The sequence below is a fragment of the Rathayibacter sp. VKM Ac-2803 genome (assembly GCF_009807175.1).
Lineage (GTDB): Bacteria > Actinomycetota > Actinomycetes > Actinomycetales > Microbacteriaceae > Rathayibacter.
Genome location: NZ_WUCD01000001.1, coordinates 2,655,154 through 2,879,287, shown reverse-complemented (window position 1 = coordinate 2,879,287; position 224,134 = coordinate 2,655,154). Strand labels below are relative to the sequence as shown.

Here is a 224,134-nt window from a genome sequence, read left to right as displayed (position 1 = left end):
TACGGTGGAGAGATGACCGAATCAGCACTCCCCGCCTCCTCCGATCGGCACGACGTCCTGATCGTGGGCGGTGGCAACGCCGGACTGTCGGTCGCCGGGCGTCTGCGCCGCTACGGAGTCTCGGACGTCGCCGTGATCGAGCCGCGCGAGACCCACTTCTACCAGCCGATGTTCTCGCACGTCGCGGGCGGTACGGCGCCGGCATCGAAGGCGACCCGCCCGCAGGCCTCGGTGATGCCGAAGGGCGTGACTCTGATCGGCGACCGCGTGCAGACCATCGATCCCGTCGCGAAGACGGTCACCCTCTCGTCGGGGCGCCGCATCGGCTACGGCCAGCTCATCGTCTGCCCGGGCATTCAGAAGGACTGGGCCTCGGTGCCCGGTCTGGCCGAGGCCATGCAGTCGCCCGTCGGCATCTCCAACTACGAGTACGACTACGCCCGCAAGGCGTCGAGCGTGCTGCGCGACGTCCGCAGCGGCACCGTGGTCTTCACGCAGCCCGACGGCACGGCCACCTGCGCGGGCGCCTCGCAGAAGCCGATGTACCTGGCCTGCGACTACTGGCGCGAGACCGGCGTGCTCGACGACATCCGGGTGGTGCTGGTGCTGCCCACGCCCACGATGTTCGGCATGCCGCTCATCGACGCCGAGCTCGAGCGCAAGGTGGCGGAGTACGGCATCGATGTGCGCTACAGCCGGGAGCTGGTCGAGGTCGACGCCGGTCAGCAGACGATCGTCATCGCCGGTGACGGCGCTCGGGAGACGCTCTCGTACGACGTCCTGCACGCCGTCCCTCCGCAGTCGGCGCCCGACTGGCTCGCCGACACCGGACTCACCGCGCCCGGCGACGCCGGCGGCTTCGTCGACGTCGACCCGCTCACGCTCCGGCACCCCCGCTATCCCGATGTGTGGGCGCTGGGCGACGCCGCCGCCACCACCAACTCGAAGTCCGGAGGCGCCCTCCGGCCGCAGGTGAAGGCCCTCGCGAAGAACCTGGTCGCCGCGCGCAAGGGCAAGCCGCTGCCGCAGGTCTACAACGGCTACTCCGTCTGCCCGTTCGTCGTCTCCCGCTCCACCGTCGTCTTCGCCGAGTTCGACGACCGCTACCGCCCGATGCCGACGATCCCCTTCTGGAACGGCCTCGCCAAGGAGCGCCGCGCCACCTACCTGGCCGACCGCTTCGTGCTGCCCTGGGTCTACTGGAACCTCATCCTCAAGGGCCGCGCCTGACCCGCCCCGCGAGCTGCCGCACCTGCTGAACAGGGCCGCGATCCTCGCTGATCGAGCCCCCAGCCGCGCAGCAGGCATATCGAGATTCCCCGCGTCAACAGACAGGACCGGAATGCGGATCTGCTGAAGCTGGTGGGTCTCGATACGCCCCTGCGGGGCTACTCGACCAGCATGAATGGCGGCAGGCGCCGTCTCCTCTGCCAGCACGCTGGCTAGTGCGCCGATGCCCCTCTCTACAGGGCGAGGTGCATCCGCTTACTCCGCAGGGTCACCGGCGATCCGCGTGCGAGCGGATCGTCGTACCCGGAACGCTCCCCGCTCCTCCCACCGCAACCACCCCTGGAAGCCGACCGCGCGACGAACGACGACGAAGGAGGAGTTCGTCGAATCGAGCACAGCCCGACTGCGCGACGGACGACGAGGAACGAGGAGTCCGTCGACGCGGAGCGGAGACGAAGAAAGGGCCCGGCCAACGGCCGGACCCTTTCTTCGTCGCAGTGCAGCGCAGAACTACAGCGCGGCGACCTGCTTCGCGATGGCCGACTTGCGGTTCGCGGCCTGGTTCTTGTGGATGACGCCCTTGCTCGAGGCCTTGTCGAGCTTCTTCGCGGCGAAGGCGAGCGCGGTGGCGGCCTTCTCGGAGTCGCCGGCGGCGATGGCGGTGTGGACCGCGCGGACGGCGGTCTTCAGCTCGCTCTTGACCGCCTTGTTGCGGTCGTTCGCCTTCTTGTTGGTGAGGTTGCGCTTGATCTGCGACTTGATGTTTGCCACGTGGATAACCTTCTTCTCGAATGTGCGTGTGTGCGTGCAGCCGGCTACTCGACGGAGTGCCTCTTCCGCGGGCGTCGGTGCGATCGCCGCGCGGTGCGACTGGAGGTCGCCGGCCAGTGATCACTCCACAACTCCGGGAGCCCGGGTGGGAGCGCAAGCCAACAAGGAACCTTAGCGCACCCGTCGCCCCCGTTCAACTGCGCCGCGCGGCCGCGACACGCCGCGGGTGCACGGGTGTCATCGACGAGGGCGGGCCCCGCGCGCCGATACTCTGGCCAGCGATGCCACGTCTCGCCGATCACATCCCCGCGGTGCCGCCCTCGGGCATCCGCCGTCTCTTCGAGATCGCCCTCCGCCTCGAGGGCGTCACGTTCCTCGCCGTCGGCGAGCCCGACGTGCCGCTCGCGCCGCACATCATCGAGGCCGCGCGGGCCGCGTGGGCCGCCGACGACACGAACTACGGCCCCAACGGCGGCATCCCCGAGCTGCGTCGCGCGATCGTCGACAAGCTCGCCCGCGACAACGGGATCCACGCCGACATCGAGCAGGTCTGGCTCACCATCGGCGGCACGCAGGCCCTCTACCAGGCGATGACGCTCACGCTGGCCGCGGGCGACGAGGTCCTCCTGCCCGATCCCGGCTACACGACCTTCACCATGAACGCGCGGATGATCGGCGCGATCCCCGTGCCCTACACGCTCCGCCCCGAGAACGGCTTCTTCCCCGATCTCGACGAGCTCGAGCGCATCGTGACCGACCGCACCCGCGTGATCATCGTCAACAGCCCGTCCAACCCGCTCGGAGTCGTCTACCCGCGGCCGCTCCTCGAGCGCCTCCTCGAGTTCGCCCGCCGCCACGACCTCTGGATCATCAGCGACGAGGTCTACGAGTACTTCACCTACGGCCGCCCGCACGTGAGCCTGGCGGCGATCGCGGAGGAGCTCGGCCACGACGACGACCGGATCTTCAGCGTCTTCTCGCTCTCGAAGACCTACGCGATGACCGGCGTCCGCGTCGGCTACCTCGTCACGCCTCCCGGCATGACGAAGACGATGGTCACGGTGCAGGAGGCGGCGATCAGCTGCGTCGCGACTCCCGACCAGCGCGCGGCCCTCGCGGCGCTGACCGGACCGCAGGACGCGGTGGCCGCCGCCTCCGCCCACTACCTCTCGAACCTCAAGCTCGCCACCGCTCTCCTGGACGAGCGCGGCATCCGCTTCCGCGAGCCCGAGGGGGCCTTCTACCTCTGGGTCGACGTCTCGCACGCGAGCGAGGGTGACGTCGCAGGCTGGGCCGAGGCCTTCCTCCTCGAGACCCTCGTGGCGGTCGCGCCCGGCAGCGCCTTCGGACGCAGCGGCGAGGGCTGGATCCGCATCTGCCTCGCCGCCGACCCCGCCGACATCGAGCACGGCCTCCGCACCCTCCCGGCCCCCGCGTGAGCGGCGACGGGATCCTCGTCCGCCGCGTGCGGGCGAGCGAGTACGACGAGGTCTCGCGCCTCCGGGTCACCGCCTACGCCCACGACTACGAGCTGGGGGAGGAGTACGCCGCGGACGTCGCGGACGTCGCCCGGCACGACCGCGAGGGCCAGGTCTGGGTGGCGGAGGATCGCGACGGCCGCCTCCTCGCCACCGTGACCACCGCGGCCGAGGGGCGCACCCTGTACGAGCTCGGCCGGCCGGGCGAGCTCGACTGGCGGCTGCTCGCCGTCGCCCCGGAGGCGCGCGGCCGGGGTCTCGGCCGCCTGCTCACCGAGTTCGTGGTGATGCTGGCGACCGAGCGGGGCCTCGAGCGCGTCGTGATGAACAGCGGCACCGACATGCTCGCCGCGCACGCCCTCTACGAGAGCATGGGCTTCAGCCGCCTGCCCGAGCGCGAGAACCCGCCCGGCGTCGAGCCGACCCGGACGTACGGTCTCGACCTCTAGTCGGGCAGCCCGAGACGGCCCCGCCCCACGGGCATGGGACACTGGACCCACAATGTCTCCACGTGCCCTCACCGCCCTCGAGCCCGCCGCGACCGATCCGGCGTCGATCCGCAACTTCTGCATCATCGCGCACATCGACCACGGCAAGTCCACCCTCGCCGACCGCATGCTCGGCATCACGGGCGTGGTCGAGGACAGGGCGATGCGCGCGCAGTACCTCGACCGGATGGACATCGAGCGCGAGCGCGGCATCACGATCAAGTCGCAGGCCGTGCGCATGCCGTGGGAGCACGAGGGCCGCACCTTCGCCCTCAACATGATCGACACCCCGGGTCACGTCGACTTCTCGTACGAGGTCAGCCGCTCGCTCGCCGCCTGCGAGGGCGCGATCCTCCTGGTCGACGCGGCGCAGGGCATCGAGGCCCAGACGCTCGCCAACCTCTACCTGGCGCTCGAGAACGACCTGGCGATCATCCCGGTCCTCAACAAGATCGACCTCCCCGCGGCCGACCCCGACAAGTACGCGGCCGAGCTCGCGAGCCTGATCGGCGGCGACCCCTCCGACGTGCTGCGCGTCTCGGGCAAGACCGGTGTCGGAGTGGAGGCGCTGCTCGACCGCGTCACCGAGCTCGTCCCGCCCCCGATGGGGAAGAAGGACGCGCCGGCCCGCGCGATGATCTTCGACTCGGTCTACGACTCCTACCGCGGCGTCGTCACCTACGTGCGGATGATCGACGGCCAGCTCTCGCCGCGCGAGAAGATCCAGATGATGTCGACCCGCGCCACGCACGAGATCCTCGAGATCGGTGTGTCGAGCCCCGAGCCGACCTCGACCAAGGGCCTCGGAGTCGGCGAGGTCGGCTACCTGATCACGGGCGTGAAGGACGTGCGCCAGTCGAAGGTCGGCGACACCGTCACCACCGCGTCGAAGCCCGCGACCGAGGCGCTTCCGGGGTACACCGAGCCGCTGCCGATGGTCTTCTCGGGTCTCTACCCGATCGACGGCAGCGACTACCCCGACCTGCGCGAGGCCCTCGACAAGCTCAAGCTGTCCGATGCCGCGCTCGTCTACGAGCCCGAGACGTCCGTCGCCCTCGGCTTCGGCTTCCGCTGCGGATTCCTCGGCCTGCTGCACCTCGAGATCGTGACCGAGCGCCTCGACCGCGAGTTCGGCCTCGACCTGATCACCACGGCGCCCTCGGTCATCTACGAGGTCACGACGGAGGACAAGAAGACCGTCACCGTCACGAACCCGAGCGAGTTCCCGGTCGGCAAGATCGCCTCCGTCACCGAGCCGATCGTCAAGGCCGCGATCCTCGCGCCGAAGGACTACGTCGGCACGATCATGGAGCTCTGCCAGAGCCGGCGCGGCACCCTGATCGGCATGGAGTACCTCGGCGAGGACCGCGTCGAGATCCGCTACCACATGCCCCTCGGCGAGATCGTCTTCGACTTCTTCGACAACCTCAAGTCGAAGACCGCCGGCTACGCCTCCCTCGACTACGAGCCCGCCGGCTCGCAGGAGGCCGACCTGGTCAAGGTCGACATCCTGCTGCAGGGCGAGCAGGTCGACGCGTTCAGCGCGATCGTGCACCGCGAGAAGGCCTACGCCTACGGCGTGCTGATGACCGGGCGCCTGCGCAAGCTGATCCCGCGCCAGCAGTTCGAGGTGCCGATCCAGGCCGCCATCGGCGCGCGGATCATCGCCCGCGAGTCGATCAGCGCGATGCGCAAGGACGTCCTCGCCAAGTGCTACGGCGGCGACATCACCCGCAAGCGCAAGCTCCTCGAGAAGCAGAAGGAGGGCAAGAAGCGCATGAAGATGGTCGGCCGCGTCGAGGTCCCCCAGGAGGCGTTCATCGCCGCGCTCTCCGGCGACGTGGAGACCAAGGACAAGAAGTAGCGCTCACGTCGCGACAGCAGAAGAGGGAGGCGGGCACCAGCCCGGCCTCCCTCCTCACCTGCGCTCGTCGATCAGTCGCGTGCGGCCCGACGTCGGGTCACGAGGAGCACCGCGCCGCCGAGCAGCAGGAGCGCCGCGCCGCCGATCGCGAACGGTGCCGCGTCGGCGCCGGTGCTCGCGAGCGATCCGCGACCGTTCCCTCCCGTCGCCGTGACGGGCACGGTCGTCGGGGTCGACGTCGGCGTCGCCGTGGTCGCCGGAGTCGGGACCGCGCCGCCCGAGGACGCGCCGCCGTCGAGGGTGGCCGCCGCGATCAGGCGCCCGTACTGGTCGAACGAGGCGTAGGTGTGCGGGTCGGTCGTGAACTCGGCGGGGATCGTCTGCGTGTACGCGCCTCCGACGACCGTGGTCGTGCCGATCGCCGTGGGCTCCGAGTAGAGGTAGCTCGTGATCGAGCTGCCGTCGAGGTCGTTCGGCGTCTCGCCGTACTGGAGTCCGCTCACTGTGAGGTCGAAGGCGACTCCGGTCTCGTACTCGGCGGGGGCGATGCTGTAGTCGGTCAGGGCGACGAGTCCGCCGTTCTCGAGCTCGTCGAGGCTCGGCGCGGTCGGCACCGGCGCCTCTCCGACCAGGGTCGCCTGATCGGTGTCGGGGTCGACGACCCACGACACCGTCTCGCCGCGGTAGGCGGCGAGCGAGAAGGTGTCCACGGGCGGGTCGTCCGTCGGGTCGCTCGGGTTCGAGAGGTACACGCTGAGCGGGCCGGCGAGCGTCTCGAGGGTCCCCGTGCCCTCGGCGTCGAGGGAGTCGGTCGTCCACGAGACGACTCCGCCCGAGCCGGGCACCTGGAAGCCCGCGACAGCGGTCCAGCCGGCCCACTCCGGGCCGAAGTCGACCTCGACCGTGCCCCCGTTGGCCCCCTGGTCGACCTCGTCGTAGGCGAGTGCCGGACCTGCGCCGAGCAGTGCGCCCGCCGCCGTCGTGGTGAGAATGACGGCGGCCCCGAGGCCTCCGATGATCGTGCGCGGGCGTCGAGCCACGTGCGTCCCCCTCTGTGGGTCTCAGCGCCCGGATCGGGCGCCGTCCTGATCCTGTCGGCGCGCACAGGTCGCGTCAAGGTCGGGTTCAGAGGCGTGACGCTCCGGGTCAGTGCGCGTCGTCCTGACCGGTGACGTGCACGGCGTAGCCGTGGCAGCCCGCGGTCGTCCAGTCGTAGGGGCCGTCGGTCTGCTCGCCCCACTCGGCGACGGAGCCCGGCGAGCCGGCGGGGTAGAGCGACCCCTCCGACGGGTCGTCGCCCGAGCGCGGCCCGCTCGGGCGCTCCCACCAGAGCATGTACGTGTAGTCGAAGCCCTGGTCGAGCATGCACTGGGCGATGATCCGCTGCTGCTCGATCCAGATGTCCGCGTTCGCCCGCTCGCTCTCGTCGAACGCCGCGGGGTAGACGAAGGCATCGGTGTCGGAGGAGAGGTCGTAGACCGGCTGCCCGGTGCCGTAGTCGCGCGGCAGCGTCTCCCGGAGGGTCGGTGTCGCGAGCGGCTCGAGGGTCGGCTCGGCTATGACTGGCGCCTCCGGCGTGGGCTCGACAGCGGTCTGCGTCGGCACTGCGGAGGCGGGAGCCAGCGCGGCGGCCGGTCCGTCGTCGGCGCCGGAGCGGCCCTGGCATCCCGTCAGCCCGCCGGCCGCGACCAGCAGTGCGAGCCCCCAGGCGGCCGGGCGGAGCGCTCGCGCTCCCGATGTCGTCGTCCTGCTCCGCACTGCGCCCCCGCGATCCGACATCGTCCGCGAGTAGGGGAGACGTCGCGTGAACAGTAGCGCCGGATCCGGCGTCCGCGCACGATCGGCACTCGCTCGGGTGCATCGGATACCCTGGAGTCTTGCGCACGGGCCCGCTGCGGCCCACCGCATCGGACCACCGCCCCGTCACCGCAGCCGAGAAGAGGAGCACGCCGTGAGCATCCGACGCTCGAGCTTCGAGGGGCAGCCGCAGGTCACCTACGCCGCGGTCGGCGGGACCCTCGCACCCGACCTGCTCGAGTACCCGCCCGACGGATTCACGGCCGAGCGCTTCGAGGCCCGCCTCGGCTCCGGCGCCGAGCGCTTCGCCATCACCACCGCGTCGCTGATGACGTGGGGCGTGCAGCGCGGGAGCGGCATCCGCGTCGCCGACATCACCTCCGGCAGTGGAGTGCAGTACACCGGCGTGAACTTCGACGCCGCGGGCACCCCGATCGATCTGGCGAGCCGCCCGACCGAGGAGCACTTCGCTCCCGACGGCACCCCCTACATCACCGCCGGGGTGACCGCGGTGCTGAAGGTCACGCTCCTCGGCCGCACGGTCGACGCTCCGGTGCGGGTGGTCTACGTCGTGGACGAGCCCGACCAGGTCGGCTTCGCCTACGGCACCCTCGAGGGCCACCCCGAGAGCGGCGAGGAGTCGTTCGTCGTCGAGAAGCGCGCCGACGACTCGGTCTGGCTCGTCATCCGCGTGTTCTCGCGCCCCTCCACGGCCCTCTACCGCCTGGGTGCCCCGGTGCTCCGCTCCGTGCAGAAGCGGCAGGTCAAGAAGTACCTGCGCGCGCTGCTGCCGGCGCGCGTCAGCTGACGTGGGAAGCGCCCTCCCGCTCGCCGATCCCGCTCCGCTCGACGGCCTGCTGCCCGCCTCCGTCGTCGACGGGGTCGAGCAGCGCGACCTCGGTCTCTACGTGCACGTGCCGTTCTGCCGGGTGCGCTGCGGCTACTGCGACTTCAACACCTACACGGCCACCGAGCTCCGCGGGGCATCGCAGCAGGACTACGCAGGCCAGGCGATCGGCGAGATGCAGCTGGGCGCCGCCGTGCTCGAGCGCGCCGGGCTGCCCCGTCGTCCGGCGGCGACCGTGTTCTTCGGAGGCGGCACCCCGACGCTGCTCCCCGCGGGAGATCTCGTGCGGATGCTCGACGGGCTGCGAGCGAACTTCGGCATCGCCGACGGGGCGGAGATCACGACGGAGGCGAACCCCGACTCGGTCGACGCCGCGTACCTGCGCACCCTGGCCGACGCCGGCTTCACCCGCGTCAGCTTCGGGATGCAGTCGGCCGTCCCGCACGTGCTGGCGACGCTCGAGCGCACGCACAACCCCGAGCGCGTGCCTCTCGTCGTGCAGTGGGCGCGCGAGGCGGGACTGCAGGTCAGCCTCGACCTGATCTACGGGACGCCGGGGGAGTCGCTCGCCGACTGGGAGCGCTCGCTCGACTCCGCGCTGGCGAACCGCCCCGACCACCTCTCGGCCTACGCGCTGATCGTCGAGGACGGCACCAAGCTCGCCCGGCAGATCCGCCGCGGAGAGGTGGCGACTCCGGACGACGACCTCACGGCCGACATGTACGAGCTCGCGGATGCCCGCCTCGCCGCCGCCGGCTACTCCTGGTACGAGGTCAGCAACTGGGCCCTGGACGACGCGCGCCGTTCGCGGCACAACCTCTCGTACTGGCTCGGCCACGACTGGTGGGGTGTCGGACCGGGCGCCCACAGCCACGTCGGCGGGGTGCGCTGGTGGAACGTGAAGCACCCGGCGGCCTACGCCGACCGCCTGCGCGCAGGCGACTCACCGGCCGCAGGGCGCGAGACGCTCGACGCCGACACGCGCCGGGTCGAGGACGTGCTGCTGCGCTCGAGGCTCTCGGACGGTCTGCCGATCGATGCGATCGACCCCGAGCACCGGCGCGACGTGGCGGGCCTCATCGCGGACGGCCTCGTGGACGGCCGCGCCGCCCTGCAGGGCCGCATCGTGCTGACACTGCGAGGCCGCCTGCTGGCCGACGCGGTCGTCCGCCGCCTCACCGACGGCTGAGGCTCACAAGTAAGGCCGGAATCCCCGAATCCCGAGATTTCGGGAACAAGGGGGCTTCCGGCCTTACTTCCGCGGACGTTCCTACTTGAAGAACGGGATGCTCAGCGGGTACGTGTAGTACTCGCCCGCGCTCGCCCGGACCGCCGCGATGATCCCGAAGACGATGACCAGGATCGGCACGACGAAGAACACGATCACGCCGATGAACACGAACGTCAGGATCGTGCCTGCGACGTAGGCGATGAGCGTCGTCAGGTGGAAGTTGAGGGCCGACTTGGCGTGGGCCTCGAGGAACGGCCCGCGGCCCTTGAACACCAGGAAGACGATCAGCGACGGCAGGAAGCTGAAGAAGATCCCGAGGACGTGCGTGACGATCGCCCAGGTCTTCTCGTCCGCCGGGTTGAGCGGCGGAGCGGGAGTCCCGTAGGCGGGGGGCGGGGGAGGGGTGGCCGACATGGTGGTCTCCTGTTTCCGACGTCTGCGCGTCGGGCGACCCCCGAGCGCTCGGCGTCCATCGTGGCATGCGCGGGCGTCGCGCGAGTCGTCCTACTTGATGAGGCGGACGGCGAAGGGGTAGCGGTAGGGGACCCCGTCCTTGGCCTTCAGGAACCCGAGGATCGAGAACACGATCGAGACGACCCAGGCGGCGAGGTCCAGAGGGATGCCGATGATCGCTCCGACGATCGTCGCCGAGAGGATCCACGCGACCACGTGGACGATCATCAGCGTGATCTGGAAGTTGAGCGCCTCCTTCGCCTCCGCCTCGGTGAATCGCCCGCGCTCCTTGAAGACGAGCCAGATGATGAGCGACGGGAGGAAGGACAGGATGCCGCCGAGGTGGGCGAACGAGGCCCACTGGCGGTCCTCCGACTCGGTGAGCGGGGCGGCGGCGGGGCGGGGAGCGGGCTGCGGTGACCCGCCTGCGTCGGGGGATGACATGGTCGATTCCTCTCAGAAGACGCGCTCCGGCGCGCGTCGGGAGACGTGCGCACCGGCCGGTCGCGCGTCGACCGCCTCCGACCGCGCGCTCACGGTACTGCCGCCGCCGCCCGCGGGCAATGTCCCGAGCACCACGCCGTTCCGAGCGCAACCCCGCCCCGCTCCCTCGCACGCGGTTATGATTGGCACTCACTCTCGCGGAGTGCCAGGGCCCGCGACGAGGTGCACGAGCAGCACGACGGGAGGTCGATCGCATGGTGACGGAGCGGGGTCTCCAGGTGCTGCGCGTCATCGTGCAGGACTACGTCGCGCATCGCGAGCCGGTCGGCTCGAAGTCGATCGTCGAGCGCCATGCGTTCGGAGTCTCGGCGGCGACCATCCGCAACGAGATGGCCCAGCTCGAGGAGGAGGAGCTCATCGCGGCCCCGCACACCTCCTCCGGCCGCGTGCCCACCGACAAGGGCTACCGGCTCTTCGTCGACCAGCTCACCCATCTGCGTCCGCTGACCGCGGCGCAGCGGCAGGCCATCGAGACCTTCCTCGGTCAGAGTCCCGATCTCGACGAGGTCCTGGTCAAGACGGTGCGGCTGCTCTCGCAGCTGACCAACAGCGTCGCCCTCGTGCAGTACCCCTCCTTCGGCGCCGCCCGCATCCGGCACGTCGAGCTGGTGGCCCTCGCCCCGCGACGCCTCCTCTCGGTGCTGATCACCGACACCGGCCGCGTCGACCAGCGGGTGCTCGAGACGCCGGCCGACGTCGACGACGAGCTGCTCGGCGAGATCCGCGCCAAGCTCAACACCGCCGTCCTCGGCCTCGGCCTCCAGGCGGCCGCCGAGACGCTGCAGTCCGCTGCCGAGCGGTTCGCCCCGGAGCGACGCGAGACGCTCGCGCCGATCCTGCAGACCCTGCTCGAGCAGGTCGGCGCCAATCGACAGGACCGCCTGGTCATGGCGGGCGCCGCGAACCTCGTGCGCACCGAGGAGGACTTCTCGGGCAGCATCTACCCCGTCCTCGAGGCGATCGAGGAGCAGGTCGAGCTTCTGCGCCTCTTCGCCGAGATGACTCCCGACCCGCGAGGGATCTCGGTCCGCATCGGCCGCGAGAACGCGCCCTTCGGCCTCCAGGAGACGTCCGTCCTCACCAGCGGCTACAACACCGCGGGCGGTCAGGTCTCGCGCCTCGGCGTCCTCGGGCCGATCCGGATGGACTACTCCGGCAACATCGCGGCGGTCAGAGCCGTCGCCCGCTACCTCTCCCGCCTCCTCGGCGAGGAGTGACACCGATCCTCCGCCGGTCCCTCCGGCTCCCGACAGGTCCGCCGTGCCCGGCGCACCGACCCACGAACGAAGGACGAAGCCACCTGTGGCCGATCACTACGAAGTGCTGGGCGTCGCCCGCGACGCCTCCGCCGACGAGATCAAGAAGGCGTACCGCCGCCTCGCGCGCGAGCTGCACCCCGACGTCAACCCCAGTGCGGATGCCTCGGAGCGCTTCAAGCTCGTCACGCACGCCTACGACGTCCTGAGTGACGCCCAGCAGCGCCAGCAGTACGACCGCGGGCCCCAGGAGGGCTTCCCGGGCGGCGCGCAGGGCTTCGGCGGCTTCGGCGACATCTTCGAGACTTTCTTCGGCCAGGGCGCCCAGGGCTCGTCGCGCGGCCCGCGATCGCGGCGCGAGCGCGGGCAGGACGCCCTCCTGCGGGTCGAGGTCTCGCTCGACGAGGTCATCTTCGGCACCCACCGCGACCTCGAGGTCGACACCGCCGTGCTCTGCGAGACCTGCCAGGGGTCGTGCTGCCAGCCCGGCACCTCGCCGGTCACCTGCGACATCTGCCACGGCTCCGGCCAGATCCAGCGCACGGTCCGCTCGCTGCTGGGCAATGTGATGACCGCGAGCCCCTGCGGCACCTGCCGCGGCTACGGCACCGTCATCGCGACCCCGTGCTCCACCTGCCAGGGCCAGGGCCGCGTCCGCGCGCGCCGCACGATCCCCGTCGACGTCCCCGCCGGCGTCGACACCGGTCTGCGTCTGCAGATGCCGGGCAGCGGAGAGGTCGGCCCGGCCGGCGGCCCCAACGGCGACCTCTACCTCGAGATCAAGGTCAAGCACCACGACGTCTTCAGCCGCAACGGCGACGATCTGCTCTGCACCCTCGAGGTGCAGATGACGGATGCGATCCTCGGCTCGACCGCGACGCTCGCCGCGCTCGACGGCGACATCGAGATCGAGGTCAAGCCCGGCACGCAGAGCACCGAGATCGTCACGATCAAGGGTCGCGGAGTCACGCGCCTGCGCGGCAACGGGCGCGGCGACCTGCGCATCGGCATCCAGGTGGTCACCCCCACCAAGCTCGGCCACCGCGAGCGCGAGCTCGTCCAGGAGTTCGCGAAGCACTACAAGCCGCAGAAGCCGGCGCTCACCCACTTCCAGCAGGGGCTGTTCTCGAAGCTCCGCGACCGCTTCCTGGGCTGACCCGGGCGTGGCGCACCACTACATCGACGAGTCGCTCGACTCCGGCGACTTCGTCTCCGGCGGTCGGCTCGTGCTGACCGGGGCGGAGGCGCGCCACGCCGCCACGGTCAGCCGTCTGCGCGCGGGCGAGACCGTGCGCGTCGGTGACGGACGCGGGCGGGTCGCGACGGCGGTCGTCGAGAGCGCGGAGGCGTCGCGCGTCGCGCTCCTCGTCGAGTCGGTCGAGGAGGCGGCGGCGCCGTCCCCCCGCCTCGTGCTGGTGCAGGCCCTCGCCAAGGGCGACCGCGACGAGCTCGCGATCCAGGCGGCGACCGAGCTGGGAGTCGACGAGGTCGTGCCGTGGCAGGCCGCCCGCTCCGTGTCCCGGTGGTCCGGGACGAAGGAGGAGAAGGGCCGGGAGCGCTGGCGCAGCATCGTCCGCGAGGCGAGCAAGCAGTCCCTCCGGGCCCGCGTGCCCGACGTGTCGGCCCTGACGGCTCTGCGCGGAGTCGTGGAGCGCGCCGCGACCGCGCGGATCCTCGTCCTCGAGCCCGGTGCCGCCTCCCGGCTCTCGGCCGTGGTGCCCGACGGGCGCGACCTCGTGCTGGTCGTCGGCCCCGAGGGCGGCATCGCCCCGGAGGAGCTGCGAGCGCTCGAGGAGGCGGGGGCCGAGGCCGTCGCGCTGGGCGACTCCGTGCTGCGCACCTCGACCGCCGGACCGGCCGCCATCGCCGTGCTCTCGGCGCGACTCGGCCGCTGGTGACGCGCGCCCTCGGCGAACGGCGCCCCCGAGTGCCGGTGCCCGCCTTTACGATGGACGCATGAGCGAACCGACCGTCTTCACCCGCATCGTCCGGGGCGAGATCCCTGCCGACGTGGTGTTCGAGAACGAGCGCATCCTCGCCATCACCGACATCGCGCCGAAGGCGCCGGTCCACCTCCTCGTCTTCCCCAAGACGCAGGAGTACGCGACCGTCGCCGCCCTGGCCGCCGCCGACCCCGCCCTCCTCGCCGAGATCGTCCAGGTCGCGCAGACCCTGGCCGACGCGCACGCCTGCGGGCAGTTCCGCCTCGTGTTCAACTCGGGCGAAGAGGCCGGTCAGACCGTGTTCCACGTCCACGCCCACGTCCTGGGCGGACACCTGACGGAAGGCTCCCTTGCCACCGGTTGACCACTCGGGCGACAGCCCGGCAGTTCCGACCCCCGATCTCCCCGGCGGCACCACCGCCGCCACGCCCCTCACCGGCCCGGCGCACCGCGTCATCGCCGTCGACGGAGTCGCCATGGTGCGCCTCCTCGGACCTCAGGACCGGCTCATCCGAGCGGTCGAAGGACGATTCCCCGATGTCCGGGTGCACGTGCGCGGCAACGAGGTGACGCTCGACGGCGAGCGCGACCCCGTCGCCTCCGCGGCGCGCCTGGTGGAAGAACTGGTGCTCATGACGGCAGGCGGCCACGACCTCGATCCCGACGGCGTGCGCGAGTCCGCGCGGATCCTGCAGAACGGCGGCCCCGTGTCGCCGGCGGAGGCGTTCGGGCAGGCGATCCTGACCGCGCGCGGCAGGAGCATCCGCCCGAAGACCCTCGGGCAGCGCGAGTACGTCGACGCTGTCGACGAGAACACGATCACGTTCGGCATCGGCCCTGCGGGAACGGGCAAGACCTATCTCGCCATGGCGAAGGCGGTGCAGGCCCTCCAGCGGAAGGAGGTCGAGCGCATCATCCTGACGCGCCCGGCGGTCGAGGCGGGGGAGCGGCTGGGCTACCTGCCCGGGTCCCTCACCGACAAGATCGACCCGTACCTCCGCCCGCTGTACGACGCGCTCAACGAGATGATGGACCCCGAGAACGTCCCGAAGCTCCTGGCCGCGGGCACGATCGAGGTCGCTCCGCTCGCCTACATGCGCGGTCGCACGCTCAACAACTCGTTCGTCGTGCTCGACGAGGCGCAGAACACCACTCCCGAGCAGATGAAGATGTTCCTCACCCGCCTCGGCTTCGGCTCGAAGATGGTCGTCACGGGCGACATCACCCAGGTCGACCTCCCGACGGGTGCGAGCGGCCTCCGCCTCGTCACCCGTGTGCTCGACGGCATCGACGACATCCACTTCTCGCGCCTCACCAGTGAGGACGTGGTGCGGCACAGCCTCGTCGGCCGCATCGTCGACGCCTACACCGAGTACGACCAGCAGAAGCAGGCGCAGCACTTCGAGCGCGAGCAGGCGCGCGAGTTCGCCAATCGCGCCGAGCGCCGCGGCGGCCCCGTCCGCACCGCCGGCGAGAGCCAGCCCAAGCGCCCCCGCGGCTGACACCGCCCGACCGAGAGAAGCCCCCACCCCGTGAGCATCGAGATCAACAACGAGTCGAGCGTCCCCGTCGACGAGGCGGCACTGCTGCGCCTCGCCGGCTACGCGCTCGACTCGCTCCACGTGCACCCCGACGCCGAGCTGGCGATCGTGCTGGTCGACGAGGGGGCGATGGAGCAGCTGCACGTCCAGTGGATGGACGAGCCGGGCCCCACCGACGTGCTGAGCTTCCCGATGGACGAGCTGCGCCCGGGCACCGAGGACGAGCAGACTCCCGCGGGGCTCCTCGGCGACATCGTGCTCTGCCCGCAGGTCGCGCAGAGCCAGGCCGAGGCGGCCGGTCACTCGGTGCTCGACGAGCTGCAGCTGCTCACCGCTCACGGGCTGCTGCACCTGCTCGGCTTCGATCACGCCGAGCCCGAGGAGGAGCGCGAGATGTTCGGCATCCAGCGCGACATCCTCGTGGGCTTCCACATCAGCGAACGCCGACGGTAGGACACCGTGCTGACCGTCCAGCTGCTCGTCGCCGCGCTCGCCCTCGTCGCCGTCGGCGGCTGGCTCGCGGCGACCGACGCCGCGCTCGGCGTCCTGTCGCGCAGCGACCTGCTCGACATGGCGAACCACTCCCGGAGCGCCCGCGCCCTCCGGTCGATCGCCGGCGATCTGAGCGCCCACGTCAACGTCGTCAACTTCACCCGCATCGCCGCCGAGACCACGGCCGCCGTCTTCGTCACCGCCGTCCTGGTGGTCGTCGTCGAGCAGCTCTGGCTGGCCCTGCTGCTCGCGATCCTCATCATGGCGGCCGTCTCGTTCGTGCTCGTCGGCTCGAGCCCCCGCAGCGTCGGCCGGGCGCACGCCCGCGCCGTCCTCGGCACGAGCGCGTCCCTCGTGCACGTGCTGCGCGTGGCCCTGGGTCCGGTGGCGCACGGTCTCGTCGCCCTCGGCAACCGCGTCACCCCCGGCACCGGGCGCTCGGCCGGGTTCTCGTCCGAGGAGCAGCTGCTCAGCATGGTCGACGAGGCCACCGAGCAGGACGTCCTCGAGCAGGACGACCGCGAGCTCATCCACTCGATCTTCGAGTTCAACGACACCCTCGTCCGCGAGGTCATGGTGCCGCGCACCGACATGGTGACGATCGAGGCGACGGCCTCGGTCGGAGCGGGGATGGGCCTGCTGCTCAGCCGCGGGATCTCCCGCCTGCCGGTGATCGGCGACGGCGTCGACGACGTCCTGGGCGTCCTCTACCTCCGCGACGTCGCCCGGCACACCTACGAGCGCCCCGACGACGCCGACGCCGTCTCCGAGCTCACCCGGCCGGCGCTCTTCGTGCCCGAGTCCCAGAAGGCCGACGAGCTGCTGAGGCAGATGCAGCTCGAGTCGAACCACCTCGCGATGGTGGTCGACGAGTACGGAGGCATCGCCGGCCTCGTCACCCTGGAGGACCTCATCGAGGAGCTCGTCGGCGACATCTCGGACGAGTACGACCGCGAGGTCGACCTCTTCGAGGAGACCGAGCCCGGCGTCTACCGTGTCTCGGCGCGCCTGCCGGTCGGCGAGCTGGGCGAGCTGTTCGAGCTCGACCTCGAGGACGACGACGTCGACTCCGTCGGCGGCCTGCTGACCAAGGCCTACGGCCGCCTGCCCGAGCGGGGTGCGATCGCCCGCATCGACGGCGTGATCCTCGAGGCGGAGCAGGCCGATCCGCGCCGCGGCACCATCTCGACGGTCATCGTGCGCCGTGATCCCGACTACGATCCCAACCGCGAGCCGGGCACCGGACCGATCGCCGTCGTGACCGACGACGGCGAGAGCGACGGCCCCGCGGAGTCCGCCTCACGGGACCCGCAGGCCGAGGCCGTGCAGGAGACGCCGAAGGGCCAGAGCTCCGCGCCGAAGAAGACCAGGAAGACGAAGACCGACGACCAGAAGAGTCGGAAGAAGACCCCGACGACCACACCACCGGTGCTGGCAGCAGCACCGACAACGACAGCACCGATCGAGGACGCACGATGACCGACACCAGCCCTCCCACGACGCCCTTCCGGGCGGGATTCGTGTCGTTCGTCGGCCGTCCCAACGTCGGCAAGTCGACGCTCACCAACGCGCTCGTCGGCGAGAAGATCGCGATCACGAGCTCGAAGCCGCAGACGACGCGGCGCGCGATCCGCGGTGTCGTCCACCGCGAGGACGGCCAGCTGATCGTCGTCGACACCCCGGGCATCCACCGCCCCCGCACCCTGCTGGGCGAGCGTCTGAACTCGCTCGTCACCTCGACCCTGGGCGACGTCGACGTGATCGGGATGCTCTTCCCGGCCGACGAGCCGATCGGCCCGGGCGACCGCTTCATCAGCGAGCAGCTCGAGTCCTTCCCCCGCGCGCGCAAGGTCGCCATCGTCTCCAAGGTCGACCTGTCGTCGAAGAAGTCCGTCGCGAAGCAGCTGCTCGCGGTCTCGGAGCTGCGCGAGTGGGACACGATCGTCCCGATCTCGGCGGTGACCTCCGAGCAGCTCGACGTGCTCGCCTCCGAGCTGCTCGCGCTGATGCCGGAGTCGCCGGCGCTCTACCCGAAGGAGGCGGTGACCGACGAGGACCTCTTCTCCCGCATCGCCGAGTTCATCCGGGAGGCCGCGCTCGAGGGCGTCTCCGACGAGCTCCCGCACTCGCTCGCCGTCACTCTCGACGACATGGTCGAGCGCGAGGACGGCTCGCTGATCGACATCTACGCGAACGTCTTCGTCGAGCGCGACAGCCAGAAGGGCATCATCATCGGCAAGGGCGGCCAGCGGCTGCGCGAGGTCGGCGCCGTGTCCCGCGAGCAGATCGAGCGCCTCCTCGGCCGCCAGGTCTTCCTCTCGATCCGGGTGAAGGTCGCGAAGGAGTGGCAGCGCGACCCGAAGCTGCTGGGCCGCCTCGGCTTCTGACCGGCTCGTGAGGGTGACGGCCGTCACCCCGCAGGACGACGACACAGCGCCGCGCGCCCTCTAGCGTGAGGAGCATGCGTGCCCTCCTCGACCGACCGGCGACGCTCCCGATCGCGGGAGCGGCCCTCGCTGCGCTCCACCTGATCGCGGGCGCCACCGGCGTCGACTCGGCCGAGGCGCTCCCGGCAGGGCTCCTGCTCGCACTGGCGCTCGCGGTCGCGGCCTTCCTGCCCGCCCTCGCGCCGTCGCTGGCCGCTCTCGCGATCATCGCCGGCGGCGGCTTCGCACTCGGAGGGGTGCCCCTCGACGGCGTCCTCGTCGGCATGGTCGCGCTCTGGTCGACGGCGCGCAGACTCGGCCCGTGGACGCGATCGCTCGTGCTCGCCGGCGCTCTGCTGCTCTCGGGCATCGGCGGTCTCGTCGCCGGCATCGACCTCTCGGGCCCGATCGTGCTGAGCGGCCTGCCCGCGAACATCGAGTTCCTGGCCAGGGCTCTCGTCGCTCTCGTCGTCGCCTCCGTCCTGTGCGGGCTGGTGGTGCTCGCCTTCGTGCTCGGCATCCGCTCGCCGATCGGTCCCGACGACCGCGTCGAGTCGCTCCTGACCCGCGTCGCCGGCCCGCAGGACCCGTTCGCGGTCGGCACAGCCGGCGGCCAGGCGCTCCTCCTGCTGGCGATCGCGTGCATCCCGCTCACCGTCCTCGACGGATCGCTGCAGGTCTTCATCGCCGGGGTGCTGGCCGTCGCCCTCGTGCTGCACCGCCGCTCACCGGGGCTCGCCCTCGCGATCGCCTGGATCGGGGCCATCCTGCAGATGGCGCTGCACCTCGCGCCCGGCTTCGGGGATCTCGCGATCCTCGTCGTCCTCTTCGGCGCGGGAGCCGCCTCGTCCCGTCGTGTCCGCGTGGCGGGGGCGGTCTCGGCCGTCGTCGGCTCGCTGGTGGCCGTGGCGTACCTGACCCTCGCCTTCGACCTGATCTCGAACACGGTCGACTCGGTGCTGACGCTCGGGGCGACGTTCGCCGGGATCCTCGCGACCCTCGGCCTCTCGTGGACCGTCGGTCTGCTCTCGCGCTCGGTCCGCCGGGCCCGCGAGGGGCAGAGCCTGCGTGCCGAGGCGGAGCTCGAGCGCGCCCGGGCGCAGCGCGAGCTCGACGCGGTCGAGGAGCGCAACCGGATCGCGCGCGACATGCACGACGTCGTGGCTCACTCGCTCGCCGTCGTGATCGCGCAGGCCGACGGCGCCCGCTACCTCGGAGCCGCGAGCCCGGAGCAGACCGACGCCGCCCTGCACACCATCTCGAGTGTCGCGCGGGACGCGCTCGGCGACGTCCGCGTGCTCCTCGCGCAGCTGCGGCACAGCCAGAGCGACGGCCCGCAGCCCCAGGCTCGCGATCTGCCGGCGCTGCTCGACAGCGTGTCGGGCGCCGGGGCGCGGGTGCACTCCGAGCTCGAGGTCGACCTCGACTCGGTCCCTCGGGCGACCGGGCTCGCGCTCTACCGCATCGCGCAGGAGGCGACCACGAACGCCCTCCGGCACGGTCGCCCCGGCAGCCCACTCGACGTCTCCCTGCGGCGGGAGGCCGGCGAGGTCGTCCTCACTGTCCGCAACGCCCGCTGCTCCGACGCCGAGACCGTCGCCGCGACGGGGGAGGGCCACGGTCTCGTCGGCATGCACGAGCGCGCCGCCCTCGTCGGCGGCGTCCTCACCGCCGGCCCCGAGGGCGAGGAGTTCGTCGTCGACGCCCGCCTGCCCGCCCTCGCGACCTCCCCGATCCCGATCACCGCCGGCCCGCTCGATCCGCCGCCCGTCCGACCGCTCGCCTCTGGAGGCCGCCCCGCATGACCGACATCATCCGCATCGTCCTCGTCGACGACCAGGCGCTGTTCCGCGCCGGCATCCGCATGCTGCTGAGCTCCCAGCCCGACCTCGAGGTCGTGGGGGAGGCGTCCGACGGGGCCGAGGGCGCGGAGCTGGTCGGCCGCATGGCGCCCGACGTGGTCCTGATGGACATCCGCATGCCGGGAGTCGACGGCATCGAGTCGACGCGGAGGATCCTCTCCCACGCCGCAGAGACCGGAGTCGCACCGCCGCGGATCCTCGTGCTCACGACCTTCGACCTCGACGAAGCGGCGGCGCGGGCGATCCGCGCGGGGGCGAGCGGCTTCCTCCTCAAGGACACCGAGCCGGGCTTCCTGCTCGCCTCGGTGCGCACAGTGCACGCCGGGACCGCGGTGGTGGCCGCCTCCGCGACCCGTGAGCTCTTCGAGCACTTCGGCGCGCCGGGCAGCGGCCGCGAGACGCCGCCCGAGTTCGAGACGCTCACCGACCGCGAGCGCGAGATCTTCCACCTCGCCTCGCGCGGGCTCAGCAACACCGAGATCGCCCGCGCGGAGTTCCTCAGCGAGGCGACGGTCAAGACGCACATCAGCCGGACCCTCGGCAAGCTCGGCCTGCGCGACCGCGTGCAGCTCGTGGTCTACGCCTACGAGAACGGTCTGGTCGCCTGACACCGCACGGCCCGGGAGCGCAGTGCTACCCTGGCCCGGTGCGTTACGGTCTGCTCCTTCTTAGCCGCCGCGACGAGATCTGATCCTCAGGCCTCCCTCGTCGCGGTGTCCGTCGTCGGCTGAACCGAGTTCCACCCGCGTGGTCTGATCCGCATCCGGATCCCCGCGACACGAGAGACGCGCATGCGCGCGCAGGAGAGCACCCCATGAAGAACACCCAGAAGCCGTCGCCCATGCCGATCGGCAAGTACAAGCCCTTCCACGAGCAGATCACCGTCGAGCTGCCCGACCGCACCTGGCCGACGAAGCGCATCACGACGGCGCCGCGCTGGTGCGCCGTCGATCTCCGCGACGGCAACCAGGCGCTCATCGATCCGATGAGTCCCGAGCGCAAGCGGATCATGTTCGACCTGCTGGTCCGGATGGGCTACAAGGAGATCGAGGTCGGGTTCCCGAGCGCGAGCCAGACCGACTTCGACTTCGTGCGCAGCCTCATCGAGGAGGGCGCGATCCCCGAGGACGTCACCATCCAGGTGCTGACCCAGGCCCGCGACCACCTGATCGAGCGCACCTACGAGTCGATCCGCGGCGCCCGCCAGGCGATCGTGCACCTCTACAACTCGACGAGCGTCCTGCAGCGCGAGGTCGTCTTCCGCAAGGACAAGCAGGGCATCATCGACATCGCGCTGGCCGGTGCCCGCAAGTGCCGCTCGATGGAGTCGTCCGTCCCCGGCACCGCCGTCTACTACGAGTACTCGCCCGAGAGCTACACCGGCACCGAGCTCGAGTTCGCCCGCGAGATCTGCGACCGCGTCGTCGAGATCTTCGAGCCGACGCCCGACCGCAAGGTCATCCTCAACCTGCCCGCGACCGTCGAGATGGCGACGCCCAACGTCTACGCCGACTCGATCGAGTGGATGAGCCGCAACCTCGCCCAGCGCGAGAACATCATCCTGTCGCTGCACCCGCACAACGACCGCGGCACCGCCGTCGCCGCCGCCGAGCTGGGCTACCTGGCCGGCGCCGACCGCATCGAGGGCTGCCTCTTCGGCAACGGCGAGCGCACCGGCAACGTCGACCTGGTCGCGCTGGGGGTCAACCTGTTCACGCAGGGCATCGATCCGCAGATCGACTTCGGCGACATGGACGGCATCAAGCGCACGGCCGAGTACTGCAATCAGCTGGCCGTGCCCGAGCGCAGCCCCTGGGCGGGCGACCTGGTCTTCACCGCGTTCAGCGGCTCGCACCAGGACGCCATCAAGAAGGGCTTCGAGGCGATGGAGGCCGAGGCCGAGCGCACCGGCCGCAGCGTCGACGAGCTGACCTGGGCCGTGCCGTACCTGCCGGTGGACCCGAAGGACCTGGGCCGCTCGTACGAGGCGGTCATCCGCGTCAACTCGCAGTCGGGCAAGGGCGGCGTCGCCTACCTGCTGAAGACCGACCACGCGCTCGACCTGCCGCGTCGCCTGCAGATCGAGTTCTCGGGAGTCGTCCAGGCCAAGACCGACGCCGAGGGCGGCGAGGTCACCAGCGAGCAGATCTGGGCGATCTTCCAGGACGAGTACCTGCCCGCTCCGGCGCACCGCGCCGACGAGAAGTGGGGCCGTTTCGAGCTGACCCGCACGAGCACGTCGAGCGACCTGGGCGGCAGCATCGCCCTCGACGCGGTGCTGCGGGTCGGCGACGAGACGATCACCGCGAGCGCCACGGGCAACGGCCCGATCAACGCCTTCGAGGCGGTACTCGCCCAGCACGGAGTCGAGGTGCGCGTCTTCGACTACGTCGAGCACGCCCTCAGCGCCGGTGGCGACGCGCTCGCCGCCTCCTACGTCGAGTGCTCGGTGAACGGGCGCACCCTCTGGGGAGTGGGTGTCGACGCCGACATCTCGACCGCCTCCCTCAAGGCGATCGTCTCGGCGGTCAACCGCGCGCTGCGCGAGACCACTCCGGCGCTCGAGCTGGCGACCGCCTCCGTCTGACCCGCCGGGTCCCCGCGAGGGAACCCCGGTCCGTCAATGAGCCCGCACTCCGAGGCTCCCTCGACAGCTGCGGGTTCCCCCGGCGGCACCGCGCCGGCTTCAGGCGCGGCCGCGCCAGCGCAGGCGCGGCACCCGGCTGAGCGCCCGCTGCTCCGGCAGGCTCCAGCCGTAGTGCACCGCCAGCAGGCGGATCACGGTGGTGACGGCCACGGCCAGCGGTGCCGCGTAGTCGATCACCATCCCGAAGCGCAGCGCTGTCACCAGCACGACGGTGCCGGCCGTCGCGGCGATCGCGTACAGCGAGCCGACGTGCATCAGTGCGATCGGCCGGTTGAGCAGGATGTCGCGCACGACCGAGCCGCCGACCGCCGAGACGGTCCCGACGAAGACCGCCGGCACCTCCGGCACGCCGAGCGCCAGCGCCTTGGTCGTGCCGATCGCGCCGAACAGGCCGAGGGTGAGCGCGTCGAGGGCGGTGATCGTCCCGTCGACGCGGTTCAGCACGTGCTGCAGCAGCATCCCGAGCAGGGAGGCGGCGACCGCGACGAGGAGGTACGCGTTCGTGTGCAGCGCCGCCAGCGGAGTCTGCAGCAGCAGGTCGCGCAGCACGCCACCGCCGAGACCGGTCGCCGTGCCGATGATGGTCACCCCGAGCAGGTCGATCCGGCGGTCGCGGAACTCTCCCGCGAACATCGCGCCCTGCAGGCAGCCGATGGCGATCGCGAGCAGGTCGGCCCAGGCCGGGATCACGAAGAGAGTCGCTGCCACGACGCCCATCGTTCCACGCCCGGCCCCGCGTCCAGGCCGGTGTCGGTGGTGGGGAGGATAATCGCCTCCATGCCCACCTACCGTGACGAAGCCGTCGTGCTCCGCACGCACAAGCTGGGCGAGGCCGACCGCATCGTGACGATGCTCTCGCGCAGCCACGGCAAGATCCGCGCCGTCGCAAAGGGCGTCCGCAAGACGGGCTCCAAGTTCGGGTCGCGTCTCGAGCCGTTCATGGTCGCCGACCTCCAGCTCTACGAGGGCCGGAGTCTCGACATCGTCACGCAGGCCGAGTCGCTCGGCGCCTACGGTGCGCTGATCGCGGCCGACTACGACAGCTACACCGCCGCGAACGCCATGGTCGAGACGGCCGATCGGCTGACCGACGCCGACGCCTCCCTCCAGCAGTACCTGCTGCTCGTCGGGGCGCTCCGCTCGCTCTCGCGGCACGAGCACGAGGCCGTGCTCACCCTCGACTCCTACCTGCTGCGCGCGCTGTCGATCGCGGGCTGGGCGCCGAGCTTCGACGACTGCGCCCGCTGCGGCACTCCCGGCCCGCACGGGGCCGTCGTCGTCCAGCTCGGCGGAGTGGTCTGCGCCGACTGCACCCCGCCCGGCGCCCCCCGGGTCGCCCCCGAGGTCGTCGTCCTGCTCGGCGCGCTGCTCACGGGAGACTGGGAGCACGCCGAGACGACCGAGCCCTCGACCCGCTCGCGGGCCAGCGGGGTCGTGGCGGCCTACACCCAGTTCCACCTCGAACGCGGACTCAGATCCTTGGAGCACGTCACCCGATGAAGCCCTTCACCCACAAGGACGCCGAGCCCTTCCGCCCCCTCGACTGGACGGGGGTGCATCCGCCCGTGCTTCCGAGGAAGGCGGTGCCCGGGCACGTCGCGATCGTGATGGACGGCAACGGGCGCTGGGCCAACTCCCGCGGTCTCACCCGCGTCGAGGGGCACAAGCGCGGCGAGGCGGCGCTGCTCGACGTGGTCGCCGGAGCGATCCAGATCGGCGTGAAGCACCTCAGCGTCTACGCGTTCTCGACCGAGAACTGGAAGCGCTCGCCCGACGAGGTGCGCTTCCTGATGGGCTTCAACCGCGACGTGCTGCACCGCCGCCGCGACCAGCTCAACGAGTGGGGTGTGCGCGTCCGCTGGGCGGGACGCAAGCCCCGGCTCTGGGCCTCCGTGATCAACGAGCTGCAGTTCGCCGAGAGGCTGACGGCGGGCAATGACGTCCTGACGCTGACGATGTGCGTCAACTACGGCGGCCGCACCGAGATCGCCGATGCGGTGCAGCGTCTGGCGACCGAGGTGGCCGCGGGGCGGCTGAAGCCCTCGGGGATCACCGAGAAGACGATCGCCCGGGCCCTCTACGTGCCAGACATGCCCGACGTCGACCTCTTCGTGCGCTCCTCCGGCGAGCAGCGCACCAGCAACTTCCTGCTCTGGCAGAGCGCCTACGCCGAGATGGTCTTCCTCGACCGGCTGTGGCCCGACTTCAGCCGTACCGACCTGTGGGAGGCGGTCGAGCACTACGCCGGCCGCGCGCGCCGGTTCGGTGGGGCGGTCGACGTGCCGGGGGCGTCGGCGTGATCCGGGTCGGCATCGTCGGGTACGGGCTCGCGGGCAGCGTCTTCCACGCACCGTTCCTCGCCGCCGATCCGGCCTTCTCGATCGTCGCCATCGCGACCGGCGACCCGGTGCGCGCCGCAGCGGCGATCTCGGCGCATCCTGCAGCGCGGGTCGTGCCCGACCTCGACGGGGTGCTCGCCGAGCGGCCGGACGTCGTGGTGCTGGCGACTCCTCCCTCCGTGCACCGCGCCCAGGCCGAGACGGCTCTCGGGGCCGGAGTCGCGGTGATCGTCGACAAGCCGTTCGCGCCGAGCGCGGCCGATGCCGACGCGATCATCGCCGCCGCGGAGACCGCGGGGGTCCCCGTGTTCGTCTTCCAGAACCGCCGGTGGGACGCCGACTTCCTGACGCTCCGCAGGCTGCTGCGCGAGGAGGCGCTCGGCGACGTCGTCCGGTTCGAGTCGTCGTTCGAGCGGTGGAGCGCCCCGAAGACGGGCCGGTGGCAGACGCGGACGACCCCGGCCGAGGGCGGCGGCATCCTCTTCGACCTCGGCAGCCACCTGGTCGATCAAGCGCTCGTCCTCTTCGGGCCGGCGACGGTCACCGGCGCCGAGACCCGGGTCGTGCGCCCAGGAGGCGCCAGCGAGGACGACGCGTTCGTCTCGCTCCTGCACGACGGGGGAGTGCGCTCGCACCTCGCGATGAGCCGGGTCGCCCGCGCGCCCGGGCCCCGCTTCCGGGTGCTCGGCACCCGAGCGGCGTTCTCGGTCGACGGACTCGACCCGCAGGAGGGCGCGCTGCGCGGGCGCGGCGCCGATCCCCGCGACGACGACTTCGGGGTGGTCGGGGCGGACGCTCTCGGCACCCTCACCGACGACAGCGGCTCCCGCCGGGTCGCGAGCGAGCGCGGGCGGTACGCCGCCTTCGCCGAGGGGGTGGCCCGATCGCTCCTCGAGGGTGCGCCGGCTCCCGTCGACGTCCGCGAGGCGCGGGAGGTCGTCGCGCTGATCGAGCAGGCGCACACGCTGGCCCGGCGCTGACGCGACGCGCCCGACGCCGGGCGCGTGTTGGCGATCGGCGGATCCCGGGGGATCCTCGAGGGATGAGCACCGCACTCCTGCCTCCGTCCGCCCTGCGCGAGCGGTTCGCCGGTGCCCGCGGCTACCACAACGCCTGCACCCTGGGCCTTCCTCCGCGCGAGAGCGTCGAGGCGCTGCGAGCCGACCTCGACAGCTGGTCGGCCGGCGAGAACACCGCCGCAGGCTACGGAGACGTCGCCGAGCGGGCGCGGGCGGCGTTCGCCGACATCGTCGGAGCGCCCGTGTCGCAGGTCGCGATCGGATCGCAGACCTCGGCGATGGCGGCGGTGCTCGCGGCGTCGCTGCCCGACGGCGCGAAGGTGCTCTGCGTCCACGGCGACTTCTCGTCCATCGTCTTCCCGTTCCTCGCGCAGGCCCATCGCGGCGTCGAGGTGCGCAGCGTCCCTCTCGAGGCCCTCGCCGACTCCGTCGAGCCCGGCGACGCCCTCGTCGTGTTCTCGGCCGTGCAGTCCTCCAGCGGCGCGCTCGCCGATGTCGACGCGATCCTCGAGGCGGCGGCGCGTCACGGAGCGCGCACCGCCTGCGATCTCACCCAGGCCGCAGGCGTCCTCCCCGTCGACGCCACGCGGTTCGACGCGACCCTGACCCACGCCTACAAGTGGCTCTGCTCGCCGCGGGGAGTGGCGTTCCTCACCGTCTCGCCCGACTACTCCGCCGAGCTGATCCCGGTGCAGGCCGGCTGGTACTCGGGGGAGGACGTCTGGTCGTCGTGCTACGGACCGGCCATGCACCTCGCCGAGAGCGCCCGCCGCTTCGACGTCTCGCCCGCCTGGCAGGCGTTCGTCGGCGCAGAGGCATCGCTCGAGCTGTTCCGCTCGCTCGACGCCGAGGCGCTCTGGGAGCACGCCTCCGGGCTGGGCGACGCGCTCTGCGAGCGGCTCGATCGCGAGCCGCTGCACCGGGCGCTCGTGTCGTGGGCCGACCCCGAGGGGGCGGACCTCACCCGGCTGACGGCCGCCGGGATCCGCGTCTCGGGTCGCGGGGGCCGGCTCCGCGTGGCCTTCCACGTCTGGAACGACGAGTCCGACGTCGACGGGCTCGTCCGCGTCCTCGGTCGCTGACGGGCGCCTGCGGGAATACGACCCGGTCGCCGCGGTTGTCACCGGAGTGACTGACGCGCAGACCCCCATCACCGTCGACATCTGGTCGGACATCGCCTGCCCCTGGTGCTACATCGGCAAGCGCAAGTTCGAGCGCGGGCTCGAGGCCTTCCGCCTCGCCCACCCCGAGGCCCCCGACGTCGCGATCGAGTACCGCAGCTTCGAGCTCTCTCCCGACACGCCGGAGGACTACCGGGGAGGCGAGGCCGCGTTCCTCGCCGAGCACAAGGGCATCCCCGAGGCGCAGGCGCAGCAGATGCTCGACTCCGTCACCGCGATCGCCGCGGGCGTCGGGCTCGACTACCACTTCGAGACGGTGCGGCACGTCAAGACCGTCACGGCGCACCAGGTGCTGCACCACGCGAAGTCGGCCGGGCTGCAGCTCGAGCTGAAGGAGCGCCTCCTGCGCGCCTACTTCGTCGAGGGGCGCGACCTCGCGGATCCCGCCGTCCTCGCGTCGCTCGCGGCCGAGGTGGGTCTCGATGCCGACGAGGTGATGCGGGTGCTCGAGGAGCAGCGGCACCTGGGCGACGTGCAGTCCGACATCGCTCAGGCGCGCGAGTACGGGATCAACGGCGTGCCGTTCTTCGTGCTCGACGGGCGCTTCGGCGTCTCGGGCGCCCAGGAGCCCACGGCCTTCACCGAGGTGCTCGAGCACGTGCTCGCGCAGCGGACGGTCGTGGCGTGAGCGGCTTCGTGATGCTCGGCGCCTCGGACGTGCCGGTGTGCGAGGACGGCGTGTGCGCGGTGCCGGTCGCGGAGCAGCCGAGCGCCGATCAGCTCAGCGAGGAGGCTCCTCCACGCTGATGTCGGCGACCGTCGCCCCGTAGGCGGCGATCAGGGCGTCGGCGTCGACGAACGCGCTGCGTCCGCCCGCCCCCGCGCCCATCGCGATGCGCCGCCCGACGATCCGCTCGTCGGCGACGACGGGCCAGGCCGTCGTCGAGCCGATCGGCGTGATGGTGCCCCGGCGGTGGCCGGTCGCCTCCAGCGCCGCCTGCTCGTCGGGCAGTCGCAGCTTGTTGACGCCGACGACGGCGCGCAGCAGCGGCCACGAGATCTGCCGGCCACCCGGGATGAGGGCGAACAGGTACTCGCCGTCGTGGCGCTTCACCACGAGCGACTTGACGATCTCGCCGGGCTCGATGCCGAGCAGCTCGGCCGCCTCGGCGAGGCTCCGCGCCTCCGGCCGCTCGACGATCTCGACGGCGAGACCTCGCGCCCGGGCGTCCGCCTCGAACCGCTCCGGTCCGTCCTCCACACGCTCGTTCTCGACCATCTCTCCACCCTCTCGGCTCGACTCGCCTTCCCCAACACAGGATCTGGGACAATCGTTACCGATGTCCTCCACTCTTCTGGCCGCCCCACCCGCACCCGCGCTGCGCATCGGCCCCCTCGAACTCGACGCGCCGGTCGTCCTCGCGCCCATGGCCGGGATCACGAACACGGCCTTCCGCCGTCTCTGCCGCGAGTTCGGCACGGGGCACGGTGCTGCCGGGGAGACGTCCGGCGCCGACAGCGTCTCCGAGACCGGGAGGGCCCCCGGTGCCGGCGAGATGCTGTTCGTCAGCGAGATGATCACCTCGCGCGCGCTCGTCGAGCGCACCCCGGAGTCGATGCGTCTCATCCGCCATCACCCGAGCGAGTCGGTGCGGTCGATCCAGCTCTACGGAGTCGACCCGCGGACGGTCAGCGAAGCGGTCACGATGCTCGTCGCCGAGGACCGCGCCGACCACATCGACCTCAACTTCGGCTGCCCCGTCGCCAAGGTCACGCGCAAGGGCGGGGGAGCCGCGCTGCCGTGGAAGCTCCCGCTCTTCCGCTCGATCGTCGAGGGCGCCGTCAAGGCCGCCGGCGACATCCCGCTGACGATCAAGATGCGCAAGGGCATCGACGCCGACCACCTCACCTACCTCGAGGCCGCCCGTGCGGCCGAGGGCGCGGGAGTCGCGTCGATCGCGCTGCACGCGCGGACCGCCTCCGAGTTCTACAGCGGCCAGGCCGACTGGTCGGCGATCACGACGCTCAAGGAGGCGATCACCGGGGTCCCCGTGCTCGGCAACGGCGACATCTGGTCGGCCGAGGACGCCCTGCGGATGATGGCAGAGACCGGCTGCGACGGCGTCGTCGTCGGCCGCGGCTGCCTCGGGCGACCCTGGCTGTTCGGCGACCTCGCCGCCGCCTTCGCCGGCTCCGACGAGCGCTTCCGGCCGACGCTCGGTCAGGTCGCCACGGCCTTCCGCCGCCACGCCGAGCTGATCGTCGAGTTCTTCGAGAGCGAGGAGCGGGGCTGCCGCGACATCCGCAAGCACGTCGCCTGGTACTTCAAGGGCTACCCGGTCGGCGGTGACCTGCGGGCCAGGATGGCCTCCGTCGTGACCCTCGCCGAGCTCGACGAGCTGCTCGCGACGCTCGACCCCGACGTGCCCTACCCCGGCGTGGACGCCGAGGGCCAGCGCGGTCGCGCCGGCTCGCCGAAGGTGCCCTCGCTCCCCGACCGCTGGCTCGAGTCGCGCGAGCTGAACGCCGCCCAGCGCGACGCCGTGTCGGCCGCCGAGATCCACCACAGCGGTGGATGACCGCGCGCTCTGGGGGTACTCGCTCGTCGACATCGAGCGATTCCTGCCGGAGGACCACTCCACCCGCCGCTCCGACTTCGCCCGCGACCGCGCGCGCCTGTTCCACTCCAGCTCCCTGCGGCGCCTCGCGGCGAAGACGCAGGTCCTGAGCCCGACCGCGGGAGTCGACTTCGCACGCAACCGCCTCACGCACTCGCTCGAGGTGGCGCAGATCGGCCGCGAGCTGGCGACGAGTCTCGACCTCGACCCCGACGTCGTCGACACCGCCTGCCTGGCGCACGACATCGGACACCCTCCGTTCGGCCACAACGGCGAGCGCGCGCTCAACGCCTGGGCGGCGGGCATCGGCGGCTTCGAGGGCAACGCGCAGACGTTCCGGCTGCTCACGCGCCTCGAGCCGAAGGTGTTCGGCGACGACCAGCGTCCCTACGGTCTGAATCTCACTCGCGCGAGCCTCGACGCGAGCTGCAAGTACCCCTGGCCCGACACGCGCTCGGTCGCCGACCCCTCGGGCCGCGCCAAGTTCGGCTTCTACGACGACGACGAGCCCGCCTTCGCCTGGATGCGTGAGGGCGCGCCCGAGGGCGTGCGCTGCATCGAAGCCGAGGTGATGGACCTCTCGGACGACATCGCCTACTCGGTTCACGACTTCGAGGACGCCGTGTTCTCGGGCTACATCGACGTCGAGGCCCTCGGCTCCCGCGTCGACCACGTCGATCTCGTCGAGTCGATGCACTCGTGGGTCGGCGGCGAGATCGGCCACGACGAGCTGGTCGCCGCTTTCGACCGCCTCGATTCGCTCGACGTGTGGGTCGCCTCGTGGGACGGCTCCCGCCGCGACCAGGCGCGTCTGAAGAATCTCACCAGCCAGCTCATCGGCCGCTTCGCCGGCTCGGCGACGGAGGCGACCCGCGCCAGCTACGCGCACCCCGACCTCGTGCGCTTCGGCGGCCACGTCGTCGTCCCGCGCGAGCAGCAGGCCGAGATCGCCGTGCTGAAGGGCATCGTCGCCACCTTCGTGATGTCGCGCAACACCCGCCAGCCGATCTACGCCCAGCAGCGCGAGGTCCTCACCCGCCTCGCAGACACGCTCCTCGACCGCGGCGCCGACGCCCTCGAACCCGGCTTCGCCGAGGACTGGCGCGCCGCCGCCACCGACGCCGCTCGCCGCCGGGTCGTCGTCGACCAGGTCGCCAACCTCACCGACCAGAGCGCGCTGGCGCTGTTCGAAAGGCTGAGTTCCTGACGTGACCGCGGCGACGCCCCGGCCACGTCAGGAACTCAGCCGGTCGCCGGTCCCTGCCCGGCGCCCGCGCAGTCGGCTTCTCGAAGTGGTGCGTTCCGTAGAGCGGGTCGCGATCGCCTATGGCGATTCGCTGATACGCGAATCACCCGTTCGGCTGCACCTTGAGCGGCGATGCGCCTCAGCGGAGGAATGAACTCCCGCGCGGTCCTCCCCCTTCGCTGATCGAGTAGCCCGCGCAGCGGGCGTATCGAGATCCACCTGCTTCAGACAGTGGGGCCACCCGCAGGAGGTCCCGAGGGACCAGCCGCGCGATGAACCCGGAGCCGTGCCGCACCCGTCCACGCATCCATCCGTCACAGATGACCCGTCCGAGTAAGGCGGTTTCAGTTCTCTAGTGCAACGGCTCGGCTGGAAGGTGTCGGGTTGTGGCTAGGAAGATCGCGTGGTCGGTTCGGGCGCAGGCGTATGCGGGGTTGATCGGTGGCGAGTCGGCGTTGGACGTCGGGGCGCGTCTGGGTGTCGGGCGGGTGACGGTGACGGACTGGGCGAAACTCGCGGGCATGGAGTTCCGGGCAGGCAGAGAGGGCGGTGGCCTGACCAGGTCGCTGGCGAGGGTCGAGCCGTCGGACGCAGGGCGGTCGTATCGGCGGTTGACGTTGACGGATCGCTCGTTCATCCACGCGGCGCGCTCGCTCGAGCGGCCATGGTCGATGCGCGCGATCGCGAGGGAGCTCGATGTGGCGCCGTCGACGATCTCGCGGGAGATCTCCCGGCATCAGGTCGAGCACTGGGGTGTCGCGCACTACGACGCGGCTCTCGCGCACCACCGCGCGGGGGCTGCGCGCAGCACGCCGCGGGCGGGGAAACTCGACTCGGAGCCGTTGCGGGCGGAGGTCGTGTCGATGCTGTCGGCGAAGTACTCACCCCAGCAGGTCGCGGGAGAGCTGCCCGTCCGGTTCCCCGACCGGACGGAGATGCGCGTGTCGCACGAGACGATCTACCAAGCCCTGTATGTCCAAGGGAAAGGCGCGCTCCGGCACGAGCTGAGCGTCGTGAAAGCACTCCGCTCCGGGCGCACGACCCGCGTCCCGCAATCAAAGCTCCCCCGGCGCAGCTCCCGTCCATGGCTGGAGGGGGCGCTGCTCGCGGACCGGCCCGCGGAGGCCGCGGACCGCGCTGTTCCCGGGCACTGGGAGGGCGATCTCGTCGTCGGACCGGGCAACTCCGGGATCATCACCCTCGTGGAACGCTCCACCCGCTACGCGCTTCTGGGCCGCCTCCCGGGACGCCGCGACAGCGAGACCGTGACCGACGTCCTCGCCCGCATGATCGAGGACCTCCCCGCAACGTTGACCCGCACGATCACGTGGGATCAGGGGACCGAGATGGCCGGCCACGCCGCGTTCACGATCCGCACCGGCTGCCCGGTCTACTTCTGCGACCCGCACTCGCCCTGGCAGCGCGGCACCAACGAGAACACCAACGGACTGATCCGCGACTTCTATCCCAAGGGCTTCAACTTCAACACGATCACCGACGCCGACCTCGCCGAAACCCAGCGCCTCCTCAACATCCGACCCCGCCAAACCCTCGGATTCCGCAGCCCCACCGCCAAGATGAGAGAACTCATCGCCGTTGCACTAGCCGCTTGAAACCGCCTAAACGACACGGCCCATCTTCGACGGATCGATCGCGTGCGGGCTGCGGGCTGCGGGCTCGACCAGCGGGCCGGCGGCGTGACCCGGCTTCGCGGCTCGATCGGACCTGATGAGGTCACGTCCGGCTCCCGGAATCGCGTTGGGCTCGTGGAATCGGGCGATTCCTGCGAGCCGAACGCGGCTCTGCGAGCCGGAGATCGGGCACTCGGCCGACGGGCCCGGCGCCGCCGATACGATGGTCCTCATGCCTCGGATCCGACAACAAGATGTCGAAGAGGTCAAAGCCCGGGTCAACATCGCTGACGTCATCGGCGAGTACGTGACCCTCAAGTCGGCGGGCGTCGGCTCGCTCAAGGGCCTCTGCCCGTTCCACGACGAGCGCAGCCCCAGCTTCCACGTGCGCCCGCAGGCCGGCTTCTACCACTGCTTCGGCTGCCAGGAGTCGGGCGACGTCTACAGCTTCGTCATGAAGATGGACCACGGCTCGTTCAGCGAGACCGTCGAGCGCCTCGCGGCGCGCATCGGCTACCAGATCCAGTACGAGGAGGGCGGCGGACAGGCCCCCGAGACCGGTGGCCGCGCGCGCCTGCTCGCCGCCAACGACGCCGCCGAGGAGTACTTCCGCGAGCAGCTGGCGACTCCGGGAGCCGACGTCGGCCGCCGCTTCCTCGGCGAGCGCGGCTTCGACCGGGCCGCCGCCGATCGCTTCGGCGTCGGCTTCGCACCCGACGGCTGGGACGGCCTCACCACCGCGCTCAAGCGCCGCGGCTTCACGGAGCCCGAGCTCACCGCCGCGGGCCTCGTCAGCAGCAGCAATCGCGGAGGCGTCTACGACCGGTTCCGCGGTCGGCTCGTCTGGCCGATCCGCGACGTCACCGGCCAGACCGTCGGCTTCGGAGCGCGGCGCCTCCTCGAGGAGGACAAGGGCCCGAAGTACCTGAACACCCCCGAGACGCCCGTCTACCACAAGTCGCAGGTGCTCTACGGGCTCGACCTGGCCAAGCGCGACATCTCGCGCGGGCACCAGGTCGTCGTCGTCGAGGGCTACACGGATGTGATGGCCTGCCATCTGGCGGGCGTGACGACCGCGGTCGCGACCTGCGGCACCTCCTTCGGCGTCGACCACATCAAGGTGCTGCGCCGGGTGCTCGGCGACGACAGCGGCGTCGGCGAGGTCGTCTTCACTTTCGACCCCGACGCGGCCGGCCAGAAGGCGGCGATGCGCGCGTTCCAGGAGGAGCACCGCTTCGCCGCGCAGACGTTCGTCGCCGTCGCGCCCGAGGGCCTCGACCCGTGCGACCTGCGGCTGAACAGGGGTGACGACGCCGTGCGACGGCTGATCGACGACAAGAAGCCGATGTTCGAGTTCGTCATCCGGCAGCTGCTGGCCCGCTACGACCTCGAGACGGTGGAGGGGCGGATCGCGGCCCTGCGCGCCGCGGCCCCGGTCGTCGCCGACATCCGCGACCCCGCCCTGCGGCCCGGGTACTCGCGCGAGCTCGCCCGGATGCTCGGCCTCGACATGTCCGAGGTCAACTCCGCGGTGCGCTCGGCCGGATCCCGCGCACCAGCCCGCCAGACGAGCACCTCGGACGCCCCCGCGCCGGAGACCCCGGTCGGCGCCCGGCTCACCGACCTCCCGATCGACGTGGTCACCCGCATCGAGCGCGAGGCGCTGATGGCGATGCTGCAGCTGCCGCAGATGATGGGCGCCGAGCTGCTGACCCGCGCGGCGCACGCGGCGGTCACCAACGAGACCCTCCGGGTCGTCCGCGACGCCGTCGTCGCCAACCTCGAGCGCGCGCAGGACCGCGACTGGGTCGAGCACGTCGCGGCCGACGTGCCCGGTCCGTTCGCGTCGCTCGTGCGGCAGCTGGCGGTCGCCCCGATCCCCGCGGCCGACGAGGCGGGGCTCGCGCGCTACTCCCGCGACGTCGCCATCTCCCTGATCGAGCGCGACCTGCTTCGCGAGATCGCCGAGCTGCGCGGAGCGCTGCAGCGCGCCTCCGCCGACCCCGTGATGGCGAGGGCAGTGCAGGTGCGCCTCGTCGAGCTCGAGCGCGAGAAGCGCGCGCTGCGCACCGAGTGACACCGCGTGCGCCCACGATGAGGGACGTGTTGCAGTCGTGTGAAGAAATCGGACGACGGGCCCCCGCGGTCCGGAGAGCGCTCTCGACTGTGTTACCACTGAGGAACAGCAATGCGGGCGCCCAGTGTCGTGGCGCCATCGCTCACAGGTCATCTGTGTGCCCAGAGGCTGCGCGCCGCGAGCGCGCCCGCATCCCATCCCTGACAGGAAGAGGCAGACGGAGATGACATCCGCATCCACCCGGGCTACTCGCGCACTCACCGCGACCGCAGGCTTCGCCGCGGTCGCACTGGTGCTGGCGGGCTGCTCCGCCGGCGGTGACGACTCGTCCGGCGGCGACGCCGCCGGCGGCACGCTCACCATCGGCACCACCGACAAGATCACCACCCTCGACCCGGCCGGCTCCTACGACAACGGCTCGTTCGCGGTGATGAACCAGGTCTTCCCGTTCCTGATGAACACGCCCTACGGCACTCCGGACGTCGAGCCCGACATCGCCGAGTCGGCCGAGTTCTCGGCGCCGACCGAGTACACGGTGACGCTCAAGGAGGGACTGAAGTGGGCCAACGGCAACGACCTCACCTCCTCCGACGTCAAGTTCTCGTTCGACCGCCAGCTGGCGATCGCCAACGCGAACGGCCCGTCGTCTCTGCTCGCGAACCTCGACAGCGTCGCGGCTCCCGATGACACCACCGTCGTCTTCACGCTGAAGTCCGAGAACGACCAGACCTTCCCGCAGATCCTCTCGAGCCCCGCCGGCCCGATCGTCGACGAGGACGTCTTCTCGGCCGACTCGCTGACGGCCGACGACGACATCGTCTCGGGCGAGGCCTTCGCCGGTCAGTACACGATCGCGAACTACGACGTGAACAACCTGATCCAGTACAAGGCGTACGAGGGCTACCAGGGTGTGCTCGGCGCGGCGAAGACCGGAACGGTCAACGTCAAGTACTACGCCGACTCGTCGAACCTCAAGCTCGACATCCAGGAGGGCAACATCGACGTGGCGTTCCGGAGCCTCTCGGCGACCGACGTCGAGGACCTCCGCGGCAACGACTCCGTCAAGGTGGTCGAGGGCCCGGGCGGCGAGATCCGCTACATCGTCTTCAACTTCGACACGCAGCCGTTCGGCGCGACGACCCCGGAGGCGGACGCCACCAAGGCCCTCGCCGTGCGTCAGGCCGTGGCCGACCTGATCGACCGCGACGAGATCGCCGACCAGGTCTACAAGGGCACCTACACCCCGCTCTACTCCTTCGTCCCGGACGGTCTGACCGGAGCGACCGAGCCGCTCAAGGGCCTCTACGGAGACGGCCAGGGCGGTCCCGACGCCGACAAGGCGAAGGCGACGCTCGACGCGGCCGGAGTCACCGGCCCGGTCACCCTCAACCTGCAGTACTCGAACGACCACTACGGTCCGTCCTCGGGCGACGAGTACGCGCTGATCAAGGACCAGCTCGAGTCGTCGGGCCTGTTCACGGTCAACCTGCAGACCACGGAGTGGGTGCAGTACTCGAAGGACCGCTCGAGCGACGTCTACCCGGCGTACCAGCTCGGCTGGTTCCCCGACTACTCCGACGCCGACAACTACCTCTCGCCGTTCTTCATCAAGGAGAACTTCCTCGCCAACCACTTCGACGACGCCGAGGTGCAGTCGCTGATCGCCGAGCAGGTCTCGACGACGGACCCCGACGCGCGCACCGCGATCATCGAGGAGATCCAGGACAAGGTGGCGGCCCAGCTGTCGACCGTGCCCTACCTCCAGGGCTCGCAGGTCGCCGTCGTCGGCAGCACGGTGAGCGGCACCGAGGACACCCTCGACGCCTCGTTCAAGTTCCGCTACGGAGCGCTCAGCAAGAGCTGATCCACCCCCGGGGCCGGCGCCTCCTCCCGCAGGGGAGGCGCCGGCCTTTCTCCACGAAAGGCATCACGTGACGACAGCCACGGCGGCACCGCCCGCGCCCACCCGGCGCACGCGCGGCTCGGGAGGCGGACTCGGGCGCTACCTGCTCATCCGGTTCCTGCTCATCATCCCGACCGTCTTCATCCTCGTGACGATGGTGTTCCTGCTCATGCGCACGACCGGCGACCCGATCACGGCGGCGCTCGGCGGCCGTCTGACGGCCGACCAACTGGCGGAGCGCGTGTCGGCCGCCGGATACGACCGCCCGCTTGTCGTGCAGTACGTCGAGTACCTGGGGGCGCTGCTCCGCGGCGACTTCGGCACGACGCTGAGCGACAACCGCCCCGTCACCGAGGTTCTGCTCACCTACGGCGCCGCCACCGTCGAGCTCGCGTTCTACGCGCTCATCGTGGCGTTCATCGTCGGCATCCCGCTCGGGATGCTCGCCGCGTACCACCGCGACCGCACGCCCGACGCGGTGCTGCGCATCTTCGCGATCCTCTGCTACGCGACTCCCGTCTTCTTCGCGGGTCTCCTGCTCAAGCTCGTCTTCTCGGTCTGGCTCAAGTGGTTCCCCGTCGCGGGTCGCGCGACGACGGGCACCGAGCTCTCGCTGCAGTTCCTCGAGAACAAGACCGGCATCTACCTGATCGACGCGATCCAGACCGGCGATCCCGCGGCCGTCGCCGACGTGCTCTCGCACGCGGTGCTGCCGGCGATCGCGCTCGGGCTGCTGACCGCGGGCATCTTCCTCCGCCTGGTGCGCACCAACGTGATCGGCACGCTCGGCACCGACTACGTCGACGCGGCGCGCTCCCGGGGAGTCAGTGAGTTCCGCCTCGTGCGGACCCACGCCTACCGGCCGGCGCTGATCCCGATCATCACGGTGATCGGCCTGCAGATCGCGCTGCTGCTCGGCGGCGCGGTGCTGACCGAGACGACCTTCGAGTGGAAGGGCCTCGGCTTCCAGCTCGCCGAGTACCTCCAGGCCCGCGACTTCGTCGCCGTGCAGGGCATCGTCGCCCTGCTCGCGGTGATCGTGGCGCTGACCAACTTCATCGTCGACGTCATCGCGGCGCTCATCGACCCGCGAGTGAGGTACTGACCATGACCGGCACCACTGCTCCGGCGCGCCCGCGCCGCCGCCTCGTCGACCGCCTCCCGGTCGTCCACCAGCTCCGGCAGAGCGTCGGGCTCCAGCGCGGGATGCTCGTCGCCGGTCTCGTGATCACCGGGGCGTTCCTCCTCGTCGCGCTCTTCGCTCCGCTGCTCGCGCCGTACGGCTACTCGCAGCTGCGCTCCGACGACGGTGCGTTCGGCGCCCAGCAGCCGCCGAGCGCCGAGCACCTCCTCGGCACCACCGTCGGCGGGTACGACGTACTGTCGCGCGTGCTGTGGGGAGCGCAGACCGCGTTCCTCGTCATCGTCGTCGCCGTCGTGCTGTCGATCTTCGCGGGCGTCTTCCTCGGGCTCGTCTCGGGCTACCTCGGCGGCTGGCTCGACCGCGTCCTCGTCGTGGTCTGCGACGCGATCTACGCGTTCCCGACGCTGCTGCTCGCGATCGTGATGTCGATCGTGATCTCCGGCGGCCAGTCGAACCTGTGGGCGGGCATCTTCGCCGCGGCGATCTCGATCACCGTGGTCTACATCCCGCAGTACTTCCGGGTGATCCGCGCCGAGACCGTGCGCATCAAGGGCGACGCGTTCGTCGAGTCGGCGAAGGTGATCGGAGCCTCCACCCCGCGGATCATGTTCCGCCACGTGCTGCGCAACGCCACCCGCACCCTCCCGCTGATCTTCACCCTCAACTCCTCCGAGGCGATCCTGACGCTGGCGGGCCTCGGCTTCCTCGGCTTCGGCATCGAGCCGACCTCGGCGGCCGAGTGGGGCTACGACCTCAACAAGGCGCTGTCCGACGTCACGAGCGGCATCTGGTGGACCTCGGTGTTCCCGGGGCTCGCCATCGTCCTCGTCGTGGTCGGCATCACGCTCGTCGGCGAGAGCCTCAACGATCTGGCCGACCCGCGCCTGCGCGGTCGGCGCGCAGTGGCCGCCGGAGCCGGCGACATCGCCGCGACCTCGGTCGTCCCGGGCGGCGTGCTCGTCGCCGACGGCCTGGAGACGCCGGGACACGATCCCAGCGCCGGAACGGAGCAGACCCGATGAGCGAGCGCAGACCTGTTGACGCGGAGCGGCCGATCGTCGACATCACCGACCTCGAGGTGGCCTTCGCCAGCGACCGGGGCGCCGTTCGCGCGGTCGCCGGAGTGAGCCTCCGGGTCGAGCGCGGCGAGGTGCTCGCGATCGTGGGGGAGTCGGGCAGCGGCAAGACCGTGACCGCCAAGACGATCCTCGGCCTCCTGCCCGAGACGGCCACCGCCTCGGGAGTCGTGCTGCTCTCGAAGAAGGACGGGAGCTCGTCGACCGACGTCGTCTCGGTCCCGAAGTCGCGCCTGCGCGAGATCCGCGGCACCGACGTGGCGATGGTGTTCCAGGAGCCGTCCACCGCACTCAACCCCGTCTTCACCGTCGGCTGGCAGATCGCCGAGGGCCTCCGCGCCCACGGCAGCGTGTCGAAGAAGGAGGCGCGGGCCCGGGCGATCGACGTGCTCCGGACGGTCGGCATCCCCGAACCGGAGAAGCGGGTCGACTACTACCCGCACCAGTTCTCGGGCGGGCAGAAGCAGCGCGTCGTGATCGCGATGGCGCTGGTGCTGGATCCGGGCCTCATCGTCGCCGACGAGCCGACGACCGCGCTCGACGTCACCGTGCAGGCCGAGATCCTCGACCTGCTCCGCCGCTGCCGCGACGACTTCGGCACCTCCATCGTGCTGATCACGCACAACATGGGGGTCGTGGCCGACCTCGCCGACCGCGTCGCCGTGATGTACCAGGGCGAGCTCGTCGAGCAGGCGCCGGTCGCCGAGCTCTTCGCCGCGCCGAAGGCCGAGTACACCAGGAAGCTCCTCGCCGCGGTCCCGCACGTGGGCCAGGGCGTCGAGCGCGCCAAGGTCCGCGCCAGGGAGCGCGCCGAGGCGCCGGAGGCCGAGACCCTCGTCGAGGCCGACGGCCTGCGGATCCAGTACCCCGGCCGGCTGGGCCGCGCCGGCTTCGTCGCGGTCGACGGCGTCTCCTTCCGCATCCGCGCGGGGGAGGTGCTCGGCCTCGTCGGCGAGAGCGGCTCGGGCAAGACGACCATCGGCCGCGCGATCGCCGGCCTGACCACCGTCACCGGCGGCTCGCTCCGCGTGCTCGGCAAGGAGATGCGCGGGATCCGCGAGCGCAGCTTCCGGCCGGTCCGCGGCGACATCGGCTTCGTGTTCCAGGACCCGGGATCGAGCTTCAACCCGCTGCTGACGATCGCCGAGGGCGTTGCCGAACCGCTGATCGTGCACGGGCGCTTCCGCGACCCGGGAGCGGCCAGGAACCGCGTCGACGAGCTGCTCGAGGCGGTGCAGCTGCCCCGCTCCTACGGCGACCGCTACCCGCACGAGCTCTCGGGCGGCCAGCGTCAGCGCGCGAGCCTGGCGCGGGCCCTGGCGCTCGAGCCGAAGCTCCTGATCGCCGACGAGCCCACCTCGGCGCTCGACGTCTCGGTGCAGGCGCGAGTCCTCGAGCTCTTCGCCGAGCTGCAGAAGGAGTTCGGCTTCGCCTCGCTCTTCATCAGCCACGACCTCGCCGTCGTCGATCTGCTCGCCGATCGGATCGCCGTGCTCTACCGCGGTGAGCTGGTCGAGGAGGGCACGGGCGAGGAGGTGCTGTCGGCGCCGAAGCACCCCTACACCCAGCGCCTGCTCGCCTCGCTGCCCGTGCCGGATCCGGGGGAGCAGGCCGAGCGGCGCGAGCTCCTCCGCCGGATCACGCAGGCGGAGCGCACCGCATGAGCGCCGAGGCCCCCATCGTCGTCGACGACCTGAGCGTCGAGTACCCGCCGCGGGGGATCAGCCGCCGCTGGACCGCGCTGCGCGGGGTGAGCCTCCGGGTCGAGCCCGGTGAGGTGCTCGGCGTCCTCGGCGGCAGCGGATCGGGCAAGTCCACGCTGGCGCGGGTCCTCGGCGGCGAGGGGCTCACCGGAGACAGCGCGCGGACCAAGCCCGTGATCGTCGGAGGCGACGCCACGATCGCCGGGCACGGCCTCCGCCACCTGCCCACCCGCGGGATCAAGCGCTTCACCTTCGACGTCGCCTATCTCGCCCAGGACGCGGGCGCGGTCCTCCGGCCCGAGCTGACCGTCTCGGAGCTGATCGCGGAGCCGATCTACCTCCGCGACCGCCACTTCGACCCGCGCGAGGCGGCCGTCCGCGTGGCGACGCTGCTCGACTCGGTGCACCTGCCGCTGTTCCTGCTCGACCGGTTCCCCTACGAGCTCTCGAGCGGCCAGCGCCAGCGGGTCGCGATCGCCCGCGCCCTCGTCCTCGGACCGAAGGTGCTGATCGCCGACGAGCCGACCTCGGGCATCGACGCGACCGTCCGCGAGTCGATCGTCGACCTGCTCGCCGATCTGCGGCGACGCGAGGGCTTCGCGGCCGTGGTCGTCACGCACGACATCGACGTGCTGAGCCGGGCGACCGACCGCGTCGCGGTCCTGGTCGGCGGCGAGGTCGTCGCCTACGGTCCGCTGCTCGAAGTGCTCACCGGCGCGCGACACCCCTACGTGCGCGAGCTCGGCTCCGCGTTCGCCGAGTACGAGCGCTTCGACGCGAGCCGCGCGCTGCGCGTCGCACCGGTGGAGGAGCAGGCGTGAGCACTCCGCGGATCGCCGTCCTTCCCCGCACCAAGCCGGTCTTCACCGAGGCGATCGAGGCGGGCGGCGGCCGGGTCGTGGGGGTGGATGAGGATCCGGAGGCGCTGCTCTGGCTGTCCTACGGACGCACCGACGAGCTCGCGGCGGTCCTCGCGGCGCACCCCGGCATCCGCTGGGTGCAGCTGCCGTGGGCCGGTGTCGACGTCTTCTCCCCGGTCCTGGAGGGCTCAGATCTGCGCTGGACCAGCGCCAAGGGCGCCTATGCCGAGCCGGTGGCCGAGCACGCGCTCGCGCTGACCCTGGCGCTGCTGCGCTCCCTGCCCGAGCGGGCCCGGGCGCGGTCGTGGGGCGAGAAGCGCGCCGCGACCCTGCACCGCGCGCGGGTCGTCGTCGTCGGCGCGGGCGGGATCGCGACCCAGCTGCTGCGGCTGTTGAGCGTGTTCGACGCGCACATCACCGTCGTCCGCCGCACCGCGGAGGCGCTGCCGGGCGCCGAGAGGACCGTCACCGCCGACCGCCTCAACGAGGTCGTCGCCGACGCGGATGTCGTCGTGCTCGCCGCGGCGGCGACCGGATCGACGGCGAGGCTCGTCGACGCGGCGCTCCTCGAGCGGATGCCCGAGAGCTGCGTCCTCGTCAACGTCGCCCGGGGAACTCTGGTCGACACGGACGCGCTCGTCACCGCCCTGGCCGAGGGACGGATCGCCGGGGCCGCCCTCGACGTCACCGACCCCGAGCCGCTGCCCGACGGGCATCCGCTCTGGGGCGAGCCGCGGTGCCTGATCACCCCGCACACGGCCGACACTCCGGAGATCACGGCGCCGCTGCTCGCCGAGCGCGTGCGCGCGAACGTGGCCGCCTTCGCGGCCGGGGAGCCGCTGCTCGGGCTCGTCGACACGGACGCCGGGTACTGAGCTGGTGCTCCGCGCCGATTTGGTCTGCGGGCAGAGTTTGGTAAAGTGGCTACGCGCTGTTCACCCCCGGGTGGGCGGATGATCCTCGATAGCTCAATTGGCAGAGCAATCGGCTGTTAACCGGTAGGTTCTTGGTTCGAGTCCAAGTCGGGGAGCGAAGGGCCTGGGACTCCACTCTCGGGCCCTTTTTCTTTGCCCGGAATCGTGTGCACAGCCTTGATCGCGTGCACACCAGGCCGGGCGCACAGCACCGATACGGAGGCGCGATGCGCGACGACGTCCTCGATCTCCTCCGCCGACGACCCGACGTCGAGGGCGTGTCCCTCGTCGCGGTCGACGCGAGCGACCGCCTCCTCCTCGACCTCGTCGTCGAGCGCGGGATCACCGGCTCGATCGGCGTCGTGGGCGACGCCTACGGCGCTCTCACCCTCGCTCTCGCGGCAGACGGAGTGGCCGTCCGCGTCATCCAGGACACGGTCACCGCCGAGCTCGCCCTCGCCGCGAACGCCGACGCCGTGCGCGCGGCCGGCATCGAGCTCGCGCCGTTCGAGATCGTCGACTCGGTGAGCGCCGCGGCCGACGGCGCCGCCGCGATCCTCGTCCGCCTCCCGCGCTCGCTCCATGCGCTGGCCGAGATCGCGGCGTCCGCCGCCCTCGCGGCGCCGAGTGCCGCGCTGATCGCCGCGGGCCGCATCAAGCACATGTCGCACGGCATGAACGCTGTGCTCGACGCCCGCTACGAGCGGGTCGACGTCAGCCTGGCGCGGCAGAAGTCGCGCGCTCTGATCGCGAGCACCGCGCGCCCGGTCCAGCCGCCGGCGCCGAGCGCCGACCGCCGCCGGCTCGACGAGTTCGGTCTCGACGTGGTCGCGCTCGCGGGCGTCTTCTCCGGCGCACGCCTCGACCTCGGCACCCGTGCGCTCCTCGCCGCGGTCGACGTCGCCGCCCTGCCCGCCGGCACGGCCGTCGACCTCGGCTGCGGCACCGGCATCCTCGCCGCCGTGCTCGCCCGCTCCCGCGCCGATCTCGACGTGATCGCCACCGACTCCTCCAGGGCTGCGACCGAGTCGGCCCGGGCCACCGCCGCGGCGAACGGACTCGCCGAGCGGGTTCGCGTCCTCCGCGACGACAACGCCTCGACGATCCCCGTCGGCTCGGTCGACGTCGTGCTCTGCAACCCGCCCTTCCACTCCGACGGAGCCGTGACCGACCTCGTCGCGCACCGGATGATCCGCGCGGCCGGACGCATTCTGCGCCCCGGCGGTCAGCTCTGGACGGTCTTCAACTCGCACCTCGCGCACCCCTCCGAGCTCCGCCGCTCGGTCGGGCCGACCAAGGTCGTCGCCCGCGACCGCAAGTTCACGGTCACCCGCTCGACCCGCGTCGACCCGAGCTGACCGCAAGCCCCACCTGTGCGTCGGGCACCCGGGTCCGCTCCCGGGTACCATCGCTCTCCGGCGTTCCCCCGCGCCGCTCCCACCGACCCGAACCGGAGGCCGTCGTGCTCGAGATCGTCGTCCTCGTCCTCGCCCTGATCGTCGCCGTCGCGGCCGTGGTGCTCTGGCGCCGCTCCGCCACCGCCGAGCGCGCCGCCCGCGACTCGCAGCGCGAGGCGGCCGCCCGCACCGCGCGACTCGAGATGGTCGTCGGCGAGCAGGAGGCCAGGCTCCGCATCGTCGGCGAGCTCGAGCAGCTCGCCGTCCGCAGCGCCTCGCACGTCGTCGAGGAGGCCGAGAGCGTCCGCCTCACCATCGAGCGCGACCCGGCCGCCGCGACCCGCTCGGCCGTCAGGGCGGTGCGCGCCGCGGAGGCGTCCCTCGCCCAGCTGCGCCGCATCGCGACCGTCGCCGCCGTCGACGCGGGCGAGCTCCCGATCACCGGCAGCACCGAGCCGCTCGTCTCCGACGCCCGCGAGCGCGGGCTCGTGGTCGCCGAGAGCAGCACCGGTGAGCCGTTCCCGCTGCAGGACGGTGCCGAGGTGGCCGTCCTGCGCGTGCTCGAGTACGCCTTCGACTCGGCGTTGACCAGCGGCGGCGCCGGCACCGAGGTGCGGATCACGTCGAACTGGACCGCGACCGGCCTCCGCGTCGATGTCGAGGACGACCGCGAGCGACACGGAGGCGCCGAGCACGACGAGAGCGCCGTCGACGCCGATCTGCGCGCCCTCACCGAGCGCATCGACAGCCCCGCCCTCTCCGAGCTGCGCGAGCGCGCGGCCCTGTTCGGAGGCGACATCACCGAGAAGCGGACCCCCGGCGTCGGCCGCTCGGTCACTGCCGCCTTCCCCGCCGTCCGCCACCACAACGGCGTCCACGGCGTCGACCTGGCCTGAGCCGACACCCCGCCACCCACGGCCGCCGGATCCCCGCCCCCCCTGCTGGTCGAGTAGCCCCGCAGGGGCGTATCGAGACCCACCAGCGTCAGCACCTGGAGCTTCAGCCCCTGTCTTCTGACGGACGTGGATCTCGATACGCCCGCTGCGCGGGCTACTCGATCAGCGAGAGTGGGGCCGATCGCAGAAGGTTGTGACCTGCTCTGCGGGCTGCGAGCTCGATCCACAGGCGGGCACCCCCGCCCCGGACCTCAGTCCTCCAGGTGCTCGACGCCCGGCAGCCACGACCGGCCCGGGACTCCCCAGCCGCGCTTGCGCGTGATCTTCGCGACGGGCTTCTGGTAGTCGTGCTCGAGCCGGTCGATGTAGAGCACCCCGTCGAGGTGGTCGAACTCGTGCTGGAACACGCGCGCGAACCAGCCCTCCGCCTCGATCTCGAAGGCCTTCCCGTCGAGGTCGACCGCGCGCAGGATCGCCCGCTCGGAGCGCCGGAGCGGGAACCGCTCGCCCGGGAACGACAGGCACCCCTCCGCCTCGGTGTCCTCGTCGGCCTCGCCGAGAGGTGTGGGCGTGACGTAGAGCTCGGGATTGATCGCCACCCCGCGGCGGGGCGTGCCGTCGTCGGCCGCGTAGTCGTAGACGAAGAGCCGCAGCGGCACCCCGACCTGGGGGCCGGCGAGGCCGACTCCGGGCGCCGTGTCCATCGTCTCGAACATGTCGGCGACGAGGGTCCGCAGCGCGTCGTCGAACGCGGTGACGGGGGCGGCGGGGGAGTGCAGGACGGGGTCGCCGGCGATGAGAATGGGGAGGACGGCCATGCCGACCAGGGTATCGCGGGCCTCCGCGCGCCCCGTCCTCACGGTCATCCGGTGGTCTTCCCGGGTCACCCGTGCGTCGGAGGATCCCCGGATCGAATCTGGATAGGGTCGAGACCATGCCTTCCGATCTCGCCGAGCTGACCGAGCAGTTCACGCTCGACCCGGCGCAGTTCATCGGCATCCCGATCGCCCTCGTCGGCGCCGTGTTCCTCTCTCTCGGAGCGCAGTTCCAGCATCGCGGAGTGGTCAAGGTCGAGCGGTTCTCGAAGCGCTCCGGCTCCTCCGGCCTCAGCGGCGGCCAGCTCTTCTCCCTCCTCTCGCGCCCCTCGTGGGTGATCGGCACCCTGATGCTCGCCCTGGCGATCGTCTTCCAGCTCACGAGCCTCGGCTTCTCGCCGCTGATCGTGGTGCAGCCGCTCGGCGCCGTCGCGCTGGTCATCACCGCCGTCGTCAACGCGCGGGTGAGCAAGGTCCGCCTCAACAGGGCGTCGATCAGGGCGATCATGCTCTGCGTCGGAGGCGTCGGCGCCTTCGTCCTCGTCGCCGCCTTCAACGCGGTCGACAAGCCGATCCAGACCTCGCAGCTGATCACGATCCTCGTGATCCTCGCCGTCGTGCTCGCGGTGTTCATCGTGGCGTTCACGGTCTTCCGCAAGCGCGCCCGGGCGATCTTCTACATCCTCGGAGCCGGAGTCGTCTACGGCTTCGTCGCGACGCTCGCCAAGGTGGTGCTCAACCGCATCAAGTTCGGCGAGTTCGACGCCCTCACCGTCGTCTGCGTCGTCGCGCTCCTCGCCGCCACGGCCCTCGGCGGCTACTTCGTGCAGAACGCGTACTCGTCGGGCCCGCCCGACCTGGTCGTCGCGGGTCTCACCGTCATCGATCCGCTCGTCGCCGTCGCCATCGGCATCGTCGTCCTGGGAGAGGCGCAGTACGCGGCTCCGTGGGCGATCCCGCTCTTCGTCCTGGCGGGCGTCGTCGCGATCTGGGGCGTCTTCCTCCTCGCCAAGCACCACCCGCAGGCGCGCTGAGCGGCACCGGCGACGCAGGGCGCCCCCCTGCCGTCGCAATCCGCGGATCCGCTGACCCCCCTCGGTACACTGGGCCCCGCGCCGAGATGCCACGACATCGACCAGAAGCCGATCGCTCCTCTTCTCCTCAGCCGGAGCGACACGACCACCCGAAGGAATCACTCCGTGTCAGACCCCCGCGACGCAGCCCGACCCGAGGCGCCCGCGCCCGCCGATGCGAAGCGGCTGACCGTGGTGATCGGCTGCGACACCTTCGCGCCGAACGTCAACGGGGCCGCCAAGTTCGCCGAGCGCCTCGCGGCCGGTCTCGTGCAGCGCGGCCACGAGGTCCACGTCGTCGCCCCCTCGGCCGACGGCTGGAGCGGCACCCGCGTCGAGACGCACGAGGGGCAGCGGATGATCGTCCACCGCCTCTTCAGCCTCCGCTGGTACCCCCACGACTGGCTGCGGTTCGCGATGCCGTTCCGCATCCGGCAGAACAGCGCGCGGATCCTCGACGAGGTGAAGCCCGACGTCGTGCACTTCCAGTCGCACATGATCGTCGGCCGCGGTCTCAGCATCGCCGCCGAGGATCGCGGCATCCGCATCATCGGCACGAACCACTTCATGCCCGAGAACCTGCTCGAGTTCACGCTGCTCCCCACGGCCGTTCAGGCCAAGGCCATCCAGATGGCGTGGCGGGCCGCCCGTCGCACCTTCGGTCGTGCGGAGGCGGTCACCACGCCGACCCGCAAGGCCGCCCAGTTCCTCGAGAAGTTCACGGGCCTCAAGGACGTCCAGGCGATCTCCTGCGGCATCGACGCCGACAACTACACGCCCGACTTCACGCCCCGCCCCGGCAACAGCATCCTGTTCGTCGGCCGGGTCACGGGCGAGAAGCACATCGACGTCCTGCTCCGGGCCGTCGCGCTGCTCGACCCGTCGCTCGACGCCAAGCTCGAGATCGTGGGCGGAGGCGACCAGATGCGGAACCTCCAGCAGCTCGCGTCGAGCCTCGGCATCGCCGATCGCGTCCGCTTCACGGGCTACGTCGAGGATGCTGAGCTGAAAGAGGCGTACACCCGCGCCACCGTCTTCGCGATGCCCTCCATCGCCGAGCTGCAGAGCATCGCGACCATGGAGGCGATGGCCTCGGCCCTGCCCGTCGTCGCCGCCGACGCGATGGCGCTCCCGCACCTCGTGCACGACGGCGAGAACGGCTACCTCTTCGCGCCGGGCGATGCGCAGGCGCTGGCCGACCGCCTCACCGACGTGCTCTCGGCGGAGCCGGACGCGCTCGAGGCGATGAAGCGCGCCTCCCTCCGCATCGTCGCTGCACACGACATCAACCGCACGATCAGCACATTCGAGAGCCTGTATCGTGGGGAGCCGGTGGCCGATCCGGCCTCCGACGCAGCGTCCGCTCCGGCCGGCCGATCCTGACGGATCCCGCCCCGCAGTCGCCGCGGGGCGTTAGCTCAGCTGGTCAGAGCAGCGGACTCATAATCCGTCGGTCACGGGTTCAAGTCCCGTACGCCCTACGTTCCTGAGTCCGTGGCCCGGGGTCCGTGCGCACGCCGACCACGCAGTAGTCGACGTAGTCGGCGCCGACTACGTCGACTCGTGCGGAGTCGCGGGTCGAGGCGCGAGCCGCTCAGGCGTCGGGGCGCGACTTCTTCAGGCGGGTCTTCGCGGCGCGCTCGGTCAGCACCGAGAGGTAGTCCTGGATCGGGCGGTCGGCCAGGGCGTCGAGTTCGGCGCGCACGACCGATTCGACCTCGGCCTCGGGCCGGTCGGGGAAGCGGCCCCGGAGGCGCGCGGACACTTCGGACACGATCTCGTCGAGGTTCACTTCGGTGGGCACCGGGAGATCATGCACCGGTCCGGTGAACGGCAGGTGCGAGCGTGAGAGCGCGATCATGGGAGTCCTCGAAGCCGCGCTGAGTCCTCTACTGGGGGCGCGGGGCCGACCATCCCGTGCCTACTCTGGTCGCGGACGCAACGGGGCTTTCGCTCGCACTGCTGGACGACCCGGCGGTAGGTGGCAGCCGGCTCTCTCGGCGTCGTCCCGCTCGGTCGCGACGGACGACGGAGGATCACCGGTGGACCGCATGGAGCTCGCGACGACACTGCACGCCCTGGCCAGGACATCCCTCTCGGATGCGGTGACCCGCGCCGTCAACCGGGGCGACCTGAAGGTCGCGCCGCTGCCGGTGCGTGCCGTCGCGGTCACGCCGACCCGCCGGGGCTCCCGTCGACGGACCGACGACGACACGGTCCAGACCGCCGGCGTCAACGCCTGGGCTCTCGACGACGCGACCGCCGTCGCCCTCGCGCGCGGCGGGATCCTGATCAAGGACGCCGCCGACGGCGTGTTCGTCTCACCGACCGTGGCCGAGCTCGCCGAGGCGCGCGACGAGCGGGAGCTGGCCGGCTACCTCGCGGACGCCGAGGAGCTCATCGCCGTCGTCCTCGGGCACTCCGGATCCTCGAGCAGGTGAGCGCTAGCACGTCCGTGGCCCCGACGCCCGTACTGGCCGCCCGGAGCCGGACGTGATTGCCTGAACACGTGCCTGATCTCCCGATGTTCCCGCTCGGCTCCGTGCTCCTGCCGCACATGCCGCTCCCGCTCCGGCTGTTCGAGCCGCGGTACCTGCGGATGCTCGGCGACGTCCTCGAGGATGACAGCCCCTCCTTCGGCGTGGTCCTCATCGAGCGCGGGCAGGAGGTCGGCGGCGGCGATCAGCGCTTCCCCGTCGGCACCGTCGCGCGCATCCTGAACATCGACGGCGAGGAGGCGTTCGTGACGCTGGACTCGGTGGGGGAGGACCGCTTCGAGGTCGTCCGCTGGTACGACGACGATCCGTACCCCAAGGCCGAGGTGCGGCCCCTGGCTCCGCTCGAGTGGGACTCGAGCCTCGATGCGACGCTGCGGGAGACGGAGTCGGCGGTCCGCACGGCCCTCGCGGTCGCGAGCGAGTTCGTCGAGCAGCGCTACGGCGCCGTCGTCGAGCTCGCCGAGGATCCGGCGGCGCACGCCTGGCAGCTCGCGGGAGTGGCTCCGGTCACCGAGATCGACCGCCTGACGTTCCTCCGCAGCGCGTCGATGGCGGACCTGCTCGAGGCGGTCCGCGCGCGCTCGGCCGAGGCGACGGAGTCGTTCAGGGCCGGCTGGGCCTGACGCTCACTCCTCGAGCGCGACTCCGCGCTCCTCGGCGAGGCGCACGAGATCGTCGACGATGACGAGCGCCATCCGCACGGAGCGGTCGCGGCGGTAGTCCTCGGCGTTCGCATCTATCCTCGGCGCCCGGTCGAGCGTCTCCTCGATCGACTGCGCCAGCTCGCGCCACGCGTCCTGGCGGGCGTCGTCGACGAGGGCCGCCAGGTACTGCTCGTCCCGGGCGCGCTCGCGCAGGGCGTCCGCGACGGCGAGGGACAGCTTCTCGCGGTGGTCGAGGTTGTCGACGTCGGCCGACCGGTAGTCGTGCACGTGATCGGAGCGACCCTCGACGTAGGTGACATCGACGGCGATCGAGCGCACGCGCCGTGCCGCCGCCTCCGACTCGCCGGCGAGCTTCTCGAGCTCTCCCGCGGCGACGACCGAGTAGTGGCCGACGTCGAAGGGCACGTCGGCGGTGAGTCCGTCCATCAGGATCCGGTTCTTCACGGCCATCCTGCTCGCGTACTGCGCGAGCATCAGGCCCTCCTCCGCGGCCTCCTCGACCGAGACGGGGTCGCGCACAGGGTTGTCATCGGGGTCGAACGGCTCCATCTTGAACCTGCGTCGACGGCGGAACCACACGCGCGTCACCTGCATCCCGATACCGGCCCCGACCGCCGGAGCACCTCTTCGAGAGTACCCGTCGGGCGGGGGCCGCGGGCGGAGGTTCGCGCGTCGGCCGCCACGGTGACGACCGCCTGAAGCGGACCGGCCCGCCCCGATCGCCGTCGTTACGGCCCTCGACCGCCGACCGTGACCGGTCGGACCGCGTGGCGGATCCTCCGCGGGACCCCTGATCGCGTTGACTGGGGGGATGGACCACCGGCGCATCTCGGTCGTCGTCCCCGTCAAGGACGACGCCCGGCATCTCGAGCGACTGCTCGCCCTCCTCAGCGAGCAGACGCTCGCCCCCTTCGAGGTCGTCGTCGTCGACGACGGCAGCACCGACGACAGCGCCGAGGTCGCTCGCGCGGCCGGTGCCCGGGTGGTGGTGCACGACGGCGCGGGGATCCCGGCGAGCACGGCGCACGGCTTCGACGTCGCCCGCGGGGCGGTGCTCGCCCGGCTCGACGCCGACTCGCAGCCGGGACCCGACTGGATCGCGCGCCTCGCCGGGCACTTCGCCGACCCCGCGGTGGGCGCGGTGACCGGCCCGGGTCGCTTCGTCGAGCTCGGACCGGTGGCGCGGACCGCGGCCCGCCTGGTCTACATGGACGCGTACTTCGCCCTGATGGGCTCGGCCCTGGCCAACTGGCCGCTGTTCGGCTCGAACTGCGCGATCCGCCGCTCGGCGTGGGAGGAGATCGCAGGCGAGATGCACCGCCACGACCCGTACGTCCACGACGACGTCGAGATCAGCGTGCACCTCGGTCTGCGGCACCGGATCGTGCTCGACCGGCACCTGGTGGTCGGCATCTCGGCCCGGCCCTTCGGGGCGCCGGTCGACATGCTCCGGCGCCTGGATCGGGCACTGCACACCCTGCGGACCCACCGCGGGCTCGGGGCGCCGGTGCTGCGCTGGACGCACCTCGTGCGCCGGAACCGGATCGAGCGGCTGCGCGCCCTCGCGGCGTCGCGGCGCGGCTAGGCGACCGGCCGCTCCTCCTTCGGCATGGCCCATACCGCGGCGAGCATTCCCAGCGCGAGGACGGTCAGGGCGATGCAGACCGATCGGGTGCCCGCCGCGAGATCGGCTGCAGCGGGAGTGCCGTCTCCGGTGGCGGCGTTGACGATCGCGCCGAAGATGGCGACCGCGACCGCACTGCCGATGTTGCGGGCGAAGAAGTTGGTCGACGAGACGACGCCGCGCTCGTTCCACTCGACGCTCGCCTGCGCGCGGATGAGCGTCGGAGTCGCGACGAGGCCCATCCCCGCGCCGATGATCACGCAGAAGCCCGCGATCTCCCACAGCGACGAGGACTGCCCGAGCAGGATGGTCAGCCCCGTTCCGATCACCACCAGCGTCGCGCCGATGAATCCCGTGGTGCGGAACCCGATCCGGAGGTAGAGCCTGCCGGAGAGACTCGCGGCGACGGGCCAGCCCAGCGTCATCGCAGCGACCGCGAATCCCGCGCCGAGCGCCGAGCTGCCGAGGACGCCCTGGGCGAAGGTCGGGAAGTAGGACGTGACGCCGAGCGTGATCGCACCGACGGTGACCGACACGAGGCTCGTCGAGATCAGGACCCGCCGCGTGAGCACCCAGAGCGGCAGGACCGGGGCCGCCGCCCGCCGCTCGATGGCGACGAACGCCGCGAACGCGAGCGCCGAGAGCACGAAGACGCCGATGCCGGCGGGGGATAGCCACGGCCAGGCGCTGCCTCCCTCGAGCAGCCCGAGGATCAGCAGGGCCGTGCCGATCGCGAGGACGGCGGCACCCGGAAGATCGATCGGCTGACGCTCGCCGCGGGTCGTCTCGCGGAAGTTGCGGACGAGCAGGAACGCCGCGAGCAGGCAGAGCGGGATGTTGACGAGGAAGATCCCGCGCCAGGCGCCGAGGTCGGAGAGCACGCCGCCGAGGGTCGGGCCGACGACGGAGGAGATGCCCCAGACGCTCGCCAGGTAGCCCTGGGTCTTGGCGCGCTCGGCGACCGTGTAGATGTCCCCTGCGATCGTGATGCCCATCGGCTGGATCGCTCCGGCTCCGAGGCCCTGGAGAGCGCGGAACGCGATCAGCGCGGGCATGCTCCAGGCGAGACCGCATAGGAGCGACCCGAGCAGGAACAGGCCGATCCCGATGAGCATGATCGGCTTGCGCCCGACGACGTCCGCGAGCTTGCCGTAGAGCGGGACCGAGACGGCCTGGGCGAGCAGGTAGACCGAGAACAGCCAGGGGAACTGCTCGAAGCCCCCGAGGTCCGCCACGATCGAGGGCACGGCGGTCGCGAGGATGGTGGCGTCCAGCGCGACCAGCGCGGTCGAGATCATCAGGGCGAGGAGGATCGGACCGCGTTCGGAGCGCAGTCCGACGCTGGCGCGAGTGGGGGCGTCGGTCATTCCTCCCACGCTATTGCAGAGCCGGGGTATGGAATGAGGGCTCGACGGGCTCGGTAGACTCGTCGTATGGAACTCGTCCTCTGGCTCGTCGTGGCCGCCATCGCCGGTGCCGGCATCGTCTCCGGCGTCGCCGCCCTGATCGCCATGACGAAGGCTCCCTGGTCCGACAGGTAGGCCCGGCGCGGCAGGCGGCCCCGGCCGGCTGCGCGACCTCGGTCCGATGCACTGACCCGGTCCGCTGAGCGGCCGGCATCCATCGTCACCGCACTCCTCCCGCTCACTGGTAGGCGCGCACGACGCTCCAGCACGGATCCGTCGACGCGATGACGTCGAGGACGAAGGCGCCTCCGGTCTCGAGGTCGGTGGCCTGGAAGCGCCAGCCGCCGATGCTGACCGGCGCCCCTCCGAAGGTCGGCGGGTAGCCCTCGAGCGGCGCCCACCAGTCGCTCGTGCAGGTCCACACCGTGGGCCGGTCCGTGACGCGGTACCGGCCGCCCCTCCACTCGAGCGCGATCGGCACGCCGTCGTCGTCGGTGGAGACCACCGCGGTCTCGTCGATCACCGCCATCGACGGCCTCCGTTCGCCTCTGCACGACCCGCCGTGACGGTTGGCCGTTCGAACATCTGTTCGATAGTCTGCGAGTGTACGCCGCGGCGCCCGTGCTCGCCACGGCCGCGGATCGACCGGGCAGGAGGCGCGATGATCGAGTGGAGTCCCCTCCAGATGCTGCGCAGCAGCGGGCCCGACGAGTGGGTCATGGTCGACGCGATGCGCACGGGCCGGATCGGTCTCGTCCGCAGGATCGAGACGGGCCCGTACCGCGAGACCTGGTTCAGGGCGGTCACCTGGTCGGCCGATCCGAGCCGGCGCGAGCTCGTCGGCTACTCGCCGTCGATGGAGGCGATCGCCGACGCGCTCTGGAAGCGGCAGCCGCTCACCGCGCAGGAGAAGCCCTTCCCGGGCTATCCGCCGTCGACGACGACGGCACGGTGATCGCGGCGGCCGGGGTGCGGGCGCGCTCGGCGGGGGAGAATGATCGGATGCTCCTCGCACTCGCCGGCGGCCCCACGGGGGAGTGGACGGTGCTCTCGGCCGACTCCGGAGAGACGGTGGCCACGGGGCGGGGTCCCCTCGAGCTCGCGTCGCTCGTGCGCGCTCGCGAGGCCGAGAGGCCGCGCTGGGTGTGGGACGACACCGCACGCTGGTACCCCGCCCTGCTCGAGGCCGGCGTGAGCGTCGCGCGCTGCCACGACCTGCGGCTGTCGCGGGCGATCCTCCGCCGTTCGGTCGCCACCGCCGGATCTGAGCTCGCGCGGTCGCCCGGCGACGCGTGGGACGGTGGCGCCGCCGTCCCCGCCGCGGGCGACACCCTGCTCGGCTTCGAGGAGGCATCGGGCGAGGAGGGGGAGCTCGATCCCCTCGAGGAGCTCGCCCGCCAGGAGGCGGCGCTCTCACGGGCGACGGGAGCCGGCCGGCTGCGCCTCCTGCTCGCGGCCGAGTCGGTCGGCGCCCTCATCGCGCGCGAGATCGCCGCCGCCGGTCTGCCCTGGAGCGCCGACGTCCACGACCGGGTGCTCACCGAGGCGCTCGGGCCCAGGCCGCACTTCGGCGGCCGTCCCGAACGGCTCGAGGCGCTGGCGAACCGCATCCGCGCCGAGCTCGCGGCTCCCGAGCTGAACCCCGATTCGCCGGCCGACCTGATCCGGGCGCTCCGACGCGGCGGGCTCGCCGTCGAGTCGACCCGCTCCTGGGAGCTGCAGTCGCTCGAGCACCCGGTGATCGCGCCGCTGCTCGAGTACAAGAAGCTCTCGCGCCTGCTGACGGCGAACGGCTGGGCCTGGTTGGACTCCTGGGTGCACGGCGGGCGGTTCCGCCCCGAGTACGTGGTCGGCGGCGTGGTCACCGGCCGCTGGGCGACCTCCGGCGGAGGCGCGCTGCAGCTGCCGCGCCAGATCCGCGCCGCGGTGGTCGCCGATCCCGGCTGGAAGCTGGTCGTCGCCGACGCCGCGCAGCTCGAGCCGCGCATCCTCGCGGCGATGTCCGGCGACTCCGCGATGGCGGCGGCCGGCCGCGGGCGCGACCTCTACCAGGGCATCGTCGACGCCGGGGTCGTCCCCGATCGGGCGCGGGCCAAGGTCGCGATGCTCGGCGCGATGTACGGGGCGACGAGCGGGGAGGCGGGGCGACTGCTCCCACGACTCGCCCGGGCGTACCCGCGCTCGGTCGCCCACGTCGAGGCGGCGGCGCGGGCGGGGGAGCGGGGGGAGCCGGTGTCGACCTGGCTCGGCCGCAGCTCGCCTCCGGGTGCGGCTCTCGACTCCGACGCTCCCGATGCGCGCAGCGGCCAGCGGGCCCGCGAGTGGGGCCGGTTCACCCGCAACTTCGTCGTGCAGGGCACGGCGGCCGAGTGGGCGCTCTGCTGGATGGGCGAGCTGCGGGCGCGGCTGCGCCAGGGCGACGCGCACCTCGTGTACTTCCTGCACGACGAGGTCATCGTGCACGCGCCGGCGGAGGCGGCCGACCGCGTCGCGGCGATCCTCCGCGACTCGGCGGTGCGCGCCGGCCGGGCTCTGTTCGGCGACTCGGAGGTCGACTTCCCGATCACCGTCGCCGTGGTCGACTCGTACGATCAGGCGAAGTAGGCGGCCCGCGTCCGGATGACCCGCGGGACGGGTCAGCGGATCAGTACCAGTGCGGCGAGCGCGAGTTCCACTTCGACCAGGCGGTGCACGGCGAGCCGTAGACGTCCGCGATGTACGCGAGACCCCAGTCGATCTGGGTCGCCGCGTTGGTCTGGTAGTCGGAACCGTAGGTGGCCATCTTGCTGGCGGGCAGGGCCTGCGGGATCCCGTAGGCGCCGGAGGAGCGGTTCAGCGCGTTCCAGCGCCATCCCGACTCGCCGTTCCAGAGCGGGACGAGGCAGGAGTCCATCTGGTCCTGGCCCCAGCCGTGGTTGCCCATCACGGAGCGGGCGTAGGCCTGCGCCTGCGAGGGGGACATGCCGTCGGTGCGACCCGCGTAGGTGCTGAGAGCGGCGATGGTCTGGGCCGAGCTGTTCCGCGCTCCGGTCGGGTCGTCGTTGCCGAGCTGCAGGGGTCCTCCTCCGGAGGAGGGGGCGGCGGGAGCCGCGACGGGCGCGGGGGCGGCGGGAGCATTCGCTGCCTGCTGGCGGCGCGCCTCCTCCTCGGCGGCGAGCCGGGACTGGCGCTCCTGCTCCTCGAAGTCGGCCTTGGCCTGCTGACCGGTCGAGTACTCCTCCTCGAGCGCGGCGGTCGTGTTCTTGAGCGACGCGAGCTGCTCGTAGAGCTGAGCGCTGTACTGCTCCTGCTCGGCGACCTTGGCGTCGGCGTCCGCCTGGGCGGCCTGCGCGGTCTCGAGCGCGTCCTCGGCGGCCGAGGCGAGCGACGCCCGCTCGGTACGGGCCTGCTCGGCCTGGGTGGCGAGAGCGCCGGCCTGGTTCTCGGTCGACTCCGCCTCGGTCTGCAGACGGCTGGTCTGCAGGGTGAGCTGGCTCATCGTGCCGAGGCGGTAGAGCAGAGCGTCCGACTCCTGCCCGCCGATGAGGAGGTTGAGCGTCGCGTCGGTGCCGCCGTTGCGGTACAGCTGGGCCGCGAGCCGGCCCGCCTGCTCCTTGGCGTCGTCGGCGTCGGCGCGAGCGGCGTCGGCGCGCTCCTCGAGGGCGGTCACTCGCTGCGTCGCCTCGTCGAGCGCGCTCTGCGCGGCATCGGCCTCGGAGGCCCTGGTGATGGCGGCGTCGGTCAGCGCAGCGGCCTGATCGCGGAGATCGGCGAGGAAGGAGGTGATGCGGTCGACCTCGGCGGCGGTGGCGGACTCGCTCGACTTCGCTGCCTCGACGTCGGACCACGAGGGGTAGTCGGAGGGGTCGTAGGCAGCCGACGCGGTGAGAGGTGAGGCCAGGGCGGTGCAGAGGACGAGGACGGTGCCCGCACCCGCCGCCAGGAGGCGCCGGCGCGCGCGCGAGGGCGCGCGGACGCCGAGGGGGGAGCGAGACATGCGATCCAGCCTAGGCGACGGCACCAGTCCCTGTCTCGTCCCGGGTGGCCGCCCGCCGACCGCGACGCGGGCGCTCGAGGGCGAAGCCGCGCACTCCCGAGGCCGCATCGCCCTTCGAGAGCTCCTCTCGAGCGGCCTCGAGGAGGCTGCGCAGGGCGCCGTCGCGCACCAGTGCCGCACGCGCGGCGAGGCGCCGCTGAGGGTGCTCGTCGAGCAGATCGGCCTCGTCGGGAGGGGTGCTGCCGTAGGCGTCGAGGACCGCGTCGAGGTCGGCCCCTTCGAGGCTCGAGGCCAGCAGGATGCGGTCGAGCACGTCGTCCCAGTCCTCGGAGGGCGAGGCGCCCTCTCCGGTCAGCCAGGCGATCGCCTGCGCCCGGCCGTCCTCGGTCAGGGCGTGCAGCGGCAGCCCGTCCTCCGTGGAGCCGGCACCCGTCACGAGCCCGCGCTCGCGGAGGCGATCGAGCGTCGAGTAGATCTGCCCCACATTCACGCGGCGCCGGTGCGCAGCACGATCGAGCAGCTCGGCGTGCAGCTGGAGACCGTAGGCGGGCCCGAGGGTGAGGAGAGCCAGCAGACCGTCGCGGACCGACACGGAGCTCCTGTCGGATCAGAGGGAGGGACGGACGATCCCGAGTATAGGCAGGGGATCCGGGCTCACGGTCGGCAGGCGCGGCGAGCCGTCTTGTCGGCGCGGAGACCCTGTTGCATAATCTGACGTGGTGGCTCGTCCACCGTCTAATCGAAGAATGCACCACTCGTCGTTTCGTGGTCCGGGTCGTTGGGGAAGACGCACCGGGACGGACGGAGGACAGCATGGTGGCGCTACAGACTCGGGGTGTGCTCTTCGTGCACTCCGCCCCCCGCGCGCTCTGCCCCCATCTCGAATGGGGAGCGGGTCGCGCTCTCGGTCGACCCGTGAACTTCTCGTGGATCGAGCAGCCGGTGCTCCGCGGCACGCAGCGCGCCGAGTTCGAGTGGGAGGGCCCGGTCGGAACCGGTGCGACGATCGCCTCCGCCCTCAGGGGCTGGGAGGACGTCCGCTACGAGGTCACGGAGGAGCCGGCCCCCGGCACCGACGGCGGACGGTGGATGCACACGCCCGCGCTCGGCATCTTCTACGCCCAGACCGACAGCGTCGGCAACACGGTCATCCCGGAGGACCGCATCCGCTCCGCCATGGAGATCGCCGGAGCCGACCCCATCGAGCTGCACCGCGAACTCCGCCTCGCCCTCGGCCAGGCCTGGGAGGACGAACTCGAGCCCTTCCGCTCGGCCAGCGACTTCGCGCCGGTCGTGTGGCTGCACCGAGTGGGCTGAGCCCACTCGGTGCCTGCGCCGCTCCTCGCACGGCGCAGCGCGGTCGACTCTGCGGGGTGGTCGCGACTCAGAGAGCGTCCTGCGTTCGGCGACGATGATTCGCTGGATACGCCTCCACCTTGCGGGTTTTAGGTCGTGACCACGTAAGCGTTCAATCGGCCCGGCTCGCCGCCATCCATGCTGGTCGAGTAGCCCCGCAGGGGCGTATCGAGACCCACCAGCGTCAGCAGACGAGGTTGAATCCTGGCCTTCTGACGGACGTGGATCTCGATACGCCCGCTTCGCGGGCTACTCGATCAGCGAGGGAGGGGCCCGCACGCGGGAGGTCTCTTCCGAGGAGGAGGGGGACCGCGAGTCTGCTGGTCGAGTAGCCGCCGGAGGCGGCGTATCGAGACCCACCAGAGTCAGCAGTGCGGGCTTCTGTCTTCGACTTCTGATGCTGGTGGATCTCGACACGCCCGCTGGGCGGGCTACTCGATCAGCGGGGAAGGAATGCCCCGTCGTCCGCTGCGGGAGGCGGAGCCCACTTCGGAGGGAGTGACGCGGCGCAGCCCGCGATGTGACCAGCGTGCAGCTCGCCGTGCTGACGACGTATCCAGCACGCAAGCCTCTGCAGAAGGGCTTCCCACTCCAGCACTTCCGGCGGAGACGCGCGGCGAAGCTCGCGCTCACGAGGGTGAGCCTGCAGACCACCTTCGCGCCCCGAGGCGTATCCGTCGATTCGCGTCCCAGCGGATCGACGTCGCCGCACCGCACCGGCCCTGCGATCCCCGACCACCTCGGAAGCGGACGCGCCGACGCCGCGCAGGGAGCGGCGTCGCCCGCGTTCCGGTCGGTGTGACGGGGCTACGCCCCGTTACACCGACCGGAACGCGGCAACAGCATTGTGTCCGCCGAATCCGAACGAATTGGACAGGGCCACCTGCGGCCCGTCGCCCAGCGCCCTGGGGCTCGTCACGACGTCGAGGGGGATCTGCGGGTCCTGCTCGGTGAGGTTGATCGTCGGCGGGGCGGTGCGCTCGTGGAGGGCGAGGACCGTGAAGATCGCCTCGAGGGCGCCGGTGCCGCCGAGGAGGTGGCCGGTGGCGGCCTTGGTGGCCGAGACGGCGATGTTCGGGAGGTGGTCGCCGAAGACGCGGGCGAGGGCGCGGTACTCGGCGATGTCGCCGACGGGAGTGCTGGTCGCGTGCGCGTTGACGTGGGTGACGTCGGTGCGGGCGGCTCCGGCCTGCTCGAGGGCCTCGATCATGGCGCGGGCGGCGGCGGAGCCCTCGGGGTCGGGGGCGGTGATGTGGTACGAGTCGCTGGTCACCGCTCCGCCGGCGAGCTCGGCGTAGATGCGGGCGCCGCGGGCGAGGGCGTGCTCCTCGGTCTCGAGGATGAGGGTGGCCGCTCCTTCGCCGAGGACGAAGCCGTCGCGGGAGACATCGTAGGGGCGCGAGGCGGCGGCGGGGTCGTCATTGCGTCGCGACAGGGCCTGCATGGCCGCGAAGGCCGCGATGGGCAGCGGGTGCACGACCGACTCGGTGCCGCCGGCGATGACGACGTCGGCGAGGCCGCGCTGGAGGTGCTCGTAGGCGTTGGCGATCGCCTCGGTGCTCGACGCGCAGGCCGAGACGTCGGTGCGGGCGTAGGCGCGGGAGGGGATGGCCATGCTGATCGCGGCGGCGGCGGCGTTCGGCATGAGCATCGGGATGGTCATGGGGAGGACGCGTCGCGGCCCGCGCTCGCGCAGGGTGTCCCACGCGTCGGTGAGGGTCCAGAGTCCGCCGATGCCGGTGGAGTAGTCGACGCCGACGCGCAGCGGGTCGACGTCGGTGATGCCGGAGTCGGCCCAGGCCTCGCGCGCCGAGATCAGCGCGAACTGGCTGGAGGGGTCGAGGCGCTTCGCCTCGGGGCGGGAGAGCACCTCCTCGGGGCGGACCTTGGCCTGCCCGGCGAAGGTGACGGGGATGTCGAGCTCCGACACCCAGTCGGCCTCGATGGTGCGCACACCCGACTCGCCCGCGAGCAGTGCGGTCCACGATTCGCGGGCCGTTCCTCCGAGCGGAGTACTGGCTCCGATGCCGGTGACGACGATTTTCTTGGTCATGACGACGTTCTCTGTTCCGTGACGGGTGGGTGCCGGGCGCACCCCGGGCCGGGCGATCGCCCGGGCCGGGGTGTCCGCCGCGCGGACGGGGTGCGCGGAGCGCTGACTACGCGGAGGCGTTGACGATGAAGGTGACCGCGTCGCCGACCGTCTTGAGGTTCTTGACCTCGTCGTCCGGGATCTTGACGTCGAACTTCTCCTCGGCGTTCACGACGATGGTCATCATCGAGATCGAGTCGATGTCGAGGTCGTCGGTGAACGACTTGTCCAGCTCGACGGAATCGGTCGCGATGCCGGTCTCGTCATTGACCAGTTCGGCCAGGCCGGCGAGGACTTCTTCGGTGGACAGTGCCATGGTGTTCTCTCCTTGAGGGTGTGGTGCAGCGTGTCGTCAGGTGACCGTAGGTCAGTTTAGGGGTGGGCCTGCGCCCCCTACGGGAGCACCACGACCTGCGCGCCGAAGACCAGTCCGGCTCCGAAGCCGATCTGCAGGGCGAGTCCGCCGCTGAGCTCGGGGTGCTCCTCGAGCAGGCGGTGGGTGGCCAGCGGGATCGACGCGGCGGACGTGTTGCCCGTCGTCTCGATGTCGCGGGCGATCGCGACGGACTCGGGGAGCTTCAGCTGCTTCGCGAACTCGTCGATGATCCGCATGTTGGCCTGGTGCGGGATGAACGCGGCGAGGTCCTCGGGCTCGACGCCCGCCTCCGCCAGCGCCTGCTTCGCGACCTTCGCCATCTCCCAGACCGCCCAGCGGAACACGGAGGGTCCGTCCTGGCGGAGGGTCGGCCACTCGACGCGCCCCTCGCGGTAGGCCTGCAGGGGGTTGTCCATGCCGACGGTGTCCCACTTGGATCCGTCGGAGCCCCAGACCGTCTTCGAGATGCCCGCGGTGTCGCTCGGTCCGACGACCGCGGCGCCCGCTCCGTCGCCGAGGAGGAAGGAGATGCTGCGATCGGCCGGGTTCACGAGGTCGGACAGCTTCTCGGCGCCGACGACGAGCACGTACTCGGCGAGTCCGGAGCGGATGAAGGAGTCGGCCTGGGCGATCCCGTAGGTGTAGCCGGCGCACGCGGCCGAGATGTCGTAGGCGGGCGCGGGGTTCGCGCCGATGCGGTCGGCGAGGAGGGCGGCCAGCGACGGCGTCTGCACCGTGTTGCTGATCGTCGAGACGAGGACGACGCCGATCTGGTCGGGGCGGATGCCCGCCTTCTCGATGGCCTCGAGCGAGGCCTCTGTGGCGAGGTCGACGGCCTGGACGTCGGCGGAGGCGCGGCGACGCTCGATGATGCCGGTGCGCTGGCGGATCCACTCGTCGGAGGAGTTGATCGGCCCGATCAGGTCGTCGTTCGGCACGACGCGGTCGCCTCGGGCCGCTCCGATGCCGAGGATCCGGGTGAACTCGGTGCCGCTGGACTGTGTGAGGGTGGGGTTGGTCATGTGTCTCTCCTGCTAGGCGGCGTGCTCGTCGATGAAGGCGCGGGCGGCGTCGAGGTCGTCGGGCGTCTTGACCGCGAGGGTCGGGAGGCCCTTGAGGCCGCGCTTGGCGAGGCCCACCAGGGCTCCCGCCGGGGCGAGCTCGATCAGGCCGGTGACACCCGCGTCGGCGAACGCCGCCATGCAGAGGTCCCAGCGCACGGGGGAGGCGACCTGTCCGACGAGCAGCTCGAGGAACGCCGCTCCCGAGGTGACGACCGAGCCGTCGCGGTTCGTCCAGAGGCGCAGGGTGGGGTCGGACGGCGTGATCCCCGCGGCGACGGCGGCGAGCTCGTCGCGCGCCGGCGCCATGTAGCGGGTGTGGAAGGCTCCGGCGACCTGCAGCGGGACGACCCGGGTCCCGCGGACGGGCTCGTCCTTGAGGGCCAGCAGAGCGTCGGTCGCACCGGCGACGACGATCTGGCCGCCCCCGTTGTAGTTGGCGGGCTCGAGGCCGAGCTCGGCGAGGCGCGCGAGGAGCGCCTCCTCGTCGCCACCCAGGACGGCGCTCATCGCGGTCGGCGTCGTCGCTGCGGCGGCGGCCATCGCGCGGGCCCGCTCGCGGACGAACACGAGGGCATCCGGCTCGCTCAGCACTCCGGCTCCGGCGGCGGCCGTGATCTCGCCGACGGAGTGGCCGGCGATCCCGGCGATGCGGTCGCGGCGTCCACCGTCGAGCAGAGCCGACAGGGTCACCAGGCCGGCCGAGACGATCAGGGGCTGGGCGACCGCGGTGTCGCGGAGAGTGTCGGCGTCCGACTCGGTGCCGTGGGCCGCGAGATCGATGCCCACCGCCTCCGAGTGGGCGGCGACCTGCTCGGCGACCGAGGGCTCGGCCAGCCAGGGGGCGAGGAATCCGGGGGTCTGGGAGCCCTGACCCGGGGCGACGACGACGATCACAGTGTCCAGTCTTCCGATCCGCGCCACCGAGTGCGGCGCTCTGACGTACTGACAAACCACAAAGAGCTTGTGGCGGTTCTACAAGGGCTACTTGCGGGTCGGCCTGCGGCGGACGGCGCCGTCCGGATCGCTCATCGAGCCGAGGATGAGCGCCGACTGCAGGATGAGCGCCTCGCGCGCACCCGTGGCGTCCCAGCCGATCACCTCGGCGACGCGCTTGAGGCGGTAGCGCACGGTGTTCGGGTGCACGAACAGCTCGCGCGCGGTCGCCTCGAGGGAGCGGCCGTTGTCGAGGTAGGCCCACAGCGTGGTGAGCAGCTCGGTCGAGTGCTTCTGCAGCGGGCGGTAGATCTGGGTGATGAGGCTCTGGCGCGCGAGCGGATCGCCCGCGAGAGCGCGCTCGGGAAGCAGATCGTCGGCGCTCACGGGCCGAGGGGCGTTGCGCCAGGAGCGGGCGACCGCGAAGCCGGCGAGGGCGGCCCGAGCGCTCCGCGAGGCCTCGACGAGGGTGGGCACCTCGTGACCGAGGACGAGGTGACCCGTCCCGAAGCCGGGCTCGAGGGCCTCCGCGATCTCGAGGAAGGCGACCGGCGGGCCGGACTCCTCCGTGGCGCTCTCGCTCGGCTCGGCGCGGCCGATGACCAGGACGAGGCGGCTGCCCTGCACGCCGATGAGCACGTCGGCGGCCATGTGCCGGGCCGTGCGGCGCAGCTGGTCGACGTCGAGCATCTTGGGCGCCGTGCCGACGAGTACGGCGACCTCGCCGTGACCGTGCCAGCCGAGGGCCGCGATCCGGCTCGGGAGCTCGTCGTCGGCCTCGCCCGTGAGGATCGAGTCGACGACGAGGGCCTCGAGCCGCGCGTCCCACAGGCCCCGCGCCTCGGCCGCTCGGGCGTAGACGTCGGCCGCGGCGAAGGCGATCTCGCGGGAGTAGAGCAGGATCGCCTCGCGGAGGTCGACTCCGCCGTTCTTGACACGGTCCTCGACCACCTCGACGGTGACCTTGATGAGCTGGAGCGTCTGGGTCAGCGAGACGGAGCGCAGCAGCTCGCGGGGCGCGGCGCCGAACACGTCGGCCGCGATCCACGCCGTGGCCGACGGGTCGTCGAACCACGAGATGAACGACGTGATGCCGGCCTGGGCGACGAGCCCGACCGAGGACCGGCGCCCCGGGGGCATGCTGCCGTACCAGGGCAGCGTGTCCTCGAGCCGCTTGATGGTCTGCGTCGCGAGTTCGCCCGCGATCGTGCGCAGCCACGCGAGCGTCTGCTCCTTGGTCTTCGGAGCGCCCGGCCGGGGGGCCGAGCGCTCCGAGGGCAGATCTCGCGCGACCGACGATGCGTCGTCGGAGGAGAGCACCGACCCGTCCGTCAGCTCTCGCCGCCCGCGTTGCCGGTGGTGCCGGCGTTGACGTCGAGGAGACGGTACTTCTCGATCGCCTGGACCGCGAGCGAGGGGTCGACCTCGCCGCGCTTGGCGAGCAGCTGGAGCGTGCGCACCACGACCGACGGACCGTCGATCTTGAAGTAGCGGCGTGCGGCCGCGCGGGTGTCCGAGAAGCCGAAGTCGTCCGCTCCGAGCGTCGCGAAGTCGCCCGGGATGAACTGCCGCAGCTGGTCGGGGACCTGGTGCGAGAAGTCGGAGACGGCGACGAAGGGACCCTTCGCGTCGGCCAGCTTCTCGGTCACGTAGGGCACCTGCGCCTCGTCCTCGGGGTGGAGGAAGTTGTGGTGCTCGGCCTTGATGCCGTCGCGCCGCAGCTCGTTCCACGAGGTGACCGACCACACGTCGGCCGACACCCCCCAGTCCTCGGCGAGGAGCTTCTGCGCCTCGATCGCCCACGGCACGGCGACTCCGGATGCGAGGAGCTGCGCCTTCGGGCCGTCCCACTGCCCCCACGAGATGCGGTGGATGCCGCGGACGATGCCCTCGACGTCGACGTCCTCCGGCTCCTTCGGCTGCACGATCGGCTCGTTGTAGACGGCGATGTAGTACATGACGTTGGGGTCGTCGTGCTTCCCGCCGTACATGCGGTCGAGACCGGACTGCACGATGTGCGCGATCTCGTAGCCGTAGGCCGGGTCGTAGCTGACCACGGCCGGGTTGGTCGCCGCGAGGATCGGGGAGTGCCCGTCCGCGTGCTGGAGGCCCTCGCCGGTGAGCGTGGTCCGTCCGGCCGTCGCGCCGATCATGAAGCCGCGCGACATCATGTCGCCCGCCGCCCAGATCGCGTCGCCCGTGCGCTGGAACCCGAACATCGAGTAGAAGACGTAGACCGGGATGAGCGGCTCGCCCTGCGTCGAGTAGGAGGTGCCGATCGCGGTGAACGCCGCGAGCGCTCCGGCCTCGTTGATGCCGACGTGCAGGATCTGCCCCTGGGGGCTCTCCTTGTACGCGAGCAGCAGCTCGCGGTCGACCGAGGTGTAGTGCTGACCGCGGGGGTTGTAGATCTTCGCGTTCGGGAAGAACGCGTCCATCCCGAACGTGCGCGCCTCGTCGGGGATGATCGGGACGACCCGGTTGCCGAAGTCCTTCGAGCGCAGGATGTCCTTCAGGATGCGCACGAACGCCATGGTGGTGGCGACCTCCTGCGTACCCGAGCCCTTCTTGCCGATCGCGTAGGCGGAGTCGTCCGGCAGGCTGAGCTGCGTGTACTTCGAGCGGCGCTCGGGGACGTAGCCGCCGAGCGCGCGACGACGCTCCTGCATGTACTCGATCGCCTCGTCGCCCTGACCGGGGTGGAAGTACGGCGGGAGGTAGGGGTTCTCCTCGAGCTGGGCGTCCGTGATCGGGATCCGCATGGTGTCGCGGAAGCCCTTCAGGTTGTCGAGCGTCATCTTCTTCATCTGGTGGGTCGCGTTGCGGCCCTCGAAGCTGCGGCCGAGACCGTAGCCCTTGATGGTGTGGGCGAGGATGACGGTCGGCTGGCCCTTGTGCTCCGTCGCGGCCTTCATGGCGGCGTAGATCTTGCGGTAGTCGTGACCACCTCGGCGCAGGCCCCAGATCTGCTCGTCGGTCATGTCCTCGACCAGCTTCTTCGCGCGCGGGTCGCGACCGAAGAAGTTCTCGCGGACGTAGGCGCCGTCCTCCGTCTTGTAGGTCTGGAAGTCGCCGTCGGGCGTCTTGTTCATCAGGTCGAGCAGAGCGCCCTCGGTGTCGCGGGCGAGCAGGTCGTCCCACTCGCGGCCCCAGATGAGCTTGATGACGTTCCAGCCGGCGCCGCGGAAGTACGACTCGAGCTCCTGGACGATCTTGCCGTTGCCGCGGACGGGTCCGTCGAGGCGCTGGAGGTTGCAGTTGACGATGAAGTTGAGGTTGTCGAGTCCGTCGTTCGCCGCCACCTGGAGCTGACCGCGCGACTCGACCTCATCCATCTCGCCGTCGCCGAGGAACGCCCAGACCTGCTGGTCGGAGGCGTCCTTGATGCCGCGGTTGGTGAGGTACTTGTTGGCCTGCGCCTGGTAGATCGCGTTGATCGGCCCGAGGCCCATCGACACGGTCGGGAACTGCCAGAACTCGGGCATGAGGCGCGGGTGCGGGTAGCTCGAGAGCCCTCCGCCCTGGTGCGACTTCTCCTGGCGGAAGCCGTCGAGCTGGTGCTCGCTCAGGCGTCCCTCGAGGAAGGCGCGCGCGTAGGGACCGGGGGAGGCGTGGCCCTGGATGAAGATCTGGTCGCCACCGCCCGGGTGGTCCTGGCCGCGGAAGAAATGGTTGAAGCCGACCTCGTAGAGCGACGCGCTCGACGCGTACGTCGAGATGTGGCCGCCGACTCCGATGCCGGGACGCTGCGCGCGGTGCACGAGGATGGCCGCGTTCCAGCGGATCCAGGCGCGGTAGCGGCGCTCGACGTCCTCGTCGCCCGGGAAGTCGGGCTCGTTCTCGGCCGCGATCGTGTTGATGTAGTCCGTGGTCGGCACCATCGGCACACCGAGGTGCAGCTCTTTGGAGCGCTTGAGGAGGCTGAGCATGACGTCACGTCCGCGACCGGCCCCCCGCTCCTCGACGAGCGCGTCGAGCGACTCGTTCCACTCCGACGTTTCCTCGGGGTCCGAGTCCACGTGACCGACGGAATACGGGTCCTGATCGTTAACAGTCACCCTCGACCTCTCTCTGGGGGCAGATCGTGCCCGAGACATCACTCTCATGAAGCGGTGCGGATCCGCGCGCTGGAGGACTCGGATGACGAGCCGGGCGCGGGCACCTGGATCAGCCTATCGATTCCCACCATCTGTGACGATCCACGACGGAACCCCTCAGGTGTCTGTGGGATTTCACCAGGCCGGGCACGCGCAGCGGCCGAAACCTCCCGATCCTTGGTGGAAGCCCGGAGCGGGTCTAGCATTGCCCCTCGTGCTCGCGCGACTCTCGTGCGCACGGAAGGACCTCGGACCGATGGCTCTCGAGAAGCTCACGCTGGCTCCCGATTTCGAACTCGCGAACCAGTACGGCGAGCGCATCCAGCTCGGCGACTTCCACGGGCGGCGCAACGTCGCCCTCGTCTTCTTCCCCCTCGCCTTCTCGGGCACCTGCACGGGGGAGTTCTGCGCGCTGCGCGAGAACCTGTCGCTGTTCGAGCACGCCGAGGTCGAGCTGATCGGCATCTCGGTCGACTCGAAGCAGACCCTGCGCGCCTGGGGCGAGAAGCAGGGCTACGACTTCACGCTGCTCTCGGACTTCTGGCCGCACGGCGACGTCGCCAAGCAGTACGGCGTGTTCCTCGAGGGCAAGGGCTACGCGACGCGGGCCACCTTCCTGATCGACAAGTCGGGCGTCATCCGCGACACCTTCATCACGGCTCCCGGCGAGGCGCGATCGATGGACGCCTACCGGGCCGCCATCGACGCGCTGGTGCCGGCGCACGCCTGACGCCGGCTCACGCTGCGCGAGTCGCCCCGTCGGCGAGCCTCGATCGTCGCGTCCCGAAGCGGCCTCCCGCGACGTCAGTTCAGGATGTTGACCGCGCGCGAGATGACCAGGGCCAGCAGCACGAAGCCGGTGAATCCCTCGAGCGACATCAGGAGCTTCACGCGGCTCGACAGCGGCATGGTGTCGGTCGGGCTGAACGCCATCGTGTTCGTCGTCGAGACGTAGAGGTAGTCGACGAAGCCCGGCCGCCAGTCGGCGCGCTCGGAGGAGGAGATCGACACGTCACCCACCGTGTCCCGGTAGGTGTCCTGCGGGAACGCGAAGTCGGCCGGCGGCAGCTCGGCGCGGGGGAGCGTCCCGCGGGCGACCGGCCCGCCCCGGTCGATCTCCCAGTAGAGCAGTGCGTAGGCGACCACGTTCGTCACCCAGACCTGCAGGGCGGTGAGCAGGAGGAGCGGCCCGTCGGTCGATCCGTCGACCAGGTCGACGATCACCGAGACGACGTTCACCTGGTTGGCCACCGTCAGCACCACCGCGAGCGCGATCGACACTCCCCGTGACCAGCGCGTCTCGGAGTCGAGCCGACGCGGATTCACGATGAACAGGGGCACCAGCAGAGCGAGGGTGATCCCCGCGGCGACGAGCCTGACGACCGACGTGCCGTCGTTGTGCCCGACGACGTTCAACGCGACGGCGACGACGATCGCGGCGGAGGCGGGCCACCGACTCTCGGCGCGGCGCCTGGCCCGTGCGCCGTCGCCACTGCTGTCGGACATGAGCCGAGGGTAGCGGCGCCGCAGGTCTCCCAGCGACGGGCCGAACGGCCCCGGGCGCCGCGCCCCGACCGGGTCGGCGGAGCGCGGCCGTGTCGTAGGATCGAGGCGATCGTTCGCGGCTCGGCCGCGGCGGGGGCCTTTAGCTCAGTTGGTAGAGCGCCACGTTTACACCGTGGATGTCATCGGTTCGAGCCCGGTAGGGCCCACTCGCAATGTCGCCGGCCCACCTTGCTCGGGTCGAGCGCCCCGACCGCGGCAGCAAGAAGCCCGCCTGGAGCCGCATCGACGAAGCCTGGCGCGGATCGTTCAGGAGACGGCGCGATGTCGGACGCGCTGCCTACGCTGAGAAAGCAGTAACCCCGGAGACATGCTCTCGCAGAGGCCTTCCGGGGTCTTCATCGAAGAAATTACCATCGCGTCCTGGACTGGATTGACGCCGACGTCCGCGAGTGGGCGCTGAGGCTCTCCGGACTCCAGCCGGTCATCGCCTCCCGCCCGATGTGATGGCGGTGGAGACGCGCACTCCGGGTCGGCCGCGGACCGCGCATCGTCATCCGAAGCTGTCGCCCGAGGGGTCATCGAAGTGAGCGACTGCGCGACATTAGCCCTCCGCTCGGCGGCGCGTCGAGGGCGGGGCGCGTCAGCGCGACTGGCGGCGCTTGTAGGGCTTGGGCTGGCCCTTGACGACCGGGGCGCGGCCGGTGCCCTTGGAGGCCTTGGCCTTGCCGCCGGACTTGGGGGCGGCCGCCTCCTCGTCACCGAGGGCGGCGAGCTCCTCGCGGGCGGAGGCGAGGCGCTGACGGCCCGCGGCGGTGAGGGTGGTGGCCGCGGCGCCGGGCTCGAACAGGACGCGGCCGTCGTCGAGCTCGACGGCCTCGACGGAGGAGTCGAGCTTCTGCCGCGAGATGCCGAGCTTCTCGGCGGCGCGCACGAAGTGGAGCTCTTCGGCGACCACCACGAAATGACGCAGCTGACTGATCTTCATCCGGAACCCTCCACGGCCGCGCTCTGCGACCCCACCACCGTACGCGGTCCCGCGGTCCGGGGCGCCGAGGACCCCGCCGACGAGAGGGTCGGAGAACCGCCGTTCGGCGCGGGCTCGCGCGCTGCGGAACGGGGGAGAAGGGCCCCGGAGGGCGCTCGTCCGTCCATCCCCGCCGTCCCGTTCCCGGGCGCTTGTAGGAGAGCGCTCTCAGGTCTAGCCTCGCCGCGTGGGCGGAACCCGAAGCCTCCCGCGGAGGAGGCCGACGTGGGCGCGCTCGTCTACAGCGCTCTCGCATCGCTCGACGGCTACACCGTCGACGAGGCGGGCGGATTCGGCTGGGCCGAACCGCGACCGGCCGTGCACCGCTTCATCAACGAGATCGAAGCGGCGGTCGGCACGATGCTCCTCGGACGACGCATGTACGAGACCATGCGGGTCTGGGACACGGGCTTCGAGCTGGCCAAGCAGTTCGCCTTCATCGCCGATTACCAGCGCCTGTGGCAGGGATCGGACAAGGTCGTCTACTCGCGAACGCTGGCGAAGGTCCGCACTCGGCGGACGACCCTCGAGACGACCTTCGATCCCGTGACGGTGGCGGAACGGGCGCGCGCGAGCGATCGCGACACCTCGATCGGAGGGGCCACGCTCGCTGCGACTGCCCTCGCCGCGGGGATCGTGGACGAGGTGCGCTGGTTCGTGGTGCCGGTGACGGTCGGAGGCGGCACTCCGTTCCTCCCGCGCGGCCTGGAGCTCTCGCTCGACCTGCGCGAGGAGCGCCGGTTCGCCGACGGGACGGTCTACCTCCGCTACGCCGTCCGCGCCTGATCCGCGGCGCCGACGAGCGCCGCGATCCTCGAGGCGATGCGTGCTCCCTGGGCGCGGCCGGCCTCGGCGGACGCCGCACGGACGGCCGGGTCGAGCGAGTTCGGGCCGAAGGCCTCGACCGACGCCTCATCGGCGTAGACGATCTCGACGCGCGATCCCTCGAGGGCCTCGAGCTCGGACATCGGAAGCGTGCCGACACCGGGTGCGCCCGCGCCGGGGAGCGGGGTGACGACGACGACCCACTCCGAGCCCGCCGCCAGATCGGCGTTGCTGCCGGAGCGGACGCCGCCGTCCATGTAGCGCACGCCCCCGATCGTGACGGGCGGCCACACTCCTGGCACCGCGCAGCTCGCCGAGATCGCGTCGACGAGCTCGACGCCGCTCGAGCGGTCGAAGACCTCGAGCGCGCCGGTCGCCGTGTCGACGGCGGTGATCAGGAGGCGGCGCTCCGGCCAGTCGGCGTCGGCGACCCGTGCGGCGATCACGTCGCGGCGGGTCTCCTCGGGCAGGGTCGCCGTCTCGAGCGCCAGGGTGCCGATGCGGCGCCGCGCGTCCTCGGGAGACGTCGCGCCCTCGATCGCCGACGCGAACAGCGCCTGCAGAGCCACGGAGTCGACGTCGGCGCCGATCTCGGCCGACTCCTCGCGCAGCTGCGCCTCGTACGACTCGTCGAGACCGACGGAGGTGCTCAGCTGGGCGGCGACGGCGGAACCGGCGGAGGTGCCGATGAAGGTCGTCGAGGGGTCGAGGAGGAGTCGCGCGGTCTCGGGCGACGCGTCGGCGATGCCGCGGACGACACCGAGCTCCCACGCGATCCCGGCGAGGCCGCCTCCGGCGAGGACGAGGGCTCCGGGCATGGTCAAGGTCCTTCCGTCGAGGTGCAGGGGGGTGCGGCGCCGTCAGCGGCGCCGCAGCACCAACGCTGTCACATCGTCCTGGACGCCCGTGCTGAGAGCGAGTGCGGCGAGGTGGTCGAAGAGCTCGTCGTCGCCGAGGCTGCGGACCAGGTCGGCGACGTGATCGAGCGCGCTGAGCGAGCCGTCGTAGAGGTCGAGCACGCCGTCGCTGCACGAGAACAGCGCGTCGCCCGGGGAGAGGATCCGCTGGTGCTCCTCCCACTGGGCGTCCTCCGCGATCCCCAGGGGGAGTCCGGCGGTGCTCAGGCGCTCGACGGCTCCATCGGCACGGACGAGGACGGTGAGTCCGTGCCCCGCGTCGACGAACGTGAGCACGCCGTCGACGGGGTCGACGCTGCCGACGAAGGCGGTCGCGAAGGTGGCGGTGGCGGTGAGGTCCTGGAGGAGCTGCGCGTTGACGGCGGTGACCGCGGCGCCCGGGGTCGCCTCCGGTCGCGCCTGGAACGCGGAGCGGACGGCCGAGGCGATGATCGCCGCCCCGGTGCCCTTGCCCATCACATCCACCACCTCGAGCGCGAGACGGCCGTCGGAGGAGCGCCAGGAGGCGTAGTCGCCCGCCACATCGTGAGCCGGCAGCGTCGACCCCGCGACGCTCCAGTCGTCGACCACCAGCGCGGGCGGGCGCAGGCGCCGCTGCAGCTCGGCGGCGCGGCTCGCCGACGCGATCTCGCGCAGCTCGCGCTCGGCCCACCGCCCGAGCTCCTCGAGGACCTGCCGCTCCTCCTCGGAGAAGTCGCGGGCGACGCGGTCGAAGACGCAGATCGTGCCGACCCGCTGGTTGTCGCCGATCGTCAGGGGGCGTCCGGCGTAGAAGCGGAGGTGCGTGTCGCCGGTCACGGCTCCGCGCTCGGCGAAGCGCGCATCGGCGGTGGCGTCCTCGATGACGAGCAGCTCCGGCTGCTGGACGGTGATGTCGCAGATCGAGTCGGCGCGAGCGATCCGACTCGTCTGCGACGGCCGCTCGGGGGACTTCGTGAACTGCGTCGACTCCTCGATGATGTTGATCTCGGCCGACGGCACGCGGAGCAGCTGACGCGCGACCCGCGTGATCCGATCGAAGCGCTCCTGCGGCCCGGACTCCGAGAAGTCGAGCGAGGCGACGGCGGCGAGACGGACGCGCTCCCTCTCGTCGGTCACGACCGCGGCCTCTCGCGGATGATCGTCCAGATGTTCTGACCGTCGACGCGGGCGTACTCGAACCGCGTCACGAGCGCCTGGATGAACGGGATGCCGCGACCGGCCTCCGCCCACTCGTCGGGCATGTCGCGGGGCTCGCTGACATCGACGCCGGCGGCGGGAGCGGAGTCGTTCAGCACGGCCCGCAGCTCGTGCTCGTCGACGGTGATGTCGATGACGCAGAGGGTGTGCCGGGCCGAGTGGGCGTGCTGCACGATGTTCGAGGTCAGCTCGGCGAGCGCGGTCTCGAAGGCCATCCGGTCCCACGAGCCGACGCCGGGCGACTCCGCCCAGATCTCGGCCAGGGCGTCGTGCACGGCGGTCACGCCGTCATCGGGAGGGGTGCGGATGACCAGCGAGCGCTCAGACACGGTAGGCGTCCTCGACGCTCTCGGTCGTGCCGAGCAGGCGATCGAGGTTCGACAGCCGGAGCACCATGGCCGGCTGCTCGGCGGGCGACGCGACCCGGATGTCTCCACCCGCGCGTCGTGCCTCCTTGAGGCACGCGACGAGCACGCCGAGGCCGGAGGAGTCGAGGAAGTCGACTCCGGCGAGGTCGACCACGACGCGCAGATCTCCGTCGGAGATCGCCCGCAGGACCACGGCCTCGAACTCGGGCACGCTCGTCAGATCGAGGCGCCCGACGGGCCGGACGACGACGATGTCGGGCTCGATCTTCTCGGTGCTGAGCTGCATGCGGATCTCCTCGGGGCGGGTCGGGTCCGGGACCCTCGACGTCGACCGTACAAGGGATCGGGAGGCGCCGCTCCACCTGCCCGCTGCCCTCCGCCCCGACCGCGGCGTCCGGGCGGCCCGCCGTCGCAGATGGCCAGGTCGGTCTGGGGATCGGGAGGGTCTGGATGCGGGGCGGGAGCGCGCCCTGGAGAGAGGTGCTCGGGGGCGGGCAGCAGAGGGCGGCGCGCTTCGCGCGGCCGGGGTGGGGGGCGCGCTCGTGAAGGCGTCGGATCGGGCGGGGTGCCTCGTCGCGGCTCCTTCCCGAGCGCCTGCGGCGCTCCCGCCAGACCCGAGCCAGGAGCCGCGACGAGGCACCCCACCCGCTCCTCGGGTTCAGGAGGGGTGTCCTGCTCGGGAGGGGAGCGGGAGTGCTTGCGGGGTGGAGCGTGAGGGAGGGCGACGGCACCCTCCCGATCCTGTCCAGAGGGCGGCGCGGAGGCGGGTGGGTCAGGCGCGGGCGGCGGCCAGGGTGTCGGCGGCGAGGCGGGTCGAGGTGGCGCGGTCGCGGAGCCAGAGGGGGACGGAGTGGACGCGGAGGCCGGTGTCGGAGAGGGCGGGGACGGCGGCCGCGTCCTCCTCGGCGACGAGCCAGGCGTCGAGGAGGCCGCCGGCGGAGCGGGCACCGTAGTGGCGGCCGACCGCCTCGGCGGAGGTGTCGACGCCGATGGCGGGAAGGCAGGCGTCGGCCATGCCGCGGACGACGGCCCCGCCGATGATGGGGGAGACGCCCACGACGGGAGCGGAGGTCGACCTGACCGCGTCGGCGATGCCGGGGACGCCGAGGACGGTGCCGATCGAGACGACGGGGTTGGAGGGGGCGATCAGGACGGCGTCGGTGTCGGCGATGGCCTCGAGGACGCCGGGGGCGGGGCGGGCCTCCGCGACGTTCTTCTGGACGAAGCGGCGGGCGGGGGCCGAGGCGCGCAGCCGCACCCACCACTCCTCGAAGTGGAGGAGGCGGATCCCCTCGCCGGGGAGGTCGACCTCGACGTGGGTCTCGACGTCGTCGTCCGACATCGGGAGGAGGCGGACGCCGAGGGGCCAGCGCGCGGTGATGCGGGCGGTCGCCTCCGAGAGGGTGAGACCGTCGCGCAGCATCGAGGTGCGGGCGATGTGGGTGCCCAGGTCGAGGTCGCCGAGGGTGAACCAGGGCCAGCCGACGCCGAACGCCTCGAGCTCGGCCGAGACGCGCTCCGTCTCGCCCGCGCGACCCCAGCCGCGCTCGGTGTCGTTGACGCCTCCCAGCGAGTAGGTGAGGGAGTCGAGGTCGGGGCAGACCTTGAGACCGGCCAGCCACATGTCGTCGCCGGTGTTCGCGATGACGGTGATCTCGGAGGCCTCGCCGCCCGCCGCCTCGAGGTCGCGGAGGTGCTCGCGCACGGCCGAGGTGAAACGGGCGCCGCCGACGCCGCCGGCCAGGATCGTGATGCGCATCCGGTCACGGTACCGCGCGCGGGCGGGTGCGACGGATTCCTCGGTCCGGATGCCTTAATGCTGCGGATCTCCGCCGGAAACACCCGGGAAACGTCGGAGGACGACGATGGACCTCTGTCCACGGAGTCGGACGGGGACCGCGATTGCCTTCGGGCGGGGCGCGGACCACAGTGGGAGCGCGAGCCCCCCTCGGCTCCGCATCCGCACAAGACCCACCGCGGAGACCCACCCCGGGTCGCCCAAGGCATGGAGGTACCGATGACCATCGTCAGAGCGGCAATCACGCAGACCACCTGGACCGGCGACAAGGAGTCGATGCTCGACAAGCACGAGCAGTTCGCCCGAGACGCGGCGGCTCAGGGAGCGCAGATCATCTGCTTCCAGGAGCTGTTCTACGGTCCGTACTTCGGGATCACCGAGGACAAGAAGTACTACCGCTACGCCGAGCCGGCCGACGGGCCGATCGTGCAGCGCTTCGCGGCGCTGGCGAAGGAGCTGAACCTGGTCACGATCCTCCCGATCTACGAGGAGGACATCACCGGCGTGTACTACAACACCGCCGTCGTGGTGGACGCCGACGGGACGATCCTCGGCAAGTACCGCAAGCACCACATCCCGCACCTCGACCGCTTCTGGGAGAAGTTCTACTTCCGGCCCGGGAATCTCGGCTACCCGGTGTTCGACACGGCCGTCGGCAAGGTCGGGCTCTACATCTGCTACGACCGCCACTTCCCGGAGGGGTGGCGCGAGCTGGGGCTGAACGGTGCGCACATGGTGTTCAACCCCAACGCGACGAAGCCGGGGCTCTCGAACCGGCTGTGGGAGGTGGAGGGGCCGTGCGCGGCGGTGGCGAACGGCTACTTCGTGCTGCAGCCCAACCGCGTCGGGCGCGAGGACAACGAGTACGGCGAGCTCGCCGTCGACTTCTACGGGACCAGCCAGGTCATCGATCCGCGCGGGAACTTCGTCGGCGAGCGGGGCTCCGGCGACAGCGAGGAGATCCTGATCCGCGATCTCGAGCTCGACATGGTGCAGGAGATGCGCGACGACTGGCAGTTCTACCGGGACCGCCGGCCGGACTCGTACACGAGCATCCCGAAGCCCTGACCCGAGCCTGCGAGAACCGAGGAGCATCGATGAAGACCCTCATCACGAACGGCACGGTCGTCAACGCGACCGGCACCGCCACCGCCGACGTCCTGATCGACGGGGAGACGATCGCCGCGGTGCTCGCGCCCGGCTCGACCCTGCTCGGCTTCGACCTGGCGTCGAACGTCGATCGCGTGATCGACGCGACCGGCAAGTACGTCATCCCGGGTGGGATCGACGCGCACACGCACATGGAGATGCCGTTCGGCGGCACGAACGCCTCGGACACCTTCGAGACCGGGACCCGGGCCGCCGCGTGGGGTGGGACGACGTCGATCGTCGACTTCGTCGTGCAGTACCCCGGCGAGAGCGTCGTCGAGCGCTACGGCGCCTGGCAGGAGAAGGCGGCCGGGAACTGCGCGATCGACTACGGGTTCCACCAGATCCTGTCGGACGTGCAGGACTCGTCGCTCGTGGCGATGGATGAGCTGATCGAGGAGGGTGTGACCAGCTTCAAGCTGTTCATGGCCTACAAGGGCGTGTTCCTCTCGGACGACGGGCAGATCCTGCGGGCGTTCCAGAAGGGCGCGTCGAACGGCGCGATGATGATGATGCACGCCGAGAACGGCGCGATCATCGACGAGCTGGTGAAGCAGTCGGTCCCGGCCGGGAAGACCTCTCCGTACTTCCACGGGCTCACCCGGCCGTGGCAGGCCGAGGAGGAGGCGACCCATCGCGCGATCATGATCGCCGACTTCACGGGTGCGCCCCTCTACGTGGTGCACGTGTCGGCGAAGCAGGCGGTCGAGCAGATCGCGCAGGCGCGCGATCGCGGGATGAACGTGTTCGGCGAGACCTGCCCGCAGTACCTCTACCTCTCCCTCGAGGAGCAGCTCGGCGCGTCGAGCGAGGAGTGGGGTGACTTCGAGGGCGCGAAGTGGGTGTGCTCCACTCCGCTGCGCTCGAAGGCGGAGGGGCACCAGCACCACATGTGGCAGTCGCTGCGCACCAACGACATCCAGATGGTCTCGACCGACCACTGCCCCTTCTGCATGAAGGGCCAGAAGGACATGGGACTCGGCGACTTCTCGAAGATCCCGAACGGCATCGGCTCGGTCGAGCACCGGATGGACCTGATGTACCAGGGCGTCGTCTCGGGGCAGATCACGCTGCCGCGCTGGGTGGAGCTGACGTCGACGACTCCGGCGCGGATGTTCGGGATGTACGGGAAGAAGGGCGTCATCCAGCCGGGTGCCGACGGCGACGTCGTGGTCTACGACCCGAACGGGCACACCTCGATCGGGATCGGCGAGGGACGCACGCACCACATGAACATGGACTACTCGGCGTGGGAGGGCTACGAGATCGACGGGCACGTCGACACCGTGATCTCGCGCGGGAAGGTCGTCGTCGAGGACGGCGACTACGTCGGGACCAAGGGCGACGGGAAGTACATCAAGCGGGGCCTCTCCCAATATTTGATCTAGTCCTCTGTCCCACTGCAGCAAAGGAACCCCATGGACTTCGGAGTCGTCCTCCAGACCAATCCGCCCGCCTCGCGCACCGTCGCGCTCGCCGTCCTCGCCGAGACCTACGGCTTCGACTACGCGTGGACCTTCGACTCGCACCTGCTCTGGCAGGAGCCGTACGTCATCTACTCGCAGATCCTCGAGAAGACCCACCGCATCACCGTCGGCCCGATGGTGACCAACCCTGCGACGCGCGACTGGACGGTCATCGCCTCCCTGCACGCGACGCTCAACGAGATGTACGGCAACCGCACGGTCTGCGGGATCGGCCGGGGCGACTCCGCGGTGCGCGTCACCGGAGGCGCGCCGACGACGCTCAAGACGCTGCGGGAGTCGATCCACGTCATCCGCGAGCTCGCGAACAGCCGCTCGGTCGAGTACAACGGCTCGACCCTGCAGTTCCCGTGGAGCCGCGGCTCCTCGCTCGAGATGTGGGTGGCGGCCTACGGTCCGCTCGCCCTGAAGCTCGCGGGCGAGGTCGGCGACGGCTTCATCCTGCAGCTGGCCGATCTCGACATCGCGCGCTGGATGATCGACACGGTCAAGCAGGCGGCGGCGAACGTCGGCCGCGACCCGGAGTCGCTGCAGTTCTGCGTGGCGGCGCCGATGTACATCGGGACCGACCGCGAGCACATGATCGACCAGTGCCGCTGGTTCGGCGGGATGGTCGGCAACCACGTCGCCGACATCGTCGGCCGCTACGGCACCTCCGGAGCGGTCCCGCAGGCCCTGACCGACTACATCGCCGGACGCGAGGGCTACGACTACAACGAGCACGGCCGCGCGGGCAACAGCCACACCTCGTTCGTGCCCGACGAGATCGTCGAGCGCTTCTGCGTGCTGGGGACGGCCGACGAGCACATCGAGAAGCTGAAGGCGCTCGCCGAGATCGGGGTCACGCAGTTCGCCGGCTACCTCCAGCACGACAACAAGGAGGAGACGCTGCGGGTGTACGGCGAGGCCGTCATCCCGGCGCTGAGTCAGCACATCGTGGCCAAGGCATGACCTCGCGGGTCGCGACGCGCAGCGTGCTCCTCGGCGCGGCCGGCCTCCTCCTGCTCGCGGTGCTCTGGGAGGCGTACAAGGCGCTCGGCCCCGAGACCGGGGTCGTGCTCGGCGGAGTCACAGTGCTGCCGCGGACGAGCGCCATCGCGATGCCGCACCTGTGGGAGATCGCCGGTCGGCTGGTCGAGCCCGTGACGGGCGCTCGAGGGGCTCCGGCGCTCTGGCTCGCGGTGCTGCAGGCGAGCGCGTTCTCGCTGGGCGTCGCGGCCGTCGGCTGGGTCGTCGGAGTGGTCGTCGGGCTGCTCCTCGCGCTGCTGATGCAGCGGTTCCGGACGGCGGAGTCGGCCGTGCTGCCGTGGATCGTGCTGAGCCAGACCGTCCCGCTCATCGCGATCGCGCCGCTCGTGCGCCGCTGGGGCTCTCAGCTCGAACTCGGCGCGTTCACCTGGGAGAACTGGATGTCGGTGGCGCTGATCGCCTCCTACCTCGCGTTCTTCCCGGTCTCGATCGGGGCGCTGCGCGGTCTCGCCTCGCCGTCGGCGAGCCAGATCGAGCTGATGCGCGTCTACGGCGTCGGCTGGTGGAAGACGCTGCTGCGCCTGCGCCTGCCGGCCAGCGTGCCCTACCTGATCCCGGCGCTGCGCCTCGGGGCGGTCAGCGCCGTCGTCGGCACGGTCGTCGCCGAGGTCTCGATCGGCCTGCGCGGCGGCATCGGCCGCATGATCATCGAGTTCGCCTCCGCCGCCGGCGGCGATCCTGCGAAGCCCTGGGCCCCGATCCTCGGCGCAGTGCTGGTGGGCCTCGCCGCCGCAGGTGTCGTCGCCCTGATCGGCACCGTCCTCCGTCCGTTCCGTCGAGGGGAGCAGCCCGCATGAGCGCGGCAGCCCGTATGAACAGTGCAGAACCGGCGGTCGTCGTCGACGCCGTCACCAAGACCTTCAGCACGACCAAGGCGGCGAGCGTCACGGCGCTGCAGGACGTCTCGCTCACGATCGCCCCGGGGGAGTTCGTCTCGCTGATCGGCCCGTCCGGCTGCGGCAAGTCGACCCTCCTGCGCCTGATCGCCGATCTCGACGAGCCGACCTCGGGGGCGATCACCGTCTTCGGCAAGACCGCTCGGCGCGCCCGACTCGACCAGGAGTACGGCATCGCCTTCCAGCAGGCGGGGCTGCTGCCGTGGCGCACGATCCGGGCGAACATCGCGCTTCCCCTCGAGCTGCACGGTGTGGCTGCCGCGGCTCGCCGGGCCCGTGTCGACGAGCTCCTCGCGCTGGTGGGCCTCGGCGACTTCGCCGACTCCTACCCCGACCAGCTCTCGGGCGGCATGCAGCAGCGCGTGGCGATCGCCCGAGCGCTGGCCGAGAGCCCGCGCCTGCTGCTGATGGACGAGCCGTTCGGCGCCCTCGACGAGATGACGCGCGAGCGGATGCAGACCGAGCTGCTGCGGATCCGCCAGGAGACCGGCGCCGCCGTCGTGTTCGTGACGCACTCGATCCCGGAGGCGGTGTTCCTCTCGGACCGCGTCGTGGTGATGTCTCCGCGACCGGGCCGGATCAGGGACGTGCTCGACATCGCCCTGCCCGACTCCTCGGAGCGGGACGCCGGCGTCCGCGAGGACACCGCGTTCTTCCGCGACGTCGGAGCCGTCCGCGAGCTGCTGCACGGCGACGCCGCCGCCGTGCCGCGCGGGGTGGAGAACCGGTGAGCACTCCGGCGCTCGCGCGGACGGTCCTCGCGCCGCTCGTGCTGGGGCTCGCCGCCGTGCTGCTCTGGCAGGTCGGCGTGACGGCGCTCGACGTGAAGCCGTTCGTTCTGCCGTCCCCGGTCGCGATCGGGACCGAGTTCGGCGCGAACCTCGCCTCCGTCACCTCGGGGAGCCTCGTCACGGGGAGGAACGCGCTCGTCGGCCTCGTCGTGGGGGCACTGGTGGCGGTGCTCGTCGCGGGGCTCTCGGCGCTGGTCCGCGTCTTCGACGGGCTGGTCGCTCCAATCGTGGCGGCCGCGGCCGTCGTGCCGATCGTGGCGCTGGCTCCGGTGCTCTACACGATGTTCGGCGCGAACGTCGAGACGGCCCGCCAGCTCGTGGCCGCCCTCGCGGTCTTCGTGCCGGTCTACATCAACACGCTGCGCGGCCTGCGCCAGGCCCTCCCGGTGCACCGCGATCTGATGCGCGCCTACGCGGCCTCGCCGTGGCAGACCGCGCGGACGATCACGCTGCCCGGCGCGGTGCCGTTCTTCTTCACGGGGCTGCGCATCGCCTCCTCCCTCGCCGTGATCTCGGCCCTCGTCGCCGAGTACTTCGGCGGTCCGGTGGGCGGGCTCGGCAAGTCGATCACGACGGCGGCCTCGGGCAGCGACTACGCGCTCGCCTACGCCTACGTGCTCGGCGCCGTGCTCGTCGGCCTCCTGTTCTACTGCGTCACCGCGGGGCTCGAGGCCCTCGCGCTCCGACGCAGCCACGCGCGCTGATCCGTCTGCGCCCCTCTCCTTCCACTGCCCGCACCGCCGCACCACAGCATCACCGCCCGTTCCCGGGCACGTCCTGAACCACACCGCACCAGGAGGAACAGTGAACAGACGCACACGCATCGCGATGACCACGACGGCGGGCTTCGCCGTCGTCGGCCTCGCACTCACCGGCTGCAGCGCATCCGGCGGCGACTCCGAGGGCTCCGGCTCGTCGGGAGACCTCACCCCGGTGACCCTGCAGCTGCAGTGGGTCGCCCAGGCCCAGTTCGCCGGCTACTACGCCGCCGTCGACCAGGGCTACTACGAGGACGAGGGCCTCGACGTGACCATCGCCGAGGGAGGCGGTGACATCGTCCCGCAGGACGTCCTCGCCTCCGGCGACGCCGACTACGCGATCTCGTGGGTGCCGAAGGTGCTCGGCTCGATCGAGCAGGGCGCGAACATCACCGACGTCGCGCAGATCTTCGAGCGCAGCGCGACCACGCAGATCTCGTTCAAGGACAAGGGGATCACCTCGCCCGCCGACCTGTCGGGCAAGACCGTCGGCAGCTGGGGCTACGGCAACGAGTGGGAGCTCTTCGCCGGCATGCAGAAGGACGGCGTCGCCCTCGACGACATCTCGCTCGTGCAGCAGCAGTTCGACATGAACGGCTTCCTCGCGGGCGACATCGACGCGGCGCAGGCGATGACCTACAACGAGTACGCGCAGGTGCTCGAGACGGTGAACCCGGACACGGGGGAGCTGTACCAGCCGGACGACCTGAACGTCATCAACTGGAACGACGTCGGCACCGCGATGCTCCAGGACGCGATCTGGGCCGACGCCGACAAGCTCGAGAGCGACGAGGCCTACGCCGACCAGACCGTCGCCTTCATCAAGGCGTCGATCAAGGGCTGGATCTACGCGAAGGACAACCCGCAGGAGGCGGCCGACATCGTGACCGCCGCGGGATCGACCCTCGGTACCAGCCACCAGCTCTGGATGACCAACGAGGTCAACAAGCTGATCTGGCCCTCGACGAACGGCGTCGGCATGATCGACGAGACCGCGTGGCAGCAGACGGTCGACATCGCGAAGGAGACCACGAACGAGACCGGCGCGACCATCATCAGCGAGGACCCGCCGGCGACGGCCTACTCGAACGAGTACGTCGAGAAGGCGCTCGCGGAGCTCGCCGACGAGGACGTGGACACCAGCGGCGCCGACTTCGAGCCGATCGACGTGACCCTGGAGGAGGGCGGCGCCTGACGCCTCCGCCACGGAGCCTTCTGATCTGAGCCCCGCTGACTCCTCGAAAGTTGCGGTAGTCGCGCTCGACTACCGCAACTTCTGAGGAGTGGGGGGCGGCCCGTCGGCGGGATCGGCGCGAACCGGCCGACGGGCGGATCGGGGGAGTAGGCTGGATCCTTGTGACTACTTTCAAGAAGACGCCGTTCACGCTGAACGTGCGCGACATCCACGGACGCCCGGGGGAGATGCGCGAGCACCGTCTCGACCTCGACGCGCCGGAGCAGTTCGGCGAGGGCATCGTCGCCCTGCGCAAGGGCGCGGCGCTCGATCTCGACGTCCGTCTCGAGTCGGTCCACGAGGGAATCCTCGCCTCCGTCCAGGTCTCGGCCGAGGCCGTCGGCGAGTGCAGCCGCTGCCTGACCGACATCTCCCTGCCTGTCGATGTCGAGTTCCAGGAACTTTTCGCGTACTCTTCTGACGAAGCTTTCGACTATGAGGTTCACGACGACCACGTGGATCTTGAACCTCTGGTCAGGGATGCGGTGGTTCTGTCGCTGCCGTTCCAGCCGGTGTGCCGGCCGGATTGTCCGGGCCTCGACCCCGTCACGGGGGAGCGGCTGGCCGAATCCTCCGTGCCCGAGCCCGAGGCACCGCGCGACTCCCGGTGGGCCGCGCTCGCCGGGCTGGGTGACGCGGAGTCCGGTGGGGCCGCAGCGCCCGGAGCTTCCGCAGACAGCTAGTACAGAGACATCGGCGCGGGCGAGAGTGCCCGCACCGGATCCAACCAGAGGTAGAGAAGAGAGAATCATGGCTGTTCCCAAGAGGAAGAAGTCCCGCGCGAACACCCACATGCGCCGCTCGCAGTGGAAGGCCACGGCTCCGGCCCTGGTCAAGACCATCGAGCCCAACGGCAAGGTCGTCTACAGCCTCCCCCACCGCGCCAAGGTCGTCGAGGACGCCGCGGGCACCGCGCTGTTCCTCGAGTACAAGGGCCGCAAGGTCGCCGACGTCTGATTCGGCTCCGCACCGCTCGTCGGTGCGTGCCGCGGTCCATGGTGAACCAGACCCCCGCAACACCCTCCAGCGACGACCGGTCGCGTCTGGAGGCCACGCTCGGCGTGAGCCTCGACGATGAGCTCTTCGAGCTCGCCCTGACGCACCGGTCGTTCGCTTTCGAGCACGGCGGACTGCCGCACAACGAGCGCCTCGAGTTCCTCGGCGACTCGATCCTCGGGCAGGCCGTCACGGTGATGCTCTACACCGAGTACCCGACGCTCTCCGAGGGCGATCTGGCCAAGCGGCGCGCGAGCCTCGTCTCGACCGTCGCCCTCGCCGAGATCGCCCGCGGGATCGGGCTGGGCGAGCACCTCCGTCTCGGGCGAGGTGAGGAGCTGACGGGCGGACGCGACAAGGCGTCCATCCTCGCCGACACCGTCGAGGCGATCATCGGAGCCGTGTACCTCGGCACCGGTCCCGATGCCGCCCGAGACCTCGTGCTGCGCCTGATCGCTCCGCTGCGCGCGGATCCGCTGCGCTTCGGCGTCTCGATGGACCCGAAGACGAGCCTCCAGGAGGCGGCGGCGGAGCGCGGTGCGCCGGCTCCGCGCTACGAGATCGTGGCCACCGGGCCCGACCACAACAAGGTCTTCGTCGCCACGGTCATCGTCGGCGGGCTCGTCACCGCCCGCGGCGAGGGCACCAGCAAGAAGGCGGCCGAGATGGCCGCCGCGCTCGACGCGTGGACGCGCCTGGCCGAGACCGCGCCCGGCGAGCCGGTTCGCGCCTCCGCCGAGGGCTGAGAGTGCCCGAGCTCCCCGAGGTCGAGGTCGTCCGCGCGGGCCTCGCCCCGGCCGTCACCGGCTCGCTCGTGACCGGCGTCGAGATCGTCGACGAGCGCTCGCTGAAGCGCCACGTGCACGCGCACCCGTTCGAGCGCCTCCTGGTCGGGCGGCGCCTGCGGGGTGCGGTGCGGCGCGGCAAGTTCCTCTGGCTGCCGGCGGGTGATGACGAGGCTCTGCTCGTGCACCTCGGGATGAGCGGGCAGGTGCTGCTGCGCGCGGCCGATGCGCCGCTCGGCCGGCTGACGCGCATCCGGATCGCCATCGAGAACCCGGACCACGGCGAGCTCGCCCTGCACTTCGTCGACCAGCGCATCTTCGGCTCGATGGCCGTCGATGCGCTCCTGCCCACGAGCGACGGCGCGCCCGGCGGATTCGCGGGTGACGACGCCTCCGACGGCGAGTGGCTGCGCACGGTGCCGTCGCAGGTCGCGCACATCGCCCGCGACCCGCTCGACCCCTTCTTCGATCTCTCGGCCGTGATCGCGGTGCTGGCGCGGCGCAACAGCGGTATCAAGCGCTCGCTGCTCGACCAGACGCTGGTCAGCGGCATCGGCAACATCTACGCCGACGAGTCGCTGTGGGCCGCCGAGCTGCACCCCGAACGGCTGAGCTCCTCGCTCGGCGAGGCGCGGATCCGCCGGCTGTTCGCCGAGGTGCGCTCGGTGCTCGAGCGGGCGCTGGCCGAGGGCGGCACGAGCTTCGACGCGCAGTACGTCAATGTGAACGGGGCGTCGGGGTACTTCTCGCACAGCCTCAACGCCTACGGGCAGACCGGGAAGCCGTGCCCGCGGTGCGGTGAGGCGATCGTGCGGGTGCCGTTCATGAACCGCTCGTCGCACCTCTGCCCGCACTGCCAGCAGCTGACGCGCTGACGTCGGCGCGTCGGGGCGTGCACGACCGAGGCGGAGACGCGCCGACCACGCCCCCGGCGGGCGTCTGCCGCTCTCGACCTCGGTCGCGAACGCGCTACGCGGTCGCCTTCTCGGCGACGGGGGCGTGCTTGGCGTGGGCCACGAGGTGGCCGAAGAGCGAGGCGATCAGGGTGATCGCGGCGGCGATCGCGAGGCCGAGCCAGAGACCGACGTTCAGCGCGAGGGCGCCCACGCCCGCTCCGGCCCCGATGAGCACGACGGCCGTCAGCCGGCGGAACCACGGCTGGCCCTTGCCGCCGCCGAGGCGCGAGTCGGCGGCGAGGCCGGTGATGGTCGAGGTGACGACCACGGTAGTGACGTCCTTGACCGCGATGTGGCGGGCGGTCGCGGCCTGGAGGCCCATGGCGAGTCCGAGGACGCCGGTCACGGTGAGGGCGAGCGGCTCGGGGTGCTCGGGGACGACGCCCAGCACGATCGCGAGGACGGCCATCACCAGGCCGACGACTGTGAAGAGCCAGGTGGAGCGGGTGGTCCAGCCGGCCTTGATCGGGCGCAGGACGCGACCGCCGATGGCGGCGCCGAGCATGAAGCCGGCGAGGGCGATGATCGGGCCGACGACGGGCAGGTCGTCCGCTCCCGCGAGCGCCATGCCCAGGATGACGACGTTGCCGGTCATGTTTCCCGTGAAGACGCGGTCGAGACCGAGGTAGCCGACAGCGTCGATGATGCCCGTCGAGAAGGTCAGGGCGAGCATCAGCCCGAGGTGGACGTTGTCGGGGCGCGTGCGCAGGCGTCGGAACACGGGAGTCCTGTCGTCGGAGGGGAGGGGACGGCGCCGTTCGCGAGCGGCTCCACCGGTGTGCTGTGCGCACGGGGGCGTCTCGCGGCGGGAACGCGGGGTGCGCCGCCGATCCTGCCACGGATGCGCCACAGGCCTGAAACACGCCGCCGCTAGCCTCGAAGCGATCGCGGGGCGGACCCGCGCGGGAAGGCGGCGGCGGATGCTGCAGGCGGAGTGGGCGGTCCAGCCCGGTGAATCGGTGCCCGACGGGGTGGAGTACCTCGCGGCGACGCCGCAGTCGGTGCTGTGGGGGCGGCTGCCCTGCGCGACCGACCGTCCGGTGCTCACGGTCGACTCCGGGGACGAGGTCGTCATCGACACGCTCAGCCACGAGGGTGTGCTGGAGGACCAGGGCCGCGACCCGGTCGCCTTCTTCGGCGAGCACGGAGTCGCGCCCGAGGGCGTGCTGCGCGACGCGATCGAGCTCGCCGCCTCCGGGCCCTTCCGCGACACGGCGGTCGACGGGCCGCACGTCGTCACCGGTCCGATCGCCGTGCGCGGCGCGCTGCCCGGCGATCTGCTGAAGATGACGCTGCTCGAGGCCGTGCCGCGCGTGCCCTACGGAGTGATCTCGAACCGGCACGGACGGGGTGCTCTGCCGGGGGAGTACCCGCTGCAGGCCGGCCCCTTCAGCGCCTTCGCGCTCGTCGAGGACGGCGCCGACGGGGTGCGCCGGGGTGTGCTGCCCCTGGTCCCCGGTGGCGAGCGGTCGGCGCGGTTCGAGCTGCACCCGTTCCTCGGGATCATGGGCGTCGCGGTCGCGGGTGACGTGCGACCGCACTCCGTTCCTCCGGGAGCGCACGGCGGCAACATCGACATCTCGCTGCTCACGGCGGGCGCGAGTCTCTACCTGCCCGTGCAGGTGGAGGGGGCGCTCGCCTACGTCGGCGATCCTCACTTCGCGCAGGGCGACGGCGAGGTGGCGCTGACGGCGATGGAGGCGAGCCTGCGGGTGCGGGTGCGCCTCGAGGTGGTGCCGCAGGCGGAGGCGCTCGCGGCGTTCGGCGAGCTGGTCGGGCCGCTGGGGGAGACGAGCGAGTTCCTGGTGCCGACCGGCATGGACGCGGACCTCGACGTGGCGGTGCAGAACTGCGTCCGCGCCGCGATCGCTCTGCTGCAGGCCCGCTACGGGATGGATCCGAGCCTCGCCTACGCGTACCTCAGCGCCGCGACCGACTTCAACATCTCGCAGGTCGTCGACCTGGTGAAGGGCGTGCACGCCCGCGTGCGGACGGCGGACTTCGATGACTGACCCGCGCGTGACGACGCTCGAGGGCGAGCTGCCGGAGGGTCTCGTCGACGCGGTCGAGGCCTACGAAGCGGCCCTCGCGGCCGACGACGTGCCCGCCCTCGCCGACGCGTTCGTCCGCGCACCGACAACGCTGCGGGGCGACGCCTCCGGACTGCTCGTGGGGCACGACGCGATCACCGGGTTCCGCGGGCGGCGGGGCGGGACGCCTCCGCGCGCCCTGGCCGAGCTGCACGTGCGCGCGGTCGACCCGGACACGGCGCTGGTCGTGACGGTGAACGTGCCGGCCCGCGGCGGGCGGGGCCTCGTCACGCAGTTGTGGTCTCGCGACTCCGGGGTCTGGCGGGTGCGCGCGGCGCAGGTGCAGGCTCCCGCGGCGGCCCTGGACCAGCGGGTCTGGCGGGCGGTCGGCGCGCCGCTCGTGCCGGCCGCCGCCTCCGGAGCGCTCGACGGCCTCGACGTCGCGGTCAAGGACCTCTTCGCCATCGAGGGGCAGCGCATCGGCGCGGGGCTGCCTGCGCGACTCGCGGAGGCGCAGGTCGAGCAGGAGACCGCTCCCGCCGTCGCGATGCTGCTCGGCGCGGGAGCCTCGGTGCGCGGGATCGCGCAGACCGACGAGTTCGCGTACAGCATCGCGGGGCGGAACTCGGGCTACGGGACACCGCCGAATCCCGCGGTGGCGGGGGCGATCCCGGGCGGATCGTCGAGCGGACCGGCGACGGCGGTGTCGCTCGGGCAGGCGTCGGTCGGGCTCGCGACGGACACGGCGGGGTCGATCCGGGTGCCCGCGTCGTACCAGGGGCTGTGGGGGCTGCGCACGACGCACGGGGCGGTGCCGGTAGCGGGGCTGCTGCCGCTCGCGCCGAGCTTCGACACGGTCGGCTGGCTCACCCGCGACGTCGCGACGCTGCGGCGGGTGGCGACTGCCGGGCTGGCGGGGGCGCCTTCGGAGAGTGTCGGCGGCTTCGTGGTGGCGGAGGCGCTGCTCGAGCAGGTGGATCCGGGCGTGCGTGCGGCGTTCTCGGCGGTGGTGGACGGGCTCGAGGTGGAGCGGATCGAGCTGCCGCCGGTCGCGGAGATGTTCGAGGCGTTCCGGCTGGTGCAGGCGGCGGAGGCGTGGGCGTCGGACGGCGAGTGGGTCGCGGCCCACCCCGGGGTGCTGGCGGCCGACGTGCAGGCGCGGTTCGACGCGGCGGCGCGCGTCGACGCGGCGACGGAGGCGGCGGCGCGGGAGAGGCTGGCGGAGTTCAGGGATGCGCTGGACACGGCGCTCGGGTGGCGTGTGCTGCTGCTGCCGTCGGCGTCGTCGGTCGCGCCGGCGCTGGACGCGTCGGCCGAGGTCATCGATGCGGCGCGGACGGCGACGCTCGGGCTGACGTGCCTCGCGGGGATCGGCGGGTATCCGGCGCTGTCGGTTCCGCGGCTGGTGGTCGACGGGAAGCCGGTGGGGCTGTGCCTCGTGGGGCCGCGCGGGGCGGATCTGGCGCTGCTCGACGTGGCGGCGGGGCCGGCGGGATAGCTCGCGTTCGCAGGGAGGTGGATCTCGATACGCCCGCTGCGCGGGCTGCTCGACCAGCGAGCTGCGAGACCCACCTCCCTCCGACCCGCGGAGACGCCGGAACTCGAAACACCCGAGAAACGTCTGTTGCGTAGGATGTGCGACTGAAACAGGTTTTTCTCTGTCCGTCCGTCTGCGAAGAGGTGGTCCCCATCCCGTCCGTGCCCGCGCCCTCGACGTTCCTCCCGATCGACCCGCCGCCGCGGCTGCTGATGGGCCCCGGTCCGATCAACGCCGATCCGCGCGTGCTCCGCGCGATGTCGGCGCAGCTGGTCGGCCAGTACGACCCGGCGATGACCACCGCCATGAACGAGACGCAGGAGCTGTACCGCCGCGTCTTCGACACCGCGAACGAGAAGACGCTGCTCGTCGACGGCACCAGCCGCGCGGGGATCGAGGCGGCGCTCGTGTCGATGCTCGAGCCCGGCGACCGCGTGCTCGTCCCCGTCTTCGGGCGATTCGGCCACCTCCTCCGTGAGATCGCCGAGCGCTGCGCAGCCGAGGTGCACGTGATCGAGGCGGAGTGGGGCCAGGTCTTCCCGGTCTCGGTCATCGCCGAGGCGATCGAGCGGGTGCGACCGAAGGTCCTGGCCGTCGTGCACGGCGACACCTCGACGACGATGGCGCAGCCGCTCGAGGAGCTCGGCGCTCTGTGCGACAAGCACGGCGTGCTCTTCTACACCGACGTCACCGCGTCGCTGGCGGGCAACGTCTTCCACGCCGACCAGCTCGGCCTCGACGCGGTCACCGCCGGTCTGCAGAAGTGCCTCGGCGGGCCGTCCGGCTCGGCACCCGCGACCTTCTCGGAGAAGGCCGTCGCGGTGATCGAGTCGCGGAAGTCCATCGAGGCGGGCATCCGCGATGCGGGTGACGCCGTGAGCGCGCGCCCGATCCGCTCGAACTACTTCGATCTCGGCATGATCTTCGACTACTGGGGACCGCGCCGGCTCAACCACCACACCGAAGCCACCACGATGCTCTACGGCGCCCGCGAGTGCGCGCGCATCGTCGTCGAGGAGGGCCTCGAGAACACGATCGCCCGGCACGTGCTGCACGGCGAGGCGATGCTCGAGGGCGTCCGCGGTCTCGGGCTCGAGGTCTTCGGCGACGTCGCGCACAAGATGAACAACGTCGTGGCGGTGCACATCCCCGAGGGAGTGAACGGCGACGCGGTGCGCGGCACGATGCTCGAGGACTTCGGCATCGAGATCGGCACCTCCTTCGGCCCCCTGCACGGCAAGGTCTGGCGGATCGGGACCATGGGCTACAACGCGCGCACCGACGCGGTGCTGACCACGCTGTCGGCGCTCGAGTCGGTGCTGCGGCGCGCGGGTGCCTCCGTCGCTCCGGGCGGCGGAGTCGCGGGCGCCTACGGGGTCTACGAGGCGTCGCGCGGAGGCGCGGCATGAGCGCGGTCGACGCCGCCGAGATCATGGCGCGCTGCGACGAGCTCGCGGCGGTCTCGAGCACGCGCGGCGCGATCGAGCGCGTCTACCTCTCTCCCGAGCACGCCCGCGTCAACGCGATGGCGGCCCGCTGGATGGAGGACGCAGGCATGCGCTCGTGGCAGGACGCCGCGGGCAACCAGTGCGGCCGCTACGAGGGCTCGACGCCGGGGCTCCCCGCGCTGCTGCTCGGCTCCCACCTCGACACGGTGCCGAACGCGGGCCGCTACGACGGGATCCTCGGCGTGATCCTCGCGATCGCCGTCGTCTCGAGGCTGAACGCCGCGGGCACCCGACTGCCCTTCGCGATCGAGGTCGTCGCGTTCGGCGACGAGGAGGGCACCCGCTTCGGCACAGCCCTGCTCGGCTCGCGCGCTGTCGCGGGCACCTGGGACGAGCACTGGTGGGAGCTCGAGGACGCGCACGGCACGACCCTCGTCGAGGCGTTCCACGAGTTCGGGCTCGACCCTTCTCGGATCAGCACCGCGGCGCGCGACTCCGACGACGTGCTCGCCTACCTCGAGGCCCACATCGAGCAGGGGCCGTACCTCGAGGAGGCCGACCGCGCTCTCGGAGTCGTCTCCTCGATCGCTGGAGCGCGCCGCTTCGCGCTGACGCTGACCGGCAAGGCCGGCCACGCCGGGGGAGTGCCGTTCGACCGCCGCCGCGACGCGCTGACGGGAGCCGCCGAGGCGGTGCTCGCCGTCGAGCGCATCGCCCGCGAGCACGGCTGCATCGCCACCGTGGGCAGGCTCGAGGCGTTCCCGGGCGCGGTCAACGTGATCCCCGGCCGGGTCGAGTTCAGCCTCGATCTGCGCGCCGAGTTCGACGATGTCCGCGATCGCGTCTGGGACGAGATCCAGCACGCGATGTCGGAGTCGGCCCGCCGTCGCCGCCTCGCGCTCACCATCGAGGAGACCCACGAGGCCCCGGCCGTGGTCGCGGCCGAGTGGCTGCAGGACGTCGTGCGGCAGGGCATCCGCTCGACCGGCGACGCGGAGCCGATGGTGCTCTTCTCGAAGGCCGGGCACGACGCGATGGCGATCGCCGATCTCACCGACTACGCGATGCTCTTCGTCCGCTGCGAGGGCGGAGTGAGCCACCACCCCGACGAGAACGTGACCGTGACCGATGTCGCGACTGCTCTCGACGCGTTCGAGTCGGCGGTGCACGCCTTCGCCGACGCCCGGGCGTCGCGGGCGTGACCGTGGCCGAGGCACCCTCGATCGGGCACCGGATCGACGCGAGCTACGCCTCCCTGTCCCGGCAGGAGCAGCGCGCGGCCGACTTCATCCTCGATCACCTCGGCGATCTCGCGATCTACACCGCCACCGAGCTCGCGCAGAACAGCGGTGTCTCGAAGGCGACGGTCTCGCGGCTGTTCCGGCGCCTCGGCTTCACCAGCTCGCAGGAGGTGCGCGAGCACGCCCGAGCACTCCGCAGCTCGGGCGTCCCGGTCGGCCCCGCCTCCGCCGGCGGGCCGGGCGACGCCCTCGCGGCCCACCTCGACAGCGAGCGCGCGAACCTCCTGCGTCTGGCGACGACCCTCTCGAGCGGCCGGCTCGAGGCGGCGGTGACGCTGCTCGCCGACGCTCGGGAGGTGGTGGTCGTCGGGATGCGCAACAGCTACCCGGTGGCCCTGCACCTGCGGCAGCAGCTGGCGCAGGCGCGCGACCGGGTCAGGATCGCGCCGCAGCCCGGGCAGTCGCTCGGCGAGGAGCTGGCCGGTCTGGGGGCGCACGACGTGGTCGTGCTGGTCGGGTTCCGGCGCCGCCCCGCCTCGTTCTCGGCCCTCGTCGACGTCCTCGCCGCGCACGGCGTCCCCGTGATCCTCCTCGCCGACCCGCAGGCCCGGCGCTTCGCCGAGCGGGTCTCGGTCTGGCTCGAGTGCCCCGTCGACAGCGACGCCGCCTTCGACAGCTACGCGGCGGCGATGAGCGCGGCCGCCCTGCTCGCCTCCGGAGTGCTCGGCGCCTCGCCCCGCGACTCCCGGGAGCGCATCGCCGGGATCAGCACGGTCTACTCGGAGCTGTCCGAGATCGAGGACCGCGCGTGAGCGCTGCCGCCGAGCTCATCCGCGATCACGCGCGCCACCCCGTGGGCCGGTCCGACTCGTCGGCCGCCGTCGTCGGGCGCGCCGAGCTGATCACGCCGACCTGCGGCGACCGGCTCGAGGTGCGGGTCACCGGCACGCCGTCGGCGGTCGGTGTCGCCTGGAGCGGGCGCGGCTGCGAGGTCTCGCAGGGCTCGGCGTCGCTGATGGCCGACGAGCTCGACGGGCGCAGCGCCTCAGAGATCCGAGGGCGGATCGAGAGCTTCCTCGCCTCGATGGAGCGACGGGAGGCCGAGGCCGGTTCCGGTCAGGAGTCGGCGCTGCTCGCGGTGGCGGGCAATCCGGTGCGCTCGGTCTGCGCGACACTCGCCTGGCGCGCGCTGCGCGCGGCGCTCGAGGCGGGGGAGCTGCGGTGAGCGGGCCCGTCGTCGTCGAGTCCCGAGGCGAGATCGCCGCACTCGACCTCCTGCGCTCCCCTCGAGCGCAGCACGTCGCGCGCGCCGCTGTCACCTGTCGCCCCCTCCGCGATCGCCGGCCAGTGCGCCGCGCCGAGCAGCACCGGATGACCGGGGCGGCCGCCGTAGACCGCGCGGGCGAGAGTGTCGGGCCCGTCCGTCGCCCGCTCGAGCAGGCGCGCACCGACCGCGGCGGGCTCGTCCGGCAGATCCACGAGCGTCACCAGGGCCGCGTCGCCGTCCGCGGCGGCGAGCCCGACGCGCAGCGAGGCGGACAGCCCCTCGGCCCACTCGGTCGCCACGACGATCTCGGCGCCGGCCGGGACGAGCGGCCAGGCCTCCTCCGCCCCCGCGCCGAGGACCACGACCACCCGCGCGCAGCCGACCGCCTCGAGGCGGCGCACCGCGTGCTCCAGCCACGGCACCCCGTCCGCCGTCCGCCGCAGGGCCTTCGGCCCGCCCGCGCGGAGTCCCGCCCCCGCGGCGAGGACGATCCCGGTCACCGCAGCCGCATCCATCCGCCCATCGTGCCCCACCCGCCGTTCGACGAGGAGACCCCATGACCGCACCCGACGTCCTCCGCGATGCCCTGACCGCCTGCCTCGCCGTTCCCCGCTGGGTCGACGAGGTCGCCGACGGCGCCCCGTACGCCTCGACCGACGCCCTCGCGGCCGCCGCCGACCGCGTCGCGCGCTCGCTCACCGCCGAGGAGATCGAGGCCGCACTCGCCGACCACCCCAGGATCGGAGAGAAGCACGCCGGCGCCGGGCGCTCCTCCGAGTTCGCCGCCGCCGAGCAGGCGTCGAGCCGCTCGAGTGACGAGGTGCTCGCCGAGCGTCTGCTGGCGGGCAACCGGGCCTACGAGGAGCGCTTCGACCGCGTCTTCCTCATCCGCGCCGCCGGCCGCGACCGCGCCGAGATCGTCGCCGAGCTCGAGCGCCGACTCGGCCTCGACGACGAGACGGAGCGCGGGATCGTCGCCGACCAGCTGCGCGAGATCACCGTGCTGCGGGTCAGGGCGCTCGGCCCGGAGACCGGCGCGATCGTGGCGGAGGTGCGCCCGTGAGCGCGCACGCCAGCCACGTCACGACGCACGTGCTCGACGCCGTGCTCGGCCGCCCCGCGAGCGGAGTGCCGGTCGCGCTCGAGGCGCGCACCGACTCCGGCTGGTCGCCCGTCGCCACGGCGCGGACCGACGCCGACGGTCGGGTCGGGGTCTTCGGCCCGGAGGCGCTTCCCGCGGGCGTCTACCGCGTCGTGTTCGACACCGGGGCCTACTTCGGTGCCGACGCGTTCTACCCGGAGGTCGTGGTCGCGTTCCGGCTCGACGACGTCGAGGCGCACTTCCACATCCCGCTGCTGCTCAGCCCGTTCGCCTACTCGACGTACCGGGGGAGCTGAGCGTGCAGCTCCAGGACGTCCTCGACGCCCCCCAGCTCCGGATCCGCGCCGTCTACACCACCCCGGAGGCGCTCGCGCGACCGGTCAACTGGACGTTCACGACCGATCTGCTCGATCCGCGGCGCTACCTCGCGCGCGACCAGCTCGTGCTCACCGGCCTGGTCTGGCGCCGGACCCCGGAGGACAGCGAGACCTTCGTCTCGGCCGTCGCGGCCTCGGGCGCCGTCGCGCTGCTGGCCGGCGAGGGCCTCTACGGCTTCGTGCCCGACGACGTGATCGCCGCCTGCCGCGCGCACGGAGTCGCGCTGTTCGCGGTGCCGGCCGACGTGTCGTTCGCCTCGATCACCGCGCACCTCTCGAACACGCTCGCCGGTGACCGCGTCGCGCGGCTGACCGCGGGCCTCGCGCGCCAGCGGGAGCTGCTCACCGAGGTCTACCGGGGGCAGCTGCTCGACGAGCTGATCACCCGCACCTCGACCGAGCTCGGCCGCCCCGTGCGCGTGCTGACCGCGACCGGCCGCCTCGCCGCCTCCGCCGAGCCGCTCGGCCTGACCGAGATCGAGCGCGTCGTGCGCGCCGGTCTCACCGCGCGCCGGAACCCGGTGACCGTACCCGACGCCCACGGCGGCGTGCTCTCGGTCTTCGTCGTCGCCGGAGCCGACGAGCACCGGGCGACGTCGTGGTTCGTCGTCGTCGCCGGCGACTGGAACGAGTGGCACCCCTCGCTGCTCGATGCGGTGACCGAGCTGACCGGCGTGGTCGGCCTCTACCGGTTGCAGCGCGACTCCGCGATGCTCGCCGACTCCGCCCTCGCCGACCGCCTGCTCGAGCTGATCGAGGAGGACAGCGAGCAGCCCGAGACGGCCGTCTACCTCCGACAGCTCGGACTCGCGGGCGCGGGTCGCTGCGCGGTGGTGGCGGCGGGATTCGAGGAGGACGCCTCCTCCGATCTCGCGCGCTGGCTGCTGACCGACGCCGCCTCGCACCTCGGCCGCGCCGTCGTCGGGCGGGACGCCCAGGGCTGCGTCGTGGCGATCGTGCCGATCGACGGCTCGAGCGAGATCCCGATCGGAGCGGATCCGCTCGCCGTCGTCACCTCGGCGCTGCGGCGCGCGGGTGCCGGGCTCGACGGGCCGGTCCTCCGGGTCGGCACGAGTGCGGCGACGGCGTCATCGGCTCTCGGCGGGGCGCTGCGCTCGGCGCGCTACGGCATGCTGCTGCCGGGGGCGCCGGGGGACACCTCGGCCGTGCGCATCAGCGACTCGGGCGAGGTCACCTCGGCCGTGCAGCTGCTGACCGCGGTGCCCGACCACCTGCGCACCGTCTTCATCGAGCTCGTGCTGGGCCGGCTCGTCGAGCACGACGCGCGCTACAACTCGCAGCTCGTCGCCACGCTCGCGGCGTTCCTCGAGTGCGGAGGCTCGTGGGTGCGCACCGCGGAGCAGACGCACCTGCACCTCAACACGGTCCGCTACCGCATCGCGCGGGTCGAGGAGCTCACGCAGCGCGACCTGTCGGACACCTCGGACCGCGCGGACCTCTTCTTGGCGCTCCAGCTGCGCTAGCGGGCGGTGACGGGCTCGAACCAGGGGACGAGGTCGACGAGACCGTCCGGGTACTCCGCCGCGCGGTCGACCAGCTCGTCGGTCAGCACGGTCGTGAGGACGGTGAAGACCGGCTCGGGATCGTCGCTGAAGCCGTCGGTCGGCTGCCAGAGGCCCGAGGAGAGGACGGTGTCGGAGGGGGCGAAGGCCGGATCGTCCTCGACCTCGCGCAGGTCGGCGGCGGTGAGCGCGGACTGCCGGACGCACAGCGCGTCGGGGAAGGCGCCGGCGAGATCGGCGGCGACCTGCTCCGGATCGGCATCGGCGGCGACGGCGAGGAGAACGATCGCGGTGTCATCGGCGACGAAGGTCTGGCCGTTGCCGAGGAGCACGTCGGGGTGCGCGCGCTGGTACTCGGCCGCGGCTCCGGTGCCGAGCGCCGACATCGACTTCCAGCCGCCCGCGGGCGCGGTGCAGCCCGCCGGCTGGGGGAAGGGCTGCGCGCTCATGTACGCGAGCTTCTCCTCGTCGGTCGCGAAGCTCGGAGCCGGATCCGGCGTCGGAGTCGAGGTGGACGGTGCGTACCGTTCGTAGTCGAGGCTCTCGAGCTGGAACATCCGGCCGGAGAGGGTGCCGACGACGAAGGCGGGGACGACGTCGACGCCGTCCTCGGTGCGGACGGTCATGCCCTGTGCCATCAGCCGAGCGCGGAGGTCGGCTGCGGTGATGCCGGTGACGGCGAGTCCTTCATCGCAGGGCGGGAGGCCCATGGTGAATCCGGGATCGATGTCGTGGCCGCAGATCCGAGCGGAGTCGTTCTCGAACCAGACGTCGACGGCGGCACCGACCCACTGGCCGGGAGTCGGCGCGGAGGAGGCCGGCTGTGCTGCTCCGCTCGGCGCCGCGGTCGCACACCCGGTGAGCCCGACGGCGAGCAGTGCGGCAGCGAGGACGGACGCGGGGGCGATGCGCATGCCCCGACGGTAGCGGGCGCGAGACGGTGAGCCCAGGGCTGCGGCGAATCCGGCGGAGGACGGGTGGCGGTGGCGCCTGCAGACCGCACGCCCCGCTACTCCGGAGCCGCGACCCGCCGCCCCCGCACGTGCACCGCCGCGATCGCCGGCTCGCGCAGCCCCATCAGCAGCGCGAACAGCAGCTGCGCCGTCGCCCGCGCCTCGTCGTCGGCCCGCACGCCGTGGGCGAGCACCTCGGCCAGCGGCTCCCAGCGGTCCGGCTCGATGCGGACGAAGTCCGCGTCCTTGCCGAGGTCGAAGTTGCCGAAGCGCTCCTCCATGTCGAGGGCGCGCGCGCCCGCCAGCGTCGCCGTGAACAGCAGCTCGGCCGGGTGCAGCGCGACCGCCGCGTCGCCCGCCTCGGACAGGTGCACCTTGAACGTGTCGTTCGCCACCCGCGACAGAAGCCACTCGTCGCCGGCCCCGACGTCGCTGCCGAGCGCGACGGTCACTCCGGAGGCGACGGTCCGCCGCCAGGGCATCGTCCCCGAGCCGAGGAACTGCTGCGACGTCGGGCAGTGCGCGATCGAGGTGCCGGTCTCGGCCATCCGGTGCAGCTCGTCGTCCTGGCAGTGCACCGCGTGCGCGAGGATCGTGCGCCGGCCGAGGAGTGAGGAGCCGCCCCGCGCGGAGCCGGGCAGGAACAGCCCGTCGTACGTGTCGAGATAGCTCTTCGTGCCGTAGAGCTCGCGCACCGCGGCTATCTCGCCGTCGCCCGGCCGGTCGTTCTCGTTGAGGTGGCTGTGCACGTACACGCCGCGGCTGCGGACGGAGTCGTACAGCTCGCCGAGCCCGGCGAGTGTGGTCGGGGTGACCGAGAGCGAGAAGCGCGGCACGATCGCGACCTGGAGGAGCGCCGTCGCGGCGTCCTGGGTGTCGACCGCGTGCCAGCGCTCGATCTCGTCGGCGACGAGCGCGAGCGCCTCCTTCTCGGTGGTGAGCAGCGGTGCGGCGGAGGCGGGACCGACGGTCTGGATGCCGCGCCCCGAGACCGTGCGCAGCCCCGCCGCCAGGCTGGCCTCGAACAGCGCGTCCTGCGCGTGCGGGAACGCCGAGCCGAAGACCATCGCCGCCGTCGTCCCGGCCTGCACCCGTCGACGCGTGAAGGCGCGGGCGATGCGGGCGGCGACGTTCTCGTCGGCGAGGCGCGCCTCCGCCGGGAACACCGCGGTGTCGAGCCACTCGAGCAGCTGGCCGCCGCCGAAAGCGTCGGTCGTCCAGGTCTGCGGGAAGTGCACGTGCGTGTCGACGAAGCCGGGCAGGAGGAACGCGGACGCGTCGCCCGTCACCGGCCAGTCGCCGTACTCGCGCGGCAGCGAGCGGTGCGCGCCCACCCAGGCGATCGTGCCGGCGTCGTCCACGACGAGGGCGCCGTCCGGGATCGACACCAGCGCCGCCTCCGCCTCCGAGAGCGAGGGCCGCCCCGCGAGGTGCAGGACGTGGCCGCGGTGGACGCCTCGGCTCACACCAGACCCGTGTAGGCGTACCAGGCCGGGCCTGCGTCGGGCGCGTCGTCGCGGGTGACGCTCGCCTGGATCAGGCCGTAGGGGCGGTCGTCGGCGTGGAAGACCTCGTTGTCGTTCGAGACTCCGAACGGCGACAGGTCGTAGAGGAAGTGGTGCTTGTTCGGCGCCGACAGGCGGATCTCGACGATCTGCGGGTACTCCTCCAGTACCGCCTTGCCCATCTCGAACAGCGTCTGCTGCAGGGCGAGCGAGTGCACGGTCGCGAAGCGGCTGATCATCAGCGCCTTGATGCCGGCGTAGACACCCTCCCAGTCGGTCGAGGCGAGCTCTTCCCCGGTCAGGGCGAAGCGCCACTTCGCGACCAGGGAGGTGGCCATCACCCGATCGTTCGTCGGCTGGAGCACGGTGTAGGGGTCGGTGAGGAAGCCGTGGAACTCGGAGCCGGTCGACTTGAGGATCGTCAGATCCTTGAAGCCGCCGGTGACCCACACCTGCTGCTCGTCGCCCGAGCCCTCGACGGTGACCGAGGCGATGCGCACCTCCTGGCCCTTGCGGACCCAGGTGTGGTCGTGCTCCTCGCCGTCGACGACGACCCGCTCCCACGCGAACTCCTCGATCTCGATGCGGGCTCCGTGCACGGGCGCGTAGCCGTCGACGAAGTGCCGGGCGAGCTCGAGACCGTAGGCCTCGATCGAGCGCAGGCCCTTCTCCTTCGCGAAGGAGTAGGCGGTCTGCTTCTGCGTGTCCGTCGGCAGGACGGCCGACTGGTCGCCCTCGAGGTGCGCCGCCTCGAAGTCGCCGCGGAGGGCGGTCGACACGTTGACGTCGTGGATCTCGTGTCGCGGGCTGTCGCGGTAGATCCGGACGACGCGGTTCTCGGCCTTCCCGTACTGGTGGTCTCCGAGGATGATCGACATGTCCGCTCCTGTCCGGGTGGTGGTGGGCGCCGCGCGCCCGTCTGTCAGGATGCCGCGGCGGGCACGGGGTCCGCGCCTCCCGATGCGCTGAATCCGCCGTCGCTGCCCCGCCAGTCTTGTGCGATCCGCCCGCCGGAGCGCCTCGAACCGCGTGAGTTCACACGCTCGAAACGTGCCCGGAACACGCCCCGCGAGAGGCCGCTTCGTCTGCGACGAGCACGCAGCGCCCTGCGCCCGAGCAGAGACTCGCGAGGGCGGATCAGAGGGCGGGGCGGTCGAGGAGGCGGCCGACGGGTGCCGCGGTCGACGCGGTCACCGCGACTCCGCCGACCCACGTGGCGGCGACGGCACCGCGGAGCACGCGGCCGTCGTACGCGGACACCTTGTTCTTGTGGGCGAGCGCGCCGACGTCGACGCGCGCCTGGGCGGCGGGGTCGAAGGCGACGAGGTCGGCGTCGGCTCCCGCCCGCAGCAGCCCCTTCTGCCCGAGCCCGGCGAAGGCGGCGGTGCCGGTCGACATCCAGGCGACGACCTGCTCGAGCGGGATCCCGCGCTCGTGCGCCCCCGTCCAGATCGCGCGGAAGCTCAGCTCGAGCCCCGAGATGCCGCCCCAGGCGAGACCGAAGTCGCCGTCGTGCGCGAACTTCAGCTCGGCGGTGGCGGGGGAGTGGTCGGAGGCGATGATGTCGATCGTGCCGTCGAGCAGCCCCTTCCAGAGCAGCTCGCGGTTGCGCTCGTCGCGGATGGGCGGGCAGCACTTGAACTCGGTGGCGCCGTCGGGGATCGATCCGGCGTCGAAGGTGAGGTAGTGCGGGCAGGTCTCCGCGGTGATCCGCAGCCCCTCGGCCTTCGCCTCGCGCAGCAGCGGCAGCGCGTCGGCGGAGGAGAGGTGCAGGATGTGCGCGCGTCCGCCGGTCTCGCGGACCGCCTCGATCACGTGCAGGATCGCGCTCTTCTCGGACGCGGGCGGCCGCGACTCCACGAACGCGCCGTAGGAGGTGCCTCCGTCGTTGGCGCTCGACTCGAGCTCGGCCGGGTCCTCGGCGTGCACGATCAGCAGGCCGTCGAAGGCGGCGATCTCGCGCATCGCCGCGAACAGCTGGTCGGTGCTGAGGTGCGGGAACTCGTCGACCCCGCTCGGCGAGAGGAAGCACTTGAAGCCGAAGACCCCGGCCTCGTGCAGTTCGCGGAGGGTGCCCAGGTTCTCGGGGATCGCTCCGCCCCAGAAGCCGACGTCGACCAGCGCCTGCGGGCCGGCGGCGGCGCGCTTGGCCTCGAGACCCGCGACGGTGGTCGTCGGCGGAATCGAGTTCAGCGGCATGTCGATGATCGTGGTGACGCCTCCTGCCGCGGCGGCCCTGGTGGCCGAGGCGAACCCCTCCCACTCGGTGCGGCCCGGCTCGTTGACGTGCACGTGGGTGTCGACCGCGCCCGGGATCAGCACCTGTCCCTCGGGCAGCACGACCTCCTCGGCCGTCCGCCACGGGGCGTCGACGGCGCCCACGGCGACGATCAGTCCCTCGGCGATCGCGACGCTGCCCGACTGCCAGCCGTGCTCGGTCAGCACAGCGGAGGAGCGGATCACGAGGTCGAGCGAGGGAGCGTCGGAAGGCATGGATCGACCCTATACTCGGCATGTTTCCTGCGTGTGAGCGCCCCTCGGCGGCTCGCCCGCGCCCCCGGCAGCGACGCCTCCCACCCGCACCGAGGAGGTCGCCGTGCTCGAACTCGCCGTGCCGATCCTCGAGCGCGTCGAGGCCGGCGAGCGCCTCGCGGTCGTCACGGTCACCCACGTCTTCGGATCCGCGCCCCGCGCTCTCGGCTCGTCGATGGCGGTCGACGCGGCGGGCGCGGCGATCGGCTCGATCTCGGGGGGCTGCGTCGAGGCGCAGGCCTATGCCCTCGCTCAGGAGGTGCTCGGCACGGGCGGCAGCGCCTCCGAGCACTTCGGCTTCGACGACGAGGCGGCCTTCGCGGCCGGGCTCTCGTGCGGTGGGCAGCTGCGGGTGCTCGGGCACGCCGTCGACGCCTCCTCGGGTGCGGTGCTCGCCGAGCTCCGCGCCGCCCGGGCGGGCCGACCGGCCGGGCTGGCGATGATCGTCGGCGGTCCCCAGGAGCTCGTCGGGCTGGTGATCACCGGCGCGACCCGCGCGCAGGACGTGGTCGGGCCGCACCTCGATGAGGACGCGGTGCACCGGATCCTGGCCGAGCGCTCGGCGCGGATGCTGTCCGGTCGCTCCGAGAGCGTCGAGATCGACTGCCAGGGCACCGAGCTCGAGGTGACCTACATCGTGCACGCCGAGAAGCCGCGCCTGCTGGTCTTCGGCGCCGTCGACTTCTCCGCCGCCCTCTGCGCCGCGGGCGCTCTGCTCGGCTACCGCGTGACGGTCTGCGACGCCCGGCCGGTCTTCGCGACCGCCGAGCGCTTCCCCGCCGCCGACGAGGTGATCGTGGAGTGGCCCTCCGACTACCTCGCCGCCACCGCGGTCGACGCGCGCACCGTGATCGCGGTGCTCACCCACGACGAGAAGTTCGACGTCCCGCTGCTCGAGCTGGCGCTGACCCTGCCGGTCGCCTACGTCGGCGCGATGGGGTCGCGGCGCACGCACGAGCGCCGGCTCGGGCTGCTGCGGGAGGCGGGGGTCGCCGAGGAGGCGCTGTCCCGCCTGCACTCGCCGATCGGCCTCGACATCGGCGCGTCCACCCCGGAGGAGACGGCCGTCTCGATCCTCGCCGAGGTGCTCGCGGTTCGCTCGGGCGCCTCCGGCTCCCCGCTCGCCGGCCTCCCCGGGCCCATCCACGCGGCTCGCTGAGGCGGATCGGGGGTCGCGTCGAAACCGACGGGAAACACGGCGGTGGCAAGCTCGGGGGATGCAGCGCCACATCATCACCGGAGCCCACGTCGCCACCGTCGATGCGGCGGGCACCGAGCACGCGGGCGGGCACGTCGTGGTCGACGACCGCAGGATCACCGCGGTCGGCGCGGGTGCTCCTCCCGCCTGGGCGCTCGACGGCCGCGCGCCGACCGGACTGCCCGCGCAGGAGCCGGTCTCGATCACCCGCGTCGACGGCCGCGGTCACCTCCTCACGCCGGGATTGATCAACACGCACCACCACCTCTACCAGTGGCTCACCCGCGGCTGGGCGCAGGACTCGATCCTCTTCGACTGGCTCGTCGCGCTGTACCCCGCCTGGTCGCGGATCGACGCCGACCTGACCCGCTCGGCGTCGCTGGGTGCGATGGGCGTCCTCGCCCGCTCCGGATGCACGACGGTCGGCGACCACCACTACGTGTTCCCGCGCGGATCGGGCGACATCGTCGGCGGGATCGTCGATGCGGCCTCGACGCTGGGGCTCCGCCTGCACGCGACCCGCGGCTCGATGGACCTCGGCGAGTCGCAGGGCGGCCTGCCGCCGGACTTCGCCGTCGAGACGACCGCGGCGGCCCTGGAAGCGAGCGGCGCCGCCGTCGAGCGCTACCACGACGACTCGTTCGACTCGATGGTGCGGGTCGCGATCGCGCCGTGCTCGCCGTTCTCGGTCACTCCGGATCTGCTCCGCGAGTCGGCGGTGCTCGCCCGGCAGCTCGGCGTGCGCCTGCACACCCACGGCTCCGAGACGATCGAGGAGGACGCCTACACGCGCGAGGCGTTCGGCATGTCGCCCACCGACTACCTCGAGTCGCTCGGCTGGCTCGGCGACGACGTCTGGATGGCGCACTGCGTGCACCTCGACGACGACGCGATCGCGAAGTTCGCGGCCACGGGCACCGGAGTCGCGCACTGCCCGTCCTCGAACGGCCGGCTCGCCGCGGGCATCGCGCCCGTCCCGCAGCTGCTGGCGGCCGGGGTCCCGGTGGGGCTCGGGGTCGACGGCTCGGCCTCGAACGAGTCGGGGCAGCTCGGCATCGAGATCCGCGAGGCGGTCCTGATGAACCGGCTGCGCGCCGGGGCCGACCGGATGAGCGCTCGTCAGGCGCTCTCGGTCGCGACGATCGGAGGCGCGCGAGTGCTCGGCCGTCAGGACGAGATCGGCTCGATCGAGGTCGGCAAGCTGGCGGATCTCGCGCTCTGGAAGGTCGACGGGATCGAGCACGCGGGCATCGCGGATCCCGTCGCGGCGCTCGCGCTCGGGTCGCAGCCTCCGCTGACACTGCTGCTCGTCAACGGGCGGCCCACCGTGACGGAGGGTCGCCTCGTCAACGCCGACGAGGACGCGATCGCCCGCGAGGTCGCCCGCGCGAGCGCGGAGCTCGCGTCGCGGGTGTGAGTCCCCCCTCGCTGATCGAGTAGCCCGCGGAGCGGGCGCATTCAGCCCAGGCATGCTGATCGAGTAGCCCGCGCAGCGGGCGTATCGAGATCCACCAGCTTCAGGAGTCCGGTTCCGAGGCCCGATCTGTTGACGCTCGTGGGTCTCGATACGACCCTGCGGGGCTACTCGACCAGCATGGGGCGCTACCGACGCTGACTTCCCGCTCAGCCCTGCGGGGCCTCCGCCGCGACGGTGCGGACGGGGGCCGCGTCGGGGTGCAGGATCCGCCACACGCGGTCGCGCGACAGCGGCAGCTCGTGGGGGCGCACGCCGATGGCGTCGCGGACGGCGTTGGCGAGGGCCGGGGCGACCGGGTTGTAGGGCGCCTCGCTCATCGACTTGGCGCCGAACGGACCGAGGTCGTCGGCCGTGTCGGCGAAGAGGACCTCGGTCGTCGGCAGGTCGGCCATCTGCGGGATGTGGTAGTTCCGGAGGATCGCGGTCGTGACCGTCCCCGCGCCGTCGAGGATGACCTCCTCGTAGAGCGCCGAGCCGATCGCCTGCGCGACTCCGCCCTCGACCTGGCCCCGGCACTGCTCCGGGTTGATGACGAAGCCCGCATCCGCGGCCTGCACCGACTGCAGGATGCGGACCTCGCCGGTCGACTCCCGCACAGCCACGCGGAAGCCCTGCACGTTGAACGCGAGGGAGCGCTGGGCGCCGTCCTCGGTTCCCGTCGCGGTGATCGGTCCACCGGCGGCGCGCGCCAGCTCGTCGAAGGTGACCCGTGTGCCGTCCGTCGCGAGCAGGCCCTCGTCGTCGGGCTCGAACTCGCCGCCCTCGATCCCGGTGATCCGCTTCGCGAGCGAGCGGAGATCGGCGAGGAGCCGCACCGCCGCTCCGTAGACCGCCTTGCCGGCGACCACGGTGCCCGCGCTGCCGAAGGCGCCCGTGTCGTAGCGAGCGGCGGCGGTGTCGGACTGCCGGATGCGCACCCGGTCGGCCGAGGCGCCGAACGCGCTCGCGACGAGCTGGGTGTGCACGGTGGTCGTCCCGTTGCCGAACTCGGCGGTGCCGACCCCGATCGTGAGGAGACCGTCGGCGTCGACCGCGACCGTCGCCTCCGAGAAGTGACCGCGCGGGGGGATCGTGGCGATCATCGCCACCGCCATGCCCTCGCCGATCCGCCAGTCGGGCCCCTCGGGGACGGCGTCCGCCCGGCCGCGCACGAGCGCCGCCTCGGTCAGGTCGAGGCACTGGTCGAGCCCGTACGAGGCGAAGCCGATGTCGTCGCCCTCCACGTGCGTCACGACGAGCGGATCGCCGGGGCGGACCGCGTTGATCCGGCGCAGCTCGAACGGATCGATGCCCAGCTCGACGGCGAGCTGGTCCATCGCCGACTCGATGCCGAAGATCACCTGCCCGAGCCCGTAGCCGCGGAAGGCGCCGGAGGGCAGGTTGTTCGTGTTGACGGCCTGGGCGTCGACGCGCTTGTGGGGCGCGTTGTAGGTCGCGACCGACTCCGAGGTGCCGTGGAACATCACGCCGGGCCCGTGGTTGCCGTAGGCGCCGGTGTCGGACAGCACGTCGACCGTCATCGCCGTCAGGCGTCCGTCGCGGGTGGCGCCCAGCCGCACGTCGACCCGCATCGGGTGACGGCACGGCGCCATCGTGAACTCGTCGGTGCGGGTGAACTCGTACTGCACGGGCCGCCCGGTCGCGAGCACGGCCAGGGCGACGACGTCCTCGGTGAGGATCTCCTGCTTGCCGCCGAACCCGCCGCCGACCCGCGCGGTGAAGACGCGGACGCTCTCGGGCGCCCGGTCGAAGATCCGAGCGATCTCGTCGCGGACGAGGAAGGGCACCTGCGTCGAGGTGCGCAGCACCAGCTCGTCGCCCTCGAGCCAGCCGATCGTGCCGTGCGTCTCGAGCGCCGTGTGAGCGACGCGGGAGGTCTGCCAGCGACCCTCGACGACCACGTCGGCCTCGGCGAGACCCTGCGCGACGTCGCCGTACTCGCCGTGCAGCTCGGCCACCACGTTCGAGCCGGGCTTCGCGATGCGCGAGGCGATCGGGTCCTTCTCGCCGTGCAGGAGGGGCGCGCCCGGCGAGCGCGCCTCCTCGGGGTCGAAGACGGCCGGCAGCACCTCGTACTCGACCTCGATCGCGCGGCAGGCGATCTCGGCCTGCGCGACCGACTCCGCCACGACGACGGCGACGCGCTGCCCGCGAAACCGCACGACGGTGTCGAGCATCCGCGTGTCGTCGGGGTCGTCGAGCCGCGACTCGTGACGGGCGGTCGAGTAGAGCAGATCGGGCACGTCGGAGGCGGTCAGCACCGCGATCACGCCGGGGATGGCGGCGGCCGCGCGGGTGTCCATCGACACGATGCGCGCGTGGGCGTGCGGGCTCTGCAGCACCTTGAGGTGCAGGAGCCCGGGCACCGCGACGTCGAGCGTGTAGGGCTCGCCTCCCGAGACGATCCGGCGCCCGGCGGGGGCGCCGAGGGAGCGGCCGACGCGGGACTCGTCGGCGGTCGGGCGGCCGGTGCGGCGCACGGGGCTGAGACCGCTCGGGTGCTCGCAGGAGTCTCCGCAGGAGTGCCCACCGGTCACCGCCTCGCGGATGGCGCGGTAGCCCGTGCAGCGGCAGAGGTTGCCCTTCATCAGGCGCGGCACGTCTTCAGCACGCGCCCCCTCGATCGCCGTGGCCGTCACGACCATGCCCGCCGTGCAGAAGCCGCACTGGAACGCGCCGAGATCGACGAACGCCTGCTGGACGGCGCTCGGCTCCTGGGCGGTGCCGAGCCCGGCGGCGGTCGTGACCTCGCGGCCCTCGACCCGGTGGGCGGGGTAGATGCAGGAGTGGAACGGTGTGCCGTCGACGAGCACCGAGCAGGCGCCGCAGTCGCCCGCGTCGCAGCCCTTCTTGACCTCGAAGTGCTCGTGGTCGCGGAGCAGCGTCCGCAGCACCTGGCCGGGCTGCGGGGTCGCGTCGACCGCCTCGCCGTTGACGGTGAACCTCATGCGCCGCTCCCTCCGAGCTCGTGCCGGATCTCGTCGGCCAGCACCCGCACGACGGCGTGCCGCCAGTCGGCGGCGCCGTGCGGATCCGTGAACCAGGTCGCGATCGCGTCGACGCCCGCGGCGAGCTCGTCGGCCGAGGGGATCGCGGCGAACCGCAGCACCTCGGGCCGCACGGTCGCACCGGTCACGCAGAGGAGGAACGCCCCGTCGAGGTCGAGCCGACCGATGACGACGGCGCCGCTGCGCCCGAGCGGCGACAGGGCGATCTTCCGGAACGCGGTGCGCGCCTCGAGGGCCCGAGCGGGGAACTCGATCGAGCGGATCACGTCGCCGTGCCCGAGCGTCGTCGTCATGTTCCCGGTGACCAGCTCGCCGACGGGGACCAGCGCGTCGGAGCCGTCGGCCCGCCAGATCAGCGCCTCGGCGTCGAGGGCCGCGGCGAGGCCGATCATCGGCCCCGCGGGCAGGGCGTTGGCGATGTTGCCGCCGACCGTCGCCGTGTTCCAGATCTTGAACGAGCCGAGAAGCGCCGTGCAGCACTGGAAGAACAGCGGACCGCGATCGGGCACGGCGGCCAGCTCGGTGAAGGTGCAGGTCGCGGCGACCGACAGGCCCTCGGGAGTCGCGCGGAGCGGCTCCCAGCCGAAGCCCTGCAGGTCGAGGAGCTCGTCGAGGTGATCGTGGGGGAGGGAGAAGACCCAGGAGCCGCCTCCGATGACCGCGGTGCGCGGCCCCATCGCCGCGAGATCGGCGCGGTCGCGCACGACGCGGACGCGCTGGATCGTGTTCAGGTCCATGCCGCACCTCTCGACCGCGCCCGCCGGATGCGGGCCCGTCCAGTCAACCTCAGACGTGTGACACCCGTGTTACCCCGCGCTGTCCCGCCGAGTCCGCGCGCGGTACCGCCTTGGCGGATCCGCCAGTCGGCTCAGCCGAGCGACGCGACCCACTCCGAGCTGCCGTCCACGAACGACTGCTCCTTCCAGATCGGCACGGACGCCTTGATGTCGTCGACCAGGGCCGCGCACGCCTCGAAGGCCGCGGCCCGGTGGGCGGACGCGACCGCGCACGCCAGGGCCAGGTCGCCGACGACCAGGTCGCCGACCCGGTGCACCGCCGCGATCCGCACGTCGGGGAAGCGCTCCGCGATCCGCTGCGCCGACGCGAGCAGCGCCGCCGACGCCTCCGGATGCGCCTCGTAGTGCAGGCGCAGCACACCGCGACCCTCGTCGTGATCGCGGACGATGCCGGCGAAGGTGACCACCGCGCCGTGCTCGGGGGAGTCGACGGCGTGCTCGCACTCGTCGACCGTGACGGTCTCGTGGGCGATGCGCGCGAGCGCGACGGCCTCAGCGGGCATGATCGCCGCCTCCGAGCTGGTCGAGCAGGTGGCCGATGACCGGGTCGAGCACGCCGATGCCGTCGCGGACACCGCCGGGCGAGCCGGGCAGATTGACGACGACGCTCGTGCCCGCGACTCCCGCCGTGCCGCGGCTGAGGATCGCCGTGGGGACGTGCGCGGCTCCCCGGGCGCGGATCGCCTCGGCGAGACCGGGCAGCTCGCGCTCGATCAGCGGCGCGGTCTGCTCGGGTGTGACGTCGCTCGGGGCGACCCCCGTGCCTCCGGTCGTGACCACGATGTCGACTCCCGCTCCGATCGCGTCCGAGATCGCCTCGCCGACCGCGTCGCCGTCGGCGACCACGACCACGCGCCCCTCCCAGCCCCGGCTCTCGAACCAGGCGAGCAGCGCCGGCCCCGTGCGGTCCTCGTACACGCCGGAGGCGGCGCGCGTCGACGCGACGACCGCGACCGCCCGCCGCGTCACTGCGCGCTCCACGAGCCGGTGCGCCCGCCAGCCTTGGCGAGCACGCGGATGTCGGTGATGACGGCGCTCCGATCGACGGCCTTGAGCATGTCGTAGACGGTCAGCGCCGCGACGGTGACGGCGGTGAGCGCCTCCATCTCGACCCCGGTGCGCCCGCTGGTGCGCACGCGCGCCTCGATCCGCACCCGGTCACCGCCCGGCTCGAGGTCGACGTCGACCCCGTCCAGCGCGAGCGGGTGGCAGAGCGGGATCAGCGTCGAGGTGGCCTTCGCGCCCATGATCCCGGCGATCCGCGCCACTGTCAGCGCCTCGCCCTTGGGCAGCTCGCCCTGCTCGAGCAGCCGCACGACCTCGGGCGTCGTGACGACGAAGCCCTCGGCGACCGCGGTGCGCGAGGTCACCTCCTTGCCGCCGACATCGACCATGTGCACGGCGCCGTCGGCGCGGACATGGGTCAGGTGGTCTGAGACCTCAGTCATCGATCCTCCAGATCTCGACCGTGTCGCCGGTCGCTGCGCGTTCCGTCCCGACGGGGACGTGGATGAGCACGTTCGAGCGCGCGTAGGACGCGAGCAGGTGCGAGCTCGGCCCGCCGACCGCGTGCACGAGGCCCTCGTCGTCGAGGGTTCCGCGCCGGATCTGGTGCAGGTGCGCGGGGGAGTCGAGCGGGGTGCCGAGCCGGGCCCGCAGCCGGGGCCGCTCCGCCGGGTACCGCCCGGCGAGCGAGCGCAGCACGGGGCGGAGGAAGACCTCGAACGACACCAGCGCGCTCACCGGGTTGCCGGGCAGCGACACGATCGGCAGGTGGGTGCCGTCCGTCATCCGCACGAGTCCGAGTCCCTGCGGCCCGCCGGGCTGCATCGCGACGTGGCCGAACTCGGAGCCGGCCGGCCCGAGCGCGTCGCGCACGACCTCGTAGGCGCCGGCGCTCACTCCGCCGACCGTGATCGCGAGATCCGCCTGGGCCGCGTGCTCGTGCAGGAGCGCCAGGAGATCCTCCGCTCGGTCGCTGCCGCACGGCGCGACGATCGGCAGCGCGCCCGCCTCGCGGACGGCCTCGGCGAGCAGCGAGCCGTTCGCGTCGTAGATCTGCGCGTCCTCGAGCAGTGCACCGGCCGGGCGGATCTCGTGCCCGGTCGGCACGACGAGGACGCGGATCCGGGGGAGCACCTCGATCTCGGTGAGGCCGAGGGAGGCGAGCAGGCCGTAGTGAGCGGCGCGGAGGGTCGTGCCGGCGGGCAGCGCCAGGTCGCCGCTCCGGGCATCGCTCCCACGCGCGCGCACGAAGGTCGAGGCGATGACGGGTGCCGAGAAGGCGACGCGCGCGTCCTCGGAGCCGGTCGCGGGGAAGCGCGGCGGGTCGACCCGCTCGATCGGCACCACGGCGTCGGCGCCGACGGGCAGAGGCGAGCCGGTCATGATCGGAGCGGCGGTGCCCGGCGCGAGGCGCGGCGCCCGGTCGCCCGCGGGAATGGCGGCCACGACCGGCAGGACGACCGGACTGCCGGTGGTGGCCGCGTCGAGATCGGTGGCGTGCACGGCGTAGCCGTCCATCTGCGAATTGTCGAAGCGCGGCAGGTCGAGGGGAGCGGTGACCGAGCGCGCGAGCACGCGGCGGTCGTAGGCGCCGGGATCGGCGGCGACGGCGGCGGGATCGAGCGGCAGCGTCTCGTGGGCACCGCGCTCGGCGAGGGGGGAGAGCAGAGCGCGCACCCGGGCGGCGTGCAGGTCGATCGACGTCATCGCGTCCTCTCCGTCGCTCGCCCGCGCCGAGTGGCGGGGAGGAGTCCATCCTGCCGGGTCGCGCGCAGATCCGGCGCGTAGTCTGTCCGGATGAGCACAGCACTCGGGATTCCCGGCATCCGGCCCCGGCAGCAGAGCTCCGTGCTCCCGGCCGAGCGCCCCGCGACTCCGCTCCTCCTCGACACCTACGGACGGGTCGCCGACGACCTGCGCATCTCCCTCACCGACAAGTGCAATCTGCGCTGCACCTACTGCATGCCGGCCGAGGGGCTGCCCTTCCTCCCGCCCGCGTCACTGCTCACCCGCGACGAGATCGTGCGGCTCGCGCGCATCGCGGTCGAGCAGTTCGGCGTGCGGCAGATCCGCTTCACCGGCGGGGAGCCGCTGCTGCGGAAGGATCTCGTCGACATCATCCGCGACGTCGCCGCGCTCGAGCCCCGCCCCGAGATCTCGCTGACCACCAACGCGATCGGCCTCTCGGGTCGAGCGGAGGCGCTCGCCGCGGCCGGCCTGAACCGCGTCAACGTCTCGCTCGACTCCATCTGCGCCGAGACCTTCGCGAAGGTCACCCGGCGCCCGTTCCTCGACCGCGTGCTCGCCGGCATCGACGCCCTGGGCCCCGCGGGACTCGCCCAGACGAAGATCAACGCCGTGCTCCTCCCCGGCATCAACGACAAGGAGGCGCCCGAGCTGCTCGCGTGGGCGCTCGCCGGCGGTCACCAGCTGCGCTTCATCGAGCAGATGGCCCTCGACGCCGACCACGGCTGGGACCGCGAGACGATGATCACCGCCGCCGGGATCCGCGAGATCCTCTCGGAGCGCTTCACCCTCACCCCGCACGCCGCCCCGCGCGACGGAGCCCCCGCCGAGCTGTTCGACGTGCACGAGACCGGTGTCCTCGAAGGGCCGGTCCTCGGTCAGGTGGGCATCATCGCCTCCGTCACCGAGCCGTTCTGCGGAGACTGCCGTCGCACGCGCCTGACGGCGGAGGGCGGAGTGCGCAGCTGCCTGTTCTCGAACGACGAGACCGACCTGCTCTCCCCGATGCGCGCGGGTGCCGACGACCACGAGGTCGCCCAGCTCTGGCGCGGCGCGATGTGGGGCAAGCCGGCCGGCCACGAGATGAACCGCGTGGGCTTCGTGCAGCCCGAGCGCACGATGAGCGCGATCGGCGGATGAGCGTGCGCGTCCGCTACTTCGCCGCGGCGAAGGCCGCTCTGGGGCGCGCCGGCGACGAGTTCGACGGCGTGGCTGATCTGGGTGCGCTCGAGGCGCGGCTGGTCGAATCCGCGCCGAGTGCGGCCGAGGTGCTGGCGCGGTGCACCTACCTCGTCGGAGGTGTGTCGACGACCGATCGCGCGACTCCGCTCACCGACGGCGCGGCGGTCGACGTGCTGCCGCCGTTCGCCGGCGGCTGACGCCGCGCCGCCACCTGCTCGTGCGGAGGCGGCGACGCGACTCCGGGCCGCGGCTCAGCCCCTGCGGGCGAGGTAGTCGCGGAGGCCGGCGAGGCGCTCGGCGTTCTCGGCCTTCAGCTCGTCCAGCGCCGCCCGGTTCGCGGTGATCAGCGGGGCCTGGTACGAGGCCTCCAGATCGCCGAGGGTCTGTGCCAGCCCGGTCTCGCTGTTGCACCGCGCCTCAGTCGACGCGACGCGGATCTCCTCCTCGCTCGCGGAACCGCCCGCCGGACTGCGGGCCTCGGCGACCTCGACTCCCTGGCGCGACGTCCAGTCGCCCGAACCGGTGCGCGGGTCGAGTCCGGCCTCGCGGAGGCACTGCCACCACGACTCGCGAGCGGCCTGCCAGGCCGGGTCGGCGGAGGCCGAGTTGTAGGCGGCCGTCCGGAGTCGGGGCACGAGCGACTCGGTGAGCTCGCCGTTGTCGGGGAGGAGCGCGGTGAGCTCCGCGTCCGGCCGCGTCGCGCAGTCCTCGTACGCCGCGTCCCACGCCTCGCCCCCTGCCGCGCGGTCGGCATCGATCGCCGCATCGACCGGCGAGGGCGCCGATCCGAATCCGTGCAGGAGCGCCTGGTCCTCGTTCCAGAGGCCGTAGGTCCTGTCCCCGATCCTCGACTCGGGGATCTCCTCTATCGAGACCGCGGAGTAGACGGATCCCGCGGCGGTCATGCAGGTCGCGAGGGCGATGTCGGTGGCGTGGTTCGCCAGATCCATCGTCGATTCGGAGTCGTAGAAGTCGTACTCGCTCAGAGGGAGGACGATCTCACCGCTGTTCCGATCGAGCACCGCGTGCAACGACGGGTCGCGTGGGGCGGATGCGCCGAAGGCGCTCTGGGAGCACCCCGCGAGGAGGACGAGGAGGAGTGCCGACCACGCGGCGGCCACTCGAGCCAGAGGACGAGCGGGTCGCCCTCCGGCCGGCGGCTGCGGACGTCGGGACGATGACGGCGGAACGTGACTCATGGTGGTGACCTCTCCAGAGATGGGGCGCTCGACTGCGGCGCCTCTCCAGTGAAGGCGCCGTACCCGCTGCGGGCGCCGGACGAACAGCCACTCCCTCTTGTCCGTTCGGACGAAAAGGCTCCGTGCGCACGACGCGCGGCGCGGGGCAGCCGTTAGCGTCGGGGCATGCCCGCTCTCCTCCGTCGTGCCCGCCCCTGGCTCGACCTCCTCGTCGCGGCGGCATTCGGCGGGTTCTGGCTGTCGGCGGAGGCGGGGCGCATCGGTGGCGACGGCGGATCGGGCCGCGCCGCGCTCGTCCTGCTCGTCACCGCAGTCGTGGCCGCCTGTTCCTCAGCACCGTGGGTCGCCGTCGGGGCGTCCGCAGCCCTGGCCGTGTGCGCGGTCCTCCTGCCGGACACGGCTTCCAGCGGCATGGGATCGCTCGTCACCGGCCTCGTCTACGCCGCCGTCCGCACGGGCGCCCGTCCTCCGTCGCGGGCCGGAGTCGTGCTCTCCGCTCTGCTCCTCGTCGGCTCCGGCGCTCTCGCCTACCGAGCGGAGGGTCCCTTCGCGGCCGGAGTGCCGGTCGGCCTGGTCGTGCTCGGACTGGCCGGAGGGCACCTCCACCGCCTGATCCGCGGGCGCGCGCAGCTGCTCGTCGAGCGGCGCGCGCTCGAGCAGAGCCTCGACGACGCTGGCCGCGAGCTGACCCTCATCTCCGAGCGCTCCCGCATCGCCCGCGACGTTCACGACATCATGGCGCAGTCGCTGTCGATCGTCCTCGCCCAGGCGAACGGAGCCGCTTCGCTCGTCCGGGTCGACCCCGGGCGAGCCGAGACGTCCCTCGGAGTGATCTCCGACGTCGCTCGCGCGTCACTCGTGGAGGTGCGGATGCTCCTCGAGTCCATCGGGCCCGGCGCCGTCGTCCTCGACCAGCCGACGCTCGAGAGCCTCCCCGCGCTCGGTGAGCGGTTCCGCTCCGCCGGTCTCGCCGTCGACATCGAGGAGTCCGGGGCACGAGTCCCGCTCACCGGCGGCCAGCAGCTGGCGGTCTACCGCATCGTCCAGGAGGCGCTGACCAATGCGCTGCGGCACAGCGGCGACCGGCCGAACGCCCTCGTCCGGCTGCTCTGGAGCGGTTCCGCGCTCCTGCTCGAGGTCACCTCGCGCGGGCGGCCGGGCCGCGAGCCGTCGATCGGGTCGGGTCGGGGAGTCGTGGGGATGAAGGAGCGTGCCGAGCTCGCGGGCGGGTGGTTGACCGCCGAGGAGTCGCAGGACGGCGAGAGCTTCGTCGTCACCGCCTCGGTGCCGGCGCCTCCCGTCGAGGTGGCGCCGTGATCCGCGTGGCGGTCGCCGATGACCACCTGCTGTTCTGCTCCGGGCTGCAGATGCTGATCGACGCCGAGACCGATCTGGAGTTCGCAGGCGCGGCCTACACCGGCTCCGCCGCGGTCGCCCTGGCGCTCGGCGCGAGACCCGACGTCCTCCTCCTCGATGTGCGGATGCCGGTCCTCGACGGCATCTCGGCCGCCCGCCGGATCACGCAGGAGCCGGCCAACCGCACCCGGGTGATCATCCTCACGACCCATCAGCACGACAGTGCGATAGCCGAGGCTCTCGCCGCCGGCGCCGTCGGCTTCCTCATGAAGGACGCCTCCACCGAGCTGCTGCTCGGCACGGTCCGCGCCGTCGCCGCCGGCCGCACGATCATCGCCGGCGCGGGCCACCGCTCCCCGCTGCGCGACTACGTGTCCACCGTCGCGCCCGCGACTCCGGAGGCGCTCGCCGCTCTCTCCGCCAAGGAGCGGGAGATCTTCGCCTCCGCCGCCCAGGGTCGGAGCATCGCCGAGATCGCGGGTCAGGCCCACTTGAGTGAGTCGACCGTCAAGAGCCACGTCTCCAGCATCCTCGGCAAGCTCGGTCTCGCGTCCCGACTGCAGCTCGTCGCCTTCGCGCACCGGCACGGACTCGTCTAGCGCCTCAGGGCGTCAGCCCCAGCCCGCCGCCCCGCCCACCAGCGAGTCCGAGGCGATCCCCGCCGCCGCCGCGCGCTCCGCCGCCAGCCGCGAGCGGACCCCCGACGCGCAGTACAGCACCAGCGGTCCCGTGGGCAGCGCCCCCGGGTCGAAGCGGGACATCGGCATCCGCACCGCCCCCGGCACCGCGATCGAGCGGTCCTCGGAGTCCTCGCGGAGGTCGATCACCGTCGGCGGGCGCGATCCCGCCAGCCGCGCACGCAGCTCGGCGGCCGTCACCGCCCCCGCACCCACGAGCGGCGGAGGAACGGTCGGCACCGCGCGCGCGAGCGGCAGCTCGGTCCACGACCCGTCGAGCGCGTCGTGCACCAGCACCCGCCCGAACAGCGGTGCACCGACTCCCGTCACCAGCTTCACGACCTCGCTCGCCATCGCCGAGCCGATCGTCGCGCAGAGCGTCCCCAGGACGCCGACCGTGGCGCAGCTGTCGGCCGAGTCCTCCGCCTCCGGGTGCAGAGCCCGCAGCGTGACGCCTCCGCCCGGCGCCTCGGCCCAGAACGTCGAGAGCTGGCCGTCGAAGCCGAGGGCCGAGCCCCAGACGTGCGGGATGCCGGCGCGGGTGGTCGCGTCAGAGGCCAGATAGCGCGACCCGAAGGTGTCGAAGCCGTCGACGACAACGTCCCAGCCCTCGACCAGCGAATCTGCGTTCGCCGAGGTGAACGCGACGGAGAAGGCGCGCGCGTCGATCCCCGGCGCGAGGCGGCGTGCGGTCGCGGCCGCCGACTCCGCCTTCGACCGCCCGACCGAGTCGCCGTCGTGCGCAGTCTGGCGCGAGAGGTTCGACGGCTCGACGGCATCGGAGTCGACGATCCCGAGCCGCCCGATGCCGGCCGCGGCGAGCGCCGTGATCACCGGCGAGCCGATGCCGCCGGCGCCGAGCACCAGGACCCGCGCGTCCAGGAGCCTCCGCTGCCCCTCCTCGCCGAACAGGCGGATCTGGCGGGCGAAGCGCTCACGTTCGCCTGCGCTGAGATCGCTCACGCGAGCACCTTCTTCCACTGGCCCTCGACGGCGACGGCGGTGAAGCCCACGGCCTCGTTCACGGTGAGCATCGGGCGGTTCTCCTCGGCGTTCCAGGTGTAGACGGCCGAGCAGCCCGTCGCGGCGAGCTGCTCGAGGGCGTCGAGCTTCAGCAGCATGCCCAGGCGGTGGCCGCGGTGCTCCGGCAGCACGAGCGTGTCGCCCCACAGCGCGGGGCGGTCGGGCAGCAGATCGGTCGTGCAGTAGCCGACGAGCCGCCCGCTCGAGCGGTGCAGCGCGGCGGAGGCGAGCTCGACCCGTCCGCCGGCCGCTGCCCCGCGCTCGTGGGCCGCGAGCCGATCGCGGGTCCAGGTCTCCTCGGGCACCGACAGACCGGCCGACGGCGCCTGCGTGGACATCGCGGTGCGGAGGAGGAGCAGGTCGTCGATCCACTGCTCCGGTGTCGCCCCGCGCCAGTGCAGCACCTCGTAGCCCGCGCTGTGCTCGAGGGCGACGCGACGGCGCTCCTCGAGCGACGCGATCGGGAGCCGCGCGACGCTGACGCGCTCGACCTGCTCGAGACTCCAGCCCCGCTCAGCGAGCCAGCGCGATCCGGTGTCGGCGGAGGGGACCGAGCCCGCGCCCGAGAGCGGCTCCGTGCGCTCGCCGCCGGCGTCCGCCCGGTGCGCCGTCCAGGTCTGCAGCACGCGCCTGCCGAGATCGACCGCGTCCGCGCTCAGCCGCTCGAGCAGGGCCGTCCCCGCACCCTGTCCGCGCTCGTCGGGGAGCACCGCGATCGACAGCCACGCGGCGTCGTCCCCGGGCTCGGCGCTCCAGTGCAGCTCCCCGCCGCCGACGACGCGGCCGTCCCGCTCGGCGAGGTAGGCCCGCCGGGGCGAGAACTCCTGCTGCCGCCACTCCCCGAGGTTCGTCTCGGGGGCGTAGCCGAGGTCGTCGGTACCCGTGCCCTCGGCCTCGATCGCGTTGCCGATCGCGGTCAGGGCGACGAAGTCCTTCCAGCCGTCGGCGCCGGGGCGCTCCGGTATCGCGAGAGCGCGGACGGCGGTGCGGGTCACCTCCCCAGTGTGCACGGTCGCAGGCCTCGGAGATCCGGCCGCGCCCGCCTCCCGGGCCGGAGCGACCCCATCGAGTACCGTGGGGAGCGTTTTCGACCGGGAGCGAGGCGGGCGCGGGTGTATCTGAAGAGCCTGACCCTCAAGGGGTTCAAGTCCTTCGCTCAGCCGACCACGTTCGCCTTCGAGCCCGGCGTCACCTGCGTCGTCGGCCCCAACGGCTCGGGCAAGAGCAACGTCGTCGACGCGCTCGCCTGGGTGATGGGGGAGCAGGGCGCCAAGACCCTCCGCGGCGGCAAGATGGAGGACGTCATCTTCGCGGGCACCTCGACCCGCGGTCCCCTCGGCCGCGCCGAGGTCGCCCTCACCATCGACAACACCGACGGCGCTCTGCCGATCGAGTACACCGAGGTGACGATCACCCGCACGCTGTTCCGCAACGGCGGCAGCGAGTACGCGATCAACGGCCGCTCCTGCCGGCTGCTCGATGTGCAGGAGCTGCTGAGCGACTCCGGTCTCGGTCGCGAGATGCACGTCATCGTCGGACAGGGTCAGCTCGACGCGGTGCTCCACGCGACTGCGGAGGAGCGCCGCGGCTTCATCGAGGAGGCCGCCGGGATCCTCAAGCACCGCCGCCGCAAGGAGAAGACCCTGCGCAAGCTCGACGCGATGCAGGCCAACCTGACGCGTCTCTCCGACCTCGCGGGCGAGATCCGGCGCCAGCTCAAGCCGCTCGGCCGGCAGGCGGAGGTGGCACGGCAGGCGCAGACGATCGCGGCGGTCGTGCGCGACGCGCGGGCGCGCCTGCTCGCGGACGACGTGGTGACCCTCCGCACCGCCCTCGACGGCTTCGCCCGCTCCGAGAGCGAGCGCCACAGCGAGCGCATCGTGCTGCAGGAGAAGCTCGAGCAGGCGACGCTGCGGATGGCGCGCATCGAGTCCGAGATGGTCGGCGACGCGGTCGACGACGCCCGGCGCACGACGTTCGAGCTCGAGTCGGTGCAGGAGCGGCTGCGCAACCTGTCGGCGCTCGCCGGGCAGCGCCTCGCGATGCTCGAGCTCGAGGCGGAGCAGCCGGCCGCGCAGCCGCGGGTCACTCCGCAGCTGATCGAGGAGGCGGGGGAGGAGCTGGAGCGGCTGCGGCAGGCCGTGCTCGACTCCGAGGCGGCGTGGGCCGCGGCACAGCTCGCGACGCTCGCCGCCCGGCGCGCGCTCGACGCCGTCGACGACGAGATCGCCGCGCAGTCGGCGCTGGTCTCGCGGCACGATCTCGAGATCTCGAAGCTCACCGGACAGGCCGACAGCGCCGCCTCCCGACTGGCCGCCGTGCGGGGCGAGGTCCTGCGCGCCCAGAACACCCTCGACTCCGCGGTGCAGCGGCGCGAGGCGGCCCAGCGTCAGCTCGACGCCCTCGAGGACGAGATCGGCGAGGCGGGCGGAGGCACCGACGGCACGCTCGACGAGGGCTACGAGCTCGCGCAGTCCTCCGTCTTCGAGGCCGAGGGCGAGATCGAGCGCCTCCGCGAGGAGCTGCACGCCCTCGAGCGCGAGCGCGACGGACTCGCCGCCCGCACCAGCGCCCTCTCGCTCGCCCTCGACGTCTCCGACGGCTCGGCCGAGCTGATCGCGACGCGCCTGGACGGCATCCGCGGCAGGGTCGCCGAGCGGATCCAGGTGCGCCCCGGCTACGAGGCCGCGATCGCCGCCGCCCTCGGGGTCGCCGCCGACGCGGTCCTCGCCGACACCGTCGAGCACGCGGAGGCGGCGCTCGACGAGGCGGTCCGCCGCGATCTCGGGCGGGTCGAGCTGCTCGTCGCCGACGCGGCTCGGCCCCCGATCGGCATCGACGTCCCGGAGGGGGCGATCCGCGCGGGCGACCTCGTCACCGGGCCCGCCGGTGTCCTGGCGCTCCTCGAGCAGGTCGTCGTCGTCGACGACCTCGCCGTGGCGCGGAGACTGTGGCCGGCGTTCTCGGGCGGCGCGCACCCCGTCACCGTGGTCACCCGCGACGGAGCGGCGGTCTCCGACGTCGTCCTCAGCGGAGGCTCCGGCGGGCAGCGCAGCCGCCTCGAGCTCGTCTCCGAGCGAGACTCGGCCGCGAGCCGGCTGGACGAGATCGAGGGGAGCATCGACCGCCTCCGCTTCGACCTCGCCGAGCAGACCGGCGCGCTGAAGGCGGCGAAGGAGCAGTCGAGGCTCGCCCTCTCCGCGCTGCGCGAGCACGACGCCGCCCGAGCCGCTCACACCGAGCGCCTGGGCCGGGTCCGCGCGCAGCTCGAGGCCGCCGTCGCCGAGCACGGCCGCGGCGAGAAGGCGCTCGCCATCGCGTCCGAGCGCGTCGGCGACGCGGAGCAGGCGGCGCACCGGGCCAAGAGCGAGCTCGACACCGCCCGCTCCCGCCCACGGCCGATCCTCGACGTGAGCGGCCGCGACGGTCTGCAGGCCGAGGTCGACGCGGCGCGCGAGCGAGAGATCGAGGCGCGGCTCGGAGTCGAGACCGCGAAGGAGCGCGTGCGCGCCGAGCAGTCCCGCGGCGAGGCCCTCGCCCGCCAGCTCGCCGCCGATCGCGCGGCCGCCGACGAGGCCGCGCGCCGCGCAGTCCTCCGCCGGCGCCAGCACGACGCCGCGGCCGACGTGACCGGCGCGATCCCCGCGGTGCTCGCCTCCGTCGACCGTTCGGTGCAGCAGGCGCGCGCCGAGCTGGTGCAGGCCGAGACCGCGCGCTCGCAGCAGAACGCCGAGCTGCAGACGCTGCGGCGCGAGGAGGCCGCGCTGCGCGATCGCCTCCAGTCGGTGACCGAGAGCGTGCACGGACTCGAGCTGCAGATCTACGAGAAGCGGCTGCAGCTCTCCGGCCTGCTCGAGCGATCGGGTTCCGAGCTCGGCCTCGTCGAGGACGTGCTGGTCGCCGAGTACGGACCCGAGGTCGGCGTGCCCGACGAGACCGACTCAAACGCCCCCGATCGCCCGTTCGTCCGCGACGAGCAGCGCCGGCGCCTCGACAAGGCCGAGAAGCAGCTCGGCCAGCTCGGCCGGGTGAACCCGCTCGCTCTCGAGGAGTTCGCCGCGCTCGAGCAGAGGCACGTCTTCCTCACCGAGCAGCTGACCGACCTCACCAACACCCGCCGCGACCTCCTCACGATCATCGAGGAGCTCGACGAGACCATGCAGACGGTCTTCGCCTCGGCGTTCGACGACACGCAGGCCGCCTTCGCCGACGTCTTCCCGGTGCTCTTCCCGGGCGGCACCGGCAGCATCCGCCTGACCGACCCCGAGAACCTGCTGACGACCGGCATCGAGGTCGCGGTGCGCCCGGCCGGCAAGAAGATCGAGCGGCTCTCGCTGCTCTCGGGAGGCGAGCGCTCGCTCGCAGCGGTCGCCTTCATGGTCGCGATCTTCAAGTCGCGGCCGAGCCCGTTCTACATCATGGACGAGGTCGAGGCGGCGCTCGACGACGCCAACCTGGGTCGACTCTTGAGCATCTTCCAGGACCTGCGGACCTCGAGCCAGCTGATCGTGATCACGCACCAGAAGCGCACGATGGAGATCGCGGACGCCCTCTACGGCGTCTCGATGCGCCAGGACGGCGTGTCGGCCGTGGTGGGCCAGCGCGTGGAGGCGCCGGCGGTCTGACGCCGCGGCTCGCGTGCGGTCTGCAGGCTCCCGTGCGATCTGCAGGAGCCGGTGCGATCTGCAGGACTCCGGCGTGAGAGAGCGCGCTCAGCCGCACGGATCCTCTCGCGACACCGCCATCACCTGCAGAACGCACCTATCCGCGCCAGAGTGCCCCACCCCCGCGCCCCGGTACCCTGGACCCATGGCTGAACGCACCTCCTGGTCGCTCGGTCGCGCACTGCGCGGCCTGTTCGAGAAGCGCACGATCGACGACCAGACCTGGGACGACCTCGAGACGGCTCTGATCACCGCCGACTTCGGTCCGGACATCACCGAGGAGATGGTCGCCGACCTCCGCGCGAAGGTCGAGCGTTACAGCACGACAGATCCGCGCGACCTGCAGCGCATGCTCCGCGAGTCGCTCGAGGAGCGGCTGTCGAAGTACGACACGACGCTCAAGCTCAGCGAGCGTCCCGCCGTGATCCTGGTCGTCGGAGTGAACGGCGTCGGCAAGACCACCACCATCGGCAAGTTCGCCAAGTTCCTCCGCAACTTCGACCGCAGCGTCGTCGTCGGCGCGGCCGACACCTTCCGCGCCGCCGCCGTCGACCAGCTCGCCACGTGGGCTCAGCGCGCCGACGCGCAGATCGTCCGCCCGCAGCAGGAGCGTCAGGATCCGGCGTCCGTCGCCTTCCAGACCGTGCAGTTCGCGAAGGACAACGGCATCGAGATGGTCATCATCGACACCGCCGGCCGCCTGCACACCAAGGGCGGTCTGATGGACGAGCTGACCAAGATCAAGCGCGTCATCGAGAAGCAGGCGCCCATCTCCGAGATCCTGCTCGTCCTCGACGCGACGACCGGTCAGAACGGCCTCAGCCAGGCGGAGGCGTTCATCGAGCACGCGGGCGTCACCGGTCTGGTGATCACCAAGCTCGACGGCTCCGCCAAGGGCGGCTTCGTCCTCGCCGTCCAGGAGCGGACCGGCATCCCGATCAAGCTCGTCGGCCAGGGCGAGAAGATCGGCGACCTGACCGGTTTCACCCCCCACGTCTTCGCCCAGCAGCTCGTCGGCTGACCCTGGCGCTGGGAGAGCCACCCGACGAGAGCGCCGTCGGCTACCGCTACGACCGTCTCCCGCGCAGCGCGGCGGCCAGAGGGACGAGTTCGTCGTCGACGATCTCGACGATCAGTGCCGGCTGAATTCGGAAGTACTCGTGCACGATGACATTCCGGAGACCGGCGATCGACGCCCAGGGAACATCGGCGAAAGACCGGAGCTCGGCTTCAGGGAGCGTGCGCACCGCTTCTCCGATCACTGCCAGATTTCGGAGTACCGCGTCGAGCGCCATCCCCGAGAGAAGAGCATTTTCCTCTTCGAGGTAGGCGCGGTACTCGAGGCAGCGCTCGATCGCCGCGAGCATGTCGGAGAAGCGGTCGTCCGACGACCTGCTCACAGGGCGACCATGTCGCGATGGGCGGTGACGGACACGGCCTCGCGGAGCAGCGACTCCGCCACCACATCGACTCGCACACCCAGGATCCGGCTGAGCTCCTCCCCGATCCCCGCGACGCGCAGCAGCGGGTTGCCCGCGGCCGCGTCGAGATCGACGAACAGATCGACGTCGCTCTCGGTGTGCGCGTCACCCCGCGCGACGGAGCCGAAGAGTCGCGGATTGCTCGCGCCGTAGCGGGCGAGCACGTCGGACAGAGCACCACGGTGCGCGTCGACCGCCGCGCGCAGGGCGCTCGCTCGCTCCGTGACCGTCGACATGACGTCAGAATACGCGGGGCGTCTCTCCTCCGGTGTTGCTCCCCGGCCCCCACGGGTGCAACCCCACCGCGAGATGCCACTCCGGTACGCGACACGCCGCGGGAGGCGTACCGAAGTGGCATCTCGCGGAGCCGCGTCAGACCGCCTGCGAGAAGCCGAGAGCCGCGTCGGCCAGGTGCCGCAGGTGCTCCGGCACCGGCAGCCCCTTCGACTCCATCGACCGCGCCCAGAGCCGCCCTGCGCGGTAGGACGAGCGCACCAGCGGACCCGAGAGCACGCCGAGGAACCCGATGTCCTCCGCCTCCTCCTTGATCGCCACGAACTCCTCCGGGTGCACCCAGCGGTCGACCGGCAGGTGGCGCGCGGTCGGCCGCAGGTACTGCGTGATCGTGACGATGTCGGTGCCGGCGTCGTGCAGGTCCTGGAGCGCCTGCGAGATCTCCTCGCGCTCCTCGCCCATGCCGAGGATGAGGTTCGACTTGGTGATCAGCCCCGCCTCGCGGCCTTGGGTGAGCACGTCGAGCGAGCGCTCGTAGCGGAAGGCGGGCCGGATCCGCTTGAAGATCCGCGGCACCGTCTCGACGTTGTGCGCGAACACCTCGGGCCGCGCGTCGAACACGCGCTGGAGGTGCTCGGCGCGCCCGGTGAAGTCGGGCACCAGGATCTCGACGCCCGTCCCCGGCGACTGCGCGTGGATCTGCCGGATCGTCTCGGCGTAGAGCCACGAGCCCTCGTCGGGCAGGTCGTCGCGCGCGACCCCGGTGACGGTGGCGTAGCGGAGGTTCATCCGTGCCACCGACTCGCCGACGCGTCGCGGCTCGTCGGCGTCGTAGTCGGCCGGCTTCCCGGTGTCGATCTGGCAGAAGTCGCAGCGCCTGGTGCACTGCGCGCCGCCGATGAGGAACGTCGCCTCGCGGTCCTCCCAGCACTCGAAGATGTTCGGGCAGCCCGCCTCCTGGCAGACCGTGTGCAGCTCCTCGCTCTTCACGAGCGACTGGAGCTGCCGGTACTCCGGGCCCATCGTCGCCTTCGTGCGGATCCACGGCGGCTTCCGCTCGATCGGCGTCTCGGCGTTGCGCACCTCGAGCCGCAGCAGCTTGCGGCCGCCGATCTCGGCGCTCACGCCGCGACCCCCTCGGAGGCGATGGCCGGCGCTGCGAAGGCGGGTGCCGCCTCCGAGAACCTCGCCAGCACCCTCGCGCGCACGACCGCCATCGACGGCGCGCTGCCCCGCTCGCGCTCGATCGTGGTGACCCCCGCGTCGGCGATGCCGCACGCCACGATGCGCGAGTAGGGCTCGAGGCTGTTCGAGACGTTGAGGGCGAAGCCGTGCATCGTCACGCCGCCGGCGACGCGGATGCCGATCGCCGCGATCTTGTCGGCACCCGTCGCGCGCCGGATCCAGACGCCCGAGCGTCCGTCGACCCGCACGCCCTCGACGCCCAGGTCGGAGAGCACCGCGATCAGCGCACCCTCGAGCGAGCGGACGTAGGCGACCACGTCGACAGGCTCGCGCAGGCGCACGATCGGATAACCGACGAGCTGCCCTGGCCCGTGCCAGGTGATGCGTCCGCCCCGGTCGACGTCGACGACGGGGGAGCCGTCGTCGGGCCGCTCGTGCGCCTCGGTGCGCTTGCCCGCCGTGTAGACGGAGGCGTGCTCGCAGAGCACCAGGGTGCTCGGCCGCTCACCGGCCACGATCTCGGCGTGGAGGCGGCGCTGCAGCTCCCAGCCGTCGCGGTAGTCCAGGGGATCGGCGGAGTCGCCCGCCACGAGTGTCTCGATCACGCCGCCACCCTATTCTCTTTCTTGCACTGGACCCAGTTAATCGACCGGCACCGCGTTCCGACCGACCCCCTCCGCGGCTCCGGTAGAATTCAGGGCATCATGGCTACTTTCGGCACCCTCTCCGATCGACTCGTCGAGACGTTCAAGAACCTCCGCACCAAGGGCAAGCTCTCGGCCTCCGACGTCGACGGCACCGTCCGCGAGATCCGGCGCGCCCTGCTCGACGCCGACGTCGCGCTCGAGGTGGTCAAGGAGTTCACCGGCAAGGTGCGCGAGCGGGCCCTCGGCGACGAGGTCAACAAGGCGCTCAACCCGGCGCAGCAGGTCGTGCAGATCGTCAACGAGGAGCTCGTCGCGATCCTCGGCGGTCAGTCGCGCCGTCTCGAGTTCGCGAAGAGGCCGCCGACCGTCATCATGCTCGCCGGCCTCCAGGGCGCGGGCAAGACGACCCTCGCGGGCAAGCTCGGCAAGTACCTCGGCAAGGACGGCCACACCCCGCTCCTCGTCGCGGCAGACCTCCAGCGACCCAACGCGGTGCAGCAGCTGCAGGTCGTCGGCGAGCAGGCTGGAGTCGCGGTCTTCGCCCCGCAGCCCGGCAACGGAGTCGGCAACCCGGTCAAGGTCGCCCAGGAGGCGATCCGCTACGCCACCGACAAGCAGTACGACACCGTCATCATCGACACCGCCGGCCGTCTCGGCGTCGACGCCGACATGATGAAGCAGGCCTCCGACATCCGCCGGGTGACGAACCCCGACGAGGTGCTCTTCGTCATCGACGCGATGATCGGCCAGGACGCGGTCGCGACCGCGAAGGCGTTCCAGGAGGGCGTCGACTTCACCGGCGTCGTCCTGTCGAAGCTCGACGGCGACGCCCGCGGAGGCGCGGCCCTGTCGGTCGCGTCGCTCACCGGCCGTCCGATCCTGTTCGCCTCGACGGGTGAGTCGCTCGACGACTTCGAGCAGTTCCACCCCGACCGCATGGCGAGCCGCATCCTCGACCTCGGCGACGTGCTGACCCTCATCGAGCAGGCGCAGTCCGCGTTCGACGAGGACGAGGCGCGCAAGGTCGCCGAGAAGATCATGAGCGACTCGTTCACGCTCGACGACTTCCTCAGCCAGATGCAGCAGCTGCGCAACATGGGCTCGATCAAGAAGATGATCGGCATGCTCCCGGGCGCGAAGGGCATGCGCGAGCAGCTCGACCAGTTCGACGAGCGCGAGATCGTGCGCACCGAGGCGATCATCCAGTCGATGACGAAGGCCGAGCGCCTGAACCCCAAGCTGCTCAACGGCTCGCGCCGCCTGCGCATCGCGCGCGGCTCGGGCATGACCGTCACCGACGTCAACCAGCTCGTGATCCGCTTCGAGCAGGCCGCGAAGATGATGAAGACGGTCGCGAAGGGCGGGATGCCCAACGTCCCCGGCATGGGTCCAGTGCCCGGCGCCGGCTACGGCGGCAAGCCGAAGCCGCAGAAGAAGAAGGCCGGCTCGAAGTCGGGAAACCCTGCCAAGCGCGCGGCCGAGAACGCGGCGCTGGCCGCGGGGCCCCGTCCCTCGGACGCCGGAGGCTCGGGCTTCGGGCTCGGCGGCGGCGCCGGCAAGGGCGCGGCGCAGCCGACGCCGGAGGAGCTGGAGCAGCTGCAGAAGCTCCTCGGTCGATGATCCGCCGAGTGCTCGGCGCCTCCGCGGTGCTCGCGGTCGCGCTCGGCCTCGCCGGCTGCGCCGAAGGGTCGGGAGTCGACGCGATGGCGGCTCCGGCGCCGGAGGACCTCGTCGGACGCTGGGTGACCGGTGTGTCGTACGACTCGCCGGAGGTGCCCTTCCTCCTGATCGCCGACGACGGCACCTGGACGGGATCCGACGGCTGCAACGGTGCGCAGGGGGAGTGGTCGATCGACGGCGAGGGCGCACTCTCGGTCGAGGCCGGCATGAGCACTCAGATCGCCTGCGACGGCGTCGCCCTGCCCACGATCTTCAGCTCGTCGGCGATGGCCTCGATCGACGGCGGACGCCTCCGCCTCTTCGACGACGCCGGCGCGACCACCGTGAAGCTCGCGCGCTCGACCACCGACGAGAGCCCGACGACGGCCCCCGATCCGGCCGGCGAGTAGTGCGCACTGCATGCTGGTCGAGTAGCCCCGCCACCATGCTGGTCGAGTAGCCCCGCCACCATGCTGGTCGAGTAGCCCCGCAGGGGCGTATCGAGACCCACCGACTTCAGCAGGTGAGGCGTCCGCCCTCACCTTCTGACGGACGTGGATCTCGATACGCCCGCTGCGCGGGCTACTCGATCAGCGAGGAAAAGGCTCCGCCCGAGAGATGAAGTGCACCCCTTCCCCGTCACCCTCGAGGTCTAGCGTGAAGGCATGACAACCGCACCCGCGCGCCCCGTCCGCATCGGCGTCCAGATCGCCCCCCAGCACGTCCCCTACGAGGTCATCCGCGACACGCTCGCCGAGATCGAGGACATGGGCGTGGACATCGCCTTCAACTGGGATCACTTCTTCCCCCTGTCGGGCGAGCCCGACGGCCTGCACTTCGAGGGTTGGAGCATGCTCGCCGCCTGGGCCGAGCAGACCAGCAGGATCGAGTTCGGCCCGCTCGTGACCTGCAACAGCTACCGCAACCCCGATCTGCTCGCCGACATGGCCCGCACCGTCGACCACATCAGCGCCAAGGGCGCGGAGGGTCGCCTGATCTTCGGCATCGGCTCCGGCTGGTTCGAGCGCGACTACCAGGAGTACGGCTACGAGTTCGGCACGGCCGGCTCTCGCCTCGACGAGCTGTCCGAGGCGATGCCGCGCATCCGCAGCCGCTGGGAGAAGCTCAACCCGGCTCCCACCCGCGACATCCCCGTGATGATCGGCGGAGGCGGCGAGAAGAAGACGCTGCGCATCGTCGCCGAGCACGCCGACATCTGGCACAGCTTCTCCGACGTCCCGACGCTCGAGCGCAAGCTCGGCGTGCTGTCGGAGTGGTGCGGCCGCGTCGACCGCGACATGGCCGCCATCGAGATCTCGACCGGCGCGAGCGTGCGCGGCGGAGTCGGCGACGCCTCCTTCGGTGTGCTCGACGAGCAGTTCGAGCTCGGCGCGCGCCTCTTCACCCTCGGCATCACCGGTCCGGACATCGATCTCGCGCCGGTGCGCGAGCTCCTGTCCTGGCGCGACGGCAAGAACGCCTGACGCGTCGCCGGCTGATGGGGCCGTGCGCCGAGGGCGTGCGAGCCCCCTCCGCTGTCGGAGCGGGCTCAGTCCGGCGCGTCCGTCGCCCGCACGTCGGTGGGCGCAGCCTCCGAGAGCCCGGCCTTCTCGATCGCCAGCGCGAACGCCTCGGCGAGGGCGAGCTGACCGGCCTCGGTGGGGTGCACCCCGTCCGCCGCGAGGAGCCCGTCCGCCCGCAGCGGGTCCGGGTACTCCAGGGCGGTGCCCCCCGCCGCGGTCACGGCCGCGACGAGGGCCGCGTCGTACGCGTCGAGGTCGGCGGGGCGCGGATCCGGCCCCCAGACCGAGTCGAGCGCGATCAGCCGGGCCGAGGGCACCGCGTCCGCGATCGCCGCGACGGCCGGAGGGATCGCGTCGGTCACCACATCGCTCGGGGAGCCGAGGTCGTTGCTGCTCGCGATGACGACGACCACATCGGGATCCGTTCCGGCGATCTCCTCGCCGCGGTCGCCGATCGGCTCGCCGCACGCGCCGGGCTGCACGAATCCGCCGCCGTCGCAGCCGAGGTTGGTGACGCTCCAGCCGAACGCGTCGCCCGCGAGGATCGGCCAGGCCGCCTCGGGCTCGAGCCCGTAGCCCCGCACGATGCTGTCGCCGACGACCGTGATGCGCGATCCAGCCGGGATCGGCGTGCCCGGCAGGAGCCGCTCCGGATCGGCGCCCGTACTCGCGCTCTCGCTCGGACGAGCCGTGGTGGTCGCATCGGCGGTCGCCGCCGGGAGCGCCGCCGAGCATCCCGCGAGAGCGAGCACCCCGAGCAGCGCCACCGCCGACGGCACGCCCGCGCGCCTCATGCCCGAGGGTCCCGGAGTCCGTCGCGCAGCTCGCCCGCCAGCGCCCGGACGACGGCCCTGAGGTCGCCGTCGTTCTCGGCGGCGGTCCGCAGCTGCCGCTGGTAGCTCGCACCGGCGACGAGGATCAGCTCGACGTCGGCGAGCTCCTTCGCGCAGTCGAGCCGCTCGGCGACGGGGGCGAGGGTCTGCAGCAGAGCGCGGATGTCGTCGGTGACGAGGCGCTCGGCCCCTGCCGCGTCGAGGATGATCTCGGCGTCGAGTCCGTACCTGGCCGCCCGCCACTTGTTCTCGCGCACGTACCAGGGCTGCATCGTCGGCAGGTCCTCGCCGGCGTCGAGCCGCGTCGAGAGGTGCTCGACCAGGCACTGGATGAGCGCAGCGACCGCTCCGATCTCCTCCGCGGACGACAACCCGTCGCAGGCCCGCATCTCGAGCGTGCCCCACTGCGGCGACGGGCGGACGTCCCAGCGCACCTCCGTGTGGTCGTCGATGACGCCGGTGCGCATCATGTCGTCGACGTACTCCTCGTAGTTCGCCCAGGCGCCGAACTGCGGAGGCAGCCCGGCGGTCGGCAGCTGCTGGAACATCAGCGCGCGGTTCGACGCGTAGCCCGTGTCGACCCCGCCCCAGAACGGGCTCGACGCCGAGAGCGCCTGCAGGTGCGGGTAGTAGTCGAGCAGCGAGTTGAGGATGGCGAGGACCTTGTCGCGATCCTCGATGCCGACGTGCACGTGGATGCCCCAGATCATCATGTTGCGGCCCCACCACTGGGTCCGGTCGATGAGCCGGTGGTAGCGCTCCTTGTCGGTGATGCTCTGGTCGTACCACTGCGCGAACGGATGCGTCCCCGAGCAGACGAGGTCGAGCCCCATCGGGTCGGTGATCTCGCGCACCTGCCGCAGCTGGTCCTGCAGGTCGGCGACGGCATCGCGCACCGTGTCGTGGACTCCGGACACGAGCTCGACCGTGTTGCGCAGGAGCTCGCCGGTGATCTGCGGATGCGGTTCGCCGTCGTCGCCGCGGAGAGCCTCGAGCACGACATCCGCGACGTTGGCGAGGTCGCCGGTCTCGCGGTCGACGATGGCGACCTCCCACTCGATCCCGAGGGTCGAGCGGGCGGAGGGGGCGAAGCTGATCTCCATGACGGCGTCCTCGTCGATCCGGCGCCCGCAGGGTCGGGGCGCGCGTGGACATCCTCGCATCCGGTACCCGGGCGACGCCTCCGACGCGCTCCCGGCGGCGCTCAGCGGCTCCCGCAGCATGTGCTCGGGTGTCGGGCCCGCAGACCGGGCGTTTTTCTGGCAGAATGATCCGTCGGGTCCGAGGCGGTCGACCCTCTACTCACCGCCGACGAAACCCCCTCGAGCTTCCGGCCGGGTGTGCCCCCACGCTCACGGCTCAGTTCATCCATCACCGACCATCATCTGGTCAACGACCACACAGGAGAATTGTGGCTGTCAAGATTCGTCTGAAGCGCCTCGGCAAGATCCGAGCGCCCTACTACCGCATCGTCGTCGCCGACTCGCGCACCAAGCGCGACGGCCGCGTGATCGAGGAGATCGGCAAGTACCACCCGACCGAGGAGCCCTCGTTCATCCAGGTCGACTCGGAGCGCGCGCAGTACTGGCTCGGAGTCGGCGCGCAGCCGACCGAGCAGGTCGCCGCGATCCTCAAGCTGACCGGCGATTGGGGCCGCTTCAAGGGCGACGCCGACGCCGTCAGCACCGTCAAGGTCAAGGAGCCCAAGGCTCCCTACGTCATCGACGCCAAGAAGAAGCCCGTCCTCAAGCCGAAGTCCGAGGCTCCGGCCAAGGTCGCCGCGCCCGAGGCCGACGCCGCCGACGAGACCTCCACCGAGGCGTAGTCGATGCTCGCTCCTGCCGTCGAACACCTCGTCAAGGGGATCGTCGAGAACCCCGATGAGGTCCGTGTCGTGGCTGCGAGCTCCCCACGCGGAGAGGTCCTCGAGGTGCGCGTGCACCCCGAGGACCTCGGCCGCGTGATCGGACGTTCCGGCCGCACCGCCAAGGCCGTCCGCACCCTGGTCGCCGCTCTCGCCGACGGGCGTCGCGTGCGCGTCGACGTCGTCGACACCGACAAGTAGAGGTGTCGATCCCCGAGACGGGCACGACGCAGCTCCGCGTCGCCCGATTGACCAAGGCCCACGGGCTCAAGGGCGCGATCAAGCTCGAGCTCTACACGGACGAGCCCGACAAGCGCTTCACGCCCGGCGCCTCCTTCACGCTCCAGGTGCCCCGCACCTCCGAGTGGCACGGCAAGAAGCTCGAGCTCGTCGAGCTCCGCTGGTACAACAGCCACGCCGTCGCCTTCTTCAAGGGCATCGAGGACCGCAGTGCGGCCGAGACCCTCCTCAAGGCGATCCTCTGGATCGACGAGGACCTGCAGACCGAGCCGGGCGACGACGACAGCTGGTACGACTACCAGCTCGTCGGCCTGAAGGTCGTCCGCGACGGAGTCGAGGTGGGCACGGTCCGCCGCGTCGACCACTTCCCGGCGCAGGATCTGCTGATCGTCGCGACCCCCGCGGGCGAGGTGATGGTGCCGTTCGTGAACGCGATCGTGCCGTCCATCGATCCCGTCGCCGGCGTCGTCACCGTCACCCCTCCGATCGGCCTCTTCGAGGAGGCGCCCGAGGAGGAGCCTGCCGAGATCGATCTCTCCGGCGTGGACCTCGCCGATCCGGCGCTCACCGCGCAGGAGCCGGCCGACGAGGCCGCTCCGGTCGACGAGATCGAGACCGTTGATGCCACCGCTCAGGAGGAGCCCCGGTCGTGAAGATCGACATCGTCACGATCTTCCCCGAGTTCTTCGGAGTGCTCGACATCAGCCTGCTCGGGCGTGCGCGTCAGAGCGGGCTGATCGAGCTCGGCGTGCACGACCTGCGCTCCTTCACCCACGACCGGCACCGCACCGTCGACGACACGCCCTACGGAGGCGGTGCCGGCATGGTCATGCGGCCCGAGCCGTGGGGTGAGGCGCTCGACGCCCTCGTCGACCCTGCGGTCGACCCCGTCGTCGTCTTCCCGTCGCCCGCCGGCGAGCTCTTCACCCAGGCGACCGCCCGCGAGCTCGCCCTGGAGTCGTCCATCGTCTTCGGCTGCGGCCGCTACGAGGGCATCGACCAGCGCGTCGTCGACCACACCGCCTCGCGAGCGCGCGTGCGGCTGATCAGCCTCGGCGACTACGTGCTCAACGGCGGCGAGGTCGCCGTGATGGCGATGATCGAGGCCCTCGGACGGCTCGTCCCGGGCGTCGTCGGCAATCCCGCGAGCCTCGTCGAGGAGAGCCACTCCGACGGCCTGCTCGAGTACCCGAGCTACACCAAGCCGGCGTCGTGGCGCGGACTCGACGTCCCTCCGGTGCTGCTCAGCGGCAACCACGGAGCCATCGCCGCGTGGCGCCACGAGCAGAGCGTCGAGCGGACCCGCCGCGTCCGTCCCGAGCTGCTGCCCTAGTCCTCCGGCCCCGCCCTCAGCGCCAGGTGGCGCTCTCGCAGCGCGAGGAACAGCGGGAAAGCGAACGCCAGCGCGACCAGCGGTGCGAGCAGCACCAGGACCCACACGCGGCGCATCCCGACGCGGCGCCCCTCGACGACCATGAACGCGACGGCCGCGATGGCCACGATGAGCAGGTCGGTCGTGATCGACGACACCGCGGGGCCGCCTCGGGTGAGATCGCCGAGGAAGTCGACGCTCTCGAGCACGGCGCGGATGTTCCACGTCCACGTGCCGACGAGGCCGGCGATCGCCAGCACCAGGTAGATCAGGGCGAGCGGCGTCCAGCCGCGACGGAGCGCACTCATCGAGCCGCCTCCTGTCGCTGAACCAGTGCCGCGACGGTGCTCCCGACGAGCAGCGCGGCGACCACTCCGCCGACGGCGAGGGTGAGGGCATCGGGAGTCGCTATGGACTGGCCGCGCAGGGCCTGCCAGCAGGTCAGTGCGACCACGGCGGCCCACGCGATCGAGGCGATCGCGACCAGGCGGAGGCGCGTCGTCGCGCTCCGCAGCCTCCGCACCCGCGGCGCGAGGCGGTCGAGACCGATCGCCAGCAGCGGGAGCCCCTGAAGGGCGTGCATGCCGACGAAGTGCGGGATCCGCAGGTCGCCGCCGGTGGTGCTCCAGCCGAGCAGGGGGAGGCCCGCTCCGCCGTCGTCGACGCCGACCGCGTGGGCACCGGCGATCCCCTGGTAGTCCGAGAGCTGCGACGCCGTCGGACCCGTCATCAGGAACGCGAGCGCCATGCCGACGAGGCCGATCACGAGGCCCGCGCGGACGGCCAGCGTGAGGGCCGGATCCGGCAGCGGCACCCGCACGAGCAGCGCCGCGAGCACGACGGTCACCAGCCAGACGACCACGATCGAGACGGCCATCGCGCTCCACATCGCCGTGTGCAGCGGAGTCGAGACGTTGAAGTGGCTGGTCTCCCCGACGGCGGCCGCACCTGCGATGATCACCATCTCGATCACCAGTCCGACCACGGCGACGGTCCCGAGCGCGGAGGCGAGTCGCCGGCGGCGGGGGAGGAGGCCGATCAGCCAGGCGAGGGTCACCGAGTACACCGCGATCGAGAGGCAGAACTTGAGCGGCTTCGCCCAGAGCGGCTGCCCGCCGAGCTCGCGAGGGTCGACGACCAGGGCGACGACGCAGAGAGCGGCGCCGATCGCCGTCACGATCGCCAGAGCGAGCAGCGGCCGGTGCGGTGCGGGTCGTCCGGAGGCGCTGCTCGCTGCGAGCCGCGTGGTCGCGACGCTCACCGTCCGGCTCCCGCGCCGAAGCGGGCCTTCGTCTCGGTCGCCTGCGCGATCCGGCGCAGCGACTGCAGCACCACGTCGCCCATCGCCGTGCCGACGGCGGCGATCGACGCCTGCTCGCTGACGCTCGTCCGGGCCTCGAGCTCGTCGAGATCGGCGCGGGCGACGATCCGGGCCGCCTCCGCGTAGCTCTCGAGCCACGCCGGGGTCATCGCGCCGCCTGACACCTCGAGAGCGTCGAGCGCGCGCGCCGCCGTGGCGACCGCGGGGTGTCCGCAGACGTCCTCGCCGACCAGCGAGCGGACGCGGTCCACCGCCTCCGCCGACGCAGGTGTCGCCGAGTCGGCGTTCGCCGAGACGACGTCCTGCGCGACCTCGAACGCGACCGAGGGCGGATCTCCGCGGTCGAGCACGGTGGTGATGCGCTTGGCGCCGGCGATGCCGACTCCGCCGCTCTCGATCAGCGCCCGCAGGAGCCGCAGCCGCGCGAGGTGCCCGTCGCCGTAGTCGGCCCGTTGCGGACCGGAGGGGAGGCCGGGGGCGAGGATCCCCTCGCGGATGTAGTACTTGATCGTCGCCACGCTGATGCCGCTGGCCTCGCTGAGCTCGGAGATGCGCATACAGAGAGTATGACTATCCGATAGTGCCGCTGTCCACCACGCGCACCTCCGGCTCGCGGAATCCCATTCGGCTCGCAGAAACCGCCGATTCTGACGAGCCGAACTCGATCCGACGAGCCCGGGATGCGGGCCCGACGACCTCCGGGTCGCAGAAGCACGTTCGGCTCGCAGGAACTGCGGATTCCTGCGAGCCGAAGCGGTTCCTGCGAGCCGAACGGTCAGCTGCGCGCCGTCAGCACCTCGACGCCCGTCTCGGTGATCGCGATCGTGTGCTCCATGTGAGCCCCGCGCGAGCCGTCGCGGCTGCGGAGGGTCCAGCCGTCCTTGTCGGTGAAGATCTTGTCGGTCGACTGCAGGAACCACGGCTCGATGGCGACCACGAGGCCCGGGCGCAGCGGGTAGCCGCGGCCGGCGCGTCCGTCGTTCGCGATGTGCGGGTCGCCGTGCATCGTCCGTCCGACGCCGTGCCCGCCGAAGTCGGTGTTGATCGAGAGTCCCTCGGCGCGGGCCACGGCGGCGATCGCGGCCGAGATGTCGCCGATCTTGCCGCCCGGGCGTGCGGCGGCGATGCCGGCGTCGAGCGCGCGGGTCGTCGTGTCGATCAGGGCCAGGTCCTCGGCGCGCGGGGTGCCGACGACGACGCTCAGGGCGGAGTCGGCGACCCAGCCGTCGACGGACGCCGCGAAGTCGAGGGTCAGCAGGTCGCCGTCGCGCAGGCGGTAGTCGAACGGCAGGCCGTGCAGCACGGCGTCGTTGACCGAGGTGCAGAGCACCTTGCCGAACGGGCTGGCGCCGAAGGAGGGGTGGTAGTCGATGTAGCACGACTCGGCACCGGCGCTGCGGATCATGTCGTGGGCCAGGCGGTCGAGTTCGAGGAGGTTCACACCCACTCCGGCGGCGGCGGCCGTCGCCCGGAGGACCTCGGCGACGAAACGGCCGGCGGGGCGCATCTCCTCGATCTCGGCGGGGGTGCGTAGCTCGATCATCCTGATCCTCTCGGGAGTCGCTGAGGCGTTGTTCAGCGGTCGTGGGTACGGTCGGTGCATGCGCACGCGACGGGCTTTCGGTTCCTGGCAGTATCCGGCCGCGATCGTCCTGCCCCTGTGGATCCTCCTCGGGTACGGACTCTTCGGGGGATCGAGCGGGTGGACCGTCCTCGGTCTCGTCGTCGCCCTCCCCATTCTGGCGGTCAGCCTGGCGGTCGTGGCCGGCATCGTCTCTTTCCGGGTGACTGTGCGGCCGACGCGGACCCCGGCGTGGGGCGATGTCGCCGCTCTCGGCGCCTGGCACGCCTCCCTGATCGCGTTCGGGTTCTTCCCTCCCGGCGCCTGGGCGATCGGGCTGCTCTCGGTACTGCTCGGGGTCGTCGCCTTCTGGCACTCGACGTGGCGCTTCCTCCACGACGCGCGGGCCACCCTCCTCGCGTTCGCCGAGGCGACGTCGGCTGAGACGGCCCCGCACCCGGCCGTCGTCGGCGACGGCTTCGACCCGGAGCGCCCGCAGGACGGGCAGACCCTCGTCCTCTGAGGCGGTGCACCTCCGGCTTTGACGCCGACTCGCGCGGCGTGACAGAATAAGCGCTTGTGCCTCGCGCAGGCTCTGCCACAGGGGAGCCGCCACGACGCGGGCACGCACCGACTCCCATTCAACGAAACGGTGCTCGACCTGTGGCGGGCACGGAGAGCGATACACCATGCACATCCTCGATTCCGTCGATGCGGCGTCCCTCCGGACCGACATCCCCGACTTCCGCGCCGGCGACACCGTCAAGGTCCACGTCAACATCGTCGAGGGCTCGCGCTCGCGCATCCAGGTCTTCCAGGGCGTCGTCATCGGCCGCTCCAACGAGGGCGTCCGCGAGACCTTCACGGTCCGCAAGGTCAGCTTCCAGGTCGGCGTCGAGCGCACCTTCCCGGTGCACTCCCCGGTGATCGACCACATCGAGGTCGTCACCCGCGGTGACGTGCGTCGCGCGAAGCTGTACTACCTGCGCAACCTCCGCGGCAAGAAGGCCAAGATCAAGGAGAAGCGCTCCTAAGCGGTCCCCGCACAGAACGTCGCGAACCCCGGTCCCTCTACAATGGGACCGGGGTTCGACTCGTTTCCGGGGTCGATCCCGCTCGGGATTCCGGCCCGGTGTCGCACCTCATCCGGCCGCTCGCCGGAACGTGCCGTGCTGAGAGGCACGGCCCTGAGAACCACCGCGCCGAGAGGCCCAGCAGTCAGAAGCACCTGAGGGGCCACGCCAGCGATGACAGACAGCACGACCCCGGTCCGCCTCCCCGGCGACGGTGAGCACGCCCGCCACTCCGCAGAGCCGGGGGAGTCCCGCCGCCCGCGCCGACGCCGGGGTTTCCTCCTCTTCCTCCGCGATGTGCTGATCATCGTCGTCGTCGCGGTGCTCGTCTCCTTCCTCGTGAAGACGTTCCTGATCCGCTCGTTCTACATCCCGTCGTCGTCGATGGAGCAGACGCTGATCGAGAACGACCGCATCCTCGTCAACGAGCTGGTGCCCGCAGTCGTCCCGATCTCCCGCGGAGACGTCGTCGTCTTCCGCGATCCGGGCGGCTGGCTCTCGCCGACCATCGAGCCGCAGGTCCCCGCGTTCCAGGCGGCCGTCGACTCCGCCCTCGCGATCGTCGGCCTCACGGCCCCCGACAGCAACGACCACCTGATCAAGCGCGTGATCGGCCTCCCGGGCGACCACGTCACCTGCTGCACCCCGCTCGGGCAGATCGAGATCAACGGCAACCCGATCGACGAGCCCTACGTGAAGCTGCCCGACGACGTGCAGGCGGTCTCCGCGACGCCCTTCGACGTCACCGTGCCCGAGGGCTCGCTCTGGGTCATGGGCGACAACCGCTACAACTCCGCCGACTCCCGCTACAACACCGACAAGCCCGGTGGCGGCTTCGTGCCGATCGACAACGTCGTCGGCCGCGCCATCCTCGTCACCTGGCCCATCGAGCAGTGGGCCTGGCTCGACGACTACCCGTCCGTGTTCCAGGGCGTCGACAGCGAGGCCTCGGAGGAGAGCTCCGACGACACCGAGAGCAGCGAGGGCTAGGTGGTCGTCGCCGACCCCACCCTCACGATCGAGCGCCGGCTGTTCCGCCAGGGCTACGAGAGCGTCATCGGCTGCGACGAGGTCGGCCGCGGCGCGATCGCAGGTCCCGTCTCGGTCGGAGTCGTCTCCATCGGCCGCCGCTGCGGCAGGTTCCCGGAGGGACTGCGCGACTCCAAGCTGCTGGCCCCCGCGCGCCGTGAGGCGCTGCTCCCGGGCGTCGTGAAGTGGGTCTCGGGCTGGGCCATCGGCGAGTCCTCCGCCGACGAGATCGACGAGACCGGGATCATCGCCGGACTCGCCCGCGCCGCCTCGCGCGGCATCGAGCGCCTGGTCGACCAGGGCGTGGATCTCGCCACCGCCGTCGTGCTGCTGGACGGCAAGCACGACTGGCTGAGCCCCGCTCTCGGCCCCTGGGCGTCGGAGCTCACGATCGTGACCCGGATCAAGGCCGACCGCGACTGCGCGTCGGTCTCGGCCGCCTCCGTGCTCGCGAAGGTCGGCCGCGACGGCCAGATGGTGCGCCACCACGACGACTTCGCCGACTACGCGTGGGACAGCAACAAGGGGTACGGCAGCGCCGCGCACTGGGCGGGCCTCGAGCGCGTCGGCCCGTCCCCGCTGCACCGCGTCACCTGGCTGTCGAAGTCGCGCGAGGCCGTCGCGGCGGAGGCCGCCTCCGCACCGGCGTAGGATTGACGGACGATGGATGAGGACGAATTCGAGGACTACGACCGCGAGGTCGAGCTGGCACTGTACCGGGAGTACCGCGACGTCGTCTCGCAGTTCTCGTACGTCGTCGAGACCGAGCGCCGGTTCTACCTGGCGAACGAGGTCGAGCTGGTCCGCCGCGACACCGAGCACGACTTCTACTTCGAGCTGACCATGCGCGACGTGTGGGTCTGGGACGTCTACCGCTCCGACCGCTTCGTCAAGTCGGTCCGCGTGCTGACCTTCAAGGACGTCAACGTCGAGGAGCTCTCCCGCAAGGAGTTCGAGCTGCCCAAGGAGCTGGCGCTCGACGAGTAGGGCGCTTTCGTCGCTCCTGAGCCGCGGCATGCACCATCCGCGCTGATGGAATAGCTCTCTGCTGATCGAGTAGCCGCCGCAGGCGGCGTATCGAGATCCACCTCCCTGTGAACGTGCGGTGCCTGCCCTTCCCGAGGCACCCGTTTCGCCCAGCGCGCTACTTCCGGTCCCCTCCACAGCTGCGGTTCCAAGGCTCTCCTCCCGAGATCTCCTGCCGGCCCGCCCGGCCGTCCGCCACCTCCGCGACCCTTCGTGCGGGAGGTTCTGCATGGATAAGGACGAGTTGGGGCGGCGTGGCGAGGAGATCGCGGCGGAGCATTTGAGGGCGCACGGTTTCGAGATCCTGGATCGCAATTGGCGGGTTCGGGAGGGTGAGCTGGACATCGTGGCGCGTGAGGGTGCGGCGCTGGTGGTGGTCGAGGTGAAGACGCGGTCCTCGAGCCGGTTCGGGTTGCCGGTGGAGGCGATCACGCGGGCGAAGGCGCAGCGGCTGCGGCGGTTGGCGTACGCGTGGGCGCACGAGCATCACGAGCGGTCACGGCATCTGCGGATCGACGCGGTGGGGATCATCGCGCCGGAGGGCGTGCCGACGCAGGTGCGTCATCTGCGGGCGGTGGCGTGATGGGCATCGGGAGGACGTCATCGGTCGGTCTCGTGGGCTTCACGGGTGCGGTGGTCGGGGTGGAGGCGCACTCGGCCGACGGGACGCCGGGGATGGTGATCATCGGGCTGCCGGATGCGGCGCTGTCGCAGGCGAAGGAGCGGGTGCGGTCGGCGGCGATCAACTCCGGGAGCGTCATCTCCGAGTACAAGATCACGGTGAACCTGTCGCCCGCGGCGATGCCGAAGCACGGGTCGGCGTTCGATCTCGCGATCGGGCTCGCTGCCCTGGCGGCGCTGGGGGAGGTGAATGCGGAGTCGGTCGCGTCGGTCGTGCACGTGGGCGAGCTGGGTCTCGACGGTCGGCTGCGGTCGGTGCCGGGGGTGCTGCCCGCGGTGCTCGCGGCGGCGCGCGAGGGGCGGCGGCGGGTGATGGTCCCCTCCGACGACCGGCTCGAGGCCGAACTCGTCGACGGGGTGGAGGTGATCGCGGTGTCCTCGCTCGCGGCGGCCGCGGTGTGGCACGGTGCGGAGTGGCAGGTGCCGGTGCTTCCCGCGGAGGCGGCGGTGCCGGCGCCGCCGATCCGGCCGGAGTCGCGGCTCGACTTCTCCGACGTGATCGGCAATGAGGAGGCGGCGGAGGCGATGATCGCTGCGGCCGCGGGTGGGCATCACGTGTTCCTGCTCGGGCCGCCCGGCGCGGGCAAGACGATGCTCGCGTCGCGGCTGCCCGGCATCCTGCCCGACCTCGACGACGAGGCGGCGCTGGAGGCGACGTGCATGCGTTCGCTGACCGGAGAACCGACCGGCGGTGATCTCGTCCGGCGGCCGCCGTTCGAGAGTCCACACCACTCCGCATCCGCCGCGGCGATCGTCGGAGGCGGCAGCGGACGCATCCGGCCGGGCGCCGTCGCGCGCGCCACCCGCGGCATCCTCTTCCTCGATGAAGCTCCAGAGTTTTCGGCCGTTGCGCTGGACGCGCTGCGTCAGCCGCTCGAGTCCGGGGTGATCCGGATCCACCGCGCGAACGCCGTCGCAGAGTTCCCGGCTCGGGTGCAGCTCGTGCTCGCCGCGAACCCGTGTCCGTGCGGTCGGCACGGGATCCCGGGCGAGACGTGCACCTGTGCCCCGGCCTTGCGGCGCCGGTACCTCGCGCGACTGAGCGGTCCGCTGCTCGACCGGGTCGACATCCGCTTGACGGTTCGCCGGATCGGCGCCGCCCAGCTGGCGGCTCGTCGCGACGAGCCGGGTCTCTCGACCGCGGACGCGCGAGCTCGTGTCGTCGCTGCTCGAGCCCGCGCCGCCGAACGGTGGCGTCGGACTCCCTGGTCGACCAACGCCGAGGTCGCCGGCAGCTGGCTCCGCTCGACGGAGTACCGCCCGACCGCGAGCGAATCGCGCGTGCTCGACCGCGCGCTCGAACGGGGCCTCGTGACGATGCGCGGCTACGACCGCGTCCTCCGCCTGGGCTGGACGCTTGCCGACCTCGACGACGTCGACCGACCGACGGCGTCGCACTTCGGCCGGGCACTGGTGCTGCGGGGAGGTGCGGCGTGATGCGCACAGCCGAGCTCTTCGACCGGACCGAGATCCGCGCGGTCCGTCCTCTGCTCGCCGAGGGATCCGGGGCGGATCCGATCGAGGTTCTGGCTCGCGCCGCCTGGAGCTCGCTCGCCGAGCCGGGAGACGCGGTCGCCGCGATGCTGATCGACGGCATCGGGGCTGCCGCGGCCCTCGCCCACGTGATCACCACATCGTCCGCCGCCGACATCCTGGCGACGAGCGAGGAGCCGCCACTCGAGCTGAGTGCACTCTCCGCTGGTCTCGGACGGTGGCGGCCCCGCGTGGACCGCGCGCTCCTCCGCCGACGACTCGAGATCGCCCACCGGCTCGATGCGCACCTGCTGGTGCCGGGTTCCAGTGGATGGCCTGAGGCACTGGACGACCTCGGTCCCCATGCACCGCTCGTCCTCTGGATTCGCGGTGACTCCGCCGCCCTCGTGACGCCCCGCCGGCTCGCACTCGTCGGAGCGAGGGCTGCGACCGGCTACGGCGAGCACGTCGCCGCCGAGCTCGCCGCGGGAACCGCCGACCGCGGGGTGCTCGTCGTCTCGGGCGGCGCCTTCGGGATCGATGCGGTCGCGCACCGCGCCGCCCTGGGAACGGGCGGCCGTACTGTCGCGTTCCTCGCAGGCGGCGCCGATCGCCTCTATCCGACCGCCCACTCCGATCTGCTGCACCGCATCATCGCGACACCGGGCAGCGCCGTCGTGACGGAGGTGCCGCCCGGCACCACACCTACGAGATGGCGATTCCTCCAGCGCAACAGGCTGATCGCGGCGTCGACGGCCGCGACGGTGGTCGTCGAGGCCGGCGCTCGCTCCGGTTCGCTGAACACCGCGGGGCACGCGGCCGCGCTCGGTCGCCCTCTGGGAACGGTTCCCGGACCGGTCACGAGTGCGTCGTCCGCGGGCTGTCACCGTCTCCTCCGCGAGTACGCGGCGACGTGCGTGACCTCGACGGCCGACGTCCTCGAACTGCTGGGCGTGCGAGACCAGGGCGTCGAAGCGGCAGAACCCTCGGGGCCCGGGACACGGCTGATGGACGCCCTGCGCGGGCGAGGTGCGCACGACACCGAGTCGGTCGCGCGCGAGGCGGGCTGCTCGGTGGCCGACGCGCTCTCCGTGCTCGGGGCGCTCCTCGCCGACGGCTTCGTCGACCGCGGCGAGGACGGAGGGTGGCGAGCAGTGCCGCGGTGAAACGGAAGTGCGCCGCGCGCTGGCCGGCGGTGCTCGTGGTCCGTGCACCGTGCGCCCCGCCGGCCGTGTCGGTCGTCCGCCCTACGCTGAAGACGCATCGGCGAAGGGGAGCGGCATGGGCGACGAGAGTGCACGGACGGCGAGGCCGCAGCTCGGTCACTTCAGGGCGGCCGACCGCGTCATCGCACACCTCAGCGACACGCACTTCCTCGCGGAGGGTGCACCTCTGTACGGGCGGGTCGACACCGTCGCCCGCCTGGCGCAGGCCGTCGAGCGGCTGGAGGAGCGCGGGGGAGCCCTCGACGCGATCGTCGTGACCGGCGATGTCGCCGACCGCGGGGAGGAGGACGCGTACCGCCGCGTCCGTACCGCCCTCGACCCGCTGGGCGACCGCTTCGATTGCCCGATCGTCTGGGTGATGGGCAACCACGACGAGCGCCGCGCCTTCCGCCGCATCCTGCTCGAGGAGCGCGACAGCGCAGTCGACGCCCCGATCGACCAGGTCGTCGACCTCGGCGGGCTCCGGCTCATCGCGCTCGACAGCGCCGTCCCCGGCTTCCACCACGGCGAGCTCACCGACGCCCAGCTCGAGAGGCTCGCCGACGAGCTCGCGACCCCGGCCCCGCTCGGCACGGTCCTCGCCCTGCACCACCCGCCGCTGCCGACTCCGCTCGGCGCGATGATCGTGCTCGAGCTCCGCGGGATGGACCGCCTCGAGGAGGTGATCCGCGGCACCGACGTCCGCGCGATCCTCGGCGGGCACCTGCACTACCCGACGGCCGCGACCTTCGCCGGTGTCCCCGTCTTCGTGGCCGGCGCGACCAGCTACACGATGGACCTCAGCGCTCCCGAGCGCGAGCTCCGCGGCATCGACGGCGCCCAGAGCTTCTCGCTCGTCCACGTCCACCCCGAGACCGTCGCGACCTCCCTCGTCCCGACCGCGACGGCTCCGCTCGCGACCCGCTTCGGCACCGACCTGATCGAGAAGCTCGAGGCGCTCGACGAGCAGGGCCGCATCGACCTCTGGTCGCGGATGCCCGATGCCTGACGATTCGCTCGCCGCGGCGGTCGACGACTTCCTCCGCTACGTGCTCGACGAGCGCTCGCTCTCACCCGCCACTGCGAAGGGCTATCGCGGCGACCTCACCACGCTCGTCGAGTTCGCGAGGACCAGGAACGCCGACCGCCTGCAGCAGCTCGACCTCGAGCTGCTGCGCGACTGGCTGTGGCACGAGTCGCAGACCGGAGTGGCGAGGGCGACGCTCGCCCGACGCACGGCCGCGGTCCGCTCCTTCTCCTCCTGGGCGCTTCGCTCCGAGCGCCTCGCCACGGATGTCGCGGCACGGCTGCGCACCCCGAAGGGTGGGCGGTCGCTGCCGCGGGTGCTCACCCAGCCGCAGACCGAGCAGGTCATCGACATCATCGCGGCGCAGGGGGCGACCGACGACCCGATCGCGATCCGCGACCTGGCGATCATCGAGCTGCTGTACGCCTCCGCGATCCGCGTCTCCGAGCTGGTCGCCATCGACGTGGCCGACCTCGACCTGAGCAGGCTCACCGTGCTCGTCACCGGCAAGGGCTCGAAGCAGCGCGTCGTCCCCTTCGGCGTCCCCGCGAAGGAGGCGCTGGTCTCCTACCTCGAGAACGCGCGCCCCACCCTCGTCACGGCGGGAGCCGAGCGCACCGACGCCCTCCTCCTCGGCCGACGTGGCGCCCGCCTCACTCCGCGCACCGTGTACGGAATCGTCTCCCGACTCCTCGACGGCGGCCAGGGCTCCGGGCCCTCCGGCCCGCACACCCTCCGGCACACCGCCGCCACCCACCTCCTCGACGGCGGCGCCGACCTCCGTGCCGTGCAGGAGATGCTCGGTCACGCCAGCCTCGGCACCACGCAGATCTACACGCACGTCTCGACCGAGCGCATCCGCGAGGCCTACCGGCTCGCGCACCCGCGCGCCTGACGCGAGGTCGTCCATCGGCAGCAGCACCGCCCTCGGAATGCCGCCGAAGAACCGCATCGGCGAGACGTACTCCCCGTTCTCGCGCACGCCGAGATGCACGCACGACCCGTCGCAGTGCCCGCCGGCCCCGACGACTCCGATCGCCTCGCCTGCGGCGACCGCCTGTCCCTTCGTCACCGTCGCGAGAACCGGCTCGATGCTCGACACCAGTCCGTCAGCGTGCTCGATGCTCACCACCGGGCGATCCACCACCGGACCGGCGAACGACACGACCCCCGCCGCCACCGCGACGACAGCGGTTCCGGGCGGCGCCGCGAGATCGATCCCGCGGTGCCCGGCCGCATAGCGGTGAGCGGGCGCCGACCACGGTGCGACGACCGAGAACCCCGCGACGGGCGGCGTCCAGAGCATCGGAGCGAGCAGCGCGAGCACCAGGAACACGCCCGGGCGGAGGAGGAGGGGTGGGGTCATGCGCCCACCCTGGCCGTGCGAGCCGCGCCGCGACCGACCTGTGGCCCGACCGGGGGAGAAGACGGCTGGGCGGGGGACTGTGGAGGAGAAAGAGGATCGCGCGGAGCACAACCCCGTCCCGGTGGATTCCGAGCCGGGAGTAACGTGCCTGTGATCCGGAGCGGGGCGAGACCAGCGCCCGACCGGCGGCGAGAATCGGAGACGACCATGACCAGCGGACGATCTGACACCACCCCGAACCCCTCGGCGGCGAAACTCCGGAGGAAGGTGATCGGCCTCGCCATCGCGGCGGCGGTCGGCGGATTTCTCTTCGGCTTCGACTCCTCCGTCGTCAACGGCGCGGTCGAGGCGGTGCAGGGCGAGTTCGAGCTGTCGGCCGCCCTGATCGGCTTCGCGGTCGCGTCCGCCCTGCTCGGCTGCGCGCTCGGCGCCTACCTGGCCGGGCGTCTGGCCGACCGCTGGGGCCGCATCAAGGTGATGCTGCTCGGCGCGGTCCTCTTCCTCGTCTCCTCGATCGGAGCGGGCGCCGCCTTCGCCGTCTGGGACCTCGTGCTGTGGCGCGTCGTCGGCGGCCTGGGCATCGGCATCGCCTCGGTCATCGCGCCGACCTACATCTCCGAGATCGCCCCGAAGGCGATCCGCGGGGCCCTCGCCTCGCTCCAGCAGCTCGCGATCACGCTCGGCATCTTCGCCGCGCTGCTCTCGGACACCCTGATCGCGAACGGTGCCGACGGCGCCTCCGAGCCGTACTGGTTCGGCGTGGCCGCCTGGCGCTGGATGTTCATCGCCTGCGCCGTCCCCGCGGTGATCTACGGTCTGCTCGCGCTCACGCTCCCGGAGTCGCCGCGCTACCTCGCGACCCGCGGCAAGAAGGAGGAGGCGCGCAAGGTGCTCGCGACCGTCACTCCGCGTGACGAGGTCGATGACGCCCTGAACGACATCCAGAAGAAGATCGACGAGGACGCCGAGAACGCTCAGAAGTCGAGCCTCCGCGGCCCGGCGCTGGGCCTCCTGCCGGTCGTCTGGGTGGGCATCCTGCTGTCGGTGTTCCAGCAGTTCGTCGGCATCAACGTGATCTTCTACTACTCGACCTCGCTCTGGAGCGCGGTCGGCTTCGACGAGTCCAACTCCTTCGCGATCTCGGTGTTCACCTCGGTCGTGAACGTCGTCGTCACCTTCGTCGCCATCTTCCTGGTGGACAAGGTCGGCCGGAAGCCGCTGCTGCTGGTCGGCTCCGCGGGCATGGCGATCTCGCTCGCGCTGATGGCGATCGCGTTCAGCCAGTCCACGATCAGCGGCGAGGACGTCTCGCTGCCCGGCGCATGGGGCCCGATCGCCCTCGTCTCGGCCAACGCCTTCGTCGTCTTCTTCGGGGCGACCTGGGGACCGCTGGTCTGGGTGCTCCTCGGCGAGATCTTCCCGAACCGCATCCGCGCCGCCGCTCTCGGCCTGGCCGCCTCGGCTCAGTGGATCGCCAACTTCGCGATCACCGTGACGTTCCCGATCCTCTCTCAGGACGTCTCCCTGACCCTCGCCTACGGCCTGTACGCGACCTTCGCGGCGCTCTCGTTCGTCTTCGTCTTCATGTTCGTGCCCGAGACCAAGGGCCGCTCGCTCGAGGAGATGGACACGCTGCACATCCGCACCGTCATGAAGTCCGCGCGCAAGTAGCTCACCTGCGGGCCGACCTCTCGGCTCGCGAGATCACGTTCGGCTCGTCGGAATCCTCGATTCCTGCGAGCCGAACGTGTTTCCACGAGCCGGACATGCACAGGACGAGCGGCAGCCCGGCCTGAACCCGCGCAGGTGCTAGAATCTCCGGAGCACCTCGCTCGTCGGGGTGACTACGCGCGCCCATTCGGCCTCCGCTCCCCACGGTCCCTCCGCTCACGCGGACGGGCGGGAGCGCGCCGGGCGCCAGGGTGACGCGCCGACCGGCCGTCACAGACAACCGAACGGGAGTTCGGCGCCGTCGTGCGCCCGAGCCCCGAGACAAGGAGAACGACTCATGGCAGTCGTCACCATGCGCCAGCTGCTCGACAGCGGCGTCCACTTCGGTCACCAGACCCGTCGCTGGAACCCGAAGATGAAGCGCTTCATCCTGACCGAGCGCTCGGGCAGCTACATCATCGACCTCCAGCAGTCGCTGGCCTACATCGACAAGAGCTACGACTTCGTCAAGGAGACGGTCGCCCACGGCGGCACCATCCTCTTCGTCGGCACCAAGAAGCAGGCGCAGAACGCGATCTCGGAGCAGGCGACGCGCGTCGGCCAGCCCTACGTCAACCAGCGCTGGCTCGGTGGTCTGCTGACCAACTTCCAGACCGTCTCCAAGCGCCTCGCGCGCATGAAGGAGCTCGAGGAGCTCGACTTCGACGACACCGCCAAGAGCGGCTTCACGAAGAAGGAACTCCTCATCAAGAAGCGCGAGCTCGACAAGCTGCACAAGTCGCTCGGCGGAATCCGCAACCTCTCGAAGACGCCGTCGGCCCTCTGGGTCGTCGACACCAAGAAGGAGCACCTCGCGATCGACGAGGCCAAGAAGCTGGGCATCCCGGTCATCGGCATCCTCGACACGAACTGCGACCCCGACGAGGTCCAGTACCCGATCCCGGGCAACGACGACGCGATCCGCTCGGTGAGCCTGCTCACCCGCATCATCGCCGACGCCGCGGCCGAGGGCCTCATCCAGCGTCACCAGAAGCCCGAGGCCGAGGGCAACGTCTCCGCCGTCGAGCCCCTCGCCGAGTGGGAGAAGGAGCTGCTCACGTCGGGCACCCCCGATGCCGCCGTCGAGGAGCCGAACGAGCAGGCCGGCGCCGAGACCGAGAAGGTCGCCGACGCCGAGGCCGAGACCGCCGACGAGGCCGTCGCCGACGCCGAGACCCCCGCCGACGAGCTCGTCGTCGAGGAGTCCGTCGAGGCGCCCGCCGCCGAGGAGACCTCGACCGAGGACGCCCCCGCCGAGGCCGCGACCGACGAGTCCGCCAAGGCCTGACACCACCTCCTGAGTCGGGGGTCGGACGTTCTGCGGATGCAGAACGTTCGGCCCCCGTTCGGTAGCAGCACGACATCCCCGTAACAGAATCGCTGCGGGCCCGACACGCCGAGACGGCGACCGGGGTCCGCAGAACACGAAGGAGTTCGCAGAACTATGGCTACTTTCAGCCTCGCTGACGTCAAGACGCTGCGCGAGCAGCTCGGTACCGGAATGGTCGACACGAAGAACGCTCTCGTCGAGGCCGACGGCGACCTGGACAAGGCAGTGGAGATCCTCCGCCTCAAGGGCGCCAAGGGCAACGCGAAGCGCGCCGACCGCTCCACCAGCGAGGGCCTCGTCGCCGCCGCGGAGAACGGCGGAGTCGCGACCATGATCGAGCTCGCGTGCGAGACCGACTTCGTCGCCAAGGGCACCAAGTTCATCGCCCTCGCCGACGCCGTGCTCGCCGCGGTCGTCGCCGCCGGCGCGACCACCGTCGAGGAGGCCCTCGCGGCCCCCGCCGGCGGCAAGACCGTCGCCGACATCATCAACGACGAGGCCGCCATCCTCGGCGAGAAGGTGGAGCTCCGCCGCGTCGCCAGCGTCACCGGTGAGCACTTCGCCGTCTACCTGCACAAGACCAACAAGGACCTGCCCCCGCAGGTCGGCGTGGTCGTGGGCTACTCGGGTGACGACGCCGAGACCGCTCGCTCGGTGGCGCAGCACATCTCGTTCGCCAACCCGACCTACCTGTCGCGCGAGGACGTGCCGCAGGCCGAGGTCGACAACGAGCGTCGCATCGTCGAGGAGATCTCGCGCGGCGAGGGCAAGCCCGAGGCCGCCCTCCCGAAGATCATTGAGGGTCGCGTCAACGCGTACTTCAAGCAGGTCGCCCTGCTCGACCAGGACTACGCGAAGGACAACAAGCTGTCCGTCGCGAAGGTGCTGAGCGACGCGGGCCTGACCGTCTCGGGCTTCGCCCGTTTCAAGGTCGGCGCCTAACACGCTGAAGAGGGGAGTCCGGGTCGTTCAGTCGACCCGGACTCCCTTCGCTCTGCCCGGAGTCGGGTGCTCCGGGCGTGGTCGCGGGTGCGTCCCGCGCGGGATAGGTTTGTACGGGTCTACGGGAGGAAACGTCCATGACGCAGACGGATGCGATGACGACGGGCAAGCGCCGCAGGGTGCTTCTGAAGCTGTCGGGGGAGGCGTTCGGAGCCGGGACGCTGGGTGTCAACCCGGATGTCATCAGCGCTCTCGCGCGGGAGATCGCGGATGCGGCGACCGAGGTCGAGATCTCGGTCGTGGTCGGCGGCGGCAACTTCTTCCGCGGTGCCGAGCTCTCGCAGCGCGGCATGGACCGCGGCCGCGCCGACTACATGGGAATGCTGGGCACCGTGATGAACGCCCTCGCCCTGCAGGACTTCCTCGAGCAGGCCGGAGCGGAGACGCGGGTCCAGTCGGCCATCTCGATGACGCAGGTCGCCGAGCCCTACATCCCCCGCCGCGCGATCCGCCACATGGAGAAGGGCCGCGTCGTCATCTTCGGAGCCGGAGCCGGCCTGCCGTACTTCTCGACCGACACGGTCGCCGCGCAGCGCGCTCTCGAGACGCACGCCGATGTCGTGCTCGTCGCCAAGAACGGTGTCGACGGTGTGTACGACGCCGACCCGCGGATGAACCCCGACGCGAAGAAGCTCGACACCCTCACCTACCAGGAGGCGCTGCAGCGCGGCCTCAAGGTCGTCGACTCGACCGCCTTCAGCCTCTGCATGGACAACGGCATGCCGATGCAGGTCTTCGGGATGGAGCCCGCCGGCAACGTCGCCAAGGCCATCCGGGGGGCCCAGCTCGGCACCCTCGTCTCGAACTAGACTGACCACTTCCCCCTTCCTAAGGAGTCCCCTGTGATCTCGGATGTACTGGCCGACGCGAAGACCAAGATGGGCAAGGCCGTCGAGGTCGCCAAGGAGGACTTCTCGTCGGTGCGCACCGGCCGGGCGAACCCCGGCATGTTCCAGAAGGTGCTGGTGAGCTACTACGGCACGCCGACGCCGCTCTCGCAGCTCGCGTCGATGCAGAACCAGGAGGCGCGCACGCTCCTCGTGACGCCCTACGACAAGGGCTCGCTGCGCGACATCGAGCAGGCCATCCGGGACATGCCCAACCTCGGCGCCAACCCGACCAACGACGGCTCGCTCATCCGCGTCACCCTCCCCGAGCTCACCACCGAGCGCCGCAAGGAGTTCGTCAAGGTCGTGCGCACCAAGGCCGAGGACGCGAAGATCGCGGTCCGCAACATCCGCCGCAAGGCGAAGGACGACCTCGACGCGCTGAAGGGCGACATCGGCGACGACGAGCTCTCGCGCGGTGAGAAGGAGCTCGAGGCGCTCACGAAGCAGCACGTCGACGCGATCGACGAGGCGCTCAAGCGCAAGGAATCCGAACTCCTCGAGGTGTAGTCGGCCGTGGCAGAGCACCCCGTGGAACCCGAAGGCGGCGAGGAGCGGCCCGGTCCGCACGTCCCGGGCGCCCGGGGGTCGCGCATGGTCACGCGCGACGCTCTCCGCGCGCGGGCCCAGCAGGGTCGCGCCGACGTCGAGCGTCAGCTCGAGGCGACGCGGGCGCAGCTGGAGGCCACCAACGAGCGGCTGACGGCGCGGTCGGGGCGCAACCTCGTCTCGGCGACGCTCATCGGACTCGTGGGCGTCGGCGTGATGCTCGTCAGCCTGCTGGTGATCAAAGAGCTCTTCATGGTGCTGGCCGGCGTGCTGGTGCTCTTCGCCGCTCTCGAGCTCTCGATGGCACTCCGCCACGCGGGTCGCGACATCCCCCGCATCCCCACGGGGATCGTGGCGGTCGTCGCCGTCCCGGCCGCCTACTACGGCGGCATCTCCGGCGGATTCCTCGCGGTCCTCCTGGGCTCGGTCTTCATCGGCCTCTGGCGTCTGGGCGAGCAGCTCGTCAAGCGCACCTCGTCGAGCCGGCGCGATCTGCTGCTCGATCTGGGCCTCGGCGCCTTCGTTCAGGCCTACGTCACCTTCCTCGGCGCGTTCGCGATCCGCCTCGTCGCCGAGCCGGGCGGCCAGCTGTGGGCGCTCTCGTTCCTCGCCCTCGCGATCGTCGTCGACACCGGGGCGTACGCGAGCGGCCTCACCTGGGGCAAGCACCCGATGGCGCCGCGCATCAGCCCGAAGAAGACCTGGGAGGGCTTCGCGGGAGCCGGAGTCGCGGGAGTCGTGGCGGGCATCCTGCTCGCCGTCCTCCTGCTCGGTCAGCCGTGGTGGGTGGGCGCCGTGTTCGGTGCCGTCATCCTCCTGACCGCAACCGTCGGAGACCTCGCCGAGTCGCTGATCAAGCGCGACATCGGCATCAAGGACATGAGCACGTGGCTGCCGGGGCACGGGGGACTGCTCGACCGACTCGACTCGATCCTCCCGTCGGCCGCCGCGGCCTACGTGCTCTACTTCGTCTTCGCGCACTGAGCCCATCGAGCCGCTGAGCGCACTGGGCCGCTGAGCGCTCGGAGCGGTTCGAGCCCGCTGAGCGCCGACTCGCCGCTGTCCGCCGCAGCTCTCGGGTCTTGGCAGAATGACGGGATGGACGCTCCCTTCCCCTACGCGCGCGAGTCCCGGCCCGGCTACGACACCGTCGAGGTCGACACGTTCCTGGCCTCCGCGCGCGAGGCCTACGCGCAGCTCTCCGGTGGAGCCGCGGATCTGCGCGCCGCCGACCTCCGCCACACCGCGTTCACGCTCAAGAAGGGCGGCTACTCGGCGCCGCACGTCGACGCCGCGCTCGAGCGCCTCGAGGACGCGTTCGCCCTGCGCGAGCGCCAGTTCGCGATCGCCGCGAAGGGCGAGGAGCAGTGGCTGCGGGAGGCGCGCGCGACCGCACAGGAGATCGTCAACCGGCTCGCCCGCCCCGCCCACGAGCGCTTCGACCACGCCGGCGCCCTGACCACCGGCTACAACATCCGCCAGGTCGACGCCTTCGCCGACCGGATCTCGGGCTACTTCCGCGACGGCTCCGTCCTGACGGTGGACGACGTCCGCACGGTCTCGTTCGCCCCCCAGCGCGGCGGGTACTCGGAGCCCCAGGTCGACTTCGTCCTCGACACGGTGGTCGACGTGATGCTGGCCGTCCGCTGACGCGCCTCCGGATCACCTGGCCGATCAGGCCATAACCCGTTATGCTTTCGTGATCGTGGCTATGCATCAAGAACGTTCCGTCTCCCAGGCACCGGTCTCGCGGCACTCGGCCGCAGCGCCGGCCGCCCCGAAGCGGCCCCCCGTTCGCAGGTCGCGCACCCGCATCCCGCTCGCCTTCCTCGCCTTCGCCGCGTCGATCGGGTTCGTGATGGTGAACGTCGTCGATCCCTCCAGCGGAGCCGTCGCGTCGCCTTACTACCAGGCCCCCGCCCGCTTCGACGGAGACCCCGCGCAGCGTCTCGTCGTCGCCGGTGCCGTCGAGCGGACGATCCAGCGCGACACCTTCGACGCGCAGGCGAAGCCCACTCCGACCCCCACTCCGACGCCGACCCCCACCGAGACGGCCGAGGCCGTCCAGGAGGACGAGGAGGAGTCGGAGGAGGCAGCAGCACCTGTGGCCCGTGCCGCCGCTCCCGATCCCGGGTCCGCCAAGGCCATCGCGTACGACATGATCGTGCAGCGCGGCTGGGCCGACAGCGAGTACGACTGCCTCGTCCTGCTCTGGAACCGCGAGTCCGGCTGGAACGTCTACGCCGAGAACAAGTCCAGTGGCGCCTACGGCATCCCGCAGGCCCTGCCCGGCAACAAGATGGCCAGCGCGGGCGGCGACTGGGCGACCAGCGCCAGCACCCAGATCACCTGGGGCCTCGGCTACATCTCGGGTCGCTACGGCTCGCCGTGCGGCGCCTGGGCGCACTCCGAGGACGTCGGCTGGTACTGATCCTCCGGCGGCGTCGAGGCCGGTGACCGGTCGGCGCTGATCGCGTCGGTACCCTGGTGCCGTGGACTACGCGCTGCTCGGGATCGCCGGCATCATCACCGTCGTCACGGTCGCGCGCTTCTCCAGCAGACTCGGCATCGCGGCGCCCCTGATCCTGGTCGTCGTCGGCATCGGCGCGTCCTACGTGCCCGGCGTCCCGGACATCCACGTCGAGCCGGAGCTGATCCTCGCCGGTGTGCTCCCGCCCCTTCTGTACTCAGCGGCGATCCAGGTCCCGCTGACCGACTTCCGCCGCAACCTCCGCTCGATCTTCGGGCTCTCGGTCCTGCTGGTGTTCGTCACCGCGATCGTCGTGGGCCTCTTCCTCTACATCGTCCTGCCCGACCTCAGCCTCCCTGCGGCCATCGCCCTGGGTGCGGTCGTCAGCCCGACCGATGCGGTCGCCGCGACCTCGATCGGCAAGAAGCTCGGGCTGCCTCCGCGGCTCGTCACCGTCCTCGAGGGCGAGAGCCTGGTCAACGACGCCTCGGCCCTCGTACTGCTGCGGGCGGCGACGGCCGCGGCCGCGGTGGTCGGCGCCTCCGTGACGACCGACGCCATCGACGTCGGCGAGGTGGGAGTGCTCTTCGTCTACTCCGTGCTGATGGCGATCGCGCTCGGGATGGTGATGGGCGTGCTGACCGTCTTCATCCGCTCGAAGCTCAGCGACCCGGTCCTCGACACGGCGGTCTCGTTCGCCGTCCCGTTCCTCGCCTACATCCCCGCGGAGGAGCTGGGCGCCTCGGGCGTGCTCGCGGTCGTGGTCACCGGCATCTACACGGGGCACAACAGCGCGCGCTACCTCAGCCCGCAGTCGCGGCTCAGCGAGCGGATCAACTGGCGGACGGCGCAGTTCCTGCTCGAGAACGGCGTCTTCCTGCTGATGGGCGCCGAGATCAAGGCGATCATCGGCGAGGTGGAGGGCGGGCTCGGCGTCGACACCTCCGTGTACCTCGGGCTGGCGACCGTCGTCCTCCTCATCGTGCTGCGGACGCTGTTCGTCTGGCCGCTGCTGCTCTGGCTCCGCGGATCGGGGCGTCGCGCCGAGCGGATCAACCGGCGGCTGAAGGTCGGGGTGATGCGGCTGCGCAACAGCGCCACCACCGACGAGCGCTTCCGTCGTCGGCAGCAGCGCGCCGAGAAGCTCTACCAGCGCCGCGAGACCGATCTCGCGGCGACCGCGAGTGAGGCGTTCGGCTGGCGCGGCGGCGTGATCCTCTCGTGGTCGGGGATGCGGGGCGTGGTCACGCTCGCCGCGGCGCAGTCGCTCCCGGACGAGACGCCCTATCGCTCGCAGCTGATCCTGATCGCGTTCACCGTCGCGGTCGTGACTCTGCTGCTGCAGGGAGCGACACTGCCGGCCCTCATCCGCATCACCGGGATCCAGGGCAGCGACGGCGAGGCCGATCGACGCGAGCTCGCGACCCTCCTGGACGAGGTGGCGTCCACCGGCATCCAGGCGCTCCCGGAGGCGGTCGACGAGCTGCCGGAGGGGACCGTCGGCCCGCGCGTGCTCGAGCGCGTCCGCCGCGACACCCTCACCCGATCGCAGGTCGCCTGGGAGCAGGTCGAGCGGCACGGCGACGCCCCGCTCGGACCGCACGGCCAGTACCTGCACCTGCGGCGCGCGGTCCTGCTCGCCGAGCGCGAGGCGCTGCTGGAGGCGCGCAGCCGCGGCGTCTACTCGTCGCGCATCCTCCGCCGGGCCCAGCTGATGCTCGACGCCGAGGAGACCCGGCTCGAGATGGACGACAGTTCGCACTGACACCCGTTCCGGAACGCCGCAGGGGCGCCTCCTAGACTGGTGCGATGCCGCGCAGCAACAGACCCCGGGGGAGCAGGCGCGACGACGACGGCGAGGAGCAGCGGGATCTCTCGCAGATGCTCGCGGGCTGGCGCCGCACCGAGTCGCATCGCGGCCGGGAGTGGAACGTGCAGCCCGTGTCGGCCGCCCGCGCCGTCAAGAACTACCTCTGCCCGGGCTGCGGCCTGACGATCGACGTCGGCCTGGCGCACCTCGTGGTCTGGCGCGCCGACGGAGCGCTCGGCGACGCGGCCGACCTCGCGGGACGCCGGCACTGGCACACCCACTGCTGGAGAATCGAAGGAGCCCGATGACGACCGAGATCCGCGGCGGAGTGGTCCTCCCCGCCAGGCGCGAGGACATCGAGCTGCACACCTCGGACGGGCTGACGCTGGTCGGCGAGCTGGCACTGCCGCTCGACCGCGAGCCGGTCGCGACGCTCGTCACGCTGCACCCGCTGCCCACGCACGGCGGCTTCATGGACTCGCACATCCTGCGGAAGGCCGCGGCGCGGTTGCCGGCTCTCGCCGACCTGGCCGTCCTGCGCTTCAACACCCGCGGCACGAGCTCTCCGCGCGGCACGAGCGAAGGCGCGTTCGGGCACGGCGACGACGAGCGCGCCGACGTCGCGGCGGCGATGGCGTTCGTCGCCGAGCGGGGACTGCCGCATCCGTGGCTCGTGGGCTGGTCGTTCGGCACGGAGCTGGCGCTCAAGTGGGGGAGGGAGCACCCGATCGAGGGAATGATCCTCCTCTCGCCGCCGCTGCACCGCGCGTCGGCCGACGAGGTCGCCGCGTGGGCCGAGGACGGGCGGCCGCTCGTCGCGCTGATCCCGGAGCTCGACGACTACCTGCGGCCCCGGGAGGCGGCGGAGCGGTTCGCCTCGGTGCCGCAGCTCGAGCTCGTCGCCGTGGACGGGGGCAAGCACCTGTGGGTCGGCGAGGCGCAGACGCGCCGAGTGCTCGACGAGATCGTCCGCGTCGTCGCCCCCGTCTCCGCTCCGCTGCCGACGGAGTGGGCGGGCGACGCGGCCTGAGCCGGACGCGAGGACCCCGACCCGCTGAGGCCCCGGCTGCGGTGAGCGGGCTCGGCGGGCCGGGCTCCTCGGGAGTCAGTCCTTCGGGTCGTCCTTCGAGTCGTCCTCGGACAGGCCGTCGATGTGGCCGATCAGCCCGCGGAGGCCCGTGACGTATCCCGCGATCGCGTCGCGCTCCGTTCGGATCTCGTCGAGGCGACCCTCGGCTGCCGAGACGAGCTCGCGGGTGCGGCGCTCGGCGTCCGCGACGATCTGCTGGGCGCGCTCGCGGGCCTCGTCGAGCAGCCGGTCCGACTCGTCCTGCGCGTCGCGGCGGAGCCGGGTGGTCTCGTCGAGAGCGTCGCTGCGCAGCTCGTCGGCCTCGAGGCGCTTGTCGTTGGCGCGGCGGATGGCGTCGGCGAGCTGCAGGTTCGACTCGTCGAGGTAGCGCTGGGTCTGGGCGACGGCCTCCTGGTGGCGGACGAGGTAGTCGCGGTCGGCCTCCTCGCGGCGGGCGGCGAGCTCGACGACCAGGTCGATGCGCGCCTGCTCCACGTCGCGCGAGAGCGCGGCTGCCTCGTCGTTCGCGGCGGCGCGGAGGCCAGCGAGCTCGGCGTCGAGCTGCGCCACGGCGTCCGCCCTCTCCTGAGCGAGGCGGGTGCGCTGATCGGCCAGTTCGCGGGCGGCGTCGGCTCGGCCGCCGGCCAGCTCGGCGTCGAGGTCGGCGCGCGCCGTGAGGATCTCGGCCTCGACGGCCGCGCGAGCCTCGGCGACCTCGGCGGCGACGGCCGCCCGCAGGCGGTCGACCTCCGAGGCGACCTCGGCACGCAGGAGCTCGGTGCTCTGGGTCAGGCGGGCGGCCTCGGCGCGGGCCACCTCGACCTCGCGAGCGGCGACGGCGCGCATCTCGGCGGCCTCGCGCTCGGCCTCGGAGCGGATCGCGGCGGCCTCGCGCTTGGCCGTGGCGCGCGTCTCGGCGGCCTCGGTCGCGACGGTCCCGCGGATCGCGGCGGCCTCGCGGACCGCGTCCTGGGTCATGACGTCCCGATCGTCGGCCGCCTTGCCGAGGGTGGCGGCGGCCTGCGCCTCGGACTCGTTGCGCGTGCGGTCGGCGCGGCGACGAGCCTCCGTCACGAGGCGCTCGGCCTCGTCGCGCGCCTCCTGGAGGATGCGGTCGCCGTCGTCGCGGGTCGAGCGGCGCAGCGCCGACGCGTCGTTCTCGGCCTGGGCGATCAGGCGCTCGGACTGCTCCTCGGCGACGCGGAGGGTGTGCTCGAGCTTGGCGCCGAGGCCCGCGTAGGTCGGGGTGCCGACCTGCTGCAGCTCCTTCTCGAGGCCGTCGATGCGGGAGGTGAGCCGCTTGACCTCGCGACCGCCCTCGGCGGCCTGGGTGTTGGCGTGGATGAGCTCGCGCCGCAGACCCTGGATGGCCTTGTCGACCTCGTCCCGGTCGTAGCCACGGAACACCTGGGTGAATTCGGCCTCGTCGCTTGCCACGTCGTCTCCTCCGGAAGTAGGTCCGCGTGGGGTCCGCGGCACTCCGGGAAGTTTAGTCAGCGGGTGCGTCCCGGCCCGGGGGCGACACCCCACCCGGCGCGGCCGGCGGGCTCTCTCGGCGGATCTCCTGGGATCGTCGGAGGCCATCGGCTATCGTGGACTGTCTTTGTCTGTTGCCGTCGCGCCGCGGGCCGGCCGTGTCACCCGAACCGGCCGAGGTCGTCACCCTGATCCGGCGACACAGGAGGAGTTCTTTCGTGCGGTTCGTGTTCGCCATCATCGCCACCGTCATCGCCGCCGCGATGATCGCGCTCGGCATCGGTCAGAGGACCGTCTGGGCCCCTCCCGAGTCGCTCACCGCCGAGACGGCTCTCGAGTCGGGCGCCCCGTACGCGGTGATCGACGGCAGCACGCTCGACGCGAATCCGGGCCGGCAGACGATCACCGTCGAGGGGGACGGCGATCTGGTGCTGGCCTACGCGCGCACCTCCGACGTGCTCGGCTGGGTCGGCGGCTCCGAGTACGAGGCGATCGGCTACCGGAGCGAGCCCGCCGCCCTCACCGCGTCGGAGGAGACGGGGACGTCCCTCGAGCTGGCCTCCGACGTCGCCACGGCCGATGCCGCCGTCGTCGACCCGCGCGGGTCCGACCTGTGGCTCGAGCAGTTCGAGGGCACCGGCAGCATCACCGTCGCGCTCGACGTGCCCGAGGACGTCTCGATCCTGATCGCCACCGACGGCACCGCGCCGGCCGCGAGCGACGTCAGCGTCAGCTGGCCGGTCGACACCGCGACCCCTCTCGCCGGTCCGCTGCTGCTCGGCGGCGCGTTCTTCCTCCTCGTCGGCCTCGTCCTCTACATCTGGGCGTTCCTGCACCTGCGCCGGCAGCACGGTCCTCGCCGGAAGGGCCCGCAGGGCAAGGTGCCCCGCGGCGCCCGCCGGCCGCGCGCTCGCGCCGGCATCCAGGCGTCGGTCGCCGCCCCGCGCCCCGCTCGCCGTCGCGGCCTCCTCGTGCTGCCCGTCGTCGTGGGGACGAGCGTCCTGCTCGCCGGCTGCAGCTCCGACTACTGGCCAGATCTGGCGGCGGGTGCCACGGGGACCCCGAGCGCCTCCGCCTCCTCCACGGCGGCGCCCGCCGCCGAGGTGGCGACCCCGGTCGTCACGACGCAGCAGGCGGAGGCGATCGTAGCCTCCGTCGCCGACGTCGCGTCGGCCGCGGATGCGGCCCATGACGCCACCGCGCTCGCGGAGCGATTCCAGGGCGAGGCGCTCACCGAGCGCACGACCAACTACGAGGTCGTCGTCAAGGGCGGCACGATCGACCCGCCGCAGGCGATCCCCGCGTCGCCCGTGAGCCTCGTGCTGCCGCAGGACACGGAGGCGTGGCCCCGCCTCGTCACCGCCGTCGTGCAGAACTCGACGGACACCACTCAGGCGCCGATCGCGCTGGTGATGAGCCAGGCCAGCCCGCGCGTCGACTACAAGGTCGACTACGCCATCTCGCTCGAGGCGAACGCCCGCATCCCCGACGTCGCGCCGGTCACCGTCGGCACCTCGATCGTCGCGCCGGACTCCAAGCTGATGAAGCTCGCCCCGGAGGAGGTCGGCTCGGCCTACGCCGACATCCTCGCGAACGGCGACACCAGCAGCTTCGCCGAGTCGTTCTCGGCCGACGGGGACACGCTGCGCGGCCAGGTCGGCATCGACAAGAAGAATGCGGATCGCGCGGCGCTGCCCGACACGGCGTCGATCGAGTTCTCGAACAAGGCCGGCACCTCGCCGACAGTCGCGCTCGCGACGAACGACTCGGGCGCCCTCGTGGCCGCGAGCATCGCCGAGGTGTCGACCGTGAAGCCCACCGCCGAGGGCTCGACCGTCTCGACCTCCGGTGCCTCGCAGACCCTGCTGGGCACCGACAAGTCGACGACGGGCATCGAGACCACCTACGGTTACCAGTTGCTGTTCTACGTACCGCCCGTCGGATCGGAGGAGAAGATCGTCATGCTCGGATGGAGCCAGGGACTCGTCTCGGTGGTGCAGCTGCCGTGAGCACCGTCCCCCCACTGCCCGGAGGCCTCCGCGGCGCCGTCGACCTGTCCTCCCTCGTGAACCGGCGTCCTGCGCCGGCTCCGACCGCCCCCGCAGCGCAGGGAGGCGAGCCCGCCGGGCCGCCGCCCACCGCCAACCCGCTGCTGCTGACGGCGGGTGACGCGGAGTTCGACCAGGTCGTCCAGCTCTCGTCGCGCGTCCCCGTGATCGTCGACCTCCGCGGATCCTGGTCGGAGCAGAGCACGAGCTTGACCGCCGTGCTCGAGCGCGTCATCGTGTCGTACGCCGGGGCCTTCGTGCTCGTCGGCGTCGACGTGGAGTCGAGCCCGCAGCTCGCGCAGGCGTTCCAGGTGCAGTCGGTCCCGACGGTCGCCGCCATCATCGGCGGGCGCCCGGTGCCGCTGTTCAGCGGCCTCGTCGCCGAGGAGCAGCTGCGCGACCTGCTCGAGCAGGTGCTGCAGCTGGCCGCGACCAACGGCGTGACCGGCACCGTCCCGGTCGATGCGGCCCCGGCCGAGGCGGGCGAGCCCGAGCCGGCTCCGCTGCCCCCGCACCACCAGGAGGCGTACGACGCGATCGACCGGGGCGACTACGCCGCGGCGATCACCGAGTACGAGACCGCCATCGCGCAGAACCCGCGCGACGACCTCGCCGTCGCGGGGCTCGCGCAGGTCAAGCTGCTGTCGCGGCTGCAGGGGAGGACGCTCGACGAGGTGCGCTCCACCGCCGCCGCCGAGCCCTCGAACCTCGACGCGCAGCTCGCGGTCGCCGACCTCGATGTCTCCGGAGGGCACGTCGAGGACGCGTTCGACCGGCTGCTCTCGATCTTCCCGCGGCTCGATGCCGACGGGAAGGCGAGCGTCCGCGCGCGACTCCTCGAGCTCTTCGAGATCGTCGGTACGACCGACCCGCGCGTCAACAAGGCCAGGGCGCGCCTCACCGGCCTCTTGTACTGAGGAGTACGCCCGCCACACACACTGAAGAACCCCCTCCGCGATCGTCTGCGGAGGGGGTTCTCTGTTCTTCCGAGGAACTCGTCAGTCGGTGGGACGGAGGAAGAGCACGCCGAGCGGCGGAAGGATCAGCTCTGCCGAGGCGGGGCGACCCGCCCACGGCTCCTCGCGGGCCTCGACGGCACCGAGGTTGCCGACACCCGATCCGCCGTAGATCTCGGCGTCGGTGTTGACGAGCTCCTCCCAGCGTCCGGCCTGCGGCAGACCGACGCGGTAGCCGTGCACCGGGGATCCCGAGAAGTTCGCGATGACGGCGACCGAGCGGCCCTCGCGGTCGCGGCGGAGGAACGAGATCACGTTGGGTGCCGCGGCTCCGCCGTCGATCCACTCGAATCCGGCCTGCTCGTTGTCGAGCTCCCAGAGCGCCGTCGACTCGCGGTAGACGCGGTTCAGCTCGCCGACGAGGTTCCAGAGCCCGTGGTGACTGGGCTGGTCGAGGATCCACCAGTCGAGACCGCGCTCCTCGCTCCACTCCGAGAACTGCCCGAACTCCTGCCCCATGAAGAGCAGCTGCTTGCCCGGGTGCGCCCACATGAAGGCCAGGTAGGCGCGCACGTTCGCGAGCTTCTGCCAGTGGTCGCCCGGCATCTTGTTGATCAGCGAGCCCTTGCCGTGCACGACCTCGTCGTGGCTGATCGGCAGGACGAAGTTCTCGCTGAACGCGTAGACGAACGAGAAGGTCAGCTCGCCCAGGTGGTACTGGCGCCAGAGCGGGTCGTTCGCCATGTAGTCGAGCGAGTCGTGCATCCAGCCCATGTTCCACTTGAGCCCGAAGCCGAGCCCGCCCGAGACGGTGGGCTGGGTGACGCCCGGCCAGCTCGTCGACTCCTCGGCGATCATCATGATCCCGGGGTAGAGCTTGTAGGCGGTGGCGTTCACCTCCTGCAGGAAGCTGATCGCCTCGAGGTGCTCGCGCCCGCCGTGCTCGTTGGGCAGCCACTCGCCCTCCTTGCGGGAGTAGTCGAGGTAGAGCATCGAGGCGACCGCGTCGACGCGCAGGCCGTCGACGTGGAACTCCTCGAGCCAGTACAGCGCGTTCGCGACGAGGAAGTTGCGGACCTGGGTGTGACCGAAGTCGAAGACGTACGTACCCCAGTCCATCTGCTCGCCGCGGCGCCAGTCGGGGTGCTCGTAGAGCGGCTCGCCGTCGAATCGGGCGAGCGCGAAGTCGTCCTTCGGGAAGTGCCCGGGCACCCAGTCGACCAGCACGCCGATGCCGGCCTGGTGCAGACGGTCGATCAGGTACTTCAGGTCGTCAGCGGTGCCGAAGCGGCTGGACGCGGCGAAGTAGCCGGTGACCTGATAGCCCCACGAGCCTCCGAAAGGGTGCTCGGCGAGCGGCATGAACTCGACGTGGGTGAAGCCGAGGGCGGTGATGTACTCGATCAGCGGATCGGCGACCTCGCGATAGCCGAGCCCCGGCTTCCACGAGCCGAGGTGCATCTCGTAGACGCTCATCGGCTGCGTGTGCGGGTCGACCGCCGCGCGCTTCTCCATCCAGGCAGAGTCGCTCCAGTGGTGGTGGGAGACGGGGATCCGCGAGGCCGTGGCGGGCGGCACCTCCGTCGCACGGGCCATCGGGTCGGCCTTGCGGACCCAGCGGCCGTCGCGCGAGAGCAGGTCGAACTTGTAGGAGGCGCCGGGCTCGAGCCCGGGCACGAAGATCTCCCACACGCCGGTGACGCCGAGGTTGCGCAAAGCGTGGCCCTCGCCGCTCCAGTCGTTGAAATCGCCGACGACCCGGACGGCCTGGGCGTGCGGCGCCCAGACCGAGAACGAGGTGCCCCAGACGCCCTCGTGCTCGCGGTGCCGCGCGCCGAGCGCCTCCCAGAGCCGCTCGTGACGACCCTCGCCGATCAGGTAGAGGTCGAAGTCGCCGACGGTCTTCGTGAAGCGGTAGGGGTCCTCCGCGGTCCACGCCGGTCCGTCGCCGTAGCTCGCCTCGATCGTGTAGGCCTGCGGCCCGAGGATGTGGAACCCCTGCCAGATGCCGTCGCGCAGGTGGCTCAGCTCGACGCGGGCACCGGTGGAGAGCACGGCGACGACCCGGTCGGCGAGCGGACGGCGCGCGCGGACGACGATGATCTCGTCGGCCACGCCGGGCGCCGACACGACGTGCTGGCCGAGGACGTCGTGGGGGAGCGCATTGCTGCCCGTGGCGATCTGCTGGAGGATCCACTCCGGGATCTCGGGCAGCGCCACGGCCGCCGAGCCCTCGACGGGGCCGGCGGGCGAGGCGGGGGTCCCGGGGGCCGGAGCGTCCTCCGCCGGAGCCTCCTCCGCCGGAGCCGCCGCGTGGCGCGGTGTCGTGCCGGTCGTCGTGGCGGCGCTCGTGCCGGTGGTGACGACCGTCTCGACGCGCGGCGTCAGCCCCGCGGCCTCGGCGGCGCTCGTTCCGTCGTTCTCGGGAACCGTGTCGCTCATCGTTCGTCCGCCTTCACGCTCAGGATGTGCACGGGCTCGACGAAGGCGTCGAGTCGCACGTAGTTGTCGCTGCCCCAGGTCCAGACCGCACCCGTGATCAGATCCTCGACCTCGAAGGTCGCACCCCAGTCGAGTCCGAGCGCCGGCAGGTCGAGGTGCACGGTCGTCTCGCGCGCGGAGTGCGGGTCGGTGTTCGCGACCACGAGGATCGTGTCGGCCGAGCCCGTGCCCGTGAAGGCGCGCTCGAGGTGCTTGGAGTAGACGAGGATCGCGTCGTCGTCGCTGCCGTGGACCAGCAGGTTGCGCAACTGGCGCAGGGCGGGGTGCGCCCGGCGGATCTCGTTGAGCCGCGTGAGGTACGGAGCGAGCGAGCGGCCCGAGGCCTCCGCCTCGGCCCAGTCGCGCACCTTGTACTGGAACTTCTCGTTGTCGATGTTCTCCTCGGCGCCCGGGCGCGCGACGTTCTCGACGAGCTCGAAGCCGGAGTACACGCCCCAGAGCGGCGACGCCGTCGAGGCGAGCGCGGCGCGCACCTTGTACGCCGACGGGCCGCCGTACTGCAGGTACTCGGTGAGGATGTCGGGGGTGTTCACGAAGAGGTTCGGCCGCATGTAGTCGGCCGTCTCCTGCGAGATGCTCGTGAAGAACTCGGCGAGCTCCTCCTTGGTGTTGCGCCAGGTGAAGTACGAGTACGACTGCTGGAAGCCCACCTTGCCGAGCGCGCGCATGATCGCCGGGCGGGTGAACGCCTCCGCGAGGAACACCACCTCGGGGTGCTTCGCGTTGACCTCGTGGATGACCCACTCCCAGAAGTCGAGCGGCTTGGTGTGCGGGTTGTCGACGCGGAAGATCGTCACGCCGAGCGAGATCCAGTACTCGAGGATCCGCAGCGACTCCTGGCGGATGCCGATGGGGTCGTTGTCGAAGTTGATCGGATAGATGTCCTGGTACTTCTTCGGCGGGTTCTCGGCGTACGCGATCGTCCCGTCGGGGAGGGTCGTGAACCACTCCGGGTGACTGGTCACCCAGGGGTGGTCGGGCGAGGCCTGCAGGGCGAAGTCGAGCGCCAGCTCGAGGCCCGCGCCGGTGACGGCCGCGTGGAAGGCGCGGAAGTCGTCGACCGTGCCGAGGTCGGGGTGGATGGCGTCGTGGCCACCGTCGCGCGATCCGATCGCCCAGGGCGATCCGGGGTCGGTCTCGGAGGCGTTCAGCGTGTTGTTCGGTCCCTTGCGGAACGTGCGCCCGATCGGGTGGATCGGCGGCAGGTAGAGGACGTCGAAGCCCATCGCGGCGACGGCCGGGACGCGCCGGGCGGCGGTCGCGAACGAGCCGCTCGTGACGGAGCCGTCCTCGTTCTCGACGGCGCCCTCCGAGCGCGGGAAGAACTCGTACCAGGCGCCCACGCCGGCGCGGGTGCGCTCGACGTGCACGACGCGCGGCGCCGAGACGCTGGCGAGGCTCATCACGGGGCGGGCGTCGAGGGCTCCGTGCACGGCGGAGTCGGTGGCCGCGTCGAGGCGCTCCTCGGGCGCGAGGGAGGCGTCGCCCACGCGGGCGGCGGCCTCGGTCAGCAGGGTGCGCTCGGCACCGGGGCGCTTCTCGTCGTCCGCGGCTTCGCGGAGGAGTCCCGCGCCGAGTGCGAAGGTCACGTCGATGTCGAGACCGGCCGGGATCTTCACCTCGGCCGTGTGCAGCCAGGTCGCCCAGTCGTCGGCGAAGGCGCGGATCCGGTAGGTCCAGTCGCCCTCGGCATCGAGGAGGACGAGGCGCCCGTAGCGGTCGGTGCCCGTCGCGAGCAGCGACATCCGGTGCTCGGAGTCGGCACCGGTCGGAGAGGTGAGCAGGAGGTCGACGCCGATCAGGTCGTGTCCCTCGCGGAACGCTGTCGCGGCGAACGGGACGACCTCGCCGACGAACGCCTTGGCCGGCCAGCGGTCGTCCTCGAGGCGCGGCTGGGGATCGATGATCGGGATGCGCTCCGCGCGCACCTCGTAGCCGCTCCCCGTGGAGGGGGCGGGCGGCGCCGTCTCGGGAGTGGAGAGCGCCGCCGCTGCGGGCGGGGCGGCCGCGGCCGCCTCCTCGGGGGCATCGGCCGCATCGGGAGGCGTCGTCACCTCCTCCGGCGCGGTCTTGCCGCGTCCTGCTCGTCGTGCGTCCTTGCCGTGCGAAGCCTTGAAGAAAGGTGTCTGAGCCACGTCTCGACAGTAGCGACCGGGGGACGCTTTGGCACGCCGGTTGCGCCCGTGCTCGGGGCTGTGCAAACGGGGTGCGCCGGGTCGGTCCGCGGGTCACTCCTCTCCGCTAGGGTGACCTCGCGCGAGCGCCCCGGCGCTCCCGCATCTGTGTAGGCCGGGGTCCGCAGAGAGTCGAGGAGTGCCGTGAAGGCCATCCGCCGCTTCACCGTCCGGTCCGTCCTGCCGCCCGCGCTCTCGGCGCTCGGCGAGCTCGCGAGCAACCTCCGCTGGGCGTGGCACGAGCCCACCCGCCGGCTGTTCGAGCGGGTCGACCCCGAGCTGTGGCGCCGCGGCGGCGCCGACCCGACAGCGCTCCTCGGGGCCGTGAGCCCGGAGCGCCTCGCCGAGCTGGCGGGCGACCAGGGTTTCGTCGACGACGTCTGGCGCCTGCGCGACGAGCTCGAGCGCTACCGCACAGAGCCGCGCTGGTACCAGTCGCTCCCGGAGTCGGCGCCGCGGTCGATCGCCTACTTCTCGCCCGAGTTCGGCATCGCCGCAGCCCTGCCGCAGTACTCCGGCGGTCTCGGCATCCTCGCGGGCGACCACCTCAAGGCGTCCTCCGACCTCGGCATCCCGCTGACCGGCGTCGGGCTCTTCTACCGGTCCGGCTACTTCTCGCAGGGTCTCTCGGCCGACGGCTGGCAGCTCGAGTCGTACCCCTCGCTCGACCCCGACGGTCTGCCGCTGCGTGTCGTGCGCCTCGCGGACGGGTCGCCCGCGCGCATCGTCCTGGCCCTCCCCGAAGGGCGTGCGCTGTACGCGCGGGTGTGGCGGGCGGAGGTCGGTCGCGTGACCCTCCTCCTCCTCGACACCGACATCCCCGAGAACGAGGACTCGCTGCGCGGCACCACCGACCGGCTCTACGGCGGCGGCGGCGAGCACCGCCTCCTGCAGGAGCTGCTGCTGGGCATCGGCGGCGTGCGCGCCCTCGAGCTGTGGTCCGAGGTGTCGGGCGTGCCGCTCCCGGAGGTGTTCCACACCAACGAGGGCCACGCGGGCTTCCAGGGGCTGGAGCGCATCTCGGGACTGATCGGCTCGGGACTCGACTTCGACCAGGCCCTCCAGGTCGTGCGCGCGAGCACGGTCTTCACGACCCACACTCCGGTGCCCGCCGGCATCGACCGCTTCGACCGGGGTCTCGTCGAGCGGTACTTCTCGACCGAGCTGCTCCCGGGCGTGCAGGTCGAGGACGTCCTCGACCTCGGCGCCGAGGAGTCGGGCGCCATGTTCAACATGGCGTTCATGGGGCTGCGGCTCGCCCAGCGCTCGAACGGAGTCTCGACGCTGCACGGCGAGGTGAGCCGGTCGATGTTCTCGGCGCTCTGGCCGGGATTCGACACGGCGGAGGTGCCGATCGGCTCGGTCACGAACGGCGTGCACGCGGCCACCTGGACCGATCCGGTGCTCAGCGCTCTGGCGCGCGACCGCCTCGGGACGGAGGACACGACGAAGGCCGACTGGGCCTCCGGGGCGCTCGGTGACGGCGAGATCTGGCAGGCGCGGCGCACGATGCGCGAGCAGCTGGTGCGGGATGCGCGGATCCGTGCGGCGCGGTCGTGGCGAGAGCAGAACCCGGGCGGCCTCACCCCGGGCTGGCTCGACGAGCTGCTCGATCCCGACGTGCTGACCATCGGCTTCGCCCGCCGCGTGCCGACCTACAAGCGGCTGACGCTGATGCTGCACGACCCGGAGCGGCTGCGCGCCCTGCTCACGCATCCCGAGCACCCGATCCAGATCGTGATCGCGGGCAAGTCGCACCCTGCCGACGAGGAGGGCAAGCGGCTCATCCAGAAGCTCGTGCGCTTCGCCCAGGAGCCCGACGTGCGGCGGCGGATCGTCTTCCTCCCCGACTACGACATCGCGATGGCGCAGCTGCTCTACCCGGGCACCGACGTCTGGCTGAACAACCCGCTCCGACCGCTCGAGGCCTGCGGCACCTCCGGGATGAAGGCGGCCCTCAACGGCTCGCTCAACCTCTCGATTCTCGACGGCTGGTGGAACGAGTACTTCGACGGCGAGAACGGCTGGGCGATCCCCTCCTCCGACCGCGCGCTCGACCCCGACGCGCGCGACACCCTCGAGGCCGACGCGCTCTACGAGCTCCTCGAGAGCGAGGTCGTGCCGCGGTTCTACGAGCGGGACCACGACGGAGTCCCGCGCCGCTGGGTGCGCTCGATCCGGCACACGCTGGCGACGCTCTCGCCCGAGCTCTCCGCCGAGCGGATGGTGCGCCAGTACGTCGACGCGCTCTACCGCCCGGCGGCCGACGCCCATCGCGCGATCGTCGTCGACCACTTCGAGCCCGCGAAGGAGCTCTCGGCGTGGAAGCTGCGGGTGCGTGCGGGCTGGCCCGGCGTCTCCGTCGCCTCCGTCGAGTCGGGCGGCATCGACGCCGTGCCGCAGCGGGGCGACCGGCTGGCCGTGCGCGCGGGCGTGCTCCTCGGCGATCTCCGGCCCGAGGACGTGACCGTGCAGGTCGTCTACGGCACGACGGAGGCCGACGGGTCGCTGACGGACGTGCAGCACCAGGAGCTCGACGTCGCCGAGTCCGTCGGAGCGGTCGTGCCCGCGGACGCCGTGGGCCGCGTGCCCTACGCGGGCGTGGTGACGCTCGACCGCAGCGGTTCCTTCGGCTACACGGTGCGGGTGGTGCCGAAGCACCCGCTGCTCGCGCGCTCCGCCGAGCTCGGGCTGGTCGCCGCCGCAGGCTGACCGCCTCCGCGAGCCTCGAGCCGGCCCATAGGAGAGGAGCTAGCGGAGGCGGTCAGCGCGCGATGTCCGCGAGGATCGCGTCGGTCACGGCGATCAGGGCGGCGGGGGCCAGCTCGATGTCGAAGCCGCGGCGGCCGCCCGAGACGAGGACGGTGTCGAACAGCTCGGCCGTCTCGTCCAGGACCGTCCGGTGCCGGGTCTTCTGCCCCACCGGCGAGATCCCGCCGAGCACGTAGCCCGTCCTCCGCTGCGCGAGTGCCGGATCGGCCATCGCCGCTCGCTTGCCGCCGACCGCCGAGGCCAGCTCCTTCAGCCCCAGGGACCCGGTGACGGGGACGATCCCGACGACGAGCTCGCCGTCGACGTCGACCAGGAGGGTCTTGAAGACCCGCTCCGGATCGACCCCGAGCGCCTCCGCCGCCTCCGATCCGTAGCTCGCCGTGCCGGGATCGTGCCGGTACTCCCGCGCGACGAAGTCGATCCCCGCGGCGCTGAGCGCGACCGTCGCCGGAGTGCCCGGGCCCCGGTGCGCCGAGCTCACACGAACTCCACCGGCGCTGCGCCGTGTGCCGCGAACAGCTGCATCGAGGTCCCCGCGACCCGGATGACCTGACCGGGTTCGAACGACTCGCCGTGCCCGAGCGGCACCGCCTCCTCGCTGTTCCAGAGCCGGGTGTAGCCGGTGACCCCGTCGCTCTCGGCCAGCACCACGCTCGTCTCGTGCTCGACGCCGTGGACGACCAGCAGGACCCGGTCGAACTCCTCGGCCTCGGGAGTGGAGGAGGCGAGGTACTGCAGGGTCCGGTTCTCGGCCGAGGTCCAGTCGTGATCGGACATGCCCTGCCCGTGCGCGTCGAACCAGCGCATGCTGCTCGCCCCCGGGGTGACCTCGCCGCCGCGTCCGTAGTGCGACGGCCGCAGCGCCGGATGCTCCCGGCGCAGTCGCAGCAGGGTGCGGGTGTGCTCGCGCAGGTGCAGCTGCCACTCGCCGAGGCCCTCCCAGCGCAGCCAGGTGAGGTCGGAGTCCTGGCAGTAGGCGTTGTTGTTGCCGCGCTGGCTGCGGCCGAACTCGTCGCCTGCCGTGATCATCGGCACTCCGGCCGAGAGCAGGAGGGTGCCGAGCAGGTTGCGCATCGCCTTGCGCCTGGCCAGGGTCACGCCCTCATCGGGCGAGGGCCCCTCGAAGCCGTGGTTGAACGAGCGGTTGTTGTCGGCGCCGTCGCGGTTCGACTCCCCGTTGCCGATGTTGTGCTTGACGTTGTACGAGACGAGGTCGGCCAGGGTGAAGCCGTCGTGCGCGGTGACGAAGTTCACCGAGGCGAGCGGGCCGCGCTCGACCGAGAACGTGTTCGACGAGCCCGCCAGGCGGGTCGCGAAGCCGCCGATGCCCACCGGCGCCGTCCCCGCGCGCCGCGAGTAGTCGATGTCCGAGAGCCAGAAGTTGCGGGCGCGGTCGCGGTAGCGGTCGTTCCACTCCGACCAGCCGGGCGGGAAGTTGCCGGTCTGCCAGCCGCCCGTGCCGACGTCCCACGGCTCGGCGATCATCTTCACTCCGGCCAGGGCGGGGTCCTCGACCGCCGCCCGCAGCAGCGGATGGTCGGTGCGGAAGTGCGCGATCTCGTCCCGCCCGAGCGTCGCGGCGAGATCGAGGCGGAACCCGTCGATGCCGACCTCGGACGACCAGTAGCGCAGCGAGTCGAGGACGAGGCGCTGCGCGACGGGCGAGCCGAAGTCGATCGTGTTGCCGCAGCCGGTCACGTCGATGTAGTGGCCCTCCGCGGTCTGGCGGTAGTAGCTCGCGTCGTCGATGCCGCGGAGGCTCGAGCGCGGGCCGTTGGGCCCCTCCTCCGCCGTGTGGTTGTACACGACGTCGAGGATCACCTCGAGGCCCGCCTCGTGCAGCAGCTTGACCATGCCCTTGAACTCCCGGAGCACCGCCGTCGGTCCACCGCGCTGGGCGGCGGAGGAGGCGTAGGCCGCGTGCGGGCTGAAGAAGTTCAGCGTGTTGTAGCCCCAGTAGTTGGTGAGGCCCTGGCGCAGCAGGCGCTGCTCCGAGACGAAGGCGTGCACCGGCAGCAGCTCGACCGCCGTCACGCCGAGATCGAGGAGGGAGGCGACGGTCGACTCGTGCGCGAGTCCCGCGTAGGTGCCGCGCAGCTCGGCCGGGAGGGCGGGGTTGAGCTTGGTGAGTCCCTTCACGTGGGCCTCGTAGATCACGGTGCGGTCGAGCGGCGTCCGCGGCTTCTCGGAGGCGCCCCAGTCGAATCCGTCGTCGACCACGACCGAACGCCACTCGTTCTCGGCGACCCGGTGCAGCCCGCGCGAGTAGGGCTCGAGCAGCGCGGTGCGGGGATCGAAGCGCAGCTCCGACGGACCGTCCACGCGGACGGCGTAGCGACGCCCCGCCGTCAGGAGCGACGATCGCGCCGACCAGACGCTGCCGGCGTCCCGCGTCAGGGGCACGGTGCGGGTGACCCACGTCGGGTCCTTCTCGTCGTAGAGGAGGAGGTCGATCGCGCTCGCGTGCACCGACCAGATCCGCAGCTCGCCGCCCTCCGCGTCCACGGTGACTCCGAGTCGGGCCAGGGGGTCGGCCACGGGGTCGGCCGGGGAGTCGGATGCGATCATGCGACTTACAGTAGTGACGGGCGAGGGCCACCTCAGCGCCCGGGACGCGGGACGGAGGCTCCGGTGATCTACCTCGACCACGCGGCCACCACCCCGCTGCGCGACGTCGCGCTGGCCGCCTTCGCGGAGGCGTCCGCGCATCCCGGCAACCCGTCCTCGATCCACGGCTCGGGCCAGGAGGCGCGTCGCCGGCTCGAGGACGCGCGCGCCGCCATCGCAGCGGCCCTCGGCTGCGAGCCCATCGAGGTCGTCCTGACCGCCGGGGGGACCGAGGCGATCAACCTCGCCCTCAAGGGCCTCTACTGGCAGCGCCTCGCGGAGGATCCGGCGCGGATCCGCATCCTGGTCCCCGGCGGCGAGCACCACGCGACGATCGACAGCGTCGAGTGGCTCGCCGAGCACGAGGGCGCGCGGATCGAGTGGCTCCCGCTCGACGACGAGGGGACCCTGCGACCGGAGGCGCTCGCCGCGGCGATCGAACGCGACCCCGCCTCCGTCTCGCTCGTCTCGGCCCTGTGGGTCAACAACGAGATCGGCACCGTCGCGCCGGTCGCCGAGCTCGCCGCGGTCTGCGCGCGAGCGGGTGTGCCCCTGCACCTCGACGCGGTCGCGGCGCTCGGGCACCTGCCGCTCGAGATCGCCGATGTCCGCCGCGCCTCGGCCTCGAGCGGAGGCGCCGGCCTCGTCGCCGTCAGCGTCTCCGGTCACAAGGTGGGCGGCCCGATCGCCACGGGGGCGCTGTTCCTGTCGCGCGACGCGCGCGTCGTCCCGGTACTGCACGGCGGAGGCCAGCAGCGGGGCATCCGCTCGGGAACACAGGACGTCCCCGGGGCGGCGGCGTTCGCGGCGGCGGTGACCGAGGCGGTGCACGAGATGGCGGAGGAGTCACCGCGGCTCGCCGCGCTGCGCGATCGACTCGTGGCCGGGGTGCTCGCAGCGGTGCCGGGTGCGACGCTGACCGGTCCGGCGCTCGACTCCGGTCGGCGCGTGGCCAACAACGCCCACCTCGCCTTCCCCGGGGCGCAGGGCGACTCGCTCCTCTTCCTCCTCGACATGGCGGGCTTCTCGGTCTCGACCGGCTCGGCCTGCACCGCGGGGATCCCCGAGCCGTCGCACGTCGTCCTGGCGCTCGGCCGGAGCGAGGACGAGGCGCGCGGGGTGCTGCGGATGACCCTCGGCCGGACGACCACCCGGGAGGACGTCGACGCGCTCGTCGCCGCCGTTCCCGGCGCCTACGCGCGGGCCGCCCGGGCCGGTCTGTCGAGCCGCGCCGTCTGAGCGCCCGGCCCCGGTCCTCGGCCGAGGCTGGGCGCGCCTGCCGACCGCTCGTAGACTCGAGCGGTGAAGGTTCTGGCGGCGATGAGCGGTGGTGTCGACTCGGCGGTGGCCGCAGCGCGGGCGGTGGAGGCCGGCCACGAGGTCGTCGGCGTCCATCTGGCCCTCAGCCGCATGCCGGGGACGCTGCGGACGGGCAGCCGCGGCTGCTGCACGATCGAGGACTCGATGGACGCGCAGCGGGCCGCGAACGTGCTCGGCATCCCGTACTACGTCTGGGACTTCTCGGAGCGCTTCAAGCTCGACGTCGTCGACGACTTCGTGGCGGAGTACACGGCGGGGCGCACCCCCAACCCGTGCATGCGCTGCAACGAGCGGATCAAGTTCGCCGCCCTGCTCGAGAAGGCTCTCGACCTCGGCTTCGACGCCGTCTGCACGGGTCACTACGCCTCCCTCGAGACCGGGCCCGACGGCACCCCCGAGCTGCACCGGGCGAGCGACGAGGCGAAGGACCAGTCCTACGTGCTCGGCGTGCTGACCGCCCAGCAGCTCGCGCACTCGATGTTCCCGCTCGGCTCGACGCCGTCGAAGGCGATCGTGCGGGCCGAGGCGGCGCGGCGGGGCCTGAGTGTCGCGAGCAAGCCCGACAGCTACGACATCTGCTTCATCCCCGACGGCGACACGCGCGGCTGGCTCTCGGAGCGGGTGGCGCCGGAGTCGGGGTCGATCGTCGACCGCGACGGCGCGGTGGTCGGCGCGCACGAGGGCGCTCACGGCTACACGGTCGGTCAGCGGCGCGGCCTGCACCTCGGGGTGCCGGCGCCGGACGGCCGACCGCGCTTCGTCCTCGAGGTGCGGCCGAAGACGAACGAGGTCGTGGTGGGCCCCCGGGAGGCGCTGCGCATCGGCGAGATCGCCGGCTCCCGCTTCACCTGGGCCGGGACCGCGCCGGTCGACGCGACCGTGCCCTTCGGGTGCGATGTGCAGATCCGTGCCCACGCCGACCCGGTGCCCGCGGTCGCCCGGGTGTCGGAGGTCGATGACAGGGTGGAGCTCGTGATCACTCCCGACTCGCCGCTCGACGGCGTCGCCCCCGGCCAGACGGCCGTCGTCTACCTCGGCACCCGCGTGCTGGGGCAGTGCACCATCGACCGCACGGTGGCCTCCGACCTCGTGGTGCCCGCAGGAGCCGGTCGATGAGCGAGCCGGTCGTCGATCCCGCTCAGCGGGTCGACGAGCTCCGCGCGCGGATCCGCTCCGCGAGCGAGGACTACTACGCGGCCGACGCCTCGCCGCTCGCGGACGCCGAGTACGACGCGCTGGTGCGCGAGCTCGCCGGGCTCGAGACGGCGCACCCCGAGCTCGCCAGCGACGACTCGCCCACGCAGACCGTCGGTGGCATCGTCGCCGCGGGCCTCGCTCCGATCGACCACGCCGAGCGGATGCTCTCGCTCGACAACGTGTTCTCGGCCGACGAGCTGCGCGAGTGGTGCGAGAAGACCGTCGCCTCGGCCGCGCGCCCGATCCGCTGGCTGACCGAGCTCAAGATCGACGGCCTCGCGATCTCGCTGCACTACGAGAACGGCCACCTGGTCACGGCCGCGACCCGTGGAGACGGTCGCACCGGCGAGGACGTCACCGTCAATGCGCTGCGCGTCGCGGGCATCCCGCTCGACCTCGAGGGCTCGGGGCACCCGCCGCTGGTCGAGGTAAGGGGAGAGGTCTTCATCCCCGTCGCGGCCTTCGAGGCGCTGAACCGTCTGCAGGAGACCCTGCGCGACGACGCCGTCGAGGAGGCCCGGGCGCGCTGGTCGGCGCGTCCCGCAGGCAAGCCCTTCGACGAGGAGCGGGCGCGCGAGAGCGCGCTGCGGCGCTTCCCGACGTTCGCCAATCCGCGCAACGCCGCGAGCGGCGGCCTGCGGCAGCAGCTCGACAAGAAGTCCGGGCTCGACCTGCGGGCGGGGGAGGCGCGCGTCTCCTCCCTGGCTCTCTACGTGCACGGCATCGGCGCCTGGCCCGATCCGCCCGTCGCGGCGCAGTCCGAGATCTACGGCCTGCTCGCGGGCTGGGGGCTGCCCGTCAGTGAGCACAACCGGGTCTCGGAGTCGGTCGACGAGGTGCTGGCGTTCGTCGAGCGCTACGGGCGCGAGCGCCACTCGGTCGAGCACGAGATCGACGGAGTCGTCGTCAAGGTCGACGAGCTCGAGCTGCATGACGAGCTCGGCGCCACCAGCCGCGCCCCGCGCTGGGCGATCGCCTACAAGTACCCGCCCGAGGAGGTGCACACGAAGCTCCTCGACATCGTCGTCAGCGTCGGGCGCACCGGCCGGGCGACCCCCTTCGCCCAGATGGAGAAGGTCAAGGTCGCCGGCTCCGAAGTGCGGCAGGCCACCCTGCACAACGCCGACGTCGTCAAGGCGAAGGGCGTGCTGATCGGCGACACGGTGGTGCTCCGGAAGGCGGGCGACGTCATCCCCGAGGTGCTCGGGCCCGTGATCGAGCTGCGTGACGGCAGTGAGCGGGAGTTCGTCATGCCCACGCAGTGCCCCGAGTGCGGCACCACGCTCGCGCCCTCGAAGGAGGGCGACGTCGACCTGCGCTGCCCCAACTCGGAGTCGTGCCCCGCACAGGTGCGCGGGCGCGTCGAGCACATCGGCAGCCGGGGAGCCCTCGACATCGAGGCGCTCGGCGAGGTCAGCGCAGCAGCGCTCACCCAGCCGCTCGTTCCCGCCGACCCGCCGCTGCGCACCGAGGCGGGCCTGTTCGAGCTCACCCTCGCCGACCTGTTCCCGATCGAGGTCGTCGTCCGCGACTCCGAGACCGGGCTGCAGAAGCTCGACGCCTCGGGAGACCCGAAGGTCGTGACGCCGTTCAAGCGCAGGCGCCAGATCGCGAAGGACGGCGCGTTCGATCCCGCCGCCGACACGTTCGCGGGTGACGACGCCTCCGTGCCCTCGACCAGCGCGGTCCGCCTGATCGAGAACATCGACCGCGCCAAGACCAAGGAGCTCTGGCGGCTCCTCGTGTCGCTGAGCATCCGGCACGTCGGTCCGGTCGCCGCTCGCGCTCTCGCCGGCTACTTCGGCTCGCTCGATGCGATCCGGGCGGCCACCCGCGACGAGCTGGCCGCGGTCGACGGGGTCGGCGGCATCATCGCCGACGCGCTGCTCGACTGGTTCGCCGTCGACTGGCACGTCGAGATCGTCGACCGCTGGGCCGCCGCCGGAGTGCGGTTCTCGGCCCCCGGCCACCCGGGCCCCGGTGCGGCAGACGCCGCCGGAGGCGTGCTGGCCGGTCTCACCGTCGTGGCCACGGGCTCGCTCGAGGGCTACTCGCGCGAGGGCGCCCTCGAGGCGATCATGCAGGCGGGCGGCAAGGCCGGTTCGAGCGTCTCGAAGAAGACCCACTACGTCGCGGCGGGCCCCGGCGCGGGCAGCAAGCTCGGCAAGGCCGAGCAGCTCGGCGTCCGGATCATCGACGCCGCCCAGTTCCACCTGCTGGTCACCGAGGGGCCGGAGGCCATCGCGCTCCCGCCCGCGGAGGAGCCGGCAGCTGAGTCGGACGACGCGACCGCCACAGCAGACGCGACCGCGGAGGAGACGACCGACGGCGATGCCTGAACCGGCGGGCGGCGAGCGGCGGGCGTTCCTGCGGCGCTCGTTCGCCGAGGCGGCCTCCGCCGCGATCGAGGCCGTCGGCCGGTCCGCCCCGCCGACGCCGCGGGAGAGTGCCGCGGCCGCCGCGCTGGCCGGCATCGACCACGTCGTCGTCGTGGCCTTCGCCGGTCGGCCCCGGCACCAGGTCTTCGGCGCGCTCGACGGCGAGGACGGCGTCGAGTTCGAGGGCGACACCGACGAGGTGATGACCGCCCCCGCCCTCGACGACGGAGTCGGACGCTTCGCCCCCGAGATGCTGCCCGTGCACACGCTGCTCGCCCGCTCGTTCGCGCGCGTCGAGCACTGGTGGGCCGACGGAGCCGATCCTCTTCTCGAGCTGCTCCGCGCTGTGCGCGACAGCGCGACGCCCTGGGCCCTGGTCGTCGACGATCGCCAGGGAGTCTCGACCACCCTGCTCGAGGCTCCGGACCACCGAGCGAGCGGCTCGCTCGTCCCGTTGAGCCGCCTCGCCCCGCTCGCCACGGCCGGCGAGCTCCCTCCCGTCGTAGTCGTCGAGCCGCGCTCGCTCGTCGCGCCGGCCGACTTCTCCTCCGCCGCCGAGCTCGGCGAGCTCCGGAGCGCCGACGCCCGGGCAGCTGAGGACCTCCTGCACTCCGTCTACAGCGCCGTCCGCGCAGGGGAGCGCGCCGGCCGGCGGATGCTCCTGCTCGTCGTCTCGCGCGGGAGCCGCTCCCGACCCGGCGAGGTGCCGGCGCTCGTCATCGCGTCAGGCGTCCGTCCCGGTGCCGGGATCGACGCCCCGGTCACCGCCTCGACGCTTCCGCGGCTCCTCCGCGCGCGCTTCGCCGGCGACCGGCGCGCGCTGTCCGACGGCGGTGTCCTGGCCCTCGCCGAGGCGATCGCCGGTCCGCTCCGTCCACTCTCCCGCTGGCCGCAGACCGCCTCCGCCTTCGTCCCGCCGTTGACCGACCGCGTGACCCCGAGACTGGCCTCGGCCCTCCTCCGGCACACCGAGGGCGCGACCGCCGAGACGGCCCAGAGCGCTCTCGCCCTGCTCCGAGCGGCCCGGCCGGACGCGTCGCTACACTCCGACCAGGCACGGATCCCCGGATCGCGGGAAGGGCGGGACGCATGACCGGCAGCGACGAGTCGTCGAGCGGGACGGCACCGGATCAGGTGGCCACCGCGTCGCGACCGACGTCGCGCCGCCGGTTCCTCGCCGGCGGTGCGGTGGCCGGTGGAGTCGCCGCGGGTGCCCTGGCGGGCGGCACGATCGGCGCGGCCGTCGCCTCCGGTCGCGACCGCGAAGCCGAGGCGACTCTGCCCGCGCGGGACGAGCCGGGGTTCGACCACGTCGTCGTCGTGATGTTCGAGAACCGCTCCTTCGACAACATCCTCGGGCAGCTCCACGCCGACGGCGACCTGCCCGCGGGAGAGACCTTCGAGGGTCTCGCGACCGGCGAGCACACGAACACGACCGCCGCCGGCGACACCGTCGCGACCTTCGTCTACGAGGGCGCGACCGACACCGTGATGCGCCAGCCCGACCCCGACCCGGGGGAGGAGTACCCGCACGTCAACACCCAGCTCTTCGGCACGATCGACCCGCCGTCGAACGCCGGGAAGACGGTCGGCGAGATGACCGCGCCCTACAACGCCCCGGCCGACGCCTCCACCCCGACGATGAGCGGGTTCCTCGAGGACTACGTGCAGAACCTCCGCGCCATGAAGAAGGGCGAGGAGCCGACGCCGGAGGAGTACCGCACGATCATGGGCGGCTTCTCGCCCGAGATGCTCCCGGTCTTCTCGACGCTGGCGCGCGAGTTCGCCGTCTTCGACCATTGGTTCGCCGCCGTCCCGTCGCAGACCTTCTGCAACCGCTCGTTCTTCCACGCCTCGACCTCGCACGGCTTCGTCACCAACAAGCACGGCGGTGGCTATGAGAAGTGGCTCGCCGACGACCTCTCCGACGCGCCGACCGTGTTCAACCGTCTCGAGGAGGCGGGGAAGACCTGGCGGGTCTACTTCGACGCCCTGCAGGTCGTCTCCTACACCGGGTTCCTGCACGCGCCGGTGCTCGAGAAGTACTGGCGGACGAACTTCGCGACGATGGAGCAGTTCGCCGCCGACGCCGCGAACGGCGAGCTGCCCGACTACGCCTTCATCGAGCCCCGGCTGGTCTTCGACCACAACGACATGCACCCGCCGACCGGCTCCTTCCACGAGGACGAGCTCGACGGGCAGCCGCTCTACGACAGCGCCCTCTCGGACGTGCGCGCCGGGGAGCTGCTGCTGCACCAGGTCTACTCGGCGATCCGCGAGAGCGCGAGCACGACCGGATCGAACGCGGTCAACACGCTGCTCCTGGTGACGTTCGACGAGCACGGCGGGCTCTACGATCACGTGCCGCCGCCCGCCGCGACGCCACCGGGAGACGGCAGGCCGGGCGAGATGGGCTTCGCCTTCGACCGCCTCGGCTGCCGGGTGCCCGCGATCGCGATCTCGGCCTACACCGCGCCCGGCACGATCGTGCACGACGAGATGCACCACGGCGCGCTCATCCGCACGCTCAGCAGGCTGCACGGGCTCGAGCCGCTGACCGATCGCGACGCCTCGGCGCCCGATCTCTTCGGCGTCGTCACCGCGAGCACGCCGCGCCAGATCGGCGACTGGCCGACCACCGTGCCGCAGTACCTGCCCCCGAACCCGGAGGCGACGCCTCCGCACCCCGCGAACGCGAACCGCGACAAGCCGCTCAGCCCGCCGGCCCTCGGGTTGATGGGCCTCCTGCTGGCCCGCTACGGCGGGCCGGGCGAGGACCTGCCGACGACGTACGAGGGCGCCTACAACGCCCTGCTGAAGCACGGCTCGAGCCTCTTCGGCAGCGGCGCCGGCGCCGGCTCCTCGTCGCCGACTCCCGCCTCCTGAGCGCGGTGCCCTCGGCAGAGGGAGGCGTCGGAGGCCCCGGCTAGACTGGTCGCCGATTCCTCACGAACCACCCGATGGAGACGCATGTCCGAGATCACGGCCGACACGGTCGCCCATCTGGCCCAGCTGGCCAGGATCGACCTCACCCCCGAGGAGATCCAGACCATGACCCGGGAGCTCGGCACGATCGTCGACTCCGTGCGAGCGGTGCAGGCCGTCGCCACCCCCGACGTGCCGGCGACCAGCCACCCGATTCCTCTCCAGAACGTCTTCCGCCCGGATGTCGTCGGCGAGACGCTGACCCGGGAGCAGGCGCTCTCGGGAGCTCCCGAGCACGACGGCAGCCGCTTCCAGGTCTCCGCGATCCTGGGGGAGGAGCAGTGAGCGCGCACGGCGACGAGATCGTCCGCCTGAGCGCCTCCGCGCTCTCCGAGAAGCTCGCCGACGGCTCCGTGTCCTCGGTCGAGGCCACGCGTGCCCACCTCGACCGCATCGCGGCCGTCGACGGCGCCGTCCACGCCTTCCTGCACGTCGCGGGCGATGCCGCCCTCGAGACGGCCGCGGGCATCGACCGGAGCCGGGCCGAGGGAGCGTCGCTGCACGCCCTCGCCGGCGTCCCGCTCGCCGTCAAGGACGTCATCGTCACGAACGACATGCCGACCACCAGCGGCTCGCGCATCCTCGAGGGCTGGCGCCCGCCCTACGACGCGACCGTGATGAAGAAGGTCCGCGCCGCAGGCCTGGTGCCGATCGGCAAGACCAACATGGACGAGTTCGCGATGGGCTCGACCACCGAGCGCTCGGCCTACGGCCCGACGCACAACCCGTGGGACCTCGACCGCATCCCCGGCGGCTCGGGCGGAGGCTCCGCGGCCGCCGTCGCGAGCTACGAGGCGCCGCTGGCCCTCGGCTCCGACACCGGCGGATCCATCCGCCAGCCGGCGCACGTCACCGGCACCGTCGGCGTGAAGCCGACCTACGGAGGCGTCTCGCGCTACGGTGCCATCGCCCTCGCCTCGAGCCTCGACCAGATCGGCCCCGTCTCGCGGACCGTCCTCGACGCCGCGCTCCTGCACGACGTGATCGCCGGGCACGACCCGCGCGACTCCACCTCGCTCCGCGACGCGTGGCCCTCCTTCGCCGACGCGGTCCGCCGTGCCGACGTCGAGGGCCTGCGGATCGGCGTGCTCAAGGAGCTCGACGGGGGCGAGGGCTTCCAGCCCGGCGTCCTGAACCGCTTCCACGAGGCCCTCGCCGTCCTCGAGGGCGCCGGAGCCGAGATCGTCGAGGTGAGCGCCCCGAGCGTCGAGCACGCGGTCGCCGCCTACTACCTGATCCTCCCCGCCGAGGCGTCCAGCAACCTGGCCAAGTTCGACTCGGTGCGCTTCGGACTCCGCGTCACTCCTCCCGGAGGCGGCACCGTCGAGCAGGTCATGTCGGCGACCCGCGAGCAGGGCTTCGGCCCGGAGGTCAAGCGCCGCGTCATCCTCGGCACCTACGCCCTCTCGGCCGGCTACTACGACGCCTACTACGGCAGTGCGCAGAAGGTCCGCACCCTGGTGCAGCGCGACTTCGACGCCGCGTTCACGACCGTCGACGTGATCGCGTCGCCGACCGCGCCGACCACCGCGTACCGCCTCGGCGAGAAGCTCGACGACCCGCTGGCGATGTACCGCGGCGACGTCGCGACCATCCCCGCGAACCTCGCCGGAATCCCCGGTATCTCCGTCCCCGCGGGCCTTGCCGACGAGGACGGGCTGCCTGTCGGCATCCAGTTCCTCGCGCCGGCCCGCGAGGACGTCCGTCTGTACACCGTCGGGGCGGCGCTCGAGGCTCTCCTCGAGGAGAAGTGGGGCCACCCGCTGCTCTCGAGGGCCCCCGAGCTGGCCGCCGCCGAGCTCTCCGCCACCGAGGAAGGTGCCGTCTGATGGCCTCCGCGCACACGTCCGTCCCCGAGCTCATGGACTACGACGAGGTCTTCGAGACCTTCGAGCCGGTCCTCGGCTTCGAGGTCCACGTCGAGCTCAACACGAAGACCAAGATGTTCTCGGACGCGCCGAACGAGTTCGGCTCCGAGCCCAACACGAACGTCACGCCCGTCGACCTCGGTCTCCCGGGCTCGCTGCCCGTCGTCAACGAGCAGGCCGTCCGCTACTCGATCAGCCTCGGCCTCGCCCTGGGCTGCTCGATCGCGCCGTCGAGCCGCTTCGCGCGGAAGAACTACTTCTACCCCGACCTCGCGAAGAACTACCAGATCTCGCAGTTCGACGAGCCGATCGCCTTCGAGGGCTCCGTCGAGGTCGAGCTCGCCGACGGCTCGCTCGTCGAGATCCCGATCGAGCGCGCTCACATGGAGGAGGACGCCGGCAAGCTGACGCACGTCGGCGGCTCCACCGGTCGCATCCAGGGCGCGGAGTACTCGCTGGTCGACTACAACCGCGCCGGGGTCCCGCTCGTCGAGATCGTCACGAAGCCGATCTACGGAGCCGGCAAGAGCGCCCCGGAGTTCGCGAAGGCGTACGTCGCCACCATCCGCGACATCGTCCTCGCCCTCGGCATCTCGGACGCCAAGATGGAGCGCGGAAACCTGCGCTGCGACGCCAACGTCTCGCTCCGCCCGATCGGGCAGGAGAAGCTCGGCACCCGCACCGAGACCAAGAACGTCAACTCGCTCCGCTCCGTCGAGCGCGCCGTGCGCTACGAGATCCAGCGTCAGGGCGCGATCCTCGCGGCCGGCGGCACGATCACGCAGGAGACCCGGCACTGGCACGAGGACACGGGCCGCACCTCCGCGGGCCGCCCGAAGAGCGACGCCGACGACTACCGCTACTTCCCCGAGCCCGACCTTCTGCCGGTCGTGCCGAGCCCGGAGCTGATCGAGGAGCTGCGCGCCGCCCTGCCCGAGAAGCCGGCCGTCCGCCGCCGCCGCCTCAAGGCCGACTGGGGCTTCACCGACCTCGAGTTCCAGGACGTCGCCAACAGCGGTCTGCTGGCCGAGATCACCGAGACCGTGTCCGCGGGTGCGAGCCCGCAGGCCGCCCGCAAGTGGTGGACCGGCGAGATCGCCCGCCTGGCCAATGCGGCCGGTGAGGACCCCTCGGCGCTCGTCACCCCGACGCAGGTCGCCGAGCTGGCGGGCCTGATCGAGGAGGGCGTGCTCACCGACCGCCTCGCCCGCGAGGTGCTGCAGGGCGTCATCGCCGGGGAGGGTACCCCGCAGGAGGTCGTCGACGCCCGCGGTCTCGCCGTGGTCTCGGACGACGGTGCGCTCATCGAGGCGATCGACGCGGCGCTCGCCTCGCAGCCCGACGTGCTCGCGAAGATCCGCGACGGCAAGTTGCAGGCGGCCGGTGCCGTCATCGGCGCGGTCATGAAGGCGATGAAGGGCCAGGCCGACGCGGCGCGGGTCCGCGAGCTCGTCCTGGAGCGCGCCGCCGGCTGAGCCGACGCGCGGAGTCCGGCACCATGAGCACGGGGATCCCGGCGCGCCTCGACCTGCCGGGCGGGGCCTTCCTCCGACCGCTGGTCTCGAGCGACCTCGAGCTCCTGCGCGCGGTGCTCGACGACCGACGAGCGTGGCTCGGGGCCCTGCTCCCGGAGGGGAACCCCAGCGCCCTGCCGTCGGCCTCCGCCGGCGACGACTACGGGGCGCTCGCGCTCCTCGAGGAGGCGGCGCGCGCCGGATCGGCCCACGCCTACCTCCTCGTCGACCGCAGCTGGACCGAGCCGCTCGGCGCGCTGAGCGTCCGCCCCGTCGAGAGCGGGCCGGCGGTCGTCTCCTGGTGGGTCGTCCCGACGCTCCAGGCGTCCCGACTCGAGGAGGAGCTCGACGCGTACGCCCGGGAGTGGCTGCGACTGCGCTGGTCCTTCGACGACGTCGACACCCCGGAGAACCATCCGGAGGACCCGGCCGCGATCGCCGGCGGCAATCTGGTGCCACTCCTGCCCGAGACGCCCGACCGGACGCCGCTCCCCGACCCCGACGCCGAGAGTGCGAGCCGGCTGTGGGCGGAGTACCGCCGTCACGAATCGGAGGAGCTGCCGGAGGCGCTCCCTCCCGTCGAGTCGTTCGGCGACTCCGTCGAGATGGCCGATGAACTGCTGGCGCTCGTCCGCCGCGGCGTGAAGAGCGCCACCGCCTCCCTCGCCGGCTCGGAGCCCGTTCCCGCGGTCGGCGACCACTGGATCGTCTGCGACGGAGCGGGGACGGCGCGCGCCGTCCTCCGCACGACCGAGGTCCGCGTCGGCCCGCTCGACTCGGTCGACGACGACTTCGCCTGGGCGGAGGGCGAGGGCGACCGCTCCCGGGAGTCGTGGCTCGACGGGCACCGCCGGTACTTCGCGCGCGAATCGCCAGGCGGCATCGGCGACGTCGTGTTCGAGCGCTTCGTCGCGGTCTGGCCCGCGGAGGACGTCGAGCGGCGGGACGTGTTCGAGCGCAGTGTCGCCTCAGAGCGTCACCCCTAGCCCTCATTAGGGGGTTCCCCGGATGCCGAGCAGGGTCACGCTCCGCCAGAGTGGACCCATGGCTACTCTCGTCCGCCCTCGTCAGGGCAAGATCATCGCCGGCGTCTGCGCCGGCCTCGCCCACCGCTTCGGCTGGAGCCCCTTCCTGGTCCGGCTCCTCTTCGTGCTGTCCTGCCTCCTGCCGGGGCCGCAGATCATCGCGTACATCGTGATGTGGATCCTGATCCCCAAGCAGAGGTGACCTCGGAGCCTCTCCCACGGTCGCGCCGAGCGGCGGTGGGAGAGGCTTCTCTCCGCCCGGGGAGGTGAACGTTCACGACAACCACCCCTCCGGTGGTTGACGGCCTCGGCCTCGCCCGTCTAGCGTCTCTCGTGAACGTTCACGTCAATGACGATGCGAGAGGCCCCGATGACCGACAACGCCCCCACCACCAGCCCCACTTCGACCGGCTGGGCCGTCCTCGGCCCCGGCGGCATCGCGCGCCGGTTCCTGTCGCAGCTGCCCGCGAGCGAGCGCGGAGCCCGCCTCGTGGCCGTCGGCAGCTCCGACCCGGATCGGGCCCGCGTCTTCGCCGAGGAGGCGGCCGACCTCGGCTTCACGGACGTGACCAGCGGCGACTACGCCACCGCGCTCGCCGACCCGCGCGTCACCGCGGTGTACATCGCCACCGTGCACACCGGCCACGCCGCACTCATCCTGCAGGCGCTCGAGGCGGGCAAGGCCGTGCTCTGCGAGAAGCCGCTCGCCGTCAACCACGGCACCGCGATGGCCCTCGCCGACGCCGCCCGCCAAGCAGGCCTCCCGCTCGTCGAGGCCTACATGTACCGCTTCCACCCGCAGACGGCGGCGCTCCTCGACCTGGTCCGCGACGGCGCGATAGGCGACGTCCTGCACATCGAGGCCGCGTTCTCGTTCCGGACGGGCGCGCGCACCGGGCGGCTCTACGACGTCGCCACCGCCGGCGGCGGGATCCTCGACGTCGGCGGGTACACCGTCACCGCTGCCGCCGCCGTGGTGCAGGCGGCCACCGGCACCGCGGTCGCCGAGCCCGTCGACCTCGAGGCGAGCGGCAGCATCGGCCCCACCGGCGTCGACGAGTGGAGCGTCGCCCGCCTGACCTACCGCGGCGGCATCACGGCGACCCTCCGCACGGGCGTCGCGGTGCAGGACGCGAACACCGTCACTGTGCTCGGCTCGCGCGGCCGGCTGCTCGTCAGCGACCCCTGGATCGGCGCCGAGTCGACCATCGAGGTCCACACCGTCGACGAGGAGCCGCGCACGCTGACCTTCGCGCCCTCCGACCCCTACGCGCGGGAGGCGGACGCGACGACCGACGCCCTCGAGGCCGGCTCCGTCGAGGCCGCGCGGATGACGCTCGACGAGAGCCTGGCCGCCGCCCGCACCCTCGACCGCTGGCGCGCCGCGATCGGCCTGCGCTACCCGTTCGAGGCCGAGGACGCCGACATCCCGACTGTCTCGGGGGCGCCGCTGCGAGTGGCGCAGGACTCGCCGATGCTCTACGGCGAGATCCCCGGGGTCGGCAAGCGGATGTCGCGCCTCGTGATGGGCGTCGACAACCAGCCCGATCTCGCCCACGCCTCGGCGATCTTCGACCACTTCGTCGAGCGCGGCGGCAACGCCTTCGACACCGGCTACATCTACGGCGGTGGCGTCCTCGAGGGGCGGCTGGGCCGATGGATCAGCAACCGGGGGATCCGCGAGGACGTCGTCATCGTCACGAAGGGCGCGCACACGCCGCACTGCGACCCCGACTCGCTCACCCGGCAGCTCCTCGAGAGCCTCGAGCGGCAGGGCACCGACTACGCCGACATCTACCTGATGCACCGCGACAACCCCGCCGTGCCGGTCGGGGAGTTCGTCGACGTGATGGACGAGCACCAGCGTGCGGGGCGGATCCGCTCCTACGGCGTCTCGAACTGGACGCCGGCGCGATTCGACGAGGCGCAGGCCTACGCACGGGCCCACGGTCGCGCGGGCTTCCAGGCGCTGAGCGACCACTTCGGCCTCGCGGAGGCGTACGACGTGCCCTGGGACGGCTGCGTGCACGTGACCGATCCGGCGTCGAAGGCGTGGCTCGTCGAGCGCCAGGTGCCCCTGCTCCCGTGGTCGTCGCAGGCGCGCGGCTTCTTCACCGGGCGGGCGAGGCCCGAGGACACGAGCGACGCCGAGCTGGTGCGCTGCTACTACAGCCCGGAGAACTTCGAGCGCCTGCGCCGGGCCGAGCAGCTCGCCGCGGAGCACGGCGTGAGTGCGACGGCTATCGCCCTGGCCTACGTGCTCGCCCAGCCGTTCCCGACGTTCCCCCTCTTCGGGCCGCGCAGCATCGCCGAGGTGCGGTCGTCGATGCGCGGCCTCTCGATCGAGCTCAGCCCGGAGCAGGCGGCGTGGCTCGACCTCCGCGACTGAGCGGCTCCGACCCGGCCGCCCGCGCGACGATCCACGACGTCGCCGCGGCGGCCGGTGTCTCGAGGCAGACCGTGACCCGCGCCATGAACGGGATGCCGGGCATCAGCGAGACCACGAAGCAGCGCGTGCTGGCCGCGGCCGAGGAGCTGCTCTACCGCCCGTCGCGCTTCGGCCGGGGCCTCGTCACCGGAGGGGACCGTCGGCTCGGTCTGGTGGTGGACGACCTCCGCAACCCGTGGTCGCCCGAGCTGGCCTCGGCGATCGTCCGGCTCGCCGCGGCCAGGGGCTGGAACGTGTCGCTCGCGGACGTGAGCTTCGCCGGAGACTCCGACCGCATGGTGCGGGCGCTCGGCGCCCAGTCGGACGCCGTCATCGGCACCTTCGGCGGTTGCGCGGCGGACTGGATCGAGCAGCTCGGCTCCGTCCCGGTGGTCGAGCTCGATCCTCCGGCTGCTCCGGAGCGCGCGGCCGTGCTGCTCGATCCCTCCGAGGCGATCGACGCACTGACCGAGCACCTGACCCGGGCGGGCGTGCGGCGACCGGTGGTGCTCGACGTCTCGTCGGGGCCGGCCCCGAGCCGACGCGCGGCGCGGCTGCTGCAGTCGTTCGCAGCGCGCGGTCTGGATGCGTCGATCGCGAGGGCGTCCGCAGCGACGGCCGAGGCGGCCGCAGAGGCCACGGAGCGGATCATCGCCCTGCCGCGCGCGGTCGACGCCGTCATCGCCTTCAACGACCTCTGCGCCGTGGGAGTGCTGTCGGCCTGCCGTCGCGCTGGCGTCGACGTGCCGGGGGAGGTCCGCGTCGCCGGCATCGACGGTCTCTCGCTCGGCCGGCTGCTCGCGCCGACCCTCAGCACGCTCGCCGTCGATCTCGACGCTCTCGCCCGGCACGCGCTCGAGCTCGCCGTCGGGATGCTCGCCGGGGAGCTGCCGCGGTCGGGGCCGGAGGTCGTGCGCACCGTCTCGCACCAGCTGATCGTCCGGGAGTCGGCGTGAGATCCGCCCAGCTCGGTCCCTGAGCCCGGGGCGCTGGTCGGGCCGCTCTCCGCAGGCTCTGAGTGAACCCTGAGCAGACCCGATGGAAGGAGGCATAGCGTTGCGATGTGCGCGCGCGTCCTGCGCCGCCGAGGAGGAGATCATGGGATTCCTGGACCGACTGCTGGGACGCGAAGAGCGCCCCGACGACGCGCGCGGAGCCTCCGGCTACGGCTCGTCGACCGACCCGCGCCCGGCCTACGGGACGCCGCCCGCCCGCTCCGCCCGCAGTGAGGACGAGATCGCGATCGAGCGCTACCGCTACCTGCTCAAGACCGCTCCGCCCGAGGCGATCGAGCAGGTGCACCGCGAGGCCTTCGAGCAGCTCACTCCGGAGCAGCGTCAGCAGGTCTTCCGCGAGCTGAGCGAGGGTGCGCCCGCGGGTGACGCCCCTCGGAGCGACGACCCTCAGGCTCTCGCGCAGTCTGCCACGCGGAGCGAGCTGCGGCAGCCCGGCTTCATGGAGCGCCGCTTCTCCGGCGGAGGCGCGGGCGGCATGGGCTTCGGAGGCGTGCTCGCCTCGTCGATGCTCGGCACGATCGCCGGCTTCGTGATCGGATCCGCCATCGCCGACGCGTTCCTCTCGGATGCCGGCGCCGAGACGGCCTCGGCGGACGGCGGCGACGGGGGAGACGCGGGAGCCGACGGCGGCGATGCCGGAGCCGACGCGGGCGGCGGCGAGTGGGGTGGCGACTCCGGTGGCGGCGACTTCGGTGGCGGCGACTTCGGCGGGGGCGGCGACTTCGGAGGAGACTTCGGCGGCTTCGACATGTGACAGGCGCACCTCGCGACGAGCCCTCGGCCCTCGGCCGGGGGCTCGTCAGCGCGTGGCGGGTCAGCCCTCGTCGAGCAGCATCGCCTTGACCTGACGCCGCAGCACCTTGCCGATCATGCTCGTCGGCAGCTCGTCGACGACGACGATCCGCTTCGGCACCTTGTAGGGCGTCAGCGCCTCCCGCACCACCGCGCGCGCGTCGGCGGGATCGAAGCTCGCCCCCGGCTCGAGCACGACCGCCGCGGCGACCGACTCCCCGCTGTGCGGGTCGGGCAGCCCGACGACGGCGGCGTCGCGGACGGAGGGGAGGCGGCGGAGCACCTCCTCCACCTCCGAGGGCGAGACGTTGAATCCGCCCGTGATGATCAGCTCCTTGATGCGATCGACCAGGCGGACGAAGCCGTCGTCGTCGATCGTCGCGATGTCTCCGGTACGGAACCAGCCGTCGGTCGTGAACGACGCGGTGGTCTCCTCGGGCTTGCGGTGGTAGCCGCGGAACACCTGCGGCCCGCGCACCACGAGCTCGCCCTGGGTTCCTGGCGCGACGTCGACGTCCGGGTCCTCCGGATCCACGATCCGGACGTCCGTGCCGGGCAGCGGCAGTCCGACGGTACCGGCGCGCCTGGTCGGCCCCACCGGGTTCGCCATCAGGACGGGCGACGTCTCCGACAGGCCGTAGCCCTCGACCAGCGTGCCGCCGGTGAGCGCCTCGAAGCCCTCGACGAGGTCGGGGTCGAGGGGCATCGCTCCCGAGATGGCGATCTCGATGCCCTGCAGCGACTCGCCGCGCTCCCGTGCCCGGGCGGCGAGCCGCTCGGCGATCGGGGGCACCGCGGGGAGGAACGTCGCCGGATGCTTGCGGACGACCTTGAGGACGAGGTCGGGATCGAACTTGGGGAACAGGACGAGTCGAGCGCCCATGCTCATCGCGAAAGTGAGGCAGAGCGTGAGCCCGTAGGCGTGGAACATCGGGAGGACCGCGTAGACGACGCAGTCGCCCCGCCGCACCTGCGGCACCCACGCGCGCGACTGTGCTGCGTTGGCGGTCAGGTTGAGGTGGGTGAGCTCGGCGCCCTTGGGGGCGCCCGTCGTCCCACTCGTGTACTGGATGACGGCGAGGTCCGTGGCGACCGGGCGGGGGTGGGCGGGCTCGATCCGACGGCGGAGGAGCGACTCCCACTCGACCGCGCCGCGGACAGGACCGGTCAGCGCGGCCCGCGACTCGCGAGCCTTCTTCAGCGGCAGGCGAAGCGCGGCGCGCATCGACGCGGGCATGGCGCGGGTGAGGTCGACGGCCACGACCGTCTCGACGCCGAGGTCGGCGGGGAGGTCCTGGACGGTCGGGACCACGCGGTCCCAGGCGATCGCGACGCGGGCCCCGTGGTCCTCGAACTGGTGGCGGAGCTCCCTCGGCGTGTAGAGCGGGTTGTGCTCGACGACCACCGCGCCGAGCCGGAGGACCGCGTAGAACGCGACCACGTGCTGCGGGCAGTTCGGCAGGATCAGCGCGACGGGGTCGCCGGCGCGGACGCCGAGGCGCCGGAGCCCCTCGGCCGCCCGCTCGACGTCCTCGGCGAGCTGCGCGTAGCTCGTCGCCCTCCCGAAGAACTCGAGGGCGACGGTCTGCGGATAGCGCTCGGCCGACTCGGTGACGATGTCGACGAGCGACCCGGTCGGGAGGTCGAGATCGGTGGGCACTCCGGGGGCGTAGCTCCGGAGCCAGGGACGGGGCGGGTGACTGCTCACCCGCCCACTCTAGGTGTGGCCGGAGTCGTCAGGAGGCCTGCGCGACGGCGTCCTCGATGGCGACGTCTCCCGAGACGATCTCCCAGGTGCGGCCGATCGAGGTGGGATCGGCGAGAACGGCGAGGACCGTCGCGGCGACGTCGTCACGCGGCATGCTGCCGCGCTCGACGGTCTCGCCGAGGGCGATCCGGCCGGTGCCCTCGTCGGTCGTCAGAGCGCCGGGGCGCAGGACGGTCCAGTCGAGATCGGTGGCGCGCAGGGCGGCGTCGGCGTCGCGCTTGGCCTCGACGTAGGCGCGCCAGCCCTCGTCCGTGTCGTCGGCGAGCGGCTCGTCGACGCCGATCGCGCTGATCTGGACGAAGCGGCGGATCCCGGCGATCGAGGCGGCCTCCTGGCTGAGCACGGAGGCGCCGAGGTCGACGGTGCGCTTGCGCTCGATCCCGGAGTCGGGGCCGGCGCCGGCCGTGAAGACCAGGGCGTCGACGCCCTCGAGGGCGGCGGCGAAGTCGGCCGCGCTCGACGACTCGAGGTCGTGCACCAGCGGCTCGCTCCCCAGCCGGATGATGTCCTCGGCGTGATCCGGGTTGCGGACGACTCCGACGGACTCGTGTCCGGCGTCGTACAGCAGGTGCAGAATCCGCTGGCCGATCTTGCCGTGGGCTCCGATGACGGCGACGCGTGTCATGGGTCTTCCTCTCGTCTGCGGGGCTGGTGGCCCCGGGGGTCGTTGCGGTGCTCCCATCCTGCCGGTCGCGGATGGGAGGGAGGTCAGGCGGCCAGTCGGTCGTCGCGGCCGGTGATCGCGAGCAGACGGCTCTGGAGCGGAGCCTCCAGATCGACGGCCACGGGCTGGGCGTAGAGACCGCTCGCGCGCAGCGTCGCCTCCTGCGGGGCGAACAGCTCCCACACGGCGGCAACGAGCTCGTCGTCGAGGTGCTCGTCGCTCCGCGTGGCGCGGGCGAGGTCCCAGGCGTGGATCGTCACGTCGGAGACCTGCTCGCGGACGAGCTCGAGCGCCGTGACGGTGTCGCGGCCGAGTCGCAGGACGGCCTCGGGGTCGACGGCGCGGGCCGCCTCGCGGGCGCGGTCGGTGACCCGGCGCCACTCGCTGCGCAGATCGGCGGCGACGGGCTCGAGGCGGATGGGCGACTCGTCCCCGCCCGAGAGCAGGGTGTGCGCCCGCTGCTGCTCGCGGACGACGTGCAGCACGAGAGCACGGGTGTCCCACTCGGTGTCGGGGGTGGGCGCCGTCCAGTCGGCGACCAGGGCGAGGCGGACCTCGAACGCGGCGTGCGCGCGCTCCTGGAGGTCGAGCCAGCGGTTCATCTCGAGGGCGGTGGGGGAGTCGGGCTGCTGGTGCGTCATGTCTTCTCCGGAGCGTCGTCGTCGGTGCTCGGGTCAACCGCGGCGGGTCGCCGGTCATTCCCTCCCGCTCGATCGCTCCGAGGCCTCCGACCACGATGTCGGAGGTGCGTGCGACCATGAGGACAGGCGGGAGTCGAGCGATCAGGACGGTACGTGAGCAAACAGGACGGCACGGGGCGGCAGGTCACGACCGAGCCGTTCGACGACCCCCGCGCGCACATCCTGCACATCGACATGGACGCGTTCTTCGCCTCGGTCGAGCTGCTCGAGCACCCGGAGCTCCGCGGCCTCCCGGTCATCGTCGGCCACCGCGGCGCGCGGTCCGTCGTCACGGCCGCCACCTACGAGGCCCGCCGCTACGGCGTGAACTCGGCGATGCCGATGGCGGTCGCGCTCCGACGCTGCCCGCAGGCGATCGTGCTCGAGCCGCACATGGACCGCTACCGCGACGCGTCGCGCCGGGTGATGGCGATCTTCGACTCCTTCACGCCCCTGGTCGAGCGGCTCAGCATCGACGAGGCGTTCCTCGACGTCGCGGGTGCCCGCCGGATCTCCGGCTCCCCCTGGGCGATCGGCACGGCGATCCGCGCGCAGGTGCACTCCGAGCTCGGGCTCACCTGCTCCGTGGGCATAGCGAGCACCAAGTTCGTCGCCAAGCTCGCCTCGGGTCGCTCCAAGCCCGACGGGCTGCTCGTCGTCCCCTCCGACGGCGTGCAGGCCTTCCTCGATCCACTCCCGGTGAGCGCGCTGTGGGGCGTCGGGGCGAGCACCGAGGAGGCGCTGCTGCGGCGGGGCCTGCGCACGGTCGCCGACGTCGCCGCGACTCCGCTGCCGGTGCTGATCTCCTCGCTCGGCGAGGCGACGGGCCGCCGCCTGCACGCTCTGTCGAACGGAGTCGATCCGCGCTCGGTCGACACGCGCCAGATCGAGAAGAGCGCCGGTCACGAGATCACCTTCGCCGACGACGTCGCCGACCCCGAGCTGGTGCGCCGAGAGCTGCTGCGCCTCTCGGACAAGGTGGCGGTGCGCCTGAGGCACGCGGGAGTGCGCTGCCGGACCGTCGCGGTCAAGGTCCGCTTCGGGGACTTCAGCACTCTCACCCGCTCGCGAACGCTCCCCGAGCCGACCGACGTCGCCCGGGTGATCTACGAGGCGTCCTCCGCGCTCCTCGAGGCCGCGAACCCGCTCCGTCGGCCCGTCAGGCTGATCGGCGTGCGCGGCGAGCAGCTGGTCGAGGGCGACGAGGTCGCCTTCTCGCTCTGGAGCGACTCCGACGACTGGCGCGACGCCGAGCTCGCCGTCGACGGTGTGTCCGCGCGCTTCGGCAGCGGGGCCGTCCGGCCGGCGTCCCTCCTGGCGAAGTCGGCTCCCGAGTCGGCCAAGGGCATCGACCTCAGCGACACCCTGGCTACGCGGAACCGATCGTCAGACTGATCGGCCGGTGGTCGGAGCCGTTCGCCGGCAGCACCCGCAGTGTGGAGGCGGGGACCCCGTCGGCCAGCGCGTGATCGAGCGAGACGACCGGGAGCAGTGAGGGCCAGGTCGCGGGGAAGCCGACTCCCGAGCCGCGCACCAGCGCAGCCTCCGCCAGGACGGGTGCGAGCAGGTGGTCGTCGGTTGCGGTGTTGAAGTCGCCGACGACGAGGGTCCGGTCGGAGCTGTCCTCGGCGAGAGCCGAGGCGAGGCCGCCGAGCATGGTGTCGCGCTCCTCGTGGTCGCCGAGCCGGAAGGAGGCGAGGTGCACGACGAACAGGCGGCTCGGGCCCAGCGGGGTGTCGATGTCGACGGCGAGAGCCCGGTTCCAGTCGAGACCGAGGTCGAGCGGCGTGCCGTCCGACAGCTCGGTGCGGCTCCACACGCCGACCGTCCCGACGACGTACGAGTACGGGTACTGCTCGGACAGCACGTCGTCGACCGCCGACCGGGCGTCGCCGTCGAGCTCCTGGAGGGCGATGGCGTCGGGTCCCTCCGCCGCGAGCGAGGTCACGAGCTCGGCCGCGCCGTCGCCGCTCGCCGCGAGGTTCTGACTGACGACGGTGAAGCGGCCGGAGCGGACCTCGGGTCCGGGGAGAGCGACCGGGAGGACGAGCACGCCGTAGACCATCGCCAGGACGGTCGCCGCGGCTCCGGCCGCGCGGGATCGCAGCGCGATGGCGCTCGAGACGAGCAGCAGCACGGCCAGCCCGGTCCACGGGATCCCCGTCTCGACGACGGAGAGCCATCCTGCCGCGTCGGGCAGCACGCGGTGGAAGGCGAGGAAAGCGGCCAGAGCGGCGCTCAGCACGACGACGGCGGCCGCGCGAGCGGGCCGGCGACGGCGGGGGTGCGGAGGCATCCGACGAGTATGGCCGCTGACGGTCGGGCGGGGGTGGGGGAGTCCTGTGCGAGTCGCAGCGCCGGTTGTCGGCGTCGAGAGGGGCGGAGTAGCGTTCGGGCATGCCCAACATCGCCGTGTCCCTGGCCGACTCCGTCACCTCCGCGGGTGCCGCGACCATCTACGGGGAGCCGGTGACGGTCGACGGAGTGTCGCTCGTGCCCGTCGCCCTGCGCTGGTTCGGCTTCGGCGGCGGCATCGGCTCCGAGGATGGCCAGGAGGGCGGCGGTGGCGGCGGTGGCGGTGCGGTCGTCCCGATCGGCGCCTACATCAAGGACGACCTCGGGCTGCGCTTCCAGCCGAACGTCGTCTCCGTGCTCGCCGTCGGCATTCCGTTCGTCTGGGTCACCGGCAAGGCGCTCGCGCGCATCATCCGCGCCCTCAAGAAGTAGGGCGCCCCGCGGCGCCCTCCGCGATCAGCGGAGGCGCTGCTGCCTCGCGGTGAACCACTTCTTCTGGGTCCGTCCGAATCCGACGATCAGGCGCTCGGCGTCGTCCGGTCGGCGCGGATCGTAGATCACGGCCACGGGCTCACCCGCCATCCACGCGTCCCCGCGGCGCTGCGGCACCTTCAGGGCCCGGCGCTCCTCGCCGTCCGCGAGGCGGTAGGCGACGAGCAGCCGCCCGAGCTCCGCCGTCGCGGCGCGGTCCCCGCGCGCAGGATCGTGGGCCAGGACCCGTCCGGCGACGCGGGTGCCGTAGCTGAGCAGCTCCCGCCGGATGCGCCGCCTCCGCTGCCACAGCAGCGCCTGCAGCAGCACCAGCAGGATCACCGCGAGCACGACGACCACCGACCACGACATGCTGTCTATGATTGCTGACGAACACGGGAGTCCGGTGCACCGGACTGAGAGGAAGGCACGCAGCCTTCGACCGTCGAACCTGATCTGGGTCATGCCAGCGAAGGAACGTTTCGATCTCCTCTTACTACCCGTGCCTATTCGCTTCCACGAAAGGGCACGTCAGTGCAGAACTCATCCCTCTCCTCCTCGTCGACCGCGAGCCGTCCGGCTCGCGTCCTCCGCTGGCGGGTCGTCGACATCGTCATCGCCAGCGTGGTCGCGGTCGCGAGCGGCATCGTCTTCTGGGCCTGGGGCCTCGCGACGACCGCTGTCGGCGTCGTCTTCGACTTCCTCCCCGGGCTCGGCGGCATCCTCGGCGGCGGCTGGCTCTTCGCCGGCGTCCTCGGCGGCCTGATCATCCGCAAGCCCGGGGCCGCGCTGTTCACCGAACTGGTCGCCGCGCTCGTCTCAGCTCTCATCGGCACTCAGTGGGGCTTCGTCGTCCTGCTGTCCGGCCTCGTCCAGGGTCTCGGGGCCGAGATCGTCTTCGCGCTCTTCCTCTACCGCAGCGGTCGGCCGATCGTCGCGCTGCTCGCGGGCGCCGCCTCCGGTCTCGCCCTCGCGATCAACGATCTGATCGTCTACTACGCCGGGATCGACGGCCTCTTCGCGACCGTCTACGTCGTCTCCTCGATCGTCTCGGGAGCCGTCCTGGCCGGTCTGCTGCCGTGGTTCGCGGTGCGCGCCCTCGCCGCATCGGGGGCGCTCGACCGCTTCGCGTCCGGCAGGGAGGGCCGGGTCGTCGAGGGAGTGGGCGCGGGCGGTCGATGACGGGCGCGTCCGTCCGGGCCCGTGGCTGGAGCTGGCGCCACGCCGGGCGCTCCCGCACGGCAATAACGGGCCTCGATCTCGCCGTCGCTCCGGGCGAGAAGGTCCTGCTGCTCGGTCCCTCAGGTGCGGGCAAGAGCACCCTCCTGCACGCTCTCGCGGGTGTCCTCGGCGGGGAGGAGGACGGTGCGTCGGCCGGTGAGCTCGCCATCGACGGGCTCGCGCCCCTCGCGAGCCGCGGTGCCGCCGGTCTCGTGCTCCAGGATCCCGACACGCAGGCGGTCCTCGCCCGGGTCGGGGACGATGTCGGCTTCGCCTGCGAGAACCTCGGCGTGCCGCGCGAGCAGATCCCCGAGCGGGTGCGCCGCGCCCTCGACGACGTCGGGCTCGACGTGGCGCTCGACCGATCGACCTCGGCGCTGTCCGGCGGTCAGAAGCAGCGACTCGCGCTCGCCGGCGTGCTCGCGATGCAGCCGCGCCTCCTGCTCCTCGACGAGCCGACGGCGAACCTCGATCCCGCGGGGGTCCGCGAGGTCAGGGCGGCGGTCGAGCGCAGTCTCGAGCGGTCGGGCGCCACGCTCGTCGTCGTGGAGCACCGTGTCGACGTGTGGATCGACCTCGTCGATCGCGTCGTCGTGCTGGGGGCCGACGGGGCCGTGATCGCCGACGGCGATCCGCGGACTGTCCTGATCGGCGCCCGGACCGCTCTCGCGGCCGCCGGAGTGTGGGTGCCGGGCGAGGTCCCCGCGCGCCTCCCGACTGCCGACGGCCCCGCGCCGTCGGCTCTGAGCACGCAGGATCTCGCCGTCGGCCGGCCCGTCTTCGGGCGGCGTCAGCCCGTGCCGGTGGTGTCGGGGCTCGACTTCGCGATCTCCGCCGGCCGGGTCGCCGCCGTGCTCGGACCCAACGGCGCCGGCAAGTCCACGCTCGCTCTCACGCTCGCCGGCCTGCTGCCGCCCGCCGGGGGAGAGGTGGTGGCCTCGGCCGAGGTCCGCGACGGAGCGTCGCCGCACCCGCACCGGTGGAGCTCGGCGCAGCTCGCCGACCGGGTCGCGATGGTGTTCCAGGAGCCGGAGCACCAGTTCCTCACCGCGCGGGTGCGGGAGGAGCTCCGGCTCGGCGTGCGCGACGAGGTCGAGCGACGCCGCGCCGACCAGCTGCTCGACCGGCTGGGTCTCTCGGCGCTGGCCGAGGCCAATCCCTTCACCCTCTCGGGAGGCGAGAAGCGCAGGCTCGCTGTGGCGTCGGCGCTCGTCCGCCGCCCCGCGGTGGTCGTGCTCGACGAGCCCACCTTCGGCCAGGACCGGCTCACCTGGCAGGTCGTGGCGGATCTCCTGGCGGAGCTGCGCGACGACGGGAGGGCGGTGCTCGCCGTCACCCACGACGAGCACCTCGTCGCGGCGCTGGCCGACGAGACGGTCCTGATCGGCGAGCCCGCGGGAGCCGGCCGATGAGCCTGCTCGAGGCGGTCCCGGCCCGCGGGCCGATCGCCCGCGCCAATCCGGTCGCGAAGCTCCTCGCGAGCCTCCTGATCGCGCTCGTCCTCGTCCTGACCGTCGACGTCGTCTCGGCCGCGACGGCTCTCGCCCTCGAGCTCCTGGTGCTGCCCTTCGCCGGCCTGCGCTTCGGGGAGCTCCTCCGGCGGACCTCTCCACTGTGGATCGCCGCCCCGCTCGCCGGGGCGACCACCGTGCTGTACGGGCGTGACGAGGGGAGTGTCCTCGCGCAGGTCCTCTTCATCAGCGTGACGGAGGGGTCGCTCGCGCTGGGCGCCGCCATCGCGCTGCGAGTCCTCGCCATCGGCCTGCCCAGCGTGGTCCTGATCGCGACGACCGATCCGACCGATCTCGCCGACGGGCTCGCCCAGATCCTCCGTCTGCCCGCTCGGTTCGTGCTGGGCGGGCTGGCCGGGATGCGCCTGGTCGGCCTGCTGGTCGAGGACTGGCGCACCCTCGCCATGGCGCGTCGCGCCCGCGGGCTGGCGGACGGTCGCGGCCCGATCCACGCGGTGCGCAGCCTCGCGTCGCGCGCTTTCTCGCTCCTCGTCCTCGCGATCCGGCGGGGGAGCCGACTCGCGACCGCCATGGAGGCGAAGGGCTTCGGCTCCGACGCTCCCCGCACCTGGGCTCGGGAGTCGCGGCTCCGCCCGGGCGACCTGCTGCTGATCCTCGGCGGGGCCGTCGTCGCCGTCCTCGCGGTGACGGCCGCGGTCCTCGCGGGAACCTGGAGCTTCCTCCTCGATGTCTGAGCCCGTGCCGTCGAGCGAACGCGTCGTGAGGTCTCTCGCGCGCCGCGTCGTCGACCGCCGGGTGCGGACGCTGCTGATCGACGGCCCGAGCGGCTCCGGCAAGTCGACCTTCGCCGTCGAGCTGCTGCGCGCGATCCGCTCCACCGCGAGGGCACCGGAGGCGGCGCTGGTGCGGATGGACGACCTGTACCCCGGATGGTCGGGCCTCGATAGTGCCGTGGTCGCGAGTCATCGCGAGCTCGTCCGGCCGCACGCGCTCGGCCTCGCCTCGCGATGGCGCCCCTGGAACTGGGCGGCCGGCACGACGACCGGCACTCGAGTCGTGACGGCTCCGCTCCTCCTGCTCGAGGGCTGCGGTGCCGCCGGCGCGGCGAACCGCGCCCGAGCCGACCTCTCGGTGTGGATCGAGGCCTCGGAGCAGGAGCGTCGCACCCGTGCCCTCGCCCGCGACGGCGCCCTGTTCGAGCCGCACTGGGACGACTGGGACCTGCAGTTCCGGCGCTACTGCGATCGCGAGGCTCCCCGCGAGAGCGCGGACCTCGTGCTCGACACCGGTGACGGGCCGTGCGCGGAGGAGGGTCAGGCCCAGCCGAGCTCGTGCAGCCGGTCGTCGTCGATGCCGTAGAAGTGGGCGATCTCGTGGACGAGGGTCACGTGGATCTCGTCCCGCAGCTCGTCGAGGTCGTCGCAGGCCGCGAGGTGGGGCTCTCGGAAGAGGACGATGCGGTCGGGCATCTCGCCGAAGCCGTAGCGCTCCCGCTCGGTCAGCGCGACGCCGTCGTAGATCCCGAGCAGGTCGAGCGAGCCGTCCTCGGGGCGGTCCTCGACGACGAAGACCACGTTGTCGAGGCCGTCGACCATGTCGTCGGGCAGTGCGTCGAGCTCGGCGACGACGAGTGCCTCGAAGGCGGCCTTGTCCAGGTCCAGCATGCTCCACGCCTCTCTCGCCGCTGATCGCACGAAGGGCCCGGAGTCCTTCGACTCCGAGCCCTTCACGCAGAACCGAGACGCGGTTCTTCCTTCATCGACACCGACCTCGAGGGTTCGGTGTCTCCTGATGCTGGGGTGAGTAACGGGGCTCGAACCCGCGACCTCCTAGACCACAACCAGGCGCTCTGCCAACTGAGCTATACCCACCAGGATCGCGATCCGCGGGGGCGACCCCGCGAAGCAACTGTACGAGAGTACTACATCCGTGACGCGAACTCGTCCACGACGGCGGCCGAGACGGCCTGCACCTCGGCGGTCGTGGGGCCGGGCTCGGCGATGAAGGCGGCACGCCGGTAGTAGCGCAGCTCGCGGATGCTCTCGAGGATGTCGGCGAGGGCCCGGTGACCGCCGTGCTTGGCCGGAGCGTTGAAGTAGACCCGCGGGAACCAGCGGCGGGCGAGCTCCTTCACGGTCGAGACGTCGACGTTGCGGTAGTGCAGGTGCGAGTCGAGCTTGGGCATGTACTTGACGAGGAAGGCGCGATCGGTGCCGATGGAGTTGCCGGCGAGGGGGGCGTGCTGCTCGGCCGGAACGTGCTTGAGCACGTACTCGAGGACCTCGTACTCGGCCTCGGCCACGCTGACCCCGGACGGGATCTCGTCGAGGAGCCCCGAGGCCTCGTGCATCGTGCGGACGAAGTCGCCCATGTTCGCCAGCGCGGAGTCGTCGGGTCGGATCACGATCGAGAGTCCCGCGTCGAGGGGCTCGAGGTCGAAGTCTGTGACGATGACGGCGATCTCGACGAGCTCGTCGACGGCGAGGTCGAGTCCCGTCATCTCGCAGTCGATCCAGACAAGACGATCGGGGGCGCTACTCATGGGGGAGAGTGTATCGGCGACCACCGACACGCTCCGGGCACCGATGACGGGGCCTCACCGCGCGGCCTCCTAGAATCGGGGTTCGTGATGACCCTCGTCTGCTGGATCCTGATCGCCAACGCGGTGTGGAACGCCGTCGTCTGGCCCCCGTTCCTCCGCCGGATCCGCAAGGATCCGCGCGCCCGGGACGCGAGCGGGAAGGCGACGACGTTCCTCCGGGTGCACACCATCCTGATCGGCGCCTCGCTGCTGCTCGCGGCGGTCTCTCTGGTGGTCGGCGTCCTCGGGCTCGTCCAGGGCTCCTGACGCCGCCGAGTCGCCGTCGGCCCGGTATTCTCGATCGACGACGCCCCCGTAGCTCAGCGGATAGAGCAGGAGCCTTCTAATCTTCAGTCCCGGGTTTCGCCGGCGCGAAGAAGCGCCCGACGGGAATCGACAGGAAGTCCGAGAACATCACCAGGTCTGCCGGCGTCATCGGCGTCTCGCCACTCAAGCGGCGTGACACGTAGGTAGGGGTCAGGCCCAGCGCGACGGCAGCCTTGCGGCCCGTCCAGCGCTCGCGGCTGAGCTCGGCGCGAACGTTGTTCGCGACCATCATGTTCACGTCCAGGCTCGGCTGGATCTGCGATGTCGTCATGCGCAGAACGTATCAAATATGCGCTAGGTGGATCAAGAGTTGCGGCGGACTCTCACCATATGGCGCAAAGTGATGCACCCAGCGCTACACCCACGCTTGCGGTGCATCAGAATATGATGCACTCTGGCCTGCATGACGCATCAGACTGCAGCGATTGCCGAGGAAGTGCGAGCCGCCATCGCACGCCGGCGCATGCCGCAGGTCGAGGTCGCGCGCATCCTCGGTCTCTCGCAGTCCGGAGTATCTCGCCGCCTGGCCGGCTTCATCGACTTCACCGCACCCGAGCTGGGCACGCTAGCAGCGGCGCTCGCAGTACCGGTCGCCTCTCTCTTCGGTGAGGGCCTCGACCCGAGCGAAATCGACCAGCTCGCCTCCACTTCCTCTCCGGTCAGCGGCACATCTCGGGTAGCTCCCGCCGCTGCAGGAACCGGAGAGGACGACGGCCGGGGTTCCCCCACCTTGGCCGGCACGAGCGGCGAGGCGTGCCCCCACGCCTCGCCGCTCACCAGAAGCTCAGCCAACAGATTAGAAGGCTCCTCCTCCTCCGTCCGGCCGGGCGAGTGATCGCGATGGTCGCCGAAGAGCTCGACGTCCCCGCGCTCTACGTCTTCCGGTGGCGCGGCACCGACGTCCGCGTCCTCTGGCGCGACGACACCGCGACCGTCCCCGCGCACGACGTCCTCCGCGCCCTCCAGCAGGACACCGCCACGTACGCGACCGACGCCGCGGTATCCGCCAGCGCGACCCGCGAGCAGCTCGCCCACTGCATCGCCTGGGACCTCGCGCAGATCCGCCTCGTCGCCGGCGCCCTCGACACCGACCGCGCCCACGCGCTCATCGACTGGGTCGGCCAGCAGGCGCGCACCGTCGCCCACCTCGAGAGCGCCCGCGCCATCCCCGCCGGCTCCAACCTCATCGCAGGCCCCTGGTCACCCGCCGCATCCCTCCCCGCACACACCCCCGACCCGTGGTTCTCCGTCGCCCAGGCCGCGCAGATCCTCAACCGCGACACCGGCATCGAGACCAGCCAGAAGCACCTCTTCCAGTGGATGCACCACTCCGGCTGGCTCGACCGCCCCGGCACCCAGTGGGAACCCGTCCGCGAACTCCTCGTCCTCGGCTACCTCACCGTCGTCACCCGCCGCGTCCCCGGCAAGGCCGAGCTCTACCCCCAGATCGGCATCACACCCCTCGGCCTCCAGAAGCTCCACCAGCGCCTCGGCGGCACCGACCCCCTCGACCTCACCCGGCAGCACGTCACCCTCACCGAAGAAGGCACCGATGACCACCACTGACCAGCCCACCACCGCACGCCGCCCCACGACCGCAGCCCTCACCTACCTCGCGCTCACCGTCGCGATCGCCGCCATCACGATTGGCATCCCCGCCCTCGTCGCCGCCGGCCCCATCGCCGTCCTCCTCGGCGCCATCACCCTCACCGCCATCTACGTCCTCACCGGCCGATGGACACGCTGACCCTCTGGCACCTCCGCGCACTCCGATACCTGCGCACCCGCCCCGCACGGCCCCGCCGAGCACACCGCCCCCGCTACCGACGCACCAGCCGATGACCCGACACGACTGGCTCACGGCGCTCGCCGTGGCCGTCCTGCTCATCGCTGCGCAGGCGCCCCTGCTCACCCTCACTCCCTGACCTCGAGGACCACCATGCCCCGCACCGCGAAGCTGACGCACGAGGAGATGACCTCGGCTCAGCGCTCCTACCACTACCGCCGAGGCTGCACCGACCCGCGATGCCTCGAGGCGCACAACGCGATGAACCGCCAGAGCGCCAGCGAGAAGCCTGTCGACGAGCGCCGCTGCTGGCGCTGCGGCATCGACTTCCTCGGCCACGACCGCCTCACCGCGAACGCGCCGTGCCTCGACTGCCGCCTCGTCCTGCGCACCCTCGACGGCGAGACGACCCGCTGGCGCGGCCAAGCGGCCACGGACGCCGTGCGCACCTTCGACCCCGCGATCGCCCTCGTCCTCGAGGAGGCGGCCGCGTGAGCCTCCACGACCAGCCCGACCACCTCCCGAAGCTGCGTTGGCCCCGCGCCTCCGACCGTCTCCTCATCAGCTTCATCGGCGGCATGTGGCGGGTCATGATCCGCGAGCACGACGTCGCCCTGCAGCGCTCCACGAGGGGCCGGCGCCCGATGACCGCGCGCTTCTTCCCGAACCGCTTCGAGGCGTACAGCTACGCCCGCCGCCAGGTGGCGCTCTGGCGCCGTCAGAACCCGCGCGAGGCTCAGGCCTTCGCCTCGGCTCAGCGTGCCGCCCTGCGCCGCCAGGAGGGCCAGCGATGAGCCTTCCGACCTCGACCGGCACCGACTCCCCGAAGGACCCCACGGGCTTCGCGCAGATCCCGCGCTGGCTGCAGCAGGACTCGAGCATCCCCGGCTACACGAAGCTCGTCTACCTCGCGCTGTCCTCTCGCGTCGACAAGTACGGCACCGCGTTCCCGTCGCACGCGACGATCGCCGCGGAGGCATCGTGCTCGATCGCATCCGTGAAGCGCGCTCTCGTCGAGCTGCGCGAGATCGGCGTCGTCGAGTGGACGAATGCGGCTCGCGGGAACGGCGGTCAGAGCGCTAACGAGTACACCGTCAAGAATCACGCGCGCCGCCCGAAGCGATCCGCTGAGCCTGTGGATAACTCTGCGGGGGGTAGCTCAGGGAGAGCTACCCCCCAGCTCTCCCTGAGCGAGGGGGTAGCTCAGGGTGAGCGACCTCTTAACGAGAGTCACTTAACGAGACCCAATCTAACGAGTCAGTCCCACACAGAAGCTCACCAGGGGCACGCCCCGGCATCGACCGACGGAGAGATTCACCTCCCGGCTTCGCCGACACCGCTGCAGGTCTTCGGCGGCCGCCACGAGGTCAACGTCGTCGACTTCCTCAGCTCAGTCGGGCACGTCTTCGCCGACTGCGACCTCAACGACGAGCAGTTCGCGACGCTCTGCCACGAGATCGTCGCGAAGTCGAAGCTGCCCGTCGCGAACCCGACCGCCTACGCGATCGCCGCCGTCCGCCGCGACGGCTTCGAATGGCAGCAGCGCGCTTTCGAGCTCACCGGCGAGCTGCTCGCCGAGAAGCTCCTCCTCGAGGGGAACGCGTTCTGATGGCCGCCATCCAGCAGGTCCCGAACCTGACCGTCGCCGAGTACAACCTGCTCCGCGCGAAGCAGACGACCGAGGCCGGCCTCCAGCGCGAGGTCATCGCCCGCGCCGAGCTCCGCCGGTGGATGAGCTACCACACGCACGACTCGCGCCGCTCGAACCCCGGCTACCCCGACCTTCACCTCGTGCACCCCGGCGCCGGCCTCTCGCTGTTCCTCGAGCTCAAGACCCACACCGGCCGCGTCCGCCCCGAGCAGCGCACCTGGATCGACGCCCTCCGCGCCACCGGCCACCGGGCGTACCTCGTCCGCCCCCTCGACCTGTTCGAAGGGACCGTCGACCACCTCCTCGACCCTCGCAACGCCGCCACCTGGCCTGGAGAGACCGCATGACCGTGACCCGCTTCACCCGCCACGGACACCCGACCGGCTACGCCGACGGCTGCCGCACGAACGCCGCCTGCCCGAACGCCGGCACCGACCAGATGACCTGCAAGGACGCCGGCATCCGGTACGCCGGCGACTGGGCCTACCACCGCGACGTCGACAACGGCACCGCCACCACCGACCGCCCCTCCTTCGCGACCGAGAAGATCATCCGCAAGCACGCACCGAAGACCGAGCCCATCCCCACCGGGAAGCTCACCGTCGCCGAGGCACGCGCCGAGACCGGCGTCGCCGTCGAGTCGGTCGGCGTCGAGGTCTACGAGCGCCCGCGCACCCCGAAACCGCGCCCGGGCGCGAAGCCGACCGCGGTCCCGCCGTCGCCCGAAGCGATCGCCGCGCTCGAGCAGCTCGCCGAGCCGCCGGCGCCCGCAGCGGACGTTCCCGTCGTCGCCGAGTCGACCGCGCCCGCCGAGCCGATGCCCGAGCCCGCGCCGGCGGTCGTTCCCGAGCGGCCGAAGGCGCCGGTCGCCGCGCTCGACCCCACCGCGCTCGTCCTCTGCCAGTGCTCCCTCTGCGAGACGCGCTTCGCGATCCTCGCGACCCTCCGCCGCGACCTCGCCCGCCGCAAGACCGGCGTCTGCTGCCCCCGCGGGCACTGGAACACCTTCCCCGCCGAGCCCTTCGCCACGGGCGACGTCGCGATCGAGATCGTCTTCCCCCGCCGACCCGCCTCCTGACTGCACCACCCAGCACGCGTCCCGTCGTCGGGCGGCACGCGCTCACCCTCACCGAAAGGCCCACCATGCCCACCACCATCGACGCCCGCGTCGTCCCGATCGGCAAGCTGACCATCGCCGCCAACGTCCGCACCGACACGCGGGTCGACAAGCCCTTCGTCTCCAACATCAAGCAGCACGGGATTCTCGTCCCCATCACCGTCGTCATCAACGACGTCGGCGGCTTCGACGTCATCGACGGGCAACGCCGCACCCTCGCCGCCATCGAGGCCGGCCTCGACGATGTCCCCGTCATCGTCGCCCGCCACGACACCTCGCGCACCTTCGAGATCACTGACCGCGAACGCATCATCGAGCAGCTCGTCGTCAACGACCACCGCGCCGCCCTCACCGACGCCGAGCACACCGCCGCCTGGCAGCAGCTCTCCCTCTTCGGCGTCTCCGCCGACCAGATCAGCCGCAAGGTCAACGCCCCCAAGAAGCGCGTCGAGTCAGCGCTAGCCGTCGCCGGATCCGCCGCGGCTGCGACCGCGATCGTCCACCACCAGCTGACCATCGACCAGGCCCTCGTCATCACCGCCTTCGACGGCGACGACACCGCGATCGCCCGCCTCGACCAGATCGCCGCCGAACACCCCGAGCAGCTCGAGCACGAGGCCGCCCGCATCCGCGAGGAGCAGGCGGAGGAAGCGAAGAGGATCGAGGCGATCGCTCAGGCAGGGGCCTTGGGCGTGATCGTGCTCGAGGAGGCGCCGACCTACACCGACACCGTCTGGCAGCACCGCAGTTACATCTACTCGAGCAAGACCGGCTACGACCACCCCACCCCCGAGCAGCTCGTCGCCGAGGCGCCCGACGACGTCGCCGTGGTCGTCACGAAGCTCTACTACCGCTCCGAGTACTCGCTCGAGTACTACGTCCGCAACTGGAACGATCACGGCTGGTTCGTCCGCAACACGAACGTGAAGGAGCCTCTCACCGACGCCGAGAAGGAGCAGCGCCGGATCTCGCGCGACAACACGAAGCTCTGGAGGCCCGCCACCGACGTCCGCCGCGCGTGGATCCGCGAGCTCCTGCAGCGCCGCACCGTCCCGATCAAGGGCGACGAGTACGCCGCCCTCTACGTCGCCTCCACCGTCGGCTCCTCGACCGTCCCCTTCAAGCACGCCGAGATGGTCTTCGAGCTCCTCGGCATCGAGGACGTCGCCGACTCCGTCAATAACGCGAGCTACGCCGGCTACCAGAGCCGAGGCAAGCGCCTGCAGCAGGAGGCGACGCACCTCCGCTACCAGCACGTGCTCCTCGGCATCGCGCTCGCCGCCACCGAAGCGAAGCAGGACTTCGAAAAGACCGGATGGAAAGACGACTCCACCCCCGCCTACCTCGCCCAGCTCAGCAGGTGGGGCTACACCCTCTCGGAGATCGAGGAGCAGCTGGTCAACGACGCGGCCGCGCGCGCCGCTGCCGAGGCACCCGCAGCAGACGACTCCGACGACGAGGACGACCTCTGATGGACCGCCTGACCGACGCGATTGCCATGATCCTCGGCGTCGTCCTCGGCGCGATCGGCGCCCTCCTCCTCGCGTGCGTGCTCCTCTTCGCCGCCTACGCGCTCCTCGCCCTCCTCGTCCACGTCGCCTACCGCATCGCCACCCGCAGGAGGAACCGATGACCGCCCACCCCCTCATCGCCGGTTACTGCCCCATGGGGTGCGGCCAGACCCTGTTCCTCGGCGACGGCGGCTTCATCACCTGCTCCTGGCAGGGCTGCCCGAACCGCGGCGCCGTCACCGACCTCCTCGCCGCCGACTCCGGCATCACCGAGCACATCGTGCAGATCGACGCCGACGACTGGACCATGCGCCACCCCCTGCGCGAGCGCGTCGAGGGCACCCTCTTCGGCTGCCCCACCGCCGGCGCCTTCTTCGACCAGTACGAGGAGACCGCGACCCTCATGCGACCCGGCCAGTACTCCGTCCGCGACGACGGCACCCTCGCCGGACCGATCCCCGACTACTGGTCGGACCTGACCGGAGGGGTGGTGAAGAGCGGCCGAGAGGCGACGACGGACGTCAGCCAGCAGGGACGGGACGAATCGCGCGAGCGAAGTGAAGCCGAGCTCCTGACGCCCGACGCGGCTGCCACCCCTCCTTTCATCAACCGTCCCGCGATGCGCGCCTCAGCTCAGACGTACAGCGAGCTGGCTGCGATGATCCACCGCCGCGACAACCGCGAGCACGACCACCTCGCAGCGCAGCTCCTCTCGATCGCCGCCGCCCTCTACGAGGTCGCCCGATGACCGTGACGGCGCTCGCCGCAGCGGAGGGCGTGGCGATCGCGATTCAGAACATGCCGACTCCGACGTTTTCAACCGAGGACGAGCTGCAGGTGGCGATCTACGAGCAGCTCGCAAGCACCTACATCGGGTGCGGTGTCGAGCCCGCGATGGTCATGCGCGAGGTGCCGCTCTCGGACGCGCGATCGCGGATCGACGTGATCGTCTTCGCCCCGGTCACGGGCGGCTTCACGGTCGGCGTCGAGGTGAAGCTCGCCGGCGGCGCGCCCGCGGTCCGCCGGCAGCTCGATCGGTACGCCGCCTGCGCCGAACTCGACGCCCTCGTCCTCGCGACGACCCGCGCCTCCCACCTGCACCTCTCCGGGGTGCTTGAGGGCAAGCCGATCGTCGTCGCCACCCTGATCGGACTCCTGTGACAGACCAGCGCACCTACGGCACCTACGGCTACCAGCCGGCGAGCCTCGCATCCGGCGACAAGCGCGGGAGGTGGGTGATCGCCGCCGACCCCGCCGTCCGCCTCCGCATTCGCCGCATCCTCGGCCGTCTCTCCACGACGCGCACATCGATGCTGACCGTCGCCGACACCACCGAGGTCGCGCGAGATCTCGCGTGGATCCTCGAGCGGTGGCCGATGAAGCCGATCAACCCGCACTCGGAGCGGTACCTCCAGCAGGCCGCGGCCGCGTACGTCGACCTCGAGCAGGACGTCGGAGGCATCATCGGCGGGGCTCCCGTGCGACTCGAACTCGCCCGCGACCCGCTCAAGACGCCGCGCGAGTATCAGCTGCGCGCCGTTGAGCTGCTCCGCGCCCGCCGCCGCTACCTGCTGACCGACGAGGTCGGCCTCGGGAAGACGCTCACGGGCCTGCTCAACCTCGTGCACGAGGACGCGCTGCCGGCGGTCGTCGTAGCACCGACGCACCTCCCGTCCCGGTGGGTGGCCGAGCTCGAGGACGCGATGCCCTGGCTGACGTACGAGGTCGCGAAGAAGACGACCCCGTCAGCGCGCGCGGTCCGGCACGACCTCGCGGACGTGACGATAATGAGCTACTCGAAGCTCGACGGGTGGGCGGCGACCCTCTCTGACCAGGTCCGATCGGTCATGTTCGACGAGGCGCAGGAGCTGCGCAACGGGACGGCGACCGACAAGGGCAAGGCGGCCGCGCTGCTCGCCTCCCATGCGACCTACGTCCTCGGCCTGACCGCGACGCCCGTCTACAACTACGCAGGCGAGATCTGGAACGTCCTCGACATCATCGCCGAGGGCCAGCTCGGCACCCGCGAGGAGTTCCTCCGCGAGTGGGGCGTCACCGGGAACGGTCACATCCGCAACCCGGCGACCCTCGGCTCGTACATCCGCGAGCAGGGCCTGATGTTCGGCCGCACCCGCATGGAGGTCGGCCGCGAGCTCCCGAAGACGATCAAGGTCCCCTACGTCATCGACTCCGACTCCGCCGTGATCGAGGAGGCACGGAAGTCGGTCGAGCACCTCGCCCGGATCCTCCTCTCGGACACGGCGACGGGCGCGCAGAAGATGCAGGCCGGCGGAACCATCGACTGGCAGATGCGGCAGGCGACGGGCGTCGCGAAGGCCCCGTTCGTCGCCGACTTCGTCCGCCTCCTCCTCGAGTCGGAGGGGAAGGTGCTGCTCTTCGGCTGGCACCGCGACGTCTACGACGTGTGGATGGACGAGCTCGCCGAGTTCAAGCCCCGCCTCTACACCGGCTCCGAGTCGCCGAAGCAGAAGGTCGACGCGGAGGAGGCGTTCAAGACCGGCGACTGCCGCGTCCTGATCATGTCCCTCCGCTCCGGCGCCGGAGTCGACGGCCTCCAGAAGGTGTCCCGCGTCGCCGTGTTCGGGGAGCTCGACTGGTCCCCGCAGGTGCACGAGCAGGCCATCGGCCGACTCCGCCGCGACGGCATGGGCGACGACCCGCCGATCGCCTACTTCCTCAACTCCGCCGACGGCTCCGACCCGCCCATCCTCGAGGTCCTCGGCGTCAAGCGCCAGCAAGCCGAACCCCTCCTGAGCAAGGACGGGAAGGTCTTCCAGAACGCGACCACCGACCCCCACCGCGCACGACGACTGGCCGAGCAGATCCTCGGCATCACCCGAACGGAGACACCATGACCACCGACACGCCAGCTCACCGGCCCACAAGCGTCGCCGTCACCGCCGACGTCCACACCGCCGTCGCCCTCCGCGCGATCGCCGACCACCTCACCCGCCAGCAGCCCGCCATCGACTCCGCCGACGGCGACCTCGCCGGCGGGCCCGAAGCACTCGACGGCACCGGCCCCAACACGACCCCGCTCGGCATCCTCACCGACCCCATCCACCGAGCCGCAGACCTCGAGCGCCACTTCGCATTCATCGCCGAGGCGGTCGGCGAGACCCTCGACTGGGACGGCGTGCTCCTCGAGATGGTCTTCCGAGTCCTCGCGAAGGAAGACCGCCAGGAACTCCTCGCCGCCCTCATCCAGCTCGCCACCATCACCACCCGCTGGGCGGGCGACGTCATCAGCCGCCTCGAGGACGAAGCCAACGCCGACCGAGCCGACCGGAGGGCCGACCGATGACCGCCTACTGGCCCGACGAGCTAACCGTCGCCCCGATCGGCGAGTGGCCCGGCCTCATCACCCCCGACCGCCGCACCGCCCCGTTCCGCGCCTCCTGGACCGACACCCTCAAGATCCTCCGCCGCGAGCTCACAGCGCTCGACGCCGACGACGTCATCCTCCAGGTCGCCATCAGCGCAGCCCAGTTCCGCATCGACGGCCGGCCCCGCCGCGACGCCCGAGCCGACCACCCCGGCATCATCCTCACCCTCACCAGCATCCACGGACCTCTGTCCTACCCCTGCGACACCTTCACCACCTGGCAGGACAACGTCCGCGCGATCGCCCTCGCCCTCGAAGCACTCCGCAAGGTCGACCGCTACGGCGTCACCAAGCGCGGCGAGCAGTACCGCGGCTTCCTCGCACTCGAGTCCACCACTGCACCCGGCACACGCCACGTCATGGAGTTCTCCACCACCGCCGGCGCTGCCGACTGGCTCGACGCCAACTACGGAGAGCCCGGCACCATCCACACCTTCCGCGAACTCGTCCGACGAGCGAAGCGCGCCACCCACCCCGACCTCGGAGGAGACCCCATCGACTTCCACAACGTCGCCGCAGCCGAAGCACGAATCCGAGCGGAGGGACGACTGTGATCCGACGACTCACGGCGCTCGCCGTAGCCCTCCTCGCCGTCTCCGCCCTCACCATCACCTGGCGCCACGGACCCACCCGCCTCGCCCGCAAGCTCACACGGCGCTCGCCGCAGTCCGATCCGGTCGCCCCGTCGCTGTCGATGACATCGAACGCGCCGTCGGTCCTGGCCGAGATGCACACGCTGCTCAGCTTCACGACGACCCCCGTCGTCCTGTCGTTCTCGCCCTACCAGCGCCGAGGCACGGTCACCCTCAGCCCGGCGATCGGTCTCGGCCTCCCGGCGCTGCTCGTACACCCCGATCACCGTCCGGAGATCATGCGCGCTCACGAGTTCGGTCAGCTGCCCGACCGCCTCCGCGTCGTCTGACCCACCCGCCCCTGCACCACCGCACCGGAAGAGACAGCGTGAGCACCTACCCCGACTACGTCACCCCCACCCTCACCCCTGACGGACACCCGCTCACCTTCTGCGCCCGCCCGCACCGGGGGACGTCGAACGAGTCCCTGCAGATCCCGGTCGTCCCCGGCACGGAGCTGTGCGCTGCCTGCCACGCGTCCCTCAAGCGGACCCTCATCGACGTGATGCTTGCGATCCCGCACGTGCAGCACGCGATCCTCGTGTCCCGCGGGGCGCGCGACAACGATCGCGTCTCGACGTCCGGGCACGGCGACGTCTCCGCCCTCTGGAACCCGACCGCGACGTCGGCGCTGCACGAGATCGCCGACTGGACGAGCTACATCGCCCGCGTCCTGATCACGCAGACCCCGTCGAGCATGGTCGGCGGGCCGCTGCACCTGATCTACGACGTCGGCTTCGGCGGCATGTACCTCGAACGCCAGCCCTCCACCCGCACCCTCCAGCAGACCGGCCGCGCCCTCGCGTATATCGCGCACCAGCACGCGACGTGGCTCACCCACTACCCGGGCCTCGGCCCCTCCTGGGTCACCGACGCCATCAACCTCCGCAACTACGCGCAGCGCGCCGAAGGCTCCGGAGGCGTCACCCGCGTCACCCTCCGCGGCGCGCACTGCGAGCACGAGGTGGCCGAGCTCGACGCCGACACGGTCCTCGTCTGCGACGGCCAGCTCGTCGGCATCATCACCGACCCCGACTCCGCACGCCCCTCCCGCATCATGTGCGCCGCCGACCCCTCCCACCGCCAGACCGCGCAACGCGACTGGCTCACCCTCCAGCCCGCCCGATAGGAGCCCGAAGTGACCATCCCGACCCCGCCCATCCAGCCAGCACAGCCCACCCCCACCAGCCGTGCCCTCCAGAAGCTCGCGACCGCAGTCGACCGCCTCGCCGCCGCCGAAGAGCAGACCGCGCGCCAGGCCCTCGCTGCGAACGCGCTCGCGATCATGCAGCAGGGAGCCAACGCCTACGCCGACGAAGACGTCGCCCTCGCCCGCACCCCGGACCACCTCACCTACATCGCGACCCGCAACCGCCTCCGCGAGATCATCCGCACCCACGTCCTCGCCGAGCAGGCCGCCTCGTGAGCGTCTACGTCGACAACTTCATGATCCCCGCGGACGTCCCCAACGGCGCCCGCACCGTCCGCGGCGTCTGGTGCCACATGACCGCCGACACCACCGAAGAGCTGCTCGCGATGGCCCGCAAGATCGGCCTCAAGGAGACCTGGATCCAGAAGCCCGGCACCTGGCAAGAGCACTTCGACGTCACCCTCCCGAAGCGGAAGAAGGCGATCGCCGCCGGCGCCATCGAGGTCAGCATGCTCGAGCACGTCCGCACCTTCCTCAACCCCGACGCATGGAACGCCCGACAGCAGGCCGCGGAAGCGGAAGCGAGACGCGCCGCCCTCGTCGCTCAGCACCTCGCGGAACTGCACGTGTGCGGCTACCGCGACATCGAGACACACGGTGACCTCGCCGTCGGCGTCGTCGTCCGTCTCGGCAACCACCAGTACACCGACGCCTACCGCTACGGATCCGGCACGATCGTCGCCCTCGTCCGCCACGAGGGCTCGCGCTGGGAGCAGAGCTACGGCAAGCCCGACGTCGAGCTCATCGTCGTCGCCGACCACGACCGCTACGACGGCGACAGCCGGATCATGCGCGTCGCCAACTACCACGTCGTCACCGGCGACTTCGCCACCAGACCCGCCACCACTGCTCCCGCCGAGACCCGATAGGACCCCATGCTTACCCCCGAAGAAGCATCCACCCTCCGAGCCCAGATCGTGGTCCTCGAGCACGCCCACATGGCCGTCCGCCGCGCCAAGACTCAGCCCGATCGCACCAGCGCACTCGACGTCCTCGCGCACCACGAGAAGGAGCTCGAGCAGACGATCATCAAGATGGAGACGCCCGCCGTCGTCCCGAACGCCTTTCCCCGCGACACGGAGATCAGCGAGCTCAAGGGCGAGACTCTCGAGCAGATCATCGACGAACTCCGCAAGTGCGGACTTTCCGACAAGGGCATCTGCGACGGCGGAGCAGCGGCTGCGATCGACCTCATCCGCAGCGGCCGCGTCCGCACCGCCGACGTCGCCGAGGTCATCGGCCTCACCGCCATCCGCTTCCGCGCCGACGTCCCCTCAGCCTTCAACGAGGACCCCGCCCCCGCGCGCGAGCAGACCCTCGACGAGATCACCGGCCCGCTCATCCCCCTCGAGATCTCGCCGGCCACCATCCACGTCATGAGCCCGACCGGCGAGAGGCTGCTCTCCTGGACCCCGGACGGCGCCTTCGACATGCCCGGCGCCCCGAAGGACGTCGCAGCCGCCATCCTCCGCTGGTACCAAGCACAGGGAGGCCGCATCGCGGAGAGATGGCAGACGGGCAGACACGGACACAGCTTCGACCAGGACCTCGCCAAAGCCCACCAAGCCGCCTCCGACGCTCTCCGCACCCTCAAGGCTGTAGAGACGGCGGAGGACTGGTTCTCCTACGAGGAGGCCCTGGAGATGCTCGAGTTCCACGGGGCGGACGCGGATCGGATCGACGCTGACGCTCGCAGGATCGCCGCCGCTCCGCCGTTGGGCACCGTAGAGACGGCGGAGGAGTGGAAGGAGCGAGTCTGGGCCGCGTGGAAGACGTACAGGGACCAGCCTGGAGAGTTGGGCACTCACTGGCAGGCGTTCCGGGCCGGATTCACGAAGGCATCGCCCGAGCCCGTCGCGCCCACCCGCGAGACCGGAGATCAGTCGTGATCGGACGCGCGGGCTGCCCCTTCTGCGAGCGGATCAGCCGTGAGGACTACGACCTGTCATGGCTGAATGCGGTGTCATTCGAGCCGCTGAACCCGGTCACGCCAGGGCACCGCCTGTTCGTGACGAGGACGCACCACTCGCCGCTCTCTGATCCGTTCGAGCGGATTCGGGATTGGAAGCCCGGTCAGGAGATGTACCCGGCAGGCGTCAAGGACGTGCTGCCGCTGCTGACGAACTGGCGGCACGTGAACCGGATCACCGAGCCGTACAACCTCATCCTCAACGCGGGCGCGGAGGCCTCCCAGACGATCGAGCATCTGCACCTCCACTACATCCCGCGCCGCGAAGGGGACGGGCTGATGCTGCCGTGGACATCGGCGCCCACCCCCGAGGAGGCCACCCGTGACTGAACCCGAGCACATCACCCGCCTCCGCACCGAACTCGCCCACGAGCGAGCCACCGCCAGCACAGCGTTCCTCGCCGTCGGCACCTCCACCATCGACAACGCCAGCGAAGCCGCCCGCGCCTACGAACGCGCCTACGACCGCTGCGCGGATGCAGAGCAGCGGCTCACCACCGCCCTCGCCGACCTGAACCCCGAACCCGAACCCCAGACCCAGACGGCGCTCGCCGTAGACGAGCCGATCCTGAACCCCGAGTGTCGAGACGGGAAGCACACCAACTGCCGTCTCGACGCCTGGGACAACGTCAAGGACGCGGAGACCGACTGCCAGTGCCCGTGCCATGGCGGTGATCGATGACCGAGCCCGAGCGCTGGATCCGCATTGACGCCGCGGCCGCCGGTCTTGGCTTGTCGGTGCGTCAGACCGAGCGGGTCGCCCGAGCCGACGGGTGGAAGAAGACAGGCGGACGCCCGGCCTTCTTCGCACTCAGCGACATCCGAGCCACGCACGCCCGCAGGAAGCGCGAACGGGAGCAGCAGGACGAAAGTGAGGGGACAGGCGAGCCTCGGCCGCGAGCGAGCGACAGGAGACTTCCCGTGAGCGCTTGACAACGCGCTCTACATGCATGACGATTCAAATCACTAGGTTCGGGGTGTTCGGCGCCCTAGACGCAGACTTGAAGGCCTCGCAGAGATGCGGGGCCTTCGTCGTTCCCGGCTCCGCTATGAGGGTGAGAGCCGGGACGCCGGCGCCGACGAAGCGCCGCCTCGAGGCGAGCATCGCGTGAGCGCGCACCATCGCGCCGCGGTGCTCGCCTCGCCATCTTCGGAGGAGCATCCCGTGAGCGCACAGACCTTGCAGGCGATCGAGGACGCGATCCTCGCCCACCACCGCGAGACCACCGACGCGGCCGAGAAGCCCGAGCGAGCCAATGCGGTCATCACTGCATGGGTCGTCAGCTACGAGATCTCGAACCTCGTCGATGTCGGCCCCGCTGACGGCGGCACAGTCGTCGGCTTCCACAACGAGTACATCACCTCCGACTCCTCGCCGAACATGCACGTCTCGCTCGCCGACTGGGCAGCAGGCAGGATCGCCACCGACGCCTTCGAGGACGACGACGACTGATGCGCGTCTGCTCCGTGAGCGGATGCCCCACCATCTACCCCGACGGCGAAGGCTCACGGTGCGCAACGCATCGACGCGAGGCCGACCGCCGGCGAGGCACCGCGCAGCAGCGCGGCTACACCAGCACCGAGCACCGCGTCGGCTTCCGCCGAGCCGTGCTCCGGCGCGACCCCATCTGCGTCCTCTGCGGCGCTGCCCTCTCCACCGTGGCCGACCATCACCCGCTGTCGCGACGTGAGCTCCTCGACCGCGGCCTCGATCCTGACGACCCGCAGCGCGGCCGCGGCCTGTGCAAGGGCTGCCACGACAGCTCCACTGCGGAGGCTCAGCCGGGCGGCTTTAACGCCGTCATCTGAGCCCGCCGGCACCGCCCAGCCCGCCCCAGTAGCGCGCGGATCGGCGCCCTGCCGCCAGCGACCTCGACCTCGAAGGTCTCCCAGACTCCTCTCAGCTTCGGCCGCGAGGGGGTGGGGGGGACCCCCTGGGCGGGGTCGCCGGACGGACCGCCGGGGATGGCTCTCTACCTCGTGGAGGGTTCAAACATCGCGGCGGGACCCCTCAGCGCAACGCTGGGTCGGTCCTGCAGCGTGCCGAACGAGCCGAGCGCAACGCTCGGCCCGGTCTGATGCGGCGCAACGCCGCGGAGGAGAAAAGGCCATGTCACGTGGAGGATCCCGCAACCGATCCGGTCCCCAAGCCGACCCGAACTCAGCCCGCTCCGAGCAGCGGGCGCTCACCTTCAAGCTCCTCCCGAGGAACGGCTTCAAGGGGCGCGTGCCGACGTTCCCGCTGCCAGATCCGACCGATCGAGAGAAGAAAGTGTGGCGCGAGCTGTGGCGGACACCGCAGGCCGCGATGTGGGACATCGAGCGCTGGAGGATGCACACCATCGGCCACTACTGCCGCTGGCTCGTCCGCTCCGAAGCGATGGACGCCCCCGCCGCGACCCTCGGCCAGGTCCACCGCCTCGCCGACCAGCTCGGCATCACCCCGGCCGGCATGAAGGAGAACGGCTGGCGCATCGCCACCGACGAGCTCGCCGGAAAGCGCGGCGAGGACGAGGACGGCGCCGACGCGGCGCCCGAGCCGCAGCTGCCCCGTGAGCAGCCCGGCGAGCGGCGCCTCCGCGCGGTGACCGCGTGAGCGATGACCAGGCGATGGTCGTCGACTTCCCGACCCTCGGCGACATCCAGGACGCCTGGCTCGCCCAGCACGCCCGCGTGCCCAACGGCTTCGCCCGCGGCCGCCGCTTCGTGCAGGCCGACTGGCAGTTCTGGGCCCTCGCGAACCACTACCGCGTCCGCCCGGACGCTCAGTGGATCCCCGAGAACCCGCTCCTCAACCAAGCGTTCGTCTACCGCCGCTCGCAGATCGTCGGACCCCAGAAGATCGGCAAGGGCCCCTGGGCCGCCGGCGTCGTCGCGATCGAAGGCGTCGGCCCGTCCCTCTTCGGAGGCTGGGCCGGCAAGGACGACGGCTACTCGTGCTCCGACTGGGGCTGCGGATGCGGATGGGAGTACGCCTACAACGAAGGCGAGCCGATGGGCATCCGCCACCCCTCGCCGCTTATCCAGCTCACCGCGATCTCCGAGGACCAGGTGCGGAACACCTACGCGCCCCTCGTCGCGATGATCAAGATGGGGCCGCTGTCGGACCTGCTCTTCGTCCGGCAGAACTTCATCCGCGTCGCCGGCGCCACGGGCGACGACGAGCTCGACCGCATCGACAAGGTCACCTCCTCGGCTCTGTCCCGCCTTGGCAACCCGATCACGTTCGCGATGCAGGACGAGAGCGGCAAGGCGACGACCTCGAACAAGATGGTCGACGTCTACGAGACGCAGCGACGCGGCGCCGCCGGCATGGGCGGACGCACGATGGAGACCACGAACACGTGGGACCCCGCCGAGAACTCGGTTGCACAGCGCACGCACGAGTCGGCCTCGACGGACATCTTCAAGTTCTGGCGGAAGCCGCCGGCGAACCTCTCCTACCGCAACGCGCGCGAGCGTCGCCGGATCCACGCGATCGTCTACGACGGCTCGCCGTGGGTGAACCTCGACTCCATCGAGGCGGAGGCTGCCGAGCTGCTCGAGAAGGACCCCGCCCAGGCGGAGCGCTTCTTCGGCAACCGCATCGTCGCGGGCTCCGGCGCCTGGTTCGACATGGCCCGCTGGGAGGCGAAGAAGGCGCCCGCGATCGTCGCACCTCGCACCCGCGTGTGCCTCGGCTTCGACGGATCCGAAAACAACGACCACTCCGGCATCCGCCTCGAGACCCTCGACGGCTACCAGTTCACCCCCACCTACGGCGCCGCCCAGCACCGCACCTACTGGCGACCAGAGGACTGGGGCGGCCGCATCCCACGCGCCGAGGTGAACGCCGCCGTCGACGAGCTCGCGAGCCGCTACCAGATCGTCCGCGCCTACTGCGACGTCCGCTACTGGGAGACCGAGATCGACCACTGGGCTTCCCAGCACGGCGCCGAGGTCTTCATCAAGTGGCGCACCGAGCGGCCGATCCCGATGCACGAAGCGCTCGAGCGATTCCGCACCGACTTCTACAACCCGGAGTCGGACGTCACCCACGACGGCGACACCGACATGGCCGTGCACCTCGCGAACGCCATCGTCCGCTCCCGCGGCCTCGACAAAATCACCGGCATGCAGAGGTACATCCTCGGCAAGCCGACCGAGCACCAGAAGATCGACCTCGCCCAGTCCGGCGTCCTCGCGCACGAAGCCGCGATGGACGCGATCGCCGCCGGCAGCACGACCGCGGAAGAGAAGATCTCGACCGTGATGTACGGCTTCAACTAGGAGGCACCCGTGGAACCAACCGAGCTCGCGCGCGAGCGGCTCGCCCGCCAGCGCCTCATCAACGGTGAGCAGAAGATCACGGCCAAGGCCCCCGCGGTGAAGACGCGCGAGGAGTACGTCCGCGGCGAGCAGAAGCTGCCCTACGCACCCCCCGGCATCACCGAGGAGTACCAAGAGCTGCGGTCCCAGTCGGTCGCCAACTGGATGGACATCGCCGTCAACGCGCCCATCCAGCGACTGCGCCTCGACTCCTTCCGCACCAACCTCGGGGAGGAGGCCGACAAGAAGATCTGGGTCGGCGCGTGGCAGGCGAACAAAATGGACACCCGCCAGTCGCTCATCTACCAGTCGATGATGATGCACGGCCGTGGCGTCGCCTCCTGCTGGCCGAACGCGAAGAACAAGGCTCGCCCGATCGTCCGACCCGAGGCGTACGACCTGCTGCACGTCGAGATGGACCCAGACGACCCGTTCACCCCGCTCTACGTCGTCAAGCTCTTCCAGATCGAGGAGTTCTCCGAGGCATCCAACGCACTCATCCTCCCTGGCGGCGCGCGCACGCAGAAGACGGTCGGCATCGTCTACGACGACACCCACGTCATCCGCTTCGAGAAGGGCGGCCGCGGCGGCGGCAACGAGTGGCAGGTCACCCTGCACGTCTCGCATCCGATGAAGGCCGTGCCGTTCGCGCTCTACGACTACAAGCCCGACTCGAAGGGCCAGCCGTGGTCCGCGATCGACCAGCTCATCCCGCAGCAAGACGCGATGAACACCATCCGGTTCAACACGCTCCTCGCCATGCAGTTCTCCGCTCACCGGCAGAAGATCGTCACCGGCTTCGACCCGCGCGCCACCGACAAGGACGGCAACTTCCTCTACCAGAAGAACGCCGACGGCACCCCCAAGGTCGACGCGAACGGGAACGCCATCCCGATCCTCAACACCCCGGGCCGCGCCTCCGTCGACCGAATGCTCGCCTTCCCCGGCGGGCAGACGAAAGTGTTCGACCTCCAGGAGTCCGACCTCGAGAACTACGTCGCCGTCTACAGCGAGTTCCTGTCCAACTTCTTCGCGATCGGGCAGATCCCGCCGCAGTACCAGCTCTCGAAGATGGCGAACCTCTCCGGCGACGCGCTCACCGGCGCGGAGTCCACGCTCGCCTCCCTCGTGAAGGGCCTGCAGCTGGCCGCCGGCGAAGGCAACGAATCCCTCGCCGAGCTCGCCTGGTATGCGATGGGCGAGACCCAGGAGTTCCTCCCCGACTCCGAATCGCTCTGGGCCGACGCCGAGGCGCGCTCCTTCGCCCAGATCGTCGACGCGATCACGAAGCTCATCTCCGTCGACTTCCCCAAGCGCGCCGCCTGGGAGATGATCCCCGGCGCGACCAAGACGAAGGTCGACCGCTGGATCGACCTCGCCGAGGACGAGGTGTTCGCGAACCGCATGGCGATGATCACCCGCGACTTCACCGACACCACCGGCGCGGCCGGCACCCCAGGGGAGGTCACCGATGGCGCTCCCACCGGCGGCGATCGCGCACTACCAGCGACAGCAGGAGGTGACGGCGCGGGCAACGCGTGAGCTCGACAGCCTCTGGGCGACGATGACCGACGACCTCGACTACTCCTGGTCACGCATCGGCCCCGAGATGTTCCTCGCCCTGCTCGCCGCGCAGGACGCGGCCGCCGCCACCGGCCTCGCCTACGTCCCCGCCGTGCTCGAGCAGCTCGACCAGAGCGTCCCGCCGCTCGCGCCCGTCAACGGCCGCCGCTTCTCCGGAGGCATGCGCGACGGCCGGCCGATCGAGACCGCGCTGCACGGCGCCGTCTGGACGACCAAGGCGAAGATCAAGCAGGGCTTCGACGTCGCCGGCGCCCTGCTCACCGCCCGCGACTACCTCAACGACGTCACCCACGACGCCATCACCGCCGCCAACCGGGGCGCGGTCGCCGCCGGCATCACAGTCCGCCCCGAGCTCGGCTACGTCCGCATGCTCAACCCACCCTCGTGCAAGTTCTGCATCACCCTCGCCGGCAAGTACTTTCGCTGGAACGAAGGCTTCCAGGCGCATCCGAGCTGCGACTGCCGCCACGTCCCCTCGCGCGAGAACGTCTCAGGCGACCTCCGCACCGACCCCTACGCCTACTTCCACGGACTCGACACCCGCGACCAGGACCGCCTCTTCGGCAAGCAGGACGCGCAGGCGCTGCGCGACGGAGGCGACATCTACCGCATCGTCAACACCCGCAGCCGCGGCCTCGCCGACGACGCGCTCAAGAACACCCCCGGCCGGAACCGCGGATGGCAGTCACGTCGATGGGACAGCCCGTCGAAGATGACCATCGACGACATCTACCGCAGCGCCCGCACCCGCGACGAAGCGATCGCGCTCATGGGCGACAACGGCTTCATCACCGGCGAGCAGACCGCCGGCGGCAACCTCAAGGGCAACAGCGGCTACGGCTACGCCGGCCAGCTCGGCCGCGGCGGCGCACGCAAGGGCGCGACCCTCGCCTACAAGAAGGCCGTCGCCACCGGCAAGCGAGACCTCCTCGAACCCGCCACGCAGACCGCCGCCGAGCGACGCCTGCACTCCGCCGTCCTCGGCATGCGCGCCGTCCGCGAGAACCGCAACCCGTACGGCACCAGCGAGCTCACCCCCACCCTCCGCGCCTTCGCGACCCGCGAATACGAGCGCGAGATCGACAAGCTCTCCCGACCAGGGACCCCCGACTCCGTGAAGGCGCTCGCGCGCCTCCTCGGCCTGCAGTAACCCCACGGCACGCAAGGTGCCCCTCACCGTCTCGCAAGGAGATACCCGTGACCATGACCACCAGCCCCTTCACCCGCCTCCCGCACCACCTCGACCCCTTCGGTCTCATCGCTGGCCCCCCTCTCCACCGCCACCCCCGCCTCCGGTTCATTACCGACGGCGGCGACGGCGCCGGCGCCGGCGGCGACGGGGCCGGGAGCGGCACCGGAGACGGCGCCGGCGCAGGCAGCGGAGACGGCACCGGGGACGAGCAGCTCGGCCCCGCTGGCGTCCAGGCCTACGAACGCACCAAGAACGAGCTCCGCGGCAAGAAGGCCGAGCTGCGCGCCTACGCCGACCTCGGACTCACGCCGGACGAGATCAAGGCGCTCGTCGCCGAGAAGAACGCCGGCAAGCAGCCCGACGAGGAGACCATCCGCAAGACCGCCGAACGCGACGCGCAACGCGCCGCCGACGCGCGCCTGCACGGCCGCCTCCGCACCGCCGAGGTTCGCACCCAGGCCGCCGAGCTCGGCTTCAACAACCCGCTCGACGCGCTCGCGCTGCTCCCCACCGCCGACCTCGAGAAGATCGACGTCGCCGACGGCGACATCGTCGACTCGGACGCGGTCAAGAAGCTCCTCACCACTCTCGCCACTGACCGCCCCTACCTGCTCAAGGACCCCACGGCGACCGTCGACTTCCGTCAGGTCGGTATCGGTGGCGCGGGTAGCGGACCCGCCAAGCGGGAGGTCGGCGCCGGCCTGCCTCGCCTGCGCCAGGCGTACGAGAGCACCTCCAAGAAGTAGACCCGCTCCACGCACGTCGCGCCGGAGCTCCCAACCCCAGAAAGGACTACAGCTCATGGCTGTGACTCTCCCTCAGGCCGCTCTCCTCTCCGAGACGGACCTCCAGCGCGGCGTCATCGAGACGTTCGTGCAGACCTCGTCGATCCTCGACCGCATCCCCTTCATGCCGATCGAGGGCAACGCCTACGCCTACAACGAGGAGGCCACCCTCCCCGGCGTCGCCTTCCGTTCGGTGAACGAGGCCTACGTCGAGTCGACCGGCACCGTGAACCAGCGCTCCGAGTCGCTGGTCATCCTCGGTGGCGACGCCGACGTCGACCGGTTCATCGTGAAGACCCGCGGCAACCTGAACGACCAGCGCGCCACGCAGACCGCGATGAAGGTGAAGGCCGCGTCCTACAAGTTCCAGGACACCTTCTTCAACGGCGACGTCACAGTCGACCCCAAGGGCTTCGACGGCCTCAAGAAGCGCCTCATCGGCAACCAGGTCATCGACGCCGCCACCAACGGCCTCGGCCCGGTCACCGCCGGCCACGACTTCTTCGACGCCCTCGACGCGCTCATCGCGCAGGTCAACGGCGACGTGGACGTCCTCTACGCGAACAAGAGCGTCATCGCGAAGATCAAGTCCTCCGGCCGGCGCCTCGGCGGCACCGAGTACTTCAACGAGGAGCTCACGAGCAAGCGCGTCCTCACCTACAACGGGATCCCGCTGCTCGACCCCGGCACCACCGCCACCGGCGGCGATGTCCTCCCGCGGACCGAGACCGCCGGCACCGCCACGAACGCCTCCTCGATCTACGCCGTTCGCTTCGGCCAGGACGAGGGCGACCAGGCCGTCACCGGACTCACGAACGGTGGTGTCGACGTCTACGACATCGGAGAGCTGCAGGAGAAGCCCGCCTACCGCACCCGGATCGAGTTCTACACCGGCCTCGCCGTCTTCGGCGGCAAGGCAGCAGCGCGCCTGCGCGGCGTGCTCGCGAACTGACCCGGCCCTCCACCACCCCACTCCCTCCCCAGCCCTCTCTCGAGAGAACAGGACACCTCGCATGACCACCTCCCGCAGCAAGACCACCGAGGCGGAGACCCCCGCCTCGACCACGCTCGACGCCGACAACACCGCGCCCTCCGTCACCGCTCCCGGCGACGGCCCCGCGGACACCACCGACCCCACGGAGGAGGCCTCCTCGATCACCCCCGCCCCCGGGCCCGAGGCGGTCGCCGTCGGCACCGTCAACGCGGTCCAGCCGATCCCCGCGCCCGAGAAGCCCGCCGAGCCCAAGGGCAAGGCGCGCATCGAGAAGTACGAGCAGACCGGACCCGACGGGAAGCTCGTGAAGCTCGAGCGGAACATCGACACCGGCGCCACGAAGGTCATCAAGTAGCAGGAGAGGAGGGGCTGCCCATGGACAACCCCGCTGACATCGAAGACGTCAAGGACCGCATCGAGCGGCCCCTCCTCCCCGAAGAGATCCGCGCCGCGACGAAGCTCGTCGAGGACGCCTGGGGAATCCTGCACGACGAGATCCCCGCGCTCGAGCATCGCCTCGCCATGACCGGAGACGCACCCGCTCGGCTGAAGCCGGACAGCATCAAGCGCACCATCGGCCACATGGTCGCCCGCGTCGTCCGCAACTTCGAGGGCCTGCGCTCCTGGGGCGAGGACACCTACCAGGAGACCATCGACGCGGTCCTCTCCAGCGGCCAGCTCTACCTCACCGACGTCGAACGCAACCGCCTCGCACCCCGTGTCGAGGTCCCGGCATCCGGCGTCTACTCGCTCCCGCTCACTGGCGCCTGATGGCCTCCGAGATCCAGCGCGCCAAGATGCGCCGTCGCGCCCAGAAGCGCTTCACGGAGACCGTCACCATCGGGACCCGCGCCGAGACCCAGGGCGCGAACCTGCAGACCGTCGTCACCATCGGCGCGCCCGTCTACGCAGGTCCCGCGAAGCTGAAGTGGAACAGCAGCGCCGTCTCCGACCGCATCGTCGCCAGCCAGACCGTGTCCGAGCGCGTCGGCGTGCTCGAGCTGCCGATCGGCACGATGACCGTGCACGAGGGTCTCGCCCTCGAATGCACCGCCTCGGTCGCTGACTTGGGCCTTGTGGGACGCGTCTTCCGCATCGGCGGTCAACCGCAGGGCGGCGAGACCGCGGCGCTGCGCTTCCCGATCACGGAACAGTCCTCGTGACCGACGGCATCAGCTACGACTTCTCCGAGATGTACCGCCTCGCCGCGGACCTCACCGAAGCCGGGCACATCAGCCGACGCGAGCTGCGCCGCTCGATGCAGCAGACGCTCATGGAGACCAAGAAGTTCTGGAACGCCGACGCCAAGCGCTCCTTCCCGAAGAAGATCGCCGGCCGCTACGCCGCGACCATCGACTACTCCCTCCGCAGCTACGGCGCCTTCGGGCAAGGCGTGTACGAGGGCGAAGTCGGGCCCGACCTCTTCCGCTACGGCGGGCTCACCGGCAAGGGCGGACTGGTGCCCTCCCTCGGCATCCTCGAGGACGCCGTCGGCGGCGTCCGCGGCCGCGCGCGCGGATCCATCGACCGCGCAGCCGCCTTCGCCTCCGCCGAGCTCCCCGTCCGCATGGAGCTCGCCGTCGAGGAGAGCATGAAGAAGAAGGGGCTCTGATGATCGCCGAGCACTACACCGCCAGCGTCGCCCTCGTCGAGGAAGACCCCGACCTCGTCGGTCGCATCCACCCCTCAGCGCTCGTCACAAGCGACGGGAAGCTCCGGCGGGATCAGTACGTCATCGCATACCCCACGCCGCCCGAGGAGCTCAATGACGAGCGCAACACCTCGGTGCAGCGAGTCGACTCCAAGGCGACCTTCCACCAGGAGTTTCGCGCCGTCTCCGTCTCAGCGCTCGGCTGCGCCGAGCTCGTCGACCGACTCCTCGTCCGCCTCATCAAGGCGACTCCCGTCGTAGAGGGACGGCGATGCAGCCCGATGCAGCTCGTGAGCGTCTCCCGCGTTCTCCCGGACCTCGAGGTCGTTCCGCCGCTCTACTACTGCGACATCACCCTCATGTTCATCTCCCAGAGGAGCACCGCGTGACCGACTTCTTCCGCGTGCGTTCCTCCACCGGGCCCCGCCACGAGTTCGACGCTCCCGCGTCCGACGTCCGTGCGCGCCCCTCCGCATACGTCGTGCTCGACGAGACGCCCGTGCCGCGGCCCCGTCCGCCGAAGTACGTCATCCGGCCCGCGCGATCGCGGCGTCGGCCCAAGTCCGTGGGCACCACAACCGAAGGAGATGCCTGATGGCAGATATCGAGATCCCCGAGGGCGTCCTTTCCGACGACAACGTCCTCATCCTGTTCGTCCCCGGAGGGCTCGCTGACCGCAGCGCCCCCACCGTCGCCGAGCTCACCGCCGCCACCGTGATCGCGATCACGTACGGCATCGGCGACGGGGAGTACAACCACGTCTACAACGACGCCCCGCTCACCAGCAACCGCCTCGGCCTCGGCCAGACCGTCCAGTACGACAGCCCCGAGGATCACACCCTCGAGATCTCGTACGTCTACACCAACCGCGACAACGACACCCTCCGCCTCGCGCTCCCGTTCGGCGCCGTCGGCGACATCGTCGAGCGCTGGGCGATCCCCAACGAGGACGAGATCGTCGCCGAGCAGCTCGTCGACGTTCTCCCGATCCGCGCCGGCCGCCAGCGCAAGGTGATGCCCACCCGCAACACCGAGCTCAAGCGCATCCAGCGCCTCAACATCCGAGGCAAGGTCGCGACCGACGTCGCGGTCGTCGCCTGACCTCGGATCACTCCAACCCCTGGCGGGCGTACAACCGCGCCCACGGAGCGCCCGCCAGGCCCACCCTCCGAGGGCGCTTCCGTGGGAGGAACACCATGACCGGACTCACCGGCCTCAGCCAGCTCATCGACACCACCAGCAAGAAGCCCCGCCCCGACCAGGACCCCAACTGGTACGTCGACGCCGACATCCTCCTGGACCAGCTCGTCACCCTCCGGTTCCGCGCGATCGACCCCGAGGATTGGGCCCGCCGCACCTACGACTCCTCCCCGCGAGCCGACGTCCCGAAGGACAAGACCTTCGAGTTCAACGTCCCCGAGGTCTGCGCTGCGGTCGCCCGCGTCTCCAGCTTCCTGGTCGACGACGACACCGAGGAGCGCATCCCGCCCGAGATGTGGGACCGGCTGTGGCCGATCGTCTCCGCGCCCGACAAGGTCCGCATCCTCGACGCGGTCTTCCTCACCAACCAGTGGGGTCCGCAGAAGGCGACCCTCGACGCAAAAAAAGCGCGACTCCTCACGCTCGCGCAGTCCGCCGACTCGCTCGCGAGCTCGGAGTCTCCCCTCGACGACTCGGCGGATGGGAACCGCGAGACGTCGTCGACGTCGAACGAGACGAGCACGGACGCCTCAGCCGACTCGTCATCTCCCGCGAACCCGAGTGGGACGACAGCCAAGTAGCCAGCCTCCTCGCCTCGCGAGAGGAAGACGCCGACCGCGGCCCGCACGGGATCCCGATGAGCGTCGCCACCGACCCCGCGACCCGGGGCCGGATCGCCGTCGACCGCATCACCGACTTCGTCGACGAAGCGATCGCCCGCGAAGAGGACGCCGACCGTCGGCGCTACCCCGACGCGGACACCAGACGAGGCGTCATCTACTCCCCACGGCTCCGCCCGACCTGACCCTCACGAGGAGGCGAACATGCCCGAGCGCATCACCAAGATCAGCCTCCTCGCTCAGGTCAGCGGCTACATCGACGGCGTCGAGAAGGCCGCGAAGGCCACCCGCGACTCCTCGAAGGACGCAGAAGCGTCGCTCGGCCGCCAGCGCGACGCGATGCAGGAGCTCGGCTCGACCTCCCTGGTCTTCGGCGGCGCCGTCCTCGCCGCCGTCGGAGGGTCCGTCGCCAAGTTCGCCGAGTTCGACCAGGCGATGTCCGAGGTGCAGGCCTCCACCCACGAGACCGCCGACAACATGGGTCTCCTTCGAGAGGCGGCCCTGGACGCCGGCGCCGAGACCGTGTTCTCCGCCACCGAGGCAGCGAACGCCGTCGACGAGCTGTCCAAGGCCGGCGTCTCCACCGCCGACGTCATGGGCGGCGCCCTCGCAGGCTCGCTCGACCTCGCCTCGGCCGGCGGGCTGGGCGTCGCCGACGCGGCCGCGATCGCCGCGACCGCCATGACCCAGTTCAACAAGGAAGGATCCGAGGTCCCGCACATCGCGGACCTCCTCGCCGCCGGCGCCGGCAAGGCGCAGGGCTCGGTCGAAGACCTCTCGCAGGCCCTCAACCAGGGCGGCCTCGTCGCGTCGCAGGCGGGCTTCTCGATCGAGGAGACCACCGGCGCCCTCGCCGCGTTCGCCTCCGCTGGTCTGCTCGGCTCCGACGCCGGCACCTCCCTCAAGACCGCGATCCTCGCTCTGCAGAACCCGTCCGCGAAGTCTCGCGGGATCATGGACGAGTACGGGATCTCGGTCTACGACGCCCAGGGCAAGATGCTCGGCATGTCCGAGATCGCCGGGCAGCTCGAGACGAAGCTCGGCGGCCTGACCGACGAGAACCGCAACGCCGCCCTCGCGCAGATCTTCGGCAACGACGCGGTCCGCGCAGCGAACGTCCTCTACGCCCAGGGCGCCGACGGCATCCAGGACTGGATCGACAAGACCAACGACAGCGGCTACGCGGCCGAGACCGCGGAGATGAAGCTCGACAACCTCAACGGGGACATCGAGGCGCTCGGCGGATCCTTCGACACCGCCCTCATCAAGACCGGGTCCTTCGCCAACGACGGCCTGCGGTTCCTGACCCAGACCGTCACCGACCTCGTCTCCGGATTCGCCGACGCGCCCGACGTCGTCCAGGGTCTCACCCTCGGCCTCGGCCTGCTCGTCGGAGGCCTCGCGCTCACCGGCGGCGCCTTCCTCACCCTCGTCCCCAAGATCGCCGCGACGAAGGTCGCGCTGCAGGAGCTCGACATCACGGGCCGCGGCGTCGCCAAGACCGTCGGCAAGGGCGGCCTCGTCGCTGTCGCGCTCGCCGCTCTGACCACTGGCCTTGCACAGTCGACGACCGAGTCGCAGCTGACCACCGCAGCCCTCGCCGAGGTCGACGCCGCCTTCCGGGTCGGCGGTCCGGACGAGTTCCTCGACCAGATCGACCTCATGCAGGGCGGCAGCGAGGAACTGCGCCAGACCCTGACCCAGCTCTACTCCGGGAACTTCTTCGCGTCCGGCCGCCCCTGGCAGGGGGTCGCCGCCGCGATCGACGGCGTCACCCAGGGGGTCACCAACCTGTCCGCGGGGTTCAAGGACAACGCCGCCAAGTTCTCCGCCTACGGCCGCTCCCTCGCCGACATGGCGAAGACCGACCTCGCCCAGGCCAGCCGCAAGTTCACCGAGCTGTCCGACGCAGCCGGCGGCGACGAGAAGGCCGTGCGCGATCTCCTCGAGGCGTTCCCCGACTACAAGGCCGCCCTGATCGACCTCGCGGCCAGCCAGGGCAAGACCCTCACTGACCAGGAGCTCTACAACCTGGCACTCGGCAAGGGCGATCTCGCAGCGCAGGCCGCGCGCGACAGCGCCGCGCAACTCGCAGCGACCACCAGCGGAGAGCTCTCTGAGGGGATGCAGCAGGCCGCCGCGCTGTCGGAGGAAGCCGAGAAGGCGCTGCAGGACTGGCGCGAGGAAATGGTCAAGGCCGACCAGAGCTTCTTCTCGATCGTCGGCGCCATGGACTCGGTCGTCACCAAGCAGCAGGAGTGGGCACAGTCGACTGCTGACTCCACCGACGACGCCGGCGACTCCTGGGAGGACTACTACGACGGCGTCTCCTTCAGCATGGACGCCTACCTCACGGACCTGCAGGAGCAGATCGACGCGCAGACCAACTGGGAAGCGAACATCCTCTCCCTCGCGGGCCGGGTGTCGAAGGGCACGCTCGACGAGCTCGCGAAGCTCGGCACGGACGGCGCCCCCCTGGTCGCCGAGCTCGTCGACGCCTCCGAGGAAGAGCTCGCCCGCTTCGAGGAGCTCTTCGCCGCCGGCGCATCCGACGGCGCCGCCGCCTTCACCGGAGCGCTCGAGATCGCCGCGCCCGTTGTCGCGGCCGCCGGCGAGCAGCTCGGCCAGGCCACGGCGAACGAGATCGCCCGCAAGCTCGCGGACGGCACGTCGACTGTTCAGGAGATCATCGCCGAGTACGGCCTGATCGTCGAGTCCGAGAACCCGTCGCTCAACATCGACACGTCGACCGCCGAGGGGAAGGTCGCGGCGCTGCGCGAACGCCTCCTCGCGCTCGGCAACATCTCCGTCACGCCGAACATCTCACCCAACGGCGCGGCCTACTCCGACTCTCGAGAGGGTCGGGCGGACGGCGGAACCATCTACGGCCCGGGCACGGCCTCCTCCGACACGGCCGGCGTCTACGCGCTCTCCGTCGGAGAGGAGATCATCAGCAACAAGAAGGGCCAGGCCGACCGCAACCGCTCCCTCCTCAAGGCGGTGAACGCCGGCGCGAGCATCGAGCAGCTGCGCGGCGTCCTCGCGGGAGCCTTCGCCGACGGC

The 224,134-nt window shown here is 71.7% G+C and carries 228 protein-coding genes, 4 tRNA genes, 1 pseudogene and 1 riboswitch (1 of these 234 cut by a window edge); of the genes and pseudogenes, 165 read left to right on the top strand and 68 right to left on the bottom strand.

Going from position 1 to position 224,134, the window contains the following annotated elements:
• The first annotated feature begins 12 nt into the window (after positions 1-12).
• A complete protein-coding gene (locus GRS96_RS13515; RefSeq protein WP_159988712.1) occupies positions 13-1,230 on the top strand; it encodes an NAD(P)/FAD-dependent oxidoreductase in 1,218 nt (405 codons plus the stop codon).
• Between the two features lie 510 nt (positions 1,231-1,740).
• Here GRS96_RS13515 and rpsT read toward each other — a convergent pair.
• Positions 1,741-2,001 carry a 30S ribosomal protein S20 gene (gene rpsT, locus GRS96_RS13510; RefSeq protein WP_056044322.1) on the bottom strand — a complete coding sequence of 87 codons (261 nt, stop codon included), beginning with the start codon at positions 1,999-2,001 and terminating at the stop codon, positions 1,741-1,743.
• Positions 2,002-2,282: 281 nt separating this feature from the next.
• Here rpsT and GRS96_RS13505 point away from each other — a divergent pair, with 281 nt between their 5' ends.
• From GRS96_RS13505 to lepA, 3 genes are read left to right on the top strand one after another with little or no spacing between them, the layout of a single operon-like run.
• The gene (locus GRS96_RS13505) at positions 2,283-3,440 is read left to right on the top strand and encodes a pyridoxal phosphate-dependent aminotransferase (RefSeq protein WP_159988711.1); all 1,158 of its coding nucleotides are present in this window, start codon (positions 2,283-2,285) and stop codon (positions 3,438-3,440) included.
• Positions 3,437-3,928 (top strand): GNAT family N-acetyltransferase, encoded by a 492-nt coding sequence (locus GRS96_RS13500; protein WP_159858529.1) that lies wholly within the window; start codon positions 3,437-3,439, stop codon positions 3,926-3,928. Before GRS96_RS13505 ends, GRS96_RS13500 begins: the two co-directional genes overlap by 4 nt.
• 52 nt (positions 3,929-3,980) lie before the next feature.
• Complete coding sequence (gene lepA / locus GRS96_RS13495; protein WP_159858526.1) at positions 3,981-5,831, top strand: translation elongation factor 4; 1,851 nt, start codon at positions 3,981-3,983, stop codon at positions 5,829-5,831.
• A 71-nt stretch (positions 5,832-5,902) separates the two neighbouring features.
• Here lepA and GRS96_RS13490 read toward each other — a convergent pair whose 3' ends face one another.
• Positions 5,903-6,871, bottom strand: coding sequence for an LPXTG cell wall anchor domain-containing protein (locus GRS96_RS13490; RefSeq protein WP_159858523.1), 969 nt, complete (start codon positions 6,869-6,871; stop codon positions 5,903-5,905).
• Positions 6,872-6,977: 106 nt separating this feature from the next.
• Positions 6,978-7,610 (bottom strand): hypothetical protein, encoded by a 633-nt coding sequence (locus GRS96_RS13485; protein WP_159988710.1) that lies wholly within the window; start codon positions 7,608-7,610, stop codon positions 6,978-6,980.
• 172 nt (positions 7,611-7,782) lie between these two features.
• Here GRS96_RS13485 and GRS96_RS13480 point away from each other — a divergent pair, with 172 nt between their 5' ends.
• Positions 7,783-8,436 (top strand): DUF1990 family protein, encoded by a 654-nt coding sequence (locus tag GRS96_RS13480; RefSeq protein ID WP_235022086.1) that lies wholly within the window; start codon positions 7,783-7,785, stop codon positions 8,434-8,436.
• A 1-nt stretch (position 8,437) separates the two neighbouring features.
• Positions 8,438-9,664: a radical SAM family heme chaperone HemW gene (gene hemW, locus GRS96_RS13475; protein ID WP_159988709.1), complete on the top strand. Its 1,227-nt coding sequence runs from the start codon at positions 8,438-8,440 to the stop codon at positions 9,662-9,664.
• Positions 9,665-9,745: 81 nt separating this feature from the next.
• On the opposite strand, the gene GRS96_RS13470 is transcribed toward hemW, so the two are convergent.
• Positions 9,746-10,120 (bottom strand): DUF4870 domain-containing protein, encoded by a 375-nt coding sequence (locus GRS96_RS13470; protein WP_159858515.1) that lies wholly within the window; start codon positions 10,118-10,120, stop codon positions 9,746-9,748.
• A 90-nt stretch (positions 10,121-10,210) separates the two neighbouring features.
• Positions 10,211-10,603, bottom strand: a complete 393-nt coding sequence (locus GRS96_RS13465; RefSeq protein ID WP_159858511.1) for a DUF4870 domain-containing protein — start codon at positions 10,601-10,603, stop codon at positions 10,211-10,213.
• Positions 10,604-10,857: 254 nt separating this feature from the next.
• Here GRS96_RS13465 and hrcA point away from each other — a divergent pair, with 254 nt between their 5' ends.
• The 11 genes from hrcA to leuA all read left to right on the top strand — a co-directional run bounded on the left by hrcA (position 10,858) and on the right by leuA (position 22,770).
• Positions 10,858-11,880, top strand: coding sequence for a heat-inducible transcriptional repressor HrcA (gene hrcA / locus GRS96_RS13460; protein WP_159988708.1), 1,023 nt, complete (start codon positions 10,858-10,860; stop codon positions 11,878-11,880).
• Between the two features lie 85 nt (positions 11,881-11,965).
• Positions 11,966-13,075, top strand: coding sequence for a molecular chaperone DnaJ (gene dnaJ, locus GRS96_RS13455; protein WP_159858505.1), 1,110 nt, complete (start codon positions 11,966-11,968; stop codon positions 13,073-13,075).
• Positions 13,076-13,082: 7 nt separating this feature from the next.
• Entirely contained in the window at positions 13,083-13,817 is a 735-nt protein-coding gene (locus tag GRS96_RS13450) for a 16S rRNA (uracil(1498)-N(3))-methyltransferase (protein ID WP_159988707.1), read from the top strand.
• 58 nt (positions 13,818-13,875) lie between these two features.
• Positions 13,876-14,226 (top strand): HIT domain-containing protein, encoded by a 351-nt coding sequence (locus tag GRS96_RS13445; RefSeq protein WP_159988706.1) that lies wholly within the window; start codon positions 13,876-13,878, stop codon positions 14,224-14,226.
• Between the two features lie 112 nt (positions 14,227-14,338).
• Positions 14,339-15,364 (top strand): PhoH family protein, encoded by a 1,026-nt coding sequence (locus tag GRS96_RS13440; RefSeq protein ID WP_159858746.1) that lies wholly within the window; start codon positions 14,339-14,341, stop codon positions 15,362-15,364.
• Between the two features lie 30 nt (positions 15,365-15,394).
• Positions 15,395-15,856 carry an rRNA maturation RNase YbeY gene (gene ybeY, locus GRS96_RS13435; protein ID WP_159858479.1) on the top strand — a complete coding sequence of 154 codons (462 nt, stop codon included), beginning with the start codon at positions 15,395-15,397 and terminating at the stop codon, positions 15,854-15,856.
• A 6-nt stretch (positions 15,857-15,862) separates the two neighbouring features.
• Complete coding sequence (locus tag GRS96_RS13430; protein ID WP_236553623.1) at positions 15,863-17,374, top strand: hemolysin family protein; 1,512 nt, start codon at positions 15,863-15,865, stop codon at positions 17,372-17,374.
• Positions 17,371-18,282 (top strand): GTPase Era, encoded by a 912-nt coding sequence (era, locus tag GRS96_RS13425; RefSeq protein ID WP_159858476.1) that lies wholly within the window; start codon positions 17,371-17,373, stop codon positions 18,280-18,282. The genes GRS96_RS13430 and era overlap by 4 nt, the downstream gene beginning before the upstream one ends.
• A 74-nt stretch (positions 18,283-18,356) precedes the next feature.
• A complete protein-coding gene (locus GRS96_RS13420) occupies positions 18,357-20,126 on the top strand; it encodes a sensor histidine kinase (protein ID WP_159858473.1) in 1,770 nt (589 codons plus the stop codon).
• Positions 20,123-20,791, top strand: a complete 669-nt coding sequence (locus tag GRS96_RS13415) for a response regulator (protein WP_159988705.1) — start codon at positions 20,123-20,125, stop codon at positions 20,789-20,791. The genes GRS96_RS13420 and GRS96_RS13415 overlap by 4 nt, the downstream gene beginning before the upstream one ends.
• A 206-nt stretch (positions 20,792-20,997) precedes the next feature.
• The gene (gene leuA, locus GRS96_RS13410; protein WP_159988704.1) at positions 20,998-22,770 is read left to right on the top strand and encodes a 2-isopropylmalate synthase; all 1,773 of its coding nucleotides are present in this window, start codon (positions 20,998-21,000) and stop codon (positions 22,768-22,770) included.
• 99 nt (positions 22,771-22,869) lie between these two features.
• Here leuA and GRS96_RS13405 read toward each other — a convergent pair whose 3' ends face one another.
• Positions 22,870-23,538, bottom strand: coding sequence for a trimeric intracellular cation channel family protein (locus tag GRS96_RS13405; RefSeq protein ID WP_235022084.1), 669 nt, complete (start codon positions 23,536-23,538; stop codon positions 22,870-22,872).
• Positions 23,539-23,607: 69 nt separating this feature from the next.
• Here GRS96_RS13405 and recO point away from each other — a divergent pair, with 69 nt between their 5' ends.
• The 5 genes from recO to GRS96_RS13380 all read left to right on the top strand — a co-directional run bounded on the left by recO (position 23,608) and on the right by GRS96_RS13380 (position 27,997).
• Positions 23,608-24,330, top strand: coding sequence for a DNA repair protein RecO (gene recO, locus GRS96_RS13400; RefSeq protein ID WP_159858461.1), 723 nt, complete (start codon positions 23,608-23,610; stop codon positions 24,328-24,330).
• A complete protein-coding gene (locus tag GRS96_RS13395) occupies positions 24,327-25,130 on the top strand; it encodes an isoprenyl transferase (RefSeq protein WP_159988703.1) in 804 nt (267 codons plus the stop codon). The genes recO and GRS96_RS13395 overlap by 4 nt, the downstream gene beginning before the upstream one ends.
• Positions 25,127-26,149, top strand: a complete 1,023-nt coding sequence (locus GRS96_RS13390) for a Gfo/Idh/MocA family protein (protein WP_159988702.1) — start codon at positions 25,127-25,129, stop codon at positions 26,147-26,149. The genes GRS96_RS13395 and GRS96_RS13390 overlap by 4 nt, the downstream gene beginning before the upstream one ends.
• A 62-nt stretch (positions 26,150-26,211) precedes the next feature.
• Positions 26,212-27,270, top strand: a complete 1,059-nt coding sequence (locus tag GRS96_RS13385; RefSeq protein WP_159988701.1) for an aminotransferase class V-fold PLP-dependent enzyme — start codon at positions 26,212-26,214, stop codon at positions 27,268-27,270.
• A 46-nt stretch (positions 27,271-27,316) separates the two neighbouring features.
• A complete protein-coding gene (locus GRS96_RS13380) occupies positions 27,317-27,997 on the top strand; it encodes a DsbA family oxidoreductase (RefSeq protein ID WP_159988700.1) in 681 nt (226 codons plus the stop codon).
• A 93-nt stretch (positions 27,998-28,090) separates the two neighbouring features.
• Here the strand turns inward: GRS96_RS13380 and GRS96_RS13375 are convergent, their stop codons facing one another.
• Positions 28,091-28,588: an aminoacyl-tRNA deacylase gene (locus GRS96_RS13375; RefSeq protein WP_159988699.1), complete on the bottom strand. Its 498-nt coding sequence runs from the start codon at positions 28,586-28,588 to the stop codon at positions 28,091-28,093.
• 61 nt (positions 28,589-28,649) lie between these two features.
• Here GRS96_RS13375 and dusB point away from each other — a divergent pair, with 61 nt between their 5' ends.
• From dusB to GRS96_RS13310, 13 genes are all read left to right on the top strand, one after another.
• Positions 28,650-29,888 carry a tRNA dihydrouridine synthase DusB gene (gene dusB / locus GRS96_RS13370; RefSeq protein WP_159858443.1) on the top strand — a complete coding sequence of 413 codons (1,239 nt, stop codon included), beginning with the start codon at positions 28,650-28,652 and terminating at the stop codon, positions 29,886-29,888.
• A complete protein-coding gene (locus tag GRS96_RS13365) occupies positions 29,881-31,134 on the top strand; it encodes a deoxyguanosinetriphosphate triphosphohydrolase (RefSeq protein ID WP_159988698.1) in 1,254 nt (417 codons plus the stop codon). The genes dusB and GRS96_RS13365 overlap by 8 nt, the downstream gene beginning before the upstream one ends.
• Before the next feature lie 425 nt (positions 31,135-31,559).
• Positions 31,560-32,786, top strand: a complete 1,227-nt coding sequence (locus GRS96_RS13360; RefSeq protein WP_442966621.1) for an IS30 family transposase — start codon at positions 31,560-31,562, stop codon at positions 32,784-32,786.
• A 250-nt stretch (positions 32,787-33,036) separates the two neighbouring features.
• On the top strand, positions 33,037-34,881 hold the full coding sequence (gene dnaG, locus GRS96_RS13355; protein WP_159859420.1) for a DNA primase: 1,845 nt from the start codon (positions 33,037-33,039) through the stop codon (positions 34,879-34,881).
• A 223-nt stretch (positions 34,882-35,104) separates the two neighbouring features.
• Positions 35,105-36,745 carry an ABC transporter substrate-binding protein gene (locus GRS96_RS13350; RefSeq protein WP_159988696.1) on the top strand — a complete coding sequence of 547 codons (1,641 nt, stop codon included), beginning with the start codon at positions 35,105-35,107 and terminating at the stop codon, positions 36,743-36,745.
• A gap of 67 nt (positions 36,746-36,812) precedes the next feature.
• On the top strand, positions 36,813-37,889 hold the full coding sequence (locus GRS96_RS13345) for an ABC transporter permease (RefSeq protein ID WP_159988695.1): 1,077 nt from the start codon (positions 36,813-36,815) through the stop codon (positions 37,887-37,889).
• A 2-nt stretch (positions 37,890-37,891) separates the two neighbouring features.
• Positions 37,892-38,950 (top strand): ABC transporter permease, encoded by a 1,059-nt coding sequence (locus GRS96_RS13340; protein ID WP_159859428.1) that lies wholly within the window; start codon positions 37,892-37,894, stop codon positions 38,948-38,950.
• Entirely contained in the window at positions 38,947-40,668 is a 1,722-nt protein-coding gene (locus GRS96_RS13335) for an ABC transporter ATP-binding protein (RefSeq protein WP_159859431.1), read from the top strand. The genes GRS96_RS13340 and GRS96_RS13335 overlap by 4 nt, the downstream gene beginning before the upstream one ends.
• Entirely contained in the window at positions 40,665-41,528 is an 864-nt protein-coding gene (locus GRS96_RS13330) for an ABC transporter ATP-binding protein (protein ID WP_159859434.1), read from the top strand. The genes GRS96_RS13335 and GRS96_RS13330 overlap by 4 nt, the downstream gene beginning before the upstream one ends.
• Positions 41,525-42,442: a D-isomer specific 2-hydroxyacid dehydrogenase family protein gene (locus tag GRS96_RS13325; RefSeq protein WP_159988694.1), complete on the top strand. Its 918-nt coding sequence runs from the start codon at positions 41,525-41,527 to the stop codon at positions 42,440-42,442. The genes GRS96_RS13330 and GRS96_RS13325 overlap by 4 nt, the downstream gene beginning before the upstream one ends.
• Positions 42,443-42,524: 82 nt before the next feature.
• A tRNA-Asn gene (locus GRS96_RS13320) sits at positions 42,525-42,597 on the top strand.
• Positions 42,598-42,708: 111 nt separating this feature from the next.
• Entirely contained in the window at positions 42,709-43,839 is a 1,131-nt protein-coding gene (locus GRS96_RS13315; RefSeq protein ID WP_159988693.1) for a class I SAM-dependent methyltransferase, read from the top strand.
• A 104-nt stretch (positions 43,840-43,943) separates the two neighbouring features.
• Positions 43,944-44,774 (top strand): hypothetical protein, encoded by an 831-nt coding sequence (locus GRS96_RS13310; RefSeq protein ID WP_159859443.1) that lies wholly within the window; start codon positions 43,944-43,946, stop codon positions 44,772-44,774.
• Positions 44,775-45,025: 251 nt separating this feature from the next.
• Here the strand turns inward: GRS96_RS13310 and def are convergent, their stop codons facing one another.
• The gene (gene def, locus GRS96_RS13305) at positions 45,026-45,592 is read right to left on the bottom strand and encodes a peptide deformylase (RefSeq protein WP_159859446.1); all 567 of its coding nucleotides are present in this window, start codon (positions 45,590-45,592) and stop codon (positions 45,026-45,028) included.
• Positions 45,593-45,708: 116 nt separating this feature from the next.
• On the opposite strand from def, the gene GRS96_RS13300 reads away from it, so the two are divergent.
• The 3 genes from GRS96_RS13300 (at position 45,709) to GRS96_RS13290 (ending at position 48,143) form a co-directional block, all read left to right on the top strand.
• The gene (locus GRS96_RS13300; RefSeq protein ID WP_159859449.1) at positions 45,709-46,623 is read left to right on the top strand and encodes a DMT family transporter; all 915 of its coding nucleotides are present in this window, start codon (positions 45,709-45,711) and stop codon (positions 46,621-46,623) included.
• Between the two features lie 165 nt (positions 46,624-46,788).
• Entirely contained in the window at positions 46,789-48,045 is a 1,257-nt protein-coding gene (locus tag GRS96_RS13295; protein ID WP_235022115.1) for a glycosyltransferase, read from the top strand.
• Positions 48,046-48,069: 24 nt separating this feature from the next.
• A tRNA-Ile gene (locus tag GRS96_RS13290) sits at positions 48,070-48,143 on the top strand.
• A gap of 113 nt (positions 48,144-48,256) precedes the next feature.
• Here GRS96_RS13290 and GRS96_RS13285 read toward each other — a convergent pair.
• Positions 48,257-48,523, bottom strand: a complete 267-nt coding sequence (locus GRS96_RS13285; RefSeq protein ID WP_159988692.1) for a three-helix bundle dimerization domain-containing protein — start codon at positions 48,521-48,523, stop codon at positions 48,257-48,259.
• A gap of 181 nt (positions 48,524-48,704) precedes the next feature.
• Between GRS96_RS13285 and GRS96_RS13280 the strand changes: the two genes are divergently transcribed.
• Positions 48,705-49,103: a hypothetical protein gene (locus GRS96_RS13280; protein WP_159859455.1), complete on the top strand. Its 399-nt coding sequence runs from the start codon at positions 48,705-48,707 to the stop codon at positions 49,101-49,103.
• Between the two features lie 68 nt (positions 49,104-49,171).
• A complete protein-coding gene (locus GRS96_RS13275; protein WP_159859458.1) occupies positions 49,172-49,783 on the top strand; it encodes an LON peptidase substrate-binding domain-containing protein in 612 nt (203 codons plus the stop codon).
• A 3-nt stretch (positions 49,784-49,786) separates the two neighbouring features.
• Here GRS96_RS13275 and GRS96_RS13270 read toward each other — a convergent pair whose 3' ends face one another.
• On the bottom strand, positions 49,787-50,419 hold the full coding sequence (locus tag GRS96_RS13270; protein WP_159859460.1) for a hypothetical protein: 633 nt from the start codon (positions 50,417-50,419) through the stop codon (positions 49,787-49,789).
• A gap of 217 nt (positions 50,420-50,636) precedes the next feature.
• Here GRS96_RS13270 and GRS96_RS13265 point away from each other — a divergent pair, with 217 nt between their 5' ends.
• Positions 50,637-51,410 carry a glycosyltransferase gene (locus GRS96_RS13265; RefSeq protein ID WP_159988691.1) on the top strand — a complete coding sequence of 258 codons (774 nt, stop codon included), beginning with the start codon at positions 50,637-50,639 and terminating at the stop codon, positions 51,408-51,410.
• On the opposite strand, the gene GRS96_RS13260 is transcribed toward GRS96_RS13265, so the two are convergent.
• Positions 51,407-52,816, bottom strand: coding sequence for an MDR family MFS transporter (locus GRS96_RS13260; RefSeq protein ID WP_159988690.1), 1,410 nt, complete (start codon positions 52,814-52,816; stop codon positions 51,407-51,409). The two genes, GRS96_RS13265 and GRS96_RS13260, sit on opposite strands and share 4 nt — an antisense overlap.
• Positions 52,817-53,093: 277 nt before the next feature.
• Positions 53,094-53,384, bottom strand: coding sequence for a hypothetical protein (locus GRS96_RS13255; protein ID WP_159859469.1), 291 nt, complete (start codon positions 53,382-53,384; stop codon positions 53,094-53,096).
• A gap of 132 nt (positions 53,385-53,516) precedes the next feature.
• On the opposite strand from GRS96_RS13255, the gene GRS96_RS13250 reads away from it, so the two are divergent.
• Entirely contained in the window at positions 53,517-53,810 is a 294-nt protein-coding gene (locus GRS96_RS13250; RefSeq protein ID WP_159859472.1) for a hypothetical protein, read from the top strand.
• Positions 53,811-53,857: 47 nt separating this feature from the next.
• The gene (locus GRS96_RS13245) at positions 53,858-55,459 is read left to right on the top strand and encodes a bifunctional 3'-5' exonuclease/DNA polymerase (protein WP_159859475.1); all 1,602 of its coding nucleotides are present in this window, start codon (positions 53,858-53,860) and stop codon (positions 55,457-55,459) included.
• A 40-nt stretch (positions 55,460-55,499) separates the two neighbouring features.
• Here GRS96_RS13245 and GRS96_RS13240 read toward each other — a convergent pair whose 3' ends face one another.
• Positions 55,500-56,831: a coiled-coil domain-containing protein gene (locus tag GRS96_RS13240; RefSeq protein WP_159859478.1), complete on the bottom strand. Its 1,332-nt coding sequence runs from the start codon at positions 56,829-56,831 to the stop codon at positions 55,500-55,502.
• Positions 56,832-56,841: 10 nt separating this feature from the next.
• Positions 56,842-57,423, bottom strand: a complete 582-nt coding sequence (locus GRS96_RS13235; protein WP_159859481.1) for a PadR family transcriptional regulator — start codon at positions 57,421-57,423, stop codon at positions 56,842-56,844.
• A gap of 221 nt (positions 57,424-57,644) precedes the next feature.
• On the opposite strand from GRS96_RS13235, the gene GRS96_RS13230 reads away from it, so the two are divergent.
• Complete coding sequence (locus GRS96_RS13230) at positions 57,645-58,148, top strand: DUF3145 domain-containing protein (RefSeq protein ID WP_159859484.1); 504 nt, start codon at positions 57,645-57,647, stop codon at positions 58,146-58,148.
• Between the two features lie 856 nt (positions 58,149-59,004).
• Here GRS96_RS13230 and GRS96_RS13225 read toward each other — a convergent pair.
• The 6 genes from GRS96_RS13225 to aceE all read right to left on the bottom strand — a co-directional run bounded on the left by GRS96_RS13225 (position 59,005) and on the right by aceE (position 66,710).
• On the bottom strand, positions 59,005-60,240 hold the full coding sequence (locus GRS96_RS13225; RefSeq protein WP_159859487.1) for a beta-ketoacyl-[acyl-carrier-protein] synthase family protein: 1,236 nt from the start codon (positions 60,238-60,240) through the stop codon (positions 59,005-59,007).
• 106 nt (positions 60,241-60,346) lie between these two features.
• The gene (locus GRS96_RS13220) at positions 60,347-60,595 is read right to left on the bottom strand and encodes an acyl carrier protein (RefSeq protein WP_159859490.1); all 249 of its coding nucleotides are present in this window, start codon (positions 60,593-60,595) and stop codon (positions 60,347-60,349) included.
• A 77-nt stretch (positions 60,596-60,672) separates the two neighbouring features.
• A complete protein-coding gene (locus tag GRS96_RS13215; RefSeq protein WP_159859493.1) occupies positions 60,673-61,677 on the bottom strand; it encodes a beta-ketoacyl-ACP synthase III in 1,005 nt (334 codons plus the stop codon).
• 12 nt (positions 61,678-61,689) lie between these two features.
• The gene (locus GRS96_RS13210) at positions 61,690-62,613 is read right to left on the bottom strand and encodes an ACP S-malonyltransferase (RefSeq protein ID WP_159988689.1); all 924 of its coding nucleotides are present in this window, start codon (positions 62,611-62,613) and stop codon (positions 61,690-61,692) included.
• A gap of 87 nt (positions 62,614-62,700) precedes the next feature.
• Positions 62,701-63,933 carry a PucR family transcriptional regulator gene (locus GRS96_RS13205; protein ID WP_159859529.1) on the bottom strand — a complete coding sequence of 411 codons (1,233 nt, stop codon included), beginning with the start codon at positions 63,931-63,933 and terminating at the stop codon, positions 62,701-62,703.
• Between the two features lie 50 nt (positions 63,934-63,983).
• Complete coding sequence (gene aceE / locus GRS96_RS13200) at positions 63,984-66,710, bottom strand: pyruvate dehydrogenase (acetyl-transferring), homodimeric type (protein ID WP_159988688.1); 2,727 nt, start codon at positions 66,708-66,710, stop codon at positions 63,984-63,986.
• A gap of 295 nt (positions 66,711-67,005) precedes the next feature.
• Between aceE and GRS96_RS13195 the strand changes: the two genes are divergently transcribed.
• Positions 67,006-67,479: a peroxiredoxin gene (locus GRS96_RS13195; protein ID WP_159859502.1), complete on the top strand. Its 474-nt coding sequence runs from the start codon at positions 67,006-67,008 to the stop codon at positions 67,477-67,479.
• Positions 67,480-67,553: 74 nt separating this feature from the next.
• Here GRS96_RS13195 and GRS96_RS13190 read toward each other — a convergent pair whose 3' ends face one another.
• A complete protein-coding gene (locus GRS96_RS13190; RefSeq protein ID WP_159988687.1) occupies positions 67,554-68,255 on the bottom strand; it encodes a hypothetical protein in 702 nt (233 codons plus the stop codon).
• A 133-nt stretch (positions 68,256-68,388) separates the two neighbouring features.
• Here GRS96_RS13190 and GRS96_RS13185 point away from each other — a divergent pair.
• Positions 68,389-68,461 (top strand) — tRNA-Val (locus GRS96_RS13185).
• A gap of 434 nt (positions 68,462-68,895) precedes the next feature.
• Here GRS96_RS13185 and GRS96_RS13180 read toward each other — a convergent pair.
• A complete protein-coding gene (locus tag GRS96_RS13180; protein ID WP_159859508.1) occupies positions 68,896-69,240 on the bottom strand; it encodes a LysR family transcriptional regulator in 345 nt (114 codons plus the stop codon).
• Positions 69,241-69,504: 264 nt separating this feature from the next.
• On the opposite strand from GRS96_RS13180, the gene GRS96_RS13175 reads away from it, so the two are divergent.
• Entirely contained in the window at positions 69,505-70,065 is a 561-nt protein-coding gene (locus GRS96_RS13175) for a dihydrofolate reductase family protein (protein ID WP_159859511.1), read from the top strand.
• Here the strand turns inward: GRS96_RS13175 and GRS96_RS13170 are convergent.
• The 5 genes from GRS96_RS13170 to cofD form a co-directional block, all read right to left on the bottom strand.
• Positions 70,047-70,922 carry a patatin-like phospholipase family protein gene (locus GRS96_RS13170; protein WP_159988686.1) on the bottom strand — a complete coding sequence of 292 codons (876 nt, stop codon included), beginning with the start codon at positions 70,920-70,922 and terminating at the stop codon, positions 70,047-70,049. The two genes, GRS96_RS13175 and GRS96_RS13170, sit on opposite strands and share 19 nt — an antisense overlap.
• A gap of 42 nt (positions 70,923-70,964) precedes the next feature.
• Positions 70,965-72,119: a PP2C family protein-serine/threonine phosphatase gene (locus GRS96_RS13165; protein WP_159988685.1), complete on the bottom strand. Its 1,155-nt coding sequence runs from the start codon at positions 72,117-72,119 to the stop codon at positions 70,965-70,967.
• A complete protein-coding gene (locus tag GRS96_RS13160) occupies positions 72,116-72,529 on the bottom strand; it encodes an ATP-binding protein (RefSeq protein ID WP_159859520.1) in 414 nt (137 codons plus the stop codon). Before GRS96_RS13160 ends, GRS96_RS13165 begins: the two co-directional genes overlap by 4 nt.
• On the bottom strand, positions 72,522-72,854 hold the full coding sequence (locus GRS96_RS13155; RefSeq protein WP_159859523.1) for an STAS domain-containing protein: 333 nt from the start codon (positions 72,852-72,854) through the stop codon (positions 72,522-72,524). The genes GRS96_RS13160 and GRS96_RS13155 overlap by 8 nt, the downstream gene beginning before the upstream one ends.
• Positions 72,855-73,340: 486 nt before the next feature.
• Positions 73,341-74,327, bottom strand: coding sequence for a 2-phospho-L-lactate transferase (cofD, locus tag GRS96_RS13150; RefSeq protein ID WP_159854052.1), 987 nt, complete (start codon positions 74,325-74,327; stop codon positions 73,341-73,343).
• A gap of 258 nt (positions 74,328-74,585) precedes the next feature.
• Between cofD and GRS96_RS13145 the strand changes: the two genes are divergently transcribed.
• The 11 genes from GRS96_RS13145 (at position 74,586) to mutM (ending at position 84,363) form a co-directional block, all read left to right on the top strand.
• The gene (locus tag GRS96_RS13145; protein ID WP_159854050.1) at positions 74,586-75,434 is read left to right on the top strand and encodes a nitrilase-related carbon-nitrogen hydrolase; all 849 of its coding nucleotides are present in this window, start codon (positions 74,586-74,588) and stop codon (positions 75,432-75,434) included.
• Between the two features lie 29 nt (positions 75,435-75,463).
• Positions 75,464-76,903 (top strand): dihydropyrimidinase, encoded by a 1,440-nt coding sequence (hydA, locus tag GRS96_RS13140; protein ID WP_159988684.1) that lies wholly within the window; start codon positions 75,464-75,466, stop codon positions 76,901-76,903.
• 30 nt (positions 76,904-76,933) lie between these two features.
• Positions 76,934-77,950, top strand: a complete 1,017-nt coding sequence (locus GRS96_RS13135) for a TIGR03842 family LLM class F420-dependent oxidoreductase (protein WP_159854046.1) — start codon at positions 76,934-76,936, stop codon at positions 77,948-77,950.
• Positions 77,947-78,825, top strand: a complete 879-nt coding sequence (locus GRS96_RS13130) for an ABC transporter permease (RefSeq protein WP_159854044.1) — start codon at positions 77,947-77,949, stop codon at positions 78,823-78,825. The genes GRS96_RS13135 and GRS96_RS13130 overlap by 4 nt, the downstream gene beginning before the upstream one ends.
• The gene (locus tag GRS96_RS13125; protein WP_159988683.1) at positions 78,822-79,655 is read left to right on the top strand and encodes an ABC transporter ATP-binding protein; all 834 of its coding nucleotides are present in this window, start codon (positions 78,822-78,824) and stop codon (positions 79,653-79,655) included. Before GRS96_RS13130 ends, GRS96_RS13125 begins: the two co-directional genes overlap by 4 nt.
• Positions 79,652-80,419 carry an ABC transporter permease gene (locus GRS96_RS13120; protein ID WP_159988682.1) on the top strand — a complete coding sequence of 256 codons (768 nt, stop codon included), beginning with the start codon at positions 79,652-79,654 and terminating at the stop codon, positions 80,417-80,419. The genes GRS96_RS13125 and GRS96_RS13120 overlap by 4 nt, the downstream gene beginning before the upstream one ends.
• A gap of 100 nt (positions 80,420-80,519) precedes the next feature.
• Complete coding sequence (locus tag GRS96_RS13115) at positions 80,520-81,668, top strand: ABC transporter substrate-binding protein (protein ID WP_442966620.1); 1,149 nt, start codon at positions 80,520-80,522, stop codon at positions 81,666-81,668.
• 161 nt (positions 81,669-81,829) lie between these two features.
• Entirely contained in the window at positions 81,830-82,390 is a 561-nt protein-coding gene (locus tag GRS96_RS13110; protein ID WP_159854038.1) for a YceD family protein, read from the top strand.
• Positions 82,391-82,457: 67 nt separating this feature from the next.
• Positions 82,458-82,664 (top strand): 50S ribosomal protein L32, encoded by a 207-nt coding sequence (gene rpmF / locus GRS96_RS13105; RefSeq protein ID WP_056044186.1) that lies wholly within the window; start codon positions 82,458-82,460, stop codon positions 82,662-82,664.
• A 38-nt stretch (positions 82,665-82,702) separates the two neighbouring features.
• Positions 82,703-83,449 carry a ribonuclease III gene (gene rnc, locus GRS96_RS13100; protein WP_159988681.1) on the top strand — a complete coding sequence of 249 codons (747 nt, stop codon included), beginning with the start codon at positions 82,703-82,705 and terminating at the stop codon, positions 83,447-83,449.
• A gap of 2 nt (positions 83,450-83,451) precedes the next feature.
• Positions 83,452-84,363 carry a bifunctional DNA-formamidopyrimidine glycosylase/DNA-(apurinic or apyrimidinic site) lyase gene (gene mutM / locus GRS96_RS13095; RefSeq protein ID WP_159854034.1) on the top strand — a complete coding sequence of 304 codons (912 nt, stop codon included), beginning with the start codon at positions 83,452-83,454 and terminating at the stop codon, positions 84,361-84,363.
• Positions 84,364-84,457: 94 nt separating this feature from the next.
• Here the strand turns inward: mutM and GRS96_RS13090 are convergent, their stop codons facing one another.
• Positions 84,458-85,165, bottom strand: coding sequence for a YoaK family protein (locus tag GRS96_RS13090; RefSeq protein ID WP_235021822.1), 708 nt, complete (start codon positions 85,163-85,165; stop codon positions 84,458-84,460).
• A gap of 199 nt (positions 85,166-85,364) precedes the next feature.
• Here GRS96_RS13090 and GRS96_RS13085 point away from each other — a divergent pair, with 199 nt between their 5' ends.
• The 6 genes from GRS96_RS13085 (at position 85,365) to GRS96_RS13060 (ending at position 91,925) form a co-directional block, all read left to right on the top strand.
• Positions 85,365-86,456 (top strand): acetamidase/formamidase family protein, encoded by a 1,092-nt coding sequence (locus tag GRS96_RS13085; RefSeq protein ID WP_159988680.1) that lies wholly within the window; start codon positions 85,365-85,367, stop codon positions 86,454-86,456.
• Positions 86,449-87,972, top strand: coding sequence for an AtzH-like domain-containing protein (locus GRS96_RS13080; protein WP_159988679.1), 1,524 nt, complete (start codon positions 86,449-86,451; stop codon positions 87,970-87,972). The genes GRS96_RS13085 and GRS96_RS13080 overlap by 8 nt, the downstream gene beginning before the upstream one ends.
• Before the next feature lie 251 nt (positions 87,973-88,223).
• Positions 88,224-89,420: a pyridoxal-phosphate-dependent aminotransferase family protein gene (locus GRS96_RS13075; protein WP_159989325.1), complete on the top strand. Its 1,197-nt coding sequence runs from the start codon at positions 88,224-88,226 to the stop codon at positions 89,418-89,420.
• Complete coding sequence (locus tag GRS96_RS13070) at positions 89,417-90,661, top strand: allantoate amidohydrolase (RefSeq protein ID WP_159854027.1); 1,245 nt, start codon at positions 89,417-89,419, stop codon at positions 90,659-90,661. The genes GRS96_RS13075 and GRS96_RS13070 overlap by 4 nt, the downstream gene beginning before the upstream one ends.
• Positions 90,662-90,663: 2 nt before the next feature.
• Entirely contained in the window at positions 90,664-91,512 is an 849-nt protein-coding gene (locus tag GRS96_RS13065; RefSeq protein WP_159854025.1) for a MurR/RpiR family transcriptional regulator, read from the top strand.
• Complete coding sequence (locus GRS96_RS13060) at positions 91,509-91,925, top strand: iron-sulfur cluster assembly scaffold protein (RefSeq protein WP_159854023.1); 417 nt, start codon at positions 91,509-91,511, stop codon at positions 91,923-91,925. Before GRS96_RS13065 ends, GRS96_RS13060 begins: the two co-directional genes overlap by 4 nt.
• Here GRS96_RS13060 and GRS96_RS13055 read toward each other — a convergent pair.
• Positions 91,817-92,482, bottom strand: a complete 666-nt coding sequence (locus GRS96_RS13055; protein ID WP_159988678.1) for a nucleotidyltransferase family protein — start codon at positions 92,480-92,482, stop codon at positions 91,817-91,819. The genes GRS96_RS13060 and GRS96_RS13055 overlap by 109 nt on opposite strands.
• Before the next feature lie 41 nt (positions 92,483-92,523).
• On the opposite strand from GRS96_RS13055, the gene uraD reads away from it, so the two are divergent.
• From uraD to GRS96_RS13040, 3 genes are read left to right on the top strand one after another with little or no spacing between them, the layout of a single operon-like run.
• Entirely contained in the window at positions 92,524-93,030 is a 507-nt protein-coding gene (gene uraD, locus GRS96_RS13050) for a 2-oxo-4-hydroxy-4-carboxy-5-ureidoimidazoline decarboxylase (RefSeq protein ID WP_159854019.1), read from the top strand.
• Positions 93,027-93,365 carry a hydroxyisourate hydrolase gene (gene uraH / locus GRS96_RS13045; RefSeq protein WP_159854017.1) on the top strand — a complete coding sequence of 113 codons (339 nt, stop codon included), beginning with the start codon at positions 93,027-93,029 and terminating at the stop codon, positions 93,363-93,365. Before uraD ends, uraH begins: the two co-directional genes overlap by 4 nt.
• Positions 93,366-93,367: 2 nt before the next feature.
• Entirely contained in the window at positions 93,368-94,930 is a 1,563-nt protein-coding gene (locus tag GRS96_RS13040; RefSeq protein WP_159854015.1) for a helix-turn-helix domain-containing protein, read from the top strand.
• Here GRS96_RS13040 and GRS96_RS13035 read toward each other — a convergent pair.
• The 4 genes from GRS96_RS13035 to allB form a co-directional block, all read right to left on the bottom strand.
• Entirely contained in the window at positions 94,927-95,883 is a 957-nt protein-coding gene (locus GRS96_RS13035) for a hypothetical protein (RefSeq protein ID WP_159854013.1), read from the bottom strand. The genes GRS96_RS13040 and GRS96_RS13035 overlap by 4 nt on opposite strands.
• Before the next feature lie 95 nt (positions 95,884-95,978).
• Positions 95,979-97,388: an amidohydrolase family protein gene (locus GRS96_RS13030; protein WP_159854011.1), complete on the bottom strand. Its 1,410-nt coding sequence runs from the start codon at positions 97,386-97,388 to the stop codon at positions 95,979-95,981.
• Positions 97,385-98,305, bottom strand: a complete 921-nt coding sequence (gene pucL, locus GRS96_RS13025) for a factor-independent urate hydroxylase (protein WP_159854010.1) — start codon at positions 98,303-98,305, stop codon at positions 97,385-97,387. Before pucL ends, GRS96_RS13030 begins: the two co-directional genes overlap by 4 nt.
• Positions 98,306-98,564: 259 nt before the next feature.
• The gene (gene allB, locus GRS96_RS13020; RefSeq protein ID WP_159854009.1) at positions 98,565-99,920 is read right to left on the bottom strand and encodes an allantoinase AllB; all 1,356 of its coding nucleotides are present in this window, start codon (positions 99,918-99,920) and stop codon (positions 98,565-98,567) included.
• Positions 99,921-100,023: 103 nt separating this feature from the next.
• Between allB and GRS96_RS13015 the strand changes: the two genes are divergently transcribed.
• Positions 100,024-101,118: an XdhC family protein gene (locus GRS96_RS13015; protein WP_159988677.1), complete on the top strand. Its 1,095-nt coding sequence runs from the start codon at positions 100,024-100,026 to the stop codon at positions 101,116-101,118.
• Between the two features lie 58 nt (positions 101,119-101,176).
• On the top strand, positions 101,177-102,574 hold the full coding sequence (locus GRS96_RS13010; protein ID WP_159988676.1) for an 8-oxoguanine deaminase: 1,398 nt from the start codon (positions 101,177-101,179) through the stop codon (positions 102,572-102,574).
• Between the two features lie 206 nt (positions 102,575-102,780).
• Here GRS96_RS13010 and GRS96_RS13005 read toward each other — a convergent pair whose 3' ends face one another.
• The 6 genes from GRS96_RS13005 to GRS96_RS12980 all read right to left on the bottom strand — a co-directional run bounded on the left by GRS96_RS13005 (position 102,781) and on the right by GRS96_RS12980 (position 109,151).
• Positions 102,781-105,582, bottom strand: a complete 2,802-nt coding sequence (locus GRS96_RS13005; protein WP_159988675.1) for a molybdopterin-dependent oxidoreductase — start codon at positions 105,580-105,582, stop codon at positions 102,781-102,783.
• Positions 105,579-106,379: an FAD binding domain-containing protein gene (locus tag GRS96_RS13000; protein ID WP_159854005.1), complete on the bottom strand. Its 801-nt coding sequence runs from the start codon at positions 106,377-106,379 to the stop codon at positions 105,579-105,581. The genes GRS96_RS13005 and GRS96_RS13000 overlap by 4 nt, the downstream gene beginning before the upstream one ends.
• 131 nt (positions 106,380-106,510) lie before the next feature.
• Positions 106,511-106,942: a molybdenum cofactor biosynthesis protein MoaE gene (locus tag GRS96_RS12995; protein ID WP_159988674.1), complete on the bottom strand. Its 432-nt coding sequence runs from the start codon at positions 106,940-106,942 to the stop codon at positions 106,511-106,513.
• Positions 106,932-107,408, bottom strand: a complete 477-nt coding sequence (locus GRS96_RS12990; RefSeq protein WP_159854003.1) for a MogA/MoaB family molybdenum cofactor biosynthesis protein — start codon at positions 107,406-107,408, stop codon at positions 106,932-106,934. The genes GRS96_RS12995 and GRS96_RS12990 overlap by 11 nt, the downstream gene beginning before the upstream one ends.
• Complete coding sequence (moaC, locus tag GRS96_RS12985) at positions 107,405-107,887, bottom strand: cyclic pyranopterin monophosphate synthase MoaC (protein WP_159854002.1); 483 nt, start codon at positions 107,885-107,887, stop codon at positions 107,405-107,407. Before moaC ends, GRS96_RS12990 begins: the two co-directional genes overlap by 4 nt.
• Positions 107,880-109,151, bottom strand: a complete 1,272-nt coding sequence (locus GRS96_RS12980) for a molybdopterin molybdotransferase MoeA (RefSeq protein WP_159988673.1) — start codon at positions 109,149-109,151, stop codon at positions 107,880-107,882. Before GRS96_RS12980 ends, moaC begins: the two co-directional genes overlap by 8 nt.
• A 90-nt stretch (positions 109,152-109,241) precedes the next feature.
• Here GRS96_RS12980 and moaA point away from each other — a divergent pair, with 90 nt between their 5' ends.
• Together moaA and GRS96_RS12970 are read left to right on the top strand one after the other, a co-directional pair.
• A complete protein-coding gene (gene moaA, locus GRS96_RS12975; protein WP_159854000.1) occupies positions 109,242-110,330 on the top strand; it encodes a GTP 3',8-cyclase MoaA in 1,089 nt (362 codons plus the stop codon).
• Entirely contained in the window at positions 110,327-110,569 is a 243-nt protein-coding gene (locus tag GRS96_RS12970; protein WP_159853998.1) for a MoaD/ThiS family protein, read from the top strand. Before moaA ends, GRS96_RS12970 begins: the two co-directional genes overlap by 4 nt.
• A gap of 54 nt (positions 110,570-110,623) precedes the next feature.
• Here GRS96_RS12970 and GRS96_RS12965 read toward each other — a convergent pair whose 3' ends face one another.
• On the bottom strand, positions 110,624-111,493 hold the full coding sequence (locus GRS96_RS12965) for a hypothetical protein (protein WP_159988672.1): 870 nt from the start codon (positions 111,491-111,493) through the stop codon (positions 110,624-110,626).
• Positions 111,494-111,736: 243 nt separating this feature from the next.
• On the opposite strand from GRS96_RS12965, the gene GRS96_RS12960 reads away from it, so the two are divergent.
• Together GRS96_RS12960 and GRS96_RS12955 are read left to right on the top strand one after the other, a co-directional pair.
• Positions 111,737-112,888: a sensor histidine kinase gene (locus tag GRS96_RS12960; RefSeq protein WP_159853994.1), complete on the top strand. Its 1,152-nt coding sequence runs from the start codon at positions 111,737-111,739 to the stop codon at positions 112,886-112,888.
• Positions 112,885-113,526: a response regulator transcription factor gene (locus GRS96_RS12955; protein WP_159853992.1), complete on the top strand. Its 642-nt coding sequence runs from the start codon at positions 112,885-112,887 to the stop codon at positions 113,524-113,526. The genes GRS96_RS12960 and GRS96_RS12955 overlap by 4 nt, the downstream gene beginning before the upstream one ends.
• A 12-nt stretch (positions 113,527-113,538) precedes the next feature.
• On the opposite strand, the gene GRS96_RS12950 is transcribed toward GRS96_RS12955, so the two are convergent.
• Both GRS96_RS12950 and GRS96_RS12945 read right to left on the bottom strand, forming a co-directional pair.
• Positions 113,539-114,567, bottom strand: coding sequence for a HesA/MoeB/ThiF family protein (locus GRS96_RS12950; RefSeq protein ID WP_159988671.1), 1,029 nt, complete (start codon positions 114,565-114,567; stop codon positions 113,539-113,541).
• Positions 114,564-115,622, bottom strand: coding sequence for a GNAT family N-acetyltransferase (locus GRS96_RS12945; protein WP_159988670.1), 1,059 nt, complete (start codon positions 115,620-115,622; stop codon positions 114,564-114,566). The genes GRS96_RS12950 and GRS96_RS12945 overlap by 4 nt, the downstream gene beginning before the upstream one ends.
• A 117-nt stretch (positions 115,623-115,739) precedes the next feature.
• Here GRS96_RS12945 and smc point away from each other — a divergent pair, with 117 nt between their 5' ends.
• Positions 115,740-119,252, top strand: coding sequence for a chromosome segregation protein SMC (smc, locus tag GRS96_RS12940; RefSeq protein ID WP_159988669.1), 3,513 nt, complete (start codon positions 115,740-115,742; stop codon positions 119,250-119,252).
• A gap of 184 nt (positions 119,253-119,436) precedes the next feature.
• Positions 119,437-120,312: a signal recognition particle-docking protein FtsY gene (gene ftsY, locus GRS96_RS12935; RefSeq protein ID WP_159853985.1), complete on the top strand. Its 876-nt coding sequence runs from the start codon at positions 119,437-119,439 to the stop codon at positions 120,310-120,312.
• A 46-nt stretch (positions 120,313-120,358) separates the two neighbouring features.
• On the opposite strand, the gene GRS96_RS12930 is transcribed toward ftsY, so the two are convergent.
• From GRS96_RS12930 to lipB, 4 genes are all read right to left on the bottom strand, one after another.
• Positions 120,359-120,658 carry a HepT-like ribonuclease domain-containing protein gene (locus tag GRS96_RS12930; protein ID WP_159988668.1) on the bottom strand — a complete coding sequence of 100 codons (300 nt, stop codon included), beginning with the start codon at positions 120,656-120,658 and terminating at the stop codon, positions 120,359-120,361.
• Positions 120,659-120,687: 29 nt separating this feature from the next.
• On the bottom strand, positions 120,688-121,008 hold the full coding sequence (locus tag GRS96_RS12925) for a nucleotidyltransferase family protein (protein WP_159853981.1): 321 nt from the start codon (positions 121,006-121,008) through the stop codon (positions 120,688-120,690).
• A 136-nt stretch (positions 121,009-121,144) separates the two neighbouring features.
• Positions 121,145-122,131, bottom strand: coding sequence for a lipoyl synthase (lipA, locus tag GRS96_RS12920; protein ID WP_204162084.1), 987 nt, complete (start codon positions 122,129-122,131; stop codon positions 121,145-121,147).
• Positions 122,128-122,796: a lipoyl(octanoyl) transferase LipB gene (gene lipB, locus GRS96_RS12915; RefSeq protein ID WP_159853979.1), complete on the bottom strand. Its 669-nt coding sequence runs from the start codon at positions 122,794-122,796 to the stop codon at positions 122,128-122,130. The genes lipA and lipB overlap by 4 nt, the downstream gene beginning before the upstream one ends.
• Positions 122,797-122,895: 99 nt before the next feature.
• Here lipB and ffh point away from each other — a divergent pair, with 99 nt between their 5' ends.
• The 3 genes from ffh (at position 122,896) to GRS96_RS12900 (ending at position 125,981) form a co-directional block, all read left to right on the top strand.
• Positions 122,896-124,458, top strand: coding sequence for a signal recognition particle protein (ffh, locus tag GRS96_RS12910; RefSeq protein WP_159988667.1), 1,563 nt, complete (start codon positions 122,896-122,898; stop codon positions 124,456-124,458).
• On the top strand, positions 124,455-124,907 hold the full coding sequence (locus GRS96_RS12905; protein ID WP_159853975.1) for an META domain-containing protein: 453 nt from the start codon (positions 124,455-124,457) through the stop codon (positions 124,905-124,907). Before ffh ends, GRS96_RS12905 begins: the two co-directional genes overlap by 4 nt.
• A 255-nt stretch (positions 124,908-125,162) precedes the next feature.
• The gene (locus GRS96_RS12900) at positions 125,163-125,981 is read left to right on the top strand and encodes an LLM class F420-dependent oxidoreductase (RefSeq protein WP_159853973.1); all 819 of its coding nucleotides are present in this window, start codon (positions 125,163-125,165) and stop codon (positions 125,979-125,981) included.
• A gap of 65 nt (positions 125,982-126,046) precedes the next feature.
• Here GRS96_RS12900 and GRS96_RS12895 read toward each other — a convergent pair whose 3' ends face one another.
• Both GRS96_RS12895 and GRS96_RS12890 read right to left on the bottom strand, forming a co-directional pair.
• Complete coding sequence (locus GRS96_RS12895) at positions 126,047-126,814, bottom strand: SGNH/GDSL hydrolase family protein (protein ID WP_159988666.1); 768 nt, start codon at positions 126,812-126,814, stop codon at positions 126,047-126,049.
• On the bottom strand, positions 126,811-127,956 hold the full coding sequence (locus tag GRS96_RS12890) for a glutamate--cysteine ligase (RefSeq protein WP_159988665.1): 1,146 nt from the start codon (positions 127,954-127,956) through the stop codon (positions 126,811-126,813). The genes GRS96_RS12895 and GRS96_RS12890 overlap by 4 nt, the downstream gene beginning before the upstream one ends.
• A gap of 308 nt (positions 127,957-128,264) precedes the next feature.
• Between GRS96_RS12890 and rpsP the strand changes: the two genes are divergently transcribed.
• Genes rpsP through trmD form a run of 4 tightly spaced genes read left to right on the top strand, consistent with a single transcriptional unit; the run spans position 128,265 to position 130,290 of the window.
• Positions 128,265-128,678 (top strand): 30S ribosomal protein S16, encoded by a 414-nt coding sequence (rpsP, locus tag GRS96_RS12885; protein WP_159853967.1) that lies wholly within the window; start codon positions 128,265-128,267, stop codon positions 128,676-128,678.
• Between the two features lie 3 nt (positions 128,679-128,681).
• Positions 128,682-128,918 carry an RNA-binding protein gene (locus GRS96_RS12880; RefSeq protein ID WP_056044115.1) on the top strand — a complete coding sequence of 79 codons (237 nt, stop codon included), beginning with the start codon at positions 128,682-128,684 and terminating at the stop codon, positions 128,916-128,918.
• Positions 128,919-128,920: 2 nt separating this feature from the next.
• Entirely contained in the window at positions 128,921-129,610 is a 690-nt protein-coding gene (rimM, locus tag GRS96_RS12875) for a ribosome maturation factor RimM (protein ID WP_159988664.1), read from the top strand.
• Positions 129,607-130,290: a tRNA (guanosine(37)-N1)-methyltransferase TrmD gene (trmD, locus tag GRS96_RS12870; protein WP_159988663.1), complete on the top strand. Its 684-nt coding sequence runs from the start codon at positions 129,607-129,609 to the stop codon at positions 130,288-130,290. The genes rimM and trmD overlap by 4 nt, the downstream gene beginning before the upstream one ends.
• Here the strand turns inward: trmD and GRS96_RS12865 are convergent.
• From GRS96_RS12865 to map, 4 genes are all read right to left on the bottom strand, one after another.
• Positions 130,287-130,637, bottom strand: a complete 351-nt coding sequence (locus GRS96_RS12865; protein ID WP_159988662.1) for a DUF2834 domain-containing protein — start codon at positions 130,635-130,637, stop codon at positions 130,287-130,289. The genes trmD and GRS96_RS12865 overlap by 4 nt on opposite strands.
• Positions 130,634-131,590 carry a hypothetical protein gene (locus GRS96_RS12860; RefSeq protein ID WP_159988661.1) on the bottom strand — a complete coding sequence of 319 codons (957 nt, stop codon included), beginning with the start codon at positions 131,588-131,590 and terminating at the stop codon, positions 130,634-130,636. The genes GRS96_RS12865 and GRS96_RS12860 overlap by 4 nt, the downstream gene beginning before the upstream one ends.
• A complete protein-coding gene (locus GRS96_RS12855) occupies positions 131,587-132,207 on the bottom strand; it encodes a MerR family transcriptional regulator (protein WP_159853957.1) in 621 nt (206 codons plus the stop codon). Before GRS96_RS12855 ends, GRS96_RS12860 begins: the two co-directional genes overlap by 4 nt.
• 218 nt (positions 132,208-132,425) lie before the next feature.
• The gene (gene map / locus GRS96_RS12850) at positions 132,426-133,193 is read right to left on the bottom strand and encodes a type I methionyl aminopeptidase (protein WP_159988660.1); all 768 of its coding nucleotides are present in this window, start codon (positions 133,191-133,193) and stop codon (positions 132,426-132,428) included.
• A gap of 58 nt (positions 133,194-133,251) precedes the next feature.
• Here map and GRS96_RS12845 point away from each other — a divergent pair, with 58 nt between their 5' ends.
• The 10 genes from GRS96_RS12845 (at position 133,252) to GRS96_RS12800 (ending at position 141,620) form a co-directional block, all read left to right on the top strand.
• Entirely contained in the window at positions 133,252-133,734 is a 483-nt protein-coding gene (locus tag GRS96_RS12845; protein WP_159988659.1) for a hypothetical protein, read from the top strand.
• Between the two features lie 166 nt (positions 133,735-133,900).
• On the top strand, positions 133,901-134,245 hold the full coding sequence (gene rplS, locus GRS96_RS12840) for a 50S ribosomal protein L19 (protein WP_085475685.1): 345 nt from the start codon (positions 133,901-133,903) through the stop codon (positions 134,243-134,245).
• A gap of 213 nt (positions 134,246-134,458) precedes the next feature.
• A complete protein-coding gene (lepB, locus tag GRS96_RS12835; RefSeq protein ID WP_159988658.1) occupies positions 134,459-135,274 on the top strand; it encodes a signal peptidase I in 816 nt (271 codons plus the stop codon).
• Positions 135,275-135,964, top strand: a complete 690-nt coding sequence (locus GRS96_RS12830; RefSeq protein ID WP_159853949.1) for a ribonuclease HII — start codon at positions 135,275-135,277, stop codon at positions 135,962-135,964.
• Positions 135,965-135,976: 12 nt separating this feature from the next.
• Positions 135,977-136,300: a DUF2469 family protein gene (locus GRS96_RS12825; RefSeq protein WP_056044100.1), complete on the top strand. Its 324-nt coding sequence runs from the start codon at positions 135,977-135,979 to the stop codon at positions 136,298-136,300.
• A 268-nt stretch (positions 136,301-136,568) separates the two neighbouring features.
• Positions 136,569-136,922, top strand: coding sequence for a YraN family protein (locus GRS96_RS12820; protein WP_159988657.1), 354 nt, complete (start codon positions 136,569-136,571; stop codon positions 136,920-136,922).
• On the top strand, positions 136,922-138,457 hold the full coding sequence (locus tag GRS96_RS12815; RefSeq protein WP_159988656.1) for a YifB family Mg chelatase-like AAA ATPase: 1,536 nt from the start codon (positions 136,922-136,924) through the stop codon (positions 138,455-138,457). The genes GRS96_RS12820 and GRS96_RS12815 overlap by 1 nt, the downstream gene beginning before the upstream one ends.
• Positions 138,457-139,659 (top strand): DNA-processing protein DprA, encoded by a 1,203-nt coding sequence (dprA, locus tag GRS96_RS12810; protein WP_159989323.1) that lies wholly within the window; start codon positions 138,457-138,459, stop codon positions 139,657-139,659. The genes GRS96_RS12815 and dprA overlap by 1 nt, the downstream gene beginning before the upstream one ends.
• Before the next feature lie 115 nt (positions 139,660-139,774).
• The gene (locus GRS96_RS12805; RefSeq protein WP_159988655.1) at positions 139,775-140,707 is read left to right on the top strand and encodes a phosphodiesterase; all 933 of its coding nucleotides are present in this window, start codon (positions 139,775-139,777) and stop codon (positions 140,705-140,707) included.
• Positions 140,700-141,620, top strand: coding sequence for a tyrosine recombinase XerC (locus GRS96_RS12800; RefSeq protein ID WP_159988654.1), 921 nt, complete (start codon positions 140,700-140,702; stop codon positions 141,618-141,620). The genes GRS96_RS12805 and GRS96_RS12800 overlap by 8 nt, the downstream gene beginning before the upstream one ends.
• 69 nt (positions 141,621-141,689) lie before the next feature.
• On the opposite strand, the pseudogene GRS96_RS12795 reads toward GRS96_RS12800, so the two are convergent.
• Positions 141,690-142,031 (bottom strand): annotated as a pseudogene (locus tag GRS96_RS12795) (peptidoglycan DD-metalloendopeptidase family protein); the annotation flags it as partial.
• A 267-nt stretch (positions 142,032-142,298) separates the two neighbouring features.
• Between GRS96_RS12795 and GRS96_RS12790 the strand changes: the two are divergent.
• From GRS96_RS12790 to GRS96_RS12740, 11 genes are all read left to right on the top strand, one after another.
• On the top strand, positions 142,299-143,762 hold the full coding sequence (locus GRS96_RS12790; RefSeq protein WP_159853900.1) for a sugar porter family MFS transporter: 1,464 nt from the start codon (positions 142,299-142,301) through the stop codon (positions 143,760-143,762).
• A gap of 337 nt (positions 143,763-144,099) precedes the next feature.
• Entirely contained in the window at positions 144,100-145,089 is a 990-nt protein-coding gene (gene rpsB, locus GRS96_RS12785; RefSeq protein WP_159988653.1) for a 30S ribosomal protein S2, read from the top strand.
• 156 nt (positions 145,090-145,245) lie between these two features.
• On the top strand, positions 145,246-146,073 hold the full coding sequence (gene tsf, locus GRS96_RS12780) for a translation elongation factor Ts (RefSeq protein WP_159853896.1): 828 nt from the start codon (positions 145,246-145,248) through the stop codon (positions 146,071-146,073).
• A 155-nt stretch (positions 146,074-146,228) separates the two neighbouring features.
• The gene (gene pyrH / locus GRS96_RS12775; RefSeq protein ID WP_236553692.1) at positions 146,229-146,942 is read left to right on the top strand and encodes a UMP kinase; all 714 of its coding nucleotides are present in this window, start codon (positions 146,229-146,231) and stop codon (positions 146,940-146,942) included.
• A 33-nt stretch (positions 146,943-146,975) separates the two neighbouring features.
• Positions 146,976-147,530, top strand: coding sequence for a ribosome recycling factor (gene frr, locus GRS96_RS12770; protein WP_085475698.1), 555 nt, complete (start codon positions 146,976-146,978; stop codon positions 147,528-147,530).
• A gap of 84 nt (positions 147,531-147,614) precedes the next feature.
• Positions 147,615-148,553, top strand: a complete 939-nt coding sequence (locus GRS96_RS12765) for a phosphatidate cytidylyltransferase (protein WP_159988651.1) — start codon at positions 147,615-147,617, stop codon at positions 148,551-148,553.
• 114 nt (positions 148,554-148,667) lie between these two features.
• Entirely contained in the window at positions 148,668-149,219 is a 552-nt protein-coding gene (locus tag GRS96_RS12760; protein WP_159853892.1) for a DivIVA domain-containing protein, read from the top strand.
• 61 nt (positions 149,220-149,280) lie between these two features.
• Positions 149,281-150,000: a lytic transglycosylase domain-containing protein gene (locus GRS96_RS12755; protein WP_159853890.1), complete on the top strand. Its 720-nt coding sequence runs from the start codon at positions 149,281-149,283 to the stop codon at positions 149,998-150,000.
• A 61-nt stretch (positions 150,001-150,061) separates the two neighbouring features.
• Positions 150,062-151,804 (top strand): cation:proton antiporter, encoded by a 1,743-nt coding sequence (locus GRS96_RS12750; RefSeq protein WP_159988650.1) that lies wholly within the window; start codon positions 150,062-150,064, stop codon positions 151,802-151,804.
• Between the two features lie 44 nt (positions 151,805-151,848).
• Positions 151,849-152,157, top strand: coding sequence for a hypothetical protein (locus GRS96_RS12745; RefSeq protein WP_159853886.1), 309 nt, complete (start codon positions 151,849-151,851; stop codon positions 152,155-152,157).
• Positions 152,154-152,879 carry an alpha/beta hydrolase gene (locus tag GRS96_RS12740; protein WP_159853884.1) on the top strand — a complete coding sequence of 242 codons (726 nt, stop codon included), beginning with the start codon at positions 152,154-152,156 and terminating at the stop codon, positions 152,877-152,879. Before GRS96_RS12745 ends, GRS96_RS12740 begins: the two co-directional genes overlap by 4 nt.
• A gap of 75 nt (positions 152,880-152,954) precedes the next feature.
• Here GRS96_RS12740 and GRS96_RS12735 read toward each other — a convergent pair whose 3' ends face one another.
• Positions 152,955-154,355 (bottom strand): DivIVA domain-containing protein, encoded by a 1,401-nt coding sequence (locus GRS96_RS12735; protein ID WP_159988649.1) that lies wholly within the window; start codon positions 154,353-154,355, stop codon positions 152,955-152,957.
• A gap of 257 nt (positions 154,356-154,612) precedes the next feature.
• On the opposite strand from GRS96_RS12735, the gene GRS96_RS12730 reads away from it, so the two are divergent.
• Entirely contained in the window at positions 154,613-156,403 is a 1,791-nt protein-coding gene (locus GRS96_RS12730; protein WP_159988648.1) for a hypothetical protein, read from the top strand.
• Positions 156,400-157,359 (top strand): tetratricopeptide repeat protein, encoded by a 960-nt coding sequence (locus tag GRS96_RS12725; RefSeq protein WP_159988647.1) that lies wholly within the window; start codon positions 156,400-156,402, stop codon positions 157,357-157,359. The genes GRS96_RS12730 and GRS96_RS12725 overlap by 4 nt, the downstream gene beginning before the upstream one ends.
• Before the next feature lie 81 nt (positions 157,360-157,440).
• On the opposite strand, the gene glgB is transcribed toward GRS96_RS12725, so the two are convergent.
• Both glgB and GRS96_RS12715 read right to left on the bottom strand, forming a co-directional pair.
• Complete coding sequence (gene glgB, locus GRS96_RS12720; protein ID WP_159988646.1) at positions 157,441-159,840, bottom strand: 1,4-alpha-glucan branching protein GlgB; 2,400 nt, start codon at positions 159,838-159,840, stop codon at positions 157,441-157,443.
• On the bottom strand, positions 159,837-161,954 hold the full coding sequence (locus tag GRS96_RS12715; protein ID WP_159989321.1) for an alpha-1,4-glucan--maltose-1-phosphate maltosyltransferase: 2,118 nt from the start codon (positions 161,952-161,954) through the stop codon (positions 159,837-159,839). The genes glgB and GRS96_RS12715 overlap by 4 nt, the downstream gene beginning before the upstream one ends.
• 264 nt (positions 161,955-162,218) lie before the next feature.
• Here GRS96_RS12715 and glgP point away from each other — a divergent pair, with 264 nt between their 5' ends.
• Positions 162,219-164,786, top strand: a complete 2,568-nt coding sequence (glgP, locus tag GRS96_RS12710) for an alpha-glucan family phosphorylase (protein ID WP_159853874.1) — start codon at positions 162,219-162,221, stop codon at positions 164,784-164,786.
• A 52-nt stretch (positions 164,787-164,838) separates the two neighbouring features.
• Here the strand turns inward: glgP and ybaK are convergent, their stop codons facing one another.
• Both ybaK and glgX read right to left on the bottom strand, forming a co-directional pair.
• Entirely contained in the window at positions 164,839-165,327 is a 489-nt protein-coding gene (gene ybaK, locus GRS96_RS12705) for a Cys-tRNA(Pro) deacylase (protein WP_159853872.1), read from the bottom strand.
• Positions 165,324-167,414 (bottom strand): glycogen debranching protein GlgX, encoded by a 2,091-nt coding sequence (glgX, locus tag GRS96_RS12700; RefSeq protein WP_159988645.1) that lies wholly within the window; start codon positions 167,412-167,414, stop codon positions 165,324-165,326. Before glgX ends, ybaK begins: the two co-directional genes overlap by 4 nt.
• A 66-nt stretch (positions 167,415-167,480) precedes the next feature.
• Between glgX and GRS96_RS12695 the strand changes: the two genes are divergently transcribed.
• The 13 genes from GRS96_RS12695 to GRS96_RS12635 all read left to right on the top strand — a co-directional run bounded on the left by GRS96_RS12695 (position 167,481) and on the right by GRS96_RS12635 (position 183,938).
• Positions 167,481-168,692, top strand: coding sequence for a cysteine desulfurase family protein (locus GRS96_RS12695; protein ID WP_159854104.1), 1,212 nt, complete (start codon positions 167,481-167,483; stop codon positions 168,690-168,692).
• A gap of 63 nt (positions 168,693-168,755) precedes the next feature.
• Positions 168,756-169,889 carry a tRNA 2-thiouridine(34) synthase MnmA gene (gene mnmA / locus GRS96_RS12690; RefSeq protein ID WP_204162083.1) on the top strand — a complete coding sequence of 378 codons (1,134 nt, stop codon included), beginning with the start codon at positions 168,756-168,758 and terminating at the stop codon, positions 169,887-169,889.
• A complete protein-coding gene (gene ligA, locus GRS96_RS12685) occupies positions 169,886-172,309 on the top strand; it encodes an NAD-dependent DNA ligase LigA (RefSeq protein ID WP_159988644.1) in 2,424 nt (807 codons plus the stop codon). Before mnmA ends, ligA begins: the two co-directional genes overlap by 4 nt.
• On the top strand, positions 172,302-173,441 hold the full coding sequence (locus tag GRS96_RS12680; protein WP_159988643.1) for a hypothetical protein: 1,140 nt from the start codon (positions 172,302-172,304) through the stop codon (positions 173,439-173,441). Before ligA ends, GRS96_RS12680 begins: the two co-directional genes overlap by 8 nt.
• On the top strand, positions 173,438-175,234 hold the full coding sequence (locus GRS96_RS12675; RefSeq protein WP_159988642.1) for an alkaline phosphatase family protein: 1,797 nt from the start codon (positions 173,438-173,440) through the stop codon (positions 175,232-175,234). The genes GRS96_RS12680 and GRS96_RS12675 overlap by 4 nt, the downstream gene beginning before the upstream one ends.
• An 84-nt stretch (positions 175,235-175,318) precedes the next feature.
• Positions 175,319-175,618 carry an Asp-tRNA(Asn)/Glu-tRNA(Gln) amidotransferase subunit GatC gene (gene gatC / locus GRS96_RS12670; protein ID WP_159853862.1) on the top strand — a complete coding sequence of 100 codons (300 nt, stop codon included), beginning with the start codon at positions 175,319-175,321 and terminating at the stop codon, positions 175,616-175,618.
• Positions 175,615-177,162 carry an Asp-tRNA(Asn)/Glu-tRNA(Gln) amidotransferase subunit GatA gene (gene gatA, locus GRS96_RS12665; RefSeq protein WP_159853860.1) on the top strand — a complete coding sequence of 516 codons (1,548 nt, stop codon included), beginning with the start codon at positions 175,615-175,617 and terminating at the stop codon, positions 177,160-177,162. The genes gatC and gatA overlap by 4 nt, the downstream gene beginning before the upstream one ends.
• Positions 177,162-178,676, top strand: coding sequence for an Asp-tRNA(Asn)/Glu-tRNA(Gln) amidotransferase subunit GatB (gene gatB / locus GRS96_RS12660; RefSeq protein WP_159988641.1), 1,515 nt, complete (start codon positions 177,162-177,164; stop codon positions 178,674-178,676). The genes gatA and gatB overlap by 1 nt, the downstream gene beginning before the upstream one ends.
• A 23-nt stretch (positions 178,677-178,699) precedes the next feature.
• The gene (locus GRS96_RS12655; protein ID WP_159988640.1) at positions 178,700-179,701 is read left to right on the top strand and encodes an ASCH domain-containing protein; all 1,002 of its coding nucleotides are present in this window, start codon (positions 178,700-178,702) and stop codon (positions 179,699-179,701) included.
• A 58-nt stretch (positions 179,702-179,759) separates the two neighbouring features.
• Entirely contained in the window at positions 179,760-179,942 is a 183-nt protein-coding gene (locus GRS96_RS12650) for a PspC domain-containing protein (RefSeq protein ID WP_159853854.1), read from the top strand.
• Between the two features lie 168 nt (positions 179,943-180,110).
• Complete coding sequence (locus GRS96_RS20670; protein ID WP_159988639.1) at positions 180,111-182,129, top strand: aldo/keto reductase; 2,019 nt, start codon at positions 180,111-180,113, stop codon at positions 182,127-182,129.
• Positions 182,108-183,124, top strand: coding sequence for a LacI family DNA-binding transcriptional regulator (locus tag GRS96_RS20665; protein ID WP_235021820.1), 1,017 nt, complete (start codon positions 182,108-182,110; stop codon positions 183,122-183,124). The genes GRS96_RS20670 and GRS96_RS20665 overlap by 22 nt, the downstream gene beginning before the upstream one ends.
• 142 nt (positions 183,125-183,266) lie before the next feature.
• The gene (locus tag GRS96_RS12635) at positions 183,267-183,938 is read left to right on the top strand and encodes a hypothetical protein (protein WP_159988638.1); all 672 of its coding nucleotides are present in this window, start codon (positions 183,267-183,269) and stop codon (positions 183,936-183,938) included.
• Positions 183,939-183,998: 60 nt separating this feature from the next.
• Here the strand turns inward: GRS96_RS12635 and GRS96_RS12630 are convergent, their stop codons facing one another.
• From GRS96_RS12630 to GRS96_RS12620, 3 genes are all read right to left on the bottom strand, one after another.
• A complete protein-coding gene (locus GRS96_RS12630) occupies positions 183,999-185,684 on the bottom strand; it encodes a long-chain-fatty-acid--CoA ligase (protein WP_159988637.1) in 1,686 nt (561 codons plus the stop codon).
• A gap of 28 nt (positions 185,685-185,712) precedes the next feature.
• Positions 185,713-186,369 (bottom strand): SDR family oxidoreductase, encoded by a 657-nt coding sequence (locus tag GRS96_RS12625; RefSeq protein ID WP_159988636.1) that lies wholly within the window; start codon positions 186,367-186,369, stop codon positions 185,713-185,715.
• 83 nt (positions 186,370-186,452) lie between these two features.
• Positions 186,453-187,049 carry a TIGR03086 family metal-binding protein gene (locus tag GRS96_RS12620; RefSeq protein ID WP_235021819.1) on the bottom strand — a complete coding sequence of 199 codons (597 nt, stop codon included), beginning with the start codon at positions 187,047-187,049 and terminating at the stop codon, positions 186,453-186,455.
• Between the two features lie 153 nt (positions 187,050-187,202).
• Here GRS96_RS12620 and dinB point away from each other — a divergent pair, with 153 nt between their 5' ends.
• Positions 187,203-188,483, top strand: a complete 1,281-nt coding sequence (gene dinB / locus GRS96_RS12615; protein WP_159853844.1) for a DNA polymerase IV — start codon at positions 187,203-187,205, stop codon at positions 188,481-188,483.
• Here the strand turns inward: dinB and GRS96_RS12610 are convergent.
• Positions 188,458-189,384: an endonuclease/exonuclease/phosphatase family protein gene (locus GRS96_RS12610; protein ID WP_159988635.1), complete on the bottom strand. Its 927-nt coding sequence runs from the start codon at positions 189,382-189,384 to the stop codon at positions 188,458-188,460. The genes dinB and GRS96_RS12610 overlap by 26 nt on opposite strands.
• A gap of 101 nt (positions 189,385-189,485) precedes the next feature.
• Between GRS96_RS12610 and GRS96_RS12605 the strand changes: the two genes are divergently transcribed.
• Entirely contained in the window at positions 189,486-189,815 is a 330-nt protein-coding gene (locus tag GRS96_RS12605; protein ID WP_159988634.1) for a hypothetical protein, read from the top strand.
• Between the two features lie 24 nt (positions 189,816-189,839).
• Here GRS96_RS12605 and GRS96_RS12600 read toward each other — a convergent pair whose 3' ends face one another.
• Complete coding sequence (locus tag GRS96_RS12600; protein WP_159853838.1) at positions 189,840-190,226, bottom strand: DUF3592 domain-containing protein; 387 nt, start codon at positions 190,224-190,226, stop codon at positions 189,840-189,842.
• 14 nt (positions 190,227-190,240) lie between these two features.
• Positions 190,241-190,349: riboswitch (TPP riboswitch) on the top strand.
• A gap of 39 nt (positions 190,350-190,388) precedes the next feature.
• Between GRS96_RS12600 and GRS96_RS12595 the strand changes: the two genes are divergently transcribed.
• From GRS96_RS12595 to GRS96_RS12580, 4 genes are read left to right on the top strand one after another with little or no spacing between them, the layout of a single operon-like run.
• On the top strand, positions 190,389-191,036 hold the full coding sequence (locus GRS96_RS12595; protein WP_159853836.1) for an ECF transporter S component: 648 nt from the start codon (positions 190,389-190,391) through the stop codon (positions 191,034-191,036).
• Complete coding sequence (locus tag GRS96_RS12590) at positions 191,033-192,487, top strand: ABC transporter ATP-binding protein (RefSeq protein WP_159988633.1); 1,455 nt, start codon at positions 191,033-191,035, stop codon at positions 192,485-192,487. Before GRS96_RS12595 ends, GRS96_RS12590 begins: the two co-directional genes overlap by 4 nt.
• A complete protein-coding gene (locus GRS96_RS12585; protein ID WP_159853832.1) occupies positions 192,484-193,281 on the top strand; it encodes an energy-coupling factor transporter transmembrane component T family protein in 798 nt (265 codons plus the stop codon). Before GRS96_RS12590 ends, GRS96_RS12585 begins: the two co-directional genes overlap by 4 nt.
• A gap of 25 nt (positions 193,282-193,306) precedes the next feature.
• Positions 193,307-193,906: an ATP-binding protein gene (locus GRS96_RS12580; RefSeq protein WP_204162082.1), complete on the top strand. Its 600-nt coding sequence runs from the start codon at positions 193,307-193,309 to the stop codon at positions 193,904-193,906.
• Here GRS96_RS12580 and GRS96_RS12575 read toward each other — a convergent pair.
• The 3 genes from GRS96_RS12575 to orn form a co-directional block, all read right to left on the bottom strand.
• On the bottom strand, positions 193,861-194,211 hold the full coding sequence (locus GRS96_RS12575) for a metallopeptidase family protein (protein ID WP_159853830.1): 351 nt from the start codon (positions 194,209-194,211) through the stop codon (positions 193,861-193,863). The genes GRS96_RS12580 and GRS96_RS12575 overlap by 46 nt on opposite strands.
• A 131-nt stretch (positions 194,212-194,342) precedes the next feature.
• Positions 194,343-194,418, bottom strand: a tRNA-His gene (locus tag GRS96_RS12570).
• A 50-nt stretch (positions 194,419-194,468) separates the two neighbouring features.
• Complete coding sequence (gene orn, locus GRS96_RS12565; protein ID WP_159853828.1) at positions 194,469-195,089, bottom strand: oligoribonuclease; 621 nt, start codon at positions 195,087-195,089, stop codon at positions 194,469-194,471.
• A gap of 87 nt (positions 195,090-195,176) precedes the next feature.
• Here orn and GRS96_RS12560 point away from each other — a divergent pair, with 87 nt between their 5' ends.
• Positions 195,177-195,395, top strand: a complete 219-nt coding sequence (locus GRS96_RS12560) for an SCO4848 family membrane protein (protein WP_204162155.1) — start codon at positions 195,177-195,179, stop codon at positions 195,393-195,395.
• A 76-nt stretch (positions 195,396-195,471) separates the two neighbouring features.
• On the opposite strand, the gene GRS96_RS12555 is transcribed toward GRS96_RS12560, so the two are convergent.
• Complete coding sequence (locus tag GRS96_RS12555) at positions 195,472-195,726, bottom strand: helix-turn-helix domain-containing protein (RefSeq protein WP_159988632.1); 255 nt, start codon at positions 195,724-195,726, stop codon at positions 195,472-195,474.
• 132 nt (positions 195,727-195,858) lie between these two features.
• Between GRS96_RS12555 and GRS96_RS12550 the strand changes: the two genes are divergently transcribed.
• The 23 genes from GRS96_RS12550 (at position 195,859) to GRS96_RS12440 (ending at position 210,190) form a co-directional block, all read left to right on the top strand.
• Positions 195,859-196,290, top strand: a complete 432-nt coding sequence (locus tag GRS96_RS12550) for a helix-turn-helix domain-containing protein (RefSeq protein ID WP_159988631.1) — start codon at positions 195,859-195,861, stop codon at positions 196,288-196,290.
• 5 nt (positions 196,291-196,295) lie between these two features.
• Positions 196,296-197,021 (top strand): phage antirepressor KilAC domain-containing protein, encoded by a 726-nt coding sequence (locus tag GRS96_RS12545; RefSeq protein ID WP_159988630.1) that lies wholly within the window; start codon positions 196,296-196,298, stop codon positions 197,019-197,021.
• The gene (locus GRS96_RS12540; RefSeq protein WP_159988629.1) at positions 197,008-197,202 is read left to right on the top strand and encodes a hypothetical protein; all 195 of its coding nucleotides are present in this window, start codon (positions 197,008-197,010) and stop codon (positions 197,200-197,202) included. Before GRS96_RS12545 ends, GRS96_RS12540 begins: the two co-directional genes overlap by 14 nt.
• Before the next feature lie 192 nt (positions 197,203-197,394).
• Positions 197,395-197,736: a hypothetical protein gene (locus GRS96_RS12535; RefSeq protein WP_159988628.1), complete on the top strand. Its 342-nt coding sequence runs from the start codon at positions 197,395-197,397 to the stop codon at positions 197,734-197,736.
• Entirely contained in the window at positions 197,733-198,035 is a 303-nt protein-coding gene (locus GRS96_RS12530; protein ID WP_159988627.1) for a hypothetical protein, read from the top strand. Before GRS96_RS12535 ends, GRS96_RS12530 begins: the two co-directional genes overlap by 4 nt.
• Positions 198,032-198,850, top strand: a complete 819-nt coding sequence (locus tag GRS96_RS12525) for a helix-turn-helix domain-containing protein (RefSeq protein ID WP_159988626.1) — start codon at positions 198,032-198,034, stop codon at positions 198,848-198,850. Before GRS96_RS12530 ends, GRS96_RS12525 begins: the two co-directional genes overlap by 4 nt.
• Positions 198,850-199,239, top strand: coding sequence for a VRR-NUC domain-containing protein (locus tag GRS96_RS12520; RefSeq protein ID WP_159988625.1), 390 nt, complete (start codon positions 198,850-198,852; stop codon positions 199,237-199,239). The genes GRS96_RS12525 and GRS96_RS12520 overlap by 1 nt, the downstream gene beginning before the upstream one ends.
• Positions 199,236-199,970, top strand: coding sequence for a hypothetical protein (locus GRS96_RS12515; RefSeq protein WP_159988624.1), 735 nt, complete (start codon positions 199,236-199,238; stop codon positions 199,968-199,970). The genes GRS96_RS12520 and GRS96_RS12515 overlap by 4 nt, the downstream gene beginning before the upstream one ends.
• Positions 199,971-200,035: 65 nt before the next feature.
• On the top strand, positions 200,036-201,481 hold the full coding sequence (locus GRS96_RS12510) for a ParB/RepB/Spo0J family partition protein (protein ID WP_159988623.1): 1,446 nt from the start codon (positions 200,036-200,038) through the stop codon (positions 201,479-201,481).
• Entirely contained in the window at positions 201,481-201,642 is a 162-nt protein-coding gene (locus GRS96_RS12505; RefSeq protein ID WP_159988622.1) for a hypothetical protein, read from the top strand. The genes GRS96_RS12510 and GRS96_RS12505 overlap by 1 nt, the downstream gene beginning before the upstream one ends.
• A complete protein-coding gene (locus tag GRS96_RS12500) occupies positions 201,639-202,268 on the top strand; it encodes a DUF6085 family protein (RefSeq protein ID WP_159988621.1) in 630 nt (209 codons plus the stop codon). Before GRS96_RS12505 ends, GRS96_RS12500 begins: the two co-directional genes overlap by 4 nt.
• Complete coding sequence (locus GRS96_RS12495) at positions 202,265-202,681, top strand: hypothetical protein (protein WP_159988620.1); 417 nt, start codon at positions 202,265-202,267, stop codon at positions 202,679-202,681. Before GRS96_RS12500 ends, GRS96_RS12495 begins: the two co-directional genes overlap by 4 nt.
• Entirely contained in the window at positions 202,678-204,396 is a 1,719-nt protein-coding gene (locus tag GRS96_RS12490) for an SNF2-related protein (RefSeq protein WP_159988619.1), read from the top strand. The genes GRS96_RS12495 and GRS96_RS12490 overlap by 4 nt, the downstream gene beginning before the upstream one ends.
• Positions 204,393-204,845: a hypothetical protein gene (locus GRS96_RS12485; RefSeq protein ID WP_159988618.1), complete on the top strand. Its 453-nt coding sequence runs from the start codon at positions 204,393-204,395 to the stop codon at positions 204,843-204,845. The genes GRS96_RS12490 and GRS96_RS12485 overlap by 4 nt, the downstream gene beginning before the upstream one ends.
• Positions 204,842-205,480, top strand: a complete 639-nt coding sequence (locus GRS96_RS12480) for a molecular chaperone DnaJ (protein ID WP_159988617.1) — start codon at positions 204,842-204,844, stop codon at positions 205,478-205,480. The genes GRS96_RS12485 and GRS96_RS12480 overlap by 4 nt, the downstream gene beginning before the upstream one ends.
• A complete protein-coding gene (locus tag GRS96_RS12475; RefSeq protein ID WP_159988616.1) occupies positions 205,477-205,848 on the top strand; it encodes a hypothetical protein in 372 nt (123 codons plus the stop codon). The genes GRS96_RS12480 and GRS96_RS12475 overlap by 4 nt, the downstream gene beginning before the upstream one ends.
• A 38-nt stretch (positions 205,849-205,886) precedes the next feature.
• Positions 205,887-206,687 carry a hypothetical protein gene (locus GRS96_RS12470; protein ID WP_159988615.1) on the top strand — a complete coding sequence of 267 codons (801 nt, stop codon included), beginning with the start codon at positions 205,887-205,889 and terminating at the stop codon, positions 206,685-206,687.
• Positions 206,688-206,696: 9 nt separating this feature from the next.
• Entirely contained in the window at positions 206,697-206,984 is a 288-nt protein-coding gene (locus GRS96_RS12465; protein WP_159988614.1) for a hypothetical protein, read from the top strand.
• Positions 206,981-207,637: a DUF4031 domain-containing protein gene (locus GRS96_RS20495; RefSeq protein WP_204162081.1), complete on the top strand. Its 657-nt coding sequence runs from the start codon at positions 206,981-206,983 to the stop codon at positions 207,635-207,637. The genes GRS96_RS12465 and GRS96_RS20495 overlap by 4 nt, the downstream gene beginning before the upstream one ends.
• 6 nt (positions 207,638-207,643) lie before the next feature.
• Positions 207,644-208,657: a hypothetical protein gene (locus GRS96_RS12455; protein ID WP_159988613.1), complete on the top strand. Its 1,014-nt coding sequence runs from the start codon at positions 207,644-207,646 to the stop codon at positions 208,655-208,657.
• Positions 208,654-209,067 carry an HIT family protein gene (locus GRS96_RS12450; RefSeq protein WP_159988612.1) on the top strand — a complete coding sequence of 138 codons (414 nt, stop codon included), beginning with the start codon at positions 208,654-208,656 and terminating at the stop codon, positions 209,065-209,067. The genes GRS96_RS12455 and GRS96_RS12450 overlap by 4 nt, the downstream gene beginning before the upstream one ends.
• The gene (locus tag GRS96_RS12445) at positions 209,060-209,419 is read left to right on the top strand and encodes a hypothetical protein (RefSeq protein ID WP_159988611.1); all 360 of its coding nucleotides are present in this window, start codon (positions 209,060-209,062) and stop codon (positions 209,417-209,419) included. The genes GRS96_RS12450 and GRS96_RS12445 overlap by 8 nt, the downstream gene beginning before the upstream one ends.
• 483 nt (positions 209,420-209,902) lie before the next feature.
• Positions 209,903-210,190: a hypothetical protein gene (locus tag GRS96_RS12440; RefSeq protein WP_159988610.1), complete on the top strand. Its 288-nt coding sequence runs from the start codon at positions 209,903-209,905 to the stop codon at positions 210,188-210,190.
• Between the two features lie 53 nt (positions 210,191-210,243).
• Here GRS96_RS12440 and GRS96_RS12435 read toward each other — a convergent pair whose 3' ends face one another.
• Positions 210,244-210,495: a hypothetical protein gene (locus GRS96_RS12435; protein WP_159988609.1), complete on the bottom strand. Its 252-nt coding sequence runs from the start codon at positions 210,493-210,495 to the stop codon at positions 210,244-210,246.
• 352 nt (positions 210,496-210,847) lie between these two features.
• On the opposite strand from GRS96_RS12435, the gene GRS96_RS12430 reads away from it, so the two are divergent.
• The 16 genes from GRS96_RS12430 to GRS96_RS12355 form a co-directional block, all read left to right on the top strand.
• Positions 210,848-211,333, top strand: a complete 486-nt coding sequence (locus GRS96_RS12430) for a hypothetical protein (RefSeq protein ID WP_159988608.1) — start codon at positions 210,848-210,850, stop codon at positions 211,331-211,333.
• Positions 211,330-213,006 carry a hypothetical protein gene (locus GRS96_RS12425; RefSeq protein WP_204162080.1) on the top strand — a complete coding sequence of 559 codons (1,677 nt, stop codon included), beginning with the start codon at positions 211,330-211,332 and terminating at the stop codon, positions 213,004-213,006. Before GRS96_RS12430 ends, GRS96_RS12425 begins: the two co-directional genes overlap by 4 nt.
• Before the next feature lie 9 nt (positions 213,007-213,015).
• Entirely contained in the window at positions 213,016-214,587 is a 1,572-nt protein-coding gene (locus GRS96_RS12420; RefSeq protein ID WP_159988607.1) for a phage portal protein, read from the top strand.
• The gene (locus GRS96_RS12415; protein ID WP_159988606.1) at positions 214,517-215,779 is read left to right on the top strand and encodes a VG15 protein; all 1,263 of its coding nucleotides are present in this window, start codon (positions 214,517-214,519) and stop codon (positions 215,777-215,779) included. The genes GRS96_RS12420 and GRS96_RS12415 overlap by 71 nt, the downstream gene beginning before the upstream one ends.
• A gap of 47 nt (positions 215,780-215,826) precedes the next feature.
• Complete coding sequence (locus tag GRS96_RS12410; RefSeq protein WP_159988605.1) at positions 215,827-216,567, top strand: hypothetical protein; 741 nt, start codon at positions 215,827-215,829, stop codon at positions 216,565-216,567.
• A gap of 55 nt (positions 216,568-216,622) precedes the next feature.
• Entirely contained in the window at positions 216,623-217,558 is a 936-nt protein-coding gene (locus GRS96_RS12405; protein ID WP_159988604.1) for a major capsid protein, read from the top strand.
• Positions 217,559-217,619: 61 nt separating this feature from the next.
• Positions 217,620-217,955 (top strand): hypothetical protein, encoded by a 336-nt coding sequence (locus GRS96_RS12400; RefSeq protein WP_159988603.1) that lies wholly within the window; start codon positions 217,620-217,622, stop codon positions 217,953-217,955.
• 20 nt (positions 217,956-217,975) lie between these two features.
• Positions 217,976-218,371, top strand: a complete 396-nt coding sequence (locus GRS96_RS12395; protein ID WP_159988602.1) for a Gp19/Gp15/Gp42 family protein — start codon at positions 217,976-217,978, stop codon at positions 218,369-218,371.
• Positions 218,371-218,763: a DUF6093 family protein gene (locus GRS96_RS12390; protein WP_159988601.1), complete on the top strand. Its 393-nt coding sequence runs from the start codon at positions 218,371-218,373 to the stop codon at positions 218,761-218,763. The genes GRS96_RS12395 and GRS96_RS12390 overlap by 1 nt, the downstream gene beginning before the upstream one ends.
• Positions 218,760-219,212, top strand: coding sequence for a hypothetical protein (locus GRS96_RS12385; protein WP_159988600.1), 453 nt, complete (start codon positions 218,760-218,762; stop codon positions 219,210-219,212). The genes GRS96_RS12390 and GRS96_RS12385 overlap by 4 nt, the downstream gene beginning before the upstream one ends.
• On the top strand, positions 219,212-219,640 hold the full coding sequence (locus tag GRS96_RS12380) for a hypothetical protein (RefSeq protein ID WP_159988599.1): 429 nt from the start codon (positions 219,212-219,214) through the stop codon (positions 219,638-219,640). Before GRS96_RS12385 ends, GRS96_RS12380 begins: the two co-directional genes overlap by 1 nt.
• Positions 219,637-219,846, top strand: coding sequence for a hypothetical protein (locus GRS96_RS12375; protein WP_159988598.1), 210 nt, complete (start codon positions 219,637-219,639; stop codon positions 219,844-219,846). Before GRS96_RS12380 ends, GRS96_RS12375 begins: the two co-directional genes overlap by 4 nt.
• A complete protein-coding gene (locus GRS96_RS12370; RefSeq protein ID WP_159988597.1) occupies positions 219,846-220,352 on the top strand; it encodes a phage tail tube protein in 507 nt (168 codons plus the stop codon). Before GRS96_RS12375 ends, GRS96_RS12370 begins: the two co-directional genes overlap by 1 nt.
• A gap of 95 nt (positions 220,353-220,447) precedes the next feature.
• On the top strand, positions 220,448-221,032 hold the full coding sequence (locus tag GRS96_RS12365; protein WP_159988596.1) for a hypothetical protein: 585 nt from the start codon (positions 220,448-220,450) through the stop codon (positions 221,030-221,032).
• 56 nt (positions 221,033-221,088) lie between these two features.
• A complete protein-coding gene (locus GRS96_RS12360) occupies positions 221,089-221,256 on the top strand; it encodes a hypothetical protein (RefSeq protein ID WP_159988595.1) in 168 nt (55 codons plus the stop codon).
• A gap of 19 nt (positions 221,257-221,275) precedes the next feature.
• Positions 221,276-224,134, top strand: the 5' portion of a protein-coding gene (locus GRS96_RS12355; protein ID WP_159988594.1) for a phage tail tape measure protein. 246 nt of this gene lie beyond the right edge of the window; the window shows 2,859 of its 3,105 coding nt (coding positions 1-2,859); it begins with the start codon at positions 221,276-221,278; the stop codon falls past the right edge of the window.

Bases quoted from the DNA above. Each gene is read 5' to 3' on its own strand.
- GRS96_RS13515 (WP_159988712.1), top strand. From the start codon at position 13: ATGACCGAATCAGCACTCCCCGCCTCCTCCGATCGGCACGACGTCCTG.
- GRS96_RS13505 (WP_159988711.1), top strand. From the start codon at position 2,283: ATGCCACGTCTCGCCGATCACATCCCCGCGGTGCCGCCCTCGGGCATC.
- lepA (WP_159858526.1), top strand. From the start codon at position 3,981: ATGTCTCCACGTGCCCTCACCGCCCTCGAGCCCGCCGCGACCGATCCG.
- GRS96_RS13485 (WP_159988710.1), bottom strand. From the start codon at position 7,610: ATGTCGGATCGCGGGGGCGCAGTGCGGAGCAGGACGACGACATCGGGA.
- GRS96_RS13470 (WP_159858515.1), bottom strand. From the start codon at position 10,120: ATGTCGGCCACCCCTCCCCCGCCCCCCGCCTACGGGACTCCCGCTCCG.
- GRS96_RS13465 (WP_159858511.1), bottom strand. From the start codon at position 10,603: ATGTCATCCCCCGACGCAGGCGGGTCACCGCAGCCCGCTCCCCGCCCC.
- hrcA (WP_159988708.1), top strand. From the start codon at position 10,858: ATGGTGACGGAGCGGGGTCTCCAGGTGCTGCGCGTCATCGTGCAGGAC.
- GRS96_RS13445 (WP_159988706.1), top strand. From the start codon at position 13,876: ATGAGCGAACCGACCGTCTTCACCCGCATCGTCCGGGGCGAGATCCCT.
- GRS96_RS13440 (WP_159858746.1), top strand. From the start codon at position 14,339: ATGGTGCGCCTCCTCGGACCTCAGGACCGGCTCATCCGAGCGGTCGAA.
- era (WP_159858476.1), top strand. From the start codon at position 17,371: ATGACCGACACCAGCCCTCCCACGACGCCCTTCCGGGCGGGATTCGTG.
- GRS96_RS13420 (WP_159858473.1), top strand. From the start codon at position 18,357: ATGCGTGCCCTCCTCGACCGACCGGCGACGCTCCCGATCGCGGGAGCG.
- GRS96_RS13415 (WP_159988705.1), top strand. From the start codon at position 20,123: ATGACCGACATCATCCGCATCGTCCTCGTCGACGACCAGGCGCTGTTC.
- leuA (WP_159988704.1), top strand. From the start codon at position 20,998: ATGAAGAACACCCAGAAGCCGTCGCCCATGCCGATCGGCAAGTACAAG.
- recO (WP_159858461.1), top strand. From the start codon at position 23,608: ATGCCCACCTACCGTGACGAAGCCGTCGTGCTCCGCACGCACAAGCTG.
- GRS96_RS13395 (WP_159988703.1), top strand. From the start codon at position 24,327: ATGAAGCCCTTCACCCACAAGGACGCCGAGCCCTTCCGCCCCCTCGAC.
- GRS96_RS13385 (WP_159988701.1), top strand. From the start codon at position 26,212: ATGAGCACCGCACTCCTGCCTCCGTCCGCCCTGCGCGAGCGGTTCGCC.
- GRS96_RS13375 (WP_159988699.1), bottom strand. From the start codon at position 28,588: ATGGTCGAGAACGAGCGTGTGGAGGACGGACCGGAGCGGTTCGAGGCG.
- dusB (WP_159858443.1), top strand. From the start codon at position 28,650: ATGTCCTCCACTCTTCTGGCCGCCCCACCCGCACCCGCGCTGCGCATC.
- dnaG (WP_159859420.1), top strand. From the start codon at position 33,037: ATGCCTCGGATCCGACAACAAGATGTCGAAGAGGTCAAAGCCCGGGTC.
- GRS96_RS13350 (WP_159988696.1), top strand. From the start codon at position 35,105: ATGACATCCGCATCCACCCGGGCTACTCGCGCACTCACCGCGACCGCA.
- GRS96_RS13340 (WP_159859428.1), top strand. From the start codon at position 37,892: ATGACCGGCACCACTGCTCCGGCGCGCCCGCGCCGCCGCCTCGTCGAC.
- GRS96_RS13335 (WP_159859431.1), top strand. From the start codon at position 38,947: ATGAGCGAGCGCAGACCTGTTGACGCGGAGCGGCCGATCGTCGACATC.
- GRS96_RS13330 (WP_159859434.1), top strand. From the start codon at position 40,665: ATGAGCGCCGAGGCCCCCATCGTCGTCGACGACCTGAGCGTCGAGTAC.
- GRS96_RS13315 (WP_159988693.1), top strand. From the start codon at position 42,709: ATGCGCGACGACGTCCTCGATCTCCTCCGCCGACGACCCGACGTCGAG.
- def (WP_159859446.1), bottom strand. From the start codon at position 45,592: ATGGCCGTCCTCCCCATTCTCATCGCCGGCGACCCCGTCCTGCACTCC.
- GRS96_RS13300 (WP_159859449.1), top strand. From the start codon at position 45,709: ATGCCTTCCGATCTCGCCGAGCTGACCGAGCAGTTCACGCTCGACCCG.
- GRS96_RS13285 (WP_159988692.1), bottom strand. From the start codon at position 48,523: ATGATCGCGCTCTCACGCTCGCACCTGCCGTTCACCGGACCGGTGCAT.
- GRS96_RS13270 (WP_159859460.1), bottom strand. From the start codon at position 50,419: ATGCAGGTGACGCGCGTGTGGTTCCGCCGTCGACGCAGGTTCAAGATG.
- GRS96_RS13265 (WP_159988691.1), top strand. From the start codon at position 50,637: ATGGACCACCGGCGCATCTCGGTCGTCGTCCCCGTCAAGGACGACGCC.
- GRS96_RS13260 (WP_159988690.1), bottom strand. From the start codon at position 52,816: ATGACCGACGCCCCCACTCGCGCCAGCGTCGGACTGCGCTCCGAACGC.
- GRS96_RS13255 (WP_159859469.1), bottom strand. From the start codon at position 53,384: ATGGCGGTGATCGACGAGACCGCGGTGGTCTCCACCGACGACGACGGC.
- GRS96_RS13250 (WP_159859472.1), top strand. From the start codon at position 53,517: ATGATCGAGTGGAGTCCCCTCCAGATGCTGCGCAGCAGCGGGCCCGAC.
- GRS96_RS13245 (WP_159859475.1), top strand. From the start codon at position 53,858: ATGCTCCTCGCACTCGCCGGCGGCCCCACGGGGGAGTGGACGGTGCTC.
- GRS96_RS13240 (WP_159859478.1), bottom strand. From the start codon at position 56,831: ATGTCTCGCTCCCCCCTCGGCGTCCGCGCGCCCTCGCGCGCGCGCCGG.
- GRS96_RS13230 (WP_159859484.1), top strand. From the start codon at position 57,645: ATGGTGGCGCTACAGACTCGGGGTGTGCTCTTCGTGCACTCCGCCCCC.
- GRS96_RS13225 (WP_159859487.1), bottom strand. From the start codon at position 60,240: ATGACCAAGAAAATCGTCGTCACCGGCATCGGAGCCAGTACTCCGCTC.
- GRS96_RS13220 (WP_159859490.1), bottom strand. From the start codon at position 60,595: ATGGCACTGTCCACCGAAGAAGTCCTCGCCGGCCTGGCCGAACTGGTC.
- GRS96_RS13215 (WP_159859493.1), bottom strand. From the start codon at position 61,677: ATGACCAACCCCACCCTCACACAGTCCAGCGGCACCGAGTTCACCCGG.
- GRS96_RS13195 (WP_159859502.1), top strand. From the start codon at position 67,006: ATGGCTCTCGAGAAGCTCACGCTGGCTCCCGATTTCGAACTCGCGAAC.
- GRS96_RS13190 (WP_159988687.1), bottom strand. From the start codon at position 68,255: ATGTCCGACAGCAGTGGCGACGGCGCACGGGCCAGGCGCCGCGCCGAG.
- GRS96_RS13180 (WP_159859508.1), bottom strand. From the start codon at position 69,240: ATGAAGATCAGTCAGCTGCGTCATTTCGTGGTGGTCGCCGAAGAGCTC.
- GRS96_RS13170 (WP_159988686.1), bottom strand. From the start codon at position 70,922: ATGCCCGGAGCCCTCGTCCTCGCCGGAGGCGGCCTCGCCGGGATCGCG.
- GRS96_RS13155 (WP_159859523.1), bottom strand. From the start codon at position 72,854: ATGCAGCTCAGCACCGAGAAGATCGAGCCCGACATCGTCGTCGTCCGG.
- cofD (WP_159854052.1), bottom strand. From the start codon at position 74,327: ATGCGCATCACGATCCTGGCCGGCGGCGTCGGCGGCGCCCGTTTCACC.
- GRS96_RS13145 (WP_159854050.1), top strand. From the start codon at position 74,586: ATGACCATCGTCAGAGCGGCAATCACGCAGACCACCTGGACCGGCGAC.
- hydA (WP_159988684.1), top strand. From the start codon at position 75,464: ATGAAGACCCTCATCACGAACGGCACGGTCGTCAACGCGACCGGCACC.
- GRS96_RS13135 (WP_159854046.1), top strand. From the start codon at position 76,934: ATGGACTTCGGAGTCGTCCTCCAGACCAATCCGCCCGCCTCGCGCACC.
- GRS96_RS13130 (WP_159854044.1), top strand. From the start codon at position 77,947: ATGACCTCGCGGGTCGCGACGCGCAGCGTGCTCCTCGGCGCGGCCGGC.
- GRS96_RS13125 (WP_159988683.1), top strand. From the start codon at position 78,822: ATGAGCGCGGCAGCCCGTATGAACAGTGCAGAACCGGCGGTCGTCGTC.
- rpmF (WP_056044186.1), top strand. From the start codon at position 82,458: ATGGCTGTTCCCAAGAGGAAGAAGTCCCGCGCGAACACCCACATGCGC.
- rnc (WP_159988681.1), top strand. From the start codon at position 82,703: ATGGTGAACCAGACCCCCGCAACACCCTCCAGCGACGACCGGTCGCGT.
- GRS96_RS13085 (WP_159988680.1), top strand. From the start codon at position 85,365: ATGCTGCAGGCGGAGTGGGCGGTCCAGCCCGGTGAATCGGTGCCCGAC.
- GRS96_RS13080 (WP_159988679.1), top strand. From the start codon at position 86,449: ATGACTGACCCGCGCGTGACGACGCTCGAGGGCGAGCTGCCGGAGGGT.
- GRS96_RS13075 (WP_159989325.1), top strand. From the start codon at position 88,224: ATGGGCCCCGGTCCGATCAACGCCGATCCGCGCGTGCTCCGCGCGATG.
- GRS96_RS13070 (WP_159854027.1), top strand. From the start codon at position 89,417: ATGAGCGCGGTCGACGCCGCCGAGATCATGGCGCGCTGCGACGAGCTC.
- GRS96_RS13055 (WP_159988678.1), bottom strand. From the start codon at position 92,482: ATGGATGCGGCTGCGGTGACCGGGATCGTCCTCGCCGCGGGGGCGGGA.
- uraD (WP_159854019.1), top strand. From the start codon at position 92,524: ATGACCGCACCCGACGTCCTCCGCGATGCCCTGACCGCCTGCCTCGCC.
- GRS96_RS13035 (WP_159854013.1), bottom strand. From the start codon at position 95,883: ATGCGCATCGCCCCCGCGTCCGTCCTCGCTGCCGCACTGCTCGCCGTC.
- pucL (WP_159854010.1), bottom strand. From the start codon at position 98,305: ATGTCGATCATCCTCGGAGACCACCAGTACGGGAAGGCCGAGAACCGC.
- allB (WP_159854009.1), bottom strand. From the start codon at position 99,920: ATGCCTTCCGACGCTCCCTCGCTCGACCTCGTGATCCGCTCCTCCGCT.
- GRS96_RS13010 (WP_159988676.1), top strand. From the start codon at position 101,177: ATGCAGCGCCACATCATCACCGGAGCCCACGTCGCCACCGTCGATGCG.
- GRS96_RS13005 (WP_159988675.1), bottom strand. From the start codon at position 105,582: ATGAGGTTCACCGTCAACGGCGAGGCGGTCGACGCGACCCCGCAGCCC.
- GRS96_RS13000 (WP_159854005.1), bottom strand. From the start codon at position 106,379: ATGGACCTGAACACGATCCAGCGCGTCCGCGTCGTGCGCGACCGCGCC.
- GRS96_RS12995 (WP_159988674.1), bottom strand. From the start codon at position 106,942: ATGCCCGCTGAGGCCGTCGCGCTCGCGCGCATCGCCCACGAGACCGTC.
- moaC (WP_159854002.1), bottom strand. From the start codon at position 107,887: ATGACTGAGGTCTCAGACCACCTGACCCATGTCCGCGCCGACGGCGCC.
- GRS96_RS12980 (WP_159988673.1), bottom strand. From the start codon at position 109,151: ATGACGTCGATCGACCTGCACGCCGCCCGGGTGCGCGCTCTGCTCTCC.
- moaA (WP_159854000.1), top strand. From the start codon at position 109,242: ATGAGCACAGCACTCGGGATTCCCGGCATCCGGCCCCGGCAGCAGAGC.
- GRS96_RS12970 (WP_159853998.1), top strand. From the start codon at position 110,327: ATGAGCGTGCGCGTCCGCTACTTCGCCGCGGCGAAGGCCGCTCTGGGG.
- GRS96_RS12960 (WP_159853994.1), top strand. From the start codon at position 111,737: ATGCCCGCTCTCCTCCGTCGTGCCCGCCCCTGGCTCGACCTCCTCGTC.
- ftsY (WP_159853985.1), top strand. From the start codon at position 119,437: ATGGCTGAACGCACCTCCTGGTCGCTCGGTCGCGCACTGCGCGGCCTG.
- GRS96_RS12930 (WP_159988668.1), bottom strand. From the start codon at position 120,658: ATGCTCGCGGCGATCGAGCGCTGCCTCGAGTACCGCGCCTACCTCGAA.
- GRS96_RS12925 (WP_159853981.1), bottom strand. From the start codon at position 121,008: ATGTCGACGGTCACGGAGCGAGCGAGCGCCCTGCGCGCGGCGGTCGAC.
- ffh (WP_159988667.1), top strand. From the start codon at position 122,896: ATGGCTACTTTCGGCACCCTCTCCGATCGACTCGTCGAGACGTTCAAG.
- GRS96_RS12905 (WP_159853975.1), top strand. From the start codon at position 124,455: ATGATCCGCCGAGTGCTCGGCGCCTCCGCGGTGCTCGCGGTCGCGCTC.
- GRS96_RS12900 (WP_159853973.1), top strand. From the start codon at position 125,163: ATGACAACCGCACCCGCGCGCCCCGTCCGCATCGGCGTCCAGATCGCC.
- GRS96_RS12895 (WP_159988666.1), bottom strand. From the start codon at position 126,814: ATGAGGCGCGCGGGCGTGCCGTCGGCGGTGGCGCTGCTCGGGGTGCTC.
- GRS96_RS12890 (WP_159988665.1), bottom strand. From the start codon at position 127,956: ATGGAGATCAGCTTCGCCCCCTCCGCCCGCTCGACCCTCGGGATCGAG.
- GRS96_RS12880 (WP_056044115.1), top strand. From the start codon at position 128,682: ATGCTCGCTCCTGCCGTCGAACACCTCGTCAAGGGGATCGTCGAGAAC.
- GRS96_RS12865 (WP_159988662.1), bottom strand. From the start codon at position 130,637: ATGAGTGCGCTCCGTCGCGGCTGGACGCCGCTCGCCCTGATCTACCTG.
- GRS96_RS12855 (WP_159853957.1), bottom strand. From the start codon at position 132,207: ATGCGCATCTCCGAGCTCAGCGAGGCCAGCGGCATCAGCGTGGCGACG.
- map (WP_159988660.1), bottom strand. From the start codon at position 133,193: ATGATCGAGCTACGCACCCCCGCCGAGATCGAGGAGATGCGCCCCGCC.
- GRS96_RS12845 (WP_159988659.1), top strand. From the start codon at position 133,252: ATGCGCACGCGACGGGCTTTCGGTTCCTGGCAGTATCCGGCCGCGATC.
- rplS (WP_085475685.1), top strand. From the start codon at position 133,901: ATGCACATCCTCGATTCCGTCGATGCGGCGTCCCTCCGGACCGACATC.
- lepB (WP_159988658.1), top strand. From the start codon at position 134,459: ATGACAGACAGCACGACCCCGGTCCGCCTCCCCGGCGACGGTGAGCAC.
- GRS96_RS12825 (WP_056044100.1), top strand. From the start codon at position 135,977: ATGGATGAGGACGAATTCGAGGACTACGACCGCGAGGTCGAGCTGGCA.
- GRS96_RS12820 (WP_159988657.1), top strand. From the start codon at position 136,569: ATGGATAAGGACGAGTTGGGGCGGCGTGGCGAGGAGATCGCGGCGGAG.
- GRS96_RS12815 (WP_159988656.1), top strand. From the start codon at position 136,922: ATGGGCATCGGGAGGACGTCATCGGTCGGTCTCGTGGGCTTCACGGGT.
- dprA (WP_159989323.1), top strand. From the start codon at position 138,457: ATGCGCACAGCCGAGCTCTTCGACCGGACCGAGATCCGCGCGGTCCGT.
- GRS96_RS12805 (WP_159988655.1), top strand. From the start codon at position 139,775: ATGGGCGACGAGAGTGCACGGACGGCGAGGCCGCAGCTCGGTCACTTC.
- GRS96_RS12800 (WP_159988654.1), top strand. From the start codon at position 140,700: ATGCCTGACGATTCGCTCGCCGCGGCGGTCGACGACTTCCTCCGCTAC.
- GRS96_RS12790 (WP_159853900.1), top strand. From the start codon at position 142,299: ATGACCAGCGGACGATCTGACACCACCCCGAACCCCTCGGCGGCGAAA.
- rpsB (WP_159988653.1), top strand. From the start codon at position 144,100: ATGGCAGTCGTCACCATGCGCCAGCTGCTCGACAGCGGCGTCCACTTC.
- tsf (WP_159853896.1), top strand. From the start codon at position 145,246: ATGGCTACTTTCAGCCTCGCTGACGTCAAGACGCTGCGCGAGCAGCTC.
- pyrH (WP_236553692.1), top strand. From the start codon at position 146,229: ATGACGACGGGCAAGCGCCGCAGGGTGCTTCTGAAGCTGTCGGGGGAG.
- GRS96_RS12765 (WP_159988651.1), top strand. From the start codon at position 147,615: ATGGTCACGCGCGACGCTCTCCGCGCGCGGGCCCAGCAGGGTCGCGCC.
- GRS96_RS12760 (WP_159853892.1), top strand. From the start codon at position 148,668: ATGGACGCTCCCTTCCCCTACGCGCGCGAGTCCCGGCCCGGCTACGAC.
- GRS96_RS12755 (WP_159853890.1), top strand. From the start codon at position 149,281: ATGCATCAAGAACGTTCCGTCTCCCAGGCACCGGTCTCGCGGCACTCG.
- GRS96_RS12745 (WP_159853886.1), top strand. From the start codon at position 151,849: ATGCCGCGCAGCAACAGACCCCGGGGGAGCAGGCGCGACGACGACGGC.
- GRS96_RS12740 (WP_159853884.1), top strand. From the start codon at position 152,154: ATGACGACCGAGATCCGCGGCGGAGTGGTCCTCCCCGCCAGGCGCGAG.
- glgB (WP_159988646.1), bottom strand. From the start codon at position 159,840: ATGAGCGACACGGTTCCCGAGAACGACGGAACGAGCGCCGCCGAGGCC.
- glgX (WP_159988645.1), bottom strand. From the start codon at position 167,414: ATGATCGCATCCGACTCCCCGGCCGACCCCGTGGCCGACCCCCTGGCC.
- ligA (WP_159988644.1), top strand. From the start codon at position 169,886: ATGAGCGAGCCGGTCGTCGATCCCGCTCAGCGGGTCGACGAGCTCCGC.
- GRS96_RS12680 (WP_159988643.1), top strand. From the start codon at position 172,302: ATGCCTGAACCGGCGGGCGGCGAGCGGCGGGCGTTCCTGCGGCGCTCG.
- GRS96_RS12675 (WP_159988642.1), top strand. From the start codon at position 173,438: ATGACCGGCAGCGACGAGTCGTCGAGCGGGACGGCACCGGATCAGGTG.
- gatC (WP_159853862.1), top strand. From the start codon at position 175,319: ATGTCCGAGATCACGGCCGACACGGTCGCCCATCTGGCCCAGCTGGCC.
- gatB (WP_159988641.1), top strand. From the start codon at position 177,162: ATGGCCTCCGCGCACACGTCCGTCCCCGAGCTCATGGACTACGACGAG.
- GRS96_RS12655 (WP_159988640.1), top strand. From the start codon at position 178,700: ATGAGCACGGGGATCCCGGCGCGCCTCGACCTGCCGGGCGGGGCCTTC.
- GRS96_RS12650 (WP_159853854.1), top strand. From the start codon at position 179,760: ATGGCTACTCTCGTCCGCCCTCGTCAGGGCAAGATCATCGCCGGCGTC.
- GRS96_RS20670 (WP_159988639.1), top strand. From the start codon at position 180,111: ATGACCGACAACGCCCCCACCACCAGCCCCACTTCGACCGGCTGGGCC.
- GRS96_RS12635 (WP_159988638.1), top strand. From the start codon at position 183,267: ATGGGATTCCTGGACCGACTGCTGGGACGCGAAGAGCGCCCCGACGAC.
- GRS96_RS12625 (WP_159988636.1), bottom strand. From the start codon at position 186,369: ATGACACGCGTCGCCGTCATCGGAGCCCACGGCAAGATCGGCCAGCGG.
- GRS96_RS12620 (WP_235021819.1), bottom strand. From the start codon at position 187,049: ATGACGCACCAGCAGCCCGACTCCCCCACCGCCCTCGAGATGAACCGC.
- GRS96_RS12610 (WP_159988635.1), bottom strand. From the start codon at position 189,384: ATGCCTCCGCACCCCCGCCGTCGCCGGCCCGCTCGCGCGGCCGCCGTC.
- GRS96_RS12605 (WP_159988634.1), top strand. From the start codon at position 189,486: ATGCCCAACATCGCCGTGTCCCTGGCCGACTCCGTCACCTCCGCGGGT.
- GRS96_RS12600 (WP_159853838.1), bottom strand. From the start codon at position 190,226: ATGTCGTGGTCGGTGGTCGTCGTGCTCGCGGTGATCCTGCTGGTGCTG.
- GRS96_RS12590 (WP_159988633.1), top strand. From the start codon at position 191,033: ATGACGGGCGCGTCCGTCCGGGCCCGTGGCTGGAGCTGGCGCCACGCC.
- GRS96_RS12585 (WP_159853832.1), top strand. From the start codon at position 192,484: ATGAGCCTGCTCGAGGCGGTCCCGGCCCGCGGGCCGATCGCCCGCGCC.
- GRS96_RS12575 (WP_159853830.1), bottom strand. From the start codon at position 194,211: ATGCTGGACCTGGACAAGGCCGCCTTCGAGGCACTCGTCGTCGCCGAG.
- orn (WP_159853828.1), bottom strand. From the start codon at position 195,089: ATGAGTAGCGCCCCCGATCGTCTTGTCTGGATCGACTGCGAGATGACG.
- GRS96_RS12560 (WP_204162155.1), top strand. From the start codon at position 195,177: ATGACCCTCGTCTGCTGGATCCTGATCGCCAACGCGGTGTGGAACGCC.
- GRS96_RS12555 (WP_159988632.1), bottom strand. From the start codon at position 195,726: ATGACGACATCGCAGATCCAGCCGAGCCTGGACGTGAACATGATGGTC.
- GRS96_RS12550 (WP_159988631.1), top strand. From the start codon at position 195,859: ATGACGCATCAGACTGCAGCGATTGCCGAGGAAGTGCGAGCCGCCATC.
- GRS96_RS12545 (WP_159988630.1), top strand. From the start codon at position 196,296: ATGGTCGCCGAAGAGCTCGACGTCCCCGCGCTCTACGTCTTCCGGTGG.
- GRS96_RS12540 (WP_159988629.1), top strand. From the start codon at position 197,008: ATGACCACCACTGACCAGCCCACCACCGCACGCCGCCCCACGACCGCA.
- GRS96_RS12535 (WP_159988628.1), top strand. From the start codon at position 197,395: ATGCCCCGCACCGCGAAGCTGACGCACGAGGAGATGACCTCGGCTCAG.
- GRS96_RS12525 (WP_159988626.1), top strand. From the start codon at position 198,032: ATGAGCCTTCCGACCTCGACCGGCACCGACTCCCCGAAGGACCCCACG.
- GRS96_RS12520 (WP_159988625.1), top strand. From the start codon at position 198,850: ATGGCCGCCATCCAGCAGGTCCCGAACCTGACCGTCGCCGAGTACAAC.
- GRS96_RS12515 (WP_159988624.1), top strand. From the start codon at position 199,236: ATGACCGTGACCCGCTTCACCCGCCACGGACACCCGACCGGCTACGCC.
- GRS96_RS12510 (WP_159988623.1), top strand. From the start codon at position 200,036: ATGCCCACCACCATCGACGCCCGCGTCGTCCCGATCGGCAAGCTGACC.
- GRS96_RS12505 (WP_159988622.1), top strand. From the start codon at position 201,481: ATGGACCGCCTGACCGACGCGATTGCCATGATCCTCGGCGTCGTCCTC.
- GRS96_RS12500 (WP_159988621.1), top strand. From the start codon at position 201,639: ATGACCGCCCACCCCCTCATCGCCGGTTACTGCCCCATGGGGTGCGGC.
- GRS96_RS12495 (WP_159988620.1), top strand. From the start codon at position 202,265: ATGACCGTGACGGCGCTCGCCGCAGCGGAGGGCGTGGCGATCGCGATT.
- GRS96_RS12485 (WP_159988618.1), top strand. From the start codon at position 204,393: ATGACCACCGACACGCCAGCTCACCGGCCCACAAGCGTCGCCGTCACC.
- GRS96_RS12480 (WP_159988617.1), top strand. From the start codon at position 204,842: ATGACCGCCTACTGGCCCGACGAGCTAACCGTCGCCCCGATCGGCGAG.
- GRS96_RS12455 (WP_159988613.1), top strand. From the start codon at position 207,644: ATGCTTACCCCCGAAGAAGCATCCACCCTCCGAGCCCAGATCGTGGTC.
- GRS96_RS12430 (WP_159988608.1), top strand. From the start codon at position 210,848: ATGTCACGTGGAGGATCCCGCAACCGATCCGGTCCCCAAGCCGACCCG.
- GRS96_RS12415 (WP_159988606.1), top strand. From the start codon at position 214,517: ATGGCGCTCCCACCGGCGGCGATCGCGCACTACCAGCGACAGCAGGAG.
- GRS96_RS12405 (WP_159988604.1), top strand. From the start codon at position 216,623: ATGGCTGTGACTCTCCCTCAGGCCGCTCTCCTCTCCGAGACGGACCTC.
- GRS96_RS12400 (WP_159988603.1), top strand. From the start codon at position 217,620: ATGACCACCTCCCGCAGCAAGACCACCGAGGCGGAGACCCCCGCCTCG.
- GRS96_RS12395 (WP_159988602.1), top strand. From the start codon at position 217,976: ATGGACAACCCCGCTGACATCGAAGACGTCAAGGACCGCATCGAGCGG.
- GRS96_RS12390 (WP_159988601.1), top strand. From the start codon at position 218,371: ATGGCCTCCGAGATCCAGCGCGCCAAGATGCGCCGTCGCGCCCAGAAG.
- GRS96_RS12380 (WP_159988599.1), top strand. From the start codon at position 219,212: ATGATCGCCGAGCACTACACCGCCAGCGTCGCCCTCGTCGAGGAAGAC.
- GRS96_RS12370 (WP_159988597.1), top strand. From the start codon at position 219,846: ATGGCAGATATCGAGATCCCCGAGGGCGTCCTTTCCGACGACAACGTC.
- GRS96_RS12365 (WP_159988596.1), top strand. From the start codon at position 220,448: ATGACCGGACTCACCGGCCTCAGCCAGCTCATCGACACCACCAGCAAG.
- GRS96_RS12360 (WP_159988595.1), top strand. From the start codon at position 221,089: ATGAGCGTCGCCACCGACCCCGCGACCCGGGGCCGGATCGCCGTCGAC.